This window comes from Burkholderia sp. MSHR3999, from assembly GCF_000833595.1.
GTDB classification, from domain to species: Bacteria; Pseudomonadota; Gammaproteobacteria; order Burkholderiales; family Burkholderiaceae; genus Burkholderia; species Burkholderia ubonensis.
The window spans coordinates 284470-507990 of the sequence record NZ_JRFO01000001.1; the positions used below are offsets into that span (position 1 = coordinate 284470).

221 protein-coding genes, 1 tRNA gene, 1 other RNA gene and 6 pseudogenes (2 of these 229 cut by a window edge) are annotated in these 223521 nt (G+C 67.6%); 110 read left to right on the forward strand and 119 right to left on the reverse strand.

All coding sequences use genetic code 11. From position 1 onward, the window contains the following. Positions 1 to 484 carry the beginning of a signal recognition particle protein gene (gene ffh, locus KY49_RS01360; RefSeq protein WP_010091270.1) on the reverse strand. Its footprint begins 884 nt before the window's first position, so the window shows 484 of its 1368 coding nt (coding positions 1-484); its start codon is at positions 482 to 484; its stop codon lies beyond the left edge, outside the window. Between the two features lie 86 nt (positions 485 to 570). Between ffh and KY49_RS01365 the strand changes: the two genes are divergently transcribed. From KY49_RS01365 to KY49_RS01390, 7 genes are all read left to right on the forward strand, one after another. Next, positions 571 to 1467, forward strand: coding sequence for a cytochrome C assembly family protein (locus KY49_RS01365; RefSeq protein ID WP_042583064.1), 897 nt, complete (start codon positions 571 to 573; stop codon positions 1465 to 1467). A 14-nt stretch (positions 1468 to 1481) separates the two neighbouring features. Further along, entirely contained in the window at positions 1482 to 1769 is a 288-nt protein-coding gene (locus KY49_RS01370) for a PP0621 family protein (RefSeq protein ID WP_042583065.1), read from the forward strand. After that, positions 1766 to 2356, forward strand: coding sequence for a 1,6-anhydro-N-acetylmuramyl-L-alanine amidase AmpD (gene ampD / locus KY49_RS01375; protein WP_042583066.1), 591 nt, complete (start codon positions 1766 to 1768; stop codon positions 2354 to 2356). The genes KY49_RS01370 and ampD overlap by 4 nt, the downstream gene beginning before the upstream one ends. 450 nt (positions 2357 to 2806) lie before the next feature. Continuing rightward, positions 2807 to 5779: a ribonucleoside-diphosphate reductase subunit alpha gene (locus KY49_RS01380; RefSeq protein ID WP_042583067.1), complete on the forward strand. Its 2973-nt coding sequence runs from the start codon at positions 2807 to 2809 to the stop codon at positions 5777 to 5779. Between the two features lie 363 nt (positions 5780 to 6142). Then, positions 6143 to 7354 (forward strand): ribonucleotide-diphosphate reductase subunit beta, encoded by a 1212-nt coding sequence (locus KY49_RS01385; protein WP_042583068.1) that lies wholly within the window; start codon positions 6143 to 6145, stop codon positions 7352 to 7354. Between the two features lie 82 nt (positions 7355 to 7436). Beyond that, the gene (locus KY49_RS34950) at positions 7437 to 7763 is read left to right on the forward strand and encodes a hypothetical protein (RefSeq protein ID WP_071733211.1); all 327 of its coding nucleotides are present in this window, start codon (positions 7437 to 7439) and stop codon (positions 7761 to 7763) included. A 28-nt stretch (positions 7764 to 7791) separates the two neighbouring features. Then, entirely contained in the window at positions 7792 to 8442 is a 651-nt protein-coding gene (locus tag KY49_RS01390; protein WP_042583069.1) for a histone H1-like DNA-binding protein, read from the forward strand. A 201-nt stretch (positions 8443 to 8643) separates the two neighbouring features. On the opposite strand, the gene KY49_RS01395 is transcribed toward KY49_RS01390, so the two are convergent. The 10 genes from KY49_RS01395 to KY49_RS01440 form a co-directional block, all read right to left on the reverse strand. Next, the gene (locus KY49_RS01395) at positions 8644 to 9117 is read right to left on the reverse strand and encodes a glycine zipper 2TM domain-containing protein (RefSeq protein ID WP_010091280.1); all 474 of its coding nucleotides are present in this window, start codon (positions 9115 to 9117) and stop codon (positions 8644 to 8646) included. A gap of 19 nt (positions 9118 to 9136) precedes the next feature. Beyond that, a complete protein-coding gene (locus KY49_RS01400; RefSeq protein ID WP_042583070.1) occupies positions 9137 to 10075 on the reverse strand; it encodes a carbohydrate kinase family protein in 939 nt (312 codons plus the stop codon). 87 nt (positions 10076 to 10162) lie between these two features. After that, on the reverse strand, positions 10163 to 10666 hold the full coding sequence (gene tpx / locus KY49_RS01405) for a thiol peroxidase (protein WP_010091282.1): 504 nt from the start codon (positions 10664 to 10666) through the stop codon (positions 10163 to 10165). A gap of 73 nt (positions 10667 to 10739) precedes the next feature. Beyond that, positions 10740 to 12455 carry a zinc-ribbon and DUF3426 domain-containing protein gene (locus KY49_RS34955; protein ID WP_082062292.1) on the reverse strand — a complete coding sequence of 572 codons (1716 nt, stop codon included), beginning with the start codon at positions 12453 to 12455 and terminating at the stop codon, positions 10740 to 10742. Between the two features lie 45 nt (positions 12456 to 12500). After that, positions 12501 to 13403 (reverse strand): 50S ribosomal protein L11 methyltransferase, encoded by a 903-nt coding sequence (gene prmA, locus KY49_RS01415; protein WP_042583071.1) that lies wholly within the window; start codon positions 13401 to 13403, stop codon positions 12501 to 12503. A gap of 3 nt (positions 13404 to 13406) precedes the next feature. Beyond that, positions 13407 to 14774, reverse strand: a complete 1368-nt coding sequence (accC, locus tag KY49_RS01420; protein WP_010091286.1) for an acetyl-CoA carboxylase biotin carboxylase subunit — start codon at positions 14772 to 14774, stop codon at positions 13407 to 13409. A gap of 85 nt (positions 14775 to 14859) precedes the next feature. Beyond that, the gene (accB, locus tag KY49_RS01425; protein WP_042583072.1) at positions 14860 to 15336 is read right to left on the reverse strand and encodes an acetyl-CoA carboxylase biotin carboxyl carrier protein; all 477 of its coding nucleotides are present in this window, start codon (positions 15334 to 15336) and stop codon (positions 14860 to 14862) included. A gap of 65 nt (positions 15337 to 15401) precedes the next feature. After that, positions 15402 to 15854 (reverse strand): type II 3-dehydroquinate dehydratase, encoded by a 453-nt coding sequence (aroQ, locus tag KY49_RS01430; RefSeq protein ID WP_029226401.1) that lies wholly within the window; start codon positions 15852 to 15854, stop codon positions 15402 to 15404. Positions 15855 to 16048: 194 nt separating this feature from the next. Continuing rightward, positions 16049 to 16597, reverse strand: a complete 549-nt coding sequence (locus tag KY49_RS01435; RefSeq protein WP_042584498.1) for a TlpA family protein disulfide reductase — start codon at positions 16595 to 16597, stop codon at positions 16049 to 16051. Between the two features lie 7 nt (positions 16598 to 16604). Then, a complete protein-coding gene (locus KY49_RS01440; protein WP_042583073.1) occupies positions 16605 to 17249 on the reverse strand; it encodes a UDP-N-acetylmuramate--alanine ligase in 645 nt (214 codons plus the stop codon). A 217-nt stretch (positions 17250 to 17466) separates the two neighbouring features. On the opposite strand from KY49_RS01440, the gene mpl reads away from it, so the two are divergent. The 17 genes from mpl (at position 17467) to pyrF (ending at position 36082) form a co-directional block, all read left to right on the forward strand. Then, on the forward strand, positions 17467 to 18861 hold the full coding sequence (gene mpl, locus KY49_RS01445; protein WP_042583074.1) for a UDP-N-acetylmuramate:L-alanyl-gamma-D-glutamyl-meso-diaminopimelate ligase: 1395 nt from the start codon (positions 17467 to 17469) through the stop codon (positions 18859 to 18861). Then, positions 18858 to 19427: a YqiA/YcfP family alpha/beta fold hydrolase gene (locus tag KY49_RS01450; protein WP_042583075.1), complete on the forward strand. Its 570-nt coding sequence runs from the start codon at positions 18858 to 18860 to the stop codon at positions 19425 to 19427. The genes mpl and KY49_RS01450 overlap by 4 nt, the downstream gene beginning before the upstream one ends. Positions 19428 to 19510: 83 nt before the next feature. After that, positions 19511 to 21598: an RNB domain-containing ribonuclease gene (locus KY49_RS01455; RefSeq protein WP_042583076.1), complete on the forward strand. Its 2088-nt coding sequence runs from the start codon at positions 19511 to 19513 to the stop codon at positions 21596 to 21598. Continuing rightward, on the forward strand, positions 21595 to 22458 hold the full coding sequence (aroE, locus tag KY49_RS01460) for a shikimate dehydrogenase (protein ID WP_042583077.1): 864 nt from the start codon (positions 21595 to 21597) through the stop codon (positions 22456 to 22458). Before KY49_RS01455 ends, aroE begins: the two co-directional genes overlap by 4 nt. 16 nt (positions 22459 to 22474) lie before the next feature. Continuing rightward, positions 22475 to 23215: a monofunctional biosynthetic peptidoglycan transglycosylase gene (mtgA, locus tag KY49_RS01465; RefSeq protein ID WP_042583078.1), complete on the forward strand. Its 741-nt coding sequence runs from the start codon at positions 22475 to 22477 to the stop codon at positions 23213 to 23215. A 443-nt stretch (positions 23216 to 23658) separates the two neighbouring features. Then, positions 23659 to 25275 (forward strand): S10 family peptidase, encoded by a 1617-nt coding sequence (locus KY49_RS01470; protein WP_042583079.1) that lies wholly within the window; start codon positions 23659 to 23661, stop codon positions 25273 to 25275. A gap of 79 nt (positions 25276 to 25354) precedes the next feature. Beyond that, positions 25355 to 25753 (forward strand): EF-hand domain-containing protein, encoded by a 399-nt coding sequence (locus tag KY49_RS01475; protein WP_042583080.1) that lies wholly within the window; start codon positions 25355 to 25357, stop codon positions 25751 to 25753. A 327-nt stretch (positions 25754 to 26080) separates the two neighbouring features. Next, a complete protein-coding gene (locus tag KY49_RS01480) occupies positions 26081 to 26983 on the forward strand; it encodes an IclR family transcriptional regulator (protein WP_042584499.1) in 903 nt (300 codons plus the stop codon). Beyond that, positions 26980 to 28002 (forward strand): 2-dehydro-3-deoxygalactonokinase, encoded by a 1023-nt coding sequence (locus KY49_RS01485; RefSeq protein WP_042583081.1) that lies wholly within the window; start codon positions 26980 to 26982, stop codon positions 28000 to 28002. Before KY49_RS01480 ends, KY49_RS01485 begins: the two co-directional genes overlap by 4 nt. 32 nt (positions 28003 to 28034) lie before the next feature. Next, on the forward strand, positions 28035 to 28712 hold the full coding sequence (locus KY49_RS01490) for a 2-dehydro-3-deoxy-6-phosphogalactonate aldolase (RefSeq protein WP_042583082.1): 678 nt from the start codon (positions 28035 to 28037) through the stop codon (positions 28710 to 28712). Continuing rightward, positions 28712 to 29491, forward strand: a complete 780-nt coding sequence (locus KY49_RS01495) for an SDR family oxidoreductase (protein WP_042584500.1) — start codon at positions 28712 to 28714, stop codon at positions 29489 to 29491. Before KY49_RS01490 ends, KY49_RS01495 begins: the two co-directional genes overlap by 1 nt. Before the next feature lie 112 nt (positions 29492 to 29603). Next, a complete protein-coding gene (locus KY49_RS01500) occupies positions 29604 to 30599 on the forward strand; it encodes an arabinose ABC transporter substrate-binding protein (RefSeq protein ID WP_042583083.1) in 996 nt (331 codons plus the stop codon). A gap of 66 nt (positions 30600 to 30665) precedes the next feature. After that, complete coding sequence (gene araG, locus KY49_RS01505; protein ID WP_042583084.1) at positions 30666 to 32177, forward strand: L-arabinose ABC transporter ATP-binding protein AraG; 1512 nt, start codon at positions 30666 to 30668, stop codon at positions 32175 to 32177. Positions 32178 to 32247: 70 nt separating this feature from the next. Then, positions 32248 to 33264: an L-arabinose ABC transporter permease AraH gene (gene araH / locus KY49_RS01510; protein ID WP_042583085.1), complete on the forward strand. Its 1017-nt coding sequence runs from the start codon at positions 32248 to 32250 to the stop codon at positions 33262 to 33264. A 4-nt stretch (positions 33265 to 33268) separates the two neighbouring features. Further along, positions 33269 to 34063, forward strand: a complete 795-nt coding sequence (locus tag KY49_RS01515) for an SDR family NAD(P)-dependent oxidoreductase (RefSeq protein ID WP_373365520.1) — start codon at positions 33269 to 33271, stop codon at positions 34061 to 34063. Positions 34064 to 34129: 66 nt separating this feature from the next. Beyond that, positions 34130 to 35200: an aldose 1-epimerase gene (locus KY49_RS01520; RefSeq protein ID WP_042583086.1), complete on the forward strand. Its 1071-nt coding sequence runs from the start codon at positions 34130 to 34132 to the stop codon at positions 35198 to 35200. A 39-nt stretch (positions 35201 to 35239) separates the two neighbouring features. Further along, positions 35240 to 36082 carry an orotidine-5'-phosphate decarboxylase gene (gene pyrF / locus KY49_RS01525; RefSeq protein ID WP_010091310.1) on the forward strand — a complete coding sequence of 281 codons (843 nt, stop codon included), beginning with the start codon at positions 35240 to 35242 and terminating at the stop codon, positions 36080 to 36082. An 86-nt stretch (positions 36083 to 36168) separates the two neighbouring features. On the opposite strand, the gene KY49_RS01530 is transcribed toward pyrF, so the two are convergent. Genes KY49_RS01530 through thiL form a run of 3 tightly spaced genes read right to left on the reverse strand, consistent with a single transcriptional unit; the run spans position 36169 to position 38232 of the window. Further along, positions 36169 to 36669, reverse strand: a complete 501-nt coding sequence (locus tag KY49_RS01530; protein WP_042583087.1) for a CinA family protein — start codon at positions 36667 to 36669, stop codon at positions 36169 to 36171. Positions 36670 to 36698: 29 nt separating this feature from the next. Continuing rightward, the gene (locus tag KY49_RS01535) at positions 36699 to 37244 is read right to left on the reverse strand and encodes a phosphatidylglycerophosphatase A family protein (RefSeq protein ID WP_042583088.1); all 546 of its coding nucleotides are present in this window, start codon (positions 37242 to 37244) and stop codon (positions 36699 to 36701) included. Then, positions 37234 to 38232, reverse strand: a complete 999-nt coding sequence (thiL, locus tag KY49_RS01540; protein WP_042583089.1) for a thiamine-phosphate kinase — start codon at positions 38230 to 38232, stop codon at positions 37234 to 37236. Before thiL ends, KY49_RS01535 begins: the two co-directional genes overlap by 11 nt. A gap of 177 nt (positions 38233 to 38409) precedes the next feature. Here thiL and KY49_RS01545 point away from each other — a divergent pair, with 177 nt between their 5' ends. From KY49_RS01545 to KY49_RS01560, 4 genes are all read left to right on the forward strand, one after another. Continuing rightward, the gene (locus KY49_RS01545) at positions 38410 to 40710 is read left to right on the forward strand and encodes an NADP-dependent malic enzyme (protein ID WP_042583090.1); all 2301 of its coding nucleotides are present in this window, start codon (positions 38410 to 38412) and stop codon (positions 40708 to 40710) included. 330 nt (positions 40711 to 41040) lie between these two features. Further along, positions 41041 to 41472, forward strand: coding sequence for a ribonuclease (locus tag KY49_RS01550; protein ID WP_042583091.1), 432 nt, complete (start codon positions 41041 to 41043; stop codon positions 41470 to 41472). Positions 41473 to 41488: 16 nt separating this feature from the next. Beyond that, positions 41489 to 42055, forward strand: a complete 567-nt coding sequence (locus KY49_RS01555) for a barstar family protein (protein ID WP_010094281.1) — start codon at positions 41489 to 41491, stop codon at positions 42053 to 42055. A 234-nt stretch (positions 42056 to 42289) separates the two neighbouring features. Further along, on the forward strand, positions 42290 to 43015 hold the full coding sequence (locus KY49_RS01560; protein WP_042583092.1) for a hypothetical protein: 726 nt from the start codon (positions 42290 to 42292) through the stop codon (positions 43013 to 43015). Between the two features lie 69 nt (positions 43016 to 43084). On the opposite strand, the gene KY49_RS01565 is transcribed toward KY49_RS01560, so the two are convergent. Genes KY49_RS01565 through speE form a run of 3 tightly spaced genes read right to left on the reverse strand, consistent with a single transcriptional unit; the run spans position 43085 to position 45163 of the window. Further along, positions 43085 to 43852: a 16S rRNA (uracil(1498)-N(3))-methyltransferase gene (locus tag KY49_RS01565; RefSeq protein WP_042583093.1), complete on the reverse strand. Its 768-nt coding sequence runs from the start codon at positions 43850 to 43852 to the stop codon at positions 43085 to 43087. Continuing rightward, on the reverse strand, positions 43849 to 44265 hold the full coding sequence (locus KY49_RS01570) for a VOC family protein (protein ID WP_042583094.1): 417 nt from the start codon (positions 44263 to 44265) through the stop codon (positions 43849 to 43851). The genes KY49_RS01565 and KY49_RS01570 overlap by 4 nt, the downstream gene beginning before the upstream one ends. Positions 44266 to 44305: 40 nt before the next feature. Next, positions 44306 to 45163, reverse strand: coding sequence for a polyamine aminopropyltransferase (gene speE / locus KY49_RS01575; RefSeq protein WP_042584502.1), 858 nt, complete (start codon positions 45161 to 45163; stop codon positions 44306 to 44308). A gap of 233 nt (positions 45164 to 45396) precedes the next feature. On the opposite strand from speE, the gene tkt reads away from it, so the two are divergent. Both tkt and gap read left to right on the forward strand, forming a co-directional pair. Next, complete coding sequence (gene tkt / locus KY49_RS01580) at positions 45397 to 47469, forward strand: transketolase (protein WP_029226405.1); 2073 nt, start codon at positions 45397 to 45399, stop codon at positions 47467 to 47469. An 88-nt stretch (positions 47470 to 47557) separates the two neighbouring features. Continuing rightward, entirely contained in the window at positions 47558 to 48568 is a 1011-nt protein-coding gene (gap, locus tag KY49_RS01585) for a type I glyceraldehyde-3-phosphate dehydrogenase (protein ID WP_010091320.1), read from the forward strand. 147 nt (positions 48569 to 48715) lie between these two features. On the opposite strand, the pseudogene KY49_RS01590 reads toward gap, so the two are convergent. Next, positions 48716 to 48952, reverse strand: a pseudogene (locus KY49_RS01590) (LysR substrate-binding domain-containing protein); the annotation flags it as partial. Positions 48953 to 48988: 36 nt separating this feature from the next. Beyond that, a pseudogene (locus KY49_RS01595) lies at positions 48989 to 49258 on the reverse strand (MFS transporter); the annotation flags it as partial. Between KY49_RS01595 and KY49_RS38400 the strand changes: the two are divergent. Next, positions 49258 to 49365: pseudogene (locus tag KY49_RS38400) on the forward strand (transcriptional regulator CynR); the annotation flags it as partial. The pseudogenes KY49_RS01595 and KY49_RS38400 sit on opposite strands and share 1 nt — an antisense overlap. Positions 49366 to 49465: 100 nt before the next feature. On the opposite strand, the gene KY49_RS01600 reads toward KY49_RS38400, so the two are convergent. Further along, entirely contained in the window at positions 49466 to 50188 is a 723-nt protein-coding gene (locus KY49_RS01600; RefSeq protein WP_071733207.1) for a FadR/GntR family transcriptional regulator, read from the reverse strand. A gap of 214 nt (positions 50189 to 50402) precedes the next feature. Between KY49_RS01600 and KY49_RS01605 the strand changes: the two genes are divergently transcribed. From KY49_RS01605 to KY49_RS01615, 3 genes are all read left to right on the forward strand, one after another. Further along, a complete protein-coding gene (locus tag KY49_RS01605; protein WP_042583098.1) occupies positions 50403 to 51731 on the forward strand; it encodes a C4-dicarboxylate transporter DctA in 1329 nt (442 codons plus the stop codon). Between the two features lie 78 nt (positions 51732 to 51809). Continuing rightward, positions 51810 to 52817, forward strand: coding sequence for an allantoicase (gene alc, locus KY49_RS01610; RefSeq protein ID WP_042583099.1), 1008 nt, complete (start codon positions 51810 to 51812; stop codon positions 52815 to 52817). 14 nt (positions 52818 to 52831) lie between these two features. After that, entirely contained in the window at positions 52832 to 53356 is a 525-nt protein-coding gene (locus tag KY49_RS01615; RefSeq protein WP_042584503.1) for an ureidoglycolate lyase, read from the forward strand. A gap of 82 nt (positions 53357 to 53438) precedes the next feature. On the opposite strand, the gene fur is transcribed toward KY49_RS01615, so the two are convergent. Next, a complete protein-coding gene (gene fur / locus KY49_RS01620) occupies positions 53439 to 53867 on the reverse strand; it encodes a ferric iron uptake transcriptional regulator (protein WP_010091326.1) in 429 nt (142 codons plus the stop codon). A 142-nt stretch (positions 53868 to 54009) separates the two neighbouring features. Here fur and KY49_RS01625 point away from each other — a divergent pair, with 142 nt between their 5' ends. The 9 genes from KY49_RS01625 (at position 54010) to KY49_RS01665 (ending at position 63201) form a co-directional block, all read left to right on the forward strand. Beyond that, positions 54010 to 54807, forward strand: a complete 798-nt coding sequence (locus KY49_RS01625) for an outer membrane protein assembly factor BamE (protein WP_042583100.1) — start codon at positions 54010 to 54012, stop codon at positions 54805 to 54807. 63 nt (positions 54808 to 54870) lie between these two features. Further along, on the forward strand, positions 54871 to 55668 hold the full coding sequence (dapB, locus tag KY49_RS01630) for a 4-hydroxy-tetrahydrodipicolinate reductase (protein ID WP_010091328.1): 798 nt from the start codon (positions 54871 to 54873) through the stop codon (positions 55666 to 55668). An 18-nt stretch (positions 55669 to 55686) separates the two neighbouring features. Continuing rightward, positions 55687 to 56355, forward strand: coding sequence for a MotA/TolQ/ExbB proton channel family protein (locus KY49_RS01635; RefSeq protein WP_042583101.1), 669 nt, complete (start codon positions 55687 to 55689; stop codon positions 56353 to 56355). A 27-nt stretch (positions 56356 to 56382) separates the two neighbouring features. Then, positions 56383 to 56844 carry an ExbD/TolR family protein gene (locus KY49_RS01640; RefSeq protein ID WP_042583102.1) on the forward strand — a complete coding sequence of 154 codons (462 nt, stop codon included), beginning with the start codon at positions 56383 to 56385 and terminating at the stop codon, positions 56842 to 56844. A 197-nt stretch (positions 56845 to 57041) separates the two neighbouring features. After that, complete coding sequence (gene leuS / locus KY49_RS01645) at positions 57042 to 59636, forward strand: leucine--tRNA ligase (RefSeq protein WP_042583103.1); 2595 nt, start codon at positions 57042 to 57044, stop codon at positions 59634 to 59636. Between the two features lie 38 nt (positions 59637 to 59674). Next, positions 59675 to 60226 (forward strand): LPS-assembly lipoprotein LptE, encoded by a 552-nt coding sequence (locus tag KY49_RS01650; protein WP_042583104.1) that lies wholly within the window; start codon positions 59675 to 59677, stop codon positions 60224 to 60226. A 19-nt stretch (positions 60227 to 60245) separates the two neighbouring features. Next, positions 60246 to 61352, forward strand: coding sequence for a DNA polymerase III subunit delta (gene holA, locus KY49_RS01655; RefSeq protein ID WP_042583105.1), 1107 nt, complete (start codon positions 60246 to 60248; stop codon positions 61350 to 61352). Between the two features lie 137 nt (positions 61353 to 61489). Beyond that, on the forward strand, positions 61490 to 62761 hold the full coding sequence (locus KY49_RS01660; protein WP_042584504.1) for a glutamate-5-semialdehyde dehydrogenase: 1272 nt from the start codon (positions 61490 to 61492) through the stop codon (positions 62759 to 62761). A 17-nt stretch (positions 62762 to 62778) separates the two neighbouring features. Then, positions 62779 to 63201 carry a CopD family protein gene (locus KY49_RS01665; RefSeq protein ID WP_080402675.1) on the forward strand — a complete coding sequence of 141 codons (423 nt, stop codon included), beginning with the start codon at positions 62779 to 62781 and terminating at the stop codon, positions 63199 to 63201. 92 nt (positions 63202 to 63293) lie between these two features. Here the strand turns inward: KY49_RS01665 and KY49_RS01670 are convergent, their stop codons facing one another. Continuing rightward, entirely contained in the window at positions 63294 to 64142 is an 849-nt protein-coding gene (locus KY49_RS01670) for a MurR/RpiR family transcriptional regulator (protein WP_042583106.1), read from the reverse strand. Between the two features lie 292 nt (positions 64143 to 64434). On the opposite strand from KY49_RS01670, the pseudogene edd reads away from it, so the two are divergent. The 4 genes and pseudogenes from edd to KY49_RS01690 all read left to right on the forward strand — a co-directional run bounded on the left by edd (position 64435) and on the right by KY49_RS01690 (position 69064). Further along, positions 64435 to 66293 (forward strand): annotated as a pseudogene (gene edd, locus KY49_RS01675) (phosphogluconate dehydratase). A gap of 25 nt (positions 66294 to 66318) precedes the next feature. Then, positions 66319 to 66945: a bifunctional 4-hydroxy-2-oxoglutarate aldolase/2-dehydro-3-deoxy-phosphogluconate aldolase gene (eda, locus tag KY49_RS01680; RefSeq protein ID WP_042583107.1), complete on the forward strand. Its 627-nt coding sequence runs from the start codon at positions 66319 to 66321 to the stop codon at positions 66943 to 66945. A 240-nt stretch (positions 66946 to 67185) separates the two neighbouring features. Beyond that, positions 67186 to 68547, forward strand: a complete 1362-nt coding sequence (locus KY49_RS01685; protein ID WP_042583108.1) for a GntP family permease — start codon at positions 67186 to 67188, stop codon at positions 68545 to 68547. 13 nt (positions 68548 to 68560) lie between these two features. Next, positions 68561 to 69064 (forward strand): gluconokinase, encoded by a 504-nt coding sequence (locus KY49_RS01690; RefSeq protein ID WP_042583109.1) that lies wholly within the window; start codon positions 68561 to 68563, stop codon positions 69062 to 69064. Positions 69065 to 69116: 52 nt separating this feature from the next. On the opposite strand, the gene KY49_RS01695 is transcribed toward KY49_RS01690, so the two are convergent. After that, positions 69117 to 69773 carry a TetR/AcrR family transcriptional regulator gene (locus tag KY49_RS01695; protein WP_042583110.1) on the reverse strand — a complete coding sequence of 219 codons (657 nt, stop codon included), beginning with the start codon at positions 69771 to 69773 and terminating at the stop codon, positions 69117 to 69119. A gap of 275 nt (positions 69774 to 70048) precedes the next feature. Between KY49_RS01695 and KY49_RS01700 the strand changes: the two genes are divergently transcribed. Continuing rightward, positions 70049 to 71467, forward strand: coding sequence for an NAD(P)/FAD-dependent oxidoreductase (locus tag KY49_RS01700; RefSeq protein WP_042583111.1), 1419 nt, complete (start codon positions 70049 to 70051; stop codon positions 71465 to 71467). An 84-nt stretch (positions 71468 to 71551) separates the two neighbouring features. Here KY49_RS01700 and purB read toward each other — a convergent pair whose 3' ends face one another. Next, positions 71552 to 72940 (reverse strand): adenylosuccinate lyase, encoded by a 1389-nt coding sequence (purB, locus tag KY49_RS01705; protein ID WP_010091342.1) that lies wholly within the window; start codon positions 72938 to 72940, stop codon positions 71552 to 71554. 234 nt (positions 72941 to 73174) lie between these two features. Between purB and KY49_RS01710 the strand changes: the two genes are divergently transcribed. The 6 genes and pseudogenes from KY49_RS01710 (at position 73175) to KY49_RS01735 (ending at position 78986) form a co-directional block, all read left to right on the forward strand. Next, complete coding sequence (locus KY49_RS01710; protein WP_010091343.1) at positions 73175 to 74128, forward strand: LysR substrate-binding domain-containing protein; 954 nt, start codon at positions 73175 to 73177, stop codon at positions 74126 to 74128. Positions 74129 to 74350: 222 nt separating this feature from the next. Next, positions 74351 to 75637 carry a Glu/Leu/Phe/Val family dehydrogenase gene (locus KY49_RS01715; protein WP_042583112.1) on the forward strand — a complete coding sequence of 429 codons (1287 nt, stop codon included), beginning with the start codon at positions 74351 to 74353 and terminating at the stop codon, positions 75635 to 75637. 228 nt (positions 75638 to 75865) lie between these two features. Further along, positions 75866 to 76759 carry a glutamate/aspartate ABC transporter substrate-binding protein gene (locus KY49_RS01720; RefSeq protein ID WP_042584506.1) on the forward strand — a complete coding sequence of 298 codons (894 nt, stop codon included), beginning with the start codon at positions 75866 to 75868 and terminating at the stop codon, positions 76757 to 76759. 85 nt (positions 76760 to 76844) lie between these two features. Next, positions 76845 to 77585: an amino acid ABC transporter permease gene (locus KY49_RS01725; protein ID WP_042583113.1), complete on the forward strand. Its 741-nt coding sequence runs from the start codon at positions 76845 to 76847 to the stop codon at positions 77583 to 77585. Further along, positions 77585 to 78262, forward strand: a complete 678-nt coding sequence (gene gltK, locus KY49_RS01730; protein WP_042583114.1) for a glutamate/aspartate ABC transporter permease GltK — start codon at positions 77585 to 77587, stop codon at positions 78260 to 78262. The genes KY49_RS01725 and gltK overlap by 1 nt, the downstream gene beginning before the upstream one ends. Then, positions 78259 to 78986: pseudogene (locus KY49_RS01735) on the forward strand (amino acid ABC transporter ATP-binding protein). The gene gltK and the pseudogene KY49_RS01735 overlap by 4 nt, the downstream one beginning before the upstream one ends. Before the next feature lie 99 nt (positions 78987 to 79085). Here the strand turns inward: KY49_RS01735 and KY49_RS01740 are convergent. Beyond that, positions 79086 to 79988, reverse strand: coding sequence for a class II glutamine amidotransferase (locus KY49_RS01740; protein WP_042583115.1), 903 nt, complete (start codon positions 79986 to 79988; stop codon positions 79086 to 79088). Positions 79989 to 80190: 202 nt separating this feature from the next. On the opposite strand from KY49_RS01740, the gene pyrC reads away from it, so the two are divergent. From pyrC to rnpB, 3 genes are all read left to right on the forward strand, one after another. After that, entirely contained in the window at positions 80191 to 81255 is a 1065-nt protein-coding gene (pyrC, locus tag KY49_RS01745; protein ID WP_042583116.1) for a dihydroorotase, read from the forward strand. Then, the gene (locus KY49_RS01750; RefSeq protein WP_042583117.1) at positions 81252 to 82121 is read left to right on the forward strand and encodes a DUF3025 domain-containing protein; all 870 of its coding nucleotides are present in this window, start codon (positions 81252 to 81254) and stop codon (positions 82119 to 82121) included. The genes pyrC and KY49_RS01750 overlap by 4 nt, the downstream gene beginning before the upstream one ends. Positions 82122 to 82154: 33 nt before the next feature. Then, an RNA gene (gene rnpB, locus KY49_RS34450) (RNase P RNA component class A) lies at positions 82155 to 82566 on the forward strand. Between the two features lie 86 nt (positions 82567 to 82652). Here rnpB and KY49_RS01755 read toward each other — a convergent pair. Next, complete coding sequence (locus tag KY49_RS01755; RefSeq protein ID WP_073564251.1) at positions 82653 to 83117, reverse strand: OsmC family protein; 465 nt, start codon at positions 83115 to 83117, stop codon at positions 82653 to 82655. A 420-nt stretch (positions 83118 to 83537) separates the two neighbouring features. Next, positions 83538 to 83777, reverse strand: a complete 240-nt coding sequence (locus KY49_RS01760; protein ID WP_042583118.1) for a DUF1090 family protein — start codon at positions 83775 to 83777, stop codon at positions 83538 to 83540. Between the two features lie 296 nt (positions 83778 to 84073). Here KY49_RS01760 and rplM point away from each other — a divergent pair, with 296 nt between their 5' ends. The 3 genes from rplM (at position 84074) to erpA (ending at position 85492) form a co-directional block, all read left to right on the forward strand. Next, complete coding sequence (gene rplM, locus KY49_RS01765) at positions 84074 to 84502, forward strand: 50S ribosomal protein L13 (protein ID WP_004522094.1); 429 nt, start codon at positions 84074 to 84076, stop codon at positions 84500 to 84502. Positions 84503 to 84513: 11 nt separating this feature from the next. Then, the gene (rpsI, locus tag KY49_RS01770; RefSeq protein WP_010091355.1) at positions 84514 to 84906 is read left to right on the forward strand and encodes a 30S ribosomal protein S9; all 393 of its coding nucleotides are present in this window, start codon (positions 84514 to 84516) and stop codon (positions 84904 to 84906) included. 217 nt (positions 84907 to 85123) lie between these two features. Then, entirely contained in the window at positions 85124 to 85492 is a 369-nt protein-coding gene (erpA, locus tag KY49_RS01775) for an iron-sulfur cluster insertion protein ErpA (protein ID WP_010091356.1), read from the forward strand. Between the two features lie 79 nt (positions 85493 to 85571). On the opposite strand, the gene KY49_RS01780 is transcribed toward erpA, so the two are convergent. After that, positions 85572 to 86663 carry an anhydro-N-acetylmuramic acid kinase gene (locus KY49_RS01780; protein ID WP_231636373.1) on the reverse strand — a complete coding sequence of 364 codons (1092 nt, stop codon included), beginning with the start codon at positions 86661 to 86663 and terminating at the stop codon, positions 85572 to 85574. A gap of 198 nt (positions 86664 to 86861) precedes the next feature. On the opposite strand from KY49_RS01780, the gene tyrS reads away from it, so the two are divergent. Genes tyrS through KY49_RS01795 form a run of 3 tightly spaced genes read left to right on the forward strand, consistent with a single transcriptional unit; the run spans position 86862 to position 89244 of the window. Next, the gene (gene tyrS / locus KY49_RS01785) at positions 86862 to 88103 is read left to right on the forward strand and encodes a tyrosine--tRNA ligase (RefSeq protein WP_010091358.1); all 1242 of its coding nucleotides are present in this window, start codon (positions 86862 to 86864) and stop codon (positions 88101 to 88103) included. Further along, on the forward strand, positions 88100 to 88558 hold the full coding sequence (gene dtd / locus KY49_RS01790; RefSeq protein ID WP_042583120.1) for a D-aminoacyl-tRNA deacylase: 459 nt from the start codon (positions 88100 to 88102) through the stop codon (positions 88556 to 88558). Before tyrS ends, dtd begins: the two co-directional genes overlap by 4 nt. Positions 88559 to 88581: 23 nt before the next feature. After that, positions 88582 to 89244 (forward strand): histidine phosphatase family protein, encoded by a 663-nt coding sequence (locus KY49_RS01795; protein WP_042583121.1) that lies wholly within the window; start codon positions 88582 to 88584, stop codon positions 89242 to 89244. Positions 89245 to 89330: 86 nt separating this feature from the next. Here the strand turns inward: KY49_RS01795 and KY49_RS01800 are convergent, their stop codons facing one another. The 9 genes from KY49_RS01800 to KY49_RS01840 form a co-directional block, all read right to left on the reverse strand. Further along, positions 89331 to 90281 (reverse strand): oxygenase MpaB family protein, encoded by a 951-nt coding sequence (locus KY49_RS01800; RefSeq protein WP_042583122.1) that lies wholly within the window; start codon positions 90279 to 90281, stop codon positions 89331 to 89333. 25 nt (positions 90282 to 90306) lie between these two features. Then, positions 90307 to 91374, reverse strand: coding sequence for a Holliday junction branch migration DNA helicase RuvB (gene ruvB / locus KY49_RS01805; RefSeq protein WP_042583123.1), 1068 nt, complete (start codon positions 91372 to 91374; stop codon positions 90307 to 90309). 99 nt (positions 91375 to 91473) lie between these two features. After that, positions 91474 to 92055, reverse strand: a complete 582-nt coding sequence (gene ruvA / locus KY49_RS01810; protein WP_010091363.1) for a Holliday junction branch migration protein RuvA — start codon at positions 92053 to 92055, stop codon at positions 91474 to 91476. A 134-nt stretch (positions 92056 to 92189) separates the two neighbouring features. After that, a complete protein-coding gene (gene ruvC, locus KY49_RS01815; protein ID WP_010091364.1) occupies positions 92190 to 92732 on the reverse strand; it encodes a crossover junction endodeoxyribonuclease RuvC in 543 nt (180 codons plus the stop codon). 142 nt (positions 92733 to 92874) lie between these two features. Further along, the gene (purH, locus tag KY49_RS01820; RefSeq protein WP_042583124.1) at positions 92875 to 94440 is read right to left on the reverse strand and encodes a bifunctional phosphoribosylaminoimidazolecarboxamide formyltransferase/IMP cyclohydrolase; all 1566 of its coding nucleotides are present in this window, start codon (positions 94438 to 94440) and stop codon (positions 92875 to 92877) included. 44 nt (positions 94441 to 94484) lie between these two features. Continuing rightward, positions 94485 to 94718 (reverse strand): Fis family transcriptional regulator, encoded by a 234-nt coding sequence (locus tag KY49_RS01825; RefSeq protein WP_006401675.1) that lies wholly within the window; start codon positions 94716 to 94718, stop codon positions 94485 to 94487. Then, positions 94715 to 95779 carry a tRNA dihydrouridine synthase DusB gene (gene dusB / locus KY49_RS01830; protein WP_010091366.1) on the reverse strand — a complete coding sequence of 355 codons (1065 nt, stop codon included), beginning with the start codon at positions 95777 to 95779 and terminating at the stop codon, positions 94715 to 94717. The genes KY49_RS01825 and dusB overlap by 4 nt, the downstream gene beginning before the upstream one ends. Positions 95780 to 95943: 164 nt before the next feature. Continuing rightward, a complete protein-coding gene (locus KY49_RS01835) occupies positions 95944 to 97122 on the reverse strand; it encodes a UbiH/UbiF/VisC/COQ6 family ubiquinone biosynthesis hydroxylase (RefSeq protein WP_042583125.1) in 1179 nt (392 codons plus the stop codon). 40 nt (positions 97123 to 97162) lie between these two features. Then, positions 97163 to 98560 carry an aminopeptidase P N-terminal domain-containing protein gene (locus KY49_RS01840; RefSeq protein WP_042583126.1) on the reverse strand — a complete coding sequence of 466 codons (1398 nt, stop codon included), beginning with the start codon at positions 98558 to 98560 and terminating at the stop codon, positions 97163 to 97165. A gap of 180 nt (positions 98561 to 98740) precedes the next feature. Here KY49_RS01840 and KY49_RS01845 point away from each other — a divergent pair, with 180 nt between their 5' ends. Next, positions 98741 to 99355 (forward strand): glutathione S-transferase family protein, encoded by a 615-nt coding sequence (locus KY49_RS01845; protein WP_010091369.1) that lies wholly within the window; start codon positions 98741 to 98743, stop codon positions 99353 to 99355. A gap of 102 nt (positions 99356 to 99457) precedes the next feature. Here KY49_RS01845 and KY49_RS01850 read toward each other — a convergent pair whose 3' ends face one another. The 3 genes from KY49_RS01850 to KY49_RS01860 all read right to left on the reverse strand — a co-directional run bounded on the left by KY49_RS01850 (position 99458) and on the right by KY49_RS01860 (position 103072). Next, complete coding sequence (locus tag KY49_RS01850; RefSeq protein ID WP_042583127.1) at positions 99458 to 101077, reverse strand: FMN-binding glutamate synthase family protein; 1620 nt, start codon at positions 101075 to 101077, stop codon at positions 99458 to 99460. 331 nt (positions 101078 to 101408) lie between these two features. Further along, complete coding sequence (gene mnmA / locus KY49_RS01855; RefSeq protein WP_042583128.1) at positions 101409 to 102566, reverse strand: tRNA 2-thiouridine(34) synthase MnmA; 1158 nt, start codon at positions 102564 to 102566, stop codon at positions 101409 to 101411. Beyond that, positions 102563 to 103072, reverse strand: a complete 510-nt coding sequence (locus tag KY49_RS01860) for an NUDIX hydrolase (RefSeq protein ID WP_042583129.1) — start codon at positions 103070 to 103072, stop codon at positions 102563 to 102565. Before KY49_RS01860 ends, mnmA begins: the two co-directional genes overlap by 4 nt. Before the next feature lie 281 nt (positions 103073 to 103353). On the opposite strand from KY49_RS01860, the gene KY49_RS01865 reads away from it, so the two are divergent. Genes KY49_RS01865 through KY49_RS01875 form a run of 3 tightly spaced genes read left to right on the forward strand, consistent with a single transcriptional unit; the run spans position 103354 to position 106283 of the window. Continuing rightward, on the forward strand, positions 103354 to 104493 hold the full coding sequence (locus KY49_RS01865) for a Re/Si-specific NAD(P)(+) transhydrogenase subunit alpha (protein ID WP_042583130.1): 1140 nt from the start codon (positions 103354 to 103356) through the stop codon (positions 104491 to 104493). Positions 104494 to 104505: 12 nt separating this feature from the next. Beyond that, the gene (locus KY49_RS01870; RefSeq protein ID WP_010091374.1) at positions 104506 to 104832 is read left to right on the forward strand and encodes an NAD(P) transhydrogenase subunit alpha; all 327 of its coding nucleotides are present in this window, start codon (positions 104506 to 104508) and stop codon (positions 104830 to 104832) included. Continuing rightward, on the forward strand, positions 104829 to 106283 hold the full coding sequence (locus KY49_RS01875; protein ID WP_042583131.1) for an NAD(P)(+) transhydrogenase (Re/Si-specific) subunit beta: 1455 nt from the start codon (positions 104829 to 104831) through the stop codon (positions 106281 to 106283). Before KY49_RS01870 ends, KY49_RS01875 begins: the two co-directional genes overlap by 4 nt. Positions 106284 to 106353: 70 nt before the next feature. On the opposite strand, the gene KY49_RS01880 is transcribed toward KY49_RS01875, so the two are convergent. Then, positions 106354 to 107274: a LysR substrate-binding domain-containing protein gene (locus KY49_RS01880; protein WP_042583132.1), complete on the reverse strand. Its 921-nt coding sequence runs from the start codon at positions 107272 to 107274 to the stop codon at positions 106354 to 106356. 80 nt (positions 107275 to 107354) lie between these two features. On the opposite strand from KY49_RS01880, the gene KY49_RS01885 reads away from it, so the two are divergent. Then, the gene (locus KY49_RS01885) at positions 107355 to 108278 is read left to right on the forward strand and encodes a carbon-nitrogen hydrolase family protein (RefSeq protein WP_042583133.1); all 924 of its coding nucleotides are present in this window, start codon (positions 107355 to 107357) and stop codon (positions 108276 to 108278) included. A 56-nt stretch (positions 108279 to 108334) separates the two neighbouring features. Here KY49_RS01885 and KY49_RS01890 read toward each other — a convergent pair whose 3' ends face one another. The 8 genes from KY49_RS01890 to KY49_RS01925 form a co-directional block, all read right to left on the reverse strand. After that, positions 108335 to 109021, reverse strand: a complete 687-nt coding sequence (locus tag KY49_RS01890; protein WP_042583134.1) for a helix-turn-helix transcriptional regulator — start codon at positions 109019 to 109021, stop codon at positions 108335 to 108337. A gap of 73 nt (positions 109022 to 109094) precedes the next feature. Continuing rightward, a complete protein-coding gene (locus tag KY49_RS01895) occupies positions 109095 to 109490 on the reverse strand; it encodes a VOC family protein (RefSeq protein ID WP_042583135.1) in 396 nt (131 codons plus the stop codon). Between the two features lie 346 nt (positions 109491 to 109836). Continuing rightward, positions 109837 to 111135, reverse strand: coding sequence for a THUMP domain-containing class I SAM-dependent RNA methyltransferase (locus KY49_RS01900; protein ID WP_042583136.1), 1299 nt, complete (start codon positions 111133 to 111135; stop codon positions 109837 to 109839). Positions 111136 to 111318: 183 nt separating this feature from the next. Then, positions 111319 to 113442, reverse strand: coding sequence for a site-specific recombinase (locus KY49_RS01905; protein WP_042583137.1), 2124 nt, complete (start codon positions 113440 to 113442; stop codon positions 111319 to 111321). A gap of 436 nt (positions 113443 to 113878) precedes the next feature. Continuing rightward, the gene (locus KY49_RS01910) at positions 113879 to 114595 is read right to left on the reverse strand and encodes a PqiC family protein (RefSeq protein ID WP_042583138.1); all 717 of its coding nucleotides are present in this window, start codon (positions 114593 to 114595) and stop codon (positions 113879 to 113881) included. Further along, positions 114592 to 116211: a PqiB family protein gene (locus tag KY49_RS01915; protein WP_042583139.1), complete on the reverse strand. Its 1620-nt coding sequence runs from the start codon at positions 116209 to 116211 to the stop codon at positions 114592 to 114594. Before KY49_RS01915 ends, KY49_RS01910 begins: the two co-directional genes overlap by 4 nt. Next, a complete protein-coding gene (locus tag KY49_RS01920) occupies positions 116204 to 116839 on the reverse strand; it encodes a paraquat-inducible protein A (RefSeq protein ID WP_042583140.1) in 636 nt (211 codons plus the stop codon). Before KY49_RS01920 ends, KY49_RS01915 begins: the two co-directional genes overlap by 8 nt. Then, positions 116836 to 117489, reverse strand: coding sequence for a paraquat-inducible protein A (locus KY49_RS01925; RefSeq protein ID WP_042583141.1), 654 nt, complete (start codon positions 117487 to 117489; stop codon positions 116836 to 116838). The genes KY49_RS01920 and KY49_RS01925 overlap by 4 nt, the downstream gene beginning before the upstream one ends. Positions 117490 to 117742: 253 nt before the next feature. Between KY49_RS01925 and KY49_RS01930 the strand changes: the two genes are divergently transcribed. The 4 genes from KY49_RS01930 (at position 117743) to KY49_RS01945 (ending at position 120042) form a co-directional block, all read left to right on the forward strand. Further along, complete coding sequence (locus KY49_RS01930; protein WP_042583142.1) at positions 117743 to 118303, forward strand: cytochrome b; 561 nt, start codon at positions 117743 to 117745, stop codon at positions 118301 to 118303. Between the two features lie 8 nt (positions 118304 to 118311). Continuing rightward, positions 118312 to 118875, forward strand: a complete 564-nt coding sequence (locus KY49_RS01935) for a YceI family protein (RefSeq protein WP_042584507.1) — start codon at positions 118312 to 118314, stop codon at positions 118873 to 118875. A 66-nt stretch (positions 118876 to 118941) separates the two neighbouring features. Next, on the forward strand, positions 118942 to 119535 hold the full coding sequence (locus KY49_RS01940) for a YceI family protein (RefSeq protein ID WP_042583143.1): 594 nt from the start codon (positions 118942 to 118944) through the stop codon (positions 119533 to 119535). Between the two features lie 81 nt (positions 119536 to 119616). Next, a complete protein-coding gene (locus KY49_RS01945) occupies positions 119617 to 120042 on the forward strand; it encodes an MFS transporter (protein WP_082062294.1) in 426 nt (141 codons plus the stop codon). Between the two features lie 81 nt (positions 120043 to 120123). On the opposite strand, the gene secF is transcribed toward KY49_RS01945, so the two are convergent. The 5 genes from secF to queA form a co-directional block, all read right to left on the reverse strand. Then, positions 120124 to 121074 (reverse strand): protein translocase subunit SecF, encoded by a 951-nt coding sequence (gene secF, locus KY49_RS01950; RefSeq protein WP_010091395.1) that lies wholly within the window; start codon positions 121072 to 121074, stop codon positions 120124 to 120126. Between the two features lie 16 nt (positions 121075 to 121090). Continuing rightward, complete coding sequence (gene secD / locus KY49_RS01955; protein ID WP_042583144.1) at positions 121091 to 123115, reverse strand: protein translocase subunit SecD; 2025 nt, start codon at positions 123113 to 123115, stop codon at positions 121091 to 121093. Between the two features lie 106 nt (positions 123116 to 123221). Beyond that, complete coding sequence (gene yajC, locus KY49_RS01960) at positions 123222 to 123548, reverse strand: preprotein translocase subunit YajC (RefSeq protein ID WP_042583145.1); 327 nt, start codon at positions 123546 to 123548, stop codon at positions 123222 to 123224. Between the two features lie 244 nt (positions 123549 to 123792). Then, positions 123793 to 124980 carry a tRNA guanosine(34) transglycosylase Tgt gene (gene tgt, locus KY49_RS01965; RefSeq protein WP_042583146.1) on the reverse strand — a complete coding sequence of 396 codons (1188 nt, stop codon included), beginning with the start codon at positions 124978 to 124980 and terminating at the stop codon, positions 123793 to 123795. A gap of 184 nt (positions 124981 to 125164) precedes the next feature. Further along, positions 125165 to 126229 carry a tRNA preQ1(34) S-adenosylmethionine ribosyltransferase-isomerase QueA gene (gene queA / locus KY49_RS01970; RefSeq protein WP_042583147.1) on the reverse strand — a complete coding sequence of 355 codons (1065 nt, stop codon included), beginning with the start codon at positions 126227 to 126229 and terminating at the stop codon, positions 125165 to 125167. Positions 126230 to 126389: 160 nt separating this feature from the next. Between queA and recG the strand changes: the two are divergent. Next, positions 126390 to 128707: pseudogene (gene recG, locus KY49_RS01975) on the forward strand (ATP-dependent DNA helicase RecG). Positions 128708 to 128832: 125 nt separating this feature from the next. Next, on the forward strand, positions 128833 to 129792 hold the full coding sequence (locus KY49_RS01980) for a LysR substrate-binding domain-containing protein (protein WP_010091417.1): 960 nt from the start codon (positions 128833 to 128835) through the stop codon (positions 129790 to 129792). 169 nt (positions 129793 to 129961) lie between these two features. On the opposite strand, the gene KY49_RS36770 is transcribed toward KY49_RS01980, so the two are convergent. Beyond that, positions 129962 to 130159 (reverse strand): hypothetical protein, encoded by a 198-nt coding sequence (locus tag KY49_RS36770; RefSeq protein WP_156162411.1) that lies wholly within the window; start codon positions 130157 to 130159, stop codon positions 129962 to 129964. A 101-nt stretch (positions 130160 to 130260) separates the two neighbouring features. On the opposite strand from KY49_RS36770, the gene katG reads away from it, so the two are divergent. The 3 genes from katG (at position 130261) to ubiA (ending at position 133728) form a co-directional block, all read left to right on the forward strand. Then, the gene (gene katG / locus KY49_RS01985; protein ID WP_042583148.1) at positions 130261 to 132447 is read left to right on the forward strand and encodes a catalase/peroxidase HPI; all 2187 of its coding nucleotides are present in this window, start codon (positions 130261 to 130263) and stop codon (positions 132445 to 132447) included. A 118-nt stretch (positions 132448 to 132565) separates the two neighbouring features. Further along, on the forward strand, positions 132566 to 132730 hold the full coding sequence (locus KY49_RS37995) for a hypothetical protein (RefSeq protein WP_088500461.1): 165 nt from the start codon (positions 132566 to 132568) through the stop codon (positions 132728 to 132730). Positions 132731 to 132864: 134 nt separating this feature from the next. Continuing rightward, positions 132865 to 133728 carry a 4-hydroxybenzoate octaprenyltransferase gene (gene ubiA / locus KY49_RS01995; RefSeq protein WP_042583150.1) on the forward strand — a complete coding sequence of 288 codons (864 nt, stop codon included), beginning with the start codon at positions 132865 to 132867 and terminating at the stop codon, positions 133726 to 133728. 132 nt (positions 133729 to 133860) lie between these two features. On the opposite strand, the gene proC is transcribed toward ubiA, so the two are convergent. The 7 genes from proC to KY49_RS36775 all read right to left on the reverse strand — a co-directional run bounded on the left by proC (position 133861) and on the right by KY49_RS36775 (position 141062). Continuing rightward, positions 133861 to 134673, reverse strand: coding sequence for a pyrroline-5-carboxylate reductase (gene proC / locus KY49_RS02000; RefSeq protein ID WP_042583151.1), 813 nt, complete (start codon positions 134671 to 134673; stop codon positions 133861 to 133863). Positions 134674 to 134695: 22 nt separating this feature from the next. After that, the gene (locus tag KY49_RS02005; protein WP_042584509.1) at positions 134696 to 135394 is read right to left on the reverse strand and encodes a YggS family pyridoxal phosphate-dependent enzyme; all 699 of its coding nucleotides are present in this window, start codon (positions 135392 to 135394) and stop codon (positions 134696 to 134698) included. An 87-nt stretch (positions 135395 to 135481) separates the two neighbouring features. Further along, on the reverse strand, positions 135482 to 136708 hold the full coding sequence (glcF, locus tag KY49_RS02010; protein WP_042583152.1) for a glycolate oxidase subunit GlcF: 1227 nt from the start codon (positions 136706 to 136708) through the stop codon (positions 135482 to 135484). 1 nt (position 136709) lies between these two features. Continuing rightward, the gene (glcE, locus tag KY49_RS02015; RefSeq protein ID WP_010091426.1) at positions 136710 to 137798 is read right to left on the reverse strand and encodes a glycolate oxidase subunit GlcE; all 1089 of its coding nucleotides are present in this window, start codon (positions 137796 to 137798) and stop codon (positions 136710 to 136712) included. Positions 137799 to 137915: 117 nt separating this feature from the next. Beyond that, a complete protein-coding gene (locus KY49_RS02020; protein WP_042583153.1) occupies positions 137916 to 139406 on the reverse strand; it encodes an FAD-linked oxidase C-terminal domain-containing protein in 1491 nt (496 codons plus the stop codon). Positions 139407 to 139422: 16 nt separating this feature from the next. Further along, positions 139423 to 140841, reverse strand: a complete 1419-nt coding sequence (locus tag KY49_RS02025; RefSeq protein WP_042583154.1) for an FAD-binding oxidoreductase — start codon at positions 140839 to 140841, stop codon at positions 139423 to 139425. Further along, entirely contained in the window at positions 140838 to 141062 is a 225-nt protein-coding gene (locus KY49_RS36775; RefSeq protein ID WP_156162412.1) for a hypothetical protein, read from the reverse strand. The genes KY49_RS02025 and KY49_RS36775 overlap by 4 nt, the downstream gene beginning before the upstream one ends. A 48-nt stretch (positions 141063 to 141110) precedes the next feature. Here KY49_RS36775 and KY49_RS02030 point away from each other — a divergent pair, with 48 nt between their 5' ends. Together KY49_RS02030 and hmpA are read left to right on the forward strand one after the other, a co-directional pair. After that, a complete protein-coding gene (locus KY49_RS02030) occupies positions 141111 to 141662 on the forward strand; it encodes a cob(I)yrinic acid a,c-diamide adenosyltransferase (protein WP_042583155.1) in 552 nt (183 codons plus the stop codon). 112 nt (positions 141663 to 141774) lie between these two features. Further along, positions 141775 to 142983, forward strand: coding sequence for an NO-inducible flavohemoprotein (gene hmpA, locus KY49_RS02035; protein ID WP_042583156.1), 1209 nt, complete (start codon positions 141775 to 141777; stop codon positions 142981 to 142983). Positions 142984 to 143089: 106 nt separating this feature from the next. Here the strand turns inward: hmpA and aroG are convergent, their stop codons facing one another. Further along, positions 143090 to 144163, reverse strand: a complete 1074-nt coding sequence (gene aroG, locus KY49_RS02040) for a 3-deoxy-7-phosphoheptulonate synthase AroG (protein WP_042583157.1) — start codon at positions 144161 to 144163, stop codon at positions 143090 to 143092. On the opposite strand from aroG, the gene KY49_RS38000 reads away from it, so the two are divergent. Beyond that, positions 144162 to 144449 (forward strand): hypothetical protein, encoded by a 288-nt coding sequence (locus KY49_RS38000; RefSeq protein ID WP_175551904.1) that lies wholly within the window; start codon positions 144162 to 144164, stop codon positions 144447 to 144449. The two genes, aroG and KY49_RS38000, sit on opposite strands and share 2 nt — an antisense overlap. Before the next feature lie 110 nt (positions 144450 to 144559). Here the strand turns inward: KY49_RS38000 and tldD are convergent, their stop codons facing one another. The 3 genes from tldD to KY49_RS02055 all read right to left on the reverse strand — a co-directional run bounded on the left by tldD (position 144560) and on the right by KY49_RS02055 (position 151198). Next, complete coding sequence (tldD, locus tag KY49_RS02045) at positions 144560 to 146026, reverse strand: metalloprotease TldD (RefSeq protein ID WP_042583158.1); 1467 nt, start codon at positions 146024 to 146026, stop codon at positions 144560 to 144562. A gap of 98 nt (positions 146027 to 146124) precedes the next feature. Beyond that, positions 146125 to 146952: a carbon-nitrogen hydrolase family protein gene (locus KY49_RS02050; protein WP_042583159.1), complete on the reverse strand. Its 828-nt coding sequence runs from the start codon at positions 146950 to 146952 to the stop codon at positions 146125 to 146127. Between the two features lie 43 nt (positions 146953 to 146995). Next, positions 146996 to 151198 (reverse strand): YhdP family phospholipid transporter, encoded by a 4203-nt coding sequence (locus KY49_RS02055; protein WP_042583160.1) that lies wholly within the window; start codon positions 151196 to 151198, stop codon positions 146996 to 146998. A 187-nt stretch (positions 151199 to 151385) separates the two neighbouring features. Between KY49_RS02055 and glnE the strand changes: the two genes are divergently transcribed. Beyond that, entirely contained in the window at positions 151386 to 154208 is a 2823-nt protein-coding gene (glnE, locus tag KY49_RS02060; protein ID WP_042584510.1) for a bifunctional [glutamate--ammonia ligase]-adenylyl-L-tyrosine phosphorylase/[glutamate--ammonia-ligase] adenylyltransferase, read from the forward strand. Positions 154209 to 154321: 113 nt separating this feature from the next. On the opposite strand, the gene recN is transcribed toward glnE, so the two are convergent. Further along, a complete protein-coding gene (gene recN, locus KY49_RS02065) occupies positions 154322 to 155971 on the reverse strand; it encodes a DNA repair protein RecN (RefSeq protein WP_042583161.1) in 1650 nt (549 codons plus the stop codon). Between the two features lie 19 nt (positions 155972 to 155990). After that, positions 155991 to 156896, reverse strand: coding sequence for an NAD kinase (locus KY49_RS02070; protein ID WP_042583162.1), 906 nt, complete (start codon positions 156894 to 156896; stop codon positions 155991 to 155993). 127 nt (positions 156897 to 157023) lie between these two features. Here KY49_RS02070 and hrcA point away from each other — a divergent pair, with 127 nt between their 5' ends. The 3 genes from hrcA to KY49_RS02085 all read left to right on the forward strand — a co-directional run bounded on the left by hrcA (position 157024) and on the right by KY49_RS02085 (position 159722). Then, positions 157024 to 158046: a heat-inducible transcriptional repressor HrcA gene (gene hrcA / locus KY49_RS02075; RefSeq protein ID WP_042583163.1), complete on the forward strand. Its 1023-nt coding sequence runs from the start codon at positions 157024 to 157026 to the stop codon at positions 158044 to 158046. A 138-nt stretch (positions 158047 to 158184) separates the two neighbouring features. After that, a complete protein-coding gene (gene hemH / locus KY49_RS02080) occupies positions 158185 to 159249 on the forward strand; it encodes a ferrochelatase (RefSeq protein ID WP_042583164.1) in 1065 nt (354 codons plus the stop codon). A gap of 65 nt (positions 159250 to 159314) precedes the next feature. Next, complete coding sequence (locus tag KY49_RS02085; RefSeq protein WP_042583165.1) at positions 159315 to 159722, forward strand: RNA-binding S4 domain-containing protein; 408 nt, start codon at positions 159315 to 159317, stop codon at positions 159720 to 159722. Here the strand turns inward: KY49_RS02085 and KY49_RS38005 are convergent. Beyond that, positions 159694 to 159855 carry a hypothetical protein gene (locus tag KY49_RS38005; protein ID WP_174964088.1) on the reverse strand — a complete coding sequence of 54 codons (162 nt, stop codon included), beginning with the start codon at positions 159853 to 159855 and terminating at the stop codon, positions 159694 to 159696. The two genes, KY49_RS02085 and KY49_RS38005, sit on opposite strands and share 29 nt — an antisense overlap. 342 nt (positions 159856 to 160197) lie before the next feature. On the opposite strand from KY49_RS38005, the gene grpE reads away from it, so the two are divergent. From grpE to pabB, 5 genes are all read left to right on the forward strand, one after another. Further along, entirely contained in the window at positions 160198 to 160743 is a 546-nt protein-coding gene (gene grpE / locus KY49_RS02090; RefSeq protein WP_042583166.1) for a nucleotide exchange factor GrpE, read from the forward strand. Between the two features lie 10 nt (positions 160744 to 160753). Further along, positions 160754 to 161176 carry a thioredoxin family protein gene (locus KY49_RS02095; protein WP_042583167.1) on the forward strand — a complete coding sequence of 141 codons (423 nt, stop codon included), beginning with the start codon at positions 160754 to 160756 and terminating at the stop codon, positions 161174 to 161176. A gap of 147 nt (positions 161177 to 161323) precedes the next feature. Then, positions 161324 to 163276, forward strand: coding sequence for a molecular chaperone DnaK (gene dnaK, locus KY49_RS02100; protein ID WP_042583168.1), 1953 nt, complete (start codon positions 161324 to 161326; stop codon positions 163274 to 163276). 256 nt (positions 163277 to 163532) lie between these two features. Beyond that, the gene (dnaJ, locus tag KY49_RS02105) at positions 163533 to 164666 is read left to right on the forward strand and encodes a molecular chaperone DnaJ (protein ID WP_042583169.1); all 1134 of its coding nucleotides are present in this window, start codon (positions 163533 to 163535) and stop codon (positions 164664 to 164666) included. Positions 164667 to 164670: 4 nt separating this feature from the next. Beyond that, the gene (pabB, locus tag KY49_RS02110) at positions 164671 to 166548 is read left to right on the forward strand and encodes an aminodeoxychorismate synthase component I (RefSeq protein ID WP_042583170.1); all 1878 of its coding nucleotides are present in this window, start codon (positions 164671 to 164673) and stop codon (positions 166546 to 166548) included. A gap of 144 nt (positions 166549 to 166692) precedes the next feature. On the opposite strand, the gene panB is transcribed toward pabB, so the two are convergent. Genes panB through hda form a run of 6 tightly spaced genes read right to left on the reverse strand, consistent with a single transcriptional unit; the run spans position 166693 to position 171767 of the window. Beyond that, on the reverse strand, positions 166693 to 167508 hold the full coding sequence (gene panB / locus KY49_RS02115) for a 3-methyl-2-oxobutanoate hydroxymethyltransferase (RefSeq protein WP_042583171.1): 816 nt from the start codon (positions 167506 to 167508) through the stop codon (positions 166693 to 166695). Between the two features lie 41 nt (positions 167509 to 167549). Further along, positions 167550 to 168236 (reverse strand): deoxynucleoside kinase, encoded by a 687-nt coding sequence (locus KY49_RS02120; RefSeq protein WP_042583172.1) that lies wholly within the window; start codon positions 168234 to 168236, stop codon positions 167550 to 167552. Beyond that, positions 168233 to 168778, reverse strand: a complete 546-nt coding sequence (folK, locus tag KY49_RS02125) for a 2-amino-4-hydroxy-6-hydroxymethyldihydropteridine diphosphokinase (RefSeq protein ID WP_010091451.1) — start codon at positions 168776 to 168778, stop codon at positions 168233 to 168235. The genes KY49_RS02120 and folK overlap by 4 nt, the downstream gene beginning before the upstream one ends. Before the next feature lie 33 nt (positions 168779 to 168811). Continuing rightward, a complete protein-coding gene (gene pcnB / locus KY49_RS02130; protein WP_042583173.1) occupies positions 168812 to 170332 on the reverse strand; it encodes a polynucleotide adenylyltransferase PcnB in 1521 nt (506 codons plus the stop codon). Between the two features lie 5 nt (positions 170333 to 170337). After that, the gene (locus KY49_RS02135; protein ID WP_042583174.1) at positions 170338 to 171015 is read right to left on the reverse strand and encodes an HAD family hydrolase; all 678 of its coding nucleotides are present in this window, start codon (positions 171013 to 171015) and stop codon (positions 170338 to 170340) included. An 11-nt stretch (positions 171016 to 171026) separates the two neighbouring features. Beyond that, positions 171027 to 171767, reverse strand: coding sequence for a DnaA regulatory inactivator Hda (hda, locus tag KY49_RS02140; RefSeq protein ID WP_026044954.1), 741 nt, complete (start codon positions 171765 to 171767; stop codon positions 171027 to 171029). Between the two features lie 223 nt (positions 171768 to 171990). On the opposite strand from hda, the gene purM reads away from it, so the two are divergent. Then, the gene (gene purM, locus KY49_RS02145) at positions 171991 to 173046 is read left to right on the forward strand and encodes a phosphoribosylformylglycinamidine cyclo-ligase (protein ID WP_010091456.1); all 1056 of its coding nucleotides are present in this window, start codon (positions 171991 to 171993) and stop codon (positions 173044 to 173046) included. 95 nt (positions 173047 to 173141) lie between these two features. Here purM and tet(64) read toward each other — a convergent pair whose 3' ends face one another. Beyond that, the gene (tet(64), locus tag KY49_RS02150) at positions 173142 to 174332 is read right to left on the reverse strand and encodes a tetracycline efflux MFS transporter Tet(64) (protein ID WP_063840469.1); all 1191 of its coding nucleotides are present in this window, start codon (positions 174330 to 174332) and stop codon (positions 173142 to 173144) included. 61 nt (positions 174333 to 174393) lie between these two features. Here tet(64) and tetR point away from each other — a divergent pair, with 61 nt between their 5' ends. After that, positions 174394 to 175026 (forward strand): tetracycline resistance transcriptional repressor TetR, encoded by a 633-nt coding sequence (gene tetR / locus KY49_RS02155; protein ID WP_042583176.1) that lies wholly within the window; start codon positions 174394 to 174396, stop codon positions 175024 to 175026. Positions 175027 to 175059: 33 nt separating this feature from the next. On the opposite strand, the gene miaA is transcribed toward tetR, so the two are convergent. Further along, positions 175060 to 176034 (reverse strand): tRNA (adenosine(37)-N6)-dimethylallyltransferase MiaA, encoded by a 975-nt coding sequence (gene miaA / locus KY49_RS02160; protein WP_042583177.1) that lies wholly within the window; start codon positions 176032 to 176034, stop codon positions 175060 to 175062. Beyond that, positions 176031 to 178007, reverse strand: coding sequence for a DNA mismatch repair endonuclease MutL (gene mutL / locus KY49_RS02165; RefSeq protein WP_042583178.1), 1977 nt, complete (start codon positions 178005 to 178007; stop codon positions 176031 to 176033). The genes miaA and mutL overlap by 4 nt, the downstream gene beginning before the upstream one ends. A gap of 174 nt (positions 178008 to 178181) precedes the next feature. On the opposite strand from mutL, the gene KY49_RS02170 reads away from it, so the two are divergent. Further along, positions 178182 to 178862, forward strand: a complete 681-nt coding sequence (locus tag KY49_RS02170) for a DedA family protein (RefSeq protein WP_042583179.1) — start codon at positions 178182 to 178184, stop codon at positions 178860 to 178862. A gap of 94 nt (positions 178863 to 178956) precedes the next feature. On the opposite strand, the gene KY49_RS02175 is transcribed toward KY49_RS02170, so the two are convergent. From KY49_RS02175 to KY49_RS02185, 3 genes are all read right to left on the reverse strand, one after another. After that, positions 178957 to 179811, reverse strand: a complete 855-nt coding sequence (locus tag KY49_RS02175; protein WP_042583180.1) for a mechanosensitive ion channel family protein — start codon at positions 179809 to 179811, stop codon at positions 178957 to 178959. Positions 179812 to 179889: 78 nt separating this feature from the next. Beyond that, a complete protein-coding gene (locus KY49_RS02180; RefSeq protein ID WP_042583181.1) occupies positions 179890 to 180726 on the reverse strand; it encodes a class II glutamine amidotransferase in 837 nt (278 codons plus the stop codon). 151 nt (positions 180727 to 180877) lie between these two features. Continuing rightward, positions 180878 to 181207, reverse strand: coding sequence for a carboxymuconolactone decarboxylase family protein (locus KY49_RS02185; protein WP_042583182.1), 330 nt, complete (start codon positions 181205 to 181207; stop codon positions 180878 to 180880). Positions 181208 to 181335: 128 nt separating this feature from the next. Here KY49_RS02185 and KY49_RS02190 point away from each other — a divergent pair, with 128 nt between their 5' ends. Both KY49_RS02190 and yiaA read left to right on the forward strand, forming a co-directional pair. Continuing rightward, complete coding sequence (locus tag KY49_RS02190; RefSeq protein WP_042583183.1) at positions 181336 to 182274, forward strand: cupin domain-containing protein; 939 nt, start codon at positions 181336 to 181338, stop codon at positions 182272 to 182274. 95 nt (positions 182275 to 182369) lie between these two features. Continuing rightward, positions 182370 to 182813, forward strand: a complete 444-nt coding sequence (yiaA, locus tag KY49_RS02195) for an inner membrane protein YiaA (RefSeq protein ID WP_042583184.1) — start codon at positions 182370 to 182372, stop codon at positions 182811 to 182813. Between the two features lie 34 nt (positions 182814 to 182847). On the opposite strand, the gene KY49_RS02200 is transcribed toward yiaA, so the two are convergent. Beyond that, complete coding sequence (locus KY49_RS02200) at positions 182848 to 183339, reverse strand: hypothetical protein (RefSeq protein WP_042584511.1); 492 nt, start codon at positions 183337 to 183339, stop codon at positions 182848 to 182850. A 98-nt stretch (positions 183340 to 183437) separates the two neighbouring features. Then, positions 183438 to 183743 (reverse strand): H-NS histone family protein, encoded by a 306-nt coding sequence (locus KY49_RS02205; RefSeq protein ID WP_042583185.1) that lies wholly within the window; start codon positions 183741 to 183743, stop codon positions 183438 to 183440. A gap of 70 nt (positions 183744 to 183813) precedes the next feature. Here KY49_RS02205 and KY49_RS36780 point away from each other — a divergent pair, with 70 nt between their 5' ends. The 4 genes from KY49_RS36780 (at position 183814) to KY49_RS02215 (ending at position 186181) form a co-directional block, all read left to right on the forward strand. Next, positions 183814 to 184065, forward strand: coding sequence for a hypothetical protein (locus KY49_RS36780; protein WP_156162413.1), 252 nt, complete (start codon positions 183814 to 183816; stop codon positions 184063 to 184065). Positions 184066 to 184162: 97 nt separating this feature from the next. Continuing rightward, complete coding sequence (locus KY49_RS36785; RefSeq protein WP_155016931.1) at positions 184163 to 184309, forward strand: hypothetical protein; 147 nt, start codon at positions 184163 to 184165, stop codon at positions 184307 to 184309. 82 nt (positions 184310 to 184391) lie between these two features. Further along, complete coding sequence (queF, locus tag KY49_RS02210) at positions 184392 to 185222, forward strand: NADPH-dependent 7-cyano-7-deazaguanine reductase QueF (protein WP_042583186.1); 831 nt, start codon at positions 184392 to 184394, stop codon at positions 185220 to 185222. 20 nt (positions 185223 to 185242) lie between these two features. Next, positions 185243 to 186181 carry a queuosine precursor transporter gene (locus KY49_RS02215; protein ID WP_231636332.1) on the forward strand — a complete coding sequence of 313 codons (939 nt, stop codon included), beginning with the start codon at positions 185243 to 185245 and terminating at the stop codon, positions 186179 to 186181. On the opposite strand, the gene KY49_RS02220 is transcribed toward KY49_RS02215, so the two are convergent. From KY49_RS02220 to KY49_RS02235, 4 genes are all read right to left on the reverse strand, one after another. Then, on the reverse strand, positions 186171 to 186776 hold the full coding sequence (locus KY49_RS02220) for a LexA family protein (protein WP_042583188.1): 606 nt from the start codon (positions 186774 to 186776) through the stop codon (positions 186171 to 186173). The genes KY49_RS02215 and KY49_RS02220 overlap by 11 nt on opposite strands. Before the next feature lie 239 nt (positions 186777 to 187015). Then, complete coding sequence (gene tssF, locus KY49_RS02225; RefSeq protein ID WP_052495600.1) at positions 187016 to 188845, reverse strand: type VI secretion system baseplate subunit TssF; 1830 nt, start codon at positions 188843 to 188845, stop codon at positions 187016 to 187018. Positions 188846 to 188856: 11 nt separating this feature from the next. Further along, the gene (locus KY49_RS38405) at positions 188857 to 189375 is read right to left on the reverse strand and encodes a hypothetical protein (RefSeq protein WP_231636333.1); all 519 of its coding nucleotides are present in this window, start codon (positions 189373 to 189375) and stop codon (positions 188857 to 188859) included. Beyond that, complete coding sequence (locus tag KY49_RS02235) at positions 189372 to 190535, reverse strand: hypothetical protein (RefSeq protein ID WP_042583189.1); 1164 nt, start codon at positions 190533 to 190535, stop codon at positions 189372 to 189374. The genes KY49_RS38405 and KY49_RS02235 overlap by 4 nt, the downstream gene beginning before the upstream one ends. Positions 190536 to 190871: 336 nt before the next feature. On the opposite strand from KY49_RS02235, the gene tssI reads away from it, so the two are divergent. From tssI to KY49_RS02285, 9 genes are all read left to right on the forward strand, one after another. Continuing rightward, positions 190872 to 193004 carry a type VI secretion system Vgr family protein gene (gene tssI / locus KY49_RS02240; protein WP_042583190.1) on the forward strand — a complete coding sequence of 711 codons (2133 nt, stop codon included), beginning with the start codon at positions 190872 to 190874 and terminating at the stop codon, positions 193002 to 193004. A gap of 7 nt (positions 193005 to 193011) precedes the next feature. Next, positions 193012 to 194394, forward strand: coding sequence for a DUF2169 family type VI secretion system accessory protein (locus KY49_RS02245; RefSeq protein ID WP_042583191.1), 1383 nt, complete (start codon positions 193012 to 193014; stop codon positions 194392 to 194394). Next, positions 194384 to 195361, forward strand: a complete 978-nt coding sequence (locus tag KY49_RS34755; RefSeq protein WP_063805076.1) for a DUF4150 domain-containing protein — start codon at positions 194384 to 194386, stop codon at positions 195359 to 195361. Before KY49_RS02245 ends, KY49_RS34755 begins: the two co-directional genes overlap by 11 nt. Next, positions 195358 to 195810: a hypothetical protein gene (locus KY49_RS02255; protein WP_059903442.1), complete on the forward strand. Its 453-nt coding sequence runs from the start codon at positions 195358 to 195360 to the stop codon at positions 195808 to 195810. The genes KY49_RS34755 and KY49_RS02255 overlap by 4 nt, the downstream gene beginning before the upstream one ends. A 103-nt stretch (positions 195811 to 195913) precedes the next feature. Continuing rightward, the gene (locus KY49_RS34395) at positions 195914 to 196840 is read left to right on the forward strand and encodes a hypothetical protein (protein ID WP_052495601.1); all 927 of its coding nucleotides are present in this window, start codon (positions 195914 to 195916) and stop codon (positions 196838 to 196840) included. 7 nt (positions 196841 to 196847) lie between these two features. Beyond that, the gene (locus KY49_RS02265) at positions 196848 to 197312 is read left to right on the forward strand and encodes a hypothetical protein (protein WP_042583193.1); all 465 of its coding nucleotides are present in this window, start codon (positions 196848 to 196850) and stop codon (positions 197310 to 197312) included. A gap of 63 nt (positions 197313 to 197375) precedes the next feature. Next, positions 197376 to 198380 (forward strand): hypothetical protein, encoded by a 1005-nt coding sequence (locus KY49_RS36790; RefSeq protein WP_156162414.1) that lies wholly within the window; start codon positions 197376 to 197378, stop codon positions 198378 to 198380. Positions 198381 to 198601: 221 nt separating this feature from the next. Continuing rightward, positions 198602 to 198844 (forward strand): hypothetical protein, encoded by a 243-nt coding sequence (locus KY49_RS02280; RefSeq protein WP_042583196.1) that lies wholly within the window; start codon positions 198602 to 198604, stop codon positions 198842 to 198844. Between the two features lie 8 nt (positions 198845 to 198852). After that, positions 198853 to 199404 (forward strand): hypothetical protein, encoded by a 552-nt coding sequence (locus tag KY49_RS02285; RefSeq protein ID WP_231636334.1) that lies wholly within the window; start codon positions 198853 to 198855, stop codon positions 199402 to 199404. A gap of 127 nt (positions 199405 to 199531) precedes the next feature. Here the strand turns inward: KY49_RS02285 and KY49_RS02290 are convergent. The 13 genes from KY49_RS02290 to KY49_RS02350 all read right to left on the reverse strand — a co-directional run bounded on the left by KY49_RS02290 (position 199532) and on the right by KY49_RS02350 (position 207037). Beyond that, positions 199532 to 199604 (reverse strand) — tRNA-Leu (locus tag KY49_RS02290). Positions 199605 to 199697: 93 nt separating this feature from the next. After that, complete coding sequence (locus KY49_RS02295) at positions 199698 to 200777, reverse strand: tyrosine-type recombinase/integrase (RefSeq protein WP_082062295.1); 1080 nt, start codon at positions 200775 to 200777, stop codon at positions 199698 to 199700. After that, the gene (locus KY49_RS02300) at positions 200778 to 201104 is read right to left on the reverse strand and encodes a DUF4224 domain-containing protein (RefSeq protein WP_042583198.1); all 327 of its coding nucleotides are present in this window, start codon (positions 201102 to 201104) and stop codon (positions 200778 to 200780) included. A gap of 679 nt (positions 201105 to 201783) precedes the next feature. After that, positions 201784 to 204576, reverse strand: a complete 2793-nt coding sequence (locus tag KY49_RS02305; protein WP_042583199.1) for a toprim domain-containing protein — start codon at positions 204574 to 204576, stop codon at positions 201784 to 201786. A gap of 2 nt (positions 204577 to 204578) precedes the next feature. Then, the gene (locus tag KY49_RS02310; RefSeq protein ID WP_042583200.1) at positions 204579 to 204836 is read right to left on the reverse strand and encodes a hypothetical protein; all 258 of its coding nucleotides are present in this window, start codon (positions 204834 to 204836) and stop codon (positions 204579 to 204581) included. Beyond that, positions 204833 to 205189: a hypothetical protein gene (locus tag KY49_RS02315; RefSeq protein WP_042583201.1), complete on the reverse strand. Its 357-nt coding sequence runs from the start codon at positions 205187 to 205189 to the stop codon at positions 204833 to 204835. Before KY49_RS02315 ends, KY49_RS02310 begins: the two co-directional genes overlap by 4 nt. Next, positions 205186 to 205548, reverse strand: coding sequence for a hypothetical protein (locus tag KY49_RS02320; RefSeq protein ID WP_042583202.1), 363 nt, complete (start codon positions 205546 to 205548; stop codon positions 205186 to 205188). Before KY49_RS02320 ends, KY49_RS02315 begins: the two co-directional genes overlap by 4 nt. A gap of 6 nt (positions 205549 to 205554) precedes the next feature. Further along, on the reverse strand, positions 205555 to 205746 hold the full coding sequence (locus KY49_RS02325) for a hypothetical protein (RefSeq protein ID WP_042583203.1): 192 nt from the start codon (positions 205744 to 205746) through the stop codon (positions 205555 to 205557). A gap of 20 nt (positions 205747 to 205766) precedes the next feature. Further along, positions 205767 to 205964 (reverse strand): hypothetical protein, encoded by a 198-nt coding sequence (locus KY49_RS02330; protein WP_042583204.1) that lies wholly within the window; start codon positions 205962 to 205964, stop codon positions 205767 to 205769. An 11-nt stretch (positions 205965 to 205975) separates the two neighbouring features. After that, a complete protein-coding gene (locus KY49_RS02335) occupies positions 205976 to 206170 on the reverse strand; it encodes a hypothetical protein (RefSeq protein WP_042583205.1) in 195 nt (64 codons plus the stop codon). Between the two features lie 89 nt (positions 206171 to 206259). Next, a complete protein-coding gene (locus KY49_RS02340) occupies positions 206260 to 206508 on the reverse strand; it encodes an ogr/Delta-like zinc finger family protein (protein ID WP_042583206.1) in 249 nt (82 codons plus the stop codon). 10 nt (positions 206509 to 206518) lie between these two features. Further along, entirely contained in the window at positions 206519 to 206797 is a 279-nt protein-coding gene (locus tag KY49_RS02345; protein ID WP_042583207.1) for a hypothetical protein, read from the reverse strand. A 3-nt stretch (positions 206798 to 206800) separates the two neighbouring features. After that, a complete protein-coding gene (locus KY49_RS02350; RefSeq protein WP_042584517.1) occupies positions 206801 to 207037 on the reverse strand; it encodes a hypothetical protein in 237 nt (78 codons plus the stop codon). An 82-nt stretch (positions 207038 to 207119) separates the two neighbouring features. Here KY49_RS02350 and KY49_RS02355 point away from each other — a divergent pair, with 82 nt between their 5' ends. The 3 genes from KY49_RS02355 to KY49_RS02365 are packed head-to-tail and all read left to right on the forward strand — an operon-like array spanning position 207120 to position 208900. Continuing rightward, positions 207120 to 207545, forward strand: coding sequence for a helix-turn-helix domain-containing protein (locus tag KY49_RS02355; protein WP_042583208.1), 426 nt, complete (start codon positions 207120 to 207122; stop codon positions 207543 to 207545). Between the two features lie 59 nt (positions 207546 to 207604). Continuing rightward, positions 207605 to 208366 (forward strand): hypothetical protein, encoded by a 762-nt coding sequence (locus KY49_RS02360; protein WP_042583209.1) that lies wholly within the window; start codon positions 207605 to 207607, stop codon positions 208364 to 208366. A gap of 60 nt (positions 208367 to 208426) precedes the next feature. Next, positions 208427 to 208900, forward strand: a complete 474-nt coding sequence (locus tag KY49_RS02365) for an OB-fold protein (RefSeq protein WP_042583210.1) — start codon at positions 208427 to 208429, stop codon at positions 208898 to 208900. 81 nt (positions 208901 to 208981) lie between these two features. Here the strand turns inward: KY49_RS02365 and KY49_RS02370 are convergent, their stop codons facing one another. The 19 genes from KY49_RS02370 to KY49_RS02455 form a co-directional block, all read right to left on the reverse strand. After that, positions 208982 to 210130: a phage late control D family protein gene (locus KY49_RS02370; protein WP_042583211.1), complete on the reverse strand. Its 1149-nt coding sequence runs from the start codon at positions 210128 to 210130 to the stop codon at positions 208982 to 208984. Beyond that, a complete protein-coding gene (locus tag KY49_RS02375; RefSeq protein WP_042583212.1) occupies positions 210127 to 210555 on the reverse strand; it encodes a phage tail protein in 429 nt (142 codons plus the stop codon). Before KY49_RS02375 ends, KY49_RS02370 begins: the two co-directional genes overlap by 4 nt. A gap of 13 nt (positions 210556 to 210568) precedes the next feature. Further along, entirely contained in the window at positions 210569 to 213532 is a 2964-nt protein-coding gene (locus tag KY49_RS02380; RefSeq protein ID WP_042583213.1) for a phage tail tape measure protein, read from the reverse strand. Continuing rightward, a complete protein-coding gene (locus tag KY49_RS34995) occupies positions 213529 to 213648 on the reverse strand; it encodes a GpE family phage tail protein (RefSeq protein ID WP_042583214.1) in 120 nt (39 codons plus the stop codon). The genes KY49_RS02380 and KY49_RS34995 overlap by 4 nt, the downstream gene beginning before the upstream one ends. Then, on the reverse strand, positions 213648 to 213959 hold the full coding sequence (locus KY49_RS02390; protein WP_042583215.1) for a phage tail assembly protein: 312 nt from the start codon (positions 213957 to 213959) through the stop codon (positions 213648 to 213650). Before KY49_RS02390 ends, KY49_RS34995 begins: the two co-directional genes overlap by 1 nt. A gap of 33 nt (positions 213960 to 213992) precedes the next feature. Then, positions 213993 to 214502 carry a phage major tail tube protein gene (locus tag KY49_RS02395; RefSeq protein WP_042583216.1) on the reverse strand — a complete coding sequence of 170 codons (510 nt, stop codon included), beginning with the start codon at positions 214500 to 214502 and terminating at the stop codon, positions 213993 to 213995. Between the two features lie 29 nt (positions 214503 to 214531). Beyond that, a complete protein-coding gene (locus KY49_RS02400; RefSeq protein ID WP_042583217.1) occupies positions 214532 to 215704 on the reverse strand; it encodes a phage tail sheath protein in 1173 nt (390 codons plus the stop codon). A gap of 110 nt (positions 215705 to 215814) precedes the next feature. Next, positions 215815 to 216564, reverse strand: coding sequence for a DNA-methyltransferase (locus KY49_RS02405; protein WP_042583218.1), 750 nt, complete (start codon positions 216562 to 216564; stop codon positions 215815 to 215817). Next, a complete protein-coding gene (locus KY49_RS39105; protein ID WP_331456528.1) occupies positions 216542 to 216892 on the reverse strand; it encodes a Com family DNA-binding transcriptional regulator in 351 nt (116 codons plus the stop codon). Before KY49_RS39105 ends, KY49_RS02405 begins: the two co-directional genes overlap by 23 nt. After that, positions 216811 to 217434, reverse strand: a complete 624-nt coding sequence (locus tag KY49_RS02410; protein WP_042583219.1) for a tail fiber assembly protein — start codon at positions 217432 to 217434, stop codon at positions 216811 to 216813. The genes KY49_RS39105 and KY49_RS02410 overlap by 82 nt, the downstream gene beginning before the upstream one ends. Before the next feature lie 16 nt (positions 217435 to 217450). Next, the gene (locus tag KY49_RS02415) at positions 217451 to 218950 is read right to left on the reverse strand and encodes a phage tail protein (RefSeq protein WP_042583220.1); all 1500 of its coding nucleotides are present in this window, start codon (positions 218948 to 218950) and stop codon (positions 217451 to 217453) included. Between the two features lie 5 nt (positions 218951 to 218955). Continuing rightward, entirely contained in the window at positions 218956 to 219507 is a 552-nt protein-coding gene (locus KY49_RS02420) for a phage tail protein I (RefSeq protein ID WP_042583221.1), read from the reverse strand. After that, entirely contained in the window at positions 219500 to 220405 is a 906-nt protein-coding gene (locus KY49_RS02425; RefSeq protein ID WP_042583222.1) for a baseplate J/gp47 family protein, read from the reverse strand. Before KY49_RS02425 ends, KY49_RS02420 begins: the two co-directional genes overlap by 8 nt. Continuing rightward, complete coding sequence (locus KY49_RS02430; protein ID WP_042583223.1) at positions 220402 to 220767, reverse strand: GPW/gp25 family protein; 366 nt, start codon at positions 220765 to 220767, stop codon at positions 220402 to 220404. Before KY49_RS02430 ends, KY49_RS02425 begins: the two co-directional genes overlap by 4 nt. Next, positions 220764 to 221396 carry a phage baseplate assembly protein V gene (locus KY49_RS02435; RefSeq protein WP_042583224.1) on the reverse strand — a complete coding sequence of 211 codons (633 nt, stop codon included), beginning with the start codon at positions 221394 to 221396 and terminating at the stop codon, positions 220764 to 220766. The genes KY49_RS02430 and KY49_RS02435 overlap by 4 nt, the downstream gene beginning before the upstream one ends. A 99-nt stretch (positions 221397 to 221495) precedes the next feature. Then, positions 221496 to 221945, reverse strand: a complete 450-nt coding sequence (locus tag KY49_RS02440; protein WP_042583225.1) for a phage virion morphogenesis protein — start codon at positions 221943 to 221945, stop codon at positions 221496 to 221498. Then, positions 221945 to 222355 (reverse strand): phage tail protein, encoded by a 411-nt coding sequence (locus tag KY49_RS02445; RefSeq protein ID WP_042583226.1) that lies wholly within the window; start codon positions 222353 to 222355, stop codon positions 221945 to 221947. Before KY49_RS02445 ends, KY49_RS02440 begins: the two co-directional genes overlap by 1 nt. After that, positions 222352 to 222843, reverse strand: coding sequence for a hypothetical protein (locus tag KY49_RS02450; protein WP_042583227.1), 492 nt, complete (start codon positions 222841 to 222843; stop codon positions 222352 to 222354). The genes KY49_RS02445 and KY49_RS02450 overlap by 4 nt, the downstream gene beginning before the upstream one ends. Beyond that, on the reverse strand, positions 222840 to 223521 hold the 3' portion of the coding sequence (locus tag KY49_RS02455; RefSeq protein ID WP_042583228.1) for an N-acetylmuramidase domain-containing protein. It continues 119 nt past the right edge of the window; only the last 682 of its 801 coding nucleotides appear in the window; its start codon lies beyond the right edge, outside the window — the gene reads right to left on this strand; its stop codon occupies positions 222840 to 222842. Before KY49_RS02455 ends, KY49_RS02450 begins: the two co-directional genes overlap by 4 nt.

Consider the following 223521-nt stretch of genomic DNA (forward strand, 5'->3'; position numbering starts at 1 on the left):
CGGCGCCGACCTGTTCGCTCACCGTTTTCAGCTGCATGATCGCGGCGGGGCGGTACACGTCGCACGACACCGTCAGCACTTTCTTCTTGTACTTCTCGCGCAGCAGCTTCGCGAGCTTGCCGGCGGTGGTGGTCTTGCCCGCGCCCTGCAGGCCGGCCATCAGGATCACCGCGGGCGGCGTGACGGCGAGGTTCAGCTCGGCGGCCTTGCCCTCGTAGTCACCGCCGATCACGGCGGTCAGCTCCTTCTGGACCACGCCGACGAGTGCCTGGCCCGGCGACAGGCTGCTGATCACTTCCTCGCCGAGGGCTTTTTCCTTGACCTTGGCGATGAATTCGCGGACGACGGGCAGCGCCACGTCGGCCTCGAGCAGCGCGAGGCGCACCTCGCGGAGCATCTCCTGGGTGTTCGCCTCGGTGAGCCGGGCCTCGCCGCGCAGCGTCTTGACGACGCGCGCCATCCGTTGAGTGAGATTGTCGAGCATGGGGAGCGATGGACAGTGGGGCCCGAAGGCGGCGGAACTCAACAAGGGAGCCGTCGCGGGAAGGGGGCCTAGTGTAAACTTCGAACATGGATATTGTACTGTATGCCCTCACCGCATTCCTGTACGGCGGCCTCGCCGTTGCCGGCTGGCGCACGCACCGCCAGGGCGCGGGCTCGCCGCTCGTCGCGAGCGTGCCGGCCGTGCCGGTTCCGGCTTCCGCCGCCTCCGGGATGAGCGGGTCCGGCCGCGCGCTGCTGTTCGCCGCGCTCGTCGCGCATGGCGTGCTGCTCCACATGACGATCTTCCCGCACGATGCGATGGTGTTCGGCTTCGCGTTCGCGCTGTCCGCGATGTTCTGGCTCGGCGCCGGCATCTACTGGATCGAGAGCTTCTTCTTCCCGCTCGACAGCCTGCGGCTGCTCGTGCTGCCGCTCGCGTGCGGCGCGTCGCTGCTGCCGCTGGTGTTCGGCGGCGTGCGGGTGCTGCCTTATGCCGCAGCGCCGCTGTTCAAGCTGCACTTCCTGATCGCGAACATCGCGTACGGCCTGTTCGCGATCGCGGCGCTGCACGCGATCCTGATGCTGATGGTCGAGCGGCGCCTGCAGTCGCTCCGAAGCGGCGGGCGCGACGGCTCGACGGGCTGGATCGCGAGCTGGCTCGAAACGCTGCCGCCGCTGCTCACGCTCGAGAAGCTGCTGTTCCGCCTGATCGGCGCGGGCTTCGTGCTGCTCACGCTGACGCTCGCGTCCGGGATCCTGTTCAGCGAGCAGGTCGACGCGCGCGCGATGCGGCTCGACCACAAGACCGTGTTCGCGATCCTGTCCTGGCTGATGTTCGGCGGGCTGCTGGTCGCGCGCAGGACGTCGGGCTGGCGCGGGCGGGGCGCCGCGCGCTGGGTGCTCGTGTCGTTCGCCGCGCTGCTGCTCGCGTATGTCGGCAGCCGGTTCGTGTTCGAGGTGCTGCTGCACCGCTCCGTGGTTTGATCGGCTGATTCCCGATGCGACAGATTCTTCTCCTCATCCTCGTGTTCTTCGCGACCTCGTGGGTCGCGCGCAAGCTGCGCCAGGCGCAGGCGCGAACCGGGCAGGGCGCTGGTGCGCAAGGCTACCGCGGCGCCGCGCACGCGGGCGGCGCGCAGCCGCTTCCCGAGCCGATGGTGCGCTGCGCCGAGTGCGGCGTGCACGCGCCCAAGGGCGACGCGGTCGTCGCGGGCGGCGAGTATTTCTGCAGCGCCGAGCACGCGCAGCGCCACGCCGCGCGCACGAACGACCACGGCGCGCGATGAGCAACGCGCGGTTCCTGTCGATCGACGCGAACGGCTGGGTGCGCGACGCGCGCCATGCGCCGTCGCCGAACTTCGAGGCGCGGCCCGCCGGTGCGGTGCCGACGCTCGTCGTCGTCCACAACATCAGCCTGCCCCCCGGCGAATTCGGCGGCGACGCGATCGAGGCGCTGTTCCTGAACCGTCTCGACTGTGATGCGCATCCCTATTACCAGGCCCACCTGCGCGGCGTGCGGGTGTCCGCGCACTTCCTGATCCGTCGCGACGGCGAACTCGTGCAGTTCGTGTCGTGCGACGAGCGAGCATGGCACGCGGGCGCGTCCGAGTTCTTCGGCCGGCCGCGCTGCAACGATTTCTCGATCGGCATCGAGCTCGAAGGCGCGGACGACGTGCCGTTCGAAGCCGCCCAGTACGCGACCCTCGGCACGCTCGCGCGCGGGCTCGCAGCCCGCTATCCGGTCGACGCGTTCGCCGGTCATTCCGATGTCGCGCCGGGCCGCAAGACCGACCCCGGCCCGCACTTCGATTGGCAACGCTTCGCAAGCGATGCCGGCTTTTCCGCCGAATACTTTCCTTTCCGGCAGCACTGATCGCGGGGTTTTTTGACGCGCGGGAACTATTTTTCCGGCGAATGCCTTGTCGCGTCTGACCGTTCGCGATGTCAAGGGCTCTATCGCAAATTCTCCGGTTGGACGTCGTCCGAATGTCCACTATACTTGGTGCCAGTTGAGTAGTTCTGCACTAGATATAGTGTGTGCCGCGGGGAAAACCCGGGCGGCACGGACCGGCGGGCAACGCCGGCGGAAGGAGTTCTCAGGGCGACGCGTCAGGCCGGCGGTCCGGGCGTCGCGATCAGCGCAGCAAGTGTCGACGGGGCGCAGGACACATGACGAAGCACCAGACCGGATCACGTGCATCACGACGACCGAACCGGCCCCCTCGACGCGTCGCTCGCGTCTTACCGCTCGCGCACCGCATTGCGCAGCGATCGTTTTAATCCGCGGTTCCCCCCGCATCACCCAACACCAGGAGCTTTGCACATGCAAACCACCGACAACGCGACGTCCCAATACGAGAGCGCATCGAGCCGTCCTCTCGGCGGGACCGAACAAGGCGCGCAGGCGCTCGCGCCGCAGGCCACGTTCGCCGACTACAAGGTGATCCGCCGCAACGGCAGCGTGGTGTCGTTCGAGCCGTCGAAGATCGCGATCGCGGTGACCAAGGCTTTCCTGGCCGTGAACGGCGGGCAGGGCGCGGCCTCGGCACGCGTGCGCGAACTGGTCGAGCAGCTGACGCACAACGTGGTGCGCGCGCTCGTGCGCAGCCGTCCGAACGGCGGCACGTTCCATATCGAGGACATCCAGGATCAGGTCGAGCTCGCGCTGATGCGCGGCGGCGAGCACAACGTCGCGCGTGCGTACGTGCTGTATCGCGAGAAGCGTCACCTCGAGCGCCAGCACGCGGGCGAGGAAGCGCCGGCGGTCGAATCGACCGGCGGCATCAACGTCGTCGACAACGGCGTGACCCGTCCGCTGGACCTGAACGCGCTGCGCGCGCTGATCGTGTCCGCGTGCGACGGCCTCGGCGCTGCGGTTAACCCTGACCCGATCGTCGCGGAGACGGTGAAGAACCTGTACGACGGCGTGCCGATGAGCCAGGTCTACGACTCGGCGATCCTGGCCGCACGCACGATGATCGAGAAGGACCCGGCGTACAGCCAGGTCACGGCCCGCATCCTGCTGCACACGATCCGCCGCGAGATCCTCGGCGAGGAAGTGGTCCAGGCCGAGATGTCGACCCGCTACGCGGAGTACTTCCCGCAGTTCCTGAAGCGCGGCGTCGACGCCGGCCTGCTCGACGACAAGCTGCTGCAGTTCGACCTGAAGCGCCTCGGCGATGCGCTCGACGCGAGCCGCGACCTGCAGTTCGGCTACCTCGGCCTGCAGACGCTGTACGACCGCTACTTCCTGCACGTCGACGGCAGCCGCATCGAAATGCCGCAGGCGTTCTTCATGCGCGTCGCGATGGGCCTCTCGTTGAACGAGATCGACCGCGAAGCGCGCGCGATCGAGTTCTACAACGTGCTGTCGAGCTTCGACTTCATGAGCTCGACGCCGACGCTGTTCAACTCGGGCACCCACCGCTCGCAGCTGTCGTCGTGCTACCTGACGACGGTCGCGGACGACCTTGACGGCATCTATGAGGCGCTGAAGGAAAACGCGCTGCTGTCGAAGTTCGCCGGCGGCCTCGGCAACGACTGGACCCGCGTGCGCGCACTCGGCTCGCATATCAAGGGTACGAACGGCAAGTCGCAAGGCGTGGTCCCGTTCCTGAAGGTCGTCAACGACACCGCGGTCGCGGTCAACCAGGGCGGCAAGCGCAAGGGCGCGGTCTGCGCGTACCTGGAATCGTGGCACCTCGACATCGAGGAATTCCTCGAGCTGCGCAAGAACACCGGCGACGATCGCCGCCGCACGCACGACATGAACACGGCGAACTGGATTCCCGACCTGTTCATGAAGCGCGTGATGGAAGGCGGCGACTGGACGCTGTTCTCGCCGTCGACCTGCCCGGACCTGCACGACAAGTTCGGCGCCGAGTTCGAGACGGCCTACACGGCGTACGAGGACAAGGTCGCTCGCGGCGAGATCAAGCTGTTCAAGAAGATCCCGGCGCAGCAGCTCTGGCGCAAGATGCTCGGCATGCTGTTCGAAACGGGCCACCCGTGGATCACGTTCAAGGATCCGTGCAACGTGCGCTCGCCGCAGCAGCACGTCGGCGTCGTCCACTCGTCGAACCTGTGCACGGAAATCACGCTGAACACCAGCGACACCGAGATCGCGGTCTGCAACCTGGGTTCGGTGAACCTGGTCGCCCACCTCGTGAAGCAGGCGGACGGCAGCTACGCGCTCGACCACGACAAGCTGAAGCGCACGGTCAGCGTCGCGATGCGCATGCTCGACAACGTGATCGACATCAACTACTACGCGGTGCCGAAGGCGCGCAACTCGAACCTGAAGCACCGCCCGGTCGGCATGGGCATCATGGGCTTCCAGGACTGCCTGCACCTGCTGCGCACGCCGTACGCGTCGCAAGCGGCGGTCGAGTTCGCCGACCGCTCGATGGAAGCGGTCTGCTACTACGCGTACTACGCGTCGACCGAGCTGGCCGAGGAGCGCGGCCGCTACTCGAGCTACCGCGGCTCGCTGTGGGATCGCGGCATCCTCCCGCAGGACACGCTGAAGCTGCTGACGGAAGCCCGCGGCGGCTACGTCGAGGTCGATACGTCCGAGTCGCTCGACTGGTCGGAGCTGCGTTCGCGGATCGCCGCGCACGGGATGCGCAACTCGAACTGCGTCGCGATCGCGCCGACGGCGACGATCTCGAACATCATCGGCGTGTCGGCATGCATCGAGCCGACCTTCCAGAACCTGTACGTGAAGTCGAACCTGTCGGGCGAGTTCACGGTGGTCAACGAGTACCTGGTGCGCGACCTGAAGGAGCGCGGCCTGTGGGACGAGGTGATGGTCGCCGATCTGAAGTACTTCGACGGCATGCTGTCGCGCATCGACCGCGTTCCGGCCGACCTGCGCGCGATCTACGCGACCGCATTCGAGGTCGATCCGACGTGGCTGGTCGAGGCGGCGTCGCGCCGTCAGAAGTGGATCGACCAGGCGCAGTCGCTGAACATCTACATGGGCGGCGCATCGGGCAAGAAGCTCGACGAGGTCTACAAGCTCGCGTGGCTGCGCGGCCTGAAGACGACGTACTACCTGCGCACGATGGCGGCGACGCACGTCGAGAAGTCGACGGTCGCGCACGGCGCGCTGAACGCGGTGCCGACGAGCGGTGGTGCGGGCGGCGCGCAGGGCGCGGCGGGCGGCTTCGGTGCGACGGGCGGCGACGCGTCGGCAGCGGGCACGGTGAATGCTGCGCCGGTCGAGGCGGAAGGTCCGGTATGCATGATGCGTCCGGGCGACCCGGGCTTCGACGAGTGCGAAGCGTGCCAGTAACGCGGCGCGACTGACTCGGCAGGGCTCCGGGCGGCGCGCACGGCAACCGATAAAGGTTGAAGTGCGCGCCGCTCTCAACTAAAAAAATGATAAGGAATCTGTAACGCGGCAAGCGCGTTGCAGGCAGTGACAAGCGATCGAAGCAGCCCCGACGGCGTCACGTTTCGATCCGCGTTCGATGCGTCGAGCGCACCTCGCGATACATGTGCGACACACGTCGCGCGCTGCATGAACGACGATGCGTTGCTCAAAGTGTTGTATCGAGGTCGCAACGCGAATCGAAAAAGGGATTTTTCGTGAGCGGGCCCTTTTATCGCTCAGGAAAAGATGGTACAAACCGTTCTAAATTGATGGTGAGAATTTATGCTCAACTGGGATGACGAGAAGACTGCCGTAACTCCCGCGAGCGGAGCGCAGCAGAACGCGATGCGCACCCCCGCAGGAATGGCTGTCGGAATGCAGGCCGCAGCGCCTGCCGCCCAACAGGCTCGTGACATTTTCGAAGGCGATCTCGCGGTCGCACCGCACGCATCGGCTGCTCCCGCTGCTGGTTCGGAAGCGCGCGTGAATGTCGCCGACAAGCGCATCATCAACGGCCAGACTGACGTCAATCAGCTGGTGCCGTTCAAGTACAAGTGGGCGTGGGAAAAGTATCTGGCCGGTTGCGCGAACCACTGGATGCCGCAGGAAATCAACATGTCCCGCGACATCGCTCTGTGGAAGGATCCGAACGGGCTGACCGAGGACGAGCGCCGCATCGTCAAGCGCAACCTCGGCTTCTTCGTGACGGCCGACTCGCTGGCGGCGAACAACATCGTGCTCGGCACGTACCGCCACATCACGGCGCCCGAGTGCCGGCAGTTCCTGCTGCGCCAGGCGTTCGAAGAGGCGATCCACACGCACGCGTACCAATATATTGTCGAATCGCTCGGTCTCGACGAAGGCGAGATCTTCAACGCGTACCACGAGGTCGCGTCGATCCGTGCGAAGGACGAATTCCTGATCCCGTTCATCCATACGCTGACGGACCCGGCCTTCAAGACCGGCACGCTCGAAGCGGATCAGAAGCTGCTGAAGTCGCTGATCGTGTTCGCCTGCATCATGGAAGGCCTGTTCTTCTATGTCGGGTTCACGCAGATCCTCGCGCTCGGCCGCCAGAACAAGATGACGGGTGCTGCAGAGCAATATCAGTACATCCTGCGCGACGAGTCGATGCACTGCAATTTCGGCATCGACCTGATCAACCAGATCAAGCTCGAGAATCCGCATCTCTGGACCACGGAATTCCGCGCGGAGATTCGCGAGCTGTTCAAGCAGGCTGTCGATCTCGAATACCGCTACGCCGAGGACACGATGCCGCGCGGCGTGCTGGGTCTGAACGCGTCGATGTTCAAGAGCTATCTGCGCTTCATCTGCAACCGCCGTTGCCAGCAGATCGGCCTCGATCCGCTGTACCCGAACGAGGAAAACCCGTTCCCGTGGATGAGCGAGATGATCGACCTGAAGAAGGAACGCAACTTCTTCGAGACGCGAGTGATCGAGTATCAGACGGGGGGCGCGCTGTCCTGGGAATGACCCGCAGCAGCGACTCCGTCACGACGACGAGAAGCCGGCCGCCTCACGGCGCCGGCGCAAGGTTTAGGAGCAAGAACGCCTGATGCAAAGCACGCCCGGTGCCTTAACGGCCCAACGACATGACAGGCACTTTGCGAACCCTTCAGTGGGATGGGCAAACTTCCCTCCGGAAAAAGCGAACCGCCGTGTGGCGGTCCGCTTGATCAAGCGATCTGGGATGGCGGCGCGTGGCGCGCCGGCCATCGACTTGATTTGGCGCGCGAGGCCCGGTGGCCACGCGCGCCATACCGTATTCATTAGCGTAAGCGTGTGGTATCCGCGTACGCCGATGAATAGCCCGCTTCGAAGCGCACGTCCTGAACAGCGTCCGCGGGAAGCGGGTTTTGACGAAGGGTGTAGTTTGAACTGACTCTCATCTGAACCTGAAGGAGAAAAACATGGCTACTGCCAAGAAGAAACCGGCTGCGAAGAAGGCAGCTGCGAAGAAGGCTGCTGCACCGGCGAAGAAGGCCGCTGCAGTGAAGAAGGTTGCTGCGAAGAAGGTCGCCGTGAAGAAGGTTGCTGCGAAGAAGGCGGCACCGGCGAAGAAGGCAGCCGTGAAGAAGGTTGCTGCGAAGAAGGCGGCACCGGCGAAGAAGGCTGCTGCGAAGAAGGTCGCAACGAAGAAGGTTGCTGCAAAGAAAGTCGCTGCGAAGAAAGTCGCGGTGAAGAAGGTTGCTGCGAAGAAGGCGGCACCGGCGAAGAAGGCCGCAGCGAAGAAGGTTGCCGCCAAGAAGGTCGCGGTGAAGAAGGTCGCCGCGAAGAAGGCAGCACCGGCGAAGAAGGCCGCTGCGAAGAAGGCGGCACCGGCGAAGAAGGCGGCTGCGAAGGCCGCGGCGCCGGCGAAGAAGGCCGCTGCGAAGACGGCAGCGCCCGCCAAGAAGGCTGCTGCGCCGGCGAAGAAGGCTGCGGCTCCGAAGAAGGCTGTCGTGAAGAAGGCCGCACCGGCGACGACCGCGTCGACGGCATCGGTTGCACCGGCATCGGGCGTGAAGACCGCGCTCAACCCGGCAGCAGCATGGCCGTTCCCGACCGGCAGCCGTCCGTAATCGCGGATCGCTTTGCCACCCGGACACTCATGCGGTGTCCGCGGGTTGAGTAGCGCTACTCAATCGGTCCCGCCACCTGGTCTGGGTGGCGGGATTTTTTCGTCCGCACGCGGCAGCACGGGACGGCCAGGCGAAAAAAAACGCATGCGCAGCTTCGCGCATGCGTTCGACCGCGGCTTGCGCCGCGTGCTGAGGTACCGGTTAGTGCGTGACGCGCGTGACGCCGCCGCTCGACAGCAGCCGCACGCGTTCGCCGGCGCGGAACGCCTCGCCGCTCGCTGCTTGCGTGATCGAGCGCAGGTCGCCGTTGTCGAGGCGCACGGTGATTTCCACACCGTTCGCGGTGCTGAGGTTTTCGCCGATCGCATTGCCGGCGACCGCGCCGGCGAGGCCGCCCGCGATCGCGGTGATGATCGAGCCCTTGCCGCCGCCGATCGCGCTGCCCGCGACCGCGCCGAGCGCGCCGCCGCCGAGCGTGCCGATCGCACTGCCGCCACCTTCGGACTGGATGCGGACCGCGCGGACGCTTTCGACCGTGCCCATGCGGACGGTCTGTTCGCGCTGCGCCTGGCCGACGCTATAGACGTCAGCCGAGCCCGGCGGCGTGAAGCAGCCGGCCAGCGTCAGCGTGGCGGCCAGCATGGCCGTGAGCGTGAGGGTGTTCTTCGTCAACATTTTTGCTCTCCCACAAAATTCATTTGAGACTGTAGCCGAATGCAGTCTCGAAGCGTGTGTCGATTTCGGCGCGGGTCAGCGAGTAGGATTGCGGCCCCTGGTGGGCGATCTTGATAGAGCCCATCAGGCTGGCCAGGCGCCCCGTGGTCGCCCAGTCGAGGCCCTTTTCGATGCCGTACAGCAGACCGCCCCGGAAGGCGTCGCCGCAGCCCGTCGGATCGGCGATGCGCTCGGCCGGCACGACAGGGACCTGCTCGACGCCCTGCTTGTGGCGAATTGTCGCGCCATGCTCGCCGCGCGTGATGACGAGCGCGTCGACCCGGCTGGCGATTTCGTCTTCGGACCATCCCGTCTTGTCGCTCACCAGCCTGGCCTCGTAGTCGTTGACCGCAACGTAGGTCGCAAGTTCAATGCTGCGGCGCAGCGTCGCGCCGTCGAACAGCGGCAGGCCCTGGCCCGGGTCGAACACGAACGGCACGCCGGCCTTCGCGAGCTCTTCCGTATGCTGCACCATCCCGTCGAAGCCGTCCGGGCCGACGATCGCCAGCGTGATGTCCTGCGCGTCGCCCACGTGGTTCAGGTGCGACTGCATCATCGCGCCCGGGTGAAACGCCGTGATCTGGTTGTTGTCGAGATCGGTCGTGATCATCGCGTGCGCCGAGTGCATGTCGGGCAGCACGCGAACGTGGTCGCGGCGCATGCCGAGCCGGTCGAGCCGCTCGAGATACGGTTGCGCGTCGAGCGCGCCGAGCGTGCCCATCATCCGTGCGTCGCCGCCGAGCAGATGCAGCGCATAGGCGATGTTGCCCGCGCAGCCGCCGAATTCGCGACGCATCGTCGGCACGAGGAAGCTCAGGTTGATGAGGTGCACCTGGTCGGGCAGGATGTGCTCGCGGAACCGCCCTTCGAAGGTCATGATGGAGTCGTAGGCGATCGAGCCGCAAATCAGCGTAGCCAAGGTGTGCGTTCCTGTAGAAATGAGGGACCCTGCGTGAAAGCGCCGCGCGAAAAGGCGCGGCGCGACAGGGGGGAGCGTGGGTAAGGCTTACTTCAGCGCAGCGAGCGCGGCGTCGTAGTTCGGCTCGTCCTTGATCTCGCCGACGAGCTGCGCGTGGATCACCTTGTCCTGCGCGTCGAGCACGACGACGGCGCGCGCGGTCAGGCCGTTCAGCGGACCGCTCGTCACGTCGACGCCGTACGCGTTCGCGAATGCGCGGCCGGTGCGGAACGTCGACGCAGTCAGCACGTTCGCGAGGCCTTCGGTCGTGCAGAAGCGCGTCGCCGCGAACGGCAGGTCGGCCGACACGACGATCACGACCGTGTTGTCGAGCGACGACGCCGCTTCATTGAACTTGCGGGTCGACGTCGCGCAGGTCGGGGTGTCGAGGCTCGGCACGATGTTCAGCACTTTGCGCTTGCCGGCGAAGCTGGCGAGCGACAGGTCGTTGAGGTCCTTGCCGACCAGCGAGAAGTCGGGGGCCTGCGAACCGACGGTCGGGAACGTGCCGGCGATGTCGATCGGGTTGCCACCCAGCGTAACTTTGCTCATGTTCGTGCTCCGAAATAGCGCGTCGCCAGGACGCGCGGGTTGAAACCGGCGCGCGTCAGCGCGCCGCGGGGCGTCACGGATAGAAGATCTGGACGCGGAAATTCGAGGCGGGCGCGCCGTTCGTATCGAGGCGGACGATCATCGTCTGCGTCGCGCCGGCCGGCAAGCCGGCGTTGATCGGCGTGCCCGGCCGGACGTAATCGCGCGGGGCGAGCACGCGGCGCACGGTGACGTGATTGGTGTCGTCGAGCAGCGTCAGCTCGAGCGACGGATACGCGAGCGCGACGCGGTAGCGGTTCGTCAGCGGCGCCTTCAGCTCGAGCACGCGCGGGCCGTCGACCTGGCGCAGATCGGTCGCGTCGAGCCGCAGCCCGTCGATCGCGCGCGGCGGCGCGACGGTGCAGCCGAGCGGCACGCAGGCGCGCTGGAACCAGCCGAGCGTGACCGGCCAGTAGATCATCAGCGTTTCGCGTTGCCACCACGCGAGCTGGAGCGCCAGCAGCACGGCGAGCACCGTGGCCACGAGACCGCCGAAAAAGCCGCCGAGCAGGCCGCGGCGTTGCGGCGCGCGGGTCTCGCGCGTGACGGCGAAGGGCGGACGGTCGTCGTCGGCGGCCGGGATGGCCGAGAACGGTTCGGGGGCTGCACCGGCGGCGAATTGCGGTTCGCGTTGCGTGCCGGCGCGATCGGCGTCGGCGGAGGCATCGGCTGCGAAGCGGGGCTCGTGCTTGTCGTGCGCGGAGGCGAGCGGCGCGCGTTCGTCAGCGGCCGGTGCGTGTTCGCGCGTCGCGGACGGCGCTTCGGCGGCGAGGCGCGGCTCGCGCGCATCGTGTCGTGCGTCATGCGTCGGGCCGAGGTCCGCGGACGCCGACGGCTGCGCGGCAGCGGCGGCCGCAGAACCCGGGGACGGTTCCGGCGTTGCAGTCAGGCGAACGACGCCCGGTGCGGTTTCGAGCGAGGCATTCGCGTCAGGCAGTACAAGCGGAATCAGCGGTTCGGCGCGGACGTTCCGGCCACTGTGCTGCAACGACGGATCGACGTTGCCGTCCAGCCACGGCGCCCACATGTCCCAGTGATCCGGACGGAAGTCGGCGTGCGTCGGGTGTTCGCCGGGCGCGTTGTCGACGAACAGCCGCGGCGGGGGGGGCGCGGGCAGGTCCGCAGCGTGATGCGCTTCGGTTTCGGGAACGGGGCTTGCGGCAGCGGGCGTTCCGGCGGCGGGCGTTTCGGCAGCAGGTGCTTCGACAGCCCGGGATTCGATCGCAGCCGCTTCATCGGCGCGTGCTTTGACCGGAGGGACTTCGACGGCGGGCGCTTCGGCAGCAGGTGCTTCGGCAGCCCGGGATTCGATCGCAGCCGCTTCATCGGCGAGTGCTTTGGCCGGAGGGGCTTCGACGGCCGGCGTATCGGCAGCAGGTGCTTCGACAGCCCGGGATTCGAGCGCAGTCGCTTCATCGGCGAGTGCTTTGACCGGAGGGACTTCGACGGCGGGAGTTTCGACCGCGGGCGCTTCGAAAGCCACGGTTTTGGTCGATGGTGCTTCGACCCTGGCTGCTTCTACGGCAGCCGCGTGGTCAGCACCGGCTGCCTCTACGGCAGCGCGTTCATGATCCGCATCGCCGGCGAGCGCCGCCTCCGGCTGCGGCGCATGCTCGTGGACGAGCGATTCCGCCGCATCGAAGATTTGCCGGCAGTGCCCGCAGCGCACCAGCCCGCCGTGCAGCACGAGCTGTTCCTGCTGCAGGCGGAAGACGGTTTCGCAATGGGGGCAGCGCGTCGCAAGAAGCATGTCGAGCCGGGCGGCCTGCTGGCCAGAGTGAAGGACAGCGCTATTCTAATGGCTTTCGCGCCGGGTTCCGGCAAGGCATACCCAACCTTCGTGCTCGCGCCAGACCGAGATGTCGACGTAGCGCGCATAGACGGCCGCGACTTCGTCCGCCTGGCGCGCGAGCACGCCCGACAGCGCGATGCGTCCGCCCGGCTTCACCTTCGACGCGAGCATCGAGGCCATCAGTTTCAGCGGGTTCGACAGGATGTTGGCGACGACGATGTCGAATTCGCCGGCAGGGCACGCGTCCGGCAGGCCGTACGTGACGTCCGCGCGGTTGCGCTCGCTGTTCTGCCGCGCCGATTCGACCGCTTGCGGATCGATGTCGATTCCGACGACGGGGTTCGCCCCGCATTTCTTCGCGAGGATCGCGAGAATCCCGGAGCCGCAGCCGTAATCGAGCACCGACTGGCCGGGCTGCACCGCTTGCTCGAGCCATTCCATGCAGAGGCGCGTCGTCGGGTGGCTGCCGGTGCCGAACGCGAGGCCGGGGTCGAGCTCGAGCACGAGCGCGTCGGGATCGGGCGCATCGTGCCACGACGGCACGACCCAGATCCGCTCGCCGATCGGAATCGGCTCGAATTGCGATTGCGTGAGACGCACCCAGTCCTGCTCCTCGACTTCGCGCACGCTGAACGCCGGCGTCGCCGCAAGGCCGACGTCGTTCGCGGCCGCCGCGAGCAGCACGGCGGGATCGTGCTCGGGCGGCAGCAGCGCGATCACGCGCGAGTGCTGCCATGCGGTGCGCTCGGGCACGAGGCCCGGCTCGCCGAACAGCGGCTGCTCGTCAGGCGTGTCCGCGTCGGCGTCCTCGACGGACACCGACAGCGCGCCCAGCTCGAGCAGCGCGTCGGACAGCGCCTCAGCGTGCTCCCGGGCCAGTTCAACGACGAGTTCGCGATAGCTCATGCGTTACGCTTCTTCCGGTGCGACCTGCTGCTTCTGCGCGAGCCGGTTTTCGAGGTAGTGGATGCTGGTGCCGCCTTCGACGAACTTCGAGTCGATCATCAGCTCGCGGTGCAGCGGGATGTTGGTCTGGATGCCTTCGACCACCATTTCCGACAGCGCGATGCGCATCCGGCTGATCGCCTGCTCGCGGGTTGCGCCGTAGGTGATCAGCTTGCCGATCATCGAATCATAGTTCGGCGGCACGAAATAGCCATTGTAGGCGTGCGAATCGACGCGCACGCCCGGGCCGCCCGGCGTGTGCCACGACGTGATCCGGCCAGGCGACGGCGTGAACTTGAACGGATCTTCGGCATTGATCCGGCATTCGATCGCATGTCCGCGGAACTGGATGTCGCGCTGGCGCAGCGCGAGCTTCTCGCCGGCCGCGATGCGGATCTGTTCCTGCACGATGTCGACGCCCGTGATCAGTTCCGACACCGGGTGCTCGACCTGCACGCGCGTGTTCATCTCGATGAAGTAGAACTCGCCGTTCTCGTACAGGAACTCGAACGTGCCCGCGCCGAGGTAGCCCATCTTCTTGCACGCGTCCGCGCAGCGGTCGCCGATCCGGTCGATCAGGCGGCGCGGAATGCCGGGCGCCGGCGCTTCCTCGATCACCTTCTGGTGGCGGCGCTGCATCGAGCAGTCGCGCTCGCCGAGCCACAACGCGTTCTTGTGCGCGTCGGACAGCACCTGGATCTCGATGTGGCGCGGGTTCTCGAGGAACTTCTCCATGTAGACCTGCGGATTGCCGAACGCACGGCCGGCTTCCTCGCGGGTCATGTTCACCGCGTTGACGAGCGCCGCCTCGGTGTGCACGACGCGCATCCCGCGGCCGCCGCCGCCGCCCGCCGCCTTGATGATGACCGGATAGCCGATCGCGCGGGCAATCTTCACGATCTCCTTCGGATCGTCCGGCAACGCGCCTTCCGAACCCGGCACGCACGGCACGCCGGTCTTGATCATGGTCTGCTTCGCGGTGACCTTGTCGCCCATCAGGCGGATCGTTTCCGGACGCGGGCCGATGAACGTGAAGCCCGATTGCTCGACGCGTTCCGCGAAGTCGGCGTTTTCCGACAGGAAGCCGTAGCCGGGGTGGATCGCCTCGGCGTCGGTGACTTCCGCGGCGCTGATCAGCGCCGGCATGTTCAGGTAGCTCAGGTTCGACGGGGCCGGGCCGATGCAGACCGCTTCGTCCGCGAGGCGCACGTACTTGGCCTCCTTGTCGGCTTCCGAGTAGACGACCACCGTCTTGACGCCCAGCTCGCGGCACGCGCGCTGAATGCGCAGCGCGATTTCACCGCGGTTGGCAATGAGGATTTTTTCAAACATAGCGAGTATTCGTCTCTTCGAGGGGCGCGCGAATGGCGCCTGGAGAGCACCGGCGGCGCGCGGCGCAGCGGCCGCGCGGCGGACTTTAGCCGATCACGAAAAGCGGCTGGCCGTATTCGACGGCCTGGCCGTTCTCGACGAGGATTTCCTTGATCACGCCGGCCTTGTCGGACTCGATCTCGTTGAGGAGCTTCATCGCTTCGATGATGCAGAGCGTCTGGCCTTCCTTGACCGTGTCGCCGACCTGGACGAACGGGTCGGCGCCCGGCGACGGCGCACGGTAGAACGTGCCGACCATCGGCGACGTCACGACGTGGCCCTGCGGCGCGGCGGGCGCGGCGGCAGCGCCTGCGGCCGGCGCGGCAGCGGCGCTTTCGGCCGGCAGCGCGACCGTCTGCGCGGGCGCGCTGATTTGCGGGGCATACCCGCCCGTCGGCTGCACGTAGACCGGCGGCGCGTTCTTGACGATGCGCACCTTGCCTTCGCCTTCCGTCACTTCCAGCTCGGAGATGCCGGATTCGGAGACGAGGTCGATCAGAGTTTTCAGCTTACGAAGATCCATCGGGAATTCCCCTTTCAATACGTGAAAGCGCCGGTTGGAGCCGGCGCTGAATCCAGATCGTGAAATCAGCCGCGCGACGCGCCTTGCAGCTTGTCGAGCGCGTACTCGAGCGCGTACAGGTAACCTTTCCAGCCGAGCCCGCAGATGACGCCTTCGGCCTGGTCGGAAAAGTAGGAGTGGTGCCGGAACGCTTCGCGGCGGTGCACGTTCGACAGGTGAATCTCGACGAACGGGATGCCGACGCCGGCGAGCGCGTCCCGGATCGCGACGCTCGTATGCGTATACGCGGCCGGATTGATCAGAATGAAATCGGTTTGTTCATCCCGCGCGGCCTGGATGCGGTCGACGAGCGCGCCTTCGTGGTTGCTCTGGAACGACGTGAGCTCGACGCCCGCTTCCTGCGCCCGCGCGGCAAGCGCCTGATCGATCTGCGCGAGCGTGACGCGGCCGTACACCTCCGGTTCCCGGGTGCCGAGAAGGTTCAGGTTGGGGCCGTGCAGCACCAGCAATCGTGTCATGGTCGCTTCTATTTCTGCGGAATTGCGCGAACTTTAGCGCTATTTAGAGAAATTTGTCCAGTTTCGCCGAACGGCCAGCCGCGCGGCGCCGGCAAGATTTACCGGCGCGCGGACAAAGTGTTCGCGAATTCACGCGAATTTGATGCGATCGCTATCCAAATCGCCGACAACGTGCAGCACGTTCGCCGGGCGGCTCAAAGCGCGTCGAGGGTCTTTTTCAGCTCCGCGGGTTGGATTTGTCCTAATTTCGTCTCGCGGATTTTGCCATGTTCGTCGATGACGACCGTAAACGGCAGGGCGCCGGCCGTGTTCCCGAAATTGCGGGCCAGATCGGCGCCCGCATAGCCGCTGACGAACACCGGGTAGTCGACCTTCACCTTCTGCAGGAAATTCTTCACGTTCTGCCCGGAATCGACGCCGATCCCGATGAAACGGATGCCTTTCTGCCGGTATTCGTGCGACAGCGCGACGAGCTCCGGCATTTCCTGGACGCACGGGCCGCACCACGACGCCCAGAAATTGACGACGACCTTCTGGCCCTTGAACGACGCGAGCGTCGCCGGCTTGCCGTCGGCGTCGGTCAGCGCGGCGGCCCACAGTTGGGCGACCGCGTCGCCCGGGGCGGGCGCCGCCTCGGCGACGTTCTCGGCCGGGCCGCCCCGGAACCAGTGGCCGGCGGCGAGGCCGCCCGCGACGGCGGCCGCGGCCACGACGGCGAGCGTCAGCATGCGTTTCATGTTCATCATCGGATCAAGTGGGTTCTGAAGAGGTGTCGCTGGCCGCGAGGAGCGCGCGCAAGGCGGTTGCGTCGGCGCGCGGCAGCCGGCCGCGCGCGTCGGCCTTCACCGCGCCGCGCAGGTCGTCGCTCGCATACAGCGCGACGTGGATGCCGACCGGCTCGTCGTCGCGCCGGCCGCGCCACAGGAAGCTCAGCGTCTCGACGTCGCCGCGGCCGGCGAAGTGCCGCGTTTCGGACACGTCGTACTGGACGTTCTGGTTCAGCAGCGAAATCGCGACATCCTTCGGGTTGTCGGTAAACGTCTGCAGGTGAATGTCCGAATGCGCGTTCGCGGTGCCGTTCAGCACCGCGCCCGTCACGTACGGATTGAAATCGGCGAGCCGGCGCATCCAGTCGAGAGCAACTTCGCGTAGGCGGCGCAGTTCGTCCGGCTGCGTGTCGCTCTGGAACAGCGCGAGGTATTCGTGGAGCTCCTCCTCGATCTGGTCGTTATCCGGCAGCCATTCGCCGGCAACACGCGCATCGCCGAGCAGCTGGCGCGCGGCCTTGCGCTTCGCGCCGGCGTAGTCCAGGCCGTCCTCCGCGATCAGGCGCGCGGCGGCCTGGGCTATTTCCTCGCGGACGCGCCGCGGGTCGACTAAGGGTTTGCGAGACATGATGCGGCAATCATACTCGATCGACGCCGCGGCCGATGGCGGTGCGGCCGCTTGCCGCCGGCTGCCGCGGCGGCCGGCCTCGCACGGGCCGCCGGCCGCCGCAGGCCGTCAGTTACAATAGCGGCCGGCGAACTGCGCCGGCCGCGCGGCCTGTCCGGCGTCTCGCCCATCCACTTTCCGAATCGACGGCGCCCCGGCGGCGCGAAAGCATTCATCTATGCACATCCATATTCTTGGCATCTGCGGCACCTTCATGGGCGGTCTGGCCGTACTCGCGCGCGCGGCGGGGCATACGGTCACCGGCTGCGACGCGGGCGTCTATCCGCCGATGAGCACGCAGCTCGAGGCGCAGGGCATCCAGCTGATCGAGGGCTACGGCGCCGAACAGATCGACCTGAAGCCGGACCTGTTCGTGATCGGCAACGTCGTGACGCGCGGCAACCCGCTGATGGAGGTGATCCTCGATCGCGGCCTGCCGTACGTGTCGGGCCCGCAGTGGCTCGGCGAGCACGTGCTCGCCGGCAAGTGGGTGCTCGCGGTCGCGGGCACGCACGGCAAGACGACCACGTCGTCGATGCTCGCATGGCTGCTCGAGGACGCGGGCCTGAACCCGGGCTTCCTGATCGGCGGCGTGCCGCTGAATTTCGGCGTATCGGCGCGGCTGACCGATTCGAGCTTCTTCGTGATCGAGGCGGACGAATACGACACCGCGTTCTTCGACAAGCGCTCGAAGTTCGTCCATTACCGGCCGCGCACCGCGGTGCTGAACAATCTTGAATTCGATCACGCCGACATCTTCCCGGATCTCGCCGCGATCGAGACGCAATTCCACCATCTCGTGCGCACCGTGCCGGGCGTCGGGCGGCTCGTCTCGAACGGCCGCGAGGACGCGCTCGAACGGGTGCTCGCGCGCGGCTGCTGGAGCGAGGTCGAGCGCTTCGGCGTCGACGGCGGCTGGCAGGCGCTGGCGGCCGAGGACGGCGTGCCGGTCGACGAGCGCTTTGCGGTCTACTGGCGCGGCGAGCGGCTCGGCGAAGTCGCATGGCAGGTGCAGGGCGAGCACAACCGGATGAACGCGCTCGCGGCGATCGCCGCCGCGCGCCACGTCGGCGTGCCGCCGGCGCAGGCGGCAGCTTCGCTCGCGTCGTTCCGCAACGTGAAGCGGCGCATGGAAGTGCGCGGCAGCGTGAACGGCGTGACCGTCTACGACGACTTCGCGCACCATCCGACCGCGATCGAAACCACGATCGCCGGCCTTCGTGCGCGCATCGGCCAGCAAAATGCCCGCATCCTCGCGGTGCTCGAGCCGCGTTCGAACACGATGAAGCTCGGCGTGATGAAGTCGCAATTGCCGGCGAGCCTCGCCGATGCCGACCTCGTGTTCGGCTACGGCGCGCCTGCCGGCCGCGACGCGCTCGGCTGGAACCTCGGCGAAGCGCTCGCGCCGCTCGGCGACAAGGCCCACGCGTTCGACGACCTCCATCAACTGGTGAAGGCGGTCGTGGCGGTGGCGCGCCCGGGCGACCACGTGCTCGTGATGAGCAACGGCGGGTTCGGCGGCGTCCACCAGAAGCTGCTCGACGCGCTCGACACCGGCGGGAGCCGCGCGTGATCCTGTATCTGCACGGCTTTCGCTCGTCGCCGGAATCGATGAAGTCGCGGCTGCTCGCCGCGCGCATGGCCGAACTGGGCCGCACCGCCGAATGGCGCTGCCCGTCGCTGTCGATGTCGCCGCTGGCGGCAATCGCGGCGGCGGAAGAGGAGGTCGCCGGCGCGCGCGACGTGACGGTGATCGGCAGCTCGCTCGGCGGCTATTACGCGACCTGGCTCGCCGAGCAGCACGGCTGGAAGGCGGTGGTGCTGAATCCCGCGACCGAGCCGCAGCGCGACCTGGAGCAGTATCTCGGCGAACAGCCGCTGTGGCACGGCGGCGGCACGATCGTCGTCGAGCGGCATCATCTGGACGAACTGAACGCATTGCGCGTGGCGGCGATCACGCGCCCCGAGCGCTACTATCTGTTCGCGGCGACCGGCGACGAAGTGCTCGACTATCGCGAGATGCTCGCCCATTACCCCGGCGCGAAAACCCGCGTGATCGCCGGCAGCGATCACGGGATCAGCGAATTTGCCGACTACGTCGACGACGTTCTCGCGTTTTGCGACGGCAAGACGACGTAAGCCGGCCGCAGGCCATCGAATCCCATTATCACGAGGCGCCGTCGTGCGACGGCGGCGCCCGGCAGTCTGAACGAGAGTACTGAGTGAACGTTTTCTTCGAGGAATCGGGCAGTTTCAAGGCGGGCAGCGTGCTGTCGCGCCAGGGCGACGCGTTTCAGGTCGAGCTGCCCGGCGGGCGGCGCGCGAAGGTGCGCGCGAAGGACGTGCTGATCGAATTCGAGAAGCCGGCCGCGAGCGAGCTGATGCAGCAGGCCGACGCGGCCGCGCAGGAGATCGACCTGGATTTCCTGTGGGAATGCGCGCCGGCGGAGGAATTCGCGTATACGGCGCTCGCCGCGGAATACTTCGGCGAGACCTACGGCCCGGTCGAGCGCGCGGCGCTGGTGCTGCGCCTGCACGGCTCGCCCGTCTACTTCCGCCGCAAGGGGCGCGGGCAGTACCAGCGCGCGCCGGAAGAGCAGCTGAAGATGGCGCTCGCGTCGCTCGAGCGCAAGCGCCAGCAGGCGCTCGTGCAGGCGCAGTACGAGGAAGAGCTGAAGGCCGGCAAGCTGCCCGCCGCGTTCGACGGCAAGGTGCTCGGGCTGCTGACGCGCCCGGACAAGAACGCGATCGAATACAAGGCGCTCGAGGCGGCGGCCGGTGCGCTGGGCGTGTCGCCGGCGCGGCTGATGCTCGACTGCGGCGGCATCGCGTCGGCGCGCGCGCTGCACGAGGCGCGCTTCCTCGCCGAATTCTTCCCGCACGGCACGGGCTTCCCGCCGGTGACGGTCGGCAGCCTGCCGGACGACCTGCCGCGCGCCGACGTCAACGCCTTCTCGATCGACGACATCACGACGACCGAAATCGACGACGCGTTCTCGGTCGAGCACCTGGCCGACGGCCGCGTGCGGATCGGCGTGCACATCGCGGCGCCGGCGCTCGGCATCGTGCGCGGCGATGCGGTCGACGCGATCGCGCGCACGCGCCTGTCGACCGTCTACATGCCCGGCGACAAGATCACGATGCTGCCGGACGACGTGGTCGACGTGTTCACGCTGAAGGAGGGCGACTACCGCCCGGCGCTGTCGCTGTACATCATCGTGAACCGCGATACGCAGGAGATCGTCGCGAGCGAGACGCGCGCGGAACGCGTGTTCGTCAAGAACAACCTGCGCCACAACACGCTCGACGAGCTCGTCACCGAACAGACGCTCGCCGACGGCAGCGGCGACTATCCGCACAAGGACGACATCGCGGTGCTGTGGCCGCTCGCGCAGGCGCTGTTCGAGAAGCGCCAGCTGGCGCGCGCGGGCTACGGCCTGAAGCGCGAGGTGCAGCGCAACACCGACTACAACTTCTACGTCGACGGCGAACACGTGACGATCACGCCGCGCCGGCGCGGCTCGCCGCTCGACCTGATCGTGTCGGAGCTCGCGATCCTCGCGAATTCGACGTGGGGCGCGTTCCTGCACGACCACACGGTGCCGGGGATCTATCGCTCGCAGCGGGGCTTCGGCGCGCCGGGCCCGAAGCGCACGCGCATGCAGACGAGCGCCGCGCCGCACGAAGGCCTCGGCGTGCCGCAGTACGCATGGAGCACGTCGCCGCTGCGCCGCTACGTCGACCTCGTCAACCAGTGGCAGCTGCTCGCATGCGTGCAGCATGGCGTCACCGCGAAGCTCGCCGCGCCGTTCAAGCCGAAGGACGCCGACCTGTACGCGGTCGTGCAGGGCTTCGACGACACCTATTCCGCGTATGCCGACTACCAGCGCCGGATGGAATACTTCTGGTGCCTGCGCTGGCTCGTCCAGGAAGGCAAGAAGCAGGTCGTCGCGAGCGTCGTGAAGGGGGACCTCGTGCGTCTCGAGGACGTGCCGCTGCTGCTGCACGTGCCGGCGCTCGGCGTGCATGCGCGCGGCACCCGCGTGCTGCTCGACGTGATGTCGATCGACGAGCTGACGATCGAGGCGTCGGTGCGGCTGGTCAACGTGCTCGACGTGCCGGTCGCGGCGGGCGGCGAAGCGGCCGAAGAAGAGGAGGAGGGCGAGAACGGCGACGACGTGCTGCTCGACGCGGGCGACGCGTCGGCGCAAGCCGAGGCCGAAGCGCTCGCCGAGGCGGATGCCGGCCCGGCGGAGGGCGATGGCGCCGCGGCGGAAAGCAACGGCAACGAGGAGGAGCGCGCATCATGAATCCGGCCGCGTCGACGCGCGGGCCCGACCGCTACGTCGTGTTCGGTAACCCGGTGGCGCACAGCAAGTCGCCGTTCATCCACGCGCAGTTCGCCGCGCAGACCGGCGAGCCGGTCGTCTACGCGCACCGGCTCGCGCCGGTCGACGGCTTCGAGCCCGCCGTGCGCGCGTTCATCGCCGAAGGCGGACGCGGCGCGAACGTGACGGTGCCGTTCAAGCTGGATGCGCACGCGCTCGCCGACACGCTGTCGCCGCGCGCGGCGGCCGCGGGCGCGGTGAACACGCTGCGCTTCGACGCCGACGGCATCTTCGGCGACAACACCGACGGCGTCGGCCTCGTGCGCGACATCGAGACGAATCGCGGCGTGCGCCTCGCCGGCGCGCGCATCCTGCTGCTCGGCGCGGGCGGCGCCGCGCGCGGCGTCGTGCTGCCGATGCTCGAGCGCGCGCCGCTGTCGATCACGATCGTGAACCGCACGGCCAGCAAGGCGGAAGCGCTGGTCGGCCAGTTCACGCAGGCGGCGCACGACGCGGGTTGCGCGCTCGCGGGCGGCGGCCCGGACACGGTCCGCGCGGAACCGTACGACGTGATCGTCAACGCGACCGCGGGCAGCCTCGACGCCGCGCTGCCGGAATGCAGCCCGGCCGCGTTCGGCCCGGACACGCTCGCGTACGACATGATGTACGGCGCGCAGCCGACCGTGTTCATGCAGCATGCGGCGTCGCTCGGCGCGCGCGCGGCGGACGGGCTCGGGATGCTCGTCGAGCAGGCGGCCGAATCGTTTTTCATCTGGCGCGGCGTGCGGCCGGACAGCGCGCCGGTGCTCGCGGCGCTGCGCCAGGCGCTCGCCGCCCACTGAGCGGGGGCGGCGGCAGGTGGTCGCGGTCAGCGGTGCGCAGCGGCGCGAGCGGGCGGTCGGCCCGGCGCGCTGGCTCGTCTACGCGGGCTCGGTGTTCGCGAGCGCGTGGCTCGTGACGCAGCTCTACTATTTCGCGCAGATTGCGATCTGGTCGGTCGTGAACCCGGGCTCGACAGCGTTCATGCGCACCGACGCGTGGTGGCTGTCGCGCGATAATCCTCCTGCGTCGATCCAGCATCAATGGGTGCCGTACGACCAGATCTCGCGCAACCTGAAGCGTGCGCTCATCGCGTCGGAGGACGCGACCTTCGCGACCAACAACGGCTACGACGCCGACGCGATCCTGCAGGCGTGGGAGAAGAACAAGGCGCGGGGCCGGATCGTCGCCGGTGGCTCGACGATCACGCAGCAGCTCGCGCGCAACCTGTTCCTGTCGCGCGAGAAGAGCTACATCCGCAAGGGACAGGAGCTCGTCATCACGTGGATGCTCGAGACGCTGCTCGACAAGGAGCGGATCTTCGAGATCTATCTGAATTCCGTCGAATGGGGGCGGGGCGTGTACGGCGCCGAGGCGGCCGCGCGCTACTACTACCGGATTCCGGCCAGCCGGCTCGGCGCGTGGCAATCCGCGCGGCTCGCGGTGATGCTGCCGAAGCCGCGCTATTTCGACGCGCATCGCGGCACCGCCTACCAGGCGCAGCGCGCGGCCGTCATCGCCCGGCGCATGGGCGCGGCCGCGCTGCCGCAGTCGGAGTGAGCGCGCCGCGCGCGCGTGTTTGACCCGATCTGCCCGATCTGCCGTTCAGCGGTTCCTGCCTCATTTTTGCGGTGCAATGCATGCGTGAAGTCATGCATTGCGCACGCATTATCTAGACGAATTCCTCTATTTCAGTTTGCTGACCAATGCCCATGTTCGGGCCCTGTTTGGTTGCAGGCGCAACGAAAAACCCGGCAGTTGTCAGCGGATTCAAATGAACGCGCAGCTGGTTGAAAGCGGCGCGAAATGCAACGTTTCGGAACTCGAATCATTTCTGAAAGCTCCGCACCGCATCGAATATCCTTCGAATATTTCCAAATTTTTCAAAGCGGACCGGCTCACGTATATTGGCCAGCGCCTCGGCCTATCGGCCGTGCCTTCGAGGCAGGGGGCGGCCTATCCGACCGCTCGACACAACAATATTCGAGAGAAGGAAAACAACGATGCCAGCGAGCAAAGCGAAGTTGTTATTGGGTGCAGTTCTCTCTTCGCTGATCCTGGCGGCGTGCAATGGAGACGACGTGACGTCGGCCTCCAGCCCCGCAAGCGCCGACAGCTCAGCCGATGCCGCTTCCACGGCGGACAAGCCGTACAACGATCCCAACCGCTATTCGTCGGACCCGGGCGCATCGCTCGCCGCGTCGGCCGCGCTCGAACGCGCCGCCGTCACGCATCACCAGATCACGCTGAACGGCAAGACGATCCGCTACACGGCCACCACCGGCCACCTGAGCGCGCGCAATCCGCAGACGGGCGCGCCCGAGGCGTCGTTCTTCTACGTCGCGTATACGGCCGACAACCAGCCGGCGGCGCAGCGGCCGGTCACGTTCTTCTACAACGGCGGGCCGGGTTCCGCATCGGTGTGGCTGCATCTCGGCTCGTTCGGCCCGCGGCGCATCCAGACCGGCGACCCGAACGCGAACACGTCGTCGTTCCCGTTCGTCGACAACGCGGAAAGCCTGCTCGACACCTCCGACCTCGTGTTCGTCGACGCGATCGGCACCGGCTTCTCGGAAGCGATCGCGCCGAACACGAACCAGTCGTTCTGGGGCGTCGACGAGGACGCGGGCGCGTTCCGCGACTTCGTGATCCGCTACCTGGCCTTGAACCAGCGCAACAGCTCGCCGAAATACCTGTTCGGCGAATCGTACGGAACGCCGCGCACCGACGTGCTCGCGAACCTGCTCGAGACCGCCGGCGTGAATCTCACGGGCATCGTGCTGCAGTCGTCGATTCTCGACTACAACAGCAACTGCGACATGGCGAGCAACAACGTCGGCAACTCGAACAACGGCGCGAGCCCGGTGAGCTGCGCGGGCTACGTGCCGAGCTATGGCGAGGTCGGCGCGTACTACCAGCTCGACAATCCGAACCCGTCCAGCATGCCGCAGTACGCGGACCAGATGCGCCTGCTGACGGCGGGCTCCTACGTGCCGGCGGTGAACGCCTACCTCGCGAGCCATACCGCGCCGCCGGGCAGCCTCGTCACGACGATGGCGAATTCGACCGGCGCGAAGGCGCCGATGTGGCGCGCCGACTTCAACGTGATTCCGACCTACTACGACAACAGCTACCAGTTGTCGCTGATCCCGGGCACGCTGATCGGCCGCTACGACGCGCGCGTGAACGTGCCGGTGTCGAGTCCGCTCGCGTCGGAAGGCGATCCGTCGAGCACGTTCATCACGAAGCCGTTCACCGACACGATCGGCCGCTATCTGCCGAACGAGCTGAAGTACACGGCGCAATCGGCCTATTCTGTAAGCAGCAATGCGATCCAGACGTGGGACTGGAGCCACGACGGACTCGCGATGCCCGACACGATCCCCGATCTCGCCGCGGCGCTGACGCTGAATCCGGCGCTGAAGGTGCTGTCGCTGAACGGGTATCACGACATCGCGACGCCGTTCTACCAGACGGAACTCGATCTCGCTCGGCTCGGGTCGCAGCCGAACCTGACGATCAAGGACTATCAGGGTGGACACATGGTCTATCTCGACGATACGTCGCGTCCGCAGGAGAAGGCCGATCTCGTGACCTTCTATAACGCGATCGCGCATTGACCTGATGCGCGGACCGGCGGCGCGCGTCACGGCGCGGGCTGCCGGCCGTCGACGACCTCATTCCAGACTGGAGCCTGACATGAAGAAGCGATTTATCGTCATCGCCGCAGCGCTCGCCTGCGGCAGTCTCGCCACTTCGTTCTCCGCGTTCGCGCAGGCGAGCGACGCCGCCGCACCCGTGCGATCCCGCCAGGCGCAGCTCGGCGATCCGTACGTGCCGCCCGCCGCGCGCAAGCCGACCGCGGGCACGCAGACGACCGGCGCCGCGCTGCACGCGCAGGTGGTGGCCAAGCTCGCCCGGCAGTTCCGCGCGGCCGACACGCAGAACACCGGCTCGGTGACCGAGGCGCAGGCGCGCGCGGCCGGACTCGGCTACGTCGCGAACCACTTCCGGCAGATCGACTCGACCGGCAGCGGGCGTGTGTCGTTCAGCGACGTGCAGCGCTACATGCAGACGCGCGACGCGAACCAGCAGTAAGCGCGCCACGAGCACGACAAACGGGGGCGGAACCTGCGGCGAATGCGGGTTCCGCCCCCGTATTACTTCGTGCGCATGTGCTGCAATATCTCAGTATCTGGACAACGCATTCAAATATTGGAGCTGAATGCGCGCACTCCTACAATCCGAAGCACATCGACAGGCTTCGGACTCCCGCATCGCGCGGCGCCCGACGCACACGGAGACACTTTCCATGACGTTCGCCGGGCGCTTTACGCGGTGCATCGACCGCCGCTTCGCCGCGGCGCCGGATCACGGTTCGGCGCACGCAGCGGCATGACCGATTCCGTTGAAGACAGCCCGCTCATGACCAACATGCCCGCATCTTTTGCCCTCGACGTCCGCCGTCCGGCACCGGACGGCGCGCCGCCCCTCACCGACAGCATCGGCGCGACCAGCACGCCGCTCGATCTCGCGGCGCAGCAGGCCGGCACGCAGACGCTGCTGCGCGGCCTCGCGATCCTCGAGGCGATCGCGAACGGCGCGCGCGACATGCGCGCGATCGGCGCGGCGCTCGGCACGACGCGCAGCACCACGCACCGCCTCGTCAGCAGCCTCGTGCAGGCGCGCTACCTGCGCCAGGTGCAGGGCGGCTACCTGCTCGGCCCGAAGCTGATCGAGCTCGGCACGATCGCGCTCGAGCAGATGCCGCTGACCGCGGTCGCGCGGCCGCACCTGGAGGCGCTCGCCGAAGCGACGCTCGACACGATCCACCTCGGCGTGCGCGACGGCGACGACGTGCTCTACATCGACAAGATTCCCGGCACGCGCGGGCTCGAGATGCGCTCGCGCGTCGGCCACCGGATGCCGCTCGCGTCGACCGGCATCGGCAAGGCGATGATGCTCGACCTCGAGCCCGACACGTGGCGCACGCTGTTCGAAGCCGCGCGGCGCGCGCTCGCCGGCGTGAACTTCAAGCCGGACCGGCACCCGGACGCGAGCGCATTCCTGCAGCGCATGGCGCATTACGCGGCGGGCGGCTACACGTTCGATCTCGAGGAAAACGAAGCGTCGATCCGCTGCGTCGCCGCGCCGATCCGCGATGCGTCCGGCGCGATCGTCGCGGCGGTGTCGGTGGCGAGCACGATTCCGTACATGCCGCACGACCGGATGGACGAACTGATTCCGCTCGTGCAGCGCGAAGCGCGAGCCATTTCCGCGGAACTGGGCTGGAGCCCGCCGCAGGGTACCCGCAGGATCAAGCGATGACGAACCCGACCCGGATCGCTCCGGACACCTCCACCGCCGCCCCGGCGCTGATCGCGCTCGACTGGGGCACGACCTCGCTGCGCGCGTACCTGTACGACGCGCACGGCGCGCTGCTCGCGACCCGCAGCCGCGCGGCGGGCGTGATGCACGTGCCGGCGGGCGGCGCGCGCGCGTTCGACGCCGCGTTCGAGGAAGCATGCGGCGACTGGCTCGACCGCGCGCCCGGCGTGCCGGTGCTCGCCGCCGGCATGGTCGGCAGCGCGCAGGGCTGGCGCGAGGCGCCTTACGTCGAAGCGCCGGCCGGCGTCGATGCGCTGGTCGCCGGCATCGTCACGATCGAAAGCGCGCGCGGCGCGACGGTGTCGATCGTGCCCGGCGTGATCGCGACGGGCGAGTTGCCCGACGTGATGCGCGGCGAAGAAACGCAGATCGTCGGCGCACTCGATGAAGCTTCTTCAATTGGAGCGGATCATTCAGGTCTACTGATCGGGCTGCCGGGCACGCACGCGAAATGGGCGTGGGTGAAGCGCGGGCTCGTCGAGCGCTTCCAGACCTTCATGACGGGCGAGCTGTTCGGCGCGCTGCGCGATCACACGATCCTCGGGCGCACGATGCGCTCGCCCGAGGCACCCGATCGCGCGGCGTTCCTGCGCGGCGTGTCGGTCGCGCGCGGCGCGCAGCGCGCCGGCCTGCTCGCGACGATTTTCAGCACGCGCACGCTGGGCCTGACCGGCCGTCTCGCACCGCAAGCGCAGGGCGACTACCTGTCCGGCCTGCTGATCGGCCACGAGCTGAATGCGCTCGACGCGATGCTCGCGGAGCGCGGCGTCGCGCTCGCGAACCAGCCGCTGCTGCTGATCGGTGACGACGCGCTATGTGCGCGCTACGCGGCCGCGCTGCACGCGTTCGGCTGCCCGCATGCGCGGGTCGTTGCCGACGCGACCGAGCGCGGGCTGTGGCGGATCGCGTCGCGCGCCGGGCTCGTGCGCGCGGACAGTGCGCCGGTCTGCGCCGATTGATGAACCGAATCGATTGCGGAGGAAAGCCATCCATGTCGTCCGAACTCACGCTGCCCGCGCCGTATGCGCCGCATCCCGCGCTGATGCAGGCGTTCGCCGCGTGCCCGCTGATCGCGATCCTGCGCGGCATCACGCCCGACTACGCGGCGGCGCATGGCCATGCGCTCTATGAAGCGGGCTTCCGGATCGTCGAAGTGCCGCTCAACTCGCCCGAGCCGTTCGACAGCATCACGGCGCTGCGCCGCGCGCTGCCCGACGACGCGATCGTCGGCGCGGGCACCGTGCTGCGGCCCGAATACGTCGACCGCGTGCGGGACGCGGGCGGCGCGCTGATCGTGATGCCGCACGGCGACGGCGCGGTGATCCGCCGCGCGCGCGAGCTGGGCCTCGCGAGCGCGCCCGGCGTCGCGACGCCGACCGAGGCATTCGCCGCGCTCGCGAACGGCGCGGACGTGCTGAAGATGTTCCCGGCCGAGCAGCTCGGCCTGACGGTCGTGAAGGCGTGGCGCGCGGTGATCGATCGCGCGGTGCCGCTGGTGCCGGTCGGCGGCGTCACGCCCGACAACATGCAGGCGTTCCTCGCCGCCGGCGCGAACGGCTTCGGGCTCGGCTCCGCGCTGTACCGGCCCGGCCAGTCCGCCGACGCGACCGCGGCCCACGCGCGCGCGTTCCAGGCCGGGCTGCGCGCGGCGCGCGGCGGAGCCGCATGATGGGCCGCCTCGCGGGCAAGGTCGCGATGGTGACGGGCGCGGGCCGCGGCATCGGCGCGGCGATCGCGCACGCGTTCGCGCGCGAAGGCGCGGCGGTTGCGCTCGTCGACGTCGATCTTCCGCAGGCTGGCGCGACCGCAGCCGCGATCGCGCGCGAGATCGACGGTGCGCGCGTGCTGCCGCTTCACGCGGACGTCACGCGCCAGGACTCGGTGCGCGACGCGCTCGCGCAGGCCGAAGCGTCGCTCGGGCCGCTCGACGCGCTCGTCAACAACGCGGGCATCAACGTGTTCTGCGATCCGCTGACGATGACCGACGACGACTGGCGCCGCTGCTTCGCGGTCGATCTCGACGGCGTGTGGCACGGCTGCCGCGCGGCGTTGCCCGGCATGGTGGAGCGCGGGCGCGGCAGCATCGTGAACATCGCGTCGACGCATGCGTTCCGGATCATTCCGGGCTGCTTTCCGTACCCGGTCGCGAAGCACGGCGTGCTGGGCCTGACGCGCGCGCTCGGCATCGAATACGCGGCTCGCAACGTGCGCGTGAACGCGATCGCGCCGGGCTACGTCGAGACGCAGCTCACGCGCGACTGGTGGGATGCGCAGCCGGACCCGGCCGCCGCGCGGGCCGACACGCTCGCGCTGCAGCCGATGAAGCGGATCGGCCGGCCGGAGGAAGTCGCGATGACGGCCGTGTTCCTCGCGTCGGACGAGGCGCCGTTCATCAACGCGACCTGCATCACGGTCGATGGCGGGCGCGCGGCGCTGTATCACGACTGAAGGAGCTGCAGGACCGAATCGAAAGACCGCAGCGTGCGAGGGCCGCGCGCATGCTGCGTCGACACAAGTAAGCGGCCGTATTCCGATCGATGAAGACAAGGAGACACTGGAGATGAAACGCAGATCGTTCGTCACGCTCGCCGCCGCCGCCGCGGTGCTGATCGGCAGCCCGCTCGCGCACGCGGCCGACCCGGTCAAGATCGGCTTCCTCGTGAAGCAGCCGGAGGAGCCGTGGTTCCAGGACGAGTGGAAGTTCGCGGAGCTCGCCGCGAAGGACAAGGGCTTCACGCTCGTGAAGATCGGCGCGCCGTCCGGCGAGAAGGTGATGAGCGCGATCGACAACCTCGCCGCGCAGAAGGCGCAGGGCTTCATCATCTGCACGCCGGACGTGAAGCTCGGGCCGGGCATCGTCGCGAAGGCGAAGTCGCACGGGCTGAAGATGATGACCGTCGACGACCGCCTCGTCGACGGCGCCGGCAAGCCGCTCGAGGCGGTGCCGCACATGGGCATCTCCGCGTACAACATCGGCAAGCAGGTCGGCGACGGCATCGCGGCCGAGATCAGGAAGCGCGGCTGGAACATGAAGGAGGTCGGCGCGATCGACATCACCTACGAGCAGCTGCCGACCGCGCATGACCGCACCGCCGGCGCGACCGACGCGCTCGTCGCCGCGGGCTTTCCGAAGGCGAACGTGATCGCCGCGCCGCAGGCGAAGACCGACACCGAGAACGCGTTCAACGCCGCGAACATCGCGCTCACGAAGAACCCGCAGTTCAAGCACTGGGTCGCCTACGGCCTGAACGACGAGGCGGTGCTCGGCGCGGTGCGCGCGGCCGAAGGGCGCGGCTTCAAGGCGGCCGACATGATCGGCATCGGCATCGGCGGCTCCGACTCGGCGCTGAACGAATTCAAGAAGCCGCAGCCGACCGGCTTCTTCGGCACCGTGATCATCAGCCCGAAGCGCCACGGCGAGGAAACGTCCGAGCTGATGTACGCGTGGATCACGCAGGGCAAGGCGCCGGCACCGCTCACGCTGACGACCGGCATGCTCGCGACGCGCGAGAACGTCGGCAAGGTGCGCGACGAGATGGGGCTCGCGTCGAAGTAACCGTCCCGGGCGGCTGCCGCGCGCTGCGGCGGCCGACGGTCGATCGATCGTAACTGGAGAGGCGAAGTGTCAGCGGCACTGCGTTTTGACAATATCGGCAAGGTGTTTCCCGGCGTGCGCGCACTCGACGGCATCTCGTTCGACGTGCGTGCGGGCGAGGTGCACGGCCTGATGGGCGAGAACGGCGCGGGCAAGTCGACGCTGCTGAAGATTCTCGGCGGCGAATATCAGCCCGATGCGGGCAGCGTGCTGGTCGACGGCCGGCCCGTGCGCTTTCCGAATGCGGCCGCGTCGATCGCGGCCGGCATCGCGGTGATCCACCAGGAGCTGCAGTACGTGCCGGACCTGACGGTCGCGGAGAACCTGCTGCTCGGCCGCCTGCCGAATGCGTTCGGCTGGGTGAGGAAGGGCGAGGCGAAGCGCTACGTGCGCGAGCGGCTCGCCGCGATGGGCGTCGATCTCGATCCGGACGCGAAGCTCGGCCGCTTGTCGATCGCGCAGCGGCAGATGGTCGAGATCTGCAAGGCGCTGCTGCGCAACGCGCGCGTGATCGCGCTCGACGAGCCGACGAGCTCGCTGTCGCACCGCGAGACCGAGGTGCTGTTCAAGCTCGTCGACGACCTGCGCGCCGACGGCCGCGCGCTGATCTACATCTCGCACCGGATGGACGAGATCTACCGGCTGTGCGACGCGTGCACGATCTTCCGCGACGGCCGCAGGATCGCGTCGCACGCGTCGCTCGCCGACGTGCCGCGCGAGCGCCTCGTCGCGGAGATGGTCGGGCGCGAGATCGCCGACATCTATCACTACGCGCCGCGCGCGCTCGGCGACGTGCGCCTGTCGGTCGACGGGATCGAAGGCGACGCGCTGCGCGAGCCGGCCAGCTTCGCGGTGCGCGCGGGCGAGATCGTCGGCTTCTTCGGCCTCGTCGGCGCGGGGCGCAGCGAACTGATGCGGCTCGTGTACGGCGCCGATCGCAAGCGCGCGGGCGCGCTCGCGCTCGACGGCGCGCGCATCGACGTGAAGCGCACCGGCGACGCGATCCGCCACGGCATCGTGCTGTGCCCGGAGGACCGCAAGGAGGAAGGGATCATCGCGATGGCGTCGGTCGCGGAGAACATCAACATCAGCTGCCGCCGCCATTCGCTGCGCGCGGGCCTGTTCATCGACCGCAGGACCGAGAGCGAAACCGCCGACCGCTTCATCCAGCGGCTGAAGATCAAGACGCCGAGCCGCCGCCAGAAGATCCGCTTCCTGTCGGGCGGCAACCAGCAGAAGGCGATCCTGTCGCGCTGGCTCGCGGAGCCCGACCTGAAGGTCGTGATCCTCGACGAGCCGACGCGCGGCATCGACGTCGGCGCGAAGCACGAGATCTACGACGTGATCTACCGGCTCGCGGAGCGCGGCTGCGCGATCGTGATGGTGTCGTCGGAGCTGCCGGAAGTGCTCGGCGTGTCCGACCGCATCGTCGTGATGCGCGAAGGGCGCATCGCGGGCGAGCTGCCGCGCGCGCAGGCGAACGAGCATGCGGTGCTGAGCCTCGCGTTGCCGCAGACGAGCGCCGCGCAGGCGGCCTGAATTCACCAAGACGTTCGATTCCCGCGCGGCCGCCGACGGACCGCGCGATGCAGGAGCAGGAGACACCACCATGCAAGTCAGAGAAAACCTCGCCGGCGCCGCCGTGAAGCCCGCGGCCGATGCACTGGTTCCACAGCCGACCGATCGCCAGAAATGGTGGCAGCAGCTCACCGACTACAGCCTGATCGCGATCTTCGCGGCGATGTTCGTGACGATGTCGCTGAGCGTCGATCACTTCTTCTCGATCGACAACATGCTGGGCCTCGCGCTGTCGATCTCGCAGATCGGGATGGTCGCGTGCACGATGATGTTCTGTCTCGCGTCGCGCGACTTCGACCTGTCGATCGGCTCAACCGTCGCGTTCTCGGGCGTGTTGTGCGCGATGGTGCTCAACGCGACCGACAACACGTTCGTCGCGATCCTCGCCGCGGTCGCGGCGGGCGCCGCGATCGGCTTCGTGAACGGCGCGGTGATCGCGTACCTGCGGATCAACGCGCTGATCACGACGCTCGCGACGATGGAGATCGTGCGCGGGCTCGGCTTCATCGTGTCGAAAGGGCAGGCGGTCGGCGTGTCGTCGGACACCTTCATCGCGCTCGGCGGCCTCACGCTGTTCGGCGTGTCGCTGCCGATCTGGGTCACGGTGCTGTGCTTCGTCGTGTTCGGCGTGCTGCTGAACCAGACCGTGTACGGGCGCAACACGCTCGCGATCGGCGGCAACCCGGAGGCGTCGCGGCTCGCGGGGATCAACGTCGAGCGCACGCGCGTCTGGATCTTCCTGATCCAGGGCGCGGTGACGGCGCTCGCGGGCGTGATCCTCGCGTCGCGCATCACGTCGGGCCAGCCGAACGCCGCGCAGGGCTTCGAGCTGAACGTGATCTCCGCGTGCGTGCTCGGCGGCGTGTCGCTGCTGGGCGGGCGCGCGACGATCTCGGGCGTCGTGATCGGCGTGCTGATCATGGGCACCGTCGAGAACGTGATGAACCTGCTGAACATCGACGCGTTCTATCAATACCTGGTGCGCGGCGCGATCCTGCTGGCGGCCGTGCTGCTCGACCAGCTGAAGAACCGCGGCGGGCGCGACTGAACCGATGGAGCTGACCGACATGCACAACGAAACGTCCGCGCGCTATGCGCGCTACCCGAGCCTCGCCGACCGCACCGTGCTGATCACCGGCGGCGCGACCGGCATCGGCGCCGCGTTCGTCGAGCACTTCGCGGAGCAGGGCGCGCGCGTCGCGTTCGTCGATCTCGACGCCGCGGCGGGGCAGGCGCTCGCCGCGCGTCTCGCGCATGCGCGCCATGTGCCGCTGTTCGCCGCATGCGACCTCACCGACATCGGCGCGCTGCGCCGCACGATCGATGCGATCCGCGCGCAGGCCGGCGCGATTGCGGTGCTCGTCAACAACGCGGCGAACGACGTGCGCCATGCGATCGGCGACGTGACGCCCGAATCGTTCGACGCGGGCATCGCGGTGAACCTGCGCCACCAGTTCTTCGCCGCGCAGGCGGTGATCGACGACATGAAGCAGCTCGGCGGCGGCTCGATCATCAATCTCGGCTCGATCAGCTGGATGCTGAAGAACGGCGGCTATCCGGTGTACGTGACCGCGAAGGCGGCCGTGCAGGGGCTCACGCGTGGGCTCGCGCGCGACCTTGGCCCGTTCGGCATCCGCGTCAATTCGCTGGTGCCGGGCTGGGTGATGACCGACAAGCAGCGCCGGCTGTGGCTCGACGACGCGGGCCGCGCGGCGATCAAGGCCGGCCAGTGCCTCGACGCCGAGCTGCTGCCCGCCGATCTGGCGCGCATGGCGCTGTTCCTCGCGGCCGACGACAGCCGGATGATCACCGCGCAGGACGTGATCGTCGACGGCGGCTGGGCCTAGCTTGAACGGACCCTGGGCCGCGCCCGCGCGCCGCGAACCGACGACACTTCGACGAAGGAGCCCCTCATGACCGCTACGTCCTCGCTTGCCGCGTCGGCGGCGCCGCAATCGCGCCGCGCGCGCCTCGCCGCCGCCGCGCATCCGGTCAGCGCCGGACCGCAGACCGCCGCGCTCGCGCAGGGCGTCGGCGCGTCGCACACGGCGGCCGTCACGCTGTCGAACGCGGCGCTGCGGGTCGACGTGCTGCCGCATCTGGGCGGCGGGATCGCGCGTTTCGACTGGCGCGACGACGGCGCGCTCACGCCGGTGTTCCGCCGCTGCGAACGGCCCGACGCCGTGACCGATCCGAACGAGCTCGCGTGCTATCCGCTGCTGCCGTACTCGAACCGGATCGGCGGCGCGCGCTTCGAATGCGACGGCCGCCGCGTCGCGGTGCCGCGCAACCGCCGCGACGAGCCGCTGCCGATCCACGGCGACGGCTGGCTCGCGCGCTGGCAGGTCGACGCCGTGACCGACACGACGCTGCGGCTGTCGCTCGATCGCGGCGACGGCGCGCCCTATGCGTTTCGCGCGACGCAGACCTTCGCGCTCGACGACGCGACGCTGTCGATCGCGCTGACGATCGAGAACGCCGGCCGCGCGCGGCTGCCGTTCGGGCTCGGCGTGCATCCGTTCCTGGTGCGCGACGACGCGACCGCGCTCGCCGCCGCGGCGGGCGGGCTGTGGCTGTCGGGCGCCGACTTCCTGCCGGTGCGGCACGTGAACGTGCCGCCGGCGTGGCAGTTCGGCGTCGCGTATCCGCTGCCGGCGACGCTCGTGAACCATGCGTTCACCGGCTGGGGCGGCCATGCGACGGTGAGCTGGCCGCGCCGCGGGCTCACGCTGACCGTCGCGGCCGATGCGGATGCCTACGTGCTCTATACGCCGCCCGGCGAGGATTTCTTCTGCTTCGAGCCGGTCGATCATCCGATCAATGCGGTGAACCTGCCGGGCGGCGCGGCCGCGCACGGGATGACGCTGCTCGCGCCGGGCGAGCGGCTCGCGCGGCGCTTCGCGTTCACCGTCGAGCGCAGCGACGTGCGCGGCGAAGCACGCGGTGATGCGCCCGCGCGCGAAAGCCGCCGGCGACGCAGGTAAAATGGGCGGTCTACCAACGGTTAGCCGCGAGTACCCGCCATGTCTTCCCCGCTTACTTTCATCGAATCGCTGCGCGCCGCGTGGCAGCGCACCAATTCGCTGCTGTGCGTCGGCCTCGATCCCGAGCCGTCGCGCTTCCCCGTGCAGTTCGACGGCCAGCCCGACGCGATCTTCGAATTCTGCCGGCAGATCGTCGACGCGACCGCGCCGTACGCGAGCGCGTTCAAGCCGCAGATCGCCTACTTCGCCGCGCATCGCGCGGAAGACCAGCTCGAGCGGCTGATCGCGCACATCCACCTGCAGCATCCGGGCCTGCCGGTGATCCTCGACGCGAAGCGCGGCGACATCGGCAGCACCGCCGAGCAATACGCGCGCGAAGCGTTCGAGCGCTACCGCGCGGATGCGGTGACGGTGAATCCGTACATGGGCTTCGACTCGGTCGAGCCGTATTTCGAGCACGAAGGCAAGGGCGTGATCGTGCTGTGCCGCACGTCGAACCCGGGCGGCTCGGACCTGCAGTTTCTGGAAACGAACGGGGCCGGCCATCCGGGCCGCCCGCTGTACCAGGTGGTCGCCGACCTCGCGGCGAACAAGTGGAACGCGAAGAGCGGCCAGCTCGGCCTCGTCGTCGGCGCGACGTTCCCGAACGAAATCGAAGTCGTGCGCGGGATCGTCGGCGACATGCCGCTGCTGATTCCGGGCATCGGCGCGCAGGGCGGCGACGTGGAGGCGACCGTCCGCGCAGGCCGCACGGCCGACGGCACCGGAATGATGATCAACTCGTCGCGCGCGATCCTGTACGCGAGCAAGGACGAGGATTTCGCCGAAGCCGCGGCGCTTGCCGCGCAGAAGACCCGCGACGCGATCAACGCGCATCGTTGAGCGGGGCGGGCCGCCGATCGCGGCCCGTTTCTTGGGTCCATCTCATGCGACCCGTCTCGTGCGGCCCGCACCGGGCCGCCGGCGCGTCAGCCCTCGCGCTCTTCGAGCAGTTTCAGCAGCCCGCGCAGCGCATGCGCGGCGGCCTGCGTGCGGATCTGCTCGCGATCTCCCTTGAACACCAGTGTTTCGGCGTCGGTATGCAGCCGGTTGCTCCACGCGAACGACACGGTGCCGACCGGCTTCTTCTCGCTGCCGCCCGCGGGCCCGGCGATGCCGGTCACCGCGAGCGACACCTGCGCGCGGCTGTTGCGCAGCGCGCCTTCGGCCATCGCGCGCGCGACCGGCTCGCTGACGGCGCCGTGCTTGTCGATCAGCTCGGGCGGCACGCCGATCATCTCGCTCTTGGCCTGGTTCGAATAGGTGACGAAGCCGCGCTCGAACCACTGGCTGCTGCCGGAGATGTCGGTGATCGCTGCGGCGATCATCCCGCCGGTGCAGGATTCGGCGGTCGCGAGCAGCAGGTGCTCGTCGCGCAGCTTGTTGCCTGCGCGGATCGCAAGCTGATGGACGACGGAATCGGTTGGCATGCGAAAGGGGAATACGGGAGTCGGAAAGATCAGCCGGCGAAGGACCGCCACAGCGCGATCACGAGCAGTGACATGAACGCGGCGATCAGGTCGTCGGCCATGATGCCGAGGCCGCCCGTCATCCGGCGTTCGAGGTAGCGGATCGGCGGCGGCTTGAGCATGTCGAAGCAGCGGAACACGACGAAGGCCCAGAGCTGGCCGACGAACGTCGCCGGCGTGACGAACAGCATCACGATCCAGATCGCGACGATCTCGTCCCAGACGACCGGGCCCGGGTCGGCGTTGCCGAGCTTCTTCGCGGTGAAGCCGGTGAGCCAGACGCCGGCGACGAAGCCGGCCGCGATCAGCCCCCACCATTCGGGCACCGTCAGGTAGCGGCTGAACGCGACGAACGTCAGCCAGCCGAACAGCGTGCCGAACGTGCCGGGCATGATCGGCGCGAGGCCGCTGCCGAACCCGAGCGACAGCAGGTGCGCGGGATGCGAGAACATGAAGCGCACGGTGGCGCGTCTCGGCACGTGGGGCGTTGCGCCGGCGTCGGCCGCGGCGCGCGGGGGCGTCGGGTCAGTCTGCATGGAAGTGGTCGAAACCGTGCAACGTGAGAGCGAGGGGCGCGCCGGCGGCGTCGTGCCACGCGATCGCGGGCCGCTCCGACGGCGTGGACAACGCGCGTATTGTACCGATTCGCGTGACCGCGACGCCGGCGCCGGCGCCCGCCGCCTCGACCGCCGCGCGGGCGGCGGCGGGCGCGGTGAAGCACAGTTCGTAGTCGTCGCCGCCGGCGAGCGTGCAGCGGCGCTGCACGTCGGGCGGCAGCGTCGCGAGCGCGGCCGAGCGCGGCACCGCGTCGGCGTCGATGTTCGCGCGCACGCGCGAGCGCTCGAGGATGTGCTGCAGGTCGCCCGCGAGGCCGTCCGAGAGGTCGAGCGCGGCGTGCGCGACGCCCGCGAGCGCGAGGCCGAGCGCGACGCGCGGCTCGGGGCGCTCGAGCGCCGCCCGGAACACGGCCGCTTCCTGTGCGCCGGCCGCCCATTCGCCGCGCGCGACGCCGAGCCCGGCCCGCGCGTCGCCGAGCGTGCCGGACACCCAGACGTCGTCGCCGTCGCGCGCGGCGTCGCGCCGCAGCGCGGCGTCGGGCGCGACTTCGCCGAACACGGTCACGCACAGGTTCAGCGGCCCGCTCGTCGTGTCGCCGCCGATCAGCTCGCAGCCGAACCGCTCCGCGAGCGCGAAGAGCCCGTCGCTGAACGCTTCGAGCCACGCCGCGTCGGCGCGCGGAAGCGCGCACGCGAGCGTGAACGCGCGCGGCTCGGCGCCCATCGCCGCGAGGTCGGACAGGTTGACCGCGAGCGTCTTGTGGCCGAGCGCGTGCGGCGCGACGTCGGGGAAGAAGTGGCGGCCCTCGACCAGCATGTCCGTCGAAATGGCGAGCAATTTCCCGGATCGCGGCGCGAACAGCGCGCAATCGTCGCCGATCCCGAGCGTCGCGGCGCGCGCGCCCCGGGCCGCGCGGCGCGCGAAGAAGCGGTCGATCAACGAGAACTCGGAGAGGGAGGCTGGCACGGCGGACGGACCCGAAGCGGTTGAGAGAACGGCACATTGTACGAGGCGAACGGCGGCGCTCCTGCACCGTTCAGTACAATTTTGTCGCGACTGTTGCACCTGAATGGAGGTTTTGGCGACTTCGATTGGCGCTACAATGCGTCGACTAGGTATTCTAATCCGCACGCCACGAGACACATGTCCACGCAAGCCTCCTCCAAAGCCAAGCTCCGCGAAGCCGCCCTCGACTACCACGAATTCCCGACCCCCGGCAAGGTCGCGATTGCGCCGACCAAGCAGATGATCAACCAGCGCGACCTGGCGCTCGCCTATTCGCCGGGCGTCGCGTTCGCGTGCGAGGAGATCGTCGAGAATCCGCTCAACGCGGCCCGCTTCACCGCGCGCAGCAACCTGGTCGGCGTCGTCACGAACGGCACCGCGGTGCTCGGCCTCGGCAACATCGGCCCGCTCGCGTCGAAGCCGGTGATGGAAGGCAAGGCCGTGCTGTTCAAGAAGTTCGCCGGCATCGACGTATTCGACATCGAGCTGAACGAGTCCGATCCGCACAAGCTCGTCGACGTGATCGCCGCGCTCGAGCCGACCTTCGGCGGCATCAACCTGGAAGACATCAAGGCGCCGGACTGCTTCATCGTCGAGCGCGAAGCCCGCAAGCGGATGAAGATCCCGGTCTTCCACGACGACCAGCACGGCACCGCGATCGTCGTCGCCGCGGCCGTCACGAACGGCCTGAAGGTGGTCGGCAAGAACATCAAGGAAGTCAAGCTCGTCGCGTCCGGCGCGGGCGCGGCCGCCCTCGCGTGTCTCGACCTGCTGGTCGACATCGGCCTGCCGCTCGAGAACATCACGGTGACCGACCTGGCCGGCGTGGTCTACAAGGGCCGCACCGAACTGATGGACCCGGACAAGGAGCGTTTCGCGCGCGAAACCGACGCGCGCACGCTCGCCGAGGTGATCGACGGCGCGGACATCTTCCTCGGCCTGTCGGCGGCCGGCGTGCTGAAGCAGGAGATGGTCAAGGGGATGGCCGAGCGCCCGCTGATCCTCGCGCTCGCGAACCCGACGCCGGAAATCCTGCCGGAGCTCGCGCTCGAAGTGCGCCCGGACGCCGTGCTCGCGACCGGCCGCACCGATTATCCGAACCAGGTCAACAACGTCCTGTGCTTCCCGTTCATCTTCCGCGGCGCGCTCGACGTCGGCGCGACGACGATCACGCGTGAAATGGAGATCGCCGCCGTCAACGCGATCGCCGAGCTCGCGCAGCAGGAGCAGAGCGACATCGTCGCGACCGCGTACGGGATCCAGGACCTGTCGTTCGGCCCCGAATACCTGATTCCGAAGCCGTTCGATCCGCGCCTGATCGTGAAGATCGCGCCGGCCGTCGCGCAGGCCGCGATGGACGGCGGCGTCGCGACGCGCGCGATCGAGGACATGGACGCGTACAAGCAGCACCTGCAGCAGTTCGTGTACCACAGCGGCACGACGATGAAGCCGATCTTCCAGCTCGCGCGCAGCGTGCCGGCCGAGAAGAAGCGCGTCGTGTTCGCGGAAGGCGAGGAAGAGCGCGTGCTGCGCGCCGTTCAGATCGTCGTCGACGAAAAGCTCGCGAAACCGATCCTGATCGGCCGTCCGGCCGTGATCGAGCACCGTATCCAGCGCTACGGCCTGCGCCTGACGCCGGGCGTCGACTACACCGTCGTCAACACCGAGCACGACGAGCGCTACCGCGAGTTCTGGCAGGACTACGCGAAGATGATGGCGCGCAAGGGCATCAGCGAGCAGCTCGCGCGCGTCGAGATGCGCCGCCGCACGACGCTGATCGGCTCGATGCTCGTGAAGAAGGGCGAAGCGGACGGGATGATCTGCGGCACGATCAGCACGACGCACCGCCACCTGCACTTCATCGACCAGGTGATCGGCAAGCGCCCGGGCTGCAGCGTGTACGCGGCGATGAACGGCCTCGTGCTGCCGGGCCGGCAGATTTTCCTCGTCGACACGCACGTGAACGTCGATCCGACCCCGGAACAGCTCGCCGAGATCACGATCATGGCGGCGGAGGAAGTGCGCCGCTTCGGCATCGAGCCGAAGGTCGCGCTGCTGTCGCACTCGAATTTCGGCACGAGCAACGCGCCGTCCGCGCAGAAGATGCGCGATACGCTCGCGATCCTGCAGGAACGCGCGCCGGACCTGAAGGTCGACGGCGAAATGCACGGCGACGTCGCGCTCGACGCGGCGCTGCGCAAGGAAATCCTGCCGGATTCGACGCTGGAAGGCGAAGCGAACCTGCTGGTCCTGCCGAACATCGATGCCGCGAACATCGCGTACAACCTGCTGAAGACGGCCGCGGGCAACAACATCGCGATCGGGCCGATCCTGCTCGGCGCCGCGCAGCCGGTGCACGTGCTGACCGAATCGGCGACGGTGCGCCGGATCGTCAACATGGCCGCGCTGCTCGTGGCCGACGTGAACGCGACGCGTTAAGCGAATTTGTAAATAAAAGAAAAAACGGCGTGCCCGCAATGGGCACGCCGCCGGGCAGGGCGCGCATGCGCTTCCCATAAGCAACAGCAGCATCTCTCCACTCCGGGTTGCGAGCGTGGCAGGGAGGCAGGGTCTTGCCATGCGAGAGATGCCGTCGGTATTTTATCTCATGCAAGATAAAAGTAACCATGTTTCGGTAAAATTTGCCCGGGGCCTGATCCGGGCAGGCTTTCAATCCCCAAACGAACATTGATTCGCGCGGACAATAGCGCTACGCTAACGCCTTTGTTGGTCGTCAACTACTTGATTTAACAGCGGGAACCCTGGTTCATGGCACGCAAGTGGCTCCGCAACGGCGCGCTCGCGTCCGTCTTCGCGATGTTCGCGATGGGTATCGTCGGCACGCCGACGGGCAGTCTGGTTTCCGCCGCCTACGCACGGCAGGCCGTTGCGGCCGACGTGGCCGCCGGCGGGTTCGATACGATCCCGACCGCCCGCCTTCCGCGCGAGGCCGTGACCACGCTTGGCCTGATTGCCGGTGGCGGTCCCTATCCGTACGAGAAAGACGGCGTCGTGTTCGGCAATCGTGAGCGGATCCTGCCGAAGGCGAAGCGCGGCTTCTACCACGAGTACACCGTGCCGACCCCGCGCGCGCGCAATCGCGGTGCGCGCCGGATCGTCTGCGGCGGGCCGCTGCGCCGGGTCGACAATTGTTATTACACGGACGACCACTACAACAGTTTCAGACGTATTGTTGAATGACTTCGGGATGAACGGCATGAGCGACTCCATCTACACGCACGACACGGCGTCGGCGGCGGATCTGTTCGCGGCCGGCGACGGCAATCTGTTTCAGCGCGTGATGCAGTTGCGCGCGGCGGTGCAGGCCGGCGACGCGCCTGCAGAGCAGGAAGCCAGCCCCGGGCTTTCATCGAACGAGGAGCCTATGAGCCTTTTCACGACCGTGCGACCCAATCTCGTGCAGTCGATCCGCGCGTTTCGCGTGCAGGATCTCGCCGACGAAGCCGGCCGGCTCGGCCAGCATTTCCTGTATGCGTATTGCGGCGCCGCGCAGTCGAAGCAGGAAGTGATGGAAACGATCGCGACGTCGTTCCTGTTTCCGAAGCATTTCGGCAAGAACTATGACGCGCTGTACGACTGCCTGACCGATCTGGTCGCGAAGGCGGGCGCGCAGCCCGGCTTCGTGATCGTGCTCGAAGGGCTGCCGATCGCGCAGAAGTTCGACAAGGAAGGCCGCGAGACGCTGCTCGACGTGTTCCGCGAGGCGGCCGAGTTCTGGGCCGAGCGCAAGGTTGCGTTCCGCGTGTTTTATTCGTTCGCGTAAAAGTCCGGCGCTCGTCTCGGTTGCATAAGAAAGCCCGCCTTCGTGCGGGCTTTTTTGCGCCTGTGGAACCGGCGGCGGTGCGCCGCCTGCGGCGCGAGCCCGTCGACGCTTTCGTCGCGCGCTATTTTCCGGGACAATCGGCCGCCGTCCGGCGCGTCGGCGGCTTTCGGTGGCGCAGCCGACTTCGCGTGCCGGACCGACAATTCGATCAATCCGAGAGAGGGCTATATTCCCATGACCGATTTCCGTCTCGCGCGGCGTGCCGCCGTGCGCGTGCTCGTCCTGTCGGCGCTCGCCGTCGCTGGCGTCGCCAATGCCGCACCGGTTTCGCCGACCCGCACCACCGAACTGTTCCTTGGCCTGTTCGTGAACGGCGACCTGTCGAAGGGCCGGGAATACAACGACGCGATGCGCGACTACCTGCACGGCAAGAACGCGCTCGATCTCGATGCGTACGAGAAGACGAGGACCGACCTGCGCAAGCAGTTGGCAGACCGGCTCGTGAATGCGCTGCCGCCCAACGTGCGCGCGCGCCAGGAAAAGCCGGCCCGCGACATGATGGCCGCGTTTGCTTCGACGATGAGCAGGTCCCGGTGCAGGGTGACGGGCGAGACGCGTGCGCCGAACCCCGGCCGCGACGGACAGTCGATCGCGACCGTGACCTATGCGTGCGACGTGGCGAATGTCGGACCTGGCGTGAAGCAGGTGGAGGCCGCGGTGCTGCCGGCGCCGGGCAAGTCGGAACAACAGCGCAGGGCGGCGTTCGACACGATGTTTGCCGACATGGCCCGAGCGATGAACGACGCGCCGGTCGATTTGCCGATGACCGGCTCGATCGAACTGTTTGGCAGCGACGATACGGCGTGGACGAGCCCGTATGCGGGCGACATGTACCAGGCCGTGGCCGACTCGATTTTCAAGTCGGTCAGGATGCCGCGGACGGAGCGCGGCGACGAATGACGGGGCCGGCGAGGGCGCTGCCGGCGGCGGCGTGGCGACGTCCGCCGTTGCCGTCACGGCCGGCGTCGGTCACCATCCCCCCCAGCGCGCCGCAAGCGCCGCCAGCACCGCCGCGCCGGCCGTCTCCGTGCGCAGCACCCGCGGCCCGAGTGACAGCGCCGTGAACCCGTGCGCGCGCGCCGCGTGTTCCTCGTCGGGCGACAGCCCGCCTTCCGGGCCGATCAGCAGCGTGACGCTCGCCGCGGGCGGCGCGTCGGGCAGCGACGCAAACGGATTGCTCGCGCGCGGCGACAGCAGCAGCCGCAGCTCGCCGTCGGCCCGCGCGGCCGGCAGCGCATCGAGCCACGCGTCGAAGCCGCGCACCGGCGCGACGTCCGGCACGCGGTTGCGTCCGCACTGTTCGCACGATGCGCGCACGATGCCGCGCCAGTGCGCGACGCGCTTCTCCGCGCGTTCGCCCGACAGCCGCACGACGCCGCGCGACGTCGACAGCGGCGCGATCGCCGCGACCCCGAGCTCGACCGCCTTCTCGATCACCCAGTCCATCTTGTCGCCGCCGGCGATCCCCTGCGCGAGCGTCACGCGATACGGCGGCTCCGCCTCCGCGGGCTCGAACGCGTCGAGCTGCGCGACCGCGCTGCGCTTGTCGATCTCGACGAGCCGCGCGCGGTACTGGCCGCCCGTGCCGTCGAACAGCGCGAGCGCATCGCCCGGCTGCAGCCGCAGCACCTGCGCGTGACGGGCGACGTCGGCCGGCAGCGCGAGCACGGCGCCGGCGCTCAGCGCCGCCTCGACGAAAAAGCGCGGCACGGCCGCGGTCGTGGTGGCTTCGCTCATGATTCGAGACGGCGCGCGAGCGCCCAGCGGTAGCCGTCGAGATCCTCGACCTGCGCGAAGCGGTCGCCCCAGAACTGGTCCTGCGGCGCGCTCAGCGATTTCGCGCCGGCATCGAGCGCGCGCTGCCAGGTCGCGTCCACGTCGTCGACGTACAGATAGAACGATTGCGGCGCGGTCGCGCCCGCGCTCCGCGGCGTGCGGGCGGTCGAGCCGAACGCGCCTTCGGGCGCGAACATCACGATCAACTGGCCGCGATAGACCATCTCGACGTGCATGACCGCGCCGTCCTCGTCGAGCACGTCGCGCAGCTCGAAGCCGAACGCGGCCTTGAAGAAATCGATGCTCGCGTGCGCATTGCGCACGGCCAGGTAAGGCGTCAACCAAGGCACGTCGGCCGGACGTGGATCGGCCATGAATATCTCCTGGATGGGGAAAGCGGAACGGCGCGACAGCTCAGCGGCGCGCGCCCAGAGTATCGCGCAGCGCGCGCGGCAACGCGAACAGCGCCGGGTGCAGCCGCGCGTCGTAGTAGCGCAGCCCTTCGACGCCGCGGCTCGCGAGGCGTTCCTCGATGTCGTGCATGAACAGCGACGCGGCGTCGAGCGTGTCGCTCGCGATCGCCATCAGCCACACCGAGCCGTACAGCGGCACGTGCGCGGACAACGGATCGACGACCGCGAAGCTCGCGCGCAGGTCGGCGAGCAGCGCGGCGATGCGCGCCGCGTGAAAGACCGGCGAGCCGAGATGCATCGTGATCGCGCCGCACGGCGTCAGGATCCGCTTGAGATGCTTGTAGAAATCGCGCGTGTAGAGGCCGGCCGCCGGGGACTCCGGCGGCGTGAGATCGAACACGACGAGATCGAAATGCTCGACGGTCGACTCGACGAAGTGCGCGGCGTCGCCGATCACGACCTCGACGCGCGGGTCGTCGAGCGCGCCCTGGTGCACGTCGTCGAGGAAGCGGCGCGCCATGCCGACGACTTCGTCGTCGAGCTCCGCGACCACGATCCGCTCGATGCACGCGTGCTTGAGCAGCTGGCGCGCCGCGCCGCCGTCGCCGCCGCCGAGCACGAGCGCCTTGCGCGGCGACGGATGCGTGAGCGCGGCCGGGTGGGTCATGCATTCGTGGTAGATGTACTCGTCGCCGACCGACGTCATCGGCCGGCCGTCGAGCGTGAACAGTCGGCCCAGCTGCGGGGTCTCCCACACCTCGATCTGCTGATGCGGGGACGCGACGTGCGCAAGCCGCCGCGCATGCGGAAAGCCGTAGGCGGAGTCGGGCGTCGGGTGAAAGAGAAGCGTCGTGCTCACGGGCGGGGCGGGCAGTTCCAACGTCTGAATTATAGAGGGCGTACAGAGGGTGCGAAGCGGACAGCGGGAAGTTTGACGGAAAACCGTGCCGGAACGCCGACCGTTCGGAAGGGAAATGCCGGCCCATCTGGTAAAATAATGCGCTTTGCAGCCCCGTCCGTTGGCTCCGTCCGCTTCGCGTCCACCCTGGCGCCGCACTGCGCGCCGGGAGCGGCTGACTAGCGAGCTTCCGGATACCGCACGTGCCCCGTTTTCTCGACTCGATCTCCGGACTCGACATGACGACTTCGTCTCCCGCCTCCACCACCCTGATGGCCAACGCGATCCGCGCGCTCGCGATGGACGCCGTCCAGCAAGCGAACTCCGGCCACCCCGGCATGCCGATGGGCATGGCCGAAATCGGCGTCGCGCTCTGGTCCCGCCACCTCAAGCACAACCCGGCGAACCCGCACTGGGCCGACCGCGACCGCTTCGTGCTGTCGAACGGCCACGGCTCGATGCTGCTGTACGCGCTGCTGCACCTGACCGGCTACGACCTGCCGATGGAAGAGCTGAAGAACTTCCGCCAGCTGCATTCGAAGACGCCGGGCCACCCGGAATACGGGATCACGCCGGGCGTCGAGACGACCACCGGCCCGCTCGGCCAGGGTCTCGCGAACGCGGTCGGCATGGCGCTCGGCGAAGCGCTGATGGCCGACGAGTTCAACCGCGACGGCGCGAAGATCGTCGATCACCACACGTACGTGTTCCTCGGCGACGGCTGCCTGATGGAAGGCATCTCGCACGAGGCCTGCTCGCTCGCGGGCACGCTGAAGCTGAACAAGCTGATCGCGCTGTACGACGACAACGGCATCTCGATCGACGGCGACGTCGTCAACTGGTTCCACGACGACACGCCGAAGCGTTTCGAGGCATACGGCTGGAACGTGATCCCGAACGTGAACGGCCATGACGTCGACGCGGTCGACGCGGCGATCGCGAAGGCGAAGCTGTCGGACAAGCCGACGCTGATCTGCTGCAAGACGGTGATCGGCAAGGGCGCGGCGACCAAGGCCGGCGGCCACGACGTGCATGGCGCGGCGCTCGGCGCGGAAGAAATCGCGAAGACGCGCGAGGCGCTCGGCTGGAAGTGGGAGCCGTTCGTGATTCCGCAAGAAGTCTACGCGGCGTGGGATGCGAAGGAAGCGGGCAAGCGCGGCGAATCCGACTGGGACGCGGCGTTCGCGCAGTACCGTGCGAAGTATCCGGCGGAAGCGGCCGAATTCGAGCGCCGGATGGCCGGCAAGCTGCCCGCCGACTGGGCGGAGAAGGCGAAGGCGATCATCGCCGGCGCGAACGAGCGCGGCGAAACCGTCGCGACCCGCAAGGCGTCGCAGCAGGCGATCGAAGGCCTCGCCGCGGTGCTGCCCGAGCTGCTCGGCGGCTCGGCCGACCTGACCGGCTCGAACCTGACCAACTGGAAGGCGTCGAAGGCGGTTCGTGCGAATCCGGAAGGCCCGGGCGTCAAGCTGGGCAACCACATCAACTACGGCGTGCGCGAGTTCGGCATGAGCGCCGCGATCAACGGCCTCGCGCTGCACGGCGGCCACAAGCCGTTCGGCGGCACGTTCCTGACGTTCTCCGACTACAGCCGCAACGCGCTGCGCGTCGCCGCGCTGATGAAGGTGCCGTCGATCTTCGTGTTCACGCACGACTCGATCGGCCTCGGCGAAGACGGCCCGACGCACCAGTCGATCGAGCACGTGTCGAGCCTGCGCCTGATCCCGAACCACGACGTGTGGCGCCCGGCCGACACGGTCGAGACGGCCGTCGCGTGGACCCACGCGGTCGCCGCGGATCGTCCGTCGAGCCTGATCTTCAGCCGCCAGAACCTCGCGTTCAACCCGCGCACCGACGCGCAGATCGCGAACATCGAGAAGGGCGGCTACGTGCTGAAGGACTGGGACGAGGAGATCGTCGCGCGCAAGATCATCCTGATCGCGACGGGCTCGGAAGTCGAGCTCGCGATGAAGGCCGTCGAGCCGCTCGCGCAGCAGGGCATCGCCGCGCGCGTCGTGTCGATGCCGGCGACCACCGTGTTCGACCGCCAGGACGCCGAATACCGCGAGCGCGTGCTGCCGCACGGCGTGCGACGCGTCGCGATCGAAGCGGGCGTGACGAGCTTCTGGCACAAGTACGTCGGCCTGGAAGGCGGCGTGGTCGGGATCGACACGTTCGGCGAATCGGCGCCGGCCGGCGTGCTGTTCAAGCACTTCGGCTTCACCGTCGACAAGGTCGTCGAGACGGCCAAGGCCGTGCTGGCCTAAAAGCATTCGCGGCGCGCGCGTTCCCCACGCGCGCGCCGCACCGTGAAGCTGCACGAAACGAATTTTTTTCAGCCATCAGGAGATAGACATGACGATCCGCGTCGCAATCAACGGCTACGGCCGCATCGGCCGCAATACGCTGCGCGCGTTTTATGAAAACGGCAAGAAGCACGATCTCGAGATCGTCGCGATCAACGACCTGGGCGACGCGAAGACCAACGCGCACCTGACCCAGTACGACACCGCGCACGGCAAGTTCCCGGGCGAAGTGTCGGTCGACGGCGACTACCTGGTCGTCAACGGCGACAAGATCCGCGTGCTGGCGAACCGCAACCCGGCCGAACTGCCGTGGGGCGAGCTGGGCGTCGACGTCGTGATGGAGTGCACGGGCTTCTTCACGACCAAGGAAAAGGCGAGCGCGCACCTGAAGGGCGGCGCGAAGAAGGTCATCATCTCGGCGCCGGGCGGCAAGGACGTCGACGCGACGATCGTCTACGGCGTGAACCACAACGTGCTGAAGGCCGAGCACACGGTCATCTCGAACGCATCGTGCACGACGAACTGCCTCGCGCCGCTCGTCAAGCCGCTGAACGACAAGATCGGCCTCGAAACCGGCCTGATGACGACGATCCACGCGTACACGAACGACCAGGTGCTGACGGACGTCTACCACGAAGACCTGCGCCGCGCGCGTTCGGCCACGCACAGCCAGATCCCGACCAAGACGGGCGCGGCTTCCGCGGTCGGCCTCGTGCTGCCTGAACTGAACGGCAAGCTGGACGGCTACGCGATCCGCGTCCCGACCATCAACGTGTCGATCGTCGACCTGTCGTTCATCGCGAAGCGCGACACGACGGTCGAGGAAGTCAACGCGATCATGAAGGAAGCGTCGGAAGGCGCGCTGAAGGGCATCCTCGGCTACAACGACGCGCCGCTGGTGTCGATCGACTTCAACCACAACCCGGCTTCGTCGACGTTCGACGCGACGCTGACCAAGGTGTCGGGCCGCCTCGTCAAGGTGTCGAGCTGGTACGACAACGAGTGGGGCTTCTCGAACCGCATGCTGGATACGGCAGTCGCATTCGCGAACGCGAAGTAATCCCGTACGCGCACGGCCGCCGCAAGGCGGCCGGCGTCGATCGCGATCGGGCCCGGTTCGGCTTCATGCCGGCCGGGCTTTTTTGCATTCGGGCGGGCGGCGCACCGGCACCGATACCCCGGTACCACGATACCCGGCGCGTCGCCGTCAGCGATCCGCGCTCGGCACGACCTGCTCGATCGCATCGACGAAAGCCCGCTTGACCGGACTGTCGAGATCGGTCCACGCGAGGCCGACGCCGCTGCGGTGCCGGCCGAGATCGAGCGGCCGCGCGAGCACGTTCGGCGGCAGCGCGCTCGCCGCTTCCGCCGGGATCAGCCCGATCCCCATTCCCGCCGCGACGAGCGCGAGCATCGTCGTGAACTCGCCGAACTCCTGCGCGATCCCGCGACAGCTTGCGTGCTGCCGGCGAGCGTCGCGTTACTGCGTCGCCTGTCGTGCGCCGATCCGCTGCGACGCGACCCACAGCGCGATGAGCGCGCCCGCGACGCAGACGCCGCGCCATCCGTCGGCGCCGAACGCGACGCTCGCCGCGAACGACCCGAGCGCGCCGCCGATGAAGTAGCTCGTCAGGTAGATCGTCGTCACGCGGCTGCGCGCGTCGCCGGCGAGCGCGTAGATTACGCTCTGGTTCGAGATGTGCATCCCCTGCACGCCGACGTCGAGCAGCAGGATTCCGGCGATCAGCGCGCACGGCCGCGCTGCTGACGCGCAAGGGCGCGTACCGCAGCGTCGCGGTGCGTGCGTTCGTCGAACGCACGCTCGCGCATGGCGATGCGCCGGCGCGCGGGCGTTAGCGGACGTTGATTGACGTTGGCGGACTTTGGCCGGAACGCGCGCGGAGGCCGCAAAGACTGAAGCGCGTCGCAAAGGCGGAACGCCCGGCCGACCGGCCGCTCAGGCGCCCGGCGTCGGGAAGTACACGCCCGCGCGCTGCGCGGCGTTCGAGATGTGCGTCTCGATCGCCGTGCCGGCGGCGTCCGGGTCGCGCGCGATCAGCGCGTCGACGATCGCGCGGTGCTCGTGCCACGTCGAGAACAGCAGCTCGCGCCGGTAGAACGGCATCCGCTGGCTTTCCTTCATGATGTCGGCGCTGCTGCGCAGGATCGATTCGATCGCTGCATTGCCGGCCACGTTGACGATCCGCATGTGGAATTCGAAGTCGAGCTGCGACGCGTCGTCGAGCGCGTTTTCGGTCAGCGCGACGTGCAGCTCGGCGAGGTTGTCCTCGAACCACGCGATGTCGTCGTCGGTGACGACGCGCGCGGCCATCCGCGCGGCGAAGCCTTCGAGCGCATAGCGCATCTGGTAGGTGTCGGGCGGCGACGACTGCTCGGCGAAGCGCCACGCATGGCTGGTGCTCGCCTGCGCGCTTTCGACGTAGACGCCCTTGCCCGCGCGGATGCGCAGCATCCCGAGCGCCTCGAGCGTCGACAGCGCCTCGCGCAGCGACGCGCGGCTGATCTCCAGCTCCTCGGAAAGCTGGCGCTGGGCCGGCAGCAGGCTGCCGACCGGATACACGCCTGCCTCGATCCGGTCGCGGATCGTCGCGATGGCGGCGTCGGTCACGGTGTGCGGAACGTTTTTCATGATGCGAATGATGGCCGGTCTGACCGGCATTGTAATCCGCACATGCGCGGTGCATCGCCGGCCTACGGGAAAGTCACGATCCGGCCCGCGCTGCAGCTCCGCCGTAACGGACGGAAAGGGGCGGGAAATCCCTATTTTGTTCTTCCTTGACTCGACTATATCGGCTTCCTACTATCGTCCATAGCATCACTGGTCTTACCAGTATGAACAGACGAAACTGCAACCGTTGGTTCGGGAGAGCGCCGTGTCGAAATTCCTCAATTCGCTGTTTGGCCGAGTAGTCGTCGCATTGATCCTCGGGGTTGCGCTAGGCGCGTTCTTCCCGCATTTCGCCGAGTCGCTGCGGCCGCTCGGCGACGGTTTCCTGAAGCTCATCAAGATGGTCATCGGCCCGATCGTGTTCTGCGTCGTGGTCAGCGGGATGGCCAATGCGGGCGACCTGAAGAAGGTCGGCCGGGTCGGCCTGAAGGCCGTCGTCTACTTCGAGGTGGTGACCACGCTCGCGCTCGGCATCGGGCTCGTGCTCGCGTGGCTGACGCGCCCGGGCGTCGGCATGAACATCGACCTGCATTCGCTCGACGCGGCGTCGCTCGCGTCGTACGCGAAGAACGCCGAGAGCCTGAAGGACACGGCCGGCTACCTGATGAAGATCATCCCCGACACCGCGTTCGACGCGTTCGCGAAGGGCGACATCCTGCAGATCCTCGTGTTCGCGGTGCTGTTCGGCTCGGCGCTGTCGATGCTCGGCGACAAGGGCAAGCGCGTCAACTCGCTGATCGAGGAGCTGTCGCACGTGTTCTTCCGCGTGATCGGCTTCATCATCAAGCTCGCGCCGCTCGGCGTGCTCGGCGCGATCGCGTTCACGACCGGCAAGTACGGCGTCGCGTCGCTCAAGCAGCTCGGCTACCTCGTCGCGGTGTTCTACCTGAGCTGCATCGTGTTCGTCACCGTGGTGCTCGGCATCGTGATGCGGTTCGCCGGCTTCTCCGTGTTCAAGCTGATCCGCTACCTGCGCGAGGAACTGTCGATCGTGCTCGGCACGGCGTCGTCGGACGCGGTGCTGCCGCAGGTGATGCGCAAGCTCGAATACCTGGGCATCAAGGACTCGACGGTCGGCCTCGTGATCCCGACCGGCTATTCGTTCAACCTCGACGGCTTCTCGATCTACCTGACGCTCGCGGTGCTGTTCATCGCGCAGGCGACCAACACGCCGCTGTCGACGCACGACCTGATCGTCGTGCTGCTGGTGTCGCTCGTCACGTCGAAGGGCGCGCACGGGATTCCCGGCTCGGCCATCGTGATCCTCGCGGCGACGCTGTCGGCGATCCCCGCGATTCCCGTGCTCGGCCTCGTGCTGATCCTGCCGGTCGACTGGTTCGTCGGCATCGCCCGCGCGCTGACCAACCTGATCGGCAACTGCGTCGCGACGGTCGTCGTCGCGGTGTGGGAGAACGATATCGACAAGGCGCGCGCGAAGCGCGTGCTGAACCGCGAACTGCGCTACGTGTCGGTCGAGGAGGAGGACGTCGCGGGCGGCGCGCCGCTCGCCGGCGACCAGGCGCACGCGATCTGAGCGCGCTTCGACCCGCATTTCCGTCATGCCGCCGGCGCCTCGACGCGCCGGCGTCGAAGCCAGAATATTGGAGACAACATGGCAGCCCCCATTCTCGATCCGAACGCGCCGGCCTTCACGCGGCGCTACATGAACCTCGCCGATCCGCGCCTCGGTGCGAAGGCGCTCCACGCGAGCGACGAGTTCTTCGCGCCGAAGGAGCGCATGCTGAACCCGGAGCCGGCCGTGTTCATTCCCGGCAAGTACGACGATCACGGCAAGTGGATGGACGGCTGGGAGACGCGCCGCAAGCGCACGACCGGCCACGATTTCTGCGTGATCCGGCTCGCGCGGCCGGGCGTGATCCACGGCGTCGATCTCGATACCAGCCACTTCACCGGCAACTTCCCGCCGGCCGCGTCGATCGAGGGCTGCTTCGCCGACACGGACACGCCGCCCGACGGTGCCGAGTGGCGCCCGATCGTGCCCGCGACGACGCTGCAGGGCAACAGCCATCACTACGTCGACGTGACCGATCCGCAGCCCTGCACGCACCTGCGCGTGAACCTGTACCCGGACGGCGGGCTCGCGCGGCTGCGCGTGTATGGCCAGCCGCAGCGCGACTGGAGCCGCGCGCCGCACGGCGAGCTGACCGACCTCGCGGCGGCCGAGCACGGCGGCTACGTGGTCGCCGCGAACAACCAGCACTTCGGCGCGGCGTCGCAGATGCTGATGCCGGGGCGCGGCGTGAACATGGGCGACGGCTGGGAAACCCGCCGCCGCCGGGAGCCGGGCAACGACTGGGCGATCGTCGCGCTCGCGCGGCCGGGCGTGATCCGCCGCGTCGAGGTCGACACCGCGTTCTTCAAGGGCAACTTCCCGGACCGCTGTTCGCTGCAGGCTGCCTACGTCGCGGGCGGCACCGACGAGTCGCTGGTCACGCAGGCGATGTTCTGGCCCGAACTGCTCGGCGAGCAGAAGCTGTCGATGGACCACGTCCACACGTTCGACCAGCTCGCGGCGCTCGGCCCGGTCACGCACGTGCGCTTCAACATCTTCCCGGACGGCGGCGTGTCGCGCCTGCGTTTGTGGGGCGAACCGGCCTGACGGAGGCGAAGGACATGAGCGGACCGCACATCTTGCACGTCGAGCGCCTGACCCGCGACGCGTTCGCGCCGTTCGGCGACGTGATCGCGCTCGACGGCGCCCGGCATTTCCCGATCAACGGCGGCACGACCGAGCGGTTCCACGACCTCGCGACGATCGACGTGTGCGAGGACGGCGGGCGCCCGCTCGTCAGCGTGTTCCGCGCGCAGCCGCGCGCGCTGCCGATCGCGATCACGATGATGGAACGCCATCCGCACGGCAGCCAGGCGTTCATTCCGCTCGCGGCGGTGTCGCGCTATGCGATCGTCGTCGCGCCGGCGGGCGAGTTCCGGCCGGACGCGATGCGCGCGTTCTTGGCGGAAGGCTGGCAGGGCGTGAACTACGCGAAGGGTGTCTGGCACCATCCGCTGCTCGCGCTCGATGCGGTGAGCGACTTCGTCGTCGTCGACCGCGGCGGCGCGCAGCCGAACTGCGACGAGATCCCGCTCGACGGCGTCTGGCGGCTCGAACTCGCGCCGGCCTGCGCAAGCGCGGCCTGACCGGCGCCGGAACGCGCCCCAAAAGACGACGGCCCGCCCGGCGCAATGCCGGGCGGGCCGTCTCGCATGCGCGTGGCGCGGGTCAGTGCTTGCGGTGCGGGCAGTTTTCGGTCGTGCAGGAGCCGTACATCGCGAGCGAGTGCTCCTGGAGCTTGAAGCCGCGTTCCCGCGCGATCGACTGCTGGCGGCTCTCGATCTCCGCGTCGAAGAACTCCTCGACCCGGCCGCAGTCGAGGCACACGAGGTGGTCGTGGTGCGAGCCCTCGTTCAGCTCGAACACCGCCTTGCCGGACTCGAAGTTGCTCCGTGTCAGCAGGCCGGCCTGCTCGAACTGCGTCAGCACGCGGTAGACCGTCGCGAGCCCGATGTCGAGCTGCTCGTTGAGCAGGTTGCGGTAGACGTCTTCGGCCGTCAGGTGGCGGACGGGGCTTTGCTGGAAGATCTCGAGAATCTTGAGGCGCGGTAGGGTGGCCTTCAGCCCGATATTCTTGAGATCCGTCGGATTGGTCATGGCTAGGCATCCCTAGAGTACAATGCAGGGCTTCAATGTTACCGGCTTTTCGCCGTTCCAGAAACACGCGCGGCCTGCCAGGCGGGCCAGCACGGTGAGGGAAATGATTCCAGAATCTCTTTCGCACTTTCAGAGGAGCCGCATGCGGAGTGTCATCATCGCTGCCGCCGCCGTTGCCGCGCTGGCTGGTTGTTCGTCGTACGACAGCGTGACGCAGCGCATCGCGCAGCGCATCACGCCCTACCGGATCACGGTCGTGCAGGGTAACTTCGTGTCGCAGGAGAAGGCGTCGCAGCTGCAGACCGGGATGACGCGCGAGCAGGTGCGCGCGCTGCTCGGCACCCCGCTGCTCTCGGACATGTTCCACGCCGACCGCTGGGATTACCTGTTCTACTTCAAGCGCGGCTCGACGGCCGTCGTCCAGCAGCGCGATCTCGTCCTGACGTTCTCGGGCGACCGCCTCGCAAGCTGGACGGGCGCCGACAACCTGCCGTCGGAGCTCGACCTGCTGGCCGACATCGACGGCGACAAGCGCGGCAAGAAGGCGAAGCAGGCGGCTGCGACCGCCGCTGCCGCGAGCGGCGCGAGCGCGGGGCAGGCGGTTGCCGCACCGGCGGCGGTCGTGGTGCCGGAAGCGGCGAGCGCAGGCGCCGTCGCCGACCAGGACGCGAACGCGCAGGCTGCGCGCGCGGCCAACCGCGCGACCAGCCAGGTGTCCGGGCAGGGCGGGTCCTCGCGGCGCTTCACGCCGTCCGCGCAGGCGTCGGCCGGCGCGCCGGTGCCGGGCGGGCAGCCGCCGGGCGCGAACCCGACGATCCAGCCGCAGTTCCAGTTCCATCGCCCGCCGCAGCCGACCGTGTCGAACGAGGCCGCGCCGCCCGTCGGCCCGCAGGGGGCCGATGCGCTGCAGAATCAGCCCGTCACCGCGCCGGCGCAATAAGCGCGGCGCACGGAAACGGGGCGGCATGCGCCGCCCGCTCTTGACCCTCTCGTGTAGAAAGCCATGAAGATTGCGATTGCCGGGGCGTCGGGCCGCATGGGCCGGATGCTGATCGAAACCGTTCTCAACGATTCCGACGCGCAGCTCGTCGGCGCGCTCGACCGCGCCGGCTCGCCGCATCTCGGCCAGGACGCGGGCGCGTTCCTCGGCAGGGAAACCGGCATCCGGCTGACCGATGACATCGACGCCGTGTTCGCGCAGGCCGACTACCTGATCGATTTCACGCGTCCGGAAGGCACGATCGCGCACGTCGAGGCCGCGCTGCGCCACGACGTGAAGCTCGTGATCGGCACGACCGGCTTCACCGACGAGCAGAAGGCGACGCTGCGCGCCGCGTCGGACCGGATCGGCATCGTGTTCTCCGCGAACATGAGCGTCGGCGTGAACGTCACGCTGAAGCTGCTCGAATTCGCCGCGAAGCACTTCTCGCACGGCTACGACATCGAGATCATCGAGGCCCATCACCGTCACAAGGTCGATGCGCCGTCGGGCACCGCGCTGATGATGGGCGAAGCGGTCGCCGGTGCGCTCGGCCGCTCGCTCGACGACTGCGCGGTGTACGGCCGCCACGGCGTGACGGGCGAGCGCGATCCGTCGACGATCGGCTTCTCGGCGATCCGCGGCGGCGACATCGTCGGCGATCACACCGTGCTGTTCGCCGGGATCGGCGAGCGGATCGAGATCACCCACAAGTCGTCGAGCCGCGTGTCGTACGCGCAGGGCGCGCTGCGCGCGGTGCGCTTCCTGTCGGCGCGCGGCGCCGGCCTGTACGAGATGCAGGACGTGCTCGGCCTGCGCTGACGCGCGCCGGACGCTCCGATGGCGATTCCCACCGGCGTCATCCACTACCTCGAAAGCGGCGATGCGGTCACGCACGCCGTCGCCTACGTGCTGGCGGCGATGTCCGTCGCCAGCTGGTGCTTCCTCGTCGTGAAGGCCTGGCTGCTGGTCCGTGCGAAGTGGCAGGGGCCGGGCGCGCTCGCCGCGTTCTGGCGGGCGCCGACGCTCGACGCGGGCATCGCGGCGCTCGCCGGCGCCGATCGCGAGCGCGTGTTCGTGCCGCTCGCCGAAGCCGCGCGCGACGCGGCCCGCGACCACGATCCCGCCGCGCTGGCCGCGCGCGTCGAACGCAGCGAGCGGGTGCTGCGCGCGCTGCGCCATGCGATGCTGCGCTCGCAGCGGCGGCTCGAGTTCGGCCAGGTGCTGCTCGCGTCGATCGGCAGCACCGCGCCGTTCGTCGGGCTGCTCGGCACCGTCTGGGGCATCTATCACGCGCTCGGCAGCATCGCCGCGAGCGGGCAGGCGCAGATCGAGAGCGTCGCGGGGCCGGTCGGCGAGGCGCTGATCATGACCGCGTTCGGGCTCGTGGTCGCGATCCCGGCCGTGCTCGCGTACAACATCCTTGGGCGGCTCGTGCGCCAGCTCGCCGAGGAGCTCGACGGCTTCGCGCGCGACCTGCACGTGTTCGTGTGCGCGAGCGACGCCTGACGCGCGCTTTCCGAAAAAGGGGCAACCATGGCATTCGGCGGACTGGAGCACCACAAGACGTCCGCGCCGATGGCGGAGATCAACATGACGCCGCTGATCGACGTGATGCTCGTGCTGCTCGTCATTTTCATCGTGACCGCGCCGCTGATGACGCATGCGATCCGGCTCGATTTGCCGAAGGTCGCGACCGAAGCCGCGCGCGACACGCCGCAGGCCATCACGCTGTCGATCGACGACGCGGGCAAGCTCTATTGGGACGACACGCCGGTCGCGCTCGACGCGCTGCCGGCGCGGTTCCGCACGGCCGCCGCGGCCGGCACGCCGCCCGAGCTGCGGCTGCGCGCGTCGCGCGCGACGCGCTATGACGTGATCGCGCAGGTGATGGGCGCGGCGCAAGCCGCGGGCCTCGCGCGGATCGGCTTCGTGACCGACCTGCCGACGCCGCAGCGCGGTTCCGCCGCGCTGCCTGCCGCGCCGGCGAACCGCTGAGCGGGCCGGGGCCCGCCGCGCCGCCGGCGCGAACGGGCCGCGACCTGCGAGACCGGCCGTGCGGGCCGGCGCGGACGGTATAATTGCCGTTTTTCCCCGGTTGGCAGAAATGCTCCAGGCAACCCGGGCAAGCACGATTTTCGATCCACTCCCGCGCGTGTCCGTCACGCCGCTTAAAGCCTAGTCCGAACCACACCATGCACGAGAGATACGTACCCGCCGACGTCGAAGCCGCCGCCCAGCGCGACTGGCGCGCAGCCGATGCTTACAAGACGAAGGAAGACTCGCAGAAGCCGAAGTTCTACTGCGTGTCGATGCTGCCGTACCCGTCCGGCAAGCTGCACATGGGTCACGTGCGCAACTACACGATCAACGACGTGATGTACCGGTATTTGCGGATGAACGGCTACAACACGCTGATGCCGATGGGCTGGGACGCGTTCGGGATGCCGGCCGAGAACGCCGCGATGGCGAACGGCGTGCCGCCCGCGAAGTGGACCTACGACAACATCGACTACATGAAGGGCCAGATGCAGTCGATGGGCCTCGCGATCGACTGGTCGCGCGAGATCGCGACCTGCAAGCCCGACTACTACAAGTGGAACCAGTGGCTGTTCCTGAAGATGCTCGAGAAGGGCATCGCGTACAAGAAGACGGGCACCGTGAACTGGGACCCGGTCGACCAGACCGTGCTCGCGAACGAGCAGGTAATCGACGGGCGCGGCTGGCGCTCGGGTGCGCTCGTCGAGAAGCGCGAGATCCCGATGTACTACCTGCGCATCACGCAGTACGCGGACGAGCTGCTGAACGACCTCGACGGCCTCGGCTGGCCGGAGCGCGTGAAGATCATGCAGCAGAACTGGATCGGCAAGAGCTTCGGCGTGAACTTCGGCTTCCCGTATGAACTCGACGGCGAGCAGAAGCTGCTGCGCGTGTTCACGACCCGCGCCGACACGATCATGGGCGTGACGTTCTGCGCGATCGCGGCCGAGCACCCGCTCGCGACGCGTCTCGCGCAGGGCAAGCCGGAACTGCAGGCGTTCATCGACGAATGCAAGCGCGGCGGCGTCGCCGAGGTCGACATGGCGACGATGGAGAAGAAGGGCGTCCCGACCGGCTTCACGGTCACGCATCCGCTGACGGGCGAGCCGGTCGAGGTGTGGATCGGCAACTACGTGCTGATGAGCTACGGCGAAGGCGCGGTGATGGGCGTGCCCGCGCACGACGAGCGCGACTTCGCGTTCGCGAAGAAATACGGCCTGCCGATCAAGCAGGTGATCGCGGCCGAAGGCCAGACGTATTCGACCGACGCATGGCAGGAGTGGTACGGCGACAAGGACGTCGCCGTGTGCGTGAACAGCGGCAAGTACGACGGCCTGAACCATGGCGCGGCGGTCGACGCGATCGCGGCCGACCTGAAGGCCGGCGGCTTCGGCGACAAGCAGGTCACGTGGCGCCTGCGCGACTGGGGCGTGTCGCGCCAGCGCTACTGGGGCACGCCGATCCCGATCATCCACTGCCCGTCGTGCGGCGACGTGCCGGTGCCGGAGCAGGACCTGCCGGTCGTGCTGCCGGAAGACCTCGTGCCGGACGGCTCGGGCAACCCGCTCGCGAAGTCGGAAGCGTTCCTGAACTGCACGTGCCCGAAGTGCGGCGCGGCCGCGAAGCGCGAGACCGACACGATGGACACCTTCGTCGATTCGTCGTGGTATTTCTCGCGCTACACGGCGCCGGACGCCGCGACGATGGTCGACGCGCGCACCGACTACTGGATGCCGATGGACCAGTACATCGGCGGCATCGAGCACGCGATCCTGCACCTGCTGTACTCACGCTTCTGGACCAAGGTGATGCGCGACCTCGGCCTCGTGAAGTTCGGCGAGCCGGCGAAGAACCTGCTGACGCAGGGCATGGTGCTGAACGAGACGTTCTACCGCGAGGACGCGTCGGGCAAGAAGACCTGGTACAACCCGGCCGACGTGACCGTCTCGTTCGACGAGAAGGGGCGCCCGGTCGGCGCGACGCTGAACGCCGACGGCCAGCCGGTCGTGCTCGGCGGCATCGAGAAGATGTCGAAGTCGAAGAACAACGGCGTCGATCCGCAGGTGCTGATCGACCAGTACGGCGCGGATACCGCGCGCCTGTTCACCATGTTCGCCGCGCCGCCCGAGCAGCAGCTCGAGTGGTCGGGCTCGGGCGTCGAGGGCGCGAGCCGCTTCCTGCGTCGCGTGTGGAGCTTCGGCGCCGCGAACCGTGAAGCGCTCGCGGAGCGCGCGGCGTTCGACGCGGCCAGGCTCGGCGACGCCGACAAGGCGCTGCGCCGCGAGATCTACGGCGTGCTGAAGCAGGCCGACTTCGACTATCAGCGCCTGCAGTACAACACGGTCGTGTCGGCCACGATGAAGATGCTCAACGCGATCGACGGCGCGAAGGGCGCGACGCCCGCCGTGCTGCGCGAAGTGTACGGCGTGCTGTTGCGCGTGCTGTATCCGGTCGTGCCGCACATCACGTTCGAGCTGTGGAAGACGCTCGGCTATGCGGACGAATTCGGCCCGCTGCTCGACGCGCCGTGGCCGAAGGTCGACGAGGCCGCGCTCGAGCAGGCCGAGATCGAACTCGTGCTGCAGGTGAACGGCAAGGTGCGCGGCGCGCTGAAGGTCGCGAAGGACGCGAGCCGCGAGGCCATCGAGGCCGCGGCGGTTGCCGACGAGGCGTTCGCGAAGTTCGGCGAGGGCAAGCCGGCGAAGAAGATCGTCGTCGTGCCGGGCCGCCTCGTGAACATCGTCGTTTGAGGGCCGGCAGGCCCTCGGCGAATTCTGAAGGAGCGAAGGTGATCCGCAGATCGTTTTTGATGCTCGTCGGCAGCGCGGTCATGCTGTCGGCATGCGGTTTCCAGTTGCGGGGCCAGCAGGACTACGCGTTCAAGCACCTGCTGATCGCCGGCGCGCCGGCGCCCGTCGAGGCGCGGCTCACGCGCCTCGTCGAGGCCGGCAGCGACACGAAGATCGTCAAGGTGCCGGACGACGCGGACGCGGTGCTGCGCATGTCGGAATCGCGCGGGCAAGGCACGCTGACGCTGAACCAGTACGGCTCGGTCGCGGAATACGTGCTCAACTATTCGTTGGGCTACACGCTGACGAGCAAGGACGGCACGGTGCTGATTCCGCCGAGCGTGATCGCGCTGAACCGCGCGATGACGTACAGCGACCAGTACACGAACGCGAAGGCGCAGGAAGCCGATATTCTCTTCGGCGACATGCAGCGAGACGCGGTCGACCAGCTGTTGCGCCGTCTCGCAATCGTGCATTCGCTGAATCCGGCGCCGCAAGACGTGGTGCCGGGCGTCGCACCGCGCGCGCCGCTGCCGCCGCCGCCGCTGTGAAACGCGGGCGCACGAACCGATGCAACTGCGACTAGACGCGCTGGAGCCGCACCTCGCGAAGGGGCTGGCCGGGCTCTACACGGTATTCGGCGACGAGCCGCTGCTCGCGCAGGAAGCGTGCGACCGGATCCGCGCCGCCGCGCGCGCGGCCGGCTTCACCGAGCGCTCGGTGCACACGGTCGAGCGCGGCTTCGACTGGAGCCTGCTGCTCGGCGCGACCCAGGCGATGTCGCTGTTCGGCGAGCGCCAGCTGATCGAGCTGCGCATTCCGTCGGGCAAGCCCGGCAAGGAAGGCGCCGACGCGCTGAAGGCGCTCGCCGCCGCGAACAATCCGGACGCGCTGGTGCTCGTCACGCTGCCGCGCCTCGATGCGGCGACGCAGAAATCCGCGTGGTTCACCGCGCTCCTGAACGGCGGCGTCGCGCTGAAGATCGATCCGGTCGACCGCGCGCAGTTGCCGAACTGGATCGGCCAGCGCCTCGCGATGCAGGGCCAGCGCGTCGCGGCCGGCGAGGATGGCCGGCGCGCGCTGCAGTTCATCGCGGAGCGCGTCGAGGGCAACCTGCTCGCCGCGCACCAGGAAATCCAGAAGCTCGGCCTGCTGTATCCGCAGGGTGCGCTGTCGTTCGAGCAGGTGCACGACGCGGTGCTGAACGTCGCGCGCTACGACGTCTTCAAGCTGAACGAGGCGATGCTCGCCGGCGATGCCGCGCGGCTCGCGCGGATGATCGACGGCCTGAAGGGCGAGGGCGAGGCGATCGTGCTCGTGATGTGGGCAGTCGTCGAGGAACTGCGCGCGCTGCTGCGGATCAAGCGCGGCGTCGCGGCCGGCAAGCCGCTCGCGACGCTGCTGCGCGAGAACCGTGTATGGGGGCCGCGCGAGCGGCTGGTCGGCCCCGCGCTCGGCCGCGTGACCGAAGCCGCGCTCGAGAAGGCGCTGGCGTTCGCCGCGCGGCTCGACCGGCAGGTCAAGGGCCTGTCCGCGGTGACGCCGGGCCGGCGCACGCAGGACGAACCGCCGCCCGATCCGTGGGACGGCCTGTTCCAGCTTGCGATGACGGTCGCGGGTGCGCAGGGTGCGCAAGGCGAGCGACCGCCGACCGCGGGTCGCGGCGTGCGGCGCTAAGTCCCGCCTGCGGCGCCAGCGCGCCGTCCGCAACCCGCTTACAATTGCTTCGACAGCCGGCGCGGCCGATGCCGCCGCGTCGCGCCTTTCCCGACGAATTCATGCCGCGTTGCGCGGCCCGCTTTTCGAGTCACATGATGGATATCGACCAGTACATGACGGACCTGGGTCGCCGCGCCCGGCAGGCTTCCCGTGCGATGGCGCGCGCCAGCACGGCGGCGAAGAACGCGGCGCTCGATGCGGTCGCTCGTGCGATCGAGCGCGATGCGCAGGCTCTGAAGGACGCGAACGCGCGCGACGTCGCGCGGGCCCGCGACAAGGGGCACGATGCGGCGTTCATCGATCGCCTGACGCTGTCCGACAAGGCGCTGAAGACGATGGTCGAAGGCCTGCGCCAGGTCGCGTCGCTCGCCGATCCGATCGGCGAGATCGGCAATCTCAAGTTCCGCCCGAGCGGGATCCAGGTCGGCCAGATGCGCGTGCCGCTCGGCGTGATCGGCATCATCTACGAATCGCGCCCGAACGTGACGATCGACGCGGCGGCGCTGTGCCTGAAGTCCGGCAACGCGACGATCCTGCGCGGCGGCTCCGAGGCGCTCGAATCGAATGCCGCGCTCGCGAAGCTGATCGGCGAAGGGCTCGCGTCGGCGGGCCTGCCGCAGGACGCGGTGCAGGTCGTCGAAACCGCCGATCGCGCGGCGGTCGGCAAGCTGATCACGATGACCGAATACGTCGACGTGATCGTGCCGCGCGGCGGCAAGAGCCTGATCGAGCGCCTGATCAACGAGGCGCGCGTGCCGATGATCAAGCACCTCGACGGCATCTGCCACGTCTACGTCGACGATCGCGCGGACCTGGGCAAGGCGCTCACCGTCTGCGACAACGCGAAGACGCACCGCTACGGCACGTGCAACACGATGGAGACGCTGCTCGTCGCGAGCGGCGTCGCGCATGCGGTGCTGCCGCCGCTCGGCCGCCTGTATCGCGAGAAGAACGTCGAACTGCGCGTCGACGCGGCCGCGCGCGCGGTGCTCGCCGACGCCGGCGTCGGCCCGCTCGTCGATGCGACCGAGGAGGACTGGCACACCGAATACCTCGCGCCGGTGCTCGCGATCAAGGTCGTCGACGGCCTCGACGCGGCGATCGAGCACATCAACCATTACGGCTCGCACCACACGGACGCGATCGTCACCGAGGATCACGACCGCGCGATGCGCTTCCTGCGCGAAGTCGATTCGGCGAGCGTGATGGTCAACGCGTCGACGCGCTTCGCCGACGGCTTCGAATTCGGCCTCGGCGCGGAAATCGGCATCTCGAACGACAAGCTGCACGCACGCGGCCCGGTCGGTCTCGAAGGGCTGACGTCGCTGAAGTACGTCGTGCTCGGGCACGGCGAAGGCCGTCAGTAACGCGAGGTGCGCAACCGATGGCAATGCTCTGGGTCAAGACGTTCCATATCGTGCTGATCGCATCGTGGTTCGCGGGGCTGTTCTACCTGCCGCGCATCTACGTGAACCTCGCGATGGAATCCGATCCCGCCGCGATTCGCCGGCTGCTCGTGATGGCGCGCAAGCTGTTCCGCTTCATGACGCTCATCGCGGTGCCGGCGCTCGCGTGCGGCATGTGGCTGTGGCTCGCGGTCGGCATCGGCCAGGGGCAGGGCTGGGTGCACGCGAAGGTCGCGGTCGTGCTGCTGCTGATCGTCTATCACGCGTATTGCGGCCACCTGCTGAAGGTGTTCGAGCGCGGCGAGAACCGCCGCTCCGACCGGTGGTATCGCGTGTTCAACGAGCTGCCGGTGCTCGGGATGCTCGTGGCGGTCGCGCTCGCGGTCATCAAGCCGTTCTGATTTCGTCGTTCCCGCCCGTACTGGACAAACGGCGCGCTTCGGGGCGCCGTTTGTCGTTTACACGCTAACGCACGAACGACGCGCGCACGCCGCTACTCCTTCGCGTTCGCGTCGATCCGGCGGCGCGTGATCGCTTCCTTCGCGCGGCCGACCCGTTCCATCAGCGCGGGCCCGCGCGACAGCGCGACGCCGACCGCGAGGATGTCGCCGATCGCGAGGTGCGACATCCGCGACGTCATTGGCGAGAACACGTCGGTTTCCTCCGCGACGTTCGACGCGAGGCTCACCGTCGCCAGCTTCGCGAGCGGCGAGTGGCTTTGCGTGATCGCGACGACTTTCGCGCCGCACGCGAGCGCCGCGCGCGCGGCCTCGACGATGTCGCGCGTGCGGCCGGTGTTCGAGATCGCGACGACGACGTCCTGCGGGCCGAGCAGCGCCGACGACATCGAGAACGTGTGCGGATCCGAATACGCGACGCTCGGCACGCCGAGCCGGAAGAACTTGTGCTGGATGTCCTGCGCGGCGATGCCCGAGCCGCCCGCACCGTAGAACTCGATGCGCGACGCGTTCGACAGCAGCGCGATCGCATCGGCGACGCTGCCCGCCGACAGGCTGTTGCGCACCTCGATCAGCGCGCCGATCGTGCGGTCGAACACCTTGCCGATGATGCCCGGCGCGGGCTCGTTAGGCTCGACGTCGCGGTAGACCGACGACACGCCCGGCGCGACGCTCTGCGCGAGCCGGATCTTGAATTCGCGAAAGCCGCTGCAGCCGAGCGCCTGGCAGAAGCGCGCGATCGTCGGCTGGCTGACGCCGGCGCGCGCGGACAGCTCGGTCATCGCGAGGTCGAGCACCTCGCGCGGCGCGGCGAGGATGTAGTCGGCGAGCTTGCGCTCGGACGGGCGCAGGTCGGGGCGGATCGCTTCGATGCGGGGCAGCATGGGACGGCAGGTGGAAATCGGGTTCGGATGAGCGAGTGTATCGCAATCGAATTGTAGAAAATCTACATGAAAATGCTAGCTCGAGTTGGCAGATTTGCCGACCGGGTTAAGAAGCAGGATTAGGGTTTTTACTAGTATTGCCTTGTCTGTAGCGGGAGTGCGGGTTTTGGGTCTGTCGATCCACATTGCGTGCTTGTAGTTTTTCTACTAGACTGGCTGCGTTCAGTCGTTGCATTCGACCGTCCCCACGATTCCAACCGCCGGTGTCGGCCGGCATACAGGAGCGCCCAGCATGACCTCGCTGCATCCCACCCTGGCGAAAGTCACCGAACGCGTGATCGCGCGCAGCCAGTCGACCCGTTCCGCTTACCTGAAGCGCATCGACGGCGCGCAGGGCCGGTTCCCCGCACGCGGCGCGCTGTCGTGCGCGAACCTCGCGCACGGTTTCGCGGGCCTCGAAGGCAACGACAAGTTCGAGATCAAGGCGATCAAGCAACCGAACATCGGCATCGTGTCCGCGTACAACGAGATGCTGTCCGCGCACGCGCCGTACAAGGATTTCCCGGACATCATCAAGGCGGCCGCGCGCGCGAACGGCGGCGTCGCGCAGTTCGCGGGCGGCGTGCCGGCGATGTGCGACGGCGTCACGCAGGGCAACCCGGGGATGGAGCTGTCGCTGTTCTCGCGCGAGGCGATCGCGATGGGCACCGCGATCGCGCTCACGCACAACATGTTCGACGCGGCGCTGTGCCTCGGCATCTGCGACAAGATCGTGCCGGGCCTCCTGATCGGCGCGCTGCAGTTCGGCCACCTGCCGACGATCTTCGTGCCGGCCGGCCCGATGACGAGCGGCCTGTCCAACGACGACAAGGCGAGGATCCGCCAGCAGTTCGCGACCGGCCAGGTCGGCCGCGACGCGCTGCTCGAGGCCGAGTCGGCCGCGTACCACGGCCACGGCACCTGCACGTTCTACGGCACCGCGAACAGCAACCAGATGCTGATGGAGCTGATGGGCCTGCACCTGCCGGGCTCGGCGTTCGTTCATCCGCACACGCCGCTGCGCGACGCGCTGACGGCCGAGGCCGCGCGCCGCGTGCTCGACCTGACCGTCGAGCGCGGCCACTACACGCCGATCGGCCACGTGATCGACGAGAAGGCGATCGTCAACGGCATCGTCGCGCTGCTCGCGACGGGCGGCTCGACCAACCACACGCTGCACCTCGTCGCGATCGCGCGCGCGCGGCCGGCATCCTGATCGACTGGGACGACTTCGACGAGCTGTCGGGCGCGGTGCCGCTGCTCGCGAAGATCTATCCGAACGGCAAGGCCGACGTGAACCATTTCCACGCGGCGGGCGGCATCGCGTTCCTGGTGCGCAACCTGCTCGAAGGCGGGCTGCTGCATGAGGACGTGACGACCGTCGCCGGCCGTGGCCTGTCGCACTACACGAAGGAGCCGAGGCTGATCGACGGCAAGCTGACGTGGGTCGACGGCGCGGCCGAGAGCCACGACACGAAGGTGCTGCGCCCGATCGGCGAGCCGTTCCAGCCGGACGGCGGGCTGCGCCTGATGCAGGGCCGGCTCGGCCGCGGCGTGATCAAGATCTCGGCGGTCGCGCCGGAGCACCGCAAGGTGCAAGCACCCGCGATCGTGTTCGATTCGCAGGAGGCCGTGCAGGAAGCGTTCGATCGCGGCGAGCTGAAGCGCGACTTCGTTGCGGTGGTGCGCTTCCAGGGCGCGCGCGCGAACGGGATGCCCGAGCTGCACCGTTTGACGCCGCTGCTCGGCGTGCTGCAGGATCAGGGCTTCCATGTCGCGCTCGTCACCGACGGCCGCATGTCCGGCGCATCGGGCAAGGTGCCGGCGGTGATCCACGTATCGCCGGAAGCGCTGCTGAACGGCCCGCTCGGCAAGGTGAAGACGGGCGACACGATCGTGATCGACGCCGAGGCCGGCGTGCTCGACATCGCGGTCGACGACGCCGAATGGCAGGCGCGCCCGGTCGCGCAGCCGCTGCACCAGGCGGACAACGAGGTGGGCTTCGGGCGCGAGCTGTTCGGCGTGTTCCGCGCGGCGGCCGCGCCGGCGGAGCAGGGCGCATCGGTTTTCGGGGCGCTGGTCGGCGAAGCGGCCGCCCGCGTCACCGCGTAACTTCGAGATTCAAGGAGAGGCATCGATGAAGACGATTGGCGAAATCGTGAAGCTGGGCCCGGTGATTCCGGTGCTCGCGTTCGACTCGGTCGAGCAGGGCGAGCAGGTGTCGCGCGCGCTGCACGCGGGCGGCGTGAAGGTGCTCGAGATCACGCTGCGCACCGCGGCGGGCCTCGCGGCGATCGAACGCGCGAGCCAGCTCGCGGACGACATCGTCGTCGGCGTCGGCACGATCACGAAGCCCGAGCATTGCGCGCAGGCGAAGAAGGCCGGCGCGCAGTTCGGCGTGTCGCCGGGCCTGACGAAGGACCTGCACCTTGCCGCGCTCGACGCGGGCCTGCCGCTGCTGCCCGGCGTGATGACGCCGAGCGACATCATCCAGGCGCTCGAATTCGGCTACGAGGTCGTCAAGTTCTTCCCGGCCCAGCAGGCGGGCGGCGTGCCGATGCTGCAGGCGTTCCACGGCCCGTTTCCCGCGCTGAAGTTCTGTCCGACGGGCGGCATCACGGTCGACACCGCGCCGAATTTCCTCAAGCTGCCGAACGTCGTGTGCGTCGGCGGCTCGTGGCTGACCCCGAAGGCGGCGCTCGCCGCGCAGGACTGGGCGGAAGTCACGCGCCTCGCGCAAGCCGCCAGCCTGCTCCCCCGTTGAACTTGTGCGAAATGGCAGATTCACCTCGGTCGAACGGCGCTTAGTGCTTGTTTTTCCGAGGGTTTTTGCTGATGGAACCGGTTCTATCGCTCGACGTTAAAGATAAGTAAAATTCAGCGTCCTGACGGCGGGGTGCCACCCCGCCATTTCGGAGACCTGCATAGCCGGGCATACTCGCAACCGGCCTCGCGCATCGCGCAAGGCCGGCCCGGTTCGAATAAATCCCAAGGAGGAGTCCACATGGGCGCTGTCCAGGGCAGCATGCTGCTCATCTACACCGTGATCGCGATCGTGGCGCTGATCGTGATGATCGCGCGGTTCAAGATCTATCCGTTCCTGGTCCTCATCATCGTGTCGCTCGGCCTCGGCCTGGTCGTCGGGATGCCGATGGACAAGATCGTCAAGTCGTTCGAGACGGGCACCGGCGGCACGCTCGGCCACATCGCGATCGTCGTCGGCCTCGGCACGATGCTCGGCAAGATGATGGCCGAATCGGGCGGCGCGGAGCGGATCGCGACCACGCTGATCGACTGGTTCGGTGAAAAGAACATCCACTGGGCGATGATGTTCGTCGCGATCATCGTCGGCCTGCCGGTGTTCTTCGAAGTCGGCTTCGTGCTGCTGATCCCGATCGCGTTCAACGTCGCGAAGCGCACCGGCAAGTCGCTGCTGGTCGTCGGCCTGCCGATGGTCGCGGGCCTGTCGGTCGTGCACGGCCTGATTCCGCCGCACCCGGCCGCGCTGCTCGCGGTGCAGCAATACGGCGCCGACATCGGCAAGACGATCGCGTTCGGCCTGATCGTCGGCGTGCCGACCGCGATCGTCGCCGGTCCGCTGTTCGCGCTGACGATCTCGAAGTTCGTGACGCTGCCGAACAACAACCCGCTCGCCGCGCAATTCGTCGAATCGCACACCGAGGGCAAGAAGCGCGAGCTGCCGGGCTTCGGCATCACGCTGTTCACGATCATGCTGCCGGTGATCCTGATGCTGGTCGGCAGCTGGGCCGACCTCGTGTTCGCGCCGAAGACGCTGCCGAACAGCCTGCTGCGCTTCGCCGGCAACTCGGACGTCGCGCTGCTGATCGCGGTGCTCGTGAGCTTCTTCACGTTCGGCCGGCTGCAGGGCTTCAACCGCGAGCAGATCCAGAAGTTCTGCAGCGAGTGCCTGGCGCCGATCGCAGGGATTACGCTGATCGTCGGCGCGGGCGGCGGCTTTGGCGGTATCCTGCGTGACAGCGGGATCTCGCAGCAGATCGTCGCGACCGCGACGCAGGCGCATCTGTCGCCGCTGCTGCTCGGCTGGTTCGTCGCGGCGCTGATTCGCCTGGCCACCGGCTCGGCGACGGTCGCGATGACGACCGCCTGCGGCATCGTCGCGCCGATCGCGGCCGCGTCGGGCGTGACGGTTCGTCCGGAACTGCTGGTGCTGGCGACGGGGTCGGGTTCGCTGATCTTCTCGCACGTCAACGACGGCGGCTTCTGGCTGATCAAGGAGTATTTCGGGATGACGGTCGGCCAGACGTTCAAGACCTGGACGCTGCTCGAAACGATCATCTCGGTGCTCGGCCTCACGTTTACGCTGGTGCTGAGCGCGTTTCTGTAACAAGGGGTAGTCAATGATTCTGATCGCAATGGGCGTGTCGGGCGCGGGCAAATCGCGAATCGGCGAGATGCTGGCGGAGCGCCTGTCGTGCAGCTATACCGACGGCGACGCGTTTCACAGCGCCGCCAACAAGGAGAAGATGCACCAGGGCATTCCGCTGACCGACGACGACCGCTGGCCGTGGCTGCGGACGATCCGTGCCGCCATCGAGGAGAAGCAGCGCGCGGGCGAGACGGCCGTCTTCACGTGCTCGTCGCTGAAGCGTTCCTACCGCGACGTGCTGCGCGGCAACGACGCCGACGTGCGGTTCGTGTACCTGAAGGGCTCGTTCGACGTGTTGCACGAGCGCCTGAAGAACCGCACCGGCCATTTCTTCGATCCGTCGCTGCTGCAGAGCCAGCTCGACACGCTCGAGGAGCCGGGCCCGGACGAAGCGATCGAGGTCAGCATCGAGCTGACGCCCGAACAGATCGTCGATCACGTGATGCAGAAGATCGGCATCGCGCAGCAGCACTGAGCGCGGTTCGCGGCAATCGGACAGGCAAGGGCGCCCCGCGGGGCGCCCTTGCTCATTCTGCGGCCGGCGTTCGTGCGTGCTGCGCGATGCCGTCGAGCAGCACGTCGAGCATCGTGTCGTGCACGACGGCCGGGTCGAGGCGCGCGTAGAGCGGCGCGGCGGATTTCACGAGCGGGTGGCCGGCGTCGGACAGCGCGTCGATTTCCGCGAGCTCGACGTCGTTGGCCGGCCGCGTCAGGCCGCCGGCTTCGGCCGCGGCGAGCCCGATCACGCTCGCATACCAGCCGACGCACACGCACGGCCGCGCCGCGCGCGGGATGCCGGCGTCGGCCAGTGCGCGGTGCACGGCCTCGATGTGCGCGAGATCGGCCGGGCCGGTGCTGACGTGACGCTGCAGCAGGCCGAACGCGGCCGGATAGCGGAGCGCGAGCCCGCGGTACTGGCGCGCGAGGTCGCGCAGCCGTTCGCGCCACGGCAGGCTGTCGTCGACCGGCGTCAGCGAGCGCGACAGCGCGTTCGCGATCGCCCGGCTCAGCCCTTCCTTCGACTTGAAGTGATAGAGCACGCTCATCGGATCGCAGCCGACCGTCTGCGCGAGCTTGCGCACGCTGAATGCCGCTTCGCCGACTTCTTCGAGCAGCGTCAGCGCGGCCGCGACGATCGCGTCCTTGTCGAGGCCGCGCGGGCCTTGGGCGGGTTTGTCCTTCATCGGTGCGGAACGTCGGCCGGCGCATGCCGGGCCGTAAGCTTGACGAAAGCATATTCTACACTGTAGAATTATTTCTGCGGTGTAGAAATTGGGTGTCCCGGCACCTTTCAATACGTGCTTGCGCACAGTCCGGGATTCAGGCGACACGAGCGTGTCCGCCGTCAACACGGGCCATCGCGCCCCTTTTCTCGTTGACACCCATGTGGAACCGGCTGCCCCACCCGCGAAGCCAGAAGGCTCTTCGACAGGCGGCCCAAGACCATGCAAGTGCAAACATGACTTCCAACAAGCCTCTGATTCTGGACGAATCGCGCTTTGAACAAACGCAACTGAATATCGAGAAAGACAACTGGAACTGGTGTGATCCGGCCCGTTACGATGGCGATCGACCGGCCAACTATTACGAGGCATCGCTGTCGCGCTGGGATAACGGCGCGCCGCTCGCGAGCGATGCCGTGTGTGATGTGCTCGTGATAGGCGCCGGCCTGCTCGGCGCGTCCGCCGCGCTGCATCTTGCCGAGGCGGGCGTCGACACGATCCTCGTCGACAAGCATCACATCGGCTCGGCCGCGTCGGGCCGCAACGGTGGCCAACTGACCCCGGGCCTCGCGCGCTGGGAAGCGGCTGACATGATCGAGCAGCTGTCGCACGACGACGCGAAGCGCCTGTGGCGTTTTGCATCGGCCGAGTCGATGGACCTGATCGACGCGATCGGCGCGCGCTACGCGCTCGATCTCGACCGCAAGCGCGGCCACGTCACGGCGGCGGTGCACCCTGGCCACATGAGCGCGCTGCTCGACGGCGCGGATGCGCGCCGCCGCCTCGGCGACGCAAGCGTGACGCTGGCCGGCAAGCATCAATTGCAGGACGAATACGTGCGCTCGGCGCTGTATCACGGCGCGGCGATCGACGCGCTGGGCGGCCAGATCCACCCGCTCGCGCTGGTGCGCGGTCTCGTCCACGGCTTCCGCCTGAACGGCGGCGAGCTGTACGAGGGCACCGAGGTGCTCGAGCTCGACGAGACGCCGGACGGCGTCGTCGCAACGACACCGGGCGGGACGATCACCGCGCGCAAGGGCGTCGTGCTCGCGCTGCACAACACGACCTTCCGGCTGCTCGACGACGGCGGCGCGACGACCGTGCCGTTCTTCACGTACGTGAGCGTGACGGCGCCGCTCGACGTCGACGTCGCGACGCTGATGCCGGCCGGCATGCCCGTGTACGACACGCAGTTCCAGATCGACTATTACCGGCCGGTGCGCGGCAACCGCCTGTTGTTCGGCGGGCAGGGCACCGGCACCTGCTGGGCGCAGCCGGACGTCGACGCGTACCTGCTGACCCGGCTGAACACGGTGTTCCCGCAATATGACGGCCGCTTCGCGCTCGATTACTGCTGGAGCGGCGTCAGCGACTTCACGCTGAACGGCGCGACCGACAGCCGCAAGACCGACGGCCGCGTGCCGATGTACATGGTGCAGGGCTGGAGCGGCCACGGGGTCGCGCAGACGGTGCGGATCGGCAAGGCGATCTGCGACGACTTCATCGGCCGCAACGACGATTTCTCGATGCTGACCGGCATCGATCACCGCGCGATTCCGCTCGGCCGCCAGCTGTCGCCGATCGCGATTCCGGCCGCGAAGGCCGCGATGAGCATGATGACGGCGCTGAATCCGGGGAAGATGATCTCGTTCTGACCGTGCAACGCGGATCGCCGGCCGCACAAACGAAAACGCCCGATGCGCGATGCATCGGGCGTTTTTCTTGGGCGCGGCGCGGTGTTACGCGATCCGCTTCGCGAGTTCGACGGCCTTGCCGATGTACGACGCGGGCGTCATCGCGAGCAGGCGCTCCTTCGCGTCCTGCGGGATCGCGAGCGTGCCGACGAACTCCTGCAGCGCTTCGCGCGTGATGCCCTTGCCGCGCGTCAGCTCCTTCAGCTGCTCGTACGGGTTCTCGATGCCGTAGCGGCGCATCACCGTCTGCACCGGCTCGGCGAGCACTTCCCAGCAGTTGTCGAGGTCTTCGTTCAGGCGCTGCGGATTCACTTCGAGCTTGTCGAGGCCGCGGATCAGCGAGTCATACGCGAGCAGCGAGTAGCCGAGCGCGACGCCCATGTTGCGCAGCACCGTTGAGTCGGTCAGGTCGCGCTGCCAGCGCGACACCGGCAGCTTGTCGGCGAGGTGGCGCAGCGTCGCGTTCGCGAGGCCGAGGTTGCCTTCCGAGTTCTCGAAGTCGATCGGGTTGACCTTGTGCGGCATCGTCGACGAGCCGATCTCGCCGGCCTTGGTCTTCTGCTTGAAGTAGCCGACCGAGATGTAGCCCCACACGTCGCGGTCGAGGTCGAGCAGGATCGTGTTCGCGCGCGCGACCGCGTCGAACAGCTCGGCCATGTAGTCGTGCGGCTCGATCTGGATCGTGTACGGGTTGAACGTGAGCTTCAGGCGGTTCTCGATCACGTCGCGCGAGAACGCTTCCCAATCGAATTCCGGGTACGCGGACAGGTGCGCGTTGAAGTTGCCGACCGCGCCGTTCATCTTGCCGAGGATCTCGACCTTCTCGATGCGCGTGATCGCGCGCGCGAGGCGCGCCGCGACGTTCGCGAGCTCCTTGCCGAGCGTCGTCGGGCTGGCCGGCTGGCCGTGCGTGCGCGACAGCATCGGCTGGTCGGCGAGCGCGTGCGCGAGTGCGACGAGGCGCTGGTGGACCGTGCGCAGCGCCGGCAGGATCACGTGCTCGCGCGCGCCGGCGAGCATCATCCCGTGCGACGTGTTGTTGATGTCTTCGGACGTGCACGCGAAGTGGATGAATTCGCTGGCCTTCTCGAGTTCGGCCTGGCCCTTGACCGATTCCTTCAGCCAGTACTCGACGGCCTTCACGTCGTGGTTCGTCACGCGCTCGATGTCCTTGATGCGCGCCGCGTCATGCGCGGTGAAGCGCTCGACGAGCTGCAGCAGGAACTGCTCGGCGGCGTCGGAGAAGCGCGGGACTTCCGCGAAGCCGGCGCGCGACAGCGCGATCAGCCAGTGCACCTCGACGGTGACGCGGTGGCGCATGAAGGCGGCTTCGGAGAGCCAGTCGCGCAGCGCTTCGGTCTTGCTGGCGTAGCGGCCGTCGATGGGCGAGAGCGCGGTGAGGGCGAAAAGCGTATCGGGACGAGTGTCGGACATGATCGGGCGGGCCTTGGGGCCGGGTCGAACGAGGGGGAGGAGAATCTGGCATTTTACCATCGGCGCGGGGCAGTCCCGACCGTGCGCGGCTCCGGCGGGCGCCGGCGCGTGCCGCCGCCGTGCCGGCGCGGGGCCGAGGCGATCGGGCCGCCGGGCCGCCCGCGCCGCCGGCCGGGCCCGCCCGCCGGTAGAATGCAGGCTTCTTCCCGACCGCCGCCCGCCGCGCCCGCCCGCATGGAACTGAAATGGCTCGAAGACTTCGTCTCGCTCGCGGAGACGCGCAGCTTTAGCCGGTCCGCCGAGTTGCGGCACGTGTCGCAGCCGGCGTTCTCGCGCCGCATCCAGGCGCTCGAAGCGTGGCTCGCGACCGAGCTGATCGATCGTTCGGTGTATCCGACCCGCCTCACGCAGGCCGGCCAGATCTTCTACGAGCAGGCGCTGACGATGCTGTCGCAGGCGCACGAGGCGCGCACGCTGCTGCGCGGCCACGTCGGCGCGCCGGTGCCGACGATCGAGTTCGCGGTGCCGCACACGCTGTCGCTCACCTATTTCCCGCGCTGGCTGCAGCGGATCGAGGCGAAGATGGGGCCGGTTCACACGCGGCTGCGCGCGCTGAACGTGCACGACGCGGTGCTGTCGCTCGTCGAGGGCGGCTGCGATCTCGTGATGGGCTATCACCACCCGAGTCATCCGGTCGCGCTCGATCCCGCGCGCTACGACATGCTGACGCTCGGCAGCGAGCCGATCAGCCCGTTCTCGGCGCCGGGCCGCGCGGGGCGGCCGCGCTACACGTTGCCGGGCGCGGCCGATGCGCGCGTGCCGTACCTGTCGTATACGCCGAACGCGTATCTCGGCCGGATGACCGAGGTGATCATCGCGAACGCGCCGACGCCGCTGTTCCTCGATCGCGTTTATGAAACCGACATGGCGGAAGGGTTGAAGGCGATGGCGCTCGCCGGCCACGGCATCGCGTTCCTGCCGCACAGCGCGGTGGAGGACGCGGTCGCCAGCGGTCGGCTGATCCGGCTCGACCGCGCGGTGCGCGGCGGCGCGCACCCGTTCACGCTGACGATGGAGATCCGGCTGTACTGCGACAAGGTCGCGCTGCAGGGCGGCGAGCCGCGGCAAAAGCTCGTGCGCGCGCTGTGGGACGTGGTGAGCGACGAGCTGCGCGAGGCGGCCGGCTGACGCCGGTTCACGCTGACGGACGGCGCGGGCCGGCGGCCGGCCGACACGTTGTCCGGTGCGCCGGATGCCGGGCCGATCGCGGCCGTTCTTGCGCAAATCGACCGCGTATTTGCGAAAAATCGCGATCATGCAAGATACGCATAATCGAATAAGCAAACGGCATTGGATAAAAAAAACGGGTTTTTCGACAATGTGCGCCATCCGTTGACCGTTGGAGAATCCATGTCTTCGCAACTGCAGTCCATCCCGTCCTACTTGCACGCCGACGATCTCGGCCCGTGGGGCAACTACCTTCAGCAAGTCGATCGCGTCGCGCCGTACCTCGGCTCGCTGTCGCGCTGGCTCGAAACGCTGAAGCGTCCGAAGCGCATCCTGGTCGTCGACGTGCCGATCGAGCTCGACAACGGCACCGTCGCGCACTTCGAGGGCTACCGCGTGCAGCACAACGTGTCGCGCGGCCCGGGCAAGGGCGGCGTGCGTTACCACCAGGACGTGACGCTGTCGGAAGTGATGGCGCTGTCCGCGTGGATGTCGGTGAAGAACGCAGCAGTGAACGTGCCGTACGGCGGCGCGAAGGGCGGCATCCGCGTCGACCCGCGCAAGCTGTCGCGTGGTGAGCTCGAGCGCGTGACGCGCCGCTACACCAGCGAAATCGGCATCATCATCGGCCCGAACACCGACATTCCGGCGCCGGACGTCAACACCAACGAACAGGTGATGGCGTGGATGATGGACACGTACTCGATGAACCAGGGCCAGACGGCCACCGGCGTCGTGACCGGCAAGCCGATCTCGCTCGGCGGTTCGCTCGGCCGCAAGGAAGCGACGGGCCGCGGCGTGTTCGTGGTCGGCTGCGAAGCGGCGAAGAAGAAGGGCCTCGAGATCGCCGGCGCGCGCATCGCGGTGCAGGGCTTCGGCAACGTCGGCGGCATCGCGGCGAAGCTGTTCCAGGAAGCGGGCGCGAAGGTGATCGTGGTGCAGGATCACACCGGCACGATCTACAAGCCGTCCGGCCTCGACGCGAACAAGCTGCTCGACCACGTGGCCCGCACGGGCGGCGTCGCGGGCTTCGAAGGCGCGGAACCGATGCCGAACGACGAGTTCTGGACGGTCGAGACCGACATCCTGATCCCGGCGGCGCTGGAAAACCAGATCACCGAGAAGAACGCGGGGAAGATCCGCACCAAGATCATCGTCGAAGGCGCGAACGGCCCGACGACGACCGCGGCGGACGACATCCTGACCGCGAACGGCGTGCTCGTGATCCCGGACGTGATCGCGAACGCGGGCGGCGTGACCGTGTCGTACTTCGAGTGGGTGCAGGACTTCTCGAGCTTCTTCTGGACGGAAGACGAGATCAACCACCGTCTCGAGCGCGTGATGCGCGAAGCGTTCGCCGGCGTGTGGGCGGTCGCGGAAGAGCACAAGGTGTCGGTGCGTACCGCGGCGTTCATCGTCGCGTGCAAGCGCATCCTGATGGCGCGCGAAATGCGCGGCCTGTACCCCTGATCGGTCGACCTCGGTCGATCCTGACCAGAACATGACGCAATCCACCCGATTGCGAGCATGACCCTCGCGGGCGGCACCGGAACCGGTGCCGCCCGCTTGCGCATTCGGGCGCCCGGAGCCGGGAGGACGGCTTCGCGCGGGGCGCGCCGCAGTGCGGAAAACAACCAGTACTTTCAGAAAAATTACTTTGATACACTGGCGCGGGTTTTAGCCAAGGAGATGAACAAAATGAAATACCACAAGGCAATCCTGATGGCCGCGGCGCTGTGTGCGTTCGCAAGCGGCGCGCATGCGCAGGAGACCGGCACGCTGAAGAAAATCAAGGACACGGGCGTGATCGCGCTGGGACACCGCGAATCGTCGATCCCGTTCTCCTACTACGACCAGAACCAGCAGGTGGTCGGCTATTCGCGCGACTTCCAGCTGAAGGTGGTCGACGCGGTGAAGAAGAAGCTGAACCTGCCGAACCTGCAGGTGAAGAACATCCCGGTCACGTCGCAGAACCGCATCCCGCTCGTGCAGAACGGCACGGTCGACATCGAGTGCGGCTCGACGACCAACAACGTCGAGCGTCAGCAGCAGGCGGCGTTCTCCGACACGATCTTCGTGATCGGCACGCGCCTGATGACGAAGAAGGATTCGGGCGTCAAGGATTTCGCGGACCTCAAGGGCAAGACGGTCGTGACGACGGCCGGCACGACGTCCGAGCGCCTGCTGCGCAAGATGAACAACGACAAGCAGCTCGGCATGAACATCATCAGCGCGAAGGATCACGGCGATTCGTTCAATACGCTGGAATCGGGCCGCGCGGTCGCATTCATGATGGATGACGCGCTGCTCGCGGGCGAGCGCGCGAAGGCGAAGCAGCCGGGCGAATGGGTGATCGTCGGCACGCCGCAATCGGAAGAGGCGTACGGCTGCATGATGCGCAAGGGCGATGCGGACTTCAAGAAGGTCGTCGACGACGCGATCGCGCAGGTCGAGAAGTCGGGCGAAGCCGCGAAGATCTACGCGAAGTGGTTCGAGAACCCGATCCCGCCGAAGGGGCTGAACCTGAACTTCCCGCTGTCCGATTCGATGAAGAAGCTGTACGCGAACCCGAACGACAAGGCGCTCGACTGACCCGCGTGTCCGTTGATGCAGAAATGACGCTGACGAAACGGAAGAGGCCACGCTTCTTCCGTTTCTTTTTGCTGGAGTCTTGTCCATGTCATACCACTGGAACTGGGGCATCTTCCTGAGCCCCGTCTCGACCGGCGAGCCGACCACTTACTTCGGATGGCTGATGTCCGGGTTCTGGGTGACGATCAAGGTGTCGCTCACCGCCTGGGTGATCGCGCTGATCGTCGGCTCGCTGTTCGGCGTGCTGCGCACGGTGCCGAACAAATGGCTGTCGGCGATCGGCACGGTCTACGTGTCGGTCTTCCGGAACATCCCGCTGATCGTGCAGTTCTTCGTCTGGTACCTCGTCGTGCCGGAACTGCTGCCGCCGTCGATCGGCACCTGGATCAAGCAGTTGCCGCCGGGCACGCAGTTCTTCACCGCGTCGATCGTCTGTCTCGGCCTGTTCACGGGCGCGCGCGTGTGCGAGCAGGTGCGCTCGGGCATCAATGCGCTGCCGAAGGGGCAGCGCGCCGCCGGCCTCGCGATGGGCTTCACGCAGTGGCAGACGTACCGCTACGTGCTGCTGCCGGTCGCGTACCGGATCATCGTGCCGCCGCTCACGTCGGAATTCCTGAACATCTTCAAGAACTCCGCGGTCGCGTCGACGATCGGCCTGCTCGACCTGTCCGCGCAGGCGCGCCAGCTCGTCGACTACACCGCGCAGACGTATGAATCGTTCATCGCCGTCACGCTCGCGTACGTGGTCATCAACCTCGTCGTGATGGCGTTCATGCGCTGGGTCGAAAGCAAGTCCCGGCTGCCCGGCTACATCGGAGGCAAGTGATGCATCAGTTCGACTGGAGTAGTATTCCCGGCGCGCTGCCGACGCTCTGGACGGGCGCGATCATCACGCTCCAGATCACGGCGCTCGCGATCGTCGTCGGCGTCGTCTGGGGCACGCTGCTCGCGCTGATGCGGCTGTCGGGCGTCAAGCCGCTCGCGTGGTTCGCGCAGGGCTACGTGACGGTGTTCCGCTCGATCCCGCTCGTGATGGTGCTGCTGTGGTTCTTCCTGATCGTGCCGCAGGTGCTGCAGGGCGTGCTCGGGCTGTCGCCGACGATCGACATCCGGCTCGCGTCGGCAATGGTCGCGTTCTCGCTGTTCGAGGCCGCGTATTATTCCGAGATCATCCGCGCCGGCATCCAGGCGGTGCCGCGCGGGCAGGTGAACGCCGCGTTCGCGCTCGGCATGAACTACGCGACGGCGATGCGCCTCGTGATCCTGCCGCAGGCCTTCCGCGCGATGGTGCCGCTCTTGCTCACGCAGGCGATCGTGCTGTTCCAGGACACGTCGCTCGTCTACGTGATCAGTCTCGCGGACTTCTTCCGCACGGCCGCCAACATCGGCGATCGCGACGGCACGAGCGTCGAGATGATCCTGTTCGCGGGTGCATGCTATTTCGTGATTTGCTCGGTGGCGTCCGCCCTCGTCAAAGGTCTCCAGAAAAAGGTCACAAGATGATTTCCATCAAGAACGTTTCGAAGTGGTACGGCCAGTTTCAGGTCCTCACCGATTGCACGACCGAGGTGAAGAAGGGCGAGGTGGTGGTCGTCTGCGGTCCGTCGGGGTCGGGCAAGTCGACGCTGATCAAGACCGTGAACGGCCTCGAGCCGTTCCAGCAGGGCGAGATTCTCGTCAACGGCCAGTCGGTCGGCGACAAGAAGACGAACCTGTCGAAGCTGCGCTCGAAGGTCGGGATGGTGTTCCAGCACTTCGAGCTGTTCCCGCACCTGTCGATCACCGAGAACCTGACGCTCGCGCAGATCAAGGTGCTCGGGCGCGGCAAGGACGAGGCGACCGAGAAGGGCCTCAAGCTGCTCGACCGCGTCGGCCTGAAGGCGCACGCGCACAAGTATCCGGGCCAGCTCTCGGGCGGCCAGCAGCAGCGGGTCGCGATCGCGCGCGCGCGCTGTCGATGGACCCGATCGCGATGCTGTTCGACGAGCCGACGTCGGCGCTCGATCCCGAGATGATCAACGAGGTGCTCGACGTGATGGTCGAACTCGCGAAGGAAGGGATGACGATGATGGTCGTCACGCACGAGATGGGCTTCGCGAAGAAGGTCGCGCACCGCGTGATCTTCATGGACAAGGGCGCGATCGTCGAGGACGACCGCAAGGAAGACTTCTTCGCGAATCCGCGGTCGGACCGCGCGAAGGACTTCCTCGCGAAGATCCTGCACTGACGCGGGGAGGGCGGCGGGGCCGCCCTTCACGTGTGGCCGCAAACGAAAACGCCCGGCGCTGCCGGGCGTTTTTTCGTATCCGCGCGTCGGAGCGCGTGTTCAGAAGTCGAACGCGTCCTCGCTGACGTCCGCCTCGACGGCCGGCAGCGGCCGCACGGGCGCGGACGCCGATGCGTCGAGCGCCGGGTTGCGCAGCTTCTCGAGCACGGCGGGCGGCACCGGGATCTGCATCCGCGCGGCGACGTCGCCGCACTGGAACATGATCAGCTCGCCCGGCTCGAACGCGGTCCACACTTCGTTGTCGGTGAGCGGCTGCGTCGCGATCACCGCGACGCGGTCTTCCGGCGTCGTGTATTTCGCGAAGTCGATCGACAGGTCTTCGTCGACGAGATGCGCGGTCGAGAACGGCCAGCGGCGCACGATGTAGTGCAGCCGCGTCGAGCAGTGCGCGAACAGCGCCTGGCCGTTCGACATCAGGAAGTTGAATACGCCGTGGTCGGTGATGCCGCGGGTCAGCTCGCCGACCCGCTCGAACAGCTCGGGCAGCGGCGGCTGCGCGCCGGGGAATGCTTCGCGCAGCCCCTGCATCAGCACGCAGAACGCGCGTTCGCTGTCGGTCGTGCCGACCGGGTGATAGACGCTGCCTTCCATGTCCGGCGCGTAGTCCTGCAGGTCGCCGTTATGCGCGAAGATCCAGTGCCGGCCCCACAGCTCGCGCATGAACGGGTGGCTGTTCTCGAGCAGGATGTGGCCCTGCGTCGCCTTGCGGATGTGCGCGATCGTGTTCTTCGACTTGATCGGGTAGCGCTTGACCATCTCGGCGATCGGCGACGTGGCCGATGCCTGGTGATCGATGAACAGGCGGCAGGCCTTGTCTTCGAAGAATGCGATGCCCCAGCCGTCGGCATGGTGATCGGTGAGCCCGCCCCGGGCCGCGAAACCGGTGAAGGAGAATGTGACGTCCGTCGGCGCGGCGCAGTTCATTCCTAAGAGTTGGCACATTTTACTTGGGGCGGCAGGCTGAAGCGGATAACGCACCGGGCGAACCCCGGTACAATGCATGCTTCTAGCATATCACCGAGCCAACAGCGGTAAAAAGCGGATTCCGCCGACGAACGGCCCCGTGTTGCGGTTAGCCGTCAGTCGGCCCGCGCCGGCGGCATTCGGCACCGTTTTCCCGCTCCCGTTCCTCACGACGCCTCCTATGACTGCCTCGAACGCTTCCTCCCCGGCGACGCTGACGCTCGCCCGTCCCGACGACTGGCACCTGCACGTCCGCGACGGCGAGATGCTTGCCGCCGTGCTGCCGCACACCGCGCGCCAGTTCGGCCGCGCGATCATCATGCCGAACCTGAAGCCGCCCGTGACGACCACCGCGCAGGCGCACGCGTACCGCGAGCGGATCCTGGCCGCGGTGCCGGCCGGCGTGGCGTTCGAGCCGCTGATGACGCTGTACCTGACCGACAACACGCCGCCCGACGAGATCCGCCGTGCGCGGGAAAGCGGCTTCGTGCACGGCGTGAAGCTGTATCCGGCGGGCGCGACGACGAATTCGGACCACGGCGTGACCGATCTCGCGAAATGCGCGAAAACGCTGGAGGCGATGCAGGAAGTCGGGATGCCGCTGCTCGTGCACGGCGAGGTGACCGACGCGTCGATCGACCTGTTCGACCGCGAAAAGGTCTTCATCGACCGCGTGATGACGCCGCTGCGCCGCGATTTCCCGGGCCTGAAGGTCGTGTTCGAGCACATCACGACGAAGGACGCGGCCGACTACGTGCGCGACGCCGACGCGGCGCCGGGCCTGATCGGCGCGACGATCACCGCGCATCACCTGCTGTACAACCGCAACGCGATCTTCGTCGGCGGAATTCGTCCGCATTACTACTGCCTGCCGGTGCTCAAGCGCGAGACGCACCGCGTCGCGCTCGTCGAGGCGGCGACCTCGGGCAACCCGCGCTTCTTCCTCGGCACCGACAGCGCGCCGCATGCGCGCAACGCGAAGGAAGCCGCGTGCGGCTGCGCGGGCTGCTACACGGCGCTGCACGCGCTCGAGCTGTATGCGGAGGCATTCGACAACGCCGGCGCGCTCGACAAGCTCGAAGGCTTCGCGAGCTTCTACGGCGCCGATTTCTACGGCCTGCCGCGCGCGGCCGAGACGGTCACGCTGCGCCGCGAGCCGTGGGAGCTGCCGCTCGAGATTCTCGCGGGCGACACGCCGGTCGTGCCGCTGCGCGCGGGCGAAGCGATCGGCTGGAAACTCGTGTGAGCGCCGCGCCGCCGCGCGCGGCCGGTGAGCCGGACAGCGGTGCGGCGGCGTTCGCGCGGATCGATTGGTCCGCGCCGTGGCTTGCGGGCTTTGCCGCGACGGGGCGCGTCGTGCAGGCGGGCGCGCTCGACGGCGAGTCCGCGCTGCTCGCCGCGCTGAACGGCGCACTGAATGGCGCGACGGGCGGCACGCCGCTCGTCACCGGCCGCGGCGCGCCGCTGCGCTTCGTGCCGCAGGCCGACCTGCCGGCCGACGTCGCGTACGAGACCCATATCGCCGCAACGGGCGGCGTGCCGACCCGGCACAATCTCCACGATTTCTTCAATTCGCTCGTCTGGTTCGCGTATCCGCGTATCAAGGCGGCGCTGAACGCGCGCCAGGCCGCGGCGATCGATACGGCGGGCGGCGTCGGGCCCGTGCGCGGCTCGTTGCGCGACGCGCTGACGCTGTTCGACGAGAATGCCGCACTGTTCGTGACGGCCGATCCGGCACTCGCCGATGCGCTGCGCGGCTTCGACTGGCGCGCGCTGCTGGTGGCCGCGCGCGAAGCGTGGGGCGCGCGCTGCGAGGTGCGGCTCGTCGGGCACGCGCTGCTCGAGAAGCTCGTCGCGCCGTACAAGTCCTGCACCGCGCACGCGTGGATCGTCGAAGTGAGCGACGACTATTTTTCGTGGCCGGCCGCGCGCCGGGCCGCGCACGTCGATGCGCAGGTCGCGCGGATGCTCGCGACGCGAGACCTGACGAGCCGCGATTTCGCGCCGCTGCCGGTGCTGGGCGTGCCGGGCTGGTGTGCGGCGAACGCCGATCCCGGGTTCTACGACGATTCCGCAGTGTTTCGCAGCGGGCGGCGGACTCGGCCACTGTAACGGCCGGACGCACGGTGCTAAAATGCGCGTCGCAAAGCAGGCCAGGCAGTCGCGGCCTCACCGCCTTCGGGCAGGCGGGGGCGAGGAAAGTCCGGACTCCACAGGGCAGGGTGATGGCTAACGGCCATCCGTGGCGACACGCGGAACAGGGCAACAGAAAGCAAACCGCCGATGGCCCGGCGCAAGCCGGGATCAGGTAAGGGTGAAACGGTGCGGTAAGAGCGCACCGCGGCGACGGCGACGTTCGCCGGCACGGTAACCTCCACCCGGAGCAATTCCAAGTAGGCAGGCGCGCATCTCCGGATGCAGGACGGGGCCCCCGTCTCGTCTGCGGGTAGGAAGCTTGAGCGCGTCAGCAATGGCGCGCCTAGAGGAATGGCTGCCACGCGCCGCGCGCCTCGGCGTGCAGCGTGCACAGAATCCGGCTTATCGGCCTGCTTTGCCGCTCGAATGCGACAGGGCCGGCGTCTCCTTGCGGGACGCCGGCCCTTTTTCTTTCCGTTTTTCTTTCCGGTATCGCGCGGCGCCCGCTCAGGCCGCGACGATGTCGAACGAGTGCGTGAGCTCGGCCGTCTTCGCGATCATGATCGATGCCGAGCAGTACTTGTCGTGCGACAGGTTGATCGCGCGTTCGACCGTCGCCGGGTTCAGGTTGCGGCCCGTGACGGTGAAATGAAAGTGGATCTTCGTGAAGACCTTCGGATCTTCGCTCGCGCGTTCGGCCTTCAGCGTGACCGAGCAGCCGGTGACTTCCTGGCGGCTCTTCTTCAGGATCAGCACGACGTCGTACGCGGTGCAGCCGCCGGTGCCGAGCAGCACCATCTCCATCGGCCGCGGCGCGAGATTGTGGCCGCCGCCCTCGGGCGCGCCGTCCATCGTGACGAGGTGCCCGCTTCCGGTCTGGGCGGAAAACGCCATGCCGTCCTGGCCCAACCAGCTAACTTTGCATTCCATGCTTGCACTCCAGCGTTGCCTGATTCGAATTCGATCCGGCATTGTAGCCCGCACGGCCGCGGCCGGCTGATGCGCCGCACGATGCGGATCGGCGCGCGCCGCCGCGGGCTCCGCGACGGGGCGCGGGAACGCAAATTCCCCTCGGGATTTAGGGGTTTTGTTCTAGCCGGGTGCGGTCAGCTCGACTCCCGGGATTCTGCAAATAGATGATTTCAAAAGGAAAGATGGATAGCGGGCTTGCGATATCGAAATTTCGCATTATGGTTGTAGATTTCGTAATGCAAATTTTCTTGTGCTGCTGGCTGCCCGTTCGTATAATGCGACTCATTGGTTGTCGCGCTGCGGCAACCTCCGCATGTCTCCTCCACCCTCCTCCTATGGTGGATTAAGCCCGAACCAGCCGTTCGGGCTTTTTTTCGTCCCATGCAAACATCGGCGCGCAATGTGCGCGTCTCGCGAGCGTCAGGCGCCTGGGGCGGCGACGGCCGATGCATGACCTTGGCGGCGCGCGCAGAAGTGGCGTACCCGTTCGCGCACGGCGCGCAGTTTCGCGACGCGGTCCTCGGCGCGTGCTTCGCGCGCGGCGGCGATGCGCGCGTCGAGCGAGTCGAGTTTCGCGGTGCAGCCGGCCGGGTCGGCGGCGGCCGATGTGGCGCCGCCCAGCAGGGCGGCCGTCAGGAGTGGCGTGAGTCGTTTCTTCATCGTGGCTGTTGTTTTTCCTTGTCCGGCACGTTCTTGCGTGTGCCGATGGATGCCCCCCGGGCGCTCGGAATCGCCGGATATAACGGGGCAGGACCGGATTTTGGCCGATTTTCGGCGAGCCGGACACCCGGATGCGGATTCCCTTTGACCGCGGCGCGGCAATTCCTTTATAATTCAGAGCTTTTCCGCATTCATGCCCACGGAAAAAGAACAGGGAGAGCCTGCACCGCGCCTCGAAGCGCACCTACACAAGCAGGAAAGAACACATCGGGCACAGCAATTTTTTTGGATCGATCATGAAGACGTTTTCCGCAAAAGCCCATGAGGTGACGCGCGAATGGTACGTGATTGACGCGACGGATAAGGTTCTCGGCCGTGTCGCCAGCGAAGTGGCACGCCGTCTGCGCGGCAAGCACAAGCCTGAGTTCACCCCGCACGTCGACACCGGTGATTTCATCATCGTCATCAACGCGAGCAAGTTGAAGGTCACGGGCAACAAGACTCTGGACAAGAAGTACTACCGTCACTCGGGCTACCCGGGCGGTATCTATGAAACGACGTTCGGCAAGATGCAGGAACGCTTCCCGGGCCGCGCGCTCGAGAAGGCGGTCAAGGGCATGCTGCCGAAGGGCCCGCTCGGCTACGCGATGATCAAGAAGCTGAAGGTCTACGCTGAAGCGACGCATCCGCACTCGGCTCAACAGCCGAAGGCGCTCGAGATCTAAGGGGAGCCCACATGATCGGTAACTGGAACTACGGTACGGGCCGCCGCAAGAGCGCCGTCGCTCGTGTCTTCATCAAGGCTGGCAAGGGCGACATCGTCGTCAACGGCAAGCCCATCGCTGACTACTTCTCGCGCGAAACGTCGCTGATGATCGTGCGTCAACCGCTGGAACTCACGAACCACGGCCAGACGTTCGACATCAAGGTGAACGTGACGGGCGGCGGTGAAACGGGTCAGGCAGGCGCAGTGCGCCACGGCATCACCCGTGCACTGATCGACTACGACGCGACGCTGAAGCCGTCGCTGTCGAACGCAGGCTTCGTCACGCGCGATGCACGTGAAGTCGAGCGTAAGAAGGTCGGTCTGCGCAAGGCACGCCGCGCCAAGCAGTTCTCGAAGCGTTAATTCCGCTTCTTGGCCGCGCCGCTTTCGGGCGGCGTCCGCCGGAAAAACCGCCAGCTTTCGCGCTGGCGGTTTTTTTTATGCGCGACCGTTTCGCGGTTGCGCGCCGCCGCCGGCCGCCGGTTTGACGAAATCGACAAGAACCTGTTGATTTCATGGACTTCGGCACGATCTTGAGATCGGCCCTACAATAGCGGCTAAAGCTTTTTGGAGAGTTCGCATGAACGCTGTTACCGAATCCGCAGCCACGACCGAAATGCCGGCTCCGTTCGTCTTCACCGACGCGGCGGCCGAGAAGGTGAAGCAACTGATCGACGAAGAAGGCAACCCTGACCTGAAGCTGCGCGTGTTCGTGCAGGGTGGCGGATGCTCCGGCTTCCAGTACGGCTTCACGTTCGACGAGGAAGTCAACGAGGACGACACCGTGATGAACAAGAACGGCGTCCAGTTGCTGATCGACTCGATGAGCTACCAGTACCTGGTCGGCGCAGAGATCGACTACAAGGACGATCTGAACGGCGCGCAGTTCGTGATCAAGAACCCGAACGCGACGACTACCTGCGGGTGCGGTTCGTCGTTCTCGGTTTGAGCGCACGACGCGTCCGACCCGGTTCGCCGGAATGAAAAAACGGGGCATGAAGCCCCGTTTTTTATGCGCGCATGCCGCTTCAGCGCGGATAGAGCGCGCCGAGCACGCGGTCGCCGGCCGCGCCGGTGACCGTCGCGAGGCTGCCCGGCTCGCGCGCGACGAAGCGGTACGCGAGCCACGCGAACGCGAGCGCCTCGACCTGTTGCGGCGGCACGCCGAGCGCGGCCGTCGTGTCGACTGCCGCACGCACGCCGCGGTCGCGCAGCGCGCCTGAAAGCGCGTCGAGCAGCACGGGGTTGCGGGCGCCGCCGCCGCACACATGGACGGCCGTGCAGTCGGGCGCATGCTGCGCGATCTCGTGCGCGATCGACACGGCCGTCAGCGCCGTGAGCGTGGCCTGCACATCCTCCGGCGCGAGCTGCGCGAATGCGGCCAGCTTCGCATCGAGCCAGGCCGGATTGAACAGGTCGCGTCCGGTGCTCTTGGGCGGCGGCGCGTCGAAATAGGGCTCGTCGAGCAGCGCATCGAGCAGCGGCGCATGGACCGTGCCGCGCGCCGCGAACTTGCCGCCTTCGTCGTAGGGCTTGCCGAGATGGCGGCTCGCCCATTCGTCGATCAGCGCATTCGCGGGGCCGCAGTCGAAGCCGCGAACGTCGCCGCCGTCGCCGGGCAGGATCGTGATGTTGCTGATTCCGCCGAGATTGCAGACGACCCGCGTCTCGCGCGGCGCACCAAATACCGTCGCATGGAACGCCGGCACGAGCGGCGCGCCCTGGCCGCCCGCGGCCACGTCGCGGCTGCGGAAGTCGGCAATCACGTCGATGTGCGTCAGCTCGGCGAGCAGCGCCGGATTGTTGGTCTGCCGCGTGTAGCCGCGCTCGGGGCGGTGGCGCACCGTCTGCCCGTGCACGCCGATCGCGCGCACCTGGTCGGGCGAAAGACCGGCCGTGCGCTGCAGTTCATGGCAGCACACCGCGTAGCGGGCCGCGAGCGCGTTGGCGGCCAGCGCCTCGCGCTCGATCTCGTTTTCGCCCGGCTGCTGCAGCGCGAACAGCGCGTCGCGCAGCGTCTGCGCGAACCCGACGAAGGCCTCGGCAAGCACGGCCGGCGGCTTGCCGGTCTCGAAGCGCACGGCGACGCCGTCGACGCCGTCCATGCTCGTTCCCGACATCAATCCGAAATAAACGCCGTCGGCCGGATGGCCGGATGATGGACGTCGCAGCGGCACGTGAACCCTCCTGGATCGTGCGGCGGCGGTCGGTGCCGCGCGCCGTGCGGCCGATTATCCGCGCAAGCGGGGCCGCCGTTAAGCGATGCGCGCGCAAGTTATGGGAAAATCCCTGTTTTTGCGACCTTCTTCCTGGCACCGATGAGCACCGAACCCAGTTCCAAGCCTGTTTTCCCGATCACCGATGAAGTGCGGCATGCGCTCGCCGTCACGAAGCGCGGCGTCGACGAGCTGCTGATCGAGGAAGAGTTCGCGCAGAAGCTCGCGCGCAGCGCAGCCACGGGCAAGCCGCTGCGCATCAAGCTCGGCCTCGACCCGACCGCGCCGGACATCCACATCGGCCACACGGTCGTGCTGAACAAGATGCGTCAGCTGCAGGACCTCGGCCATACGGTGATCTTCCTGATCGGCGACTTCACGTCGCTGATCGGCGATCCGTCCGGCCGCAACGCGACGCGCCCGCCGCTCACGCGCGAGCAGATCGAGGCGAACGCGAAGACCTATTTCGAGCAGGCGGCGCTGGTGCTCGACCGCGACAAGACCGAGATCCGCTACAACAGCGAGTGGTCGATGCCGCTCGGCGCGGACGGGATGATCAAGCTCGCGTCGCGCTACACGGTCGCGCGGATTCTCGAGCGCGAGGACTTCACGAAGCGCTTCCAGAGCGGCGTGCCGATCTCGATCCACGAGTTCCTGTACCCGCTGATGCAAGGCTACGACTCGGTCGCGCTGAATGCCGACCTCGAGCTGGGCGGCACCGACCAGAAGTTCAACCTGCTGGTCGGCCGCGAGCTGCAGAAGCAGTACGGCCAGGAACAGCAGTGCATCCTGACGATGCCGCTGCTCGAAGGCCTCGACGGCGTCGAGAAGATGTCGAAGTCGAAGGGCAACTACGTCGGCATCAGCGAGAAGCCGAACGACATGTTCGGCAAGCTGATGAGCATCTCGGACACGCTGATGTGGCGTTACTTCGAGCTGCTGTCGTTCCGCAGCATGGACGAGATCGTCGGCTTCCGCCGCGAGATCGAAACCGGCCGCAACCCGCGCGACTTCAAGGTGCTGCTCGCGCAGGAAATCGTCGCGCGCTTCCATTCGCAGGCCGACGCCGAGCGCGCGCTCGAGGACTTCAACCACCGCGCGAAGGGCGGTGTGCCGGACGACATCCCGTCGGTGACGCTCGCGGGCGCGCCGCTCGCGATCGGCCAGCTGCTGAAGCAGGCCGGCCTCGTGCCGTCGACGAGCGAAGCGCTGCGCAACATCGAGCAGGGCGGCGTGAAGATCGACGGTACGGCGATCACGGACAAGGGCCTCAAGATCGAGGCCGGCGAATACGTCGTGCAGGTCGGCAAGCGCCGCTTCGCGCGCGTGACGCTGACCGCATGATCGCGCTGATCCAGCGCGTGAAGCGCGCCGACGTGCGCGTCGGCGGCCGCGTGACGGGCGAGATCGGCGCGGGCCTGCTCGCGCTCGTCTGCGCGGAGCGCGGCGACACCGAGGCGGCGGCCGACAAGCTGCTCGCGAAGGTGCTCGGCTATCGCGTGTTCAGCGATGCGGCCGGCAAGATGAACCTGCCGGTGTCGAACATCGACGGCGCGGGGCGCGCGGGCGGCCTGCTGCTCGTGTCGCAGTTCACGCTCGCGGCGGACACCAACAGCGGCCTGCGTCCGAGCTTCACGCCCGCGGCGCCGCCCGACGAGGGCGAGCGCCTGTTCGACTATTTCGTCGACGCGGCGCGTGAGCGTCATCCGCTCGTCGCGACCGGCGAGTTCGGCGCCGACATGCAGGTTTCGCTCGTCAACGACGGGCCCGTGACATTCTGGCTGCAAGTGCGGCCCTGATTCTTCCCGGAGGCGCCGCCGCGATGGCCACCACGCAGATCCTCTTCATCCGTCATGGCGAGACGGCCTGGAACCGCATCAAGCGCATCCAGGGCCATATCGACATTCCGCTGGCCGACTCGGGCCTCGCGCAGGCGCAGCGGCTGGCCATGCGTCTTGCGCGCGAAACGCGCGACGGGGCGCGCGTCGACGCGATCTATTCGAGCGACCTGATGCGTGCGCAGCAGACCGCGCAGCCGGCCGCCGATGCGCTCGGCCTGCCGCTCGTGCTGCGCGCGGGCTTGCGCGAGCGTGCGTACGGCATCTTCCAGGGGCACGACAGCACGGAGATCGAGGCGCGGTTTCCCGACGCGTACGCCGCGTGGCAGACGCGCGACCCCGGCTTCGAGCCCGAAGGCGGCGAGTCGCAACGCGCGTTCTACCACCGCGTGCTGCACGCGCTCGAACCTATCGTCGCCGCGCATCCGGGCGGGCGGATCGCCTGCGTCGCGCACGGCGGCGTGCTCGACTGCGTGTACCGGTTCGCGAACGGGCTCGATCTCGCCGCGCCGCGCAACTATCAACTGCTCAACACGAGCATCAACGTCGTCGACTACGTGGACGGACGCGCGAACGTCGTGCAGTGGGCGGACGTGTCGCACCTCGACGAAACGAGCGACGACGACGGGTACCGCAAGGTGCTCTGAGCGCAGGCCGCGCCCGGTCGTGGCCGGCTGCGCGCGCAGCTTGTCACATGAATGCGACGGCGAATCGACTATTTGGAAGGCGGCTGTCAGGCAGAAGGCTTGCCGCTTTGCGGCGCCGCGGTCGCGCGCCGCCGGGCGCGCCTCGATGCGCCATTGACGAGCGCCCAGCGCAGCACCGGCGCGACCGCGCGCACGCCCGGCCGGACCACCGCGCGCCGCAGCGGCGCGAATCTCGACACTCCGAGCATGTCCTGCGCCCACGGCGGCAGCAGGTCGATGCCGGCGTGCATCACGAGGGTTGCGGCGGGCCGCATCGCCGGCCGTGCGACCGGCGCATTCAGCAGGATCCGCATCACCTCGAACGTGCGCGGCCCGGCTTCGAGATCGGGCCGCATGCGCGCCAGATACGCGTCGACCTCGGCGCGCGAGCGGGGCACGTCCTGCGCGCCGAGCATCTCGGCGATGCGCGCCGTTTCCGCGTAATAGCGGTCCTGCAGCTCGCCCGGCAAGGCCGGGTTCACGTAGCGCAGATGCGCGGCGAGAAAGCTCGATACCTCCGCGACGTGCACCCAGGTCAGCAGCGCCGGATCGTCGGCCCGGTAGGGCCGTCCGTCGGGCGCGGTGCCGTGCACTTTCGCGTGAATCGCCTTCACGCGCTCGATCAGCGCGAGCGCGTCCGCGCGGTTGCCGAACGTGGTGCCGGAAATGAACGTCGCGGTACGCCGCAGCCGCCCGAGGATGTCGGTGCGAAACGACGAGTGATCCCATACGCCGGCGAGCGCGAGCGGATGCAGCGCCTGCAGCAGCAGCGCGGAGATGCCGCCCGTCATCATCGACGCGAAGTCCGCATGCACGCGCCAGCAGACCGCGTCAGGGCCGAACAGGCCCGGATCGCCGGGCGGCGACGAAAAGTCGAGTGACGGGCCGCTGCCCGTCGTCAGGTGCGTGACGCCGGCCACGAGCCGCTTGCGGATCGGCTCGAGCCAGCGCGGGTGCGGCACCGGTGCGCCGGGGGGAGGATTGGATGGCGTCGTCATCGCCGGTGTAGCGTCGGGCGGGCGGTCACTGCCCGTCGGACGCCTCCCATGCGCCGCGCGCCGGGTTGCCCGTATCCGGCGCGGCGAGCCCGAAGTGGCGGTAGGTCAGCAGCGTCGCCACGCGCCCGCGCGGCGTGCGTTGCAGGAAGCCTTGCTGGATCAGGTACGGCTCGAGCACGTCCTCGATCGTGTCGCGTTCCTCGCCGATCGCCGCGGCGAGGTTGTCGATGCCGACCGGGCCGCCGTCGAACTTGTACAGGATCGCTTCGAGCAGCTTGCGGTCCATCAGGTCGAAGCCGACCGGATCGACGTCGAGCATCGCAAGCGCCGCATCGGCGACGGTCGCGGTGATGTTGCCGTCCGCCTTCACTTCCGCGTAGTCGCGCACGCGGCGCAGCAGCCGGTTCGCGATTCGCGGCGTGCCGCGCGAGCGCTTCGCGATTTCGAGCGCGCCGTTCGGATCGATCTGCGCGTTGAGCAGCGACGCCGAGCGGCGCACGATGCGCGACAGCTGCTCCGCATCGTAGAACTCGAGGCGCGCGACGATCCCGAAACGGTCGCGCAGCGGGTTGGTCAGCATCCCGGCGCGGGTGGTCGCGCCGACGAGCGTGAACGGCTGCAGGTCGAGCTTTACGCTGCGCGCGGCCGGCCCCTCGCCGATCATGATGTCGATCTGGTAGTCCTCGAGCGCCGGATACAGGATTTCCTCGACGACCGGCGACAGCCGGTGGATCTCGTCGATGAACAGCACGTCGTTCGCTTCGAGGTTCGTCAGCAGCGCCGCAAGGTCGCCCGCGCGCTCGAGCACCGGGCCCGACGTCTGGCGCAGGTTGACGCCCATCTCGCGCGCGATGATGTGCGCGAGCGTCGTCTTGCCGAGACCGGGCGGGCCGAACAGCAGCACGTGGTCGAGCGGCTCGGAACGGCGCTTCGCGGCCTCGATGAAGATCTCGAGCTGGCCGCGCACCTTTTCCTGGCCGACGTATTCGTCGAGCTGGCGCGGCCGCAGCGCACGTTCGAACACCTCCTCGTGCGACGAGGCGGGCGTGGCGGCGATGATCCGCTCGGTGGCGAGTTTGTCGGTTTCAATCATGCGGCCATTGTACCGCGCGGCGTCGCGAGGAAAACCTTGCCGAACGGCCGACTGGCGCGCCGCGCGCGGCGGCGCGACACTGCGTCGGACGCGTGGCCGTTACGCCTTCGACAGCGCCTTGAGCGCGAGCTTGATGCCTTCGGACACGCCGGTGCCGGCCGGCACGTTCTTGATCGCGGCGAGGCCCTCCTTCTCCGAGTAGCCGAGCGCGAGCAGCGCGTTGAGGATGTCGGTCGCGTGGTCGGACGGCGACGCGGCGCCGGCGAGCGTGCCGAGGTCGGCGCCGAGCTTGCCCTTCAGCTCCAGCAGCAGGCGCTCGGCGGTCTTCTTGCCGATCCCGGGCAGGCGGGTCAGGCGGGCGGCGTCCTGCATCGTCACCGCCTGCGCGAGCTCCTGCACGCTCATGCCGGACAGCACGGCGAGCGCCATGCGCGCGCCGATGCCGGTGATCTTCAGCAGCTCGCGGAAGGTCGTGCGCTCCTGCGGGCTCAGGAAACCGTACAGCAGGTGCGCATCCTCGCGGACGATCTGCTGCGTGAGCAGCACGACGCGCTCGCCGGTCTGCGGCAGGTTGTAGAAGGTGCTCATCGGCACGTCGATTTCATAGCCGACGCCATTGCAGTCGACGAGCAGGTGAGGCGGGTTCTTTTCGAGGAGGATGCCGGCGATGCGACCGATCATGGATTGAGCGAGGCGATGAGGAAAGCGCGAGTGTAGCGCACGCGCGGCGGAAAACCGATGGGCCGGCCGTTCGGCCGGGGGTGCAGGAAGCAGGGCGCGCGGCAGGGCGATCGCCCGGTGCGCGCCGCCGGGCGTCAGCCGACGAGCCGGCCGCGCCGCACGCGCAGCCCTTTCTTCGCGAGCGCCGGCGCGAGGCCGCCGAGCGTGCCGAGCGTGTTGCCGCCGTGTGCGTGGCAGATCGCCATGCCGAGCGCGTCGGCCGCGTCGGTGCCGGGCTGGCCGGAGAGATTCAGGAGCCGCGTGACCATTTCCTGCATCTGCGCCTTGGTCGCGCGGCCGTAGCCGACGACGGCCTGCTTGAGCTGCAGCGCGGTGTATTCGGCGACCGGCAGCCCGCCCGTGACGAGCCCGCAGATCGCGGCGCCGCGCGCCTGGCCGAGCAGCAGCGTCGACTGCGGGTTGACGTTGACGAACACCTTTTCGATCGCGGCCTGATCGGGCGCGTGTTCGCGCACGAGCGTCGAGACGCCCTGGAAGATCGTGCCGAGCCGGGTGGCCAGATCGGCCGTCGGCGTGCGGATCACGCCGCTCGTGACGTACGCGAGCCGGTGGCCGCTGACGTCGATGACGCCAAAGCCGGTGACGCGCAGGCCGGGGTCGATGCCGAGAATTCGCATGTCAGGAGGGAATTGCGTGATGCCGCGATACTACAACGAAAGGCGCGGCACGCCGCCGCGATGCGGCCGCGCAACAAAAAACCCGGCGGGTGCGACGCCGCCGGGCTCGTGTATCGCGGCCCCGTGGGCCGCGCACCGTCGATCAGTGACGGAAGTGGCGCACGCCCGTCAGGATCATTGCGATGTTGTGCTCGTCGGCCGCCGCGATCACTTCGTCGTCGCGCACCGAGCCGCCCGGCTGGATCACGCAGGTCGCGCCCGCCGCCACGACGACGTCGAGGCCGTCGCGGAACGGGAAGAACGCATCCGACGCGACTGCCGAGCCCGCGAGCGTGAGGCCCGCGTTCTGCGCCTTGATGCTCGCGATGCGCGCCGAGTCGACGCGGCTCATCTGGCCTGCACCGACGCCGAGCGTCATGCCGTTGCCGCAGAACACGATCGCGTTCGACTTCACGTACTTCGCGACGCGCCACGCGAACAGCAGGTCGTCCATTTCCTTCGGCGTCGGGTGGCGCTTCGTGACGACGCGCAGCTCGTGCGGCTGCACGTTCTTCGCATCGAGCGACTGCACCAGCAGGCCGCCGCCGACGCGTTTCAGGTCGAACGCGTTATGGCCTTCGCCCGGCGCGATCTCGAGCAGGCGCACGTTCTGCTTCGCGGCGAACACCTGCTTCGCGGCGTCGGTGAACGACGGCGCGATCAGCACTTCGACGAACTGCTTCGCGACGGCTTGCGCGGCCGCTTCGTCGACTTCGCGGTTGAACGCGATGATGCCGCCGAACGCCGACGTCGGATCGGTCTGGAACGCCTTCGCGTAGGCGTCGGCCGAGTCGTTGCCGACCGCGACGCCGCACGGGTTCGCATGCTTGATGATCACGCAGGCCGGCGCATCGAACGTCTTCACGCATTCCCACGCGGCGTCCGAATCGGCGATGTTGTTGTACGACAGTTCCTTGCCCTGCAGCTGGCGGTAGTTCGCGAGCGCGCCGGCGGGCGTCGCGATGTCGCGGTAGAACGCGGCGCTCTGGTGCGGGTTCTCGCCGTAGCGCAGGTCCTGCACCTTGTCGAACGCCATGTTCAGCGTTGCCGGGTACGGGTTGCGCGACGTGTGCTTGAGCTCGTCGGTCAGGCTCGTCAGGTAGTTCGTGATCGCGCCGTCGTACTGCGCGGTGTGCGCGAACACCTTGGTCGCGAGACGGAAGTTGGTCGGATAGCCGACCGTGTTGCCGTTCGCCTTCATCTCGTCGAGCACGACCGCGTAGTCGGCCGGATCGACGATCACCGTCACGTCACGGTGGTTCTTCGCCGCCGAGCGCAGCATCGTCGGGCCGCCGATGTCGATGTTTTCGATCGCGTCAGCGAGCGTGCAGTCGTCCTTCGCGATCGTCGCGACGAACGGGTACAGGTTCACGACGAGCAGGTCGATCGTCGGGATGTCGTGCGCGGCGAGCGCCTGCATGTGCTCGGGCAGGTCGCGGCGCGCCAGGATGCCGCCGTGCACCTTCGGATGCAGCGTCTTCACGCGCCCATCGAGCATTTCCGGGAAGCCGGTGTAGTCGGCCACCTCGGTGACGGGCAGGCCGGCGTCGGCCAGCAGTTTCGCGGTGCCGCCGGTCGACAGCAGCTTGACGCCGAGGTCGGACAGCGACTTCGCAAAGTCGACGATGCCGGTCTTGTCGGAAACGGAAATGAGCGCTTGCTTGATCATGATGGAACCACCAATAGCCAGGGAAACGGGGACAAGGCGGCCGGCTACAGCAGGCCGTGCTGCTGCAGCTTCTTGCGCAGCGTATTGCGGTTGATGCCGAGGTACTCCGCGGCGAGCGACTGGTTGCCGCCCGCCTGTTCGAGCACGACCTCGAGCATCGGCTTTTCGACGCAGGACATCACCATTTCGTAGACGTCGTGCGGATTGGAGCCGTCTAGATCCCGGAAATACACGTCCAGGCTCTCGCGGACACATTGTTCGATGTTGTGCTTGCTCATGCTGCTAACTGGTTATGGTCGTCCGACTCGCCGTGGTCGTCCCCGTCCTCGTCGACGTAGACGAGGTGATCGGACAGCGCCTTCTGCGCTTCGAAGAATGCATTGACGGCGGCGAGCTGCTCGCGGGTGGAATCGAGCGTGTTCATCCGGTGCCGGAACCCGTTGGCGCCGGAAAGGCCGCGAGTGTACCAGCCGATGTGCTTGCGCGCAGTACGGACTCCCGTGAATTCTCCGTAGAACGCGTAGTGATCTTCCAGATGCTCGTTCATCACCTGCTGGATCTCGTCGATCAGCGGCGGCGGCAGCAGCTCGCCGGTTTGCAGGAAATGATCGATTTCGCGGAACAGCCACGGCCGGCCTTGCGCGGCACGACCGATCATCAGCGCGTCGGCGCCGGTCGCGTCGAGCACCGCCTTCGCTTTCTGCGGCGACGTGATGTCGCCGTTCGCGACGACCGGAATGCCGACCGCCGCCTTCACGGCAGCGATGGTTTCGTATTCGGCTTCGCCGCGGTACAGGTCGGCGCGCGTGCGGCCGTGCACGGTGAGCATCGAGATGCCGGCGGCCTCGGCGAGGCGCGCGACCGTGATCGCGTTCTTGTGCTCGCGGTCCCAGCCGGTGCGGATCTTCAGCGTGACGGGCACGGCGTCGGGCCCCGTGCCGACCGCGCCGACGACCGCCTCGACGATCTGCTTCACGAGCGGCTCGTTCTGCAGCAGCGCGGAGCCCGCGGCGACGTTGCACACCTTCTTCGCCGGGCAGCCCATGTTGATGTCGATGATCTGCGCGCCGTTGTCGACGTTGTAGCGGGCGGCTTCGGCCATCATCGCCGGGTCGGCGCCGGCGATCTGCACGGCGATCGGCTCGACTTCGCCTTCGTGGTTCGCGCGCCGCATCGTCTTGGCGCTTTTCCACAGCTGGGCGTTGGACGCGACCATTTCGGACACGGCATAGCCGGCCCCCAGCCGTTTGCACAGCTGGCGGAACGGCCGGTCCGTCACGCCGGCCATCGGGGCGACGAACAGGTTGTTGCGCAATACGTGAGAGCCGATAACGGGCATCGCAATGACATCGCCCGCGGACCAGCGCGGGCATGAAAACGGCGGAGGGAAACGCGCATTTTACCGTATTCCCCTGCCGCGCCGATTTGACCCGGTTTGTCCGGCGCGCTGCGCGTGGCGTGCATCGGACACCGCGCGGTGCGGCAGGGGCGGCGGCGCGCGCGTCAGCGGCGCTGGCCGAACATCATCTGGCGGGCGATCGCGGCCTTGAGCGGCGGCACGAGTTCGAGCGCAGTCAACGCCGCGCCGCGCAGCAGCGTGAGCGGGCCCGCCTCGATCGTGAACAGCCGCGCGAGCGTGTCGGTCGCGCCGATCGTGAAGCGCCGGTCGAGCGCGCGCCGCGCGTTGAAGGCCGCGAGCGCGGCCGGCTCGGCGCCGTGCGCGGACAGCGTGTCGACGAGCGTATGCGCGTCGCGCAGGCCGAGGTTGAGCCCCTGGCCCGCGACCGGGTGCAGCGTCTGCGCGGCATTGCCGACGATCGCGGTGCGGCGCTCGACGAGCGTCTGCGCGGCGTTCAGGCCGAGCGGAAACGACGCGCGCCCGGCGATCGCGACGAAGCGGCCCATGCGCTCGCCGAACGCGGCGCCGAGCTCGTGCAGGAACGCGTCGTCGGGCAGCGCGGCGCGGCGAGCGGCTTCGCCGGGCTCGCAGCACCACACCAGCGCGTAATCGGCGCCGCCGAGCGGCAGCAGCGCGAGCGGGCCTTCGTGCGTGAAGCGCTCCCACGCGACGTTCGGGCGCGGCGCGGACACCGTCACCGTGCCGACGAGCGCGGTCTGGCCGTAGTCGCGGCGGTGCTTGCCGCCGTCGTCCCGCTGCTCGTGGAACAGCCCGCCTTCGGCGTTGACGACGATCCGCGCGCGCAGCGTGCGTTCGCCCTGCGGGCCGTCGAGCGTCAGCGTGACGCCGTCGGCGTCCTGCCGAGGCGCGCGCGCCGAGGTCGACGTGAGCCAGTCGACGCGCGTGCCGCGCACCGCGCCCGCCAGCGCCTGCACGATCGAGCCGTAGCGCACGACGTAGCCGAGCGCCGCCACGTCGTGCTCGTCGCGATCGATCAGCGTGCGGCCGAAATGGCCGCGCTGCGACACGTGGATGTGTTCGATCGGCGTCGCGTCGGCGGGCCACGCGAGCGTGTCGAGCAGCACGCGGCTGCCGTGCGACACCGCGATCGCGCGCGGATCGTTCGCACTTGCGGCGGGCTCGCGCGCGTCGATCAGCGCGATCGACCAGTGCCGCGTCGCGCTGCGCCGCGCGAGCCAGCCGGCCAGCGCGAGCCCGACGGGGCCCGCGCCGACGATGGCGATGTCGTGGTCCGGCGTGGCCGGGGAGGAATCGGTCGTCATCAGGAATCGTGAAACGGATGAAACGGTCGGCGCCGCCTGCTCAGGCGTCGTGCGCCGCGCCTGCGCGCATCAGCGCCTCGATCTCGGCGGCCGCGACGGGCACGTCGCGCGAAATCAGCTCGCAGCCCTGCTCGCGCACGATCGCGTCGTCTTCAATGCGGATGCCGATGTTCCAGTATTCGGGCGGCACGTCGTCGGCGGCGCGCACGTACAGGCCCGGCTCGACGGTCAACGTCATGCCGGCCTGCAGCGTGCGCCACGGCAGCGCGCCGTTGGCGTCGCGCTCGGCGAGCCGCTCGCGGTAGTCGCCGCAGTCGTGCACGTCCATGCCGAGCCAGTGGCCGGTGCGGTGCATGTAGAAGCGCGCATACGCACGCTCCGCGATCACGTCGTCGACGCTCGAGAAGCGCGTCTTCGGGATGATGCCGGTGTCGAGCAGGCCCTGCGCGAGCACGCGCACCGCAGCGTCGTGCGGCGCCTCGAACGGCACGCCGGCGCGCGTCGCGTCGATCGCCGCCTGCTGCGCGGCGAGCACGATATCGTACAGCGTGCGCTGCGCGGGCGAGAAGCGACCGTTGGCCGGGAACGTGCGGGTGATGTCCGACGCGTAGCCGTCGAGCTCGCACGCCGCGTCGATCAGGATCAGGTCGCCGTCGCGCGCGGCCGTGTTGCCGGCCGGGTAATGCAGCACGCACGCGTTCGCGCCCGCCGCGACGATCGAGCCGTAGGCCGGCGCCTGCGCGCCGTGCTTGCGGAACGTGTAGAGCAGCTCGGCCTCGAGTTCGTATTCGCGCACGCCCGGCCGGCACGCCTGCATCGCGCGGCGATGCGCGAGCGCCGAGATGTGCGCGGCGCGCATCATGATCGCGAGCTCGTGCTCGTCCTTGACGAGCCGCATGTCGTCGACGAGCGGCGTGAGGTCGAGCAGCGCGTCGGGCGCGGCGACGCCCGTGCGCGCCCGCGCGCGCACCGCATCGAGCCAGCGGCCGAGCTGGCGGTCGAACTCGGCCGACGCGCCGAACCGGTAGTGCACGGTGCCCGCATCGGCGAGCAGGCGCGGCATTTCCGTATCGAGCACGTCGGCGGCGTATGCCGCGTCGAAGCCGAACGCGTCGCGCGCGGCCTCCGGGCCGTAATGAAAGCCTTCCCAGATCTCGAGGTCGAGATTCTTCGCGCGGCAGAACAGGATCGATTGCGGCGCGCCGTGCGGCGCGGACGCGTTCAGCACGAGCACGGCGTCCGGCTCGGCGAAGCCCGTCAGGTAGTAGAAGTAGCTGTCGTGGCGATACGGGTAGCCCGTGTCGCGGTTGCGCATCACTTCCGGCGCGGTGGGAACGATGGCGACGCCGCCGCCCGCGGCGCGCAGTGCGGCAAGCACGCGCTCGCGGCGCTGGCGGTAGACGTCGACGGCGATGGCGGATTCGTGGGGCGCATTCATCGTGCGATTGTAGCGCCGCCGGACGCGGCGCGTGAGAGGGCGTGGGAAGGGGGCCGCAACGGCGCCGGCGCGGTTGTTGCAAACCATCCACAGGCCGGATGGGCGATTTTCTACCGGCTGTCGCCGGCCGGTTATGATCGGCGACAACGTATACTCTCGGCGGTTCCTCAACAAAGGCAGATGATGAAATTAATCGGTTCGCTCAGCAGCCCGTTCGTCCGAAAGGCGCGGATCGTGCTTGCTGAAAAGAAGATCGACTACAAGCTGGAGCTCGAGAACGTCTGGGCGCCGGATACGAACATTCATGCCTCGAACCCGCTCGGCAAGGTTCCGTGTCTCGTGATGGAAGACGGCGCCGCGGTGTTCGATTCCCGCGTGATCTGCGAATACGTCGACACGCTGTCGCCGGTCGGCAAGCTGATTCCGCCGTCGGGCCGCGAGCGCGTCGAGGTGCGCTGCTGGGAAGCGCTGTGCGACGGCGCGCTCGACGCGTCGGTCGCGATCCGCATCGAAAACGTGCAGCGCGATGCGCATCAGCGCAGCGAGAGCTGGATCGCCCGCCAGCAGCGCAAGATCGACGACGCGCTCGTCGCGATGTCGCAGGGCCTCGGCGGCAAGATGTGGTGCGTCGGTAATCATTACACGCTCGCCGACGTCGCGCTCGGCTGCGCGCTCGGCTATCTCGACTTCCGGATGCCCGAGCTGAACTGGCGCGAGCGCCACCCGAACCTCGACAAGCACTTCGTGAAGCTGATGCAGCGCCAGTCGTTCATCGACACGGTGCCGCAGGGCTGAGTCGGGGCTGAATCGGCAGGCGCCGCTGCCGCCCGCGCATTCCGCAGATGAAAAAAACGCGCCCCGAGAGGCGCGTTTTTTCTTGCCGGGCGGCCGGCGCCGTCACTCGATCGACGCGTAGACGGCGTCGCCGAGCGTGAACGAGTCGCTGCGCGCGAGCGGCCACCATTTCTCGTACAGCGTAAAGCCGCAGTGGCCGCCGTCGAGCAGCGCGCCGGGCTTCAGGTACTTGAGCAGCTGCGACATCAGCCGGACCTCGTGCGGCGCGATGCGCTGCACGATGTGATGCGCGCGCAGCTCGGACGGATGTGCGAGGCCGGCCGCCTGCACGAGCTCCTGCAGCGCGTGCAGCGTGTTGCGGTGGAAGTTGTACACGCGCTCGGCCTTGTCCGGCACGACGAGCGCGCGCTGGCGCACCGGGTCCTGCGTCGCGACGCCGGTCGGGCAGCGGCCGGTGTGGCAGGTCTGCGCCTGGATGCAGCCGACCGCGAACATGAAGCCGCGCGCGGAGTTCACCCAGTCGGCGCCGATCGCGAGCGTGCGCGCGACGTCGAACGCGGTGATGATCTTGCCGCTCGCGCCGATCTTCACGCGCTCGCGCACGCCGATCCCGACGAGCGTGTTGTGCACGAGCAGCAGCCCTTCCTGCAGCGGCACGCCGACGTGATCGGTGAATTCGAGCGGCGCCGCGCCGGTGCCGCCCTCGGCGCCGTCGACGACGATGAAGTCCGGCACGATGCCGGTCTCGAGCATCGCCTTCGCGATGCCGAAGAACTCCCACGGATGGCCGATGCACAGCTTGAAGCCGGTCGGCTTGCCGCCGGACAGCGTGCGCAGCCGCTCGACGAATTCGAGCAGCCCGCGCGGCGTCGAGAATTCCGAGTGCGTCGCCGGCGAGATGCAGTCCTTGCCCATCGGCACGCCGCGCGTCTCGGCGATCTCGGGCGTGATCTTCGCGGCCGGCAGCACGCCGCCGTGGCCCGGCTTCGCGCCCTGCGACAGCTTGATCTCGATCATCTTCACCTGCGGATCGGCCGCCTGCTTCGCGAACTTGTCCGGGCTGAACGTGCCGTCGTCGTTGCGGCAGCCGAAGTAGCCGGACGCGATTTCCCAGATGATGTCGCCGCCGTGCTCGCGGTGGTATTTCGACAGCGAGCCTTCGCCCGTGTCGTGCGCGAAGCCGCCTTTCTTCGCGCCGAGGTTCAGCGAGCGGATCGCGTTCGCGGACAGCGAGCCGAAGCTCATCGCCGAGATGTTGAAGATCGAGATATCGTACGGCTGCGCGCGGCCCGCGCCGACGCGGATGCGGAAATCGTGGTTCGGCAGCTTGGTCGGCGCGAGCGAATGGCTGATCCATTCGTGCGCGAGCGCCTTCACGTTCAGCTCGGTGCCGTACGGGCGGTTGTCGCCGACGTTCTTCGCGCGCTGGTAGACGAGGCTGCGCTGCGCGCGCGAAAACGGTTTCTCGTCGGTGTCGTCCTCGACGAAGTACTGGCGGATTTCCGGCCGGATGAATTCGAACAGGAAGCGCAGGTGGCCCCACAGCGGGTAGTTGCGCAGGATCGCGTGACGGTCCTGGTTCAGGTCGTACAGGCCGAGGGCGACGAGGGCGGCGGGGATCGCGAGCCAGGGCCACGCGATCGCATGGCCGGCGGCGAGGGCCGCGACCGCCATGAACAGGACGACGGCGCACCACATCGCGAGATAGCGTCGGGAAAACATTGGGGACTCCCTATACATTTTCTGGATCGCCGCGATGCGCGATGCAGCGGCGCGGCGGCGGGCGCAACAGCCGGCGGCCGCCTGTGCCGGGTGCGCGGCGACATCCGTCTCGCGGGGCCGCGCATGCGCGCTGCGACCGGCGCCGATGCTGGGCGAGAGTCTACTACGGGAATCGCCAGGCCTGCGCTGACGCGCCGGCAGGGCCGGGCGGCATTTTCCCGAACTCGACGCGGCGCGCGAGCGCTACGACGGCGCGTTGCGCCGCACGGCCTGACGGACGGCGGCGCGGCGCGGTTCGGGAGGGAGGATCGGGAACGGGCCGGCAGGCCGCTCAGCGTGTTTCGGCGAGCGCCGGCGCGCCGGCCTCCGCGGGCGCCCCATGGCCGGGCTGGCCCGGCTGGCCGGTCGCCGCGAATTCGATGATGCCGCCGCCGAGGCAGATCTCGCCGTCGTACAGCACCGCCGACTGGCCGGGCGTGACCGCCCATTGCGCGTCGTCGAAGGTCAGCGAGAAGCGCTCGCCGCCGTCCCGCGCGAACGAGCAGCCCGCGTCCGCCTGCCGGTAGCGGGTCTTCGCGCCGCACGCGAAGCCGTCGGCCGGCGGCTCGCCGGCGGTCCAGCTCACGTTGCCGGCGACGAGCCGGCGCGACAGCAGCCACGGATGGTCGTGGCCCTGCACGACGTACAGCGTGTTCGACGGGATGTCCTTCGCGGCGACGAACCATGGCTCGCCGCTGCCGTCCTTGCTGCCGCCGAGGCCGATGCCCTTGCGCTGGCCGAACGTGTAGAACGCGAGGCCGATGTGCTCGCCGACCGTCTTGCCGTCGGGCGTCTTCATCGGGCCGGGTTTCGTCGGCAGATAGCGGTTCAGGAAATCGCGGAACGGCCGCTCGCCGATGAAGCAGATGCCCGTCGAATCCTTCTTCTTCGCATTCGGCAGCCCGATCTGCGCGGCGATCTCGCGCACCTTCGTCTTCGGGATCTCGCCGAGCGGGAACATCGTCTTCGACAGCTGCGCCTGGTTCAGCCGGTGCAGGAAATACGACTGGTCTTTCGTATGATCGAACGCCTTCAGCAGCTCGAAGCGGCCGTCGCGCTCGCGCACGCGCGCGTAGTGGCCGGTCGCGATCGTTTCCGCGCCGAGCGTCATCGCGTGATCGAGGAACGCCTTGAACTTGATCTCGGCGTTGCACAGCACGTCCGGGTTCGGCGTTCGGCCGGCGGAGTATTCGCGCAGGAACTCGGCGAACACGCGGTCCTTGTATTCGGCGGCGAAGTTGACGGCCTCGACGTCGATGCCGATCAGGTCGGCGACCGACACGACGTCGATCCAGTCCTGGCGCGTCGAGCAGTATTCGCCGTCGTCGTCGTCTTCCCAGTTCTTCATGAACAGGCCGATGACGTCGTAACCCTGTTCCTTCAGCAGCCACGCGGTCACCGACGAATCGACGCCGCCCGACATGCCGACCACGACACGTCGCTTGCTCATTTGTTCACCACCTGACGATCGAATGCGTCCGGCCGCGGCGCGACCGAATGCGTATGCACGAAATCGAGCGGCACGCGCCGCCCGGCGAGATAGTCGTCGACGCAGCGCATCACCGCCGGCGAGCGGTGACGGTCGCCGCATGCACGCAGTTCGTCGGCCGTCATCCACAGCGTGCGGACGATGCCGTCGTCGAGCCGGTGTCCGGCGAGCGGCTCGCCCGCCGCGCCGCAGAACGTGAAGCGCAGGTAGGTGGCGCCCGCGTTGCCGGGGCGGTCGTAATGGGCGAGGTACACGCCGACGAGCGCGTCGGGCTCGAACGGATGCGCGGTTTCCTCGAGCGTTTCGCGGATCACGGCGTCGGCGAGCGATTCGCCGGCTTCGAGGTGGCCGGCGGGCTGGTTGATGCGCAGGCCCGCCGAGGTTTCTTCCTCGATCACGAGAAAGCGGCCGGCGCGCTCGACGATCGCCGCGACGGTCACGTGCGGGGTCCAGATTTCGGGTTTCATGGGATCGCATTTTACCGGTTGCGCCCGGACACTGCCGGGCATGCAGCGATGAATGATCCGACCCCGCAAGATCATCGACGCGGGCGGTGCGCGTCTGTCAAGTGCTGCAACGCAACAGCGCCGCACGATCGTGCGGAAACTGCTGGCGCGCTCCCCGCTTTCGGTTAAAGTGCACCGTGATAGCCGTTGCTCGTGAGCCGGTATGCAAGCCTGTCCGGCTCGCCGTCGCAGTAAGAATCGAATTGAAGAATTAATTACTGTAATGACTGGAGGAATCGACGATGCATATCGGAGTGCCTGCTGAAACGCGGGCGTACGAGGCGCGCGTGGCTGCGACGCCGGAGACCGTCAAGAAATACGCGGCCGCCGGCCACCGCGTGAGCGTGGCGAAGGGGGCGGGCGTCGCGGCCAGCTATCCCGACGATGCCTATGCGGCCGCCGGCGCTGAATTGACCGACCAGTCGGCCGCTTTCGACGCCGACATCGTGCTGAAGGTCCAGGCGCCCACCGAAACCGAGATCCCGTCGCTCAAGCGCGGCTCCGTGCTGATCGGCATGCTCGATCCGTTCAACGGCGAGCAGGCCGCGCAGCTCGCGGCGGCCGGCGTGACCGGCTTCGCGCTGGAGGCCGCGCCGCGCACCACACGCGCGCAGAGCCTCGACGTGCTGTCGTCGCAGGCGAACATCGCCGGCTACAAGGCGGTGCTGGTCGCGGCCGATCTGTACCCGCGCTTCCTGCCGATGCTGATGACGGCCGCCGGCACCGTGAAGGCGGCGCGCGTGCTGATCCTCGGCGCGGGCGTCGCGGGCCTGCAGGCGATCGCGACCGCGAAGCGCCTCGGCGCGGTGATCGAGGCGTCCGACGTGCGGCCGGCCGTGAAGGAGCAGATCGAATCGCTCGGCGCGAAGTTCCTCGACGTGCCTTATGAAACCGACGAGGAGCGCGAGGCCGCGCAAGGCGTCGGCGGCTATGCGCGGCCGATGCCCGCCTCGTGGCTCGGCCGCCAGGCCGCGCTCGTGCACGAGCGCGCGAAGCAGGCCGACATCATCATCACCACCGCGCTGATCCCGGGCCGCCCCGCGCCGACGCTGATCTCGGTCGAGACCGTGCAGTCGATGAAGCCCGGCTCGGTGCTGGTCGACCTCGCGGCCGGCCGCGGGCCCGAATTCGACGGCAGGAAGAGCGGCAACTGCCCGCTGACGGTCGCCGATCAGGTGATCGTCCACAACGGCGTGACGATCGCGGGCCACACCAACCTCGCGTCGATGGTCGCGTCGGATGCGTCCGCGCTGTACGCGCGCAACCTGCTCGACTTCATGAAGCTGATCGTGACGAAGGAAGGCGCGCTGAACATCGACCTGACCGACGACATCGTCGCCGCGACGCTGCTGTGCCGCGACGGCGAAGTCGCCCGCAAGTAACCGGAGGGGACCATGGAAGTCATCAATCACACGGTGATCAACGTGATCATCTTCGTGCTGGCGGTGTACGTCGGCTACCACGTGGTGTGGAACGTCACGCCCGCGCTGCACACGCCGCTGATGGCGGTGACCAACGCGATCTCGGCGATCGTGATCGTCGGCGCGATGCTCGCCACCGCGCTGACGGTCGGCACGGCCGGCAAGGTGTTCGGCACGCTCGCGGTCGTGCTCGCGGCGGTCAACGTGTTCGGCGGGTTCCTCGTCACGAGACGGATGCTCGAGATGTTCAAGAAGAAGGAGCCCAAGCGCATCGAAGGCGGCAAGGAGGGCGCGCGATGAGCATGAACGTCGTTACGCTCCTCTACCTGATCGCGTCGGTCTGCTTCATCCAGGCGCTGAAGGGGCTGTCGAACCCGAAGAGCGCCCGGCGCGGCAACCTGTTCGGGATGGTCGGGATGGCCATCGCGATCCTCACGACGGTCGCGCTGATCTTCAAGCAGGCCGCGTGGCTCGGCGCGAACCTGCCGCTCGGCCTCGGGCTCGTGCTCGGCGCGCTGGTGGTCGGCGGCGCGGTCGGCGCGGTGGTTGCCGCGCGCGTCGAGATGACCAAGATGCCGGAGCTCGTCGCGGCGATGCACTCGCTGATCGGCCTCGCGGCGGTGTGCATCGCGTATGCGGTGGTGGCCGAGCCGGAAGCGTTCGGGCTCGTGCCGCAGGACGCGACGGTGCCGAACTTCATCCCGTACGGCAACCGGGTCGAGCTGTTCATCGGCACGTTCGTCGGCGCGATCACGTTCTCCGGGTCGGTGATCGCGTTCGGCAAGCTGTCGGGCAAGTACAAGTTCCGGCTGTTCCAGGGCGCGCCGGTCGTGTATGCGGGCCAGCACCTGATCAACCTGATGCTCGCGCTGGCGATGCTCGGCTTCGGCATCCTGTTCATGCTGACGCAATCGTGGCTGCCGTTCGTGATCATGACGGCGATCGCGTTCGTGCTCGGCGTGCTGATCATCATCCCGATCGGCGGCGCGGACATGCCGGTGGTCGTGTCGATGCTGAACTCGTACTCGGGGTGGGCGGCGGCGGGCATCGGCTTCTCGCTGAACAACGCGATGCTGATCATCGCCGGCTCGCTGGTCGGCTCGTCGGGCGCGATCCTGTCGTACATCATGTGCCACGCGATGAACCGCTCGTTCTTCAACGTGATCCTCGGCGGCTTCGGCGGCGAGGCGTCGGCGGGCGCCGCCGGCGGCGCGCAGGAGCAGCGGCCGGTGAAGTCGGGCTCGGCAGAGGACGCGTCGTTCATGCTCGGCAACGCGGAGACGGTCGTGATCGTGCCGGGCTACGGCCTCGCGGTCGCGCGCGCGCAGCATGCGCTGAAGGAGCTGACCGACAAGCTGGTCGAGAAGGGGATCGACGTGAAGTACGCGATCCACCCGGTCGCCGGGCGGATGCCGGGGCACATGAACGTGCTGCTCGCGGAAGCGGAAGTGCCGTACGAGATCGTGCACGAGATGGAGGACATCAACGGCGAGTTCGGCCAGGTCGACGTGGTGCTGGTGCTCGGCGCGAACGACGTGGTGAACCCGGCGGCGAAGAACGATCCGAAGTCGCCGATCGCGGGGATGCCGATCATCGAGGCGTACAAGGCGCGCACGGTGATCGTCAACAAGCGGTCGATGGCGGCGGGGTATGCGGGGCTCGACAACGACCTGTTCTACATGGACAAGACGATGATGGTGTTCGGCGATGCGAAGAAGGTCATCGAGGATATGGTGAAGTCGGTCGACTGACGTGCTTGCTTCGTCAAGCAGTCAGCCGGACTGGGACGGCCCGATCGGCATTGCGCCGATCGGGCTTTTTTCATGGCCTGACGATCCGTTCGATGCACGCGGCGACGGTGTCGCGCACACGCACGATCGCCGGATCGCGCTGCGTGCTCGTGCGCCAGCCGATTTCTACCGGATAGCCGGGCAGTTCGACCGGGCATGCGACGCAGCGCAGCGGCGTCGTCCGCGCGATCGCCCGCGCCGCGTGCGCGGGGATCGTCGCGATGGCGGCCGTGCCGAGCAGCAGGTAAGGCAGCGCGGCGAAATGCGTGGTCGACGCGGCGACGCGCCGCTTGTGGCCGAGCGCGGCCAGCGCTTCGTCGACGATGCCGATCACGCCCCCTGACGACACCAGCAGATGGTCGTGCCGCAGATAGTCGGCGAGTGTCAGCGCGCGCGCCGACCGTGCGCGCGCCGCCGGATCGATCAGGCACGCGTAGCCGCCGGTCGCGACCGCGCGCCGGCTCAGCCCGCTCGCCGAAAATCCGCCCGACGCGATCGCGAGGTCGACGCCGTGCCGCAGCAGCGCGTCGCCGGCGATGCCGCTGTGCGTCTGCCGGAAGATCAGCCGGATGCCGGCCGCCTCCTTCGCGACCGCGGCGATCAGCGCGCTGCCGAGCGCGATCTCGAAGTCGTCCGACAGCCCGAGCGAGATCGTGCGGCCGAGCCGGTCGCCGCTGTCGGCGGCGATCGCGAGGCTCTGCCGGCAGCGGTCGAGCGCGTCGGACAGGATCGGCTTCAGCTCGTCCGCGCGCGGCGTCGGCGCGAGCCCTCGGCCGGTGCGCACGAACAGCGGATCGGCGTAGAGCACGCGCAGCCGTGCGAGCGCCGCGCTGACGGCCGACTGCGTCAGATCGAGCCGCAGCGCCGCGCGGCTCGCGCCGCCTTCCTCGTACAGCGCCTCGAACACCTTCAGCAGGTTCAGGTCGATGCGAGAGATATCATCGCCGTTCATATCACTTATCGTTCCATCGATTTGATCGATGGAATCTTATCGACAAAGATGGCGTCATTTCCATCACCGGAGACACCGTCATGTCCACCTCGGTCATCGCCGCGCTGCAGCTCGGCACATCGCCTGCCGGCACGCGCGCCACGCTCGACAAGATCCTCGGCTACGAAGCGGCGATCCGCGATTGCGGCGCATCGCTCGTGGTGCTGCCCGAAGCCGTGCTGGGCGGCTATCCGAAAGGCGAGATCTTCGGCACGCGGCTCGGCTACCGGCTGCCCGAAGGCCGCGACGCGTACGCGCGCTATGCCGCGCAGGCGATCGACGTGCCGGGGCCGGAAACCGACGAGCTGGCCGCGCTGTCGCAGCGCACCGGCGCGAGCCTCGTGGTCGGCGTGATCGAGCGCGGCGGCAGCACGCTCTATTGCACGGCGCTGTTTTTCGATCCGCGCGACGGGCTCGTCGCGAAGCATCGCAAGCTGATGCCGACCGGCACCGAGCGGCTGATCTGGGGGCAGGGCGACGGCTCGACGCTGCCCATCGTCGAGACCGCCGCGGGGCGGGCCGGCGCCGTGATCTGCTGGGAGAACCACATGCCGTTGTTGCGCTGCGCGATGTATGCGAAGGGCGTGCAGATTTGGTGCGCGCCGACCGTCGACGAGCGCGACGTCTGGCAAAGCTCGATGCGCCATATCGCGCACGAAGGGCGCTGCTTTGTCGTGAGCGCGTGCCAGGTGCTGCCGTCGCCGCGCGCGCTCGGGATCGACGTGCCGGGCTGGGACCCGGAGCGGCCGCTGATCCGCGGCGGCAGCGTGATCGTCGGACCGCTCGGCGACGTGCTGGCCGAGCCGCTGATCGGGGAAGAGGGGCTCGTCACCGCGCGCATCGATCTCGACGAGCTGGTGCGCGCGCGTTACGACTTCGACGTGGTCGGGCACTATGCGCGCGCCGACGTGTTCTCGCTGCACGTGGACGAACGACCGAAGCGAGCGGTGGTGTTCGGGGAATGAGCGAACCGGCGGCGGCGCGCGCGACTGTGCCGCTGCGTGCCGCCTGCTCGGGCGCGTCAGCGCATCGGCGCTTCCGCGATCCGCATGTAATCCGCGATGCGGCGCCCTTCCATGTCCGGAAACTGCTCGTGCACGGTGATGTCGCCCATCCGCGCGATGTCGAAGGTGCGAAAGTCGTCGCGCAGCTCGCACCACGCGCCGATCGTCCAGCGTCCGCCCCAGTACACGAGCCCGAGCGGCCACACGCGGCGCTGCGTGTTCGCGCCGAGGCGGTCGCGATACGCGAAGCTGACGACGTGCCGCGTGTCCACCGCCTGGTGGATCGCATCGACCTTCGCGCAGAACGCCGCGTCGATGTGGAACGACGGCGCGAACACCGGCAGGCGGTCGAGCGCGGTGCGCTTGTCGGCCGGCATCGCCGACGCGATCTTCGCGAGCGCCGAACGGGCGCCGCCCGCGAAGCGCGCGCCGCCCCAGGTCTCGAGCATCCGCGCGCCGGCGGCGAGCGCCGCGAGCTCCTCCGCGGTGAAGGTGAGCGGCGGCAGGCTCGCGTTGCGGTTCAGCCGGTAGCCGATGCCGGCCTCGCCTTCGATCGGCACCCCTGACAGTTGCAGGTCGCGCACGTCACGGTACACGGTGCGCGGCGACACCGACAGCCAGTCGGCCAGCTGCTGCGCGGTCGTCAGGCGACGCCCGCGCAGCAGCTCGGCGATCTGGAACAGGCGATCGGCACGACGCGTCATTGCTGCACCTCGATTCCGTCAAAAGCGGCGACACCGCGATGATAGCGCCGCGCCCGCCGCCCGGTGGACGCCGTCAGTGGCATTTCGGCGCGTGCAGGCCGACGCGGTTGCCTTCGGTATCGATCAGGTAGCCGATGTAACCGTAGTTGTTCGGCAGTTCGACGACCGACCCCTGCACGACGCCGCCCGCGCGCTTCGCGCGGTCGAGCGCCGCGACGACAGATTCGCCCGCATTCAGGTAGACGAGCACGCCGGTCGCGCTCGGCTTCATCTGCTGCGGGTCGTAGACGATGCTGCCGCCGGTGGCCGACGCTTCGTGGCCGAACACGGCCATCGGCACGCCGCCGATCACGTCGCGATGCAGCGTCGTCTGCAGCACGGTTTCGTAGAAGCGGATCGCGCGGTCGAAATCCAGGGACGGAATGTCGAACCAGGCGATTGCGCGTTGTTCCTGGGGTGCGGACGTCATGACCTGCTCCTTGTTTCGTTTGATTTTGTCTGGGAAACCAGCGTTGCATTGCGCCGGGATTGCAGTGTGATCGAGGGCTGCTGACAGCGTGCTGTCAGTAGCTTCGTCAGCCCTGACGGGCAACCGTCCGGATGCGTCACGGCCGAGTCGTGGCGGGAGGTGCGCGGATCGGCCGGTCGCGCGCCGGGAACGTCAGGACGACGATCCGTCACGGGAGACGGTTTCGCGTCTGGTTCGCAGAGGAGGTGAGGGGATGCGCGGGGCCGTGCGGCCAGCCTCGGCGGCGGGCGGCCGCAGAGGCGCCGCCCGCTGGGTGCGCGTTCGCACGGTCGCGAACGCGCGTCGCTCAGGCGTCGCCGTCCGGCGCGGCCGGACGCGCCTTCACGCTGCCCGCGATCAGGTCGAAGCGGAACAGCCGGCATTCGAGCGCGCCGTTGAAGAGCGGCGTCTTCGCCGATTCGCGCAGCCGGAGCTGGCCGGGCAGCGCGCGGTCGGACGTCAGCAGGAACGCCTGCCAGCCGGCGAAGCGCTGCTTCAGCGCGTCGCCGAGCGCATTGAAGAACTCGCTGTCGGGCGCGTCGGTGTGGGTGCGGCGGAACGCGTCGTCGTTGCCGCGATTGCGGCCCGTCTCGCGCGCGTCGCCGCGCGGGCCGCGGCCGCGCACTTCGATCCGCTCGCCGTACGGCGGGTTCGCGACGATGATCCCCGGCGCGTCGCACGGCGGCGTCATCGCGCGCGCGTCGACCTGCTTGAGCCACAGCGACGGCACGCCCGCGCGTTCGAGGTTCGCGCGCGCCTTCTCGAGCATGTCGCCGGAGATGTCGCTGCCGTAGACGAGCAAATCGTCGCGCTTGCCGCGCGCCGCGCGCTTCGCGTCGAGCGCCGCGACCTTCAGGCCCTGCCACGCGGTGATGTCGTATTGCTTGAGCTTTTCGAAGCCGAAGCGGCGCTCGACGCCCGGTGCGACGCCCAGCGCGATCTGCGCGGCTTCCGCGAGGAAGGTGCCGCTGCCGCACATCGGGTCGTACAGCGGCGTGCCCGGCGTCCAGCCCGTCAGGCGCAGGATGCCGGCCGCGAGGTTCTCGCGCAGCGGTGCCGCACCCTTGTCGAGGCGCCAGCCGCGCTTGAACAGCGGCTCGCCGGACGTGTCGAGGTACAGCGTGCAGTCGGTGGCGGTCAGGAACGCGAACACGCGCACGTCGGGCGCGCCGGTGTCGATGCTCGGGCGCGCGCCGGTCTTGTCGCGCATCCGGTCGCAGATCGCGTCCTTCACGCGCAGCGTCGCGAACTCGAGGCTCTTGAGCGGCGACTTGATCGCGGTGATGTCGACGCGCAGCGTCTGCGTCGCCGCGAACCAGCGCTCCCACGGCTGCTCGAGCGCGAGCGCGTAGACGTCCTGCTCGTTGCGGTACGGGCGGTGCGCGATCTTCAGCAGCACGCGGCTCGCGATCCGCGAATGCAGGTTCGCGGCCATCCCGGCGGCCCAGCCGCCCCGGAAATGGACGCCGCCCGGCACCTGCGCGCCCGCGGCGAACGGCGCGCCGTTCAGATGGCTGCCGGCGATCTCGGCCAGCTCGGCGGCAAGCGCCGCTTCGAGGCCGCGCGGGCAGGGGGCGAAGAATTCGTACTGGGTGGGCGAGGACATAAGGCGGGGGAGGACGGACAAAAGTCCATTATTGTACGCGGCGCGGGCGGCAGGGCCGGCGCGTCGTGCCGCGAGGGCCGCCGGCGGCCCGCAGAGGCCGGTTCGAAGCGGCCGGCCGCCCCTCGTGGAATCCGTTCGGCGTGCGGCGCCGTGCGGCCCGACCCGGCGGGCCGCACGCGGCGCTCAGTGCGACCCCGACTGCCCCGCGCGGGCCGTCGCGCCGGCTGCCGGCCAGACCAGCACGAGCGGATTCGCGAGCACCGCCCGGCCGATCGCGCCGACGAGCGCGCGCACCTTGGTCGGCCGCAGGCTGCGCGAGCGCACGGCCATCGTGAACGCGAGCGCGAAGCTCACCGCGACGTTGAGGATCGCCATGCTGAGCACGCCCGCCGCCGCCCACCACAGCTCGGGCGAGCCGAGCGTGTCCTTGCCGAGCACGCCGAGCGCGATGCCGATCGAGCCCGCGGACAGCGTCACGTGACGCACCTCGAACGAAAACGCGACGGCGGTGACGATCACCGGCACGAGGCCGAGCATCAGGCCGAGGCCGACGTTGCCGACCACGCCGGCGACGTTCGAGCGGCAGAAATGCGCGAGCTTGGCCGCGCCGGCCGCGCCGAGCGTGAGGCGCAGCCGGCGGTTGTATGCGAGCGCGTCGCCGACGCGATGCAGCACGAACCAGTTGTCCGCCCAGCCGGCGAGCAGGCTCGACGACCACAGCAGCACGCCCGTGAGCGCCGCATAGAGCGGCGTCGGGCCGAGCAGCGAGAACGACTGCAGCGTCGCATGCGCCTTGTGCGCCGAGATCAGGTTCGCATGCAGCACGCCGCCCGCGAACAGCTGCACGAGCAGGCACACCGGCAGCACGACGAGCACGTTGCCGCAGATCGCCGCCGCCTGCGTGCGGATCAGCGCGATCACCGACGACACGAACTGCTTCACGCCGTCGTCGTGGACCGTGCCGTCGAGCTCGCGCGCGAGCGTCGGCGCGGTCATCGCCGGCTGCTTGGTCGCGAGCGTGAAGTGCAGGAAGTGCATCACCATGAAGCTCGCCGCGTAGTTGACGCCGGCCAGCAGCCCTTCGAGCATCGACTGCAGGTGTGCGCCGGTGATCGCGAACTTCAGGCAGACCGTCGCGACGGTGACGAGCCCGCCGCCCGCGGCCATCCGCAGCATCTTCAGGTATTCGGCGCGGCCGCGCGTGATGTAGTGCTCGCCGGTGTCCGCGTTTGTCTCGACGAGCTTGCGCGCGAACAGCGAGAAATTGCTGCGCACGAGGTGCGACACGCTCTGGCTGTTCTGGTTGGCATCGACGAGCTCGGCCGTGAGGCGCGCGGTCCCGCGCAGGTCGTCGCGCGCCATCCACGCGTTCAGCAGCATTTCCGCGCGCTGGATGCGCATCCGCATCCGCTCGACCTGGAACACGATGTCGACCGACACGCCGTTGCGGTACAGGTGCGCGAACACGTCGTCGACCGCGATCCGGCATTCGTCGAGCAGCACGCGCAGGTAGTTGACCTCGTGCAGCAGCTTGCTCGGGGCGCCGCCTTCCTCGAGCGCGGCGTGCGCGGATTCGACCGCGAGCATCGCGCCCGTCAGCCGGTAGAACGGCTGCGCTTCGAGCGGCTTGGGCGCGTCGTCGTCGGACAGGCGGCTGCGCACGGTCTGCGACAGGCCGGTCGAGCTGATCTGGCAGGTCAGGTTGTGCAGCGCCGCGAGCAGGTCCCGAGAAAGCGAGCCGGGCTCGTGACGCTCGTCGTCGGTCACGTCGAACGACAGCAGGTCGGCGAGGCGCGCGAGCAGGTCGTCGGGCAGCGCGCCGATCCACTGGGCATCTTCCGGCGCGGGGAACATCAGCGTGAACAGCGCGGACAGTTCGCGGCGGTTCGGCGCGGGCGGGATCATCGACGAGTCGAGCCGCTCGAACAGCGCGCCGAAGAAGCCCGAGTGCACGGGCATGCCCGCGTCGCACAGCAGCGAGATGCCGTCGCATTCGCGCAGGATGCCGCGCAGGGTCCGCGCGGCATGCGATTTCCACGCCGGGTTGCGGTCGAGCACGTGGAACAGGTAGCGCAGCCGCGCATGCGCGGGGAACGTGCGCGCGTCGTCGTCGCGTTCGGCGGCGTCCTTCGCCGCGGCCTGCATCGCGCCGCCGCGGCGCAGCCAGTGCGCGAGCTCGATCAGCCATTCGCTGCGCTCGGCGTAGGGCGCGTCGGCGTCGGCGTGCGCCAGCAGCGCGTCGAGCTGGTGGCTCGCACTGCGCGACGCGCGCCACTTTTGGATCAGGGTCGTCAGGGAACGAAACATAAACGGAAACGGAATGGCGAAAGCCCTGGTCGGGCGGGTTTCGGATGCGGCGACGGCCGCGAAGCGGGCGCGGCGCCTTGGGTTGCGGTGTGGCTGGCCGGGCCGCCCGGCACGGCGCGGCGGCCCAGGGCGACCCGCAAGCGGCCCGTTCGATACGGCTCGCGCGGCGTCACGCGCGCGGGCGAAGGGCGCTGCGGCTTGCGGGCGGCACGGCGCGGCCCCGGCGAAGGGCGGATCGACGGCCGGCGCAAGCAGGGAACCTGCGTAGGATCGTCAATCAGTCTCGAAAATGCAAGCCGACCGGATTGCCTGTCGCCGGTTCCGGCGGATTGTGACAAAGAATGCAAGATCGGTGGGTCGCCTGGCTCGCGAGTCATGTGCGGGGCGCGGCGTAGCGCGCACGTCGAAGCCGCGCGCACGCCGCGGTCGCTGCCGGTTACGTCCCCGCTTTGCCGGTCGCGCCGGCGGCGTCGCCGGACGTCGGGTTCGCCGGGCACGGGACGAGCGGCGCGGCGGACTTGCCGCCGGAAGCCGTCGCGGCCGGCCCGCCGCGCCGCGCGGCCAACGCGCGCACGCCGGCGGCCGCCTGCGTCGCGATCGCGTCGAGCGCGCGCCGATGACCGGCGACGAGCGCGTCGTAGCCGTCGCCGACCGGCTCGGCGACGCTCGTGCGGCAGGTCATCACAACCTGCGTGCCGACCGCGCGCACGCTCCACACCGCGTCGATCGCCGCGCGCTTGGCCGGCCACGACTCGAAGCGCTGCACGTTGACGCTGACCCGGTACACGGGCACGCCTGCCGGATACGCGGAATTCACGACGTCGATCGTGCCGAGCTGCGCGGCGAGGTCGTCGGACAGCGCGCGGCGGATCTCGTCGGCGGGCGGCGACGCCCAGCGCTCCAGCTCGAGCACGTCGACCTGCGCGGCGTTCTTCTGCACGACGAGCTGGTTCTTCGCGACCTGCTCGGGCACGCCGACGGACGGCACCTCGATCAGGAACGGCGGATTGGCGGGCGCCGTGCGCACCGCGAGCGCCGCGTCGGCGGGGGTGAGCGTATAGAACCGCGCGGGCGGCGAGCTGCACGCGGCGAGCGCCAGCGCGGCGAACACCACCGCCGCGCCGCTCGCGAAACCGTTCACGCGTGTCGTCATTGCTTGTCTCCTGGCTTGCCCTTGAGCAGCGATTCGGGGTGGCGCTCCAGATAGTCCGAGAGCGCGTTCAGCGATTGCAGCGTGCGCGTGAGCTCCTTCAGCGCGCCGCGCACGTCGGACTGCAGCGGCGAATCCTGCTGCAGCGTCGCCTCGGCGGCCGAGAAGGTCTGCTTCGCGGCCGACAGCGTGTCGCGCGCCTCGGGCGCGACCTGCGTGTCGAGCTGCTTGAACAGCCGGTCGGCATTCGCGAGCGTGCTGTTCAGGTTCGCGCCGATCTGCTCGAACGGCACCTTGTCGAGCTTCTTCGCGATGTCGGCGACCACCACCTGCAGCTCCTCGAGCTCGTTCGGCACGGTCGGCAGCTCGAGCGGCTGGCGCGCCGGATCGATCTTCGCGGCCGCCGCCTTCGGGAAGAAGTCGAGCGCGACGTAGAGCTGGCTCGTCAGCAGGTTGCCGGTGCGCAGCTGGCCGCGCAGCCCGCGCTCGACGAGCCGCTCGACGATCCCGCGGCGCGCGGTCTCGCCCTTGCTCTCGATCGTTTCGCGGAAGCGCCGGCCGAGCCGTTCCGGATAGAGGTTCATCGTCACCGGCATCGTGAAGCTCTTCGCCTTCGGATCGTAGTCGATGCCGATGTTCGTGACCTCGCCGAGCACGATGCCGCGGAAGTCGACCGGCGCGCCGACCGCGAGCCCGCGCAGCGACTGGTTGAAGTTCATCACGACCTGCAGCGGCGGGCCGTCCGGCTCGCGCATCGCGTCGGCCTCGTCGGAGCCGAGGTGGAACACCGTGTTGTTCGGCGCGGCCGAGCCGTTCGTCTGGTTCGGCGGCGCCTGGAACGCGATGCCGCCGAGGATCACGGTCGCGAGCGACTGCGTGTTCAGCTTGAAGCCGCTCGAGTCGAGCCGCAGGTCGACGCCGCTCGCCTGCCACCAGCGCGAGTTGACGCCGACGTACTGGTCGTACGGCGCGTTGACGAACACGTTGACGGTCACGCCCGTGCCGTCCTTGTCGAGCGCGAAGCCGACCACCTGGCCGACCTGCACGCGCCGGTAGTAGACCGGCGAGCCGATGTCGATGGAGCCGAGCGACGCGCCGCGCAGCACGTACTGCGTGCCCTTCTGGTCGCCGGTGACGGGCGGCGGCGTCTCGAGGCCCGTGAAGTCGGTCTGCCCTTCCTGCGAGCGGCCGGCGTCGACGCCGATGTACGCGCCCGACAGCAGCGTGCCGAGCCCCGACACGCCGGTCGCGCCGATCCGCGGGCGCACGACCCAGAAGCGCGAGCCCTTCACCGCGAAGTCCTCGGCCTCCTTCTTGAGCTGCACGTCGACCAGCACGCGCGCCAGGTCCTTCGACAGCGTGATCGTCTTGACGATGCCGATCTCGACGTCCTTGTACTTGACCTGGGTCTTGCCGGGCTCGAGGCCTTCGGCGCTGCGGAAGCTGATCGTGATTTCCGGGCCGCGCTCGCGCACGGACTTGATCACGAGGCCGATGCCGATCAGCGCGGCGACCAGCGGCACGAGCCAGACGAGCGACGGCAGCCAGCCGCTTTTCGTCGAGATCGCCGGATCGGGGGGCCGGGGCCGGTCGTGCTGCGGGCCTTGCGGACTATTCATGGTGTTTCCCTGAGTTTTCGACGGGATCCCAGATCAGGCGGGGATCGAACTGCATCGACGCCAGCATCGTGAGGATCACGACCGAGCCGAACGCGAGCGCGCCGGGGCCGGCCGTGATCACGGCGAGCGAACGAAAGTGGACGAGCGCGACGGTGAGCGTCACGACGAAGATGTCGAGCATCGACCAGCGGCCGATGCGCTCGACGATCCGGAACAGGCGCGTGCGCTGCAGCGGCCGCCACGGCGAGCGGCGCTGCGCGCTGATCACGAGGATCACGAGCACGCCGAGCTTGAGCATCGGCACGAGGATGCTCGCGACGAACACGACGACGGCGAGCGGCCACTCGCCCGAGGTCCAGAAATAGACGACGCCGCTCATGATCGTGTCCTGCTGCGCGCCGACGAGCGACGACGTGCGCATGATCGGCAGCAGGTTCGCCGGAATGTAGAGGATCGCGGCGGCGAGCAGCAGCGCCCAGGTGCGCGCGATGCTGTTCGGCGTGCGGAAATGGAGCGCGGCGCCGCAGCGTGCGCAATGCGCGTGTGCGTGCGTGCGGTCGAGCGGCTGCACGAGCCCGCACGTGTGGCAGCTGGCGAGGCCCTCGCGGGCGGCGGTCGGCGTCGTCATCGGCGGGGCGCCTCCGGCAGCGGCGCTTCGTCGTCGCCGGGCCCGGCGCGCAGCTCGTCGGCGAGGTCCCACAGCCGCTGCGGGTCGAACATCAGCACGACGGCGATCATCAGCGTCAGCGCGGCGAACGCGAACAGCGCGGCTTCCGGCACGACGCGCGCGAGCGAGACCATCTTCACGATGGTCACGATGATGCCGAGCATGAACACCTCGATCATCCCCCACGGGCGCACCAGCTGGATCGCGCGCAGCACGAAGTTGAACCCGGGCGGCACGATGCCGCGCCGCATCGGAAACAGCAGATACAGCAGCGCGGACATCTCGACGAGCGGAAACAGCACGGTCGAGCAGAACACCATCACGGCGACGAGCGCCATGTCCTGGCGCCACAGCGATTCGATCGCGCCGAGCAGCGTCGTCTGCACGCGGTTGCCGTTCACGTCCATCTCGAGGATCGGGAACGCCTGCGCGATCACGAACGTGATCAGCCCCGCGAGCGCGAGCGCGCAAATCCGCTCGAGCTGGGCCGAGCTGCTGCGGTAGAGCACCGCATCGCAGCGCGGGCAATGCGCGACGTCGCGGCCGCTAAGACGCGGTTTGTGCAACAGTGCGTCGCATTCGTGGCAGGCAATCAGGTCGTTTCGATGCATGGGGAAAGCGGTTGAGCGACGGCAGGGACACGCGTCGGCGGGGCCGGAACCCGCGCCAATCTTACCAAAACGCGCTTTTTGCGGTGTCAACACCGGGATCGGATGTGACCGATCGGTCACGCCGGGCAGGGGGCCGCGCGGGCGGCCGTGTTCGTGGTGAGAGTCCGCGCGCGACAAAAGGTTGCGGTAGCATGGCGCCCTTGGCCTGCGTCGGATGATTGGCGGCGCGGCCGTTCGCTGAATTGAGGAATCCATGGCATCGAATTCGCTGCCGGCCGCATCGGCCCGCTATACGAGCACCGCGATCGCGCTGCACTGGCTGATCGCACTGCTGATCGTCTGCGGCTTCGCGCTCGGCTGGGTGATGACCGACATCCCCGGCTTCACGCCGACGAAGCTCAAGTATTTCTCGTGGCACAAGTGGATCGGCGTGACCGTGTTCGCGCTGGCCGCCGTGCGCGTGCTGTGGCGCGCGACCCACATGCCGCCGCCGGCGCCCGCGGGCATGCCGGCGCTGCAGCGCATCGCCGCGCACGGCGTGCACATGCTGCTGTACGTGCTGATGATCGTGATCCCGGTGACGGGCTACCTGTACAGCTCCGCGTCGAACATCCCGGTCGTGTATCTCGGCATCGTGCCGCTGCCGCGCCTGATCGATCCCGATCCGGCGCTGAAGGAAACCTTCAAGACGCTCCATGTGTCTTTGAATTACATTTTGCTTGCGCTCGTCGCGCTGCACGTGCTCGCGGTGGCCAAGCATCAGTTGTTGGACCGCGACGGCCTGCTGTCGCGGATGCTCCCCTCTGCCAAATGAAGGATCCCATGAAAGTGTCTTTCTCCCGCTCCGTGCTGCTGGCCGCGTTCGCCGCGGCGTCGTTCGCCGCGTCGGGCGCCGCGCATGCCGACGTCGATCTGGCGAAAAGCAAGGTGTCCGCCGTGTCGAAGCAGATGAACGTGCCGACCGAAGGCGTGTTCAAGAAATTCAGCGCGCAGATCAAGTTCGATCCCGCGAAGGCCGCGCAGGGCAGCGCGCAGGTGGCGATCGACATCGCGAGCTACGACCTCGGCGACAAGATGTACAACGACCAGGTCGCCGGCAAGGACTGGTTCGACGCGAAGACGTACCCGCAGGCGACCTTCCAGTCGACCGCGATCGCGCCTGCCGGCGGCAACAAGTACAACGTGACCGGCAAGCTGACGATCAAGGGCAAGACCGAGACGCTGACCGTGCCGGTCACCGTCACGCAGAGCGGCGCGACGCAGGCCTTCGACGGCGTGCTGCCGATCAAGCGTTCGGCGTTCAACGTCGGCACCGGCGAATGGAAGGACACGTCGATCGTCGCCGACGAGGTGCAGATCAAGTTTCATATCGTCGCCGCGAAGTAAGCGCGGCGGCGTGGCATCGCAACCCGAAGCCGCACCGGCGTGCGGCGACGTTCCAAGGAGATTGAATTGAGCAAGCATCTGATGATCGCGGCGGGCGCGCTCGCCGCAGCCCTGTCGTTCCCGGCGTTCGCCGACGTGTCGACGTACCAGTTCGACCCGACCCACACGTACCCGAGCTTCGAGGCCGACCACTTCGGCGGCCTGTCGGTGTGGCGCGGCAAGTTCGACAAGTCGAGCGGCACGGTGACGCTCGATCGCGCCGCGAAGACGGGCACGGTCGACGTGACGACCCAGCTCGCGTCGATCAGCACCGGCAACACGAAGCTCGACGAGCACCTGCAGACGAACGAGTTCTTCGACGTCGCGAAGTACCCGGAAGCGGTCTACAAGGGCACGGTGAAGTTCAAGGGCGACAAGCCGGCCGAGGTGGTCGGCAACCTGACGCTGCACGGCGTGACCAAGCCGCTGACGCTGAAGATCGATTCGTTCAAGTGCATGCCGCACCCGATGCTCAAGCGCGAAGTGTGCGGCATCGACGCGGTGGGCGAGTTCAACCGCGACGAATTCGGCCTCGACTACGGCAAGCAGTACGGCTTCAAGATGCAGACCAAGCTGCTGATCACGGCGGAAGCGGTCAAGCAGGACGCCGCCAAGCAGTAAGCCGGGCCGCGCCGGCGCCGATCGCGCCGGGCCGCCTGCGGGAAACCGCCGCGCTCCGTTGCCGGGCGCGGCGGTTTTTTATTGCGCGCCGCCGGCGCGCCGCTCGTCGGCCACTGGTCGGACCGCTACGGCCGCGTGCGCGTGATGGCCGCGCCGGCCGTCGGCATCCTCGTGCTGATCCATCCGGCGTTCGCGTACCCGGTCGCGCATCCGGGCTTCGGCACGCTGATCGCGGTGCAGATCGTGTGCGCGTTCCTGATGACCGGCTATTTCGCGGGGCTGCCGGCGCTGCTGTCCCGGGTGTTCCCGGTGCAGACCCGCACGACGGGGATGTCGCTCGCGTATAACGTCGGCGTGACGATCTTCGGCGGCTTCGGGCCGTTCATCATCGCGTGGCTGATCCGCGCGGCCGGGATGAAGACCGCGCCGAGCTTCTACGTGATGTTCGCGGCGGTGCCGAGTCTCGCGGCGCTGGCTGTGCTGCGAAGGCGGTTCGGGTTCCGGTGAAGCGGAGCAGGGCGGCGCGCACAAGCAAAAAGGCCGGTTCGAGCGAACCGGCCTTTTCCGTTTGCCGAGGCAGCGACGCGCTTACACCTGCGCGCCCGCGTTCGGATCGTCCGGATCGTGCGCGAGCTTCTTTTCCTTGATCAGGTCTTCGCGCTTGATGCCGAGCCACATCGCGAGCGAGCCCGCGACGAACACCGACGAGTAGATGCCGAACAGGATGCCGACCGTCAGCGCGAGCGCGAAGTAGTGCAGCGTCGGGCCGCCGAAGAAGAACATCGACAGCACCATCATTTCGGTCGACGTGTGCGTGATGATCGTCCGCGACATCGTGGTCGTGATCGCGTGGTTGATCACTTCCTGCACGCTCATCTTGCGTTCGCGGCGGAACGTCTCGCGGATCCGGTCGAAGATGACGACCGACTCGTTCACCGAGTAGCCGAGCACCGCGAGGATCGCGGCGAGCACCGCGAGCGAGAACTCCCATTGGAAGAACGCGAAGAAGCCGAGAATGATCACGACGTCGTGCAGGTTCGCGATGATGCCCGCGACCGCGTACTTCCATTCGAAGCGGAACGACAGGTAGATCACGATGCCGATCACGACGCACGCGAGCGCGAGCAGGCCGTCGGTCGCGAGCTCCCGGCCGACCTGCGGGCCGACGAACTCGACGCGCTGCAGCGTCACGTCCGGGCTTTGCGCCTTCAGCGCGGTCATCACCTGGTCGCTCTGCTGCGCGGACGTGAGGCCCTGCTTGAGCTGCAGGCGGATCAGCACGTTGCGCGACGTGCCGAAGTTCTGCACCTGCGCGTCGGCGTAGCCGAGCTTGCCGAGCGTCGCGCGCACGGGCTCGAGCTGCGCGGCCTGCTGGTACTGGACCTCGATCACCGTGCCGCCGGTGAACTCGACGGACAGGTGCAGCCCGCGATGGAGCAGGAAGAACACGGCGGCGAGGAACGTGACCAGCGAGACCACGTTGAACACCAGCGCGTGCCGCATGAACGGGATGTCTTTACGGATGCGGAAAAATTCCATGATCGTCTCCGGGGCCTTATTGGGTCGAGCCCGGTTTCTTCGGCGGCAGGCCGGCCTGCGCGCGGTTGCGCAACTGCGGCTTGCCGGTGCGCGGCGCGTTGCCCTTCGCGGGCGCGGCGAGCTTCGCGGCGCGCGCGGTGTCGGTCGCTTCGTCGGCGGCGTCGAACGACGCGGCGCCGGCGGTCGCGCCTTCCGGCTTCCACACCTGGCCGATCGCGAGCGACTTCAGCTTCTTGCGGCCGCCGTACCAGAGGTTGACGAGCCCGCGCGAGAAGAACACCGCGGAGAACATCGACGTCAGGATGCCGAGGCAGTGCACGATCGCGAACGCGCGCACCGGGCCCGAGCCGAACGCGAGCAGTGCGAGGCCGGCGATCAGCGTCGTGACGTTCGAGTCGAGAATCGTCGCCCACGCATGCGAGTAGCCGGCCTGGATCGCGAGCTGCGGCGGGTGGCCGGCGCGCAGTTCCTCGCGCACGCGCTCGTTGATCAGCACGTTCGAGTCGATCGCCATGCCGAGCGCGAGCGCGATGGCGGCGATGCCGGGCAGCGTCAGCGTCGCCTGCATCAGCGACAGCACCGCGACCAGCAGCAGCAGGTTCACCGACAGGCCGATCACCGAGATCATGCCGAACAGCATGTAGTACAGGATCATGAACACGGCGATCGCGGCGAAGCCCCAGATCACCGAGTGCACGCCCATCTTGATGTTGTCGGCGCCGAGGCTCGGGCCGATCGTGCGTTCCTCGATGATGTCCATCGGCGCCGCGAGCGAGCCGGCGCGCAGCAGCAGCGCGAGGTCGGCCGCGGCCTGCGGGGTCGGCTGGCCGGTGATCTGGAAGCGGTCGCCCAGTTCCGACTGGATCGTCGCGACGGTCAGCACCTCGCCCTTGCCCTTCTCGAACAGCACCATCGCCATCGGCTTGCCGATGTTCTCGCGCGACACCGCGCGCACCGAGCGGCCGCCCGCCGAGTCGAGGCGGATGTTGACCGACGGGCGCTGGTGCTCGTCGAAGCCGGCCGACGCATCGATGATGCGGTCGCCGGTGAAGATCACGTCCTTCTTCAGCAGCACGGGCGCCTGGTTGCCCTGCGTGAACAGCTCCTCGCCCGGCGGCACGGGGTCGTTCGGGTTCGGGTGCGTGTTGATCGGATCGGCGAGGCGCGCTTCGAGCGTCGCGGTGCGGCCGATGATGTCCTTCGCCTTCGCGGTGTCCTGCACGCCCGGCAGCTCGACGACGATGCGGTCGCTGCCCTGCTGCTGCAGGATCGGCTCCGACACGCCGAGCTCGTTGACCCGGTTGTGGAGCGTGGTGAGGTTCTGCTTGAGCGCCGCGTCTTCGACGGCCTTCTGCACGGCCGGCGTGAACGTGCCGACCACCTGGACGCCGCCGCCGCCGGGCTGGGTCGCCCATTGCAGCTCGGTGACCGACGACGCGAGCGCCTTGCGGGCGTCTTCGGCCGTTTGCGGATCGCTGAAGTTGACGACGACGGATTGATCGACGCGGCTCACGCCGCCGTCGCGGATGTTCTTGTCACGCAGCAGCGTGCGGGCGTCGGACGCGTCGGAATCGAGCTTCTTCGTCAGCGCGCCCGTCATGTCGACCTGCAGCAGGAAGTGGACGCCGCCGCGCAGGTCGAGGCCGAGATACATCGGCAGCGCGTGCAGTGCGGTCAGCCAGCGCGGCGACGCGCTCTGCAGGTTCAGCGCGACGACGTACTGCGGATCGCTCGGGTCGGCGTTCAGCGATTTCTGCAGCAGGTCCTTCACGCGCAGCTGCGTATCGGTGTCCTTCAGGCGCACGCGGATGTTCGCGTTGGCTGCCGTGTTCTCGAAGGTGACGTCGTCCGGCTTGATCTGCGCGGCCGTCAGCGCGGCTTCGACCTGGCTCAGCGTCGCCGAGTCGAGCTTGACCGTGGCCTTGCCGCTCGACACCTGCACCGCCGGCGCTTCGCCGAAGAAATTGGGCAATGTGTACAGAAAGCCGATGGCGAGCGCCACGACCATCACGACATATTTCCAGATTGGGTAACGATTCATGAGGGGGCCGAACGGGGTAGTTGGCTTGAAAGCGTCGCGTCCGGCGCCGCGTCGGCCCGCTTCTCGGGCGGGCGCGGCGCGGGGAGCCGGACGCTCGGACCAGGGCTTACAGCGACTTGATCGTGCCCTTCGGCAGAATGGTCGTGACAGCGGCCTTCTGCACGGTGATTTCGGTGCCTTCGGCGATCTCGACGCCGATGTAGGCTTCCGACACCTTCGTCACCTTGCCGACGAGCCCGCCGCTCGTGACGACCTCGTCGCCCTTGGCCATGGCCGCGAGCATGTTGCGGTGCTCCTTCTGGCGCTTCATCTGCGGGCGGATCATGATGAAATAGAGCACGGCGAACATCAGGATGAGCGGCAGGAAGCTCATCAGGCTCGATTCGGCGCCACCCGCGGCACCTTGCGCGAAGGCATTGGAAATGAACGGCACGTTGGTCTCTCCGTAAGGGAAGATCGAAAATTAAGCCGGTTATTCTACCACCGGCCCCAAGCCGCGACGGCGCGGCAAATGCGCTTTGGGATCAAGCTGTTAAAGCGGAATTCGGCGCCATTGCGGCTTGATAAGAAAGGCGATTGTAATATTCGCCGGTCCGGGCCGATAGTTTTCCGGGCTTTTTTTAGTACTTGTTTCGATTCGCGGGCCGCGTCGGCGTGTCGCGCGGCCCGCCGGTACTTCAGTCGACGCCTCTCGCGCGATCCTCCGCGAAGCGCTGGCGGAACGCGTCGAACGTGTGCGTCTCGATCGCCTCGCGGATCTCGCTCATCAGCTGCAGGTAGTAGTGCAGGTTGTGGATCGTGTTGAGCTGCGCGCCGAGGATCTCGCCGACGCGGTGCAGGTGATGCAGGTAGCCGCGCGAGAAGTTCTGGCAGGTGTAGCACGCGCAGCTCGGGTCGAGCGGCTTCAGCGAATTCTTGTGCGTCGCGTTGCGGATCTTCACGTCGCCGAAGCGCGTGAACAGCCAGCCGTTGCGCGCGTTGCGGGTCGGCATCACGCAGTCGAACATGTCGATGCCGTTGGCGACGCCGTCGACGAGGTCCTCCGGCGTGCCGACGCCCATCAGGTAGTGCGGCTTGTGCGCGGGCAGCTTCGGGCCGACGTGCCGCAGCACCCGCATCATGTCTTCCTTCGGCTCGCCGACCGACAGCCCGCCGATCGCGAGGCCGTGGAAATCCAGCTCGGCGAGGCCCGCGAGCGATTCGTCGCGCAGGTCCTCGAACATCCCGCCCTGGACGATCCCGAACAGCGCATTCGGGTTGCCGAGCCGGTTGAACTCGTCGAGCGAGCGCTTCGCCCAGCGCAGCGACATCCGCATCGAGTCGGCCGCTTCCTTGTGCGTGGTCGGCACGCCGTTGGTCGCGTAGGGCGTGCACTCGTCGAACTGCATCACGATGTCCGAGTTCAGCACCTTCTGGATCTGCATCGACACTTCCGGCGACAGGAACAGCTTGTCGCCGTTGATCGGCGACGCGAACGTGACGCCGTCCTCGGTGATCTTGCGCAGGTCGCCGAGCGAAAACACCTGGAAGCCGCCCGAATCGGTCAGGATCGGCTTGTTCCAGCCCATGAAGCCGTGCAGGCCGCCGTGCGCGTCGATCGTGTCGAGGCCCGGGCGCAGCCACAGGTGGAACGTGTTGCCGAGGATGATCTGGGCCTTGATCTCGTGCAGCTCGCGCGGCTGGATCGCCTTCACGGTGCCGTAGGTGCCGACCGGCATGAAGATCGGCGTCTCGACCACGCCGTGGTTGAGCGTCACGCGGCCGCGCCGCGCGTGGCCGTCGGTCGTCAGCAGGTCGAATTTCAGGCCGTTGTGCGGGCGGATGTGGGCGTGCGTATCGTGATCGTGGGAGGGACCTTCGGTCATCGTGTTGTTCTCCTTGCCACCGGAATAAGCTTTGCATGGGACCGGAGTATGCGCTAAAGCGCCAACTCCGGATCGCAAGTCCGGCGCATGTTGCGGACGCCGCCGGAATGCCGGCGGCGGGATGAAAATCGGGTGTGCGCTACCGTAGCGCGCTGCGCGGATGTCCGGCAGCGTTGCGCAACACTTACGCGCCGGCTTCCGGCGCGCTGCGCCGCGTGAGCAGCATCGCGTCGCCGTAGCTGAAGAAGCGGTAGCGCTCGTCGATCGCGTGCCGGTAGGCGGCGCGGATCGTCTCCACGCCCGCGAACGCCGAAACGAGCATCAGCAGCGTCGATTTCGGCAGGTGGAAATTGGTCACGAGCCGGTCGACCACGCGAAATGCGTAGCCGGGCGTGATGAAGATGTCGGTCTCGGCCTGCGTCGCCGCGAGCGGACGGCCCGCGGCGTCGGCGTCGCGCGCCGCGGCTTCGAGCGCGCGCATCGACGTCGTGCCGACCGCGATCACGTTGCCGCCGCGCGCGCGGGTCGCGGCGATCCTGTCGACCAGCGACTGCGGCAATTCGTACCACTCGCTGTGCATCTTGTGCTCGGCGAGGTTCTCGACCCGCACCGGCTGGAACGTGCCCGCGCCGACGTGCAGCGTCAGCGTCGCGCGCTCGACGCCCATCGCGTCGAGCTTCGCGAGCAGCGGCTCGTCGAAGTGCAGGCCGGCCGTCGGCGCGGCGACCGCGCCCGGGTTGCTCGCGTAAACGGTCTGGTAGCGCGTCTCGTCGGTCGCGTCGGGGTCGTGCTCGATGTACGGCGGCAGCGGCAGGCGGCCGTACTGCTCGATCAGCGTCAGGCACGGCGCCGGGAAATGCAGCGTGAAGAACGGCTCGACGCGCTCGCCGAGCGTCACGTCGAACGCGTCGGCCAGCGTCAGCGTCGTGCCGGGCCCGGGCGACTTGCTCGCGCGGATCTGCGCGAGCGCGGTGTGGGTGCCCGTCACGCGCTCGATCAGCACCTCGACCTTGCCGCCGCTCGCCTTGTGGCCGAAGAAGCGCGCCTTCAGCACCTTGGTGTCGTTGAACACGAGCAGGTCGCCGGCCGCGATGCACGACGGCAGCTCGGCGAAACGGCGATCGACGAGGCGGGCCGGCGCGACCGTGTTGTCAACCTCGAGCAGGCGGCTCGCGGTGCGGTCGGGCAGCGCGGTTTGCGCGATCAGCTCGGGCGGCAGATGGAAATCGAAATCGGAAAGCGTGAGCATGCGGGCTGGTTCGAAGCGGCCGGCGCGCGCTGCCGATAGGCTAAAACGCGTAAATGGGGCGCGCGAGCCGCTATGATGGCGGAGTCGCGGCTTGGCCGGCGTCGCTCGTTCGGACGACGTGAAAGCCGCTATTGTACTTGCGAAGCCCTCTGCCGATCCGATGCCTGTGTCACCACGCCGTTCCACCGCCGCCGCCGTTGACGATCCCGCCGACCCGTTCGACGCGGGCGAGGCCGCGCCGCCCGCGCCCCGCACGGGGCGCGCCGCGCGGCGCCGCGTCGTGGCGCAGACGGCCGGCTCGCGCAGCCGGCGGCGGCCGCGCCCGACGTGACGGCCGAGCCTGCTGCATCGGAGGCGGCCGCGTCCGCGCCTGAGCCGGCCGCGCCGAAGCGCAAGAAGGCCGCGGCCGACAAGCCGGTGAAGACCGCCGACAAGCTCGCGAAGCTCGGCCTCACGCGCTCGATCGATCTCGTGCTGCACCTGCCGATGCGCTACGAGGACGAAACCACGCTCACGCCGATCGACGAGCTGCTGCCCGGCGGCATTGCGCAGACGGAAGGCGTCGTGTTCGACAACGAGGTCGCGTACCGGCCGCGCCGCCAGCTCGTCGTGAAGATCCAGGACGACGACGGCGCGCAGCTCGTGCTGCGCTTCCTGAATTTCTACGGCTCGCAGGTCAAGCAGATGGCCGTCGGCCAGCGGCTGCGCGTGCGCGGCGACGTGCGCGGCGGCTTCTTCGGGATGGAGATGGTGCATCCGGCGGTGCGGGTCGTCGACGAGCACGCGCCGCTGCCGCAGGTGCTCACGCCCGTCTATCCGAGCACGGCGGGCGTGTCGCAGGCGTACCTGCGCAAGGCGATCGAGAACGCGGTCGAGCGCACGCCGCTGCCCGAGTTGCTGCCCCCCGAGATCGACCGTGCGTACCTGAAGCCGCTCGGCGTGCCGTCGCTCGCGGACGCCGTGCGGATCCTGCACCACCCGGGCGTCGATTCCGACGAGCCCGCGCTGATGGACGGCTCGCATCCCGCGTGGACGCGCATCAAGTTCGACGAGCTGCTCGCGCAGCAACTGTCGCTCAAGCGCGCGCACGAGGAGCGCCGCACCCGCGCCGCGCCCGCGATGCCGCGCCGCGCGGCAGGCGACGCCGGCGCGTTGACGACGCGGCTCTACGCGGCGCTGCCGTTCACGCTGACGGGCGCGCAGGCGCGCGTCGTCGACGAGATCGCGCACGACCTGACGCTGCCGCACCCGATGCAGCGCCTGCTGCAGGGCGACGTCGGCAGCGGCAAGACCGTGGTCGCGGCGCTCGCGGCCGCGCAGGCGATCGACGCCGGCTACCAGGCCGCGCTGATGGCGCCGACCGAAATCCTCGCGGAGCAGCATGCGCGCAAGCTGCGCGGCTGGCTCGAGCCGCTCGGCGTGTCGGTCGCGTGGCTCGCGGGCAGCCTGAAGGCGAAGGAAAAGCGCGCGGCGATCGAAGCCGCCGCGCTCGGCACCGCGCAGCTCGTGATCGGCACGCACGCGATCATCCAGGACGCGGTCGAATTCGCGCGGCTCGGCCTCGTGATCGTCGACGAGCAGCATCGCTTCGGCGTCGAGCAGCGCCTTGCGCTGCGCGCGAAGGCCGCCAACGCCGCGGACGGCGCGCAGGGCTTCCAGCCGCACCAGCTGATGATGTCGGCGACGCCGATCCCGCGCACGCTCGCGATGACCTACTACGCGGATCTCGACGTGTCGACGATCGACGAATTGCCGCCGGGCCGCACGCCGATCCTGACGCGCCTCGTCGGCGACGCGCGGCGCGAAGAGGTGATCGCGCGGGTGCGCGAGGCCGCGCTGACGGGCCGCCAGGTCTACTGGGTCTGCCCGCTGATCGAGGAAAGCGAGACGCTGCAGCTGCAGACGGCCGTCGAAACCTACGAGACGCTCGTCGCCGCGCTGCCCGAGCTGAAGGTCGGCCTCGTGCACGGACGCCTGTCGACCGCCGACAAGGCGGCGGTGATGGACGCGTTCACGCGCAACGAGGTGCAGCTGCTCGTCGCGACGACGGTGATCGAGGTCGGCGTCGACGTGCCGAACGCGTCGCTGATGGTGATCGAGCACGCGGAGCGCTTCGGCCTCGCGCAGCTGCACCAGCTGCGCGGCCGGGTGGGGCGCGGCACCGCGGCGTCGGTGTGCGTGCTGCTGTACAGCGGGCCGCTGTCGCTCGCGGGCCGCGCGCGGCTGAAGACGATGCGCGAGACCACCGACGGCTTCGAGATCGCGCGGCGCGACCTCGAGATCCGCGGGCCGGGGGAATTTCTCGGCGCGCGCCAGTCGGGCGCCGCAATGCTGCGCTTCGCGAACCTCGAAACCGACGGCTGGCTGATCGAGCCGGCGCGCGAAGCGGCGGCGCGGCTGATCGCCGCGTACCCGGACGTCGTCACGCAGCATCTCGCGCGCTGGCTCGGCGCGCGCGAGCAGTACCTGAAAGCGTGATGGCGGATTGAGGGCCGGATTTAAAAGCGCCGTTTTGCGCGTCAGGATGCGGAGAAACTTGGCGAACCGGCACCACAGGGTGTATAAAATAAACCTATCGCCTGTATATATTTGATTGACCCGCAATGACACTGACTGAACTGAAATACATCGTCGCGGTTGCGCGCGAACGGCATTTCGGCCGCGCGGCCGAAGCGTGCTTCGTGAGCCAGCCGACGCTGTCGGTGGCGATCAAGAAGCTGGAAGACGAGCTCAACGTACAGATCTTCGAGCGCGGCGCGAGCGAAGTGAGCGTCACGCCGATCGGCGACCAGATCGTCACGCAGGCACAGCGCGTGCTGGAGCAGACCTTCGCGATCAAGGAGATCGCGAAGCAGGGCAAGGACCCGCTCATCGGGCCGTTCCGGCTCGGCGTGATCTACACGATCGGGCCGTACCTGCTGCCGACGCTCGTCAAGCAGATGATCCAGCGCGTGCCGCAGATGCCGCTGATGCTGCAGGAGAACTACACGCTCAAGCTGCTCGAACTGCTGAAGCAGGGCGAGATCGACGCCGCGATCATGGCGCTGCCGTTCCCGGAAACGGGGCTGATGGTGCGGCCGCTGTACGACGAGCCGTTCGTCGTCGCGCTGCCGGCCGGGCATCCGTGGGAGAAGCGCAACCAGATCGACGCGGAGGACCTGAAGCAGGAAACGATGCTGCTGCTCGGCAACGGCCATTGCTTCCGCGACCACGTGCTCGGCGTGTGCCCGGAACTGATGCGCTTCTCGCAGACGGCCGACGGCATCCAGAAGACCTTCGAGGGCTCGTCGCTCGAAACGATCCGCCACATGGTCGCGAGCGGCGTCGGCATCACCGTGCTGCCGCGGATGTCGGTCGCCGAGATCGGCCCGCGCGCGAACGGCCCGGACGCCGAGCTGCTGTCGTACGTGCCGTTCAACGAGCCGGTGCCGGACCGCCGCGTCGTGCTCGTGTGGCGCAAGAGCTTCACGCGGATGCCCGCGATCGACGCGATCAGCGAGGCGATCGCCGCGTGCGAGCTGCCGGGCGTCGCGAAGCTCGACATGCCGGCCACGATGAACTGATCAGGCGCGGCCTGTGGTCGCAGTTCAGGGACGGGACCTTGCGGCCCCGTTTATTTTTGCCTATCGTATAGATGAAATTTATTGATTTCAAAAAATCAATAGCGAAATATAGAATCCTTCGCATGGATCGAGCGGCGTTGCGCACCGGTCCGCACGTTCAATGCAAGCGTCAAAGGAGGATGTCATGATGCATTTGGTCATGCAGCACGCGCAGCGGAAGATCCCGCCGCGCGGGAAGGTCTTCGATCGCGCCCGGGCCGCGATCCGGCGCTTGCGCCCGATTGCGTTCGCCTACCTGGCGCAGCGCACGTACGGCGGCTGAACGCGCGCCCAGCCCGGCATCGATTCCGGCATCACCGTAGTACACGGGAGAGGGTCTCCTGTTTTTTTCCCCGCAGTGCCCGTCCGCCGACGGCGCCCGGCTTCCGGGCCGAGCAGGCGGATGCAGATGATCATAGGAGAAGACGCATGTCGACTGAAAGCAAGTGCCCGTTCCATCAAACCGCAGCCGGCGGCACGTCGAACAAGGACTGGTGGCCCGAACAGCTGAACCTGGACATTCTGCACCGGCATGCGTCGGTGTCCGATCCGATGGAGGCGGATTTCGACTATGCCGAAGCATTCAAGAAGCTCGACTTCGCGGCGCTCAAGCAGGACCTCCGCGCGCTGATGACGATGTCGCAGGACTGGTGGCCGGCCGACTTCGGCCACTACGGCGGCCTGTTCATCCGCATGGCGTGGCACAGCGCCGGCACGTACCGCACGGGCGACGGCCGCGGCGGCGCGGGCGGCGGCCAGCAGCGCTTCGCCCCGCTCAACAGCTGGCCCGACAACGGCAACCTCGACAAGGCGCGCCGGCTGCTGTGGCCGATCAAGCAGAAGTACGGCCGCAACATCTCGTGGGCCGACCTGATGATCCTCGCCGGCAACGTCGCGCTCGAATCGATGGGCTTCAAGACCTTCGGCTACGCGGGCGGCCGTGCGGACACGTGGGAACCGGACGACGTCTACTGGGGTTCGGAGAAGATCTGGCTGGAGCTGAGCGGCGGCCCGAACAGCCGCTACTCGGGCGACCGTGACCTCGAGAACCCGCTGGCCGCCGTGCAGATGGGCCTGATCTACGTGAACCCGGAAGGCCCGGACGGCAACCCCGACCCGATCGCCGCGGCGCGCGACATTCGCGAGACCTTCGCGCGGATGGCGATGAACGACGAGGAAACGGTCGCGCTGATCGCGGGCGGCCATACGTTCGGCAAGACCCACGGCGCGGGGCCCGCGTCGAACGTCGGCGCCGAGCCGGAGGCTGCGGCCATCGAGGAGCAGGGGCTCGGCTGGAAGAGCAGCTACGGCACCGGCAAGGGCAAGGACGCGATCACGAGCGGGCTGGAAGTCACGTGGACGACCACGCCGACGCAGTGGAGCCACAACTTCTTCGAGAACCTGTTCGGCTACGAATGGGAGCTGACGAAGAGCCCGGCCGGCGCGCACCAGTGGGTTGCGAAGGGCGCCGACGCGGTGATTCCGGATGCATTCGATCCGTCGAAGAAGCACCTGCCGACGATGCTGACGACGGACCTGTCGCTGCGCTTCGATCCGGCCTACGAAAAGATCGCGCGGCGCTTCTACGAGAACCCGGACCAGTTCGCCGACGCGTTCGCCCGGGCGTGGTTCAAGCTGACGCACCGCGACATGGGCCCGCGCGCACGCTATCTCGGCCCGGAAGTGCCGGCTGAGGCGCTGCTGTGGCAAGACCCGGTTCCGGCCGTCGACCACGAGCTGATCGACGACGCCGATGCAGCCGCCCTGAAGGCGAAGATTCTCGCGTCGGGCCTGTCCGTGTCGCAGCTGGTGTCGACCGCGTGGGCGTCGGCGTCGACGTTCCGCGGCTCCGACAAGCGCGGCGGCGCGAACGGCGCGCGCATTCGCCTTGCGCCGCAGAAGGACTGGGAAGCGAACCAGCCCGCGCAGCTCGCGAAGGTGCTGGCGACGCTCGAAGGCATCCGCAGCGCGTTCAACGACGCGCAGACGGGCGGCAAGCAGGTGTCGCTCGCGGACCTGATCGTGCTGGCCGGCGCCGCGGGCGTCGAGCAGGCGGCGAAGAACGCGGGCCAGACGGTGACGGTGCCGTTCGCGCCGGGTCGCACGGACGCGTCGCAGGAGCAGACCGATGTCGACGCGATGGCGGTGCTCGAGCCGCACGCGGACGGCTTCCGCAACTACGTGAAGGGCAAGTACCGGGTGCCGGCCGAAGCGCTGCTGGTCGACAAGGCGCAACTGCTGACGCTGAGCGCGCCGGAAATGACGGTGCTGCTGGGCGGGCTGCGCGTGCTGGGCGCGAACGTCGGGCAGAGCGCGCATGGCGTGTTCACGCACCGGCCGGAGGCGCTGACCAACGACTTCTTCGTGAACCTGCTCGACATGGGCACCGAGTGGAAGCCGGTCTCGGCCGACAACGACGTGTTCGAAGGGCGCGATCGCGCGACGGGCAAGGTGAAGTGGACCGGCACGCGCGTGGATCTGGTGTTCGGCTCGCACTCGCAGTTGCGGGCGCTGGCCGAGGTCTACGGCAGCGCGGATGCGCAGGAGAAGTTCGTGCGCGACTTCGTCGCGGTCTGGAACAAGGTGATGAACCTCGATCGCTTCGATCTCGCGTAATCGCGACGCCTCGCTGTTGACGCACTGACGGCGGGTAACGGGGAAACGGCCGGTCGCGAGACCGGCCGTTTTCGTCTGACGGATGGATTTTGTCGTTCTGTTTGAAGGAGTCACGATCATGACGCAATTGATGATGGATATGCGCGTCGCGCTCGCCGCGCCGGTGACGCGCGCGCCTGCGGCCGCGCTGCGGCGCTTCGTCGGCTTCGCGATCGCCGGCAGCGGCGCGGCCGTGCTGGTCGCGCAGGCGCTGCACCACGTCGCCGCCGTCGCGGCCGGTTGAGCGCGCGAGCCCGTTTCGCTCGAGAGGGCCGATCACGATCCCCGCTGCGCGGGCGCCGGGCGCGAGCCGCCCCGACATGACGCGAACCGCTGCCCGGCTCTAAAATGCCGGGGTTATCTTCCCGGTGCTTCGCCATGCTCGCCCGCTTTCCCCTGTATCTGCGGCTCGTCCGGATGGACAAGCCGATCGGCAGCCTGCTGCTGCTCTGGCCGACGCTCAACGCGCTGTGGATCGCGTCGAACGGCCAGCCGCGCTGGTCGCTGCTCGTGATCTTCGCGCTCGGCACGCTGCTGATGCGATCGGCCGGCTGCGCGATCAACGACTACGCCGACCGCGACTTCGACCGTCACGTGAAGCGCACGGCCGATCGTCCGCTGACGTCCGGCAAGATCCGGGCGTGGGAAGCGATCGCGATCGCGGTCGGGCTGGCGCTCGTCGCGTTCCTGCTGATCCTGCCGCTCAATATGCTGACGAAGGAGCTGTCGGTCGTCGCGGTGATCGTCGCGGGCACCTATCCGTTCATGAAGCGCTTCTTCGCGATCCCGCAGGCGTACCTGGGCATCGCGTTCGGCTTCGGCATTCCGATGGCGTTCGCGGCCGTGCAGGACACGGTGCCGATGCTCGCGTGGGTCATGCTTATCGCGAACGTGTTCTGGTCGGTCGCCTACGACACCGAATACGCGATGGTCGATCGCGACGACGACATCAAGATCGGCATCCGCACGTCGGCGCTCACGTTCGGCCGCTTCGACGTCGCGGCGGTGATGGCATGCTATGCGGCCACGCTCGGCATCTACGTGTGGGTCGGGCTGACGCTCGGCTTCGGCCTCGTCTACTGGGCGGGGTGGGCGGCGGCGGCCGGCTGCGCGGTGTATCACTACACGCTGATCAAGGATCGCGAGCGGATGCCGTGCTTCGCCGCATTCCGGCACAACAACTGGCTCGGCGGCGTGCTGTTCGCCGGGATCGCCGCGCATTACGCGGTGGCCGGGCTCTGAGCGCCGGTGACGGCGGCGCATTCTGCGCCGGAAAAAGAGAAAGCGGCCCGCGGGCCGCTTTTCTGTTTGCGCGAAGGGGCGAGCGGGGGGCGGAGCCGCAACCGCCGCGCACGTTCCGCCCGCACGTTCCATTTAGTCGCGCCCGAGCTCGTCGCCCATTTCCTTCGCGCGCGCCTCGGCCGCGAGCGCGCCGCGCACGATCGCTTCCTTGACCCCTTGCGCGTCGAACGACGCGAGCGCGGCCGCCGTCGTGCCGCCCTTCGACGTCACGCGTTCGCGCAGCACGCTGGCCGGCTCGCCGGATTGCGCGGCGAGCTGCGCGGCGCCCGTGAACGTCGCGACCGCGAGCGCGCGGCCCTGCTCGTCGTTCAGCCCGAGGCGGCGCGCCGCTTCCTGCAGCGCTTCGATGAAATAGAACACGTATGCGGGGCCGCTGCCCGAGATCGCGGTGACCGCGTCGAGCTGCGACTCGTCGTCGAACCAGACGATCTCGCCGACCGCGCCGAGCACGTTCGACGCCAGTTCGCGGCCCGCCGCGTCGACGCCCGGCAGCGCGGCGAGCCCCGTCACGCCCATGCCGACGAGCGCCGGCGTGTTCGGCATCGTGCGCACGACGCGCGGATAGCTGCCGAGCCAGCGCGCGAGGTCCGCGCCGCGGATGCCGGCCGCGATGCTGATCACGAGCTGCGACTTCAGATGCGGCGCGAGCGCCTGCGCGACGTCCTTCAGCACTTGCGGTTTCACTGCGAGCACGATCGCGTCGTAATCCGCGAGCGTCGCGTCGATGGCCGCGCCGGTGCGGATGCCGAATTGCTGCGCGGCGCGCGCGCGGACGTCTTCGTTGACGTCGATCGCGTACAGGCCGTCCGCGCCGACGCCGCGCTTGACGAGGCCGCCGATCAATGCCGCGGCCATGTTGCCGCCGCCGATGAATGCAATCTTCATGATGTCGGGAATGAGAAGTGGATCAATGGGAATAGTCGCGCGCGCCGAAGATCGCGGTGCCGACCCGCACGATCGTCGCGCCTTCGAGCACGGCCGCCTCGAGATCGGCGGACATGCCCATCGACAGCGTATCGAGCGGCAGCCCATCCGCGCGCAGCGCGTCGAACAGCGCGCGCAGCGCGCGATGCGGCGCGCGCTGCGCGTCGGCGTCGCCCGCGGGTTCGGGGATCGCCATCAGGCCGCGCAGCCGCAGCGACGGCAGCGCGGCCACCGCGTGCGCGACCTCGGCGACGTCGGCCGGCGCGACGCCGCTCTTCGACGCCTCGCCGCTGATGTTCACCTGCACGCACACGTTGAGCGGCGGCAGGTGCGCGGGCCGCTGCTCGGCGAGCCGCTGCGCGATCTTCAGCCGGTCGATCGAATGCACCCAGTCGAAGCGTTCCGCGACGGGGCGCGTCTTGTTCGACTGCAGCGGCCCGATGAAATGCCATTCGAGCGCCGCGCGCAGATCGGCGAGCGCGTCGATCTTGTCGATCGACTCCTGCACGTAGTTCTCGCCGAACGCGCGCTGGCCGGCTGCGTGCGCGGCGCGCACCGCATCGGCGGGGAAGGTCTTCGAGACGGCGAGCAGCGTGACGGCGGCGGGGTCGCGCCCGGCCGCGCGGGCGGCGTCGGCGATGCGGCGGTGGACGGATTCGAGGCGAACGGCGAGGTCGGACATGACGGGCACGAGAGCAGGCACGGGAGCGGTCGCGCCGCCGGCGCGCGGCGCTTGGATGCGCATCATTATACGGACGCGGTGCCCGTTCTAGCCGTACAGCAGGTGCTCGACCAGCTGGACCCAGTGCGCGACCGGAATCGGCGTGCCGCTTTGCAGGTGCGCGATGCAGCCGACGTTCGCGGAGACGATCATCTGCGGCTCGAGCGCCTGCAGATTCGCGAGCTTCTGCTTGCGCAGCTTGTACGACAGCGACGGCTGCGTCAGCGAATAGGTGCCGGCCGAGCCGCAGCACAGGTGGCTGTCGGCAGGCAGGCGCACGTCGATGCCGAGCGTCTCGAGCAGCCGCTCGACCTTGCCGCGCGACTGCTGGCCGTGCTGCAGCGTGCACGGCGGGTGGTAGGCGACGGTATGGATTGCGCGGCGCCGCGCGAGCGTCGCGAGCTCGGCCTCGAACGCGAGCAGCACGTCGGACACGTCGCGCGTCAGCGCGACGATGCGCTGCGCCTTCTCCGCATAGGCCGGATCGTCGCGCAGCAGGTGCGCGTATTCGAGCACCGTCGCACCGCAGCCGGACGCGTTCATCACGATCGCCTCGACGCCCTGTTCGACGTAGGGCCACCACGCGTCGATGTTGCGGCGCGCGTCGTCGAGCGCCTCGTCGTGATAGTTCAGATGCAGCCGGATCGCGCCGCAGCAGCCGGCCTCGGGCGCGACGACGGTCTCGACGCCGAGCGCGTCGAGCACGCGCGCGGTCGCGATGTTGATGTTCGGCAGCATCGACGGCTGCACGCAGCCGGCCAGCATCAGCATCTTGCGGGGATGGGTGCGGTTCGGCCATTCGAGCAGCTTCGTGCGCGGCGGCACCTTGTCGCGCAGGCGCTTCGGCAGCAGCGGCCGCACGTGCTGGCCGAGCCGCATCACCGGCGAGAACAGCGCGCTGTTCGGCACGAAGCTCGCGAGCGCTCGGCGCACGAGCCGCTGCGACAGCGGGCGCCGCACCTGCGCCTCGACGTGCTTGCGGCCGATCTCGACGAGGCGGCCGTACTGGACGCCGGACGGGCAGGTCGTCTCGCAGCTGCGGCACGTGAGGCAGCGGTCGAGATGCTGTTGCGTGCTGCGCGTCACGGGCGCGCCCTCGACCATCTGCTTGATCAGGTAGATGCGCCCGCGCGGGCCGTCGAGCTCGTCGCCGAGCAGCTGGTAGGTCGGGCAGGTCGCGGTGCAAAACCCGCAATGCACGCACTTGCGCAGGATCGCGTCGGCTTCGTCGCCGTCGGGCGTATTGCGGATGAAATCGGCGAGGTTCGTCTGCATCTCAGAGATCGGGGTAGAGCCGGCCGCGGTTGAAGATGCGCGCCGGATCGAATGCCGCCTTCAGCCCGCGGTGGATTTTCATCAGCGGCGCGGGCAGCGGCGTGAACACGCCGGCGCTGCGGTCGTACGATTCGCCCGCGCGGAACAGCGTCGCATGGCCGCCCGCCTGTTTCGCGCTCATGCGGACGGTCTGCGCGTCGGCGTCGGTGATCCACCAGCGCTGCGCGCCGCCCCATTCCATCAGCTGGGTGCCCGGCAGGTGCATCGGCTCGGTGATGCTCGGCAGCGACAGGCGCCACAGCGCGAAGCCCGGCGGAATGCCGTTGAAGAACGGATCGGTGTGTTCGCGCAAGCCGGCCCAGAAGCGCTCGGCTTCGACCGCGTCGACGACTTCGCCGCCGAGCAGCGTCTTCGCGGCCTTCACCGCGGCCTCGGCGCCGGACAGGCGCAGCACGAGGGTGCCGTTGCGCCACGCGCTCGCGCTGACGGGCAGCGGGTGGCCGCCCCATTCGTTGAGCTTGCGCACCGCATCGGTCGCGCTCATCTCGAACTTCAGCGTGATTTCGGCGACGGGCACCGGCAGCACCTTGATCGACAGCTCGAGCATCAGCCCGAGCGTGCCGAGCGAGCCGGCCATCAGGCGCGACACGTCGTAGCCGGCGACGTTCTTCACGACCTGGCCGCCGAACCGCAGCACCTCGCCCCGGCCGTTCATCAGCTCGACGCCCAGCACGAAGTCGCGCGGCGCGCCGCAGGCTGCGCGCCGCGGGCCGGCGAGCCCCGCCGCGATGCAGCCGCCGACCGTGGCCGCGCGGCCGAAATGCGGCGGCTCGAACGGCAGCATCTGGCCGCGCTCGCCGAGGATGGCTTCGAGCTGCGCGAGCGGGGTGCCCGCGCGGACCGTGACGACGAGTTCGGCCGGGTCGTACGACACGATGCCGTGAAACGCGCGCGTATCGAGTATCTCGCCCTCGAGCGCCTGGCCGTACCAGTCCTTGGTGCCGCCGCCGCGCAGGCGCAGCGGCCGGCCGTCGGCGCTGGCCGCGCGAACGCGTTCGGCCCAGCCGGCGACGATGTCGTCCTCTTCCATGATCGGTTGTCGTTTCGTCTCGTGTCGTTGTCCGGTCGATTGTACCGGGGCCGCGCGAATGCACATCGCGACTATCCCTAAGCCCGATTGCGGCGGCGCGTGTGCCGCGCCGCCGGCTCAGAAGCGCGGCAGCTCGGGGTGCGGCAGCAGTCCGCCGCGCACGTGCTGGCGGCCGTATTCGGCGCAGCGCGCGCGGGTCGGGATGCCCTTGTCGGGATTGAGCAGCCCGGGCGGATCGAACGCGCGCTTGACCGCGAAGAACGCGTCGCGCTCCTGCGGCGAAAACTGCACGCACATCGAGTTGAGCTTCTCGACGCCGACGCCGTGCTCGCCCGTCACGGTGCCGCCGAATTCGACGCAGCACTCGAGGATGTCCGCGCCGAACAGCTCGGCGCGGTGCAGTTCGTCAGGATCGTTCGCGTTGTACAGGATCAGCGGATGCATGTTGCCGTCGCCCGCGTGGAACACGTTGATGCAGCGCAGCCCGTAACGCGCCTCCAGCTGCTCGATGCGCGCGAGCAGCGGCCCGATCGCGCGGCGCGGCACGGTGCCGTCCATGCAGTAATAGTCGGGGGAAATCCGCCCGGCGGCCGGAAACGCGTTCTTGCGGCCGGACCAGAAGCGCAGCCGCTCGCTTTCGTTGCGCGACACCTGGATGCGCGTCGCGCCGTGCTCGCGCAGGACCGCCGTCATCCGGACGATCTCCTCGGCGACTTCCTCGGGCGTGCCGTCCGATTCGCACAGCAGGATCGCCTTCGCGTCGAGGTCGTAGCCCGCGTGCGTGAACGTCTCGACCGCCTGCGTCGCCGGCTTGTCCATCATCTCGAGGCCGGCCGGGATGATCCCCGACGCGATGATCGCCGCGACCGCCTCGCCGCCCTTGACCACGTCGTCGAAGCTCGCCATCACGAGCTGCGCGGTCTGCGGTTTCGGGATCAGCCTCACCGTGACTTCGGTGACGATCGCGAACATGCCCTCGCTGCCGATCGTGACCGCGAGCAGGTCGAGGCCAGGCGTGTCGAGCGCGAGCGAGCCGAATTCGACGATTTCGCCTTCGATCGTCACCGCGCGCACGCGCATCACGTTGTGCACGGTCAGGCCGTACTTCAGGCAGTGCACGCCGCCGGAATTCTCGGCGACGTTGCCGCCGATCGTGCAGGCGATCTGCGACGACGGGTCGGGCGCGTAATACAGGCCGTACGGCGCGGCGGCCTCGGAGATCGCGAGATTGCGCACGCCGGGCTGCACGGTCGCGGTGCGCGCATACGGGTCGACCTCGACGATGCGCGTGAAGCGCGCGAGCGACAGCACGACGCCGAGCGAGATCGGCAGCGCGCCGCCCGACAGGCTCGTGCCCGCGCCGCGCGGCACGATCGGCACTTCCATGCGCCGGCAGATCTGCACGATGCGCTGCACCTGCGATTCCGTCTCGGGCAGCGCGACCGCGAGCGGCAGGCGCCGGTACGCGGACAGGCCGTCGCATTCGTATGGCGCGGTGTCTTCCTCGCGATACAGCAGGCAATGCGTCGGCAGCACGGCCATCAGCGCCTGCACGACTTCGCGCTGGCGCTGCGCGCGCATCTCGGCCGACAGTTCGGGGGCGTTCATGAGGTCTCCTGCGTGGTCAGCACGTGAAGATCTTGCCGGGATTCATCAGGTTGCGCGGGTCGAGCGCGAGCTTGATCGCGCGCATCGCGTCGATCGCGTCGTCGCCGTGCTCCTTCGGCAGGAAGCGCATCTTGTGCAGGCCGACGCCGTGCTCGCCCGTGCAGGTGCCGCCCATGCGCAGCGCGCGCTCGACGATCCGGTCGTTGATGCGTTCCGCTTCCTCGAGCTCCTCGGGCCGGTCGGGATCGATCAGGATCGCGACGTGGAAATTGCCGTCGCCGACGTGGCCGACGATCGGGCACGGCAGCGACGACGCGCGCAGGTCGGTCTCGGTTTCCTCGACGCACGCGGCGAGCTGCGAGATCGGCACGCAGACGTCGGTCGTCACCGCGCGGCAGCCGGGCTTCAGTTGCAGCATCGCGAAGAACGCGTTGTGGCGCGCGGCCCAGAGCCGGCTGCGGTCTTCGGGCCGGGTCGCCCATTCGAAGCCCTGGCCGTGGTTCTGGCCGGCGAGGGCCTCGACCAGTTCGGCCTGTTCTTTCACGCCGGCCTCGGTGCCGTGGAATTCGAAGAACAGCGTCGGCGCCTCGGCGAGCGTCAGGTTCGAGTGGCGGTTGATCGAGCGGATCGCGAGCGCATCGACGAATTCGACGCGCGCGATCGGCACGCCGATCTGGATGGTCTCGATCACCGTGCGCACCGCGTCGCCCATCGACGGGAACGTGCAGGTCGCGGCCGACACGGCCTCCGGCAGCGGGTGCAGGCGCAGCGTGATTTCGGTGATCACGCCGAGCGTGCCTTCGGAGCCGACGAACAGGCGCGTGAGGTCGTAGCCGGCCGACGACTTGCGCGCGCGCGAGCCGGTCTTCACGACGCGGCCGTCGGCGAGCACCGCGGTCAGGCCGAGCACGTTCTCGCGCATCGTGCCGTAGCGCACGGCGTTGGTGCCGGACGCGCGGGTCGCGGTCATGCCGCCGATGCTCGCGTCGGCGCCGGGATCGATCGGGAAGAACAGGCCCGTGTCGCGCAGCGCTTCATTGAGCGCCTTGCGCGTGATGCCGGGCTCGACGGTTACGGTCAGGTCTTCCGCGTTGATCGACAGCACGCGGTTCATTTCGGACAGGTCGAGCGACACGCCGCCGCGCACCGCGAGGAGGTGGCCCTCGAGCGACGAGCCCGCGCCGTACGGGATCAGCGGCACGCCGTAGAGCGCGCAGAGCGTGACGACCTGCCGGACGTCGTCGGCGCTGTGCGCGAACACGACCGCGTCGGGCAACTGCGGGTCGAACGGCGATTCGTCGCGGCCGTGATGCGTGCGCACCGCGTCGGCCGTCGACACGCGCTCGCCGAACGCGGCGCGCAGCGCATCGAGCAGGGCGGGGGGCAGGGGGCGGCGCGTTCCGGTCGGTGCGGCCGGCGGGGCGGGGTGATTCACGCAAGTCTCCTCTCGATCAGCATGGGCGCTTCGGCGCCGGGTGCGGTCCCATGCAAGGCTGCGAGCGCCTCGGCACCGGCAACCGGTCCCGCGCTTTGCGCCTGGTCCCGTGCAAGGTCCGACAGCTTGCCGGGCGGTACCGCGGCGGGGCGGTTGGCTTTCATTCTACGCTGGAACACCTGCTGCGAGCCGCGCGGCAGGCTGCGATAATCGGCTTGCAATGCAACCCTGGCCGCGCCGCGCCGCGGCCGAGCACGAGAGGACTTCGCATGGGCAACCGCTTGAGCAAGATCGCCACGCGCACCGGCGACGACGGCACCACCGGCCTCGGCGACGGCCGGCGCGTCGGCAAGGACGACGTGCGGATCGCCGCGATCGGCGACGTCGACGAACTGAATTCGACCCTCGGCGTGCTGCTCGCCGAAACGCTGCCCGACGACGTGCGCGCGGCGCTCGTCACGATCCAGCACGACCTGTTCGACCTGGGCGGCGAGCTGTGCATCCCGGGCCACACGGTGCTCGGCGATGCGCATCTCGCGCGCCTCGACCAGTGGCTGGCCGACTACAACGCGACGCTGCCGCCGCTGAAGGAATTCATCCTGCCAGCTGGTTCGCGCGCGGCGGCGCTCGCGCACGTGTGCCGGACCGTGTGCCGGCGCGCCGAGCGCGCGATCGTCGCGCTCGGCCGCGTCGAAACGCTGCAGGAGACGCCGCGCCGGTACGTGAACCGGCTGTCCGACCTGCTGTTCGTGCTCGCGCGCGTGCTGAACCGCGCGGACGGCGGCGCGGACGTGCTGTGGGAGCGCGGCCGGGCGACGTGACGGGCGCAGCAGTGGGGGAGCCGGCCCCCCATTGATGCGCTGCGACAATTTGCCCAAGCCGGCGCGGGATTTTAAAGATGTATTGTATGGGCATGTTTAACGGAGAACGAACATGACCCACATCACCGCCGACCAGATGGCCCGCGTGAAAGCCACCGCCCCCGTCCTCGCCGAGCACGGCGCGACGATCACGAAGCATTTCTACGGGCGCATGTTCGCGCGTCACCCCGAACTGAAGAACCTGTTCAACCAGACGCACCAGAAGACCGGCAGCCAGCCCGAGACGCTCGCGAAGGCGGTCTACGCGTATGCGGCGAACATCGACAACCTGGGGGCGCTCGGCGGTGCGGTGTCGCACATCGCGCACAAGCACGCAAGCCTGAACATCCGTCCCGAGCATTACCCGATCGTCGGCGAGAACCTGCTCGCGTCGATCGTCGAAGTGCTCGGCGACGCGGTCGATGCGGACACGCTCGAAGCGTGGCGCGTCGCTTACGGCCAGCTCGCGCAGATCCTGATCGGCGCCGAGGCGGACCTGTATGCGGGCGCGGCGTGGAGCGGCTTCCGTCCGTTCAAGGTCGCGCGCAAGGTGCGCGAGAGCGACGAGATCACGTCGTTCTACCTGACGCCGGCCGACGGCGGCGCAGCGCCGACGTTCGAACCGGGCCAGTACGTGACCGTGAAGCGCTTCGTCGGCGACCTGGGCGTCGATCAGCCGCGCCAGTACAGCCTGTCCGACGCGCCGAACGGCAAGTGGCTGCGCATTTCGGTGAAGCGCGAGGCGGGCCAGGCCGAGGCGATCCCGGCGGGCAAGGTGTCGACGCTGATGCACGACGGCGTCGAAGAGGGCGCGATCGTCGAGGTGACCGCGCCGATGGGCGAGTTCTCGCTGAAGCGCGACGTGCCGACGCCGGTCGTGCTGATCTCAGGCGGGGTCGGCCTCACGCCGATGGTGTCGATGGCGTCGACGCTGGTCGGGCAAGGCAGCCCGCGCGAAGTGCGCTTCATCCATGCGTGCCGTTCCGGCGCGGTGCACGCGTTTCGCGACTGGCTCAACGACACGGTGCGCGAGCACGCGAACGTCAAGCGGACCGTGCTGTACGAGCTGGTCGGGCCGAACGACCGCGCGGGCATCGACCACGATCTCGAAGGGCGGCTCACGCCGGAGCGCGTGAAGCACCATGCGCTGGTGCCGGACGCCGACTATTACATCTGCGGCCCGATCGCGTTCATGAAGGCGCAACGCGATGCGCTCGTCGCGCTGGGCGTCGCGCCGGAACGCGTGAATACCGAGATCTTCGGCTCGGGCGCGCTCGAATGACGCGTTGACGCTTCTCCCTCCCAAAGAACGGAAAAAGCCCGGCCTCTGTATGCCGGGCTTTTTTTCGCAGCGAACGGCGGCGGGCACCGCCCCCCTTCGTGCCGAATCAGTTCCCGCTGCCGCGCGCGACGCGCCGCGCCTTGACGGATTCCGCGAGGCCTTCGAGCACCTTGACGCTGTCTTCCCACGCGATGCACGCATCGGTGATGCTCTGGCCGTAGGTCAGCGGGCAGCCTTCCTTCAGGTCCTGGCGGCCTTCGACGAGGTGCGACTCGACCATCACGCCGACGATGCGCTCGTCGCCCGCCGCGATCTGGCGGCCGATGTCCGCGCACACCGGGATCTGGTTCTCGTGCTTCTTGGAGCTGTTCGCATGGCTCGCGTCGATCATCAGGCGCGCGGCGAGGCCCGCCTTGCCGATGTCCGCGCACGCGGCGTTCACGCTTTCCGCGTCGTAGTTCGGCGCCTTGCCGCCGCGCAGGATCACGTGGCAATCCTCGTTGCCGGCCGTCGACACGATTGCCGAGTGGCCGCCCTTCGTCACCGACAGGAAATGGTGCGGCTGCGACGACGCCTTGATCGCGTCGACCGCGATCTTCACGTTGCCGTCGGTGCCGTTCTTGAAGCCGACCGGGCACGACAGCCCCGACGCCAGCTCGCGGTGCACCTGCGATTCGGTCGTGCGCGCGCCGATCGCGCCCCACGAGATCAGGTCCGCGATGTACTGCGGGCTGATCATGTCGAGGTATTCGGTGCCGGCCGGCAGCCCCATCTCGTTGATGTGGAGCAGCAACTCGCGCGCGGTGCGCAGCCCTTCGTTGATCTTGAAGCTGTTGTCGAGGTGCGGATCGTTGATGAGCCCCTTCCAGCCGACCGTCGTGCGCGGCTTCTCGAAGTACACGCGCATCACGATTTCCAGCTCGTTCTTGAAGCGCTCGCGCTCCTTCACCAGCCGCCCCGCATACTCGAGCGCCGCTTTCGTGTCGTGGATCGAGCACGGCCCGATCACGACGATCAGCCGGTCGTCCATCCCGTGCAGGATCCGGTGCATCGACTGCCGCGCGTTGTAGATCAGCTCGGACGCGGCTTCGGAGCACGCGAACTCGCGGATCAGGTGGGCGGGCGGCGTCAGCTCCTTGAGTTCACGAATGCGGACGTCGTCGGTATTGTGCGGGGGCATGCTGTTTCTCCTTGATAGGGCTAGCCGTTCGGTCAGTGCGCGGGCGGCAAATTCATCAATTCAGGCAATTCAGTCGTTTCGGCCGGCGCGGCGGGACGGCTGCGGCGGCGACCGGGTGGCGAAGGGCGAAAAAAAACCGCCGGGTTCGCCGGCGGTTTTTTCGGGAATTTTGGTTGCGCTTTACGCGCCATCAACCCTCTCGATCCGCCAGCGGTCTGAGATGCCAAAAAAAGTAAAAGTAAAACTTGGCGGACATGACGGAAAGTTGGTTCGTCAAAAAAGTTGATTCGGAATTTATACCCGCTCGCCGCGCGGCTGGCAACCGGGGTCCGACAAAAATGCGGACATTCCGCGCGCTTTTTGCAAAATACGCGGAATGTCTGCGCGGCGATGCGGTTATGCCGTGCCGCCGACCGTCATCTTGTCGATCCGGAGGGTCGGCTGGCCGACGCCGACCGGCACGCTCTGGCCTTCCTTGCCGCACACGCCGACGCCGGTGTCGAGCGACATGTCGTTGCCGATCATGCTCACGTACTTCAGCGATTCCGGGCCGCTGCCGATCAGCGTCGCGCCCTTGACCGGATACGTCACCTTGCCGTCCTCGATCATGTACGCCTCGGACGCCGAGAACACGAACTTGCCGTTCGTGATGTCGACCTGGCCGCCGCCGAAGTTCACCGCGTACAGGCCGTTCTTCACGGACGCGATGATTTCCTGCGGGTCCTTGTCGCCGTTCAGCATGTAGGTGTTCGTCATGCGCGGCATCGGCAGCGCCGCGTACGACTCGCGCCGCGCGTTGCCGGTGACGGGCATCTTCATCAGGCGCGCGTTCAGCGTGTCCTGGATGTAGCCCTTCAGGATGCCGTCCTCGATCAGCGTCGTGCACTGCGTCGGGTTGCCTTCGTCGTCGATGTTCAGCGAGCCGCGGCGGTTCGGCAGCGTGCCGTCGTCGACGACGGTCACGCCCTTCGCGGCGACCTGCTCGCCGATCCGGCCCGCGAACGCCGACGAGCCCTTGCGGTTGAAGTCGCCCTCGAGGCCGTGGCCGATCGCCTCGTGCAGCAGCACGCCCGGCCAGCCCGGCCCGAGCACGACCGTCATCGCGCCGGCCGGCGCCGGGCGCGCATCGAGGTTCACGAGCGCCGCATGCACCGCGTCATCGACGTAGCGCGACAGCACGTCGTCCGTGAAGTAGCCGTAGTCGAAGCGGCCGCCGCCGCCGCCGGTGCCGATCTCGCGGCGGCCGTTCTGTTCGGCGATCACCGTCACCGACACGCGCACCAGCGGGCGGATGTCCGCCGCGAGCGCGCCGTCGCTGCGCGCGACGAGCACGACGTCGTATTCGCCGGCGAGGCCCGCCATCACCTGCGTGATGCGCGGGTCGCGGCCGCGCGCCATCTGCTCGATGCGCTCGAGCAGCTTGACCTTGGCCGTGGCGTCGAGCGACGCGAGCGGGTCGGACGGCAGGTACAGGTCGCGGCCCGAAATGCCCTTCAGCGACGTCGCCGCCTTGACCTTCTGCCGGCCGCCGCCCGCGGCCGCGATCGCCTTGGTGGCCGCGGCCGCCTGCGCGATCGCCTCGGGCGACAGGTCGTCGGAATACGCGAACGCGGTGCGGTCGCCCGCGACCGCGCGCACGCCGACGCCCTGGTCGATGCTGAAGCTGCCCGATTTGACGATGCCTTCCTCGAGGCTCCACGCTTCGCTGCGGGTCGCCTGGAAGTACAGGTCCGCGTAGTCGACGCGATGCGTGAAGATGTCGGCGATCGTGCGCGTCAGGAGGCTCTCGTCGAGGCCATAGGGCGTGAGCAGGATGTCCTTCGCCAGCGCCAGGTTGCGGATGCCGGGTTCGATGATGTTCATGCGGGTATCGGGGTTTCTCAAAAAAGTGTCGGGTGCGGATAGGGGCAGATGGTTCGCGCGGGCCGGGGTTTCAAGGGGCAGGCCGGTGAGGGCGGGCGTCAGCCGAGCACGCGGTGCCGCCATGCGGGCAGGCTCTGGCGCACGTCCGCGATGCGTTGCGGGTCGAGCGTGCCGGTCACGATGCTCGCGCCTTCGGCGCGCTCCGCGACGATCTCGCCCCACGGGTCGACCAGCATGCTGTGCCCCCAGGTGCGGCGGCCGTTCTCGTGCCTGCCGCCCTGCGCGGCCGCGAGCACGTAGCACTGGTTCTCGACCGCCCGCGCGCGCAGCAGCGTTTCCCAGTGCGCGCGGCCGGTGGTGTAGGTGAACGCCGACGGCACGACGACCAGCGCGCAGTCACCCATCTTGCGGTACAGCTCCGGAAAGCGCAGATCGTAACAGACCGACAGCCCGACGCGGCCGAACGGCGCGTCGAACGTGACGACCGTGTCGCCCGGGCGGATCGTGCGCGCCTCGTCGAACGACTCGTCGCCCTTCTCGAAGCTGAACAGGTGGATCTTGTCGTAGCGGGCCGCCTCGGTTCCGGACGGATCGAACACGAGCGTCGTGTTCAGCACGCGGTTCGCCTCCGGCGCCTTCAGCGGCAGCGTGCCGCCGATCACCCAGATGCCGTGGCGGCGCGCGGCGTCGGCGAGGAACTGCTGGATCGGGCCGTCCCGGTAGGCTTCGGCGAGCGCGAGCTTGTCGGTGTCCTGGTGCCCCATGAAGCAGAAATACTCGGGCAGCAGCACGAGCTGCGCGCCTTCGCCGGCGGCCTCCGCGATCAGGCGGCGCGCCTCGGCGAGATTGCGCGCGACGTCCGGCGTGCTCACCATCTGCAGCGCGGCAACCCGGACGGGCGTGGCGGAAAGGGCAGGGTCGGTCATCGCGAGATCGATTGCGTCATAAATGGGGTGCGGCCCGTGCGACTCAGGGATTCGACGTGCCGGCCGCGTCGTGATTCATCTTACCCTGATCGCCCCGCACCCGCTCGATGTGCGGATGCGCCCACGAGCCGTTGATCGCGTAGTCGATCGCGAACGCGCGCGACAGCGTTTCCGACAGCGCGTAGTTCGCGGCCAGCACGCCGACGCCGAGCAGCGGGTTGATGATCGCGGCCGCGATCGCCGCCGTGCCGGCGCCGATCTTCGGCGCAACGTGCGCGCGCAGGTCCTGCGTCTCCGCGCCGAGGTCGACCGAGCCCTTCAGCGTGACCTTCGCGGGCGGCGTCGTCATCTCGAAATCGTCGGTGTGCGCGATGCCGTTGGTGATCTGGCCGGTGCCGGTGATCTTCTCGAACGGCAGCCCCTTGCCGACGACTTCGCGGAAATTGAGCGTCAGGAAGCGCGCGAGGCTCTGCAGGCTCAGCACGCCGAGCAGCTTCGCCGCGCCCGGATCGACCTTCAGGATCTCGCCGTGCTCGAGTTCGAGCGCGAGGCGGCCGTTGAGCGACGGGTAGTCGAGCGCCGTCGGGCCGCCGCGCCAGCCGACCTTGCCGGTCAGCGTGCCGTGGCCGTCCCCGACGGTGCGGGGCAGGCCGACGCGGTCGAGCAGCGCGCCCGCGTTGTCGATGTCGAGCTTGAAGTCGAACACGCTGCGGCGCGGCGCGTCGGCTTCGTCGACGCCGCGCGCGAGCGCCCGGCGCGACGTGCGCCAGTTGCCGGTCGCGGTGAGCTTCGCCGCCGGGTTCGACAGCTCCAGCTTGTCGAGCTGCCAGACCGGCACGCCGTCCTCCTCGACGTTGCGCGCGTTGACGACCAGCCGGCCGATGTCGTGGCCGCGCTCGACGACTTCGTCGACGACCAGGTCGATCGACGGAATCGGGCGGTCGGCCGGCGTCGGCAGGTTCATCGCGCGGCCGACGAGATCCTGCTCGGCGCTCTGCGGAATCACGAGCTTCGCGAGCCGCGCGTTCAGCACGCCTGCGCCGTTGTCGCCGCCGCCCGGCGCCCACGACAGGTAGCCGGACACCTGGTTCGACGCGATGTTCGCCTGCCACAGCTCGTCGACGTGCGACGCGCCGACGATCACGTTTTCCCAGTTGCGCTTGAGCAGCTTCAGCGTGCCGAAATGGAACGCGAAGCGCTTCGGCGCGAAGCTCGCGAGATCGATGCGTTCGGCCGCCTGCGGCTCCTGCGCGCGCTGCGGGCCGCGCAGCGTGTGCGCGAGCGCGAGCCACGCATCGGCATCCAGCTCGCCGACGTCGACGGCCGCGCTCACGCCTTCCTGCGGCACGTCGGGCATCCGGTGGATCCCCATCGCGCCGCGCACCGCGCGCAGCGGCTGGCCGCGCGTCGCGTCGAGCACGTAGGTCGCGGCGATCGGGCCGAGCGTCAGGTCGGCGTGCTCGAGGCGCCGCGCGTCCGTCTGCGGCGCCGCCGGCCGCAGCGTGAAGCTGAACGGCATCGGCGTGCCCGCGGGCTTCGCGAACGGCGCCGGGAAGTTCAGCGCGACGCCCGTCAGGTCGGAGCGGGCCGTCACGTCGGGCAGGCGGCCCGGCGCGCCGCGCACGGCGATCCGGTACGGCGCGTCGCCGACCACGTGCTCGAGCAGCGCGGCCGCGGGGCCGTGCAGGTTCAGCCCGCGCGCGGCGTCGAGCGCGAGCCGGCCGTCGATGTCGAACGCGTAAGGGCCGTGCGACGTCAGGCTGCCGTTCGCGCGCACCGGGCCGCCGAGGAAGCGGGCGGAGAGGTTGTCGAGCGCCGCGCCGGACTGCGTGAAACGCACGCTGCCGCGCAGCGCGGACAGCGGCGGCACGCCGTCGGTGGACAGCGTGTTGCCGCCGAACGCGAGCGCGCCTTCGACGCTCGTGTGCTGGTGCGCGATTCGCTGCGGGATCGTCAGCTTGAGCGCGAGCGTCGCGGGCCCTTGCGCGTCGATCCGTTCGCCGACGTGGTCGCTCAGGCTGCCGAGCGTGCTGTTGTTCGCATAGTCGATCAGGTCGGCGAGCGGGCCGCGCGCCTCGCCTTCGATCACGAGCGGCGACGTGACCGGGCGGCCGAGGTCGTCGATCCGGCCGCGGACCTTCGTCAGCGCGACCTGCTTGTAGGACGCGCGGGCGATGTCGAAGCGCAGCTTGTTCTGCTCGAGCTCGAACACGCCGTCGATGCCGGTGAGGGCGGGCCACACGCTCGGCGCGCCGTTCGCGAGCGTGTGCGGCGGGAACGGTGTCGGTTCGAACTTGCCGCCGGTGAACGGCGCGACGATGCGGAACACGCCGCCGCTCGGGTCGTGCTCGTACGGGAACGTCTCGAGCGGGCCGCGCGCGACGATCGACGCGCCCTTGGTGACCTGTCCCGCCTGCAGCGCGTGGCCGAGATACTGGCGCAGGTGCTCGGCCATGCCGGTCGGCAGGTAGCGCGGGATGCGCGCGACCGCGGCGCGCGCGAAGTCGGCGCGCAGGTCGAGCGAGCCGCGGCCGTGGCCCGGGTTCGTGTAGCTGCCCGACACCGCGATCTCGGCGTCCGGGTTCGACACGAGCAGGTCGGGCACCGTCACGTCGACGCGCGCGTGCTTCTCGCCCGGCGCCGGCGTGACGACCCATTTCGCGTTGCCGCGCAGCCGGTCGAACGTGAGGCGCGGCTCGTCGAACTCGCCGGGCACCGTGACCGCGGCGTTGACCGTGTCGAAATGCGCGACGCCGCCCGTCTCGGTCGCGTCGACGCGGCCCCACAGGTTTTCGATCCCCGGCCAGCCGGCGCGCGGGTGGCCGTGCGCGGACAGGCCGGGCGGCGGCTCCTGCGCGGCGAAGCTGATGCCCTGCAGGTCGCCGAGGAAGCGGTAGCGGACGACCGGCGCGGCGCCGGTGCGTTGCTCTTCTTCGGCGAGCTCGGCCTTCGCCGGCTTCGCGCGCTCGACCTCGATGTGATAGTTCGACACCATCCCGCGCGGGTCGACCCGCACGAGCTCGTTGCGCAGGTGGGCCGGCAGCGGCAGCCCGCGGATGAATTCGCTGAGGATGCCGAGATCGACGCGGTCGCCGGCCACGCTGATCAGTTGCCCCTGGCTCGCGGACGGCACCCGGTAGCGCGCGGTGAGCGTCGCCATGCCGAGCGAGCGGGCGAGCGGCGAGCCGTCCGGCAGCGGCGGCTGCCCCAGCTCCGCGTGAAAGCGCGACAGGTGCAGCGTGTAGTCGTGGCCGGGGTCCATCGTCATGTCCCAGCCGAAGCGGGCGATCGGCACGTCGAGCCGCGGCTGCGTCGGCCGCACCCGCAGCGCGACGTCCGCGCCCTGCAGGTTGCCGCCCGCCGAGCGCAGGCGGCCGTCCCGGAAGGTCGCCCAGATCGCGTTGTCGATCCGGCCCGCGTGCATCGTGAACGGCATGTTCACGTAGCGGGCGAGAGTAGGCAGGTCGACGGAGCCGGTCGACAGGTACGCATCGCCGGTCCAGTTCGCCGGCTTGCCGACAGGCTCGAGCGCCTTGTGCGTGAAGCGCGCGCGGAAATCCAGCGGGCCGCGCAGCAGCGTGCCGTTCGCGGGCGCCTGCAGCGCCGCCCGGTGGACCCGCCCGTCGTTGAGCACCGCGAGCCGGATCCCGGCGAGCGCGAGCTCCGGCGCGTCGTGCCGCGCGTCGCGCCAGCGCAGCGTGCCGCCGCGCAGCACGATCGCTTCCTGCCTGAGGAGCCAGGTGCTGAACGTGTCGTCGTGGCCGCCGTGGGTGGTCGGCACGCCGACCCCGGCGATGAACAGCTCGCCGTCCGCGGTGCGCTCGACGACCAGGTCCGGCTGGTCGACGATCAGGCTCGACAGCGCGGGCGACAGGCGCAGCAGCGACCACCAGGACAGCGCAGCGGTCGCATGCGGCACCGACAGCGCGACCCGGCCGTCGCGGCCGCGGATCGTCAGCCCGGTGACTTCGACGCCCGGCTGCATGCCGGACCAGTGGGGCGCCAGCTTGCCGATCGACAACTGCGCGTGGAGCTTGTCGGAAACGAACCGCTCGATGCGCGGCCGGTAGTCGTCGACGCCGGGCAGCAGCACGTAGCGCAGCCCGAGGAATGCGCCCGACGCGACGAAGTAGGTGCCCGCCCCGATCGCCAGCGTGATCCTGAACACGCGGCGCAATACCGGATGATCGTGCTTCGGAGGTCCCGCTTTGGGCACTGCTACGGCGGATTCCTGACGGTCGGGCATGCGGCGGACGGGCGGCGGTGTGGTAGTTTGCGAACTGACGTTGAAATGTATCACACGGGTCCGTGCCGGCGGCCGTTGCGGCGGCGCGGCACGGGCTTCCCGGCGCGCGATCGTGCGCCTGCCGCGCTCGCGGCAGCGCGTGCACGTTCGCCATGTCGCCCGATTCTTGCGCAAGGCCCGCATCTCGATGACCGACGCTTCAGCCCTGATCAGCACGTCCTATTCCCACTATCTGGCGCGCGCGGTCGCGGCGCGCCCCGCGCTCGCCGGCCGGATCGCCGCGTGGGCGGCCGCCCCCTTGTCCCGCGCGCAGCTCGAAACGCGGCTCGACGAGCTGCTCGCGGCGCTCGCCGGAGCGGCCGCGCCGACCGAGGACCAGTTCAAGAAGGCGCTCCGCCAGTTGCGCGCCGAGGTGTTCGGCGCGGTCGCCGAGCGCGACCTGCGCGGGCTTGCGGACGTCGCCGAGGTCACGGGCGCGATGACCGATCTCGCCGAGGTGGCCGTGCAGCGCACGCTCGCGCTGCTGTCGGCCGAGCTCGACGCGCTGTACGGCGAGCCGCGCGGCGCCGACGGCCAGCGCGTCGTGCTCGGCGTGGTCGGGATGGGCAAGCTGGGCGGGCGCGAGCTGAACGTGTCGTCCGACATCGACCTGATCTTCGTCTACGAGGACGACGGCGAGACGGCGGGCGGCGCCCGCGCGGCGTTGTCGACGCAGGAATACTTCACGCGGCTCGGCCGGCGCCTGATCGGCGTGCTGTCCGAAGTGACGGCCGACGGCTTCGTGTTCCGCGTCGACATGCGGTTGCGCCCGAACGGCGATTCCGGGCCGCTCGTCTGCAGCATCGGGATGCTCGAGGAATATTTCTACGTGCAGGGGCGCGAGTGGGAGCGCTACGCGTGGATCAAGGGCCGGCTCGTGTCGGAAGGGCAAAGCGACGCGGCCCGGCGGCTCGCGACGCAGCTCGACGCGATCGTCAAGCCGTTCGTCTACCGGCGCTACCTCGATTTCGGCGTGATCGGCGCGATCCGCTCGCTGCACCAGCAGATTCGCCAGGAAGCGGCGCGCCGCGCGTCGATGCGGCCGGACAAGGCCGACGACATCAAGCTCGGGCGCGGCGGGATCCGCGAGATCGAATTCAGCGCGCAGGTGTTCCAGCTGATCCGCGGGGGCCAGGACGCGGGCTTTCGCGTGCGGCCGACGCTCGCCGTGCTGCGCCATGCGCAGGCGCGCGGGCTGATCGGCGACGACGTCGAGGCGCGGCTCGCCGACGCGTATCGCTTCCTGCGCACGCTCGAGCACCGGCTGCAATACCGCAACGACGCGCAGACGCACGCGATGCCGGTCGACGCCGACGAGCGCGCGGCGCTGGCGGCATCGCTCGGCCTGGCCGACTATGCGGCGCTGATGACGGTGCTGGACGGCCACCGGACCTTCGTCGAGGCGCAGTTCGACCAGATCTTCGCGGACAAGGTCAGCGGCGGGCCATGCGGGGCCGCCGACGACAGCGAGGCGGCCTGGATCTGGAGCGGCGCGCTCGCCGACGACGGCACGGACGATACGCTGGTGGCCCGTCTGGAAAGCCTCGGCTTCGGCGATCCGCAGGCCGTGCTGACGCGCCTGCGCGCGGTCTGGCGCTCGTCGCGCTACACGGGCCTCGCGGAAAAGAGCCGCCAGCGCTTCGACAGCGTCGCGCAGCGCGCGCTCGAGGCGGCGCCGCGAATCGACGCCGCGCACCGCGACGACACGATCGTGCGGCTGTTCGACCTGCTCGAGACGGTCAGCCGGCGCGGCGTCTATCTCGCGCTGCTGACCGAGTACCCGGCGGCGCTGGACCGCGTGCTGTCGGTGCTCGGTGCGACGCGCTGGGGCGGCGGCTACCTGATCCGGCATCCGCAGCTGCTCGACGAGCTGCTCGACGACGAGGCGATCGCGAGCCCGTTCGACTGGCCCGCGTTCAAGCATGCGCTGCGCGCGCGGCTCGCGGCGGCCGACGGCCCCGAGCAGCAGATGGACCTGCTGCGCCACGCGCAGCACGCGGAGGTGTTCCGCATCCTGCTGATCGATCTCGCCGGGCAGTTGTCGGTCGAGCACATCAGCGACCGCCTGTCCGAGCTGGCCGACGCCGTGCTCGACGTGACGATCGAGATCGTCTGGTCGCAGCTCGCGAAGCGCCACTGCGACGTGCCGAAGTTTGCGGTGATCGCGTACGGCAAGCTGGGCGGCAAGGAGCTCGGCTATGCGTCGGATCTCGACCTGATTTTCCTGTACGACGACCCGGACGAGCGCGCGGCGGACGTCTACACGACGTTCACGCGGCGGCTGATCACGTGGCTGACGACGGCCACCGGCGCGGGCGCGCTGTTCGACATCGACCTGCGGCTGCGGCCGAACGGCGAGGCCGGGCTGCTCGTCACCGATCTCGACGCGTTCCGCCGCTATCAGCTGCGCGAGGGCGACGCGGCGAACACCGCGTGGGTCTGGGAGCACCAGGCGCTGACGCGGGCGCGCTACAGCGCGGGCGACGCGCAGATCGGCGCGGCGTTCGAGGCGATCCGCCGGCAGGTGCTGACGATGCCGCGCGACGCGGCCGTGCTCGCGAAGGAAATCGTCGACATGCGCGACAAGGTGTTCGCCGGCCATCCGAACCAGGGCGAGCTGTTCGACCTGAAGCACGACCGCGGCGGGATGGTGGACATCGAGTTCATCGTCCAGTACTGGGTGCTGCTGCATGCGTCGCGCGATCCGGAGCTGATTCGCAATACCGGCAACATCGCGCTGCTGCGCGAGGTCGCGCGCTTCGGGCTGATGAGCGAGGCGGAAGCCGAACGCGTCGGCGCGGCCTATCGCACGTACCGGAAGCTGCAGCACAAGCTGCGACTCGACGGGATGGAGAAGGCGCGGGTCGACCCGGCGACGGTCGCCGACGAGCGGGCGGTGGTGACGGCGTTGTGGGAGCGGGTGTTCCGGGTGGCAGGGACTGACGGCGGTTCGGCTGATACGAGCGCCTGAATGCGGTTGGGGGCCGAATGTCGAAGCCCCGGCTTGTAGTTCTGGCCCGCGGCCGAATCCGAATCCGGGATCGAGCCCCGAGCTCCAACCGCTTTCCGCGGCAGAGCGGCCCGTCAGGCTGCCAGCATTTCCTTCGCGTGCTTGCGCGTCGTTGCCGTGATCTCGAGCCCGCCGAGCATCCGCGCGACTTCCTCGACGCGGCTCGCCTTGTCGAGCGGAACGACCGTCGACACGGTGCCGCCGTTGTCGTCGGCGCCCTTGGCGACCTGGAAGTGCTGGTCGCCGCGCGCCGCGACCTGCGGCAGATGGGTCACGCACAGCACCTGCCGGTCGCGGCCCAACTGGTGCAGCAGCCGGCCGACCACTTCGGCGACGCCGCCGCCGATTCCCGTATCGACTTCGTCGAAGATCAGCGTCGGCGTCGGGCTCGCAGCGCTCGCAATGACCGCGAGCGCGAGGCTGACCCGCGCGAGCTCGCCGCCCGACGCGACCTTCGCGAGCGGCCGCAGCGGCACGCCCGGGTGCCCGGCGACGCGGAACTCGACCTGTTCGAGGCCGTGCGGGCCGCCGTCGGCGAGCGGCACGAGCGCGACCTCGAAGCTGCCGCCCGCCATCGACAGCTCCTGCATGCCGGCGGTCACGGCCGTGCCGAGCGCCTTGGCCGCCTGCGCGCGCGCCTTCGACAGGCGCTTCGCGTCGACGAGGTACGCGTCCCACGCCTTGGCCTGCGCGGCGTGCAGCGCGCCGAGGTCGGCGGCGGCGTCGAGCGCGGCCAGCTGCGCGCGCCGCGCCGCGTGCTCCTCGTGCAGCGTGTCGGGCTGCAGGCGGAATTTGCGGGCGGTCGAATGCAGCGCGTCGAGGCGCGTTTCGACCTGCGCGAGCCGGTTCGGGTCGAGGTCGAGGCGCTGCGCGTAGTGCGACAGCGAGTAGACGGCCTCCTGCAGCTGGATTTCGGCCGGCTCGAGCGACGCGAGCGCATCGCCGAGCGCCGGATCGTAGTCGGCGAGGCTGCGCAGCTTCGACACGATCGCGCCGAGTTGCGCGAGCATCGCATCGTCCGCTTCGGACAGCGCGTTGAGCGCGCCCTGCACGCCGTCGATCAGGTTCGCCGAATGCGACAGGCGCTTGTGTTCGTTGCTGACTTCGTCCCATTCGCCGGGCTGCGGCGCGAGCTTGTCGAGCTCGGCGAGCTGCCACGCGAGCTTTTCGCGTTCGAGCTGCAGTTCGCGCTCGTGCGCCTTCGCCGCGTCGATCGCCTGGGTCGCGTCGCGCCACACGCGCCACGCGCGCGCGACGTTCGCGGCGTCGGCCACGAGGCCGGCATGCGTGTCGAACAGCTCGCGCTGCGCGTCCGGCCGCATCAGCAGCTGGTGCGCGTGCTGGCCGTGGATGTCGACGAGCATCTCGCCGACTTCGCGCAATTGCGCGAGCGTCGCGCTGGTGCCGTTGATGAACGCGCGCGAGCGGCCGTTCGCGTCGATCACGCGGCGTAGCATCACGGTGTCCTCGGCGTCGAACGCGTGCTCGTCGAGCCAGCGCGCGACGCGGTCGTGCTGGGTGAATTCGGCGGTGATGTCGGCGCGGCCGCAGCCGGTGCGCACGACGCTCGCGTCGGCGCGTTCGCCGAGCGCCAGCGCAAGTGCGTCGATCAGGATCGATTTGCCGGCGCCGGTTTCGCCGGAGAAGACGGTAAAGCCGCTGTCGAATTCGAGATCGAGCGCGGCGACGATGACGAAGTCGCGGATCGAGAGGTGGCGGAGCATGGTGTCGGGCGGTTGGGCGTCAGGACGCCGTGTCGTCGTCTTCGTTCGAGGCGTGCTCGTTCCAGTGCAGCTTCTTGCGCAGCGTCGCGTAATAGCTGTAGCCGATCGGGTGCAGGAACGGCACGGTGTGCTTCGAGCGGCGCACCTCGATCGTGTCGTTCAGTTCGAGCGCGGTAAACGACTGCATGTCGAAATTCACGTTGACGTCGCGCCCGCCGACGATCTGGATCGCGATCCGGGTGTCGTCGGGCAGCACGATCGGCCGGTTCGACAGCGCATGCGGCGCGATCGGCACGAGCACGATGCCCTGCAGCTGCGGATGGAGGATCGGCCCGGCCGACGACAGCGCGTAAGCGGTCGAGCCGGTCGGCGTCGCGACGATCAGGCCGTCCGAGCGCTGGTTGTACATGTACCGGCCGTCCACCGTCGCGCGCAGCTCGACCATCCCGGAAAAGCCGCTGCGGTTCACGACGACGTCGTTGAACGCGAGCGCGTGGTAGATCGGTTCGCAGTTGCGCATGATCCGGGCCTCGAGCAGCGACCGTTCCTCGCGCTCGAACTTGCCGGCCAGCATCACCGGGACGCGCGCCTGCATGTCGGCCGCCGCGATGTCCGTGACGAAGCCGAGCCGCCCGTGGTTGATCCCGATCAGCGGCGTCTTGTACGGCGCGAGCTGCCGGCCGATGCCGAGCATCGTGCCGTCGCCGCCGAGCACGACCGCCACGTCGGCGCGCGCCCCGATTTCGGCCGGGGTGAGCGCCGGGTAGCCGCCGATGCCGAACTCGCGCGCGGTATCGGCTTCGAAGACCACCTCGAAGCCCCCCTTCGCGAGGCAGTCGGCCAGCGTGGCGAGCGGCTCGGCGATGCCGGGCGTGTTGCTCCGGCCGACGAGCGCGACAGTATGGAACTGATTACCGGTTTTCATGGCGGCATTACACCATAGCTCGTTGACGAAAAGAACCGTTTGCGGCCCCGGGCGCCGCGCCCGGCCCGTTTGCGTGCCGGGCGCGGCCACTCGCCGCAGTCGCGCGGTTGCGCTAAAATTTTCCACCATGCTAGATCCTCGCGCACGAACCCTCCTGAAAACCCTGATCGAACGGTATATCGCCGACGGTCAGCCGGTCGGATCGCGCACGTTGTCTCGTTATTCCGGGCTGGAACTGAGCCCGGCGACGATCCGCAACGTGATGTCCGACCTGGAGGAGCTCGGCCTCGTCTCGAGCCCGCACACGTCGGCCGGCCGCGTGCCGACCCCGCGCGGCTACCGCCTGTTCGTCGACACGATGCTGACGGTCGAGGCGCCGATCGACGCCGAGGCGGTCGCCCGCCAGGTCCAGACCACGCTGCAGGCCGGCGAGCCGCAGCAGAAGGTGGTCGCGGCCGCGGCGAGCGTGCTGTCGAACCTGTCGCAGTTCGCGGGCGTCGTGCTGACGCCGCGCCGCAGCCACGTGTTCAAGCAGATCGAGTTCATGCGCCTGTCCGACAAGCGCATCCTGCTCATCATCGTCACCCCCGAAGGCGACGTGCAGAACCGGATGCTCGCGACGCCGCGCGACTACTCGCCGTCGCAGCTGACCGAGGCGTCCAACTACATCAACGCGCATTTCGCCGGCCTGTCGTTCGACGAGGTGCGCCGTCGCCTGCGCGACGAGATCGACCAGTTGCGCGGCGACATGACCGCGCTGATGCACGCGGCCGTGACCGCGAGCACCGAGGTGCCGGATACGGAGGACACCGTGCTCATTTCCGGCGAGCGCAACCTGCTCGAGGTCGCCGACCTGTCGTCCGACATGGCGCGGCTGCGCAAGCTGTTCGACGTGTTCGACCAGAAGACAGGCCTCCTGCAGCTGCTCGACGTGTCGAGCCATGCGCAGGGCGTGCAGATCTTCATCGGCGGCGAATCGACGCTCGTGCCGATCGAGGAAATGAGCGTCGTCACCGCCCCCTACGAGGTGAACGGCCAGATCGTCGGCACGCTTGGCGTGATCGGCCCGACCCGGATGGCGTACAACCGCGTGATCCCGATCGTCGACATCACCGCGCGCCTGCTGTCGCTCACGCTCAGCCAGCAATAACCGCTCTGATGGCCGGTCCCGCCATCGTGCCGCGGTGCGCTGCGCGCCGCAATCGGCCGAACGGCCAGTCACCCGTTGCAGGACGGCCCGCTATAATTGAAAGCCGTCCGGTTTCGTGCGTCGAGCACGTCCTTGCTTATGCGCTTCGATCTTGAGCCGCCATCGAGCGTCGCGGCCGCCCATCGCATCGCGGTGCTGCTGATCAACCTCGGCACGCCCGACGCCCCGACGCCGCGCGCGGTCCGTCGCTATCTCGCCGAATTCCTGTCCGATCCCCGCGTGGTCGAAATCCCGCAGGCGGTCTGGCAGGTCCTGCTGCGCACGCTGATCCTGCCGTTGCGCGGCCGCGCGTCCGCGAAGAAATACGCGGCCGTGTGGATGCCCGAAGGCTCGCCGCTGCGCGTGCACACCGAGCGCCAGGTCGACGGCGTGCGCCACCTGCTCGCGTCGAACGGCTATCAGGTGCTGGTCGACTACGCGATGCGCTACGGCAGCCCGAGCATCGCGCAGGTGCTCGCGCAGCTCAAGCGCGCGGGCGTCGAGCGCGTGCTGCTGATGCCGATGTATCCGCAATATTCCGCGTCGACGACGGCGACCGCCTTCGACGCGGCGTTCAACGCGCTCGCGCGCATGCGCAACCAGCCGGAAGTCCGCACCGTGCGTCATTACGCCGATCATCCGGCGTATGTCCACGCGCTCGCCGAGCAGGTGCGGCAATACTGGGCGCAGCACGGGCGGCCCGATTTCGCGGCCGGCGACAAGCTGGTGCTGAGCTTCCACGGCGTGCCGAAGCGCACGCTCGACCTCGGCGATCCCTATCACGACCAGTGCCAGCAGACGGCCGCGCTGCTGATGACGGCGCTCGGGCTGTCGACGATCGAGTGCCGCGTGACCTTCCAGTCGCGTTTCGGCAAGGCCGAATGGCTGCAGCCGTATACCGCGCCGACGCTGCGCGAGCTCGGCGAAGCGGGCGTGCGGCGCGCGGACGTGTTCTGTCCGGGCTTCACGGCCGACTGCCTCGAGACGATCGAGGAGATCGGGATGGAAGTGCGCGACGAATTCATCGCGGGCGGCGGCAAGGCGTTCCACCGTATCCCGTGCCTGAACAGCGCGCATGCGTGGATCGGCGCGCTCGGCGAGATCGTCGCCGAGAATCTGCAGGGCTGGCCGGTCAAGGCGGCGCAGCTGGAAACGATAGGCTGAAATGAAACGACCCCCAACGCTCACATTGTTCTCTGCCCCCTCGGGGCGGCCCGGCGGAGGCTGACATGAACTACAAGATTTCCACCGAGCCGGGCGCGCGGCTGCGCATCGACAAGTGGCTGTGGGCCGCCCGGTTCTTCAAGACGCGCTCGCTCGCGGCCGATGCGGTCGAGAAGGGGCGGGTGCGGATCGGCGGCGCGCCGGTCAAGCCGGCCAAGGAGGTGCGCGTCGGCGACGAGGTCGAGATTGCGATTGACGGCATCGTCTGGCACATTGCCGTGCTGGGCGTGTGCGACGTGCGCGGGCCGGCGAGCGTCGCGCAGACGCTTTACGCGGAGACGGAATCCGGGCGGGCCGCGCGGCTCGCCGAGCAGGAGCGGCGACGCACGTTCCACGAACCGGCGGCCCAACTGCACGGCCGGCCGACGAAACGCGACCGTCGCATCATCGACAGATTTTCGGGTGGGAGCTGAACATCTGGTCCAGCGTCGCCTGTACGCTGCCGTATTCGGTCGTGCGGTCGGTGACCGCCCCGGACAGGCAGATGGTGGTGGTGCCAGCAATGAGTACCAGCGCGACCACCGATATGGCAAAGGTCAGTTTCACGGTACTCCCCTCGAGAAGACGGGTGAAAATGGCGCCTGGTGGAGTTCGGGCAACGGCCGGGTCAGGGTAAACGCGCCGCGCCGATGCCTGAAATGCAGTGTAGTGCAGCGTCCGGAGGCGGGCTAGTAGTCGCCGGGTAAGCGTTGTTACAGGCCGTTTCGACCGCTCGGGCGGCGGTTGCCGCGGACGGCGCGGTTGATTCGCGGCGTTGGAGAATGCGTGCGAATAACCCTCTTGAACTCGTTGTTTTCGCCCTTATCTGCACCAGTACTGTGCGGTGCCGTCGACGATTCGTCAGACGGTTGCCGGTTTGGCTTCAACCTCTAATCGACTTTCAGCGACATGGAAAACACGCAAGAGAACCCGGCTACCCAATCGGCCGAAGACATCGGCAGCGAGACGCAGGCGGCGCAGGGCGCCGCGCCGGCTGTCGAAGCCGCCGAAGCGGCGCTCGCCGAGGCTCAGGCCAAGGTCGCCGAGCTGCAGGAAAGCTTCCTGCGGGCGAAGGCCGAGACCGAGAACGTGCGCCGCCGCGCGCAGGACGACGTCGCGAAGGCGCACAAATTCGCGATCGAGAGCTTTGCGGAGCACCTGCTGCCGGTGCTGGACAGCCTCGAGGCGGCGGTGGGCGACACGTCCGGCGACCTCGCGAAGGTGCGCGAGGGCGTCGAGCTGACGCTGCGCCAGCTGACGAGTGCGCTCGAGAAGGGGCGCGTCGTCGCGATCAACCCGGTCGGCGAGAAGTTCGATCCGCACCTGCATCAGGCGATCTCGATGGTGCCGGCCGAGCAGGAGCCGAACACCGTCGTCGCCGTGCTGCAGAAGGGCTATACGATCGCCGACCGCGTGCTGCGCCCGGCGCTCGTCACGGTCGCGCAACCGAAGTAAGGCTGCCGCCATGGGGCCCGCCGGCGTCGATCCGGCCGCGTTCGCCGCGTTCGACATGCAGGCGCTGTCGGCCGACACGTTCGATGCCGGCCTCGCGGGCGCGGGCGACGCGCTCGCCGTGGTGTTCTTCTGGGGCGTCGACTGCTTCAACTGCGAAATCGCGAAGAAGGCGATGCTCGCGCAGCCGGATGCCATCCGCGCGCTGGGCCTGAAGTGGTTCCACAGCAACGTCTACGAACATCGCGACCTCGGTCGACGCTTCGGGCTGCACGGCGTACCGACGTGGTTCTTCTTTCACCGCGGCAGGCGGCTCGGCCGCGCGACCGGCTGGCACGGTCTCGCGCAGTTCCAGGCGGCGGTGGCGGCAGCGCGGGCGAAGATCGTGGCGGCCGGCGGTCCGGCGGCCGGCGCTCCGGCGGCGTCCGGCGATTGAAAAAATTTAATAGCCGCATCGCTTGTCGGGTCTTGAAAACGGCGCGAGCGGACTTATTTCGGGAACAGAGTTGAATTCGGCGCGCGAAACGGCCCAAAAAGAGCAGGTTTTCGCGCAGCAATCAAGGATTTCTGGAGATTAGGAAAAATGGGAAAGATCATCGGTATTGACCTCGGCACCACGAACTCGTGCGTTGCCATCATGGAAGGCAACCAGGTCAAGGTCATCGAGAACTCGGAAGGTGCGCGCACCACGCCGTCGATCATCGCCTACATGGACGACAACGAGGTGCTCGTCGGCGCGCCGGCCAAGCGTCAGTCGGTGACGAACCCGAAGAACACGCTGTTCGCGGTCAAGCGCCTGATCGGCCGCCGCTTCGAAGAGAAGGAAGTCCAGAAGGACATCGGCCTGATGCCGTACGCGATCATCAAGGCCGACAACGGCGACGCATGGGTCGAGGCGCACGGCGAAAAACTCGCGCCGCCGCAGGTTTCGGCGGAAGTGCTGCGCAAGATGAAGAAGACGGCCGAAGACTACCTCGGCGAGCCGGTCACGGAAGCCGTGATCACGGTGCCGGCGTACTTCAACGACAGCCAGCGCCAGGCGACCAAGGACGCGGGCCGCATCGCGGGCCTCGAAGTCAAGCGGATCATCAACGAGCCGACGGCAGCCGCGCTCGCGTTCGGCCTCGACAAGGCCGAGAAGGGCGACCGCAAGATCGCCGTGTATGACCTCGGCGGCGGCACGTTCGACGTGTCGATCATCGAGATCGCGGACGTCGACGGCGAAATGCAGTTCGAAGTGCTGTCGACCAACGGCGACACGTTCCTCGGCGGCGAGGACTTCGACCAGCGCATCATCGACTACATCATCGGCGAGTTCAAGAAGGAGCAGGGCGTCGACCTGTCGAAGGACGTGCTCGCGCTGCAGCGCCTGAAGGAAGCCGCCGAAAAGGCGAAGATCGAGCTGTCGTCGAGCCAGCAGACCGAAATCAACCTGCCGTACATCACGGCGGACGCTTCGGGTCCGAAGCACTTGAACCTGAAGATCACCCGCGCGAAGCTGGAAGCGCTGGTCGAGGATCTGGTCGAGCGCACGATCGAGCCGTGCCGCATCGCGATCAAGGACGCGGGCGTCAAGGTGTCGGACATCGACGACGTGATCCTGGTCGGCGGCCAGACCCGCATGCCGAAGGTCATGGAGAAGGTGAAGGAATTCTTCGGCAAGGATCCGCGCCGTGACGTGAACCCGGACGAAGCCGTCGCGGTCGGCGCGGCGATCCAGGGCCAGGTCCTGTCGGGCGACCGCAAGGACGTGCTGCTGCTCGACGTGACCCCGCTGTCGCTCGGCATCGAGACGCTCGGCGGCGTGATGACGAAGATGATCAACAAGAACACGACGATCCCGACGAAGCACGCGCAGGTGTACTCCACCGCGGACGACAACCAGGGCGCCGTGACGATCAAGGTGTTCCAGGGCGAGCGCGAAATGGCGGCCGGCAACAAGCTGCTCGGCGAGTTCAACCTGGAAGGCATCCCGCCCGCACCGCGCGGCGTGCCGCAGATCGAAGTGACCTTCGACATCGACGCGAACGGCATCCTGCACGTCGGCGCGAAGGACAAGGCGACCGGCAAGGAAAACAAGATCACGATCAAGGCGAACTCGGGCCTGTCCGAAGCCGAGATCGACCAGATGATCAAGGACGCGGAAGCGAATGCGGCGGAAGATCACAAGCTGCGTGAGCTGGCCGATTCGCGCAACCAGGGCGACGCGCTCGTCCACAGCACGAAGAAGGCGCTGACCGAGTACGGCGACAAGCTGGACGCGGGCGAGAAGGAGAAGATCGAGGCCGCGCTGAAGGAGCTCGAGGAAGTGCTGAAGAGCACCACGAGCGACAAGGCCGCGATCGATGCGAAGGTCGAAGCCGTGGCGACGGCCTCGCAGAAGCTCGGCGAGAAGATGTACGCCGACATGCAGGCCCAGCAGGCAGGCGCGGCCGGCGCGGCAGGCGCAGCGGAAGGCGCGGCCCATGCGGGCAATGCGCAGCAGGCTGCGGACGACGTCGTCGACGCCGAGTTCAAGGAAGTGAAGAAGGACTGAGCCGGGTTGCAACAGCCCCGTACGCCGCGCGCGAACCGCGCGCGGCGCGGCTGACAAGCGGTCTGTCTTTCCTTCCGGATGGCCGGATCGACTCTACGCCTGGCGGGCTTCGCGGCCCTCCGGGCACATTTGTTTTTTGGCGGGCGCTGCGCACGCCGTCCACGGACGGCGCGCCGCAACGCCAGACGAGTCGCGAGACTTTACTGCAGGCGAAAGGAGCCGTTGCGCGCATCAGGCGTGGCGGCAGTGAATCGATATGGCGAAACGGGATTACTACGAGGTTCTGGGCGTCGCGAAGAATGCGAGCGACGACGAAATCAAGAAGGCATATCGCAAGCTTGCGATGAAGTATCACCCTGACCGCAATCCGGACAACAAGGGTGCGGAAGAGCATTTCAAGGAGGCGAAGGAAGCCTACGAAATGCTGTCGGACAGCCAGAAGCGGGCCGCGTACGACCAGTACGGCCACGCGGGCGTCGATCCGAACATGGGCGGTGCGGGCGCACAGGGCTTCGGCGGCTTTGCCGACGCGTTCGGCGACATCTTCGGCGACATCTTCGGCCAGGCGGCGGCGGGTGGCCGCGGCGGTCGGGGCGGTCCGCAGGTGTATCGCGGCGCGGACCTGCGCTACAGCATGGAAATCACGCTCGAGCAGGCCGCGCACGGCTACGACACGCAGATCCGCGTGCCGAGCTGGGTGTCGTGCGAGATCTGCCACGGCTCGGGCGCGAAACCGGGCACCAAGCCCGAGACCTGCCCGACCTGTCACGGCCAGGGCACGGTGCGGATGTCGCAGGGCTTCTTCAGCATCCAGCAGACCTGCCCGAAATGCCACGGCAGCGGCACCTACATTCCCGAGCCGTGCGCGCATTGCCACGGGTCGGGCAAGGTGAAGGAAACCAAGACGCTCGAAGTGAAGATCCCGGCGGGGATCGACGACGGCATGCGGATCCGCTCGGCCGGCAACGGCGAGCCGGGCATCAACGGCGGGCCGCCGGGCGACCTGTACGTCGAGATCCACATCAAGCCGCACTCGGTGTTCGAGCGCGACGGCGACGACCTGCATTGCCAGATGCCGATCCCGTTCACGACCGCCGCGCTCGGCGGCGAGATCGAGGTGCCGACGCTGGCCGGCCGCGCGACGTTCCCGGTGCCGGAAGGCACGCAGTCGGGCAAGACGTTCCGACTGCGCGGCAAGGGCATCAAGGGGCTGCGTTCGAGCATCGCGGGCGATTTGTACGTGCACGTGCAGGTCGAGACGCCGGTGAAGCTGACCGAGCAACAGCGCGATCTGCTCAAGCAGTTCGAGAAATCGCTGGCCGAGGGCGGCGCACGCCACAGCCCGCAGAGCAAGAGCTGGTTCGACCGGGTGAAGAGCTTCTTCGAGTAACGGCATGACTGAAGGCAGCGAGAGCGCGTCGTTCGCGCTCTTGGACGATTGCGACTCGACCGCGTCCGCGCGGTCGAGTCGCTTGTATACGGGCTTCGTGCGCGAGCGGGTGTGCGCCGATCCCGCGCAGCTCGACGCGATCGATGCGGCGCTTGCGCAGGACCTGCGCGACGGGCTGCACGCGGTCGTGGTCGGCGATTACGAATTCGGACGCAACCTGCAACGGGCGCAGCCGGGCGAGGCCCCGCTGCGCTTTTTGCTGTTTGCTCGCTGTGAGCGCCTGTCGCGCGACGAGGTCGATGCGTGGCTCGCGCAGCGCGACGGCGGCGCGGCGTCGCCGTCGATCGCGGGCGTCGCGCACGTGACGAAGAGCGTGACGCGCGACGCGTTCGATGCGGCGATCGCCGCGGTGCACGACGCGCTGCGCGCGGGCGACTCGTATCAGGTCAACTACACGTACCGGCTGCATTTCGACGCGTTCGGCGCGCCGCTCGCGCTGTACCGGCGCCTGCGCGCGCGCCAGCCGGTGCGCTACGGCGCGCTGATCGCGCTGCCGGACGGCGCGTGGGTCGTGTCGTGCTCGCCGGAGCTGTTCGTCGAGCGGCACGGCGACGTGCTGCGCGCGCGGCCGATGAAGGGCACCGCGCCGCGTTCGGGCGATCCGCAGCGCGATGCTCAGGCAGCGGCATTCCTCGCGAACGACCCGAAGAACCGCGCCGAGAACGTGATGATCGTCGACCTGCTGCGCAACGATCTGTCGCGGATCGCGCGCACGGGGTCGGTCAAGGTGCCGGCGCTGTTCTCGGTCGAACCGTATGCGTCGGTGTGGCAGATGACGTCGACCGTCGAAGCCGGATGGCGCGACGGCACGACGTTCGCCGATGTGCTGCGCGCGCTGTTTCCGTGCGGCTCGATCACCGGCGCGCCGAAACACAAGACGATGCAGCTGATCGACGAGATCGAGTCGACGCCGCGCGGCCTTTATACGGGGGCGATCGGCTGGCTCGACGCGCCGCGCGAACCCGCGGCGGGCTGCGGCGATTTCTGCCTGTCGGTGGCGATTCGCACGTTGACGATCGGTGCGACCGGCGTAGGTGCGGCAGGCGAAAGCACGGCCATCGCCAACGGCTGGCGTACCGGCACGATGGGTGTCGGCGCGGGGATCGTGCTCGACAGCGTCGCTGCCGACGAATATGCGGAGTGCGAATTGAAAGCGCGATTCCTGACCGATGCCGATCCCGGCTTCCAGCTGTTCGAAACGACCTGCGCGACGCGTGCGGACGGCATCCGTCATCTCGACCGGCATCTCGCGCGGCTGCGGCGCAGTGCGGACGCGTTCGGCTTTCGTTTCGACGAAGCTGCATGCCGCGAACGGATCGCTGCGGATTGCGCGTCGCTCGAAGGCGACGGTCCTTACCGGATGAAGCTGTCGCTTGCGAAGGATGGGGCGTTCGAGATTGTCGCCGCGTCGTTGAAACCGCTGCCGCGAGGGCCGGTCGGCGTGCTGCTCGCATCGGAGCACGGCTTTGCGCCGATGCGTTCGGACGACGCACTGCTGCTGCACAAGACGACGCGTCGCGCCGAATACGATCGCGCATGGCAGGCCGCCGAGGCGCTCGGGTGCTTCGACATGCTGTTCGTCAACGAGCGCGGCGAAGTGACGGAAGGCGGCCGCTCGAACCTGTTCGTGAAGCTCGATGGGCGATGGGTGACGCCGCCGCTGTCGAGCGGGGTGCTGCCGGGTGTGATGCGCGGGGTGCTGCTCGACGATCCGTCGTTCGGCGCGATGGAGCGCGTCGTGACGCGCGAGGACCTGTCGCGCGCGCAAGCGCTGCTCTTGACCAACGCGCTGCGCGGCGCGCTGGATGCGGTGTTGAAATGATGTGACCGGCAGGGGTGGCCGCCGAGGCCGCGCCGGCCCTCCCGAATGCAACGATGAAAAAAACGCGGCGCCCCGCAACGGGCGCCGCGTTTTTTTGCGTCTGCGAATCGGCGGCGAGTCGCTACTCGTGCGCGCCGCCGCGCATCAGAACGTATGCTCTGGCCCAGGAAACGAACCGTCCTTCACCGCGCGCACATACGCTTCGACCGCCGCCTGAATATTCGGCTGGCCCTGCATGAAGTCCTTGACGAAGCGCGGCCGCTTGCCGGGGAAGATGCCGAGCATGTCGTGCAGCACCAGCACCTGGCCCGAGCAGTCCACACCCGCGCCGATGCCGATCGTCGGAATGCGCAGCATGTGCGTGACTTCGGATGCGACGAGCGTCGGCACGGCCTCGAGCACGACGAGCTGCGCGCCCGCGTCCTCGATCGCGCGCGCGTCGCGCAGCAGTTGCGCGGCGCCGGCTTCGGTCTTGCCCTGCACCTTGAAGCCGCCGAACGCATGCACCGATTGCGGCGTCAGGCCGACGTGCGCGCACACGGGCACCGCGCGCTCGACCAGGAAGCGCACGGTGTCGGCGAGCCATTCGCCGCCTTCGAGCTTGACCATCTGCGCGCCGGCGCGCATCAGCTTGACCGAACTCTCGAACGCGTCGGCGGGCGTGCCGTAGGTGCCGAACGGCAGGTCCGCGACGATCAGCGTGCGCGGCTGCGCGCGTGCGACGCAGGCGGTGTGATACGCGATGTCGTCGAGCGTGACGGGCAGGGTGGTGGTGTGGCCTTGCAGCACGTTGCCGAGCGAATCGCCGATCAGGAGGACGTCGACGCCCGCGCGGTCGAGCAGCGCGGCGAAGCTCGCGTCGTAGCAGGTCAGCATCGCGATCTTCTCGCCGGCGTCGCGCATCGCCTGCAGTTTCGGCACGGTCACGGCAGCCCGGCTCGATTCCTGGAGATAGGTCATGGGAAATCCGGTTCGATGGGTAAAAACAGCGGCGAGACGCGTCAGCGCGTCGTCTCGCCCTTGACGAAGAATTCCTTGCGGCCGCGCATCGTTGCGATGTGCTCGACCAGCAATGCGAGATCCTCGGGGGAGTCCAGCGGATTCAGGTGTTCCGCGGCGACCGTCAGCACCGGCGTGCGGTCGTAGTGATAGAAGAATTCGTTGTATGCGTCGACGAGCGCGCGCAGGTAGGTGTCGCTGATCTGCAGCTCCATCGGCAGGCCGCGCTTCTGGATCCGCGCGTACAGCACCTCGGGGCTCGCCTGCAGGTAGACGACGAGATCGGGTGCGCTCGCCCGGGGCGCGTCGACGTGCGCCGCGAGCGCGCGATAGAGCTGCCACTCGTCTTCCGGCAGGTTCAGCCGCGCGAAGATCTCGTTCTTCTGCGGCATGAAATCGGCGACGACCGGCCGGCCCGTGTCCAGCGCCGCGCTCAGTTCGCGCGCCTGCTGCGCGCGCTGCAGCGCGAACGCCAGCTGCGTCGGCAGCGCATAGCGCGCGGTGTCGCGATAGAAGCGCTCGAGAAACGGATTGTCCTGCGGGCGCTCGAGCAGCGTCTGCATCGACCAGCGCTCGGCGAGCAGGCGGGCCAGCGTCGTCTTGCCGACGCCGATCGGGCCTTCGATCACGAGATAGCGGTGCGGCGCGCGCAGGTCCGGCGCGGTGACGGTCAGCGGTGTCGGGTTCATCGGCAGGGGTTCTTGTCGGCGCCGTCGCCGGCAGCGGCGAGCGCTCGCTGCATCGGGCACTTGCAGGTCTGGACCTTCTCGATGCGCTGGCTCGCGACCGCGGCGAGAAATGCCTCGGCCCGGCCGCGCGCCGGGATGTGGAGCGCCGGGTCGAGCTCGACGAGCGGCACGAGCGCGAACGCGCGGTCGGTCAGGCGCGGGTGCGGCACGATCAGGTCGGGTTCGTCGATCGAGTCGACGCCGTACAGCAGGATGTCGATGTCGAGCGTGCGGGGCGCATTACGGTACGGACGCTCGCGCCCGAAGTGATGTTCGATCTTCTGGCAGAGGGCGAGCAGCTCGCGCGCGGCGAGCGTCGTGTCGATCTTGACCGCGCAGTTGTAGTAGTCGTCGCCCCCGGCGTCGACCGGGGCCGTGCGATACAGGCTCGACTTGTCGAGCACGGCAACCGTGCGCTGCTGCGCGAGGCATACCACCGCGTCCTTCAAGGTCTGGCGCGCATCGCCGAGATTCGCCCCCAGTCCGAGATATGCAACCGTCATGGCATCACTTCCTACGTCGTTCGCCGGCGCGCGTCAGTCGTCGGAACCGGCCGGGCCGTCCGACGCCTGCTCCGCGCCTTCGGTGCCCTTGCGGTTCTTCGCGCCGCCGCGGCGGCGCCGCTTGCGGGGCGATTTCTCCTTGGCTCCGCCCTGCGTGAGCAATGCGTCGCGCGCGGTCGCGTCGCCTTCGATGAATTCCGTCCACCACTGCCCGACGGCAGGATCCAGCTCGCCGGATTCGCAGCGTAACAGGAGGAAATCATACCCCGCTCTGAATCTTTGGTGTTCCAGCAGGCGCAGCGCGCTGCGGCCGGAGCGCTTCTCGAGGCGCAACTGCAGGCCCCAGATCTCGCGCATGTCGGCCGAGTAGCGCTTGTGGATCGCGAGCTTCTCGGTCTGCATGTCGAGCACGTCGTCCATCGCGCGATGCAGCGCGGGCACCGGGAACTCGCCGTCGGCCGTGTACTGCTCGAAGCGCTGGCGCATGTCGTGCCACAGCAGCGTCGCGAACAGGAAGCCCGGCGACACCGGCTTGCCGGCGCGCACGCGCGCGTCGGTGTTGTTCAGCGCGAGCGTGATGAACTTCTCGCCCTGCGGCTGTTCGAGCACGACGTCGAGGAGCGGCAGCAGCCCGTGGTGCAGGCCTTCGCCGCGCAGCTGCTTCAGGCACGCGAGCGCGTGGCCGGACAGCAGCAGCTTCAGCATCTCGTCGAACAGGCGCGCGGCCGGCACGTTGTTGATCAGGTCGGCGAGCGCGTTGATCGGCTCGCGCGTATGCGGCTCGATGTCGAAGCCGAGCTTCGCCGCGAAGCGCACCACGCGCAGCATCCGCACCGGGTCCTCGCGATAGCGCGTGGCCGGGTCGCCGATCATCCGCAGCAGGCGGGCGCGCACGTCGGCCATCCCGTCGTGGTAGTCGAGCACCGTCTGCGTCGACGGGTCGTAGTACATCGCGTTGATCGTGAAGTCGCGGCGCGCGGCGTCCTCGTGCTGTTCGCCCCACACGTTGTCGCGCAGTACGCGGCCGCTCGCGTCGACCGCGTGCGTGCGGCGGTCGAGTTCGTCGCGCTTCAGGCGCTTCGGCGGCTCGGCCTCGGCAGGGGGCGGATCGACGAGCGCGCGGAACGTCGACACCTCGATCAGCTCCTGGCCGAACTGCACGTGGACGATCTGGAAGCGGCGGCCGATCAGGCGCGCGCGGCGGAACAGGCGCTGGACCTCGGTCGGCGTCGCGTCGGTCGCGACGTCGAAGTCCTTCGGCGCGATGCCGAGCAGCAGGTCGCGGACCGCGCCGCCGACGATGAACGCGCGGAAGCCCGCCTGTTGCAGCGTGTCGGTCACGCGCACCGCGTTCTTCGAGATCAGCGCGGGATCGATGCGGTGCACGCTCGCGGGCACGACGGTCGGCTCGTGGTTGCTGCGCGGACGCTTCGCGGCGGCGCCGCGGGCGCCCTTCGCGGTGCGCGGGGCGGGCGCCGCATCGGTGGCGGCGGCGGAGGGCGTTTGCGCGGCGTCGTCCTGGCCGAGCAGCTTGCGGATGAATTTCTTGATCACGACGTTCAGAAGAGATCGAGGATGCGCCAGCCGCGGTCGCGTGCATGCGCGCGCAGCGTGTCGTCGGGGTTGGTCGCGATCGGGTCGGTGACTTTCTCGAGCAGCGGGATGTCGTTGTGCGAGTCGCTGTAGAAGTAGCTGTGCTCGAAATCGTCCCAGTGCTTGCCGAGCGACGCGAGCCACGCTTCGGTGCGCACGATCTTGCCTTCGCGATAGCTCGGTGTGCCGGTCGGCCGGCCGGTGTACGGCGAATCGGGGTGGCCGTCGGTCGTCTCGACCTCGCACGCGATCAGCGTGTCGACGCCGAAGGCGGTCGCGATCGGCCGCGTGATGAATTCGTTGGTCGCGGTGACGACGCAGCACAGGTCGCCGGCATCGAGGTGCTGGCGCACGAGTTCGAGCGCGGCGGGCGTCATCGCGGGCCGGATCACCTCGTGCATGTACTGCTCGTGCCACTCGGCGAGCTGCGCGCGCGAATACTTCGCGAGCGGCGTGAGCATCGCCGTGAGGTACGCGTGGATGTCGAGCTTGCCGGCCTTGTAGTCGGCGAAGAACTGGTCGTTCTGACGCGAAAAGCTTTCCGCGTCGACGATGCCGAGCTTCACCATGAAGCGGCCCCATTCGTGGTCGCTATCGGTCGGGATCAGCGTGTGATCGAGGTCAAAGAGTGCCAGATTAGTCATGGATGCGCATTTTACTCGAAGCGGTTCGGGCCCGTGCCCGGCGGCACGATGTCGTCGCCGGGGCGGGCCAGCATCCGGCGCAGCAGCGGCAGCGTGACGGCGCGCTTCTGCTCGAGCGAGAAACGGTCGAGCGCGTCGAGCAGCGCCATCAGGCTTGGCATGTCGCGGCGGAAATGGGTCAGCAGGTAAGCCGCGATGTCGTCGGTGAGCGCGATTCCGCGCTCCTTCGCCGCGAGCTTCAGCACGGCGATCTTGCCGGCGTCGGACGGCGGCGACAGGTGGAACACGAGCCCCCAGCCGAGACGCGTTCGCAGGTCCTCGCGGACGTCGAGCGCGAGCGGCGCCGCGGGGCCCGCCGCGACGAACGCGCTCGACGGATGCGCGCGCACTTCGTTGAACAGGTTGAAGAGCGCGACCTGCTGCGTGTCGCTCATCCGGTCGCAGTCGTCGATCGCGTAGATGCCGATGCGCGGGTCGAACGTGAACGCGCCGAGCGGGCTTTGCGGCGTCAGGTAGCGCGCGTAGCCGTACGACGCGTCGCTCACGAGCGCCTGCAGCAGGTGGCTGCGGCCGCTGCCGGGTTCGCCCCAGATGTAGAACGACCGGTCCGGCACGGGGCCCGCCGCCAGCGCGAGGTCGAGCTTCTGCAGCCGCGTGACGAGCTCGCCGTTTTCCTCGCCCGTGATGAAGTTGTCGAACGTGGCGGGGGGCGGCGTGCCGAGATCGAGCGTCAGTTGACGGGACACAGTCACAATGCGGGTCGGTTGGTGAAACGTGCGCCGGGGAGCGCGGCGTCGATGGCTGCACGCGCGGCCGCACGCACGGCGGCGCGCGGGTTCCGGCGCGGCTCGCTCAGCGGTGAAAACGGGGACGTGTTGGCCAAGATGCAATCCCTGACGAATCGATGCGGGGAATTCCGGCCAGCGGGCCGGCTTCGGGTAAAATCGCATTTTACCGACCTTCTTGCATTCCCCCATGAATCCTCCGAAATCCGCTCCTGACGCTCAAGGTCTGTCCTATCGTGACGCGGGCGTCGACATCGACGCGGGCGACGCGCTCGTCGACAAGATCAAGCCCTTTGCGAAGAAAACCCTGCGCGACGGCGTGCTCGGCGGCATCGGCGGGTTCGGCGCGCTGTTCGAAGTGCCGAAGAAGTATCGCGAGCCGGTGCTCGTGTCGGGCACCGACGGCGTCGGCACGAAGCTCAAGCTCGCGTTTCATCTGAACAAACACGATACGGTCGGCCAGGATCTCGTCGCGATGAGCGTGAACGACATCCTCGTGCAGGGCGCCGAGCCGCTGTTCTTCCTCGATTACTTCGCGTGCGGCAAGCTCGACGTCGACACGGCCGCGACCGTCGTCAAGGGCATCGCGCAAGGCTGCGAACTGTCGGGCTGCGCGCTGATCGGCGGCGAAACCGCCGAAATGCCGGGCATGTACCCGGATGGCGAATACGACCTCGCGGGCTTCGCGGTCGGCGCGGTCGAGAAGAGCAAGATCATTGACGGCAGCACGATCGCCGAGGGCGACGTGGTGCTGGGCCTCGCGTCGAGCGGCATCCACTCGAACGGCTTCTCGCTCGTGCGCAAGATCATCGAACGTGCGAACCCGGACCTGTCGGCCGATTTCCACGGCCGCTCGCTCGCCGACACGCTGATGGCGCCGACCCGCATCTACGTGAAGCCGCTGCTCGCGCTGATGGAAAAGATCGCCGTGAAGGGGATGGCGCACATCACCGGCGGCGGCCTCGTCGAGAACATTCCGCGCGTGCTGCGCGAAGGCCTGACGGCCGAGCTGGACCAGAAGGCGTGGCCGCTGCCGCCGCTGTTCCAGTGGCTGCAGGAGCATGGCGGCGTCGCCGACGCGGAAATGCATCGCGTGTTCAACTGCGGGATCGGCATGGCCGTGATCGTGTCGGCGGCGGATGCCGACGCAGCAGTCAGCCAGCTGACGGCGGCCGGCGAGCAGGTGTGGAAGATCGGCGTCGTGCGCGCGAGCCGCGAAGGCGAAGCGCAGACGGTCGTGGTCTGACGCGCCGCCCGACGCGCAAAGTCACAGGAAGCCGCCCGGAGTCGATCCGGGCGGCTTTTTTTTCGCCGCGCGCCGGGCGGGCGGCCGGATTCCGCTTACGCGGCCGGACTTTCTCGCGCCGGCCGCGCGTGGGCCAGCAGCGGCGGCACCAGCAGGTAGAGCAATGCGGCCGCGGCCCAGACGAGCCCGGGCCACGCGTCGCGGGTTGCCGCATAGGCCGCGGTGACGACGAGCGGCCCGGCGACGCCGATCAGGCTCGCGATGCTCGCGAGCGTGCCCTGCAGCTCGCCCTGCCGGGCGTCGTCGACCTGGCGCGCGAGCATCGCCTGCAGCGCCGGCAGCGTCACGCCGCCTGCCGCGAACAGCGGCAATAGCGCGAACGGCACCCAGGCCGCGTTGGCGAACGCGATGACCACGAGCCCGAGCGCGTCGCCGGCGAGGCCCAGCGCGAGCGCGCGGCGCTCGCCGAGCCGCGCGATCAGCGGCCCGATCGCGAACGCCTGCGCGAGCGCGTGGCACGCGCCGTAGCCGGCGAGCGACAGGCCCGCGACCGGCGTCGACCAGCCGAAATGCGCCTGTCCATACAGAATCCACAGCGTCGCGGGCGCCTGCGACACCAGCGCCACGATCACGTAGACGCCGATCAGCGGGACGAGCGCCGGGCCGCCGCGCAGCCGCCGCAGGCTCGCGAACGCGTTGAGGTTCACCGTGGCGGCGCCGGCGCGCGCGGCCGCCGGCCGCGATTCCGGCAGGCTCCGCCAGACGAGCGCGAGATTGAGCGCGTTGAGCAGCGCCGCGGCGGCGAACGGCGCCCGCAGATGCCACGCGCCGAGCAGGCCGCCGAGCACCGGGCCGGCGATGAAGCCGATCCCCATCGCGGCGCCCAATTGACCGAAACGGCGCGCGCGATCGGGTTCCGCGGTCACGTCGGTGACGTACGCGTTCGCGACCGCGACGTTCGCGCCCGTGATGCCCGCGATCAGCCGCCCGGCGTAGAGCCACGCGAGCGTCGGCGCATACGCCATCAGCAGGTAGTCGAGCGTGGCGCCCGCGAGCGACGCGAGCAGCACGGGCCGGCGGCCGAAGCGGTCGCTCAGCGCGCCGAGGACGGGGGCGCACAGGAACTGCGCCAGCGCGTACAGCGCGAGCAGCATGCCGTAGTGCGTGTCGGCGCCGCCCGCGCCGGAGAGCGTGCGCAGCAGCCCGGGCAGGATCGGCATCACGAGCCCGACGCCGATCGCGTCGAGCACGACGGTCGTCAGGATGGCAATCATGGAAGGATTCAAGATCGTTCTCTATCGATGATAGAGTGGCGATTATTCCACACCTTCCCTATCGGTGATAGAGATGAAAGACACGGGCGCGCGACTGACGCGCGACACGGTCCTGCGCGCGGCACTCGAACTGCTCGACGAGGTCGGCATCGATGCGCTGTCGACGCGCAGGCTCGCGGAACGGCTCGGCGTGCAGTCGCCGACGCTCTACTGGCATTTCAGGAACAAGGGGGAGCTGCTCGACGCGATGGCGGAAGCGATCATGCTCGAACGGCGCCGCGCGTCGCTGCCGCAGCCCGGCGATGCGTGGGACGCGTGGCTCGTCGCGAATGCGTGCAATTTCCGCGCGGCGCTGCTGGCCTATCGCGACGGCGCGCGCCTGCATGCCGGCACGCGGCCGCGCGGCGCGCATTTCGACGGGATTGAATGCAAGCTGGCGCTGCTGTGCGACGCGGGTTTCACGCCGGAGCAGGCGATCGACCTGATGTTCGCGATCGGCCGTTTCGTGGTCGGCTGGGTGCTGGAGGAGCAGGCGGAGCCTGCGCGCGCGCCCGATGCGGATGCGCCGGACCCGGCCGCGCATCCGCTCGTTGCGCAAGGGTGGGCCGCGCTGCACGCACGCAGCCCGGACGACGCGTTCGAGCGCGGCATCGCGCTGCTCGTCGACGGCGCGCGTGCGCAACTCGCCGCGCGACGAGCCGGGTGACGACGCGCGCGGCCGCGCGCCGCTGCGATGGCGTCAGTCCGGCGCGCGGCCGTCGAGCACGCGTTCGAGCGCGTGGACCGCTCGCGCGGTCGCATCGTCTGCGACGCAGTCGACGACGATCCGCTCCGGCATCGCGCGCAGCCACGTGAGCTGCCGCTTGCACAGCTGGCGCGTCGCGAAGATGCCCTTGTCGCGCATCGTCCGATAGTCGGTCGCCCCGTCGAGGAATTCCCATGCCTGCCGGTAGCCGACGCAGCGCATCGACGCCAGCCCGAGATGCAGGTCGTCGCGGCGGCGCAGCCGTTCGACCTCGTCGATGAAGCCCGCGTCGAGCATCGCGTCGAAGCGCTGCGCGATCCGCGCGTGCAGCGCCGCGCGGTCGGACGGCTCGAGCGCGACCGGCACGAACCGGTAGCGGGCCGCCGCATCGTCCGCGCGCGGCGGCGCGGCGAGCAGCGCCGACATCGGCCGGCCGCTCAGCATGAAGACTTCGAGCGCGCGCTGGATGCGCTGCGAATCGTTCGGCGCGAGGCGCGCGGCCGTCTCCGGGTCGACCTGCGCGAGCCGCGCGTGGAGGGCCGGCCAGCCGTCGCGCGCGGCATCCGCGTCGAGTTCCGCGCGCACGGCCGGGTCCGCGGACGGCAGGTCGTTCAGCCCCTGCGTCAGCGCCTTGTAGTACAGCATCGTGCCGCCCGCGAGCAGCGGCGTGCGGCCGCGCGCGGCGATCTCGCCGACCAGGCGCAGCGCGTCGGCGCGGAATTGGGCGGCCGAATACGCGTCGGCCGGATCGATGATGTCGATCAGGTGATGCGGCGCGCGCGCGCGCTCGTCACGGGTCGGCTTCGCGGTGCCGATGTCCATGTCGCGGTAGACGAGCGCCGAATCGACGCTGACGATCTCGATCGGCCGGCGTGCCGCGAGCGCCAGCGCCGCGGCCGTCTTGCCGGACGCGGTGGGCCCGAGCAGGCAGGCGATCGTCGTTTGAGCGGGAGACTGCGACACGCTCATTGGCCGCGCATGAACAGGCGGTCGAGGTCGCCGAGCGTGAGCTGGTACCAGGTCGGCCGGCCGTGGTTGCACTGGTCCGCGCGTTCGGTCGCTTCCATCTGGCGCAGCAGCGCGTTCATCTCGTCGAGCGTGAGGCGGCGGTTCGCGCGCACCGCGTGATGGCAGGCGAGCGTGCCGAGCAGCTCGTGCTGGCGCTCGGTGAGCACGCGCGAGCCGCCGAACGCGTGCAGGTCGGCGAGCACCGCGCGCGCGAGCGCCTGCAGGTCCGCGTCCTTCAGCAGCGCGGGCACCGCGCGGATCGCGAGCGTCGTCGGCGACAGCACCGCGAGGTCGAAGCCGAGCGATTCGAGCGTCTCGCGCTCCTCTTCGACGGTGCCGATCTCGACCGGCGTCGCGTTCATCGATACCGGCAGCAGCAGCGACTGCACCGCGACCGAGCGGTCGGCGAGCGCGTGCTTGAACTGTTCGTACAGGATCCGTTCGTGCGCCGCGTGCATGTCGACGATCACGAGCCCGTGCGCGTTCTGCGCGAGCACGTAGATGCCGTGGATCTGGCCGAGCGCGAAGCCGAGCGGCTGGTCGTCGTGCGCGGTGTGGGCGAGCGACGGCGCGGCGGCGAATCCCGCCAGCGGCGCGGCCGGCGCGTCGGCTGCGTCGTGCGCGACCGCCGTGGTGCCGGCCGGCGTGCCCGCGCCGCTGTCCTTGCGGCCGAACAGCGCGTCGTAGAGCGCGAGCGGCTGCGCGACGGGCAGCGTGCCTTGCGTCATCCGCGCCTGGCGCAGCCATGTGCTGCCTTGCGACGGCGTGGGCGCGGGGCTGCCGCCGCCGCTCGCGGCCTGGCCGAGCGGCGTGCCCTGGAACGAAGCGGGGCCCGGCGCCGCTGCGATGTGCGCGGCGTGGCCGCCGGCGGTGGTTTCGGGCGACGCGCCCGCATGGCGGGCCAGCGCGCGCTGCACCGCATGGAACACGTACTGGTGGATCGAGCGCGAATCGCGGAACCGCACCTCGATCTTCGACGGGTGCACGTTCACGTCGACGGCCTCGGGCGGCAGGTCGAGGAACAGCACGTAGGACGGGTAGCGGTCGCCGTGCAGCACGTCCTCGTACGCGGCGCGCACCGCGTGCGTCAGCAGCTTGTCGCGCACGAAGCGGCCGTTCACGAAGAAATACTGCTGGTCGGCGCGGCCGCGGCTCGCGGTCGGCAGCCCGGCGCAGCCGTAGACGGCCAGCGGCCCGGCGCGCTCGTCGAGCGGCAGGTACGCGGTCGCGAAGCCTTCGCCGAGGATCTTCGCGACCCGCTGCGTGGGCTCGGTCGCGTTCCAGTGCTCGACGGCCTTGCCGTTGTGCAGCACCGAGATCGCGACGTCCGGCCGCGCGAGCGCCGCGCGGCGGATCATTTCGACGCAATGGCCGAACTCGGTCTGCTCGCTCTTCAGGAACTTGCGCCGCGCGGGCGTGTTGAAGTACAGCTCGCGCACCTCGATCGTCGTGCCGACCGCGCCGGCGGCGGGCGCGAGCACGCCGGTCTGCGCGTCGATGCGCGTCGCGTGCGCCGCATCGGCCGTGCGGCTCGTGATGAACATCTCGGCGACCGACGCGATCGATGCGAGCGCTTCGCCGCGGAACCCGAGCGTCGCGACCGCTTCGAGCTCCTCGAGCGAGCGGATCTTGCTCGTCGCGTGGCGCATCAGCGCGAGCGGCAGCTCGCCGGGCGGGATCCCGCAGCCGTCGTCGGTGATCGAGATGCGCTTGACGCCGCCTTCCTCGAGCACGATGCGCAGCGTGTTCGCGCCGGCGTCGAGCGCGTTCTCCAGCAGCTCCTTGACGACCGACGCCGGACGCTCGACGACTTCGCCCGCGGCGATCTGGCTGATCAGCTGGTCGGGCAGGGGCTGGATCGCGCGCAGCGGGCGCAGCGAGTGCGGATCAGGGGCGGGCGTGGCGCTCGCGGCCGTTTCGGTGAATTCGGACATGGCCGAATTATAGCGAGGCCGCCGGCGCGCGCCCGGCCGGCGATCCGTTACGTTTTTTCACGGAGCCTTAAGGCAGTTTCGGTATGATGACTGCGTTTCACGCGCCGCCCTTGCCGGGCGGGCGATTCCGCCCTTTGTGCCGTCACCGGCCTGCTTGCCCTGAAGGAACCGCATTTGGATACGCTGCTTCATTTCGTCAATCTCGTCCTGCACATCGACGCATTCCTCGGCGATTTCATCCGGCAATACGGCGCCTGGGTGTATCTGGTGCTGTTCCTGATCGTGTTCTGCGAAACGGGCCTCGTCGTGTTTCCGTTCCTGCCGGGCGATTCGCTGCTGTTCATCGGCGGCGCGTTCGCGGCGGCCGGCGAAATGAACGTCGGCGCGCTGATCGTGCTGCTGCTCGTCGCGGCGATCACCGGCAACACCGTCAATTACCTGATCGGCCGCTGGATCGGGCCGAAGGTCTTCAATACGCACATTCCGGTGCTCGAGCGCTTCCTCGATCGCGCGGCGCTGCAGAAGACCCACAGCTTCTACGACAAGCACGGCGGCAAGACGATCGTGCTCGCGCGCTTCATCCCGGTGGTGCGGACCTTCGCGCCGTTCGTCGCGGGCGCGTCGTCGATGAGCGTCACGCGCTTCCAGCTCTTCAACGTGCTCGGCGCGCTGGTCTGGGTGCTGCTGCTCGTGCTGCTCGGCTACTTCTTCGGCAACATCCCGTTCATTCGCCAGTACCTGAACGTGATCGTGCTGGCCGGGATCGGCGCGGCGGTCGTGCCGGTCGCGCTCGGCGCGCTGTGGAAGCTCGCGCGCGGCCGCTCGGGCGGCGCGGGCAAGACCAGCGGTCACTGACCTGCGCGGGCCGCGCGGTTCGGCGCGGCGATAAAAAAGCGTGGCTCGCAAACTGCAGCCACGCTTTTTTCATGTCCGCCGACGCGTCGCGCCGTCACGCAGTGCGGTGCGAAATCGGCGTTTCGGGCGTCGGGTACTGCGCGTCGCGGAACGTGTCGAGGATCGCGCGGTTGGTGTCGCAATACACCTGCCAGTAGTTCGCCGGCTGCGTGAACGGGCGCACGAACAGCAGCGGGCCTTCCGGCGTGAACTGCAGCACGCCGACGTCCGGCGCCGGGGTCGTCAGCACGTTCGGGATCTTCTGCACCGATTCCTTCAGGCGGTTGATCGCGTCGAGCGCGTCGACGCCGTTGGCGATCTTCGCGGACAGGTCGACGCGGCGGTACGGCGTCGCGCTGTAGTTCGCGATGTTGTCCGAAAAGATCTTGTTGTTGCCGACGATCGTGACGATGTTGTCCGCGGTGACGATCGTCGTGCCGAACAGGCCCATCTCCTTCACGGTGCCGGTGACGCCGCCCGCGTTGATCACGTCGCCGATCTTGAACGGGCGCAGCACCTGCATGAACACGCCTGCCGCGAAATGCGCGAGCAGCCCGCCCCAGGCCGTGCCGATCGCGAGGCCGAGGCCGGCGAGCAGCGCGGCGAACGACGTGGTCTGCACGCCGAAGATCTGCAGGATCGCGAGGATCAGCAGGATCGTCAGCAGCACGCCGACGACCGAGGTCAGGTAGTCGGAGAGCGTCGGGTCGACCTTGCCGCTGCGCTGCACGATCTTGCCGAGCAGCCGCGTGCCGACGCGGATCGCCCAGCGGCCGACGAACCACAGGGCGATCGCGGCGACGAGGTTGAGGCCGAAGTCCAGGCCGCGGGTCATCAGGAATTGCTGGGCGGTGGCGAGGTCCAGGGTCAAGGTTGGTTCTCCACAAGACGTTGAACGGAGGGCGGTCATGCCGGAAGCGCGGCACGCCGAAAATCTTCGGACTTTTATAGCCGACGGGCGGCGGCAAGGCAACCTGTTGCGCCATGCCTACGCGTGACGCCGCGGCTCGAACGGCCGCTGCTCGACGTCGCCGCCGCGCGCAATGATCGCGGTGCTTTCCGGAATTTCCTCCCACGCGCCGCGCAGGTCGACGAGCGGCTCGGACAGCACCATGAACGCATCGTCACCCGCTTCGGCGATGCGCGGATTGTGCGGATACAGTTCGTGCAGGTGCCGGAACGACGTGCTGTGGAACAGGGAGCGCGATTGCCGCTCGCTCGAGTAGCGCACGGCGATGATCTGCTCGCCGTCGGTCACGCAGACCGTCATGTTGAGCGGCAGGTCCACGCGGTGCCGCGCGGCGATGTCCTCGATAATGCCGGCCATCCGCTCGAGCGCCGGCAGCGGCGACTGTTCGAGGCCGAACGTCAGCGCGAGGCGGAACATCAGCTCCGAATCGGTCGACCCTTCGATCGTCGGGAACAGCGCCGGATCGATCTTCATCGCGAGGTCGCGGTGCAGCTTCGGCAGATCGCGGATCAGGCCGTTGTGCGCGAACAGCCACCGGCCGTGCCGGAACGGATGGCAGTTGGTTTCCTGTACAGGCGTGGCGGTCGCCGCGCGGATGTGCGCGACGAACATCCGCGAGCGGATCGCGCGCGCGGCTTCGCGCAGGTTGCGATCGTTCCACGCGGGATGCACGGAGCGGTAACGGAACGGGAGTTCGTCCGGGTGGCCGTACCAGCCGATGCCGAAGCCGTCGCCGTTGGTGGTCGTCGCACCCAGCTCCGAATGCAGGCTCTGGTCGATCAGCGAATGCTTCGCGCGGAACAGGACGGTCTCGAGGTGGATCGGGTTGCCCGTGTAGGCGAGCCAGCGGCACATGGGGCGCTCCTTCTCGGCGGATCGTCCGAGCATGGTAGCCGAGTTCCCCGCAGGCAGGTTCACCGCCGCGGCGGGCGGCCGCTTGCATGCGCCCCGGCGCGCCGGACGAGGCCGGGCGCCGGGGCGTCGACGCGTGACCGCGGTCGCGGGCTCAGTCGCCCATCGCATCCATCACGCGCGCCGAATAGACGAGCGCGGCGCCCGCGTTCAGCGCGACCGCCACGCCGAGCGCTTCCGCCACTTCCTCCTTCGTCGCGCCGTGCCTGGCGGCTTCGGCTGTGTGCACGGCGATACAGCCGTCGCAGCGCGTCGTGACCGCGACGGCGAGCGCGATCAGCTCGCGCGTCTTCGCGTCGAGATGGCTGGTCTTCGCGCCGGCGCCGGACAGCGCCTTGTAGCCGGCGAGCGTATCGGGCGACAACTTCGCCAGATCGCCGATGCGCGTCGAGAGTTCCTTGCGATATTCGTTCCAGTTCAGCATGGCTCGTCCTTTTTAATGGGTGGGTGGCCGCGGCGGGTGCCGCGTGCTGCGGAGATGCACGGCTATTCTGAGCGTCGGCGGTGATGGTTTCGATACGCTAAAGTGTCAATTTTTAGCGCGAGCGTCTCATGGATGCGCTGAGTCAACTGCTGCTGCTGGGCCGCAGCCATGTCGAGCTGGACGTGCGCTGCCTGCTCGACGGCCCGTTCGCGATGGCGCACGACGCGCTGCCGGCCGGCGAGGCCGCGTTCCATCTGCTGCTGGCCGGGCAATGCCGTCTGCGCACGGCGGATGGTCGTGCGCTGCGGCTCGTCGAAGGCGATTTCGTGCTGCTGCCCGCAGGCGGCGCGCACGAGATTCACGACGCGACGGCCGGGCCGGCGGCCGCCATGCCGATGCGCGAGCTTGCCGCGGCCGGCGGCGCGGTGCTGCCGGTCAAATGCAATACCGACACGCCGGAGCGCGCGAGCGTGGATCTGCTGTGCGGGCGCTTCGTGTACGAGCGCGGCGCGGGCGAGCTGCTGATGCGCGCGTTGCCGGACCTGCTGCACGTCGGGCTGGGCGAGTCGTCCGGGTTCGCATCGCTGCAGATGCTCACCGGGGTGCTGCGCGCCGAGGCGTCGAATCTGCAGCCGGGCGCCCGCGCGATCGTCAACGCGCTCGGCCAGGCGTTGCTCGCCTATGCGCTGCGCGCGTACGGCCGCGACGCGCAGGTGCCGTCCGGCTGGCTCGCGCTCGCCGCGGATGCGCGGCTCGGGCCGTCGATCCAGGCGGTGATGCAGGCGCCCGCGCAGCCGTGGACGGTCGCGTCGCTCGGCGACGTGTCGGCGATGTCGCGCGCGACCTACGCGCGGCATTTTCGCGAGAAGGCGGGGATGAGCGTCGGCGCGTTCGTCACGCAGATCCGGATGATGCACGCGTGCGCGTTGCTGCGGGACACGCGCCGGGGGCAGGCGGAGATCGGCCAGGCGGTCGGCTACCAGTCGGAGGCGGCGTTCGGCAAGGCGTTTCGCGAGGTGTTCGGCACGACGCCGGGGCGCTGGCGGCGCGCGCATCGCGGCGCGTGAGCGTGCCGGCGGCGGGTTGTCGATCCGGGCATTTGATGTGACAAAACTGCTACCATGCTCGCGATTCAATTCAACAAGAAAGAGAGGGCAACACCATGAACCAGACCACTATCCAGCAGCCGTCGTTCGCGTTCGTCGCGGCGTCGTGGGCGGCATTGATCGCGGGCTTCGCCGCGTTTCTCGTCGGGCTCTGGAACGCGGGCATGCAGCTCAACGAAAAGGGCTACTACTTCACCGTGCTGGTGTTCGGCCTGTATGCGGCGATTTCGCTGCAGAAGAGCGTGCGCGATCGCGCCGAAGGCATTCCGGTCACCGGCATCTACTACGGGTTAAGCTGGTTCGCACTGCTGCTCTCGATCGCACTGCTGATCGTCGGCCTGATCAACGCGACGCTGCAGCTCAGCGAAAAAGGCTTTTACGCGATGTCGTTCGTGCTCGCGCTGTTCGGCGCGGTGACCGTGCAGAAGAACACGCGCGACCTGCAAGGCGCGAAGCCGCGGCTGACCGACATCGATCCGGCGCAGCCGTCGCACGAATGAACGCAGGGCGGGCGCTGCCCGCCTGTCGTCGCCCTCAGAGATCGCTGCGCTTCTCCGACGCGAGCGTGAATTCGAGCAGGTCGCGGGCGTTCAGGTGCGCCTGATTGGCCAGGCTGGCATGCCGCCGGACTTCGTCCTCCCGTTGCGAAGCGCCGTCGTGACGCGCGTCGCGCTGAAGGGCGGAGCGGGCGGCGCCCGCATGAGCGCGGGCACGCGTTGCATGTTCGCGCGCCTTCCTGGCGCGCTCCCGAACCAATTGCTTTCTGGACAGCGTGCTCGGAAAGTCGTCGGCCGTACGCTCGCTTGCCGCACGCATCGATCCACCCGAGGCCAGTCGTTCGAGCTCGGTGGCGCACGCATCCGCGGCACGCGCGTCCAGCGCGGCAAACCGGACCACCTGTTGCGCGGCGTCGCGCGCCGACGCCCGCGTGCCGCCGGGCAGCTCCTTGCACCATGCCCGCATCAGCCGCGGCGATGCGACCGCAAGCAGGATTACCGTACCAACGACGCTGATCAGAATGGTCATCGACATTGCGTGCGTGTGACGAGTGAAGTGGGCGCAGGAGAAATCGGCCGGCGATCCATGCGTGTCGCGCTGCCGATCCGCGGCACGCTCGAATGCGATTACGCCGACGCGTCGATCAGGAACTGTTCGCGACTCTGCCCGTTGATCCACAGGGGCTCGCGGCCGCGGCCGCTCCATGTCGCTCCGCTCTGCGGGTCGCGGTACTTCGGCGGAACCGGGCCGCGCTTCGCGCGTCGACGCGGCTTGCGCGGCAGATCGCCGAACAGGTCGCCGGGCGTCAGGTCGTATAGCGCGATCGCTTCCCTGATCCTCGACACGGCGGCCTTTTTTTCCTCCAGCCGGACCGACTCGGCTTGTGCTTGAAGCACTTCTATTTGTGCCTGGAGCTCTCGATAGCTTGTCACGGTGTTCTCGTTACGGTGTCATCGATCCGTCAACGGTCCCGATCGGATCGCTGCCGGGCCGAGTCGTTGATTGGCCGCCGGCTTCATCCGGATTGCGGCAGGCGACCCTGTCGTGCGTGGCTCGGGCCGTCGTTCGCATCGGTCCGGTATTTCGATTGCCGGAAGCATGGGCGACACCGCCGGCATGGCGGTCGCGGGGCGCTGCTGTATTCCGCTCCCATTTCGGAATGCAGGAATCAACCTGTCCGATCACGTGCTGGTGTTGCAAGAATGCAATGCCTGTCTTAATCGGGATAATATGGACGAAGCGGTGATCATTTAAAACTAGCAAATATGACAGGAAGGTTGTTGTATTTCGGCTGGATGCGCGTTGATGACGACCTGTCAGGCGTGCCGCCGGTCCGTTGCGGCGGACTCGCATGAAATGGCCGATCGGATTGGCTTTATTTGCTTTTATGATGCCGTATGGCGCCCGGCACGGATGGGCCGGGGCGATCGTCGCCTTGAACCGGTTGCCGACGGATAAAAGAAAAGGCTACGGTATCATGGCGAAGTTGGCGGCATAACTGGCAATTAAGCCTTTGCGTATTTAAATAATCGCACTGAATTTATCAAAAAATAGAACGCTGAAATCGAAAATTCAAGGACATGAACTCGCTATCCAATCAAGGCGCCCTGGAGCTCGGCAAGCAATCCAAGTACGAGTCGATTTACAACCCGGAAAAGCTCTATGCGATTCCGCGCACGATCAAGCGCGAGGAGATCGGCATCACGGATACGCTGCCGTTTTTCGGCGTCGACGTATGGAATCACTACGAGGTGTCGTGGCTCACGCCCCGCGGCGTGCCGCGCGTCGCGATCGCGACGATCGTCGTGCCGTGCACGTCGCCGAACGTGATCGAATCGAAATCGATGAAGCTGTACTTCAACACGTTCAACAACACGTCGTTCGAGAGCCGGGAGGAAGTCGAGCGCATCGCCGCGAACGATCTGTCGCGCTGCGCCGGTGCGCCCGTTTCGGTCACGCTCGAATCGCTCGAATACGCCGCCGCCTTGCAGATCGGCGCGCCGGTCGGCACCTCGATCGACGAGCAGGACATCGACATCGCGCAGTTCAGCGTCGACCGGCAACTGCTCGCGACGCATGACGAGCACGTCAGCGAAACGCTTTATTCGAACCTGTTGAAATCGAACTGTCTCGTGACGGGCCAGCCCGACTGGGGGACCGTGTCGATCGAGTACGAAGGGCGCCGCATCGACCGCGATGCATTGCTTCGGTATGTCGTGTCGTTCCGCAATCACGAGGAATTCCACGAGCAATGCGTCGAGCGGATCTTCAAGGACATCCAGGATCAATGCGCGCCGGCCCGCCTGACCGTGTCGGCCCGCTATACGCGCCGGGGCGGACTCGACATCAATCCGGTGCGCAGCAGCGCGCCCGTTCAGGACGTGCCGAATACGCGCCTGATCCGACAATGACTTCGCACCGCGAGCCGATCATGGAATTCGCTTCTCACGAAATCGAAGCCGTCATCGAGCCGTCGCTCGAGAGCGATGCGCTGCAGGTCCTGGTGCGGGTGCGCGATTCCGGCGCCACGTTCAGGATGTCGCCGCGCGAGCTGAACACGAAGGCGTGGCTCGACAAGTTCTCGCGCGAGGATGTCGCACACATCGGCTTTCTCAACGCGGCCACGTATACGGACCAGCCCATTCCCCTCTCGTACTTTCCGACGCGCAAGCATCAGCTGACGCCCGCCGTCCTGTTGCTGGCGCTTCTTTACGCGGGCTTCCTGATGCTGTCGAACGTGACGGGCGCGCGCGTCATCGCGGTCACGCTCGCCGGCATCACCTTCGGCATTCCGGCCGCGCTGATCGCGTTTCCGATGACCTATGCGTTCAGCACGATCATCACGGAAGTGTACGGTTATCGGGTCAGCCGGATGGTGATCTGGGGCGGTCTTGCCGTGAACCTGATGTTCATCATCGGGACCTGGCTCCTGTCGTTGCCGCCGGGCTTGCCCAGCTGGGAGGCGCAGAATCCGACGCTCGCCGCGGCCTATCCGGCGCTCGCGCTGGAGTTCGCGCGGACGTTCGTCGCGTCGACCGTGGCCTACTTCTGCGGCGAGTTCGTCAACACGACCTTTCTCGCCAAGCTCAAGATCGCGAGCGCGGGCCGCCATCTGTGGGCGCGCATCGTGTCGAGCACCGGCGTCGCGATCGTGATCGACAGCACGCTGTTCTGCGTGATCCTGTTCTGGGGCCGGCTGCCGCACGACGTCGTGCTGACGATGATCGGCGTTCAGATCGCGGTCAAGGTGACCTACGAGCTCGTGCTGCTGCCGGTCGTCACGACGGCTTCCAGGCGTCTCAAGCAAATGGACCAGATCGACTACTACGACTATCACACGAGCTTCAATCCGTTCTCGTTCAAGGATTGACCAGGCGCGACTCGGTGACGACGCCGAGCACCACGACGCTCGCGCCGAACGCGTTGATCGTGTCTGCCGGCGAAGGGGCGAGGCCTTTGAGCCAGACCGCTTCGCCGTCCTGCGCGACGCGGCGCAGCGTCGGCTCGCCGCCGTCGATTGCGGCGACGACGACCTGAGCGTCGCGAAACGCGACGCCCGGCTCGACGATCACGATCGAGCCTTCGCGGAACCGCGGCGCCATCGACGGCTTGGTGCGCGCCGCGAACGTTCCCGGCCTGCGCGGCGTGTCGACGGTCAGCCAGCGTGTGTTGCGCGCGACGTCGTAGACGCCGCGTGCATAGCCGAGCATCTCGTCCCAGCCGAGAATCGGGATCGGATAGGCCCGCTCACTTTGAAGCAGATACCCGACGGTCGTTCCGAGCGCATCGGCGATCGCCATGACGGTGCTGATGCGCGGGTCCTCGGTCGCCATCGACAGCACGCGGCTCAGCGTTGCGGGCGACACGCCGGTCTTGCGTGCGAGGTCGGCGTCACTGAGGCCTTGCCGCTGCATCAGCGCGCGTATTCTCGTGACCATCAGGGCCAGCCGCTGGGTCGTTTCCATGGTGTGTTCTTGCTCCTCCCGGCGTGCTTGCGTCTGCCTCTTGGTGCATCTGCGGTCATCGCGTCGTGGTGCGAGCGAGAGCCGCGGCTCGAAAGCCGTGATCGTAACCTAACAGGTTTGTAATGTGCGAGGTCGATCGCCAGGGCCATTCTTCAAGCGTGAAATGGCCGAAAAATCGGGGCGGTCAGTCCATGCAGGCGTCGAGCTGGCTGGAAGATACGGGCAATGATGTCGACGGCTCAGGCGATCGGACGTGTGCCGAGGTGCGGCGGGCAACGCATCATGACAGGGTCCGGGCCGGTGGCCCGAATCACGCACTGCACATATCCGTTGGCCGGCGCGAAGTGCGCGAAAAACGGATCGAGCAAGCGACTGCAGGCGTACAGGCTGAGGGCGTCGAGCGCCGCCGCCTCGAACGTGACGGTGATCTCGAGGCCGCGTACGAACGTCGGCATCGGTGGAACGGACATCCATTGCATCACCGACTTGTGCGAGACGTCCACGATTGCATCCACCAGCGCGAGCGATCCCGGAGCTTCCGGGTACAGCAGCCGCAGCAGTTCCTTCAGCGCGTCGGCGTTTGGGGATTGCAACGTGAGGATGTGTGGCGACAGACCGGTGATCAGTCGCCACAGCGCGCCTTGCCGCATCGATCCGGTGCGGCAGGGCGTGGGTGTACGCAACAGTTCGACCCGGCCCGGCAGATTCTCCTTCTCGTTGCACAGGTCGCCATCGGCGGCGCCGGTTGACAGCATCGCCGGATAATTGCCGTTGGTACAGGTCAGGCTGACCAGCAGCTGGCCCGTGACTTGTGAGACCGGTTGCCCGTCGAGATCGACGAGCGTGATGTTTTGCCATGCGTCGTTTCCCTCCGTGAATTCTCGTCGGGCCGCCAGCCAGAAGACGGGGGCCGTCTGCTTTCCCTGACCGTGCGCGAAGCCCCGGTAGCGAGGCACCGGCTTGCCGCCGGTCGCCTCCGGCGAGACGTCGTTCGTTAGCCGCACGGACTCGATGGCGCGCGCGGTGACATCCCGCATGTTCAGCACCTGCGGCATGACAGCGTAGGTGGTCGCCTCGGGCTTGAGCGGGATGGGCGTCGCGTGACGACTGAACACGTTCACGACCGGGGTGCAGCCAAGCCGCAGGTGATCGATGGCGACGGTATCGAGCTGCCGGCGCGCGGGCGTGCCGTCCGGCATGTCGACAATCGGCAGGTGCAACGTCAGGCGACGGCGCGGTTGCGCCGCGCGAACCAGTGCCGCCATGTCGAGATCGATGAACGCAAATTTGTCAGGGAATGCGAAGTATTCTCGCAGCAGACGCCAGGGCGGGTTGGCGAGGTCGTCGGCGCCCGGCACGAGCGCCTCCGGTGTTGCGTAGCCGGCGGCCGTCAACGGGATCTGCGCGAGCGCCTTCCAGCGCTGGTTGCGATCGCTTTGGACGAAGGCCTTGGGCGCATGCAGCAGGAACGCATCGGTCATGGCCGCGACCATCGCCGGCGTACCGTGGAGATGGAGACGGAGCCGATCGGGTACGGCGGCGTGGAAATCCGCGCCGTCCGCGAGCGACGCGATCGTGATCGACACCAGCACCGACGTGTTCGGCGGCAGCGTCACCGGTGGCGAGGCCGCTGCCGCCGGCGCCACGTTCACCTCGTCGATGAGGATTGGCGCGAGCGTGACGTCGTAGCTGGTGCGAAACCGGCAGGTGCCGGCCCGGTCCTCGAGTTCGGTGCCGCGCGGCACCGTGACCGGCGCCGTCAATTGACCGGCGGTGGCGGCTGCGTCGAACTGCGCGATCGAACAGGACGGAATGACGCGAAGCTGTTCCGGAAAGAGCGTGTCGATCAGCGCCTCGGCGAACTCGGGATAATCGTCGCCGAGCCGTTTGCTGATCCGGGCGCCGAGCAATGCGAAGGACTGCAGCAGCCGTCCCAGGTGCGGGTCGTCGATCTCGCCGTCCGTGACGCTCATGCGAGCGGCAATCTTCGGAAAGCGCGCCGCGAATTCATGCGTCGCGCGACGCAACAGCGCCAGCTCGCGCTCGTAATGGGGTAGCAACTCGTCCATCCGCTATCCGGTCAACGCTGGCGGAGCGGCGGCTCCCATTCATGGGGCAAGGAGTCGGGATCGAGCCAGCGTAGCTGCCGGATCGCCCGGTGGATGATGATCAGGCAAGGCAGCTTGACGACCGCGAACACGAACATGACGAAGGCCAGGTCCGGGTCGATGGGTGACCGCCCGGCGTTCAGGTAGCACGCCAGGGCCAGCAGCGGCAGGTAAAGCGCCATCGCGCCGAAGGACAGCCAGCGAAACATGCGGACGGCCCAGAGCTTGCCGCTACCGATGCCGATGCTGACGGTCAGCATGATGATCGTCAATACGACCCATGCCGGCAGGAACAGGTCATCGAAGGCGACGGTCTGCAACGACGCCGCGCCTTCGACGAGTTCCGCAAATGACAGGCCGACGCCGAGAAAGAACGCGCCACCCGCGATCACGGCCTGTCGCGGTGCGCCGGGCGGGCGGTTGCCGGGCCGCTCATTCGGTGCGGGTGGCCGGCCGACAGGCGCGGTGGCGTTTTGATCGGGGGGCGTCATTGCGCGTACTCCGGATGATGGCGGACGCCAACTTGAAATTGCAGCACGGTCGGCGGACTGCCGACCTGATTCGAACTGCCGAGGCGCTGCGGTGCGAGTGCGTGAGCCGGATGGTTCGGATCGCGATGCGATGATTCCGCCATCCGTTCGGTCAGCCAGTCGACGCCGTGCGCGACCGGGGCCGGCGGGGAGATGCCATACACGCCGGTGCCGTAGATCGTCGCCATATAGGCGGGGGCCTCGATCGTTCGCAGCAGCATCAATTCGCGGCTGGCATCGGTGAGTTTTTTTTGCGCCGTACGGACGTTGTTGGCGAGGCCGCGCGCCTGTTCACGCATCTGGTTGGCCTGCTGGCGCATCAGCAGCTGATCGGGATTGTCGAGATTCGCGCGACTGAACGCATTGATCGCGTTGCGCTGGTCGGCCAGGCGACTGGTTGCCTGCATCGCTTCTTCGGTGGCCTCGCCCACCTCGCGTGACACCTTGGGCAAGGAGGCGAGGGTGCGCCCTCCGCTGACCGCGAGATCGGGCAAGGCCAGGATCGGACCGACCGTCTCCACCAGTTTGTAGTGCCACGTTTCCTTCAGTTGATTCTTGCGCACGTCGTCGCCGCGGAGTTCGTAGCGTAGCATCCGGCCGTCTTCGATCAGCAGGAGCGCGGCGGCTGCACCAGCTACGACGCCCAGCACGGGGGCCAGCGCGACACCGCCCGCCATGATCGCGGCCACCGAGACCACGCCGGCAAGCACGCCGAACGTGTCACCCACCACGGCTGCCGTGTCGAATCCGATCTGGTGCGCGCCGATGAAATCAACGGCTTTCGCGCGGGCCTTTGCCAATCCCTGACCGAGTGCTGCGCCGCGGTTCGATGCCGCATCGAGCCGTTGCGTCCACGCCTGCGCCAACTGGTTGATCGTCTGCGGACTGGCGCAGCTCAGCGGATCGGGGGCGGCGACAGGCAGGCGCGACGACGACACGACGAGGTTGACCGCGTCGCCGTCTGCATCCGGAATGGACGGCTTCAGCCGGACCGCGGCCATGCCGTCGAAGAAAATCACGCCGGCCTTGGGGCCGAGCACCCGGTCGGCGAACTTCGACAGATGAAACTCTGCGTCGGACCGATGGCAGTATGGTTCCCACAACGCGACGGATTTCGGCATGGCGTCGAATTGATAATGCTGAATGGATAATCAGAAAATCGGGCCCGATCGCAAGGCCATGCATCAATCGCCGTCAATATAATCCGCCTGCATGGCAATGGCTAGACATGTCGAATACAGGGTGATGAAACGACACGCATGAATATGAAGGATTTTTTACTCTTTTATTCATGGGGTTAGAACGTATTTCGGTATTTGTTTCGCCGCAGGGTGTCGGCGCGAGCCTGGAATTGTCAAATATCCAATGGGATTCTCCGGTAGTGCTATTCATCGGCTATGATTTTTCCGCCTGAATGCAGTAAACAACGAGCGACCAAGGTATTCCGAGGGGCCAAAATGCAACTGTCAGATATTGCAGGCTTTCTGAACCTGCAAAACAGCAGGCTGTTGACTGTCAAGACGCCGCTGTCAGGGACGTCCGAACTCGTTCTCAGCGATTTCCAGTGCAGTGAAAGCCTGTCGATGCTGTTCGACATGCAGCTCGGCCTCGCGTCGCGCAACCCGAATATCGAGCTGAAGCAGATGATCGGGCAACCGGTGACGGTGTCGCTGCAATTGACGAATGCGCTCGGCAGCAGTGAGGTCCGGTATTTTCACGGTTACGTGACGCATTTCGCGCACGTCGGCACGGATGGCGGGCTGGCGAGCTATACGGCGTCCGTGCGTCCGTGGCTCTGGATGCTGTCGCGTCGCGTGGATTCCCGCATTTTCCAGGAGCAGAATGTCCAGGACATACTCGGCAAGGTCTTTTCCCAGTACGGCAAGCTCGCGTCCTACGAGTTTCGCGTGTCCCGCACGGTCAAGCCGTACAGCTATTGCACCCAGTATCGCGAGACCGATCTCAATTTTGCGTTGCGCCTGATGGAGCAGGAGGGGCTGTTCTTCTACTTCGAACACACGGAAGACGGCCACAAGCTGATCGTGACGGACATGTCGACGCATGCCAAGCCGATCGACGGACAGGTTGCGCTGCGTTATGCGACTGGAGAAGCTTTGGACGACGAGGGCGTGATAACCCAATGGGTCGCGCAGCGTCAGCTGTCGTCCGATACGGTCAGCATGAAGACGTTCGATTACAAGGTGCCCAATGCCCGGCGCTATGTGTCGGGCGACACGCCGATCGAGCAGGGGCAGGTCGACCACTACGAGGTGTACGACTACGTCGGGTTGCATGGCTTCGATTCGACGGACCGCGGCGAGGAACTGGCGCGCTTCCGGCTCGAGGCGCTTGCGGCGAACGGCAAGGCGTTCTCGGGGGCGACCAACAGCCGAGCCCTGGCGCCGAGCCGCTACTTCGAGTTGACGGACCACTATGATGCGGGCAGCACGAATCAGGAAGACCGGCAGTTTCTGATCACGGCCGTGCGGCATCACGGCGTGAACAACTATCAGTCGAACGAAGGTTCGGCGTCGTATTCGGCGAGCTTCCAATGCATCCGCAAGAAGATTCCGTACCGGCCGACGCTGTCGATTTCGCGCCCGCTCATCTCCGGGCCGCAGACGGCCATCGTGGTGGGACCGAAGGGCGAGGAAATCTACACCGATCACCTCGGGCGCGTGAAGGTGCAGTTCCATTGGGACCGCCTGGGGCAGAAGAATGCCGGCAGTTCGTGCTGGGTCCGCGTCGGGCAGCCGTGGGCTGGCGGCGGTTTCGGCGCTATCCAGATTCCGCGGATCGGCGACGAAGTGGTGGTTACGTTTCTCGACGGCAATCCCGATCGGCCGCTCATCATCTCGCGCGTCTACAACGCGCAGAACATGCCGCCGTGGGCGCTGCCGGCCAATGCGACCCAGAGCGGCTTTCTGACGCGCTCGAGCAAGGGCGCGAGCGCGGCGAACGCGAATGCCATCCGCTTCGAGGATATGAAGGGCCAGGAAGAAGTCTGGATTCATGCGGAGAAGGATCAGCGGATCGAGGTCGAGCACGACGAGTCGCATTGGGTCGGGAATGATCGCAGCAAGACCGTCGACCGGGATGAGACGACTCAAGTGCATCGAAACCGGACCGAGACGGTCGACGGGAACGAAACGATCACGATTCACCAGAACCGGACCGAGCGCGTCGACCAGAACGAAGACATTTCGATCGGCGCGAACCGTACGGAGAAGGTAGGCGGCAACGATGCAGTCACAATCGACGGGTTTCGCGAGGAGACAGTGGCCTTGGCAAAAGCCGAATCGATCGGTCTTGCCAAGGCGCTGTCGATCGGAGCCGGGTATCAGGTAACGGTGCTCGGTGCGATGAACACCAGCGTGGGCCTTGCTCAAGCGGAAGAGGTCGGGCTCAGCAAAAACGTGCTGGTCGGCAAGAACTTCATTATCCAGGTCGGCGATCGTTTCGAGGTACGGGTCGGGAAGTCCCATTTCGCCATGTCGGCGGATGGGTCCATCTTGATTACCGGACACAGCATCAATATCAGTGCCGATGGTCCAGTCCAGATCAACGGCAAGGACGTTGACATCAACTGACGTCCCTATGGAATTCCGCAATCTCACGCCATTTCACGCACTGGCGTTCAGCGCACTCGATACCGATGATCGCGAGTACCGCGTGATCGCGATGAAGGTCGCTTATCGGGTCGTCGCCGTCGACGACCGTCAGTTCGTCGCCGTGGTCGTCGACGATGAACCCTATCCGCTCTGCATGGCCGATCAATACACCGGCAAGGTCGGCGAGTCGAGCGTGCGTGAAGAGAGTGATCTGGCGCCCCATAAGCCACGCTGCGATGTCGTTGTCCGAGGCAACGCATATGCACCGCATGGCGTCCCAGCCGAGCGCTGGCCGGTACGCATCCGGGTCAGCATACCGGCATCGCCTCCCGAAATGGATGTGGAGCGGCCGTTGCCGCTTTCGCCCGGGATGGCGCTCAACGAATCCCAGCGTGAGGAGTGGGAGCGGATCAAACAGGAAGCGAAGCAAAAACACGCCGAAGCATCCCGGTGGCAGCCGGTCCTGGATAAGGCGCTTGCGATTTCGGGGCCTCGGTATTTTGCACGAGATATCTTGACGCTTTGGAGAGGCTGGCGTCTCACTTCCCCCGAACCTGCCAGCAACGTGAATGTGGGCTGGGAGCGTGCGTTCGGTGGCCGCAGTGTCGTCAAGAATCCTGATCATGAGACCGGGTCCGACGCACCCGCATATTTGATCAACGAGGTTTGCTTCAGCAATCCGCTCGGCTGCGGCTGGATGCATCACGGCGACCTCGAGTCTCGGAAGCGCGCCGGGCAATCGATTCCCGAGCGGCTTTCCGCCCCGCAAATCGAAACGGTGGATGGAATCGATCGATTGCACGTCGCCAGGCATCCGGCAGGAGAACTGACTGCACGGATGATGACGGAGGTCGCCGGAAAATACGGGGCAAAGCCGGCAGGGTTCGGATTCATCGGTCGGGCCTGGGCCCCACGCCTGCCGTTGGCGGGAACGTATGACGACGCGTGGCTTGAAAAGCGCTGGCCATACTTGCCGAAAGATTTTGATTTCGGCTACTGGAACGGCGCCCCGGTCGACCAGCAAACACCCTACTTGCCGCCCGATGCCCGGATCGAACTGTGGAATCTGACGAGCCCGGAACGAACGCCGACCGGGTACATGCAGGTTGATCTGCCCGGACACCGGCCATTCGTCCTGCTGCGTTTCGAGAACGGCTACATGCTGCCGTTTCGCATGGTACTCGACACCCTGATCGTGGACACCGACGCGTTGTTGCTGATCGCAACCTACCGGATTCGGGTCCCAGTCGATGCGCCGATTCGGGTGGTCGAGGCGCGTTATGAAACCGATCCGTCCGCGCCGCTCGTCCAGGTGCCGGAGCAGGAAACGGATCGCGATGAACAGGAGATCATCGAGCATGGCGGATAAGACGATTGCGCGCAAGGCGTCCGATTGGCGCGTGGTGAGCATCGTGCCGGACGTATGCAAGACACCGATGGGCGGGTCGACGCCGCCCGTGCCATATCCTGTTGTTGCCGAGTTGAAGGAGGCGGCGTTTCCGGCCAAGACCACACGCGTCAACGGCGAACCGATCGTGCTGTACGACGCGAGCAAGACGCCTAAAACCTACGGCGACGAAGCCGGGGTAGCGGATGGCGTGAAAAGCGGCACCGTGGGCGGTGACTGTTGGCCGATCGAGCGCAGCGCGACCGTGCGCGTCGAGAGTCGCTACATCGTGCGGCAGGACGATCAGTTCTGGATGAACGGACGTCAGGCAGGTGGATCGAGTCAGCCCCGAGGGTGGACCAAGGAGTGCGTCTTGAAGATTCTTTGCCCGACAGACAAGGACAAGGTCAAGCTTCTTTCGGAAATCAAGCTCACGACCGCGAAGTCCATTACGTTCATGGATAGAGAATTCGATGGAAAAAACTGGAAGTCAAAACCATTCCCGGCAGGCGGCACCTCAGACGCGTCGAGCGGCACCATCGGCGTCTTGGACGGTGACAGCTGTCAGGGCGTCGCGGGGACTTTCTTTCACGAGCTGACCCATCAGCAGCAGCCAGAAAGCATGTCATGGGCAGAGGCGGAGCTGGACGCTTATACCAAGAGCGAGCAGTGGGCGATCTCCAAGGGGTTTCCGGAGACGTTCCCGGGGTTTCGCACAAAAGACGCAAACGGGAACTTTGTACCGAATGCGGCGAAAATCAACGAGTTTGTTCACCAGGAATATCCGGTAGGCGTGCAGGAGATCATTTCCTCCGGGCCGAATAAAGGCCAGGTCCGATTGACGGACGGAACGGTCAGGCCACCCAAGGTGGGGGACGTTGTGTCGGGCGCACGGATAGCCAAGGGCGAGCATGAGGTCGATACGTCGGACTGGAAGTGTCCGTCATGAGAACGTCGATCGCAGTCGTGATTTGTGTGAGCTGCATTTTTTTGGGCAATGCAATCGCCGTGTCGGGTGACGGCATTGCTACGCAAGCGGAGAGTTCAAATCAGATGGAAAACGTATCGATGACGGCAACGTTTGCGGTGGACGACAAAGAGCTGACATTGGGCCGGGAGCAATTCGAGGCGTTGAGGATGTTGGCTTTGGACAGTCTCACGAAAAGCGAGCGGTACCGCGAATTTGCGCCAGATCTCGAACGATCGCATTTGTGGAGTATGGATGGCGTGGTTCGAGCAGGCAGATGGTTGTTTGAGAATCGCAACCGCCAGGTGGTGTTGGTGATGAATCCGCCACGTGCGCCGGTCATGCGATTCATTGTGGTCAGGTTTGCGTATGACGATGGCCATTGGTCGGTTGCCGGTATCAGTGACGAGCGCGTGACCGGAGCCCGCTAGCGTCGCCGCACGACGAATAAGAAGGGGGCGCGACGATCAGCCTGTCGACCCGTTAGCCTGAGAGAAAAACATGAGTGGTGCTGGAAACACACTAGGCAGAGTCGTGGCCGCTGGCGAGTTGCCGGCGATCGAGGTCACGGCGGCCAATCCGGCGGTGAAGGCGGAGACGGCGGCCGAGAGGGGGATTTGGGGTTCGATAAGCGGCTGGGTCCACGGTGGCCTCGACGCGGTCGGCTTGATTCCGGGTTTGGGCGCCATTCCTGATCTGCTCAACGCGGGCATCTACGCGGCGGAAGGGGACTATGTGAACGCCGGGATTTCGGCGGTGGCGGCGATACCGGTGGTGGGCGATGCAGCACTTGCGGGGAAGTATGCTGCCAAGGGTGGCAGGTTGCTCGCGAAGGAAGGCGAGCGGCTGGCGGTGAAAGAAGGGGAAAAAGTCGCCGCCAAGGAGACGGAGAAGGTTGCCGCGAAGGGCGAGAAGGAAGCTGTTGAAGGGTCCGAGAAGCAGGGCGCCAAGGAAACGGAGCACGAAGGTGGTGCAGGCTCCGAACCGTCGAAGGGGCAGGAGCGAAACAAGGTCCAGAAAAAGAAGAAGATGAAGTGCGGTGAGTATGGCCGCTACAGTAAACTCAAAAAGAAGACTGGCGAAAATAAATTCGATCGCGACCATATTCCGTCCAAGGCGGCGTTGAAGGAGCGGGCGAAGTTCTTGAACGACGGCCAGGATCTCAGTGCAGCGCAGAAGAAGGCGATTGACGACTGGGGCGAGGCCATTGCGATCCCGCGCCAGGCACATATCGACGTTAGCCCGACCTATGGCCAGACAACTGCTGAGGCCGCGCAGGATGCGAAGAACCTGGCCAGCGCCGCACGTCGCGATGTCGAGGCAATGCTCGGGAAGATCGAAGAGTACGACGCCGATGGGGGTTGTAAGAATGCCTACAAAAAGGCAGCCTCAAGAATTATGCGTATGGATAACCAAGCATTCGACGATGCATTGATTAAAATTCTGGAAAAGGTGCAGTGAGGCACTTATGACAGGCATGAATGATCTAACGAGCCCGCTCGGCCACTATTTTGGTGAGCCGGAGATTGCTGAATTTCTATCAGATCTTGGCATTGCCGATGTCCCGAAGCTAAAGCGCGGCGATAGTACTGCGATCGTTGCCAATGAGGCGTTGGGGGTGGAGGTGACATTCCGAGATTCAGATGCGCTGGATGTCAAGACGCGAGAGTATCCCGAGGGTGCGCTCGTACTGTCCAACGTCAGATTTTATGGTATCAAGACCGGCGAGTTCGCACCCTATGTCGGTGATTTGCCGCTGGGTGTGTTGTTCGGTAGCGCGAAGCAAACATTGATCGATCGACTTGGAGTACCTGCACGTGACAATCTCGCGTTGCGGCAAGTGCGCTGGGATTTCGATGCCTATTGTGTGTTCGCGAAATTCGATGAGAAGGACGGCATGGTCATCTTTAGCGTGCAATTGCCCATTGCGTGATGTTTGCCCAAGTTTCTCGCATTATCCGTCATTCACGGGCATGCGATTGAGTGAGGTCAGGAAATGAGTGCGCTGGATCTATCTGGTTTATTGGGAAAGACAGCTGACTCGTCGGAGATTGAGCAAGCTCTTGAGTTCCTCGGGACACTGCGGCGACCTGATCTTGAGGAAGACGACGGCGATCGGTGGCACGATTGGGTCCTGGTGAAGCGTCGTGGTGTCGAGTTTGGTTTCGTGAGGCAATCGTATTTTGAGGCGCGTCTCCAATACGATTGGACACGTGGTCCCCTGCTTTGCTACCAGATCTACTTTTATGCTGCGGGATTCAATAACCGGGAGGACATCCACGGTTATGCCGGAGTACTGCCGTTTGATCTCGATTTTACTGATTCGCGCGACGTCACACGCTCGAAATTGCATCAATGGAAGCGTTGGGGTTCGGATCATACAGACAGGTGGGACACGGACACCTGTAAGTTGCATGTGCGCTACGCACCGACGGGCTCGTCCATCGAATGCGTGACGATCGCATTGCCAATATATGAATGGCCGGAAGAAGGGCGCATCGAGCCGAACGTTGCGGCCGCGCAATGGCTTGCGCTATTCGGCGAACAGCTTGGATCTGAGCGGCTTAGGTCGGCGGTTGCACCGCTCGATATTATCAGCAGAATCGACGAATGCGAACAGGATCGAGAGGCCGATTTCGTTCGCGAATGTGGGCTCGAATTGCACTTCGAAGATGCCGATGAGCTTCGACTGTCTCCCGAAAAGAAAGCCAAAGGGCTTGTACTCGGAGCTGTAAAGTTTTTTCGTGCACGCGATCGCGAAGCCCGCCAATGGTCGGGAGAGCTTCCCTATGGCTTGTCGTTCGATGATGCTCCCGACTCGTTTGCATTGAAACTCGGCCGGCCGGCAGACGTGCGCAAGGATGACCGTGTTACCGGCTTCGCAGTGTGGAATTTTAAGGAGGCAAGTTTGCACGTTCTTTATAGCAATTTCGACAATCATTTGCTGCGTGTGACTCTGATGGCGCCGGGGTATTGGTCTGAGATAGAAAAGCCGTACTGAGGGGCAGATCAGACATCGCTGCATGCAGGAGCGTATATGTTTGATATGGATAATCTGCACGTTCTTGTCGGGAAGCAGACAAGTGATCCAGTAATTCAGGCTTTTTTGAGATGTGCTCAGCTTCCTGATCCGCCGAAAATTAATCGTGCTGACTCAAATGTATACCTCGACAAGGAAGCTGAGGGGGGAGTACGCTTTTTGAAGACGCTGATTTCGCGGCTGTGGAAGGCGATGACGTGTTCTCAGTCTTTCAAGGAACGCTGCTGAATGGCATATCGTTTGACATGGATCGAGCGGTAATTGCGAGTCGCACGGAGCCATCGACACTTTTCGATGAGGCATTCAACGTCGAAGCTCGGGGCATCGGTAATGGTGTGAGAATATTTCTCGACTATGACGATGCATTCAAGAAGATAAAACTCATTCAGATTGGACTTGTGCTCGCGCGCGATATGGTCAAATGAAATACCGAATGCTCACTTTGATCTGTTTCGCGATCGTGTTTTCGAGCACGGCCTCATACGCGGATAACCCGGTTCCGACTAAGTTGCGCACCATCATCTCGTGCACGCTTGCCGACCGCACTCGTGTCACGCTGAAGGCCGAATCCCATGGCGACGATGGCGATGCACTTTTTGTCGACGAGGGCGGCAAGACCCAGCCCGCTTTTCTTGATATGCCCGATACCGAGTTCGTGGGCGACGTCGCGTTGGCTCGTTGTGTCGGTGGGGCGCTGGTCTTCGCTCTGGAATACGGGCCGCCGTACCTGAAAGGCGTGGCTATCCGCCGAAATCCTCTAACGCACGGGGATGAACGAATCTATTTCGCAGAGAAGGCGCTGCCGAAGTGGCTTTATCTCGGCAGCCAGGAAATGCTCGTCGTGATTCCAAATCTCGGGCATGAGACTGACAAGAAGTACCTCGTCTACCACTATGTCGCCGGGAGGGGGCAGCCCAACGAGAGCACGGCAACGGACAAGCTACCGGTGTCGGCACGCGCGCTGCGCCTTGTGCAGCCGCAATGATGTTCCGTCTGCGTATCGAGTGGGGCCGGGCTCAACCCACTGACGGGGGAGCGGAGGCGGCCGTAGCCGTTGGCTGCTTGAAAAGAAAAAGGGCCTAGCATTGCTGCTAAGCCCTTTCCGTACATCTTGGTAGGCCGTACAGGACTTGAACCTGTGACCAACGGATTAAAAGTCCCGCTTGCGATAACCCGTCAAAGCCTTACCGGGCAAGGGATTCGCTTTCTACGGCGTCTAATATTTCCTGCGATTTGGGGCAAGTTCGCGCCAGTTCTGACGGGCTTCCCGCCGTTTTATTAGACGGCGGTTTGTTGCCGATTCGGTTCAACCGTACCTCTCCATCGGCACTTCACGTAGATCTCGGTCGTCGTTATAGAATCGTGGCCGCAAAGGACCTGAATGCGCTCGAGAGGCACGCCAGCGAGCCACATATCGGTTGCTCCCTTCGCCTTCATGTCGTACGGCCCGAAGGACTCGAACGGCGCGAGTCCCTTCGCTTCGCGGGCGCGGTTCACCTTGCCGATGTAACGGTGGAGCATTGAGGTCAGGCCGGAATAGGTGTAGGGATCGCCGTTACGCTTGTGAATCCATGTCTTGCCTGGTCCTGGCGTCGGTCCCGTGCCTTTCAGATAGGCGAGGATCGCGTCGATTTCTGGCGTCACGGCAATGTCGACAATGGCGCCAGTCTTGCCTTGGTCGTTACGGATCACACGGCGAACAGACCCGTCCGGTTCGCGCTTGTGAACGATGTCTGCCGGTCCCCACAGGATGATGTCCTCCGGGCGTTGCAGGGTTCGATATGTCAGGTCAAGAAGCCCGCGCACCTGAGACGCCGAGACCGCCCACACGGCACGATACTCGTCGTGCTCGATATACCGCTCGCGCTTGGTTTCTTTGTTCCGCTTAACGCCGAGGCACGGATTGGCTTTCACACTACCTTTTCCGGTTCGAACCAGCCACGTGAAGCATGTGGAAAGACAAGCCTTTTCGCGATTGCCTCGCACGGGCCGGCCGTTTTCCGCGCAGAGGTCAAGGTACGCGCCGATGTGCTTCGGCTCGACGCTCGCGGGGGTCATGCGCCCGAAGTACACCTTCAACGGCTCGACGTCCCGCTTGTAATCGTCGTATGTACGAGGTTTCAGGTAGCCGAGCTGCACCCGCTTTTCGCAATGCACGACGAACTCGTCGAGGAAGTACGTCATCGTGCCATACGTCGAGTCGGGATCGTTGTAGAGGTTGCCCTTGCGTTTCGCTTCGGCCAGGTCGGTGCCGAGGCGCTCCCATCGTCCGTCCCGATGCACGTAGTAAAACGCCCCATGCTTGGGGTAGACCCGATCGGGCAATCCCAACTCGTTGTTTTTCCGTTTCCGGCCCATTCAACACACCTTGTTTTTGTTGTTCCGCGCGAATCGCTGCAGCAGCGCGGCAGCATTCGGCGACGTCGTTTCGGCAGCGCCGTCACTGCCGACAGACGCTGATTCCCGACCACGCATGACCTGGTCGAAATGCCTGCGGGAGACCAACGGCATTCCGTTCGGTTTCTGTTTCACTTCGAAGCCGGCCCGCTTGAACCATCGCATGATTGCGGCCGGCTGACGCAGCGGTTCGGCGATCCGGCGCAGCTCGGCGTCCGTGAGGAACGGCGGTGGCACGTTCGCCGATTCGTAGCGTGGGTTCGATGGCACCCACTCAAGATTCTGCATCGCAATCCTTGTCACAAAAAGGGACCACACGCAGCGCAACTCGGGGATTCGGGGATTGCGCGAAATGTGGGTCTAACCAACTGATTTATTTGATTATTCTCCGCCCCTAATTGCCCTCAAATATACGGGGCAGCCCTTCCTAATTGGGGGCCTAAAAAGTAGGCAGCGTCCGCGATTGGGGGCAAAACGGGCATGACTCGGGGCATTGCGTTCTGGTCGATTCCTTGCCTCTCTTCGTATTCTTTCTTCTTCTTTTTCAATGAATTAGAGAGAGAAGAGAAAGGGGCGACAGCGGCCGGCACAAAAATCGGACTAGGGGTAAAAGCGGCGCGAATGGGGGCAAAATCGATGCGATTCGGGGTGATACTCGCTTCAGGAATCAAGGACTTACGAGCGACGACACGCGAAATCCCCGAGTTTTCTGCGCTGCCTGCCCGGACCCTGTGGAAGAATCCGCCCGTGCGGCCCCCGGCCCTCTCGGTTCGCGCTGTTGCCCGGCCGTTTCGACTTGCGGGGGGGACGGGGGGAACCGGACAGAACGGTGGCCGCGTGACGACGTGCGCCGATCGCTGCGCGCATCGACGCACGCACCGGAAACCCGAATACAGGGCCGCTACGCGGCCAGAAAGAATGAGGGAAGGGGTACGGCCGCACGGCGGCCGCATCGGCTGAGAGGGCGTCATGCTGCGGTTCCTTGCAGTGCGTCGGTGGCCAGGTCTTCGCGCACGGACACGTGGAGGCCGAACGCGGCCAGGCGCTCGAGCGAGATCGGCGTGAGGTAGCGCACGCGGCGCGTGTAGATGCGGCGCTCGACTTCCTTATCGCCGACGATGACGCCAGCGTGCTTGAGCTGCGCCTTGAACACGCGGTCGGATTTCACCGGCAGGCCGTTCCATTTGTCGCGCAGCGCGCTCGTGTGGGCGATGTGGTCCATCACGTGGCCGGTGTTCAGCAGCAGGCAGAACTCGCCATCGACGGTGTCGAAGGTGTACGGGTGCTTGTAGTTGCCGCAGTCCATTTCCGACAGCGCGGTTTCCATGATCCAGACCCACGGTTCGCGATCGGCGCTTGTCTCGGCGATGTGGCCGTTCATCTCGGCGAGCAGGTCGCGCGGGAAGTCGCCTTCGCTCGGGTCCATCCCGGCGAACTCGCACAGGTAGCGCCAGGCGAGCGCGACGGCCGCGTAGTTGCCGGCCATGCGCTTGGCGCCGTCGTCCTCGCCGCTGGCTCGGCAGTTGGCCAGCGCTTTGTCGCGCAACGTGGCGTACTGGTCGAACACGGCGCGCTTGTCCAGGCCGGCCAGGAACTCGAGCCATTGCCGGACCGGGAAGCGCGGCAGGTCGTCGGGCATCAGCGGCCCGCGCTTGCCGGTCAGCGTTGTGCGCACCAGCTTGCCGAGCAGGCTGCGCACCGGCACGTCCTCGCCGGCCAGCATCACCGGCGCGCACAGCAGGTATTCGGTCATGTCGGTGCCGCGACGTGTCACGGTGTACTGGTAGTTCTCCTGCAGCAGGCCGACCGCCTTGTCGATCACGTCCTGCCGGCGGGCGGACAGCTCTTCCCAGCCGACCGGGTGGCTCGTGTGGCTGATGCTGGTCAGCAGACGAAACTCGGTCTGCAGCGACTGCCCGGAGAACATCGTGAACGCGAGCGAGCGTTCAAGCCGCTTGATGAGCGTCGACTTGCCGGCGCCCTTGTTCGCCTGGATCGTGAGGTGCGGCCAGAAGCCGAGCAGTGCCTTCAGGTGGCCGCCGAGCGCCCAGACGAGCGGGATCGTCGCGGCGTTCTGCCGGAACGTCGTCTGGTACGCGGCGATCACGCGGCGCGCGTCGCTGGCGAGGCCGCTCGGGAACGTCAGGTTGTGATACGGGCACTGCTTGTCCGCTTCGGTGAAGTAGCAGTCCGGGCCTTCGTTGACGATCAGCCGGCCGTCGCGCCACGCGAGCCCGACGAAATTCGCTGCCTGGCGCGCGCCGAGATCCGCGCCGCGCTCGAGGATGTTCACCATGCGCTTGAACGGCGCCGGCGCCCAGATCGGACCGAACTTGCCCCACTGGTCGACGTTGTGCAGCTGGTCGTCGAGCATCACGCGGCGGATGAGCTGCGCGCCGTGGCGCGGCGCCTGTACCGACACGGCGAAGTAGACGGTCGGCGCCTGGTCGGCGTCGCCCGTCATCGTCGACGTCGCGCTCGCGACCGACACGCGGCTGATGCCGGCGATGCGGAAACCGCACAGATCCGTCATGACCGGCGTTTCAACGCCTGATTCCTCGTTGCGGTCCATCTTCGTGATGTAGCTGGTGAAGTCCGGCCGTGTGCGAAAACGCCAGTACTGCGCGAAGTCGTGCGACGGCAGGTAGATGCGCGGCCAGCCGCGGCGCGTGCTGTCGCCGGCCAGGCCGGCAATCAGCCACGGTTCGAGCTGGTCGAGCGCACGCTGCAGCTCGGCCGGGCCGCGCAGTTGCAGGTAGTCGTTCACGTCGTTGATGGGCTTCTGCGTCGTCTCGCCGTCCGCGAGGTCCGCGAGCCAGCCGGCCTGGTCGACGAGCACGGCGCTGATGTTCAGCGCCGTGAGCCGCTCGTAAAGCGCCCACGCGGCTTCCGGGCCGGGGCGGTGGCCGGCGCGCGGGTGGCCGTCCGCGAACGGTTCGTCGTTATCCAAGCAGATCACGACCTGCTTGCCGCGCAGGAACGCGAAGTCGATGCCGTCGACGTTTGCCAGGCCGCGCAGCGCGAGCGCGGCCGCGCCGGGCAGCGCGCAGGTGTCGATCGACAGCGCATTGATCGCGCTTTCGACGATGTACACGCGCTTCGCCTTGTCGAGCCGGCGCGCGTCGGCGGTCCAGCCGTAGCCGGCCTTGTCGCCCTGGGTCTGCGTCTTGACGCCGCCGTTGAGCGCGGGGTCGACGTAGCGCATGTCGACCGCGACGACGCGCGCGTCGCCCGGCGCACGCACGATGAACGCGGCGGCGGGCCCGGCGTGGCCGACTTCGCCGGCGGCGACCTTCGAGCTGGTCCACGTGTTGAAGCCGAGCGAGCGCGCGGCGATCGCGGCGTCGATCGCGGCGGCAGCGATGCCGCGGCCGGCGAGGTATTCGCGCACCTGGTCGCGTTCGGCGAAGCATCGATCGGCGATGTATTCGACGGTCGATTTCTCGCGGCGCTCCGCCGGCGCCGGCCGGTCGAGCGGGATGCCGTAGGCGTCATGCAGGTAGCGTACGGCGTCGGCGACGGACCCGCCGCGGGCGTGAATCACCAGGTCGATGCACGAGCCGCCGGCGTCGGCGCTGTGGTCGCGCCAGCCGGTGCCGTGCTTCGGGTGGTTCACGTAGATCGACAGCGACGGGCTCTTGTCGTCGTGCTGCGGCGAGTGGTAGAGCGCCCGGTCGCCGCCGCGGCCGCGTTTCAGGCCGAGGCGGTCGGCGAGGTCGTGCAGGTCGATGCGTTGTTTCAGTTCTTCGATCGAGGCCATCGTTATTGCTGTTGCTCAGGTTGCTGCAGGGGTGTGTCGGTCGGGTTGCTGCTGGTCGGCGGGCTGAACACGATCGCCTTGAGGGCATCGGCCGACTGCGGGAAGGCGAGGGCGAGGCGGTCGCTCAGGGCGGCGACGAACAGGCCGAGCGTGCATTGACGGGCGACGCTGCCGGGGCGGCTGTCGAAGCGCAGGACGCCGGCGGCCGCCGCGATGGCGGCCCGCAGCGCGGCGTCGTGAGGTGTGGTCGTGCGCGTCATGCTGCGGCACCTCCGAGGATGTCGTGATGGTTCTGCTGCAAGCGTTGAACTGCGTGCTGCAGCTCGTAGCGCGAGGTCATCGCCTGGTCGAGCGTGGCGCGCAGGCGGTCGCGGTTGCGGTCAACGTTCGACGTCGCGTTCGCGAGCGCTGCAGTGCGCGTCGCGCCGTGGCCGATCCGGATGCCGGAGGCCAGGTGCGTGACGATCCACTTTTCGGGGTGGCCGTCGCGCACCCGCAGCTCTGCGTGGATGCCGAACGCGGCGTTACCGGTATTCGGGATAACGACGTGATCGCCCGCGACGGTGCGCAGGCCGGCGCTGGTCAGCAGTTCGTAGCGGATGGCGTGTGTCATCGTGCTTTTCCCGTTCGGCAGGTGTGGAAGTCTTCGATAGCTGCGTCGATGGTCTTGTCCCACGCGTCGCCGGTATCGCTCAACCAGTAGCCGCCCGGCAGTTCATGGCCGTCCTGAATGTTGTCGCGTGCGTAGCGGTAGCGGTCCGCGCAAAGCTTGTCGTCGTCCGTAACGTTGATGCGAGGCGCAGGCTGGCCCGTATCAGCTTGAGCCGCGTGGTCGACGGCGGTCCGGATCGGGGGGGCAGAGAGAAGCGATTCCAGAGCGGCAACGTGTGCCTCGCCGGCAGGGTGGCCGGCACATGCGCCGAGAGCGAATTCCAGCGCGGCGCGTTGCGCGGCAGTCAAGTTCCAATTCATCGTCTCTTACCCCCGCGGCGGAACAGACCAGGCCAGCGCAACGATCAGCGCGAGCAGCGCGGCTGCGCCGATGAACAGAGCAGCCGGGCGCGAACGGACGTTGACGAACTGCAAGGCTACAGCAGCGCCGCGCGCCAGGCCGGCGCCGGCGGAAAGAAGCATCGCCAAAACGCTGATGCCGAATATGTAGTTGTTCATGGTGGTTTCGAAATTGATGATCAGAAATCGGTGTCGCCGCTCGCGAGCCGCTTGAGGTCGCGCGGCGGGCGGGTTGCGATTCGGCGCGCATGTGCGCGCGTGGCGGATTCGATTGCCCGGCGCACGGCCGGCCTGCGCATGCACTTGTCGTAGTCGCCGACCATGTGCAGCCGGTGCCAGGTCGCGCGCAGCTCGAGCTCGGAGGGGGCGGAGTACATGGCGCGTGCGCTCAGTGGAGCCAGGTCAGGATTGGCGTGCCGTTCGCGCGATCCCACGAGACGCGGAAGCCAAGCGCAGTTGCCGAGCGGACGAACACGTCGGCGCGCACGTCGGCCGCGGAGATCTTGTTGAGGTAGGCGATGCGCTCGTCATAGGACAGCGATTCAGCGAGCGCAGCGATCGGGGCGGGGATCAGCATTTGCATACGGCCTCCAAGAAATTTCGGGCAAAGGAAGTCCCTCGCGCCCGCGGGAGCGGGTGCGATGGGCGTTCAACGAAAACAGCGGTTAGGGGTTAGGCGTCGATCAGCGGGAGCTGACGCGAATCGGTCGGTAGCCGATCAACCTTGCCGACCGGCACGTAGACGTGCGGATTCGGATTGAGGCTCGGTGCGATCGTGTGAACTGTCGCGACGTGGATCTTGTAGGTCGTCGCGCATTCAACGTTGGTGCACTGGCAATACGCTTCGCGCACGAGAGCGGACAGCGTCCGGCTGGTTCGAATGACGGCACGGCTGCCGCAGTGATGGCACTTCAATTTCATTCCGGTACTCCTACGGGCGGCTGCATTCGCCGCGACCTTGGCGCGCGCATTGGCAGAACATGCCGACCTCGCCGAGGGTCGCAACGGCGTCGAGGTATTTGCGGGTTACACACACGAAGCCGACGGCAGCCACGAGGGTGTCGATCTTGTCGATGACGATGCCCTTGCTGCCGCTCAGGAAACGACTGACCTCGGAGTCGTCCCATCCGAGCGCTGTTTGCACTTCGTGACGTTTCGGGCCATGCAACGCATGACGCAAGGCCGGTTCGATGAGGGCGGGCGGTTGCATCGCTCAACTCCCAGCAAATGAACTTGAGTGCTGTTGATCGGCAGAGTCGCTAACTTTGGAGCGGTACTGCTCCACGCCTTCGAGATAGATCATCCGTGCGACGCTTGAGGTGGATCGGTTTTGCGCTGCGGACAGTTCCTCGAGCGTGCGGCGCTCATCCGGCATCAGGCGCATATAGACGGGTTTGCTCGACAAGACGCCACGCGGGGAGCGCCGGACGGGGGCTTTCTTATTAACCATAGCGGTATACTTCCCTTCGTTAACCTTGCACAACAGCAGAATAGTGGTCATTCGGCCACATGTCAACGTATATGGTGGTCAATTGACCGTTTTTTCGCAAAGGCTCAAAGAGGAGCGCCAGCGTCTCGGGATGAACCAGACGGCGTTTGCTGCCCTCGGTGGGGTGTCCAAGGACGCGCAGCTCAACTATGAGAACGGCTCGAGGCGGCCTGACTCGACGTACCTGGAAGCGGTCGCCGCTCATGGCGTCGACGTTTTGTATGTCCTCACTGGACAGCGGAATGTCACCGCACTTTCGGTTGATGAGACTGATCTTGTGCGCCGATATCGTGAGGCGCCAGAGGCGGTGCGCGCCGCGGCGCTCGCAGCACTGGCTGCCGGCGCGACGCCGAGCAAGTATCAGCAGAACTTCGAGGGTGCGACCATTGGTCAGCAAGTCTCAGGCGACGTTACGACGCCTTTCACGATCAACATGGGATCTGCGCGCAAGAAGAAGGGCGACAACTGACGCACCGAATTAGCGGATCGCAGTGACGGCGGGGCCAGCCGTAGGAGAAGAAAAAGTAGATGGTGCAGAAATTCAGCGGCGAAGTCGGCCAGGTGGCCGGCCGAGACGTCAAGACCAGTAATGCACAGGCAAGCGTCAATATTCACCTTCACGGTGAGTTAGCGGCGAAGCGACACATCAGCGTTAAGCAGCGGCGCGCGATCGGGGCGAAGGTGTACGAGCTCGAAGCGAAGACGGGGGTTGAGAAACTCATGGTCTATCGTCGGCTCATGGCCGTGTTCGACTTCCCGAACATGGAGCAGATGCCGCGTGACGTGTTCGATCGTGCAATGCGATATTTGGACTCGTGGGTACGGAACGGTACGACGGGCCCGACACCCTTGACTGATACGCAGCCGGAATCGAAGGAGCGTGTCGCTCCGTCAAGCGTGCCGCACGCGGCGAACGAACCGAAGCAACTCCAGCCCGTCATGAATGACGTTGCGCCGGCAGCAATTGCGATGCCAGCCGAGCAAGTTGTCTCTGCTCCGCCACCTGCAGCGCCAGTAGCTTCGGCGAAGGAGCGAAAGTCGTTGTCATGGCTCGTGGTCTCCGGCGTATTCGTCTGCGCAGCGGTCGGTGCCACGCTCCTCTACGGCGTCACGAGTCGGTCGACCGAAGGGACTCAAGCCGCCGCGACGAACATATCGTCGCACTGCGAGTATGCCGGCAGCCGTTACTCGGTTGGTAGCGTTGTGATGCAAGCCGGAGTCCGGCAGCAGTGCACTTCGACAGGCGATGGTATCGAGTGGCAGAAAGTCGAACCGTCTCACAGACGGTGAAACATACCGCTGCACAACAATTTCCAACAAGCGCGGATGCGCGATTGATACGAGGGTCCAATGAAAAAGTTGCTCAAAATTGTCCTTGGTGGTGTGCTCGCACTCATCATCATCGGTGTGATATTCGGCAAGAAGCCGGCTCCCGGGACGTCGTCCACGTCGAACCCTGTATCCGAGACGTCGACAACTTCGAGTTCTGAAACAGAGTCGAAAAAGCCCGTTGAAAAGGTCAGCGTCACTGCATCGGCGCTCTTCGCGGCATACGAAAAGAACGAGGTGGCCGCGGACCAAAAATACAAGGGCAAGGCCCTGTCGGTGAGCGGTACGATTCAGAGCATCGACAAGGATGCGTTCGACAATATCGTGGTGAAGCTGCGATCCAGTAACGAATTCATGCCCGTCAACGCGTACCTGAGCAAAGAGCACGAAGCACTTGCGGCGTCGCTCGAAAAAGGCAAGAAGGTGACGTGGACCTGCGAAGGTGATGGCCGCTTGATCGGTAGCCCGATGTTGCGCGATTGCACGCCGACGTAACAGTCGTTGCACGAATGAACTGAAGCCCGCGATCGCGGGCTTTTTTGATGCGGCGGGCAAACGCCGTACGCGTTGAGGGTGCTACTCGCCCTCTCCGGATTCGATCTCCGGCACCTCGCTCGCCTTGACCTCCAGATCGAGGTCCGATGTAAATCCGCCGTTACCGTCGATCGTATGTGTAACGCGCGCGATGATCCAGTTGCAATCGTCGATGACACGTTTGTAACCGCGCACGGTTACAGGTAATTCGGTCATCAGCTCGGGCCGGCCGAGCGCCAGCACGACGCTGAATTCCGCGACGCCGCGCTGCAGCTTCTCCCATTCCGCCTTCGCCGCGCGCGTCGCATTTCCCTTGTTCGCATACGTGTGCCGCAACGTCTTCACGTTCTCGGCCGTGCCGAACAGCACCTCGCCGCTCTTGTCGATCGGCTTCTTCTTCGTCGTGCGCCGCCGGCGCCGCTTCACGGTGGTCGACTGTTTTTTCGCGGTGCGCGTGTTCAGATAGAACGCCTGCACGCCGGAGTACGTGTCGCGATCGGCGACGCCGAACTCGTGACGATCGCCGACGTCGCGCGTGATCGTGACGGCCGGTAGAGGCTTGCCGCTCGCGGTGGTCGCTTCGCCGGCCTTGATGAACAGCAGCAGCCCGTTCTTCACGGTGGCGATCGCGTCGAACATCTTCGCCAGGCGCGACAGCAGATTGGCGTCTGATTCGGCCGTCTGGTCGATGTGGTCGACGAGCTGCGCGTCAAGGGCCTTGCTGATGCGCGCCTCGACCTTGTTCTGGCTCGCGATCGCGCGCACGATCGCGCCGACCGTCTGCCGGTGCCAGGACCGCTCTTTCTTGATTGACAGGCCCGCGCGCAGATCGACGCTGCGCGCGCGGATCGTCAGCACGTCGGGCGTGCCGGTGTGCCGAACCTCGTCGACCATGAATTCGCCCTTGTCGACCAGGCCGTTCGCCGCGCCAGCCCAGCCGATCGAAACCTTCAGCGTGACGCCGCGGCTCGGGATCTCGAGCGCACCGTCCGAATCGTCGAGGCTGATGTCGAGCTGGTCGGCCTCGAAGCCGCGGTTGTCCTGCAGCGTCATCGAGATCAGCCGGCCGTTGAACTTGCGCGAGATGTCCTTGCCGTTCAGCGTGATCGAGTAGATCGCGCGCGGCACGCGATCGTCGGCAAGCACGGTCTTGTGTACCAGATCGGCGCCAGGGATGTCGGCCAGGTTCATAGCGAGATTGCCCCTTTGATGGCGTCGGTCACGATGCCGAGCATGTTGAGATCGTCGTTGCGCGTCAGCGCAATGGTGAATTCGATGCGCCGTGCGGTACCGTCGTCGAAAAACAGCGTGCGCGTCGTATCGATGTTGTCGATCGTGAACATGCCGTAAATGTGGCCGGTGCCCTCGATCAGCGGCCAGGCGGTGTGCATGGCGGCCATTGCCTCGAGGGCGGCGAGGGACAGGTCGCCGCCCGTGAGCTCGGGCAGCAACACGCCGGACAGGCTGATGGTTTCGTCGTCCTCGCCGACGTACTGCCGAGCGGGTTTTTTGCCGACGCGGTTGTTGCTGGCGAAGCGCCAGCCGCGCCGGCGCTTCAGCTCCTGGTAGGGCAGGGTCGACAGGCTGAACACGAACAGCCCGAGCGCCATCATCATGAGAACCTCCCCTTCAATCCCGATCGCGCAGGCGCGAGCGCTCGCGCGCGGCCTGCGCAGCCTGTTCCTGCCGCATTACCTGCAGCACCTTCTGCGCGAGCGCCTGCTCATCCATGCCCGGCGCCGCGTACACGTTGATCGTGATCGGCCCCGGCGCGCTCGGCGCGCGAGTGACGGCTGCAGCTGTGAGCGGCGGCCGGCTGTCGACGGTCGGCGGTGCGCCGCCAGCGATCGCCGCGCCCGTGAAGCCGATGCCGGCGCCGGCGGCGACGATCCGCTTGCCGACCTCAATCACCATCGACAGCGGCCCGTCCTGCCCCTCGCGCAGACCCTGCTCGAGGCCGGCCATCGTGAAGCCGCCGAGCGCGGCGAACACGCGGCTCGGCGAATGGATGCCGAGCTTTTCCTTGAACCAGCCGATCACGCTATCGCCTGCTGACTGGATAGCGGCTTTCACATCACCCAGGCTGTTCGAGATTCCGTTCGCGAGCCCTTGCAAGATTTGCTGACCGAACGTCGTGAATCGTGTCGGGAGGTCGACCCCGAACCAGGACAGCACGGCGGCGAAAGCGCGATAGAACAGCCCGAGCGGCGACCAGTTCAGTATCAATGCGCCGATCGCGCCGATGCCGCCATTCATTGCCGCGCTTGCTTCCGCCATGACCTCATTGAACAGTGTCGGCAATGCGCCGATCCCGCGTGCGAGGAGCTCGAACGGCGCGAGCCCCAGGCGGAGGCCGAAGGCAAGCAACTGGCCGAATGACCGGCCGGCATCGCCGGCCGCGCGTAATTGCTCGGCACTCGTCGAAGCCGGCTCGAGGAGCTTGGCGAACCAACCGGCGACAGACGAAAGCATGCCGACGAACCAATCCCACAGCGGCTTTGCTGCGGCGAGCGCTTCACCAATCGGAGCAAATGCTCCTGCGAATGCTGCGCGCACGGGTGCCAGCCCTTCGCCGATCGCGGCGAACATGCCGCCGAAAAACGCTTTGATCGGCTCCCAGTACTTCACGATCAGGAGTGCCGCGATCGCAATGGCCGCCGCGACCAGTCCGATCGGCGACGCGAGGAATGCACGGCCGACGAGCAACAGAACGCGACCGAGGGTCTGCAACGACGCCGCAGCCAGGCGCACGCCATTCGACACCAGCCCGCCGCGCATGCCGAGCATCGTGAGGCCGAATCGGACGATCGCCATCGGCCCGAGCACGGCGGCCAGTGCGATCGTCAACGTGCCGAGGACGGCGAGCAGCACGCCCAGGCCAGCGGCACCGATCGCGACGGCGCGCGTGAAATTTGGGTATTCCTTCGCGAAGCCGAGCAGCCGCTCGAGCACACTCGTCGTCAGCTCGAGTGCGCGGTTGTACACGGGCAGCACCTGCTCGCCGATGACGGTGCGCAGATTGCGCACCTTCTCGAGGGCGATCAGCTCTTTACCTTCCGTCTGCTGCTGCGCCAGCTCGTGCAGCTTGTCGATGCCGTAGGCGCCACGATTCAGTTTCTCGTTCTTGTGAATCTGCTCGCGCTGCATGTACATCGTGGCGAACAGGTTGGCGCCGTTGCCGTTCGTCATGATCGTGGAGAATTCCTCCAGAATCTTGGCGTCCGACGTGATGCCCTTGGCCTTCAGCTTCGGCAGCAGCACCTTCTCCATCCATTCGAACGGCGACGCGTTGAAGAGATCGCCCTGGAGCAGCGCGCCCGGCTTGATGCGCTTAACGGTCCCGGTCGTCGTGTACTCGACGTCCTTTTTGTCGACGAGCCCCAGCTCGACCAGGCGCTTCGCCGCGCGCACGGTCGTCTTGCCCTGCATCAGGTTGCTGTACGCGGCCTGCACGCCGGTGCCGGCGGCATGCCCGCCCATTTCCTGAATCAGCGGTTCCATCTGGTAATAGAACGCGTCCTGGCGCATCTGCTTCGCGGCAACCTTGCCGGTCTGGATGAAGTTGCGCCACTCGTCGCCGCCGACGCGGGCGCCCGTCGCGGTCAGCACCTGCTGGACCATGTTCGCTTCGCCCTTGAACGCTGCCTCGCTTTTCGTGCCGCCGCGCAGCTCGATCACCTTCAGCATGTTCATGAACTTTTCTTCGTTCTCGTGCCCCTGGCCGGCGCCGAACATCGCCTCGTTCGCGAACTTCATCTTCGCGAGCGTCGGCATCACCATCTGCGCGTGATGTTCGTCCGCGAAGATCGACATCGCATCGCGCATCAGCGTCATGTTGTCGGCGATCGCGACGCCGGGCGATTTCATCGCGCGCACATAGCGCTCGGCGTCCTGCGTCGCGTGGTCGCCCTGGCCGAGCCCCTGGATGCGGCCGCGCTCATTCTGCACCTTCTTCGCTTCTGCCAGCGGCTCGCGCAGATCGTTGAGGATGTGCGAGCCGGTCGCACGCGCGGCGTACCCGCCGATCGCCAGCTCGGCCGCTGCGCCGCGTGCGGAGCCCATCTTCGCGCGCGCGTCCGCGACGCGCTTCTGACGGGCGTTCAACGCGTCGAGCCGGCGCGCCTGGGCGTCGATCGCGCCGGTCGTCGCGGCGATGTCGGTGCGCAGCGTGCGCTCGTGCTGGGAAAGATTGCGGGTATCGACGCCGGCGCGGCCGAGCCGGTTGCGCAGCTCGTCGACGCTGGCGGATTGTTTCTTGAACGCGGCCCCCAGCTTCGATGCGGCTTGCCGTGCCTTCGCCAGTTCGGCAATCATCTGCTGGGACGGCGGCCCGGCCGCGCGCAACGACTGCGCGAGTTCCTTGACCTTCTTCTGGGCGTCGGCGAGCTTCGTCGAAGTTTTGTCGAGCCCCGTGCGCATCTCGCGGAACTCGCCGATGCGCCGCTGCGTGTCGTTGAGTTCCTTGAGCCGCGCGCGGGTGTCACGCAGATCCTTCGCGAGCGTACGATTGCGGCCGGCGATCTCGCGAATCGGCCGGCTTGCGTGGTCGAGCGCCTTGAGAACAACCTCGAGGCGCAGGGAACGGTCGCTCATGCGTCGCCTTGTTCGTAGCGTTCACGTGCGCGCTCGCGCCATGCCATCAGATCGGGCAGCGGCATTGCGTCCATCACGTCGGGCGACCAGTGGAACACGAGCGCGATATCGGCCATTACGTCGGCGACGTCTCGAGGGAGACGTCCACCTTCGACGAGTTCGGCAGCAAAAAACCGGCGACCTCCGTGCCGAGCTGCAGCAGGTCGGCCGGGTCCATGCGCAGCACGTCCTGGTCGGTTAGCGTCGGATTGCTGATGCGCGGCAGCACCTTCGAGAGTGCGATTACGTCGAGCTGCAGCAGGTCGGTCAGCGCAACGCCGCGCAGCGCGCCGGATTGCGGCTTGGTCAGCGTGATGGAGCCGATTTCTTGCTCGCCGCGGCGGATCGGGGTGTCGAGCGTGATGACGGCGGTTTGCTTCGATTGCATGGTGTGTTTCCTGAATGGGTAGAGGGGAGCGGGTTACAGGCCGAGCGCGCGGCGCTGCTCGGCGAGCCGATCGACGCCGCCGACGATCTCGACGAAGTTGGGAATGTCGATCTCGATCAGCGTCTCGCCGTTGGACACGAGGCGGTAATACGACAGCGACATCGTGCCGGTCTGGTCGGCGTTGTCGCCGGCCTTGGCCTTGCCGGGGTCGATTTCCTTGTAGCGGCCGCGTACGTACACCTCGACCGCGTCGACGGCTTCGGTGTCGTCGCGCTGGTAGGAGCCTGCAAAGCGCACGGTGACGCCGTCGACCTTCGACGTGCCCCAGGTCTTGAACATCTCCTTCATGAAGCCGCCCATCGTGAGGCCGAGTTCGAGCTTCTCCATGCCGAGGTCAATGTCGACCTCGGCGTTCATGCCGCCGCCGCGATACGCCTCCATCTTGCGCGAGAGCTTCGGCAACTGGATTTCCGGCACCTCGCCGACGAACGAGACGCCGTCCTCGAACACGTTGAAATTCTTGAGTTTGGATGGCAGAGCCATTGCGTTTTCCTATGGTGAGTGGCAGGCCGTCAAACGGCGATGCTTTGCGCGAACTTGACCAGGTAGCGGTCCGTGATGCGCTGGCGGAACGTCAGGTCCTCGAGCGGCGGAACCGGGCAGAAGTCGTAGTCGATGAAGCCCTGGCCGGCCTTGAGCGATTCCTTCTCGTTTGCGGCCGGATCGAACCAGCACTCGCCGTCGATCAGGTAGCCGGCAGTCTTCCACGCGCGGAACTTCGCGTTCACGCCGTCGACGATATCGCGCATGAGCGTGCGGCTCATCGGCTGGTCGACCGCCCACATGTGCGCTTCGGCCATCGTGTCGGCGATCACCTGCGCGCTGCGCACGTAGTTCTCGAACGCCCACAGCTTGTCCTCGGAGCAGGTGCGCGATCCCCACAGACGGTAACCATTCGCGTTCACGAGGGTGGTGACTTCGTGGCTGTTCAGGTAGCCGGCATCGGTGTTCGGGTCCTGCAGGTCCCAGAACACGTCGCGGCTGATGCCGGTGACGCCGTTTACGGCGACGTTCGAGATCGTCTTGTGCCAGCCGGTCTCTTCGTCGATCTTCGCGCGCATGCCGAGCGCGCGCGCCGTCGCCCAGGTGATGTCCTCGGCGTTGGTCGTCGTGTTCCAGTTCACGAAGTCCGGCCAGATCGTCATCAGTTCACGCTGACCGAAATTCGCGCGGTAGGCAACGGCTTCTTCCTTGGTCTTCGCGCCAAATGCGCTGACGTAGCCGAAGCCGCGGAGCTTCTGCGCGACCGTTGCCAGCTCGGCTGCGACGGGGAGCGTGTCGAGGCCCGGACAGCCGAGCACGCGCGGCTTGACGCCGAGCCGGCTCTTCGCGGCGAGCAGCGCCTTCATGCCGGTGTACTGGCCGTCCGGCGTGGTGGTGCCGATCACGTTGCTGGTCGTTGCGTCCGCATCCTTGCCGGCCGGCACGCGTACGGCGACGATCAGCGGCGAGGTTTGCGCGGCGATCGCGTCGAGCGAACGCGCGAGCGTGCCCTTCGTGCCGGCGCGGCCGATCGCGGCCTGCACGTCCGTGATCAGGACAGGGCGGTTTTCGGGGAAGGTGGTTGCGTCGGCGTCGTCGCCGGTGCTGACCAGGCCGATCACGGCCGTGCTGACCGTGCGGATGGGGCGCGTACCGTCATTGATTTCAATGACGCGTACGCCGTGGTGGTAATCAGAAGGCATGCAATCTCCCGGAAGTGAGCCTCCCGAAAGATTGCCTTCCGCGCGCGCGGAGATCACGCGCGGAAGGTTGTACAGCGGCAGGGCACAACCGAAGTCGCTGCAGGATGTCGCTATGCCGCGACGGGCAGCGTATCCAGCTCGGCCAAGCGCGCTGTTGCGACCTGGTGATAGACCGGTTCGAGCTCGCAACCGATCCAGTTCAGGCCGGCGCCCTTGGCTGCGGCGAGGAACGTGCCGGACCCGGCGAACGGGTCCAGGACGACGCCGCCGGCCGGCGCGAGGCGCACGACGTCGCGCGCGAGCTGCGCCGGCTTCTCGGTCATGTGGCGCTTGGGGTGCGCCAGGCGCTCGGAGAACACGCCAGGCAGATACACGTCGGCGCGCCGCACCGCGCCCTTCGTCGCCCAGACCAGGAACTCGGTCTGCTGCGCGAAGCCGCCGGCGCGCGGCCGCGTGCGGCCGCTCGTCTTGTCCCATACCGCGACACCGCGCCAGGTGAAGCCGGCAGCCTGGATTGCATCGGTGAGGCTTGGCAACTGGCGCCAGTCGACGAAGCAGGCGAGGTGGGCTTCGTTTCGGCTGACGCGATAGACCTCGGCGAGCCACGTCATGCACCAGAATGTCCACGACCGTTGGTCCTTGCTGTCGTGCTGGAATTCAGGATAGACGGTTTTGACGTCGCCGCCGATGTACTTGCTCGATGGCACCTGGCTGCGCGATGCGCTGGTCGTGCCGCCGGATGAGTAGGGCGGATCGGTGAGCGTCAGGTCGACGCAGCCATCCGGGAGTGCGCGCAGGACGGACAATGCGTCGGCCAGGTGCACGCGGTTGATCAGGTCAGCAGAGATGGTGTGTTGCATGGGGCGATTCCCTTGTGTCGGAGGCTCGTTGGCCTGCGGGTAGGGGGCTCGCGGCCCTCAGAAAATTCATTGCCCGGCAGCGCGGGCATTTGATGGTGAGCCGGACGTATTCGCCGGCGCCGAGTTTGCGGTTACAACCTCCGCAACGAATTTCTTGCATGTGATGCTTCCTACGAGCCGCGCACGAGAGGGCTGGTGCGCGGCGGTGTTTCGTGATGCCGTTGATCGACCCGGCCGACGTGCGCGTTACGCGGGCGTCGTTGCGCTTTCCGGCGCAGGCCCGCCTGGCTCGGCTGGCGGCACGTATGGGGCCGGCTCGGCGGGCCATTCGACCGCGTCGGGAAACGTGTCCTTCTCGATCGCACTGACCAGCGCCATCTGATACGCCGACCACGCTTTGAAGTAGTAGATTTCCTCGTCGTTGAGCAGGCCGGCAGCGATCGCGTCGGCCTTGCCGGCGTTTTTTGTGCGCGCGAGCGCGAGCCGATGCTCAAATTCCGCCATAGCCGCCGCGCGCTTCTCGGCCGCAACGGCTGCCGGATCCAGCACCCATGCACCGTCGCCCCAGATGTGCTTGTCCGAGGGGCGCGGGATCTCGGTGAGGCCGCTTTCTTCCGGCGTGACGCCGGCGATCAGGATCTCGGCCGGCTCGCCGGTGTCGCGGCGATAAAGGATCCGGCCGCGCCAGTCGGGCCGCAGTGTCCATGCCCCATCGATGTAAAACGGCCACGTCAGCGACTCGCGCATGGGCAGCGCGTCGATCGTCGAAAAGGCGGGAATCAGCCAGCGGCCCGGATTGCGCGGATCTTCGTCAGCGAGCCGACTCGCGATGTATTGGCCGGTGAGGTTGTCGTATTGATGAATGAGCATGGTTGTTCCCTCGAAGTCAGTAAGCGCGGATCATTGCCAGAAACGCGAGGCTTCGCACGCGTACTTCATGGCCGCCGTCCGGGTTGATCGTGATCGCATGCGCGTGCGCGCCGGCCGCGCCAATGCCGACGTTGTGGCCGTGATTGCCGTTCGACTCGGTGCGTCCGCGCCAACCGCCGCCAGCGTCCGATGCCTCCGCGCCGTCCGAGCCGTTCGCCGTGCCGGAATTGAACGCGTGATTCCAGCGGTCGCCGTGGTCGTGCCAGCCCTGCACATCGGTCCATGCGCTGTGTACGTGATCGCCGACCGACGACGAACCCGCGCCGTGCGCATGCGAGCGGTTCTGACTGTCTTGCCATGAGCCGATGCCGCGTCCCGCATCGACGCCCCGGCCGTCGTCCCAGAAGCGCATGTATTCGCCGCGCACTTCCGGGATGCGAAAGGTCGTCGAGCCGTTGCCGCTCGAGAAGCAGCCGAAATTGCCGGCGCCCCATTGCGCCTCGGTGACGAGCGCGCCGCTGGCCTGCGCATACGCCCACAACAGCGGGTAGTCGGCGCGATTCAGGACCGCGCCGTTGAGCTTCAGGAAGCCGGCGCGGGCCGTTGTGCGCGCCTCCATCACAATCTGTCCGACCAGTGCCGTCGCAACGGTCGCGATTACCCATTCCGTCGTGGCGAGCTTCTTCGAGCTGTCGCCGATCGGCGGCGTCTGAGCCGTGACGGGGCCGGCGACCTGCAATAGGCCGATGCCGTCATCGGCGATCGTTCCGACCAGCACCTTGCCGCCCCACGGTGCCAGGCCGATGTTCTTCTTCGTCACGTTGCTGCTGTCCGTCGCTTCGATGGACAGCCCATCAAAGTTCGCGACGGAAAAGGACGACATACGCGTGTCGCTCTGGATCTTCGCCGAACCGACGACGGCCGGGCCATCCGTTGAAAGTTCAGTGGCTTTCACGGGGCCGGAGAAGGTCGCGCCGGTGAGCGGCGCATATCGGTTCGCGGCCGTTTTCGGCGTGAGTGCGCGAACGGCATCGGTGCCGGCGTCGACTTCGGCCTGCGTCGCCAGCTCGATGACGCCCTGCACCTCGGTCGTCGCCGGCGGATTGAGGAATGTCGTCGGCCCGAACTCGAGCTTCGACACGTCGATCGACGTGAACACCACGTCGCTGGCGAGCAGCATCATCGAAGCCGACGCCTTCTCGAGGATAGGCATGTCCTGCACGTACACGCCGAACAGCACGCCGTTGTCCAGGTACAGGCCGAACGCATACAGCGTGTACCGATCCGCCGAATCGTCCTCGATGACGACGTGAATCGTGTCGAGCGCCACGTTGGCGCCGCCGAACGTCGTGATGCGTTTGAGCTCGCTCGGCAGTGCCGCCATGTCCGGCTTGAACGCGAACGGCGCCGTTCCGAGACCGATTTGCGTGACGCGGCGCGTTGTGGTGCCGGTGTTGCCCGATGCGACGAGCGCGGCCCGCCCGGCGTCCGTCAATTGAATTCGATTTCCTGGCATGTCCGTTAGTCCGTGAGCGAGAGGCGACAGTAGATGGCCGCATGGACGGCGGCAGCGACACCGACTGCGCCGGTGGCGCCGAATCCCTGTGTGAAGGTGTAGTGAGCGGTTCCGCGCTTCGCGCGATCGACTTCGGCCATGATGTCCGCGACGTACTGCGCCGTGGCCGGTACGCCGTCGCGGTTGCCTACCGTCATCACGATCTCGAACGTGCCGGGCACGCCGCGTGGCGTCATCTCGAACCACTCGCGCATCATCACGTTCGCGCCGAACGATGCGCAGACGTCGCGTACGGCATCGGCCGTGCCCTTTTTGCGGGCGATGCGGATCGCGGATTTGACGCGGGCACGCTTGACCTGTTCGGGCCACTCGTCGCGCCACGTATCCACGCCCATGTGCCAGGCGAGCCACGGCAGGAAGCGCAGCGGAATCCGATCAGGGTCCATCAGCGTGTCGAGCTCGACCGGGATGCCGCGCACATCCGCGTTGACTTCGGCCAGGCGCCGCTCGAGCACCGTTGCATTCGGCGGCAACAGGGAGCGGACCGGCTTACTCATCGGCCACCCCGCCGTCGACCAGTTCGATACCGGTGCAGTACGGCGCCTCGTCGATCGCGATCGGCACGCCGTTGGCCGGCGTGTCGAGCAGCACCTTCTGAACGCCGGCCACGCGCATCGATGCGTATAGGCCGTCCAGCGTGATCTCAGAGCCGGGACGGTGCATCGCAGCGGCGAATTTCTGGGTGTTCTTCCGCGAGGCAGCAATCGCAACGGCGCGATCCGGGCCGTTGAAGAAGCGCAGCGTCGCGCGTATCGCGTACCGCACAATCTTCGCGCTCTGCACGATGACCTCGTCCGCCTGCGGGCGCTTCTTCTCCAGCGCCTTCCGGACGATGCCGAGCAGTTCCTCGCTGGCCGTACCGTCGCCTTCGCGCGAGAGGACCGTGACGATCATCACGCACGGCGACGGGCTGTATGCGGTCGCGGCTTTCACGCGACCGTCTGCGCCGCGCGCGTGGAACACGTACGCATCATCGGGGCCAGCCACCGAAAAGCCGCGCGGCGCGAGCTGGATGCGCTCGCGCAGGCTGTCGTCGTCCTCGTAGACCGGATCGATGCCGTTGTCCGGATCGCCCGGCGAGATCACCAGACGCTCGACATCGAACAGGGCGCCGATGTGCTCGAGCGTCGTGCCCTTCGCGTATGCGAGCAGCAAGCCGCGCGCCTTCTCGTTCATCAGCGCGAGCAGCAGCATTTTTTCGTATGCGCCTTCCTGCAGCACCTTCACCATTGGCTCGGATTCGAGCTCGAGCACAGCCGCGATGTCGGCCTGCTGCTCCGGAGGGTACAGGGAAATGAGGCGGGCCTTCTTCTCGGCGAGGATGGTCTCGTAGTCGAGTTCGTCGACGATGTCGGGCGCCGGGAGCTGCGACAGATCGATCGGTGTGGTTCTCATGCCGCACCCCGACCGTTTGTCGCCGGCAGGCTTATGGAGAAGGGCGCGCCGGCGCGCGGGCCGTCCATGCGCTCGCCTTGCAGCTCGAGCACGGCGCCGCCGTCGATGCCGGTGCTACCGAAATCGACCTGGTTGACCTGAATGCGCGGTTCCCACCGGGCCAGCGCCATGACGGACGCCGCCATCACGCGCATGCGCATCAGCGGATTGACCGGGCCGTCGATCAGCTCGGGCAGCAGCGACCCGTAGTCGCGACGCATCACGCGTGTGCCGAGCGGCGTGAACAGGATGTCCGCGACGGACTGCTCGATGTGGGCCTGGCCGCCGATCGCGCGGCCGGTGCGTGCGTTCATGCCGATCATCCGCGCCCCTTCGACGTGGGGCCGCCCATCGAGTCGATGTGCGTGTGACCGTCGACCGACACGCCGTTCGATCGCAGCGTGCCGCCCTCGTGCGTGATGTTGCCGCGCATGATCGTGCCGACGTCGCCCCCTTCGCCGGCGAGACCGGCCATGTACGACAGCAGCTTCATGATGGTTGCGCCGCCCTTGATCATGACGTCGCCGGTGAAGACGACCTTCGGCATGTCGATCGTGAGCGTGCCGCTGCCCTGGACCGTGGCCGTCTTGATACCGGTGACGGCGAGGTGGCCGGTCACGGTGTCGTACGAAACACGCGCTCCGTCCGGATAGACGCGCAGGTGTTCGTTCGGATTGGAGCTCGGCGCGTCGTGGCCGTCGCAGTAGACGCCGGGCAGGAAGAGGCCCGTCGTCGGCTCGCCGGACGGGCAGAGGAGCAGACCCGGCTCGCCGATCGACGGCGGGTCCCATGTGATGCTGTTGCCGGTGCGCTGCGCGAGCCAGCGAATCCAGTCAGTTTGCAGGCCGCCGGATTCCACGCGCACGCGGCGGGTGCCGTGGTCGACGTCGATCACGGTGCCCTCGCGCAGCAGGCTTTCGAGGCGGCGGTTCAGGTCAGCAAAATCATCCATGCGGCGAGGATGCCGCGCGCGCGGGAGCGGGTCACGCGAAAAGGGTTGTGCACGGCCGGTTAACAACCCGGACCTGATGGAAACCGGCCATGCGTCGCGTTACTGCGACAGGAAGTCGAGGACGACGTCCGCGATTCGATCGATATCGGGGTCGGCCAGGCCGAGCAGCTCGCGCGCTGGATACTGGACGACCGGGCCGTTGCGTTCGACGCGATCGCGCAGGCCCTCCTGGTGGACGCGCGCGATGCGCTCGACCTGGCGCGTGAAATGCAGCACCGACGCGTCAGCGCTCGAGGCGGTTTTGAGGAAGCGGGCAGTGCGCAGCTTCGCGAACATCGCGCGCCGGATGCGGCCCTTCTTGCGTCGGGCCTGCGGCTTGCGCGGCGCGTACCGGCTGCCGTCCGGATTGCGCGCCTCGGCGATGCGCCGCGACTGGCGCCGGCGCAGCTCGGTCGCCAGCGTCTTCGCCAGGCGCGCGCGCTGCGCGCTCGTGAGCTGGCCAAGGAGGCCTGCCGCCCAATCCTCGGCGCGGGACAGTCGGTCGGCCATCAAGTCCCCGCGATCGGCGGTTCGCCGAAGTGGCGAATATCGTAGCCGTCTACTTGCTCGGTTACGCCGACGCGCTCGGTCAGTTTCAGCAGGATTTCGACGTCGGACTTGCCGTTGTCGAGCAGCTCCGCCTGGAACTTGAACCCGTCGCGGCAGAGATCGCGGTTGAGCAGCAGCTCGGGCTGGTGGATCTTCAGCCAGGCGATGATCGGCACCATCAGGTGATCCGAATGACCGGCGTAATCCGTCACGACGATGTCGAGCGTGTACGCATATTCGAACGACAGCGAGTGCGCCGCGGTGACGGCGATCGACCCGTGTTCGATGAAGATGTGCAGCCGGTCAGGATCGCGTGCGAACTCCGGCAATGCCGCCGTGAGCGCCGCGCGCAGGCTGTCGGGCTTGTTCATGGTGCCTCCTGCGCGGTGTCGCGCACGCGCGCCTGCAGCGCGATCAACTGCTCGGCGTTTTCGTGACAGGTGGTGTAATTGCCCGCGACGGTGGCGGCGACGGCAGAGAGCGCAATGCCCGCGGGGGCCGCATCAGCGCTTCCGGGATCGCCCACTGGCACGTTGGCGACGGCGGCGTCGTGCACGCGCACAAACCCGACAGGAACAACGCAGGCACGATCAGCTTCGCGATCCACATAAACGGGAACCTCTTTGATGATGGTGTCGCCCTTCTCGCGGACGACCTGGACACGGTCGACGTACTGGGTGACGACCTTCACGTCGCGGCGCGCCGCGTCGCGCTCGGCCGTCCGGTCGCGCACGTCACGCGCGAGTGCGTTGGCACGCAGGCCGGCATCGACCAGGCGCGCATGCTGAACCGCGATGACGACGGCCGCGCCGGCGAGCGCGATCGCGCCGACGACGAGAATGCGAGCGCTGGCCGTCATGCAGCCGCCCGGCTGTAGCGATCGAACGCCCGTTCGAGCTTCACGTCGTACAGGTTCTCGGCGTATGCCTTGCCGTTGTACAGCTCGGCGAACTTCGCCCACTTCCGGCCGCGCAGCGCGGCGAGCAGCGTCTTGTCGGCGAGAATGAATCGGACGAACGCTTCGAGCTGCTCGGCCTCGCTGGCCTTCATCGCGTCGACGAACGCGAACACGTCGGCGTAGCCGAGCGCGTTCCAGTGGAAGCCCATGATCTGAAACGCGCCCCAGCTCGTCGCCTCGAGCGCGCACGCGGCCGAGATCTGCTGCGCGCTCGTCAGGCGCGCATATTCCGCCGCGTTGCCGGCGTAGCCGCCACGCTTCGGGTTCACCAGAGCGGGATACTTTGTCGCCAGCGCGTCCGCGTCCATGCCGGCGGCCGCGAGCTGGCGGTACATGATGTGCCGTTCGTAGCGGATCACGGGACGGCCGTCCGGCAGGAAGCCTGTGCCGTGTGATTCGACCTCGTTGACCGCGCGCACGGCCGCGAGATCGACCTGCAGCTGGTCGGCCGCACGTTGGAGGTCCGCGTCGGTGAGATCGCGCGGATCGCGCTGACCGGCCGCGAGCGTCGACCAGGTCTTCGGGCCGGCGATGCCATCGGCGACCAGGCCGTGCGACGCCTGGAACGCCAGCACGGCG

Bases quoted from the DNA above. Each gene is read 5' to 3' on its own strand.
- KY49_RS01365 (WP_042583064.1), top strand. From the start codon at position 571: ATGGATATTGTACTGTATGCCCTCACCGCATTCCTGTACGGCGGCCTC.
- KY49_RS01370 (WP_042583065.1), top strand. From the start codon at position 1,482: ATGCGACAGATTCTTCTCCTCATCCTCGTGTTCTTCGCGACCTCGTGG.
- ampD (WP_042583066.1), top strand. From the start codon at position 1,766: ATGAGCAACGCGCGGTTCCTGTCGATCGACGCGAACGGCTGGGTGCGC.
- KY49_RS01380 (WP_042583067.1), top strand. From the start codon at position 2,807: ATGCAAACCACCGACAACGCGACGTCCCAATACGAGAGCGCATCGAGC.
- KY49_RS01385 (WP_042583068.1), top strand. From the start codon at position 6,143: ATGCTCAACTGGGATGACGAGAAGACTGCCGTAACTCCCGCGAGCGGA.
- KY49_RS34950 (WP_071733211.1), top strand. From the start codon at position 7,437: ATGCAAAGCACGCCCGGTGCCTTAACGGCCCAACGACATGACAGGCAC.
- KY49_RS01390 (WP_042583069.1), top strand. From the start codon at position 7,792: ATGGCTACTGCCAAGAAGAAACCGGCTGCGAAGAAGGCAGCTGCGAAG.
- KY49_RS01395 (WP_010091280.1), bottom strand. From the start codon at position 9,117: ATGTTGACGAAGAACACCCTCACGCTCACGGCCATGCTGGCCGCCACG.
- tpx (WP_010091282.1), bottom strand. From the start codon at position 10,666: ATGAGCAAAGTTACGCTGGGTGGCAACCCGATCGACATCGCCGGCACG.
- KY49_RS34955 (WP_082062292.1), bottom strand. From the start codon at position 12,455: ATGCTTCTTGCGACGCGCTGCCCCCATTGCGAAACCGTCTTCCGCCTG.
- prmA (WP_042583071.1), bottom strand. From the start codon at position 13,403: ATGAGCTATCGCGAACTCGTCGTTGAACTGGCCCGGGAGCACGCTGAG.
- accC (WP_010091286.1), bottom strand. From the start codon at position 14,774: ATGTTTGAAAAAATCCTCATTGCCAACCGCGGTGAAATCGCGCTGCGC.
- accB (WP_042583072.1), bottom strand. From the start codon at position 15,336: ATGGATCTTCGTAAGCTGAAAACTCTGATCGACCTCGTCTCCGAATCC.
- aroQ (WP_029226401.1), bottom strand. From the start codon at position 15,854: ATGACACGATTGCTGGTGCTGCACGGCCCCAACCTGAACCTTCTCGGC.
- KY49_RS01435 (WP_042584498.1), bottom strand. From the start codon at position 16,597: ATGAACATGAAACGCATGCTGACGCTCGCCGTCGTGGCCGCGGCCGCC.
- KY49_RS01440 (WP_042583073.1), bottom strand. From the start codon at position 17,249: ATGTCTCGCAAACCCTTAGTCGACCCGCGGCGCGTCCGCGAGGAAATA.
- mpl (WP_042583074.1), top strand. From the start codon at position 17,467: ATGCACATCCATATTCTTGGCATCTGCGGCACCTTCATGGGCGGTCTG.
- aroE (WP_042583077.1), top strand. From the start codon at position 21,595: ATGAATCCGGCCGCGTCGACGCGCGGGCCCGACCGCTACGTCGTGTTC.
- KY49_RS01470 (WP_042583079.1), top strand. From the start codon at position 23,659: ATGCCAGCGAGCAAAGCGAAGTTGTTATTGGGTGCAGTTCTCTCTTCG.
- KY49_RS01475 (WP_042583080.1), top strand. From the start codon at position 25,355: ATGAAGAAGCGATTTATCGTCATCGCCGCAGCGCTCGCCTGCGGCAGT.
- KY49_RS01480 (WP_042584499.1), top strand. From the start codon at position 26,081: ATGACCAACATGCCCGCATCTTTTGCCCTCGACGTCCGCCGTCCGGCA.
- KY49_RS01485 (WP_042583081.1), top strand. From the start codon at position 26,980: ATGACGAACCCGACCCGGATCGCTCCGGACACCTCCACCGCCGCCCCG.
- KY49_RS01490 (WP_042583082.1), top strand. From the start codon at position 28,035: ATGTCGTCCGAACTCACGCTGCCCGCGCCGTATGCGCCGCATCCCGCG.
- KY49_RS01495 (WP_042584500.1), top strand. From the start codon at position 28,712: ATGGGCCGCCTCGCGGGCAAGGTCGCGATGGTGACGGGCGCGGGCCGC.
- KY49_RS01500 (WP_042583083.1), top strand. From the start codon at position 29,604: ATGAAACGCAGATCGTTCGTCACGCTCGCCGCCGCCGCCGCGGTGCTG.
- araH (WP_042583085.1), top strand. From the start codon at position 32,248: ATGCAAGTCAGAGAAAACCTCGCCGGCGCCGCCGTGAAGCCCGCGGCC.
- KY49_RS01515 (WP_373365520.1), top strand. From the start codon at position 33,269: ATGGAGCTGACCGACATGCACAACGAAACGTCCGCGCGCTATGCGCGC.
- KY49_RS01520 (WP_042583086.1), top strand. From the start codon at position 34,130: ATGACCGCTACGTCCTCGCTTGCCGCGTCGGCGGCGCCGCAATCGCGC.
- pyrF (WP_010091310.1), top strand. From the start codon at position 35,240: ATGTCTTCCCCGCTTACTTTCATCGAATCGCTGCGCGCCGCGTGGCAG.
- KY49_RS01530 (WP_042583087.1), bottom strand. From the start codon at position 36,669: ATGCCAACCGATTCCGTCGTCCATCAGCTTGCGATCCGCGCAGGCAAC.
- KY49_RS01535 (WP_042583088.1), bottom strand. From the start codon at position 37,244: ATGCAGACTGACCCGACGCCCCCGCGCGCCGCGGCCGACGCCGGCGCA.
- KY49_RS01545 (WP_042583090.1), top strand. From the start codon at position 38,410: ATGTCCACGCAAGCCTCCTCCAAAGCCAAGCTCCGCGAAGCCGCCCTC.
- KY49_RS01550 (WP_042583091.1), top strand. From the start codon at position 41,041: ATGGCACGCAAGTGGCTCCGCAACGGCGCGCTCGCGTCCGTCTTCGCG.
- KY49_RS01555 (WP_010094281.1), top strand. From the start codon at position 41,489: ATGAGCGACTCCATCTACACGCACGACACGGCGTCGGCGGCGGATCTG.
- KY49_RS01560 (WP_042583092.1), top strand. From the start codon at position 42,290: ATGACCGATTTCCGTCTCGCGCGGCGTGCCGCCGTGCGCGTGCTCGTC.
- KY49_RS01565 (WP_042583093.1), bottom strand. From the start codon at position 43,852: ATGAGCGAAGCCACCACGACCGCGGCCGTGCCGCGCTTTTTCGTCGAG.
- KY49_RS01570 (WP_042583094.1), bottom strand. From the start codon at position 44,265: ATGGCCGATCCACGTCCGGCCGACGTGCCTTGGTTGACGCCTTACCTG.
- gap (WP_010091320.1), top strand. From the start codon at position 47,558: ATGACGATCCGCGTCGCAATCAACGGCTACGGCCGCATCGGCCGCAAT.
- KY49_RS01600 (WP_071733207.1), bottom strand. From the start codon at position 50,188: ATGCCGGTCAGACCGGCCATCATTCGCATCATGAAAAACGTTCCGCAC.
- alc (WP_042583099.1), top strand. From the start codon at position 51,810: ATGGCAGCCCCCATTCTCGATCCGAACGCGCCGGCCTTCACGCGGCGC.
- KY49_RS01615 (WP_042584503.1), top strand. From the start codon at position 52,832: ATGAGCGGACCGCACATCTTGCACGTCGAGCGCCTGACCCGCGACGCG.
- fur (WP_010091326.1), bottom strand. From the start codon at position 53,867: ATGACCAATCCGACGGATCTCAAGAATATCGGGCTGAAGGCCACCCTA.
- KY49_RS01625 (WP_042583100.1), top strand. From the start codon at position 54,010: ATGCGGAGTGTCATCATCGCTGCCGCCGCCGTTGCCGCGCTGGCTGGT.
- dapB (WP_010091328.1), top strand. From the start codon at position 54,871: ATGAAGATTGCGATTGCCGGGGCGTCGGGCCGCATGGGCCGGATGCTG.
- KY49_RS01635 (WP_042583101.1), top strand. From the start codon at position 55,687: ATGGCGATTCCCACCGGCGTCATCCACTACCTCGAAAGCGGCGATGCG.
- KY49_RS01640 (WP_042583102.1), top strand. From the start codon at position 56,383: ATGGCATTCGGCGGACTGGAGCACCACAAGACGTCCGCGCCGATGGCG.
- leuS (WP_042583103.1), top strand. From the start codon at position 57,042: ATGCACGAGAGATACGTACCCGCCGACGTCGAAGCCGCCGCCCAGCGC.
- holA (WP_042583105.1), top strand. From the start codon at position 60,246: ATGCAACTGCGACTAGACGCGCTGGAGCCGCACCTCGCGAAGGGGCTG.
- KY49_RS01660 (WP_042584504.1), top strand. From the start codon at position 61,490: ATGGATATCGACCAGTACATGACGGACCTGGGTCGCCGCGCCCGGCAG.
- KY49_RS01665 (WP_080402675.1), top strand. From the start codon at position 62,779: ATGGCAATGCTCTGGGTCAAGACGTTCCATATCGTGCTGATCGCATCG.
- KY49_RS01670 (WP_042583106.1), bottom strand. From the start codon at position 64,142: ATGCTGCCCCGCATCGAAGCGATCCGCCCCGACCTGCGCCCGTCCGAG.
- eda (WP_042583107.1), top strand. From the start codon at position 66,319: ATGAAGACGATTGGCGAAATCGTGAAGCTGGGCCCGGTGATTCCGGTG.
- KY49_RS01685 (WP_042583108.1), top strand. From the start codon at position 67,186: ATGGGCGCTGTCCAGGGCAGCATGCTGCTCATCTACACCGTGATCGCG.
- KY49_RS01690 (WP_042583109.1), top strand. From the start codon at position 68,561: ATGATTCTGATCGCAATGGGCGTGTCGGGCGCGGGCAAATCGCGAATC.
- KY49_RS01695 (WP_042583110.1), bottom strand. From the start codon at position 69,773: ATGAAGGACAAACCCGCCCAAGGCCCGCGCGGCCTCGACAAGGACGCG.
- KY49_RS01700 (WP_042583111.1), top strand. From the start codon at position 70,049: ATGACTTCCAACAAGCCTCTGATTCTGGACGAATCGCGCTTTGAACAA.
- purB (WP_010091342.1), bottom strand. From the start codon at position 72,940: ATGTCCGACACTCGTCCCGATACGCTTTTCGCCCTCACCGCGCTCTCG.
- KY49_RS01710 (WP_010091343.1), top strand. From the start codon at position 73,175: ATGGAACTGAAATGGCTCGAAGACTTCGTCTCGCTCGCGGAGACGCGC.
- KY49_RS01715 (WP_042583112.1), top strand. From the start codon at position 74,351: ATGTCTTCGCAACTGCAGTCCATCCCGTCCTACTTGCACGCCGACGAT.
- KY49_RS01720 (WP_042584506.1), top strand. From the start codon at position 75,866: ATGAAATACCACAAGGCAATCCTGATGGCCGCGGCGCTGTGTGCGTTC.
- KY49_RS01725 (WP_042583113.1), top strand. From the start codon at position 76,845: ATGTCATACCACTGGAACTGGGGCATCTTCCTGAGCCCCGTCTCGACC.
- gltK (WP_042583114.1), top strand. From the start codon at position 77,585: ATGCATCAGTTCGACTGGAGTAGTATTCCCGGCGCGCTGCCGACGCTC.
- KY49_RS01740 (WP_042583115.1), bottom strand. From the start codon at position 79,988: ATGTGCCAACTCTTAGGAATGAACTGCGCCGCGCCGACGGACGTCACA.
- pyrC (WP_042583116.1), top strand. From the start codon at position 80,191: ATGACTGCCTCGAACGCTTCCTCCCCGGCGACGCTGACGCTCGCCCGT.
- KY49_RS01755 (WP_073564251.1), bottom strand. From the start codon at position 83,117: ATGCCGGATCGAATTCGAATCAGGCAACGCTGGAGTGCAAGCATGGAA.
- KY49_RS01760 (WP_042583118.1), bottom strand. From the start codon at position 83,777: ATGAAGAAACGACTCACGCCACTCCTGACGGCCGCCCTGCTGGGCGGC.
- rplM (WP_004522094.1), top strand. From the start codon at position 84,074: ATGAAGACGTTTTCCGCAAAAGCCCATGAGGTGACGCGCGAATGGTAC.
- rpsI (WP_010091355.1), top strand. From the start codon at position 84,514: ATGATCGGTAACTGGAACTACGGTACGGGCCGCCGCAAGAGCGCCGTC.
- erpA (WP_010091356.1), top strand. From the start codon at position 85,124: ATGAACGCTGTTACCGAATCCGCAGCCACGACCGAAATGCCGGCTCCG.
- KY49_RS01780 (WP_231636373.1), bottom strand. From the start codon at position 86,663: ATGTCGGGAACGAGCATGGACGGCGTCGACGGCGTCGCCGTGCGCTTC.
- tyrS (WP_010091358.1), top strand. From the start codon at position 86,862: ATGAGCACCGAACCCAGTTCCAAGCCTGTTTTCCCGATCACCGATGAA.
- dtd (WP_042583120.1), top strand. From the start codon at position 88,100: ATGATCGCGCTGATCCAGCGCGTGAAGCGCGCCGACGTGCGCGTCGGC.
- KY49_RS01795 (WP_042583121.1), top strand. From the start codon at position 88,582: ATGGCCACCACGCAGATCCTCTTCATCCGTCATGGCGAGACGGCCTGG.
- KY49_RS01800 (WP_042583122.1), bottom strand. From the start codon at position 90,281: ATGACGACGCCATCCAATCCTCCCCCCGGCGCACCGGTGCCGCACCCG.
- ruvB (WP_042583123.1), bottom strand. From the start codon at position 91,374: ATGATTGAAACCGACAAACTCGCCACCGAGCGGATCATCGCCGCCACG.
- ruvA (WP_010091363.1), bottom strand. From the start codon at position 92,055: ATGATCGGTCGCATCGCCGGCATCCTCCTCGAAAAGAACCCGCCTCAC.
- ruvC (WP_010091364.1), bottom strand. From the start codon at position 92,732: ATGCGAATTCTCGGCATCGACCCCGGCCTGCGCGTCACCGGCTTTGGC.
- purH (WP_042583124.1), bottom strand. From the start codon at position 94,440: ATGATCAAGCAAGCGCTCATTTCCGTTTCCGACAAGACCGGCATCGTC.
- KY49_RS01825 (WP_006401675.1), bottom strand. From the start codon at position 94,718: ATGAGCAAGCACAACATCGAACAATGTGTCCGCGAGAGCCTGGACGTG.
- dusB (WP_010091366.1), bottom strand. From the start codon at position 95,779: ATGCCCGTTATCGGCTCTCACGTATTGCGCAACAACCTGTTCGTCGCC.
- KY49_RS01835 (WP_042583125.1), bottom strand. From the start codon at position 97,122: ATGACGACCGATTCCTCCCCGGCCACGCCGGACCACGACATCGCCATC.
- KY49_RS01840 (WP_042583126.1), bottom strand. From the start codon at position 98,560: ATGAATGCGCCCCACGAATCCGCCATCGCCGTCGACGTCTACCGCCAG.
- KY49_RS01845 (WP_010091369.1), top strand. From the start codon at position 98,741: ATGATGAAATTAATCGGTTCGCTCAGCAGCCCGTTCGTCCGAAAGGCG.
- KY49_RS01850 (WP_042583127.1), bottom strand. From the start codon at position 101,077: ATGTTTTCCCGACGCTATCTCGCGATGTGGTGCGCCGTCGTCCTGTTC.
- mnmA (WP_042583128.1), bottom strand. From the start codon at position 102,566: ATGAGCAAGCGACGTGTCGTGGTCGGCATGTCGGGCGGCGTCGATTCG.
- KY49_RS01860 (WP_042583129.1), bottom strand. From the start codon at position 103,072: ATGAAACCCGAAATCTGGACCCCGCACGTGACCGTCGCGGCGATCGTC.
- KY49_RS01865 (WP_042583130.1), top strand. From the start codon at position 103,354: ATGCATATCGGAGTGCCTGCTGAAACGCGGGCGTACGAGGCGCGCGTG.
- KY49_RS01870 (WP_010091374.1), top strand. From the start codon at position 104,506: ATGGAAGTCATCAATCACACGGTGATCAACGTGATCATCTTCGTGCTG.
- KY49_RS01875 (WP_042583131.1), top strand. From the start codon at position 104,829: ATGAGCATGAACGTCGTTACGCTCCTCTACCTGATCGCGTCGGTCTGC.
- KY49_RS01880 (WP_042583132.1), bottom strand. From the start codon at position 107,274: ATGAACGGCGATGATATCTCTCGCATCGACCTGAACCTGCTGAAGGTG.
- KY49_RS01885 (WP_042583133.1), top strand. From the start codon at position 107,355: ATGTCCACCTCGGTCATCGCCGCGCTGCAGCTCGGCACATCGCCTGCC.
- KY49_RS01890 (WP_042583134.1), bottom strand. From the start codon at position 109,021: ATGACGCGTCGTGCCGATCGCCTGTTCCAGATCGCCGAGCTGCTGCGC.
- KY49_RS01895 (WP_042583135.1), bottom strand. From the start codon at position 109,490: ATGACGTCCGCACCCCAGGAACAACGCGCAATCGCCTGGTTCGACATT.
- KY49_RS01900 (WP_042583136.1), bottom strand. From the start codon at position 111,135: ATGTCCTCGCCCACCCAGTACGAATTCTTCGCCCCCTGCCCGCGCGGC.
- KY49_RS01905 (WP_042583137.1), bottom strand. From the start codon at position 113,442: ATGTTTCGTTCCCTGACGACCCTGATCCAAAAGTGGCGCGCGTCGCGC.
- KY49_RS01910 (WP_042583138.1), bottom strand. From the start codon at position 114,595: ATGACGACACGCGTGAACGGTTTCGCGAGCGGCGCGGCGGTGGTGTTC.
- KY49_RS01915 (WP_042583139.1), bottom strand. From the start codon at position 116,211: ATGAATAGTCCGCAAGGCCCGCAGCACGACCGGCCCCGGCCCCCCGAT.
- KY49_RS01920 (WP_042583140.1), bottom strand. From the start codon at position 116,839: ATGACGACGCCGACCGCCGCCCGCGAGGGCCTCGCCAGCTGCCACACG.
- KY49_RS01925 (WP_042583141.1), bottom strand. From the start codon at position 117,489: ATGCATCGAAACGACCTGATTGCCTGCCACGAATGCGACGCACTGTTG.
- KY49_RS01930 (WP_042583142.1), top strand. From the start codon at position 117,743: ATGGCATCGAATTCGCTGCCGGCCGCATCGGCCCGCTATACGAGCACC.
- KY49_RS01935 (WP_042584507.1), top strand. From the start codon at position 118,312: ATGAAAGTGTCTTTCTCCCGCTCCGTGCTGCTGGCCGCGTTCGCCGCG.
- secF (WP_010091395.1), bottom strand. From the start codon at position 121,074: ATGGAATTTTTCCGCATCCGTAAAGACATCCCGTTCATGCGGCACGCG.
- secD (WP_042583144.1), bottom strand. From the start codon at position 123,115: ATGAATCGTTACCCAATCTGGAAATATGTCGTGATGGTCGTGGCGCTC.
- tgt (WP_042583146.1), bottom strand. From the start codon at position 124,980: ATGACCGAAGGTCCCTCCCACGATCACGATACGCACGCCCACATCCGC.
- queA (WP_042583147.1), bottom strand. From the start codon at position 126,229: ATGCTCACGCTTTCCGATTTCGATTTCCATCTGCCGCCCGAGCTGATC.
- KY49_RS01980 (WP_010091417.1), top strand. From the start codon at position 128,833: ATGACACTGACTGAACTGAAATACATCGTCGCGGTTGCGCGCGAACGG.
- katG (WP_042583148.1), top strand. From the start codon at position 130,261: ATGTCGACTGAAAGCAAGTGCCCGTTCCATCAAACCGCAGCCGGCGGC.
- KY49_RS37995 (WP_088500461.1), top strand. From the start codon at position 132,566: ATGACGCAATTGATGATGGATATGCGCGTCGCGCTCGCCGCGCCGGTG.
- ubiA (WP_042583150.1), top strand. From the start codon at position 132,865: ATGCTCGCCCGCTTTCCCCTGTATCTGCGGCTCGTCCGGATGGACAAG.
- proC (WP_042583151.1), bottom strand. From the start codon at position 134,673: ATGAAGATTGCATTCATCGGCGGCGGCAACATGGCCGCGGCATTGATC.
- KY49_RS02005 (WP_042584509.1), bottom strand. From the start codon at position 135,394: ATGTCCGACCTCGCCGTTCGCCTCGAATCCGTCCACCGCCGCATCGCC.
- glcF (WP_042583152.1), bottom strand. From the start codon at position 136,708: ATGCAGACGAACCTCGCCGATTTCATCCGCAATACGCCCGACGGCGAC.
- glcE (WP_010091426.1), bottom strand. From the start codon at position 137,798: ATGGAAGAGGACGACATCGTCGCCGGCTGGGCCGAACGCGTTCGCGCG.
- KY49_RS02020 (WP_042583153.1), bottom strand. From the start codon at position 139,406: ATGAACGCCCCCGAACTGTCGGCCGAGATGCGCGCGCAGCGCCAGCGC.
- KY49_RS02030 (WP_042583155.1), top strand. From the start codon at position 141,111: ATGGGCAACCGCTTGAGCAAGATCGCCACGCGCACCGGCGACGACGGC.
- hmpA (WP_042583156.1), top strand. From the start codon at position 141,775: ATGACCCACATCACCGCCGACCAGATGGCCCGCGTGAAAGCCACCGCC.
- KY49_RS38000 (WP_175551904.1), top strand. From the start codon at position 144,162: ATGCTGTTTCTCCTTGATAGGGCTAGCCGTTCGGTCAGTGCGCGGGCG.
- aroG (WP_042583157.1), bottom strand. From the start codon at position 144,163: ATGCCCCCGCACAATACCGACGACGTCCGCATTCGTGAACTCAAGGAG.
- tldD (WP_042583158.1), bottom strand. From the start codon at position 146,026: ATGAACATCATCGAACCCGGCATCCGCAACCTGGCGCTGGCGAAGGAC.
- KY49_RS02050 (WP_042583159.1), bottom strand. From the start codon at position 146,952: ATGACCGACCCTGCCCTTTCCGCCACGCCCGTCCGGGTTGCCGCGCTG.
- KY49_RS02055 (WP_042583160.1), bottom strand. From the start codon at position 151,198: ATGCCCGACCGTCAGGAATCCGCCGTAGCAGTGCCCAAAGCGGGACCT.
- glnE (WP_042584510.1), top strand. From the start codon at position 151,386: ATGACCGACGCTTCAGCCCTGATCAGCACGTCCTATTCCCACTATCTG.
- recN (WP_042583161.1), bottom strand. From the start codon at position 155,971: ATGCTCCGCCACCTCTCGATCCGCGACTTCGTCATCGTCGCCGCGCTC.
- KY49_RS02070 (WP_042583162.1), bottom strand. From the start codon at position 156,896: ATGAAAACCGGTAATCAGTTCCATACTGTCGCGCTCGTCGGCCGGAGC.
- hrcA (WP_042583163.1), top strand. From the start codon at position 157,024: ATGCTAGATCCTCGCGCACGAACCCTCCTGAAAACCCTGATCGAACGG.
- hemH (WP_042583164.1), top strand. From the start codon at position 158,185: ATGCGCTTCGATCTTGAGCCGCCATCGAGCGTCGCGGCCGCCCATCGC.
- KY49_RS02085 (WP_042583165.1), top strand. From the start codon at position 159,315: ATGAACTACAAGATTTCCACCGAGCCGGGCGCGCGGCTGCGCATCGAC.
- grpE (WP_042583166.1), top strand. From the start codon at position 160,198: ATGGAAAACACGCAAGAGAACCCGGCTACCCAATCGGCCGAAGACATC.
- KY49_RS02095 (WP_042583167.1), top strand. From the start codon at position 160,754: ATGGGGCCCGCCGGCGTCGATCCGGCCGCGTTCGCCGCGTTCGACATG.
- dnaK (WP_042583168.1), top strand. From the start codon at position 161,324: ATGGGAAAGATCATCGGTATTGACCTCGGCACCACGAACTCGTGCGTT.
- dnaJ (WP_042583169.1), top strand. From the start codon at position 163,533: ATGGCGAAACGGGATTACTACGAGGTTCTGGGCGTCGCGAAGAATGCG.
- pabB (WP_042583170.1), top strand. From the start codon at position 164,671: ATGACTGAAGGCAGCGAGAGCGCGTCGTTCGCGCTCTTGGACGATTGC.
- panB (WP_042583171.1), bottom strand. From the start codon at position 167,508: ATGACCTATCTCCAGGAATCGAGCCGGGCTGCCGTGACCGTGCCGAAA.
- KY49_RS02120 (WP_042583172.1), bottom strand. From the start codon at position 168,236: ATGAACCCGACACCGCTGACCGTCACCGCGCCGGACCTGCGCGCGCCG.
- folK (WP_010091451.1), bottom strand. From the start codon at position 168,778: ATGACGGTTGCATATCTCGGACTGGGGGCGAATCTCGGCGATGCGCGC.
- KY49_RS02135 (WP_042583174.1), bottom strand. From the start codon at position 171,015: ATGACTAATCTGGCACTCTTTGACCTCGATCACACGCTGATCCCGACC.
- purM (WP_010091456.1), top strand. From the start codon at position 171,991: ATGAATCCTCCGAAATCCGCTCCTGACGCTCAAGGTCTGTCCTATCGT.
- tetR (WP_042583176.1), top strand. From the start codon at position 174,394: ATGAAAGACACGGGCGCGCGACTGACGCGCGACACGGTCCTGCGCGCG.
- miaA (WP_042583177.1), bottom strand. From the start codon at position 176,034: ATGAGCGTGTCGCAGTCTCCCGCTCAAACGACGATCGCCTGCCTGCTC.
- mutL (WP_042583178.1), bottom strand. From the start codon at position 178,007: ATGTCCGAATTCACCGAAACGGCCGCGAGCGCCACGCCCGCCCCTGAT.
- KY49_RS02175 (WP_042583180.1), bottom strand. From the start codon at position 179,811: ATGACCGCCCTCCGTTCAACGTCTTGTGGAGAACCAACCTTGACCCTG.
- KY49_RS02180 (WP_042583181.1), bottom strand. From the start codon at position 180,726: ATGTGCCGCTGGCTCGCCTACACGGGCAACCCGATCCACCTCGAGACC.
- KY49_RS02185 (WP_042583182.1), bottom strand. From the start codon at position 181,207: ATGCTGAACTGGAACGAATATCGCAAGGAACTCTCGACGCGCATCGGC.
- KY49_RS02190 (WP_042583183.1), top strand. From the start codon at position 181,336: ATGGATGCGCTGAGTCAACTGCTGCTGCTGGGCCGCAGCCATGTCGAG.
- yiaA (WP_042583184.1), top strand. From the start codon at position 182,370: ATGAACCAGACCACTATCCAGCAGCCGTCGTTCGCGTTCGTCGCGGCG.
- KY49_RS02200 (WP_042584511.1), bottom strand. From the start codon at position 183,339: ATGACCATTCTGATCAGCGTCGTTGGTACGGTAATCCTGCTTGCGGTC.
- KY49_RS36785 (WP_155016931.1), top strand. From the start codon at position 184,163: ATGAAATGGCCGATCGGATTGGCTTTATTTGCTTTTATGATGCCGTAT.
- queF (WP_042583186.1), top strand. From the start codon at position 184,392: ATGAACTCGCTATCCAATCAAGGCGCCCTGGAGCTCGGCAAGCAATCC.
- KY49_RS02215 (WP_231636332.1), top strand. From the start codon at position 185,243: ATGGAATTCGCTTCTCACGAAATCGAAGCCGTCATCGAGCCGTCGCTC.
- KY49_RS02220 (WP_042583188.1), bottom strand. From the start codon at position 186,776: ATGGAAACGACCCAGCGGCTGGCCCTGATGGTCACGAGAATACGCGCG.
- tssF (WP_052495600.1), bottom strand. From the start codon at position 188,845: ATGGACGAGTTGCTACCCCATTACGAGCGCGAGCTGGCGCTGTTGCGT.
- KY49_RS38405 (WP_231636333.1), bottom strand. From the start codon at position 189,375: ATGACGCCCCCCGATCAAAACGCCACCGCGCCTGTCGGCCGGCCACCC.
- KY49_RS02235 (WP_042583189.1), bottom strand. From the start codon at position 190,535: ATGCCGAAATCCGTCGCGTTGTGGGAACCATACTGCCATCGGTCCGAC.
- tssI (WP_042583190.1), top strand. From the start codon at position 190,872: ATGCAACTGTCAGATATTGCAGGCTTTCTGAACCTGCAAAACAGCAGG.
- KY49_RS02245 (WP_042583191.1), top strand. From the start codon at position 193,012: ATGGAATTCCGCAATCTCACGCCATTTCACGCACTGGCGTTCAGCGCA.
- KY49_RS34755 (WP_063805076.1), top strand. From the start codon at position 194,384: ATGGCGGATAAGACGATTGCGCGCAAGGCGTCCGATTGGCGCGTGGTG.
- KY49_RS02255 (WP_059903442.1), top strand. From the start codon at position 195,358: ATGAGAACGTCGATCGCAGTCGTGATTTGTGTGAGCTGCATTTTTTTG.
- KY49_RS02265 (WP_042583193.1), top strand. From the start codon at position 196,848: ATGACAGGCATGAATGATCTAACGAGCCCGCTCGGCCACTATTTTGGT.
- KY49_RS36790 (WP_156162414.1), top strand. From the start codon at position 197,376: ATGAGTGCGCTGGATCTATCTGGTTTATTGGGAAAGACAGCTGACTCG.
- KY49_RS02285 (WP_231636334.1), top strand. From the start codon at position 198,853: ATGCTCACTTTGATCTGTTTCGCGATCGTGTTTTCGAGCACGGCCTCA.
- KY49_RS02295 (WP_082062295.1), bottom strand. From the start codon at position 200,777: ATGGGCCGGAAACGGAAAAACAACGAGTTGGGATTGCCCGATCGGGTC.
- KY49_RS02300 (WP_042583198.1), bottom strand. From the start codon at position 201,104: ATGCAGAATCTTGAGTGGGTGCCATCGAACCCACGCTACGAATCGGCG.
- KY49_RS02305 (WP_042583199.1), bottom strand. From the start codon at position 204,576: ATGGCCTCGATCGAAGAACTGAAACAACGCATCGACCTGCACGACCTC.
- KY49_RS02310 (WP_042583200.1), bottom strand. From the start codon at position 204,836: ATGACGCGCACGACCACACCTCACGACGCCGCGCTGCGGGCCGCCATC.
- KY49_RS02315 (WP_042583201.1), bottom strand. From the start codon at position 205,189: ATGACACACGCCATCCGCTACGAACTGCTGACCAGCGCCGGCCTGCGC.
- KY49_RS02320 (WP_042583202.1), bottom strand. From the start codon at position 205,548: ATGAATTGGAACTTGACTGCCGCGCAACGCGCCGCGCTGGAATTCGCT.
- KY49_RS02325 (WP_042583203.1), bottom strand. From the start codon at position 205,746: ATGAACAACTACATATTCGGCATCAGCGTTTTGGCGATGCTTCTTTCC.
- KY49_RS02330 (WP_042583204.1), bottom strand. From the start codon at position 205,964: ATGTACTCCGCCCCCTCCGAGCTCGAGCTGCGCGCGACCTGGCACCGG.
- KY49_RS02335 (WP_042583205.1), bottom strand. From the start codon at position 206,170: ATGCAAATGCTGATCCCCGCCCCGATCGCTGCGCTCGCTGAATCGCTG.
- KY49_RS02340 (WP_042583206.1), bottom strand. From the start codon at position 206,508: ATGAAATTGAAGTGCCATCACTGCGGCAGCCGTGCCGTCATTCGAACC.
- KY49_RS02345 (WP_042583207.1), bottom strand. From the start codon at position 206,797: ATGCAACCGCCCGCCCTCATCGAACCGGCCTTGCGTCATGCGTTGCAT.
- KY49_RS02350 (WP_042584517.1), bottom strand. From the start codon at position 207,037: ATGGTTAATAAGAAAGCCCCCGTCCGGCGCTCCCCGCGTGGCGTCTTG.
- KY49_RS02360 (WP_042583209.1), top strand. From the start codon at position 207,605: ATGGTGCAGAAATTCAGCGGCGAAGTCGGCCAGGTGGCCGGCCGAGAC.
- KY49_RS02365 (WP_042583210.1), top strand. From the start codon at position 208,427: ATGAAAAAGTTGCTCAAAATTGTCCTTGGTGGTGTGCTCGCACTCATC.
- KY49_RS02370 (WP_042583211.1), bottom strand. From the start codon at position 210,130: ATGAACCTGGCCGACATCCCTGGCGCCGATCTGGTACACAAGACCGTG.
- KY49_RS02375 (WP_042583212.1), bottom strand. From the start codon at position 210,555: ATGATGATGGCGCTCGGGCTGTTCGTGTTCAGCCTGTCGACCCTGCCC.
- KY49_RS02380 (WP_042583213.1), bottom strand. From the start codon at position 213,532: ATGAGCGACCGTTCCCTGCGCCTCGAGGTTGTTCTCAAGGCGCTCGAC.
- KY49_RS34995 (WP_042583214.1), bottom strand. From the start codon at position 213,648: ATGGCCGATATCGCGCTCGTGTTCCACTGGTCGCCCGACGTGATGGAC.
- KY49_RS02390 (WP_042583215.1), bottom strand. From the start codon at position 213,959: ATGCAATCGAAGCAAACCGCCGTCATCACGCTCGACACCCCGATCCGC.
- KY49_RS02395 (WP_042583216.1), bottom strand. From the start codon at position 214,502: ATGGCTCTGCCATCCAAACTCAAGAATTTCAACGTGTTCGAGGACGGC.
- KY49_RS02400 (WP_042583217.1), bottom strand. From the start codon at position 215,704: ATGCCTTCTGATTACCACCACGGCGTACGCGTCATTGAAATCAATGAC.
- KY49_RS02405 (WP_042583218.1), bottom strand. From the start codon at position 216,564: ATGCAACACACCATCTCTGCTGACCTGATCAACCGCGTGCACCTGGCC.
- KY49_RS39105 (WP_331456528.1), bottom strand. From the start codon at position 216,892: ATGGCCCGCCGAGCCGGCCCCATACGTGCCGCCAGCCGAGCCAGGCGG.
- KY49_RS02410 (WP_042583219.1), bottom strand. From the start codon at position 217,434: ATGCTCATTCATCAATACGACAACCTCACCGGCCAATACATCGCGAGT.
- KY49_RS02415 (WP_042583220.1), bottom strand. From the start codon at position 218,950: ATGCCAGGAAATCGAATTCAATTGACGGACGCCGGGCGGGCCGCGCTC.
- KY49_RS02420 (WP_042583221.1), bottom strand. From the start codon at position 219,507: ATGAGTAAGCCGGTCCGCTCCCTGTTGCCGCCGAATGCAACGGTGCTC.
- KY49_RS02425 (WP_042583222.1), bottom strand. From the start codon at position 220,405: ATGAGAACCACACCGATCGATCTGTCGCAGCTCCCGGCGCCCGACATC.
- KY49_RS02430 (WP_042583223.1), bottom strand. From the start codon at position 220,767: ATGATCGGCATGAACGCACGCACCGGCCGCGCGATCGGCGGCCAGGCC.
- KY49_RS02435 (WP_042583224.1), bottom strand. From the start codon at position 221,396: ATGGATGATTTTGCTGACCTGAACCGCCGCCTCGAAAGCCTGCTGCGC.
- KY49_RS02440 (WP_042583225.1), bottom strand. From the start codon at position 221,945: ATGGCCGACCGACTGTCCCGCGCCGAGGATTGGGCGGCAGGCCTCCTT.
- KY49_RS02445 (WP_042583226.1), bottom strand. From the start codon at position 222,355: ATGAACAAGCCCGACAGCCTGCGCGCGGCGCTCACGGCGGCATTGCCG.
- KY49_RS02450 (WP_042583227.1), bottom strand. From the start codon at position 222,843: ATGACGGCCAGCGCTCGCATTCTCGTCGTCGGCGCGATCGCGCTCGCC.